Here is a 230,686-nt window from a genome sequence, read left to right as displayed (position 1 = left end):
CTAATTAAACGAACTATATACCATTCTAAATGATAACGATTATCATTGTCAAACCGTTAAAGCGTTCAACTTTTGCAAAAAAAATCTGACCAGCATGAACCTGCTGATCAGATTGGGATCAATTCATCGATGCGCGCTGCACGGAATTGCACGCCGTGCAATCTTCCTGCAAATAAAAAAGCGAAGTAAAGCCGGCCTTCTTCAGCTTGCGCGCAGCCAGGATTCCATCCGAGCGCTTGGGCGTTACGATAACTACGGAATCATCGGGCTTGAGCTCCTTCTCCCACACATACGGCAACCTTCCAAGCGAGATGTTTATGGTCTCTTTCCTCGGACATTCCATGAATTCGGACACATCGCGTACATCAAGCACTTTCAGATTCGGGCATTCCTTCTGTGCCAGACGAAGATCACTGCACTTCATGAAGCGCAAACCTGTTATAGGTACATACCTCCGGTAGTAGAGACCGGATATAAAGATTATCAGTGCGGCAGATGCAATCAGCACGAAGCATTCCCCCATCAATATCATGTGTTTCAGCATGATGCATGGCGGTAAGATCACGGGCTTAAAAAAACGCCAATCCTACCCCTACGGGTATATAGTATGTGCTCCGCACCTAATTGTCAATACATCATGACAGCGCGTTTTCTTCAATTTCAAACCCAAGGTCTTCAATCAATCCCCAGTCGGCCGTATGGGCCTGGCCTTCTGTCGTTAAATAATCGCCGATGAATATGGAGTTCGCCGCATACAGGCCAAGGGGTTGAAGGGATCGCAGGTTCACTTCCCGCCCCCCTGCAATCCGTATCTCCTTCGTCGGGTTAACAAACCGGATCATGGCAAGAATCTTCAAACACATAATCGGTGTCAATTCCCTGCGTCCTTCCAGAGGGGTTCCCTCGATCGCATTCAGAAAATTGCATGGAATTGAATCCGCTCCAAGCGATTTCAGAGCAAACGCAATCTCCACCCGTTCTTCTATGCTCTCCCCCATTCCGAAAATCGCTCCGGAGCAAGGGGACATTCCGGAAGAGCTTGCCTGCTTCACCGTGTCCAGCCGGTCATCGTATGTATGCGTAGTCGTAATATGCCCGTAATTATCTTTGGAAGTATTCAGATTATGGTTGTATCGATGGACCCCGGCATCGGCGAGCTTGCGCGCATGTTCCTCGTTCAAGAAGCCCAGGCAACAGCACACCTTCAGATCGGTCGTCCGGGTAATCTCCTTCACCGCTTCGGCTACATGATCAATCTCCCGATTGGAAGGGCGGCGTCCGGATGCCACGATGCAATAAGTTCCCGCTTTACGGCGAATCGACTCGCGCGCGCCTTCCAGAATTTTGTCCTTGGTCAGCCATGCGTATTTTTCGATGGGCGCTTCCGACACGATGGACTGGGAGCAATATCCGCAATCCTCAGGACAGAGGCCGGATTTCGCGTTCACGATCATGTTCAGCTTGACCTTGTTTCCATAATACTCGCGACGGATGTGATAGGCGGCCTGCATAATGTTCAGAAGCTCCCCGTCCTCGCTGTTCAGAACCGCCAAGGCTTCGGCCGGGGTCACTTCATGTCCTTTCACGACCCGATCCGCCAGCGTCAACCAATCGTAATGGGTTTGTGTTGTCATATTCAAAATCTCCCTCTCCATTCTGATTGTCAACCATTTTTAATAATGAATAGGTTAACAATAAGGATAATAATAGCACAGGCCACGAAAGTGAGGCAATCCTTCACTGAAGCCTCCGCATAAAAATAGGGACTGCTTCATCAAAGCCAGTTTCCGGCTTAATGAAACAATCCCTTTCCTATTTTAACGAATTGTTGGCTTTACGGTGCCCGCTTGGGCAGCATTTTCACGTACTCATCGGACATTTTCATCAGCTGCAATATATAGTCGTAATCGCTGCGGTATTTTTCGAAATCCGTTACGGGCTCAAGCGTCTTCAAGGATACTGCGGTACCGTCCTCAAACCCGTCTCCCGGCACGAACAGAATGTCGTTGTTAAAGAATGATCCCGTCGGCAAATAATACCTCATTCCTATAACGTTGCGGTCCACGTTCAGCAGGTCATGCCCAAACGCGTTAAACCCCTCCTCATCAAGCGAGACGCCCAGAAGGTTTGCGACGGTAGGCAGGATATCCACCTGTCCCCCCACCTGCTCAACCACCTTCCCTTCCTTCATGCCGGGAACATGAATGATGAGCGGAATGTTAAATCGACTGACGCGCTCATGGTAAGGAATGCCCAGCGTTGACGAGATCATCTCCGCATCCGCTTCTGCCGGATTGATGCCGAAATGGTCTCCATATACGACCAGTACCGTTTCATCCCACAGCCCGTTCTGCTTCAGGCGGTCTACCAGCGTTCCCAGCGCATAATCGGAATAGTTCACCGACTTCAGATAGTTTCCCAAATGGGTCCCTTCCAGCTCGGCAGGCAAGGTGATCTTCGCGAATTCATCCTTTACATGGTATGGAGAATGATTGGAGACCGTGATGTAATGGGCATAGGTAGGTTTATTCTGCTGTTGGTTCTCCAGCAGCTTGTCTACGCCGACTCGGAACAGCTCTTCATCGGAAGGACCGAATTCATTGAAGTTATCATTCGTAAAATACGGCTTGTCGTAATAATGCTGAAAATCAAGCGCCGGGTACATCTTGCTGCGATCCCAGAACTTCACGTCATTCACGTGGAATGTGCCGGTCGCATAGCCATGCTTGTTCAAGAGACGCGGAAGGCCCGGCAGCTCTTTATTTCCGAAACCGGTGGACATGGCAACCGTTCCTGTCGGATAGATCGAGGTATTCACCGCAAATTCGGCATCCGATGTATTGCCTTGGCCGATCTGTTGGAAGACGTGGGGGAAATACAGGCCGCCATCCGCAAGCTCGTTCATCACCGGTGTCAGTTCCTGGCCGTTCAGGGATTGACCTACCGGAAAGTTCTGCAAGGACTCCATCTGGACGATGATCAGATTTTTGCCTTTTGCAGCGCCGAAATAGTCCGGCTTATCCTTTGCTTCCTTGACGTAAGGATACGTCGCCAGCAGCTGCTGGGACCGCAGGATGGTGTCCTGCAGACTTCCCTCGGCCAGCGCACGTTTCTCCTGCGAGTTACGCACGACAGCAGACACCTGGTAGTTCATGAACCCCATTTGCTCCGCCCGCACGATTTCATTCTCGATTCCCCATTCTTTGCGAATGATCAGTCCGGACAGAACAACCGCTACGATAAGAACAACGGTCATGGAAGTACGCCACATCAGACCAGGCCTGCGTGAGTAGGTTACGGAATATCCGGAACGAGCTCCACCGAAATGCAAGCCCCTTTGGGAGCGTGAACGTATTTTCCGGACCGCCCATATGACCAGCAGGAGCAGCAGGTCCAGGAAGAATAGAAAATGCTCCGGCTCTAGCAAAGCCGTAATGCTGGCCCGTACCTGATTTACTTGACCGATACCCGCAAGCGCGGTATACGTCGGTATGGACCCAAAATGAACGTTATAAACAGCCGATGCAAACATGATGAAAGATAAGACGACATTTAGGATCACATAGACCGTCTTTTTCCCTCTGACCGGCAGCAGCAGTTCCAGAAAGCTAATCAGGGCGAGGAGCGACAGTGCATCGGTAAGCACCTTCCCCCATGCAATCCCATTAAACAGAAACACTCTTAGAAGGATCAGCTTGACTAAGAGCGTCAAAAAAACGAGTACACATAATTTCAACCTTTGTTCAAGGTAGCGTTCCATTTCCCATTCCCTCTTTTGTAAAAGTAATGTTAATTTGCAGCTTCCATTATAACAGGAATGTAAACACCGATCTAATCCGCCCATTCCTTCGCTCCCCCGTCAAGTGTCCAATGCATGATCCATCCGTACCACGTAGGATAATGCATCCCAATCAAAGGCTGGAGGGTTTATGCATGAAGATGGTTGTAACCGGCGGAGCGGGCTTCATCGGCTCCCACCTGGTGAACGGACTCGTTAATCAAGGCTATGAAGTCCATGTAATTGATAACCTGACAACCGGAGAACCAGGTCGCCTTCACAGTGAGGCGATTTTACATGTAGCTGACGTAAACAGTCAGCAGACAACGGCATACATCTCGGTGCTGAAGCCCGATGTCGTATTTCATTTAGCAGCACAGGCCGATGTGCAGCGATCGATCCAGGAACCTCGGCTTGATGCGGATGCCAATGTCATGGGCACCCTAAACATACTGGACGCTTGCCGTAAGGCTGGCGTTCGTAAGATCGTGTTTGCTTCGACAGCCGGTGTGTATGGAGACCTCGAGAGATCTCAGCTAACGGAAGACGATCCGGTTAACCCGGTCTCCTTCTATGCGCTATCGAAAGTAGCAGGCGAACAATATATCCGTCTTTATCACCGCTTCTTCGGCCTGCAATACACCATTCTTCGTTATGGAAACGTCTACGGGCCGGGTCAGACCGCAAAGGGAGAAGGCGGCGTCGTGGCGGTCTTCGGCGAACGCCTGTATCAAGGCGCGCCGCTCCCAATATACGGCGATGGTCTGCAGACCCGGGATTTCATTTATGTCAAAGATGTGGTTGACGCCAACCTTGCCTCCATCCTTCATGGTGATCAGAGTGTGCTTCATGTTAGCACCGGCACCGACCATTCCGTCAATACGATCGTCGATCTCATCAGCCGGCTGCACCCAGACCGCATCGATGTCGATTATCTGCCCGCGAAGATCGGCGATATTCGGCACAGCTGCCTGAATAATGAAAAGACCCGGGAGCGGCTGAGGTGGAGTCCGTTGTTCAGCTTGGAAAAAGGCATGAAAGAAACCTACCGTCACTGGCTTGGCACACTAGTTTCCCAAAGCGACCCTGGCAAATGAACATAAAACAGCCGCATTCCTCGTCCTTCCAAGGAATACGGCTGTTTGCAAGCGTTCCGGTTAGGGCTACGATAAACATCTCATGCATAACGCTTCGTTTGGTCAGATCAGCAAGCGGAGCCCCACCAAGGTCAGGACCCCGACAATGACGGTGGCAAACAGGCTTTTCGTAAGAAATGCGGTCAGAAAAGCAGGGACAGCCGCTATCAGTTCCAGTGTATGGCCCCCCGGATCCACGCGTCCGTCACTAACGAGCAGCTCCTGCGCTAATAGCGCCGCCATGACCGCGATCGGCACATGATCCAGCCAACGGATCATCAATTCCGGAATGCGGAGCTTGCTCAGAATCATGAGCGGCAGAACCCTTGGAATCAGGGTAACGACAGCGCATCCGATAATCAGTATGGCGATATGCCATCTTATTTCCATCGTTCGATCACCATCCCTGCTGTAGCCGCAACCATAATCGCAGCGATGACCGCTGCGCTTCCCGGCATGATCGTACTGATCGCGATTACCGAAACGGCGGCGACCATAATCACCATGAAGTCCAGTTTATACTTCTTTCGGCTGATCCATTGCAGGGCCAGCAATCCGATAAACATGCCAGGCAATGCAAAATCAAGGCCAAACTTCTCCGGCTCCGGTATCCACGCTCCGACAAGACCTCCCGCAACGTTCGCTGCACACCAGAACAGATACGCCGTAATATTCAGTCCCACCATCCACCGATAACCCAGCCTCTTCTGCTCGGCCGCCTTGGCTGCCGCCACACCAAACGTTTCGTCGGTTAGCAGGGAACCGATGAAGAAGCTTTTTCCCGAGGACAACCCTTTAAAATACGGTGCAATCGCCGCGCTTAACAGCAGATGCCTGGCATTTACGAAAAATATCGTGACAATAATGGATAAGACCGGGCTTGCGGCGGCTACCATCCCCGCGGCTATGAACTGTCCGGAGCCCGCATAGAGCAGCAGCGAAAGGAGCGCGATCTCGAGCAGGCTGAAACCTGCGGTACGCTCGACGACGCCTGCCGCAAAACCGATGCTCAGGTATCCCAGCAGTGTTGGTATGCAATCCTTGAATCCTTGAAGATAGGAATTGGCCTGGTTTCCCTCGATATCGGCGGGAAGCCGTTCTGACTTGGTGCTCATCTGTGTTCGATTCCTCTCTCCCTCTACAATTCTATTTTTCATTACTATGAATACTTCTTGCTGGCTTGTCAACGCCAGGGATCGTTTTTTTCCATACAAATAAAAAAGCGTTCCGGACGTGCTGCTCATCTTCCGAAACGCTCCTCGTTTTAATTGGATTGGCGTGGTCTAAGGCTTCAGGATGACCTTGATACAGCCATCCTTCCTCTCATTGAAAATATCATAGCCAAGGGCAGCCTTCTCCATCGGAAACCGGTGGGTAATGATATCCGAAGGATCCACCGTCCCCTCTTTCAACATTTGATACAGGCGGGGCATGTAATGAATGACCGGGGCAAGACCCATTTTTAACGTAATATTGCGTTCAAACAGCTCGCCTAGCGGAAATGCATTGTAGATAAGCCCATATACGCCCGTGAGCTGGATGGTCCCGTACTTGCGCACCATTCTCACAGCCATGCGAAAAGCCCCCAAGGAGCCTCCCTGAAGCTTCAGCATGCTGCCCAGCATCTCGATGCCGGTCCGTTTGGCATCCAGGCCCACGCAATCGATGACCACGTCGGCGCCGCCTTTGGTTATCTCAAGGATATAGTTCACGATCTCGGGTATCTTCTCGAAGTTGTAGGTTTCCACATGATTGGTGCGGCTGGCATGCGCCAGCCTGTAGTCCACATGGTCGATGGCGATGACCCGCTTCGCTCCTTTCAGCCATGCAAACTTCTGCGTTAACAATCCTATCGGGCCGCATCCGAGGACAATGACGACATCGCCGGGCTTAACTCCTCCGTTCTCCACGCTCCACATGGCGGTTGGCAGCGCATCGGACAGCATGAGCAGCTTCTCATCCTCCATTTCGGCATCCTCCGGGATGACAAAGGGCATGAAATTACCGTAAGGTACCCGCAGCAGTTCCGCCTGCGCGCCTTGAAAGCCGCCGTACGCGTCGCTGTATCCAAAAAAACCGCCGGTATCCTTGGCTTCGTTCGCATAATCGCATTGGCTTTCCATTTGATTCTGGCAGAAGTTGCATTTGCCGCAAGACACGATAAAAGGAATGATCACCCGATCCCCCACGTTGACCTTGCTTACTTCCGGCCCTGCATCCACGACGACCCCCATCGGCTCATGGCCGATAATGTAATCATCGTTAAGATGCTTCAGCTCGCCGTTATATAAATGCAAGTCAGATCCGCAGATGGCCGTGGTGGTGACTCGAACCAAGATATCGTCGCTGTGCCGAAGAACGGCGTCTTTCATTTCCTTCACTTTGATCCGATGTCTGCCTTGATAAGTGACTGCTTTCATGCGCGCCCCCGTTCTAAGCCTTTATTCCATAATTGTAATATTTTGGCTTTTTAATGTTCAGTGTGCGCTAATTTTGCGGGAACTAGTCTATCCAGGCAAAATAATGCGGGATCAGCCCAGCGCTTCAGGCTGGACGTCCACCGGCTGCTTTTTGGTTCTGCCGACCTTCAAGAACAATACCAGCCCTAACAGCACCAGCGCTCCGCCTGCGGCTTGCAGCGAATTCATCGACTCATTCAGCAGGAGAAAAGCCAGCAGACTCGCTCCAACCGGCTCTCCGAGAACGCTCATCGACACGGTGGAGGCAGTCGCATACTTCATCAGCCAATTGAATAACAGATGACCGAATACCGTGGGCACGACGGCCAACAAGGCGAATATCCCCCATTCGCGAGCGGAATACCCGGTCAGCTGAATCTGCATGCCCACGTTATATACCGCCAATACGGCAGCAGCTACCGCAAAAACCAGCCAGCTGTACAGGAATGACGGCAGCCTTCTGAGCAGCAGTTGTCCGAGCAGCATATGGACGGCCACCGCGGCCGTCCCCAGCAAAGACATGATATCGCCGGTCAGATGTCCCTCGTTCCCGCTGAAGCCGCTGCTGCCAATGAGAAGGAACACGCCGAGAAAGGCGATGGCCATACCTCCTATGGCCGCCAGCGACGTTTTCTCCTTAAACCAGATGTAGGCGCCGATCATGACGAATACCGGCTGAAGGGCCAGGATGATCGTAGAACTGGCTACGCTCGTCCACTTCAGGGAGCCCATCCATAACAAAAAGTGCAGGGCCAGCATCGCACCGGACAGAATCAGCAGAAGCACTTCGGAGCGCTTCAGCGATCGGATAACGGGCATGTACTTTCCCGCGAACGGCAGCATGATCAGAAACGTGATCACCAATCGGTACATGGCCTGAATGGAAACGGGACTGCCGGACCATTTTACGAAAATAGATGAAAAGGATATGGCTATAATCCCTATAAATAACGGGATAAAAACGGGAATCGGTGCTCGGTTCGAATTCATGATGGTTAAATGATTCACCTTTCGTGTTATATTAGAGATTGATTTCAAAATTAAACTTTCGGTAAAGGATAATCGGCATGAAAAAGAAAGACCTACGCAATCAAATTACGCCTCCTAAATTTCTGGCGATCGGTTTCGCATCGATCACACTGATCGGAACTTTTCTGCTTAAGCTCCCTATCGCTACCGCCGACGGGACTTCGACTCCGCTGGTAGATGCTCTCTTCACGGCAGTGTCAGCCATCAGCGTGACGGGGTTAACCGTCGTGGATACGGGCACCCATTGGTCGATATTTGGACAAATTGTCATGCTTATGCTGGTTCAGCTTGGCGGCTTGGGGTTTATGACCTCGGCCACCTGGATTGCATTGATGTTTAACCGCAGAATCTCGCTCCGGGAGCGCATGATCCTTCAGGAAGCGATGGGACAATACCAAATACAAGGCATCGTGGATCTCATCCGAAGAGTGCTGGTCTACACGCTGATCATAGAAGGCGCGGGCGCCTTGCTGCTGACGCTCAGGTTCTCTGCCATCATGCCGCTTTCCGATGCGGCATACTTCGGCATTTTCCAGAGCATCTCCATCTTCAACAATGCAGGCTTTGATCTCTTCGGCCAAATTCACGGACCCTTCTCAGGGTTTGCCACCTATGTAGCGGATCCTATCGTGAATATTATCCTGATGTTCTTGATCTTCCTTGGGGGCATCGGCTTCATCGTTATCTTTGATCTCATCGAGTATCCGAAATGCAAGAAGCTTTCGCTTCATTCCAAGGTTGTCTTGACGGTGACGTCCCTGTTAATCGTGATCGGAGCCGTCATGATCTTTATCCTGGAGCACAGCAATCCCAAAACCTTGGGGCCTCTTTCGTATCCGGTAAAGATTATGGCTTCCATATTCCAATCGATCACTCCCCGTTCGGGAGGCGTCAGCACCCTGGACATTGCGAGTCTGGAGCAATCGTCCCAATTCTTCATGATTCTCCTGATGTTCATCGGGGCCGCCCCCGGATCGACCGGAGGCGGCATCAAGGTGACTACCTTTGCCGTGCTGATCGGTGCCGTCGTCACGATGATTCAGGGAAAACGCGATGTGGTGCTCTATCGCAACCGCATCTCCCAAGCCCTGGTTTACCGCTCCATCACGCTGACGATTCTATCGCTGCTGCTATTGGTAGGCGCCTCGATGTTCCTGTCCGTTACGGAATCAGGCGAATTCTTAAGGATTCTGTTCGAAGCCGTATCCGCCTTCGGCACGGCCGGGTTATCCATGGGTCTGACCACCGAGCTCTCCGGGGTTGGCAAGGTAACCATTGCCATGCTCATGTTCCTCGGCCGGCTGGGGCCGCTAACGCTTGCCTACGCGCTTAGCCGCAAGAATAACAAGGAGCTGTATCGCCATCCCGAAGGACGAATCACAATAGGATAAGCTATCCGGCCCGCTCATTGCCGCATGTAAACAAACCGTACGCCTCCATCTAAGAGAGGTGTACGGTTTGTTTCTTAAATACGTTTCTTTAGTCCGCCTCTGATTCCCCGAATTCGCTGGCATCAATGGCTGCATCCAGCAAATCGTCAAACAGCTCGTCATCGTTTTCGATCCGTTCGTCTATCTGGAGAAACTGCTCCTCGATTCCCGGCTCGCCGGCAAAGTTCAGACTGTAATCCCAATCCCGGCCGTTCTTGCTCAGGAAGGTGATCTCGTAGGATGAGGCATGTCCATCTATAGAAAATACGGTATATCCCACGAATTGATCGGCATCATCCCGCTTCATATCCGCACGCTCGATTCGGACTTGTGACACGTTTTTCACGCTCCTTCGTTACGTTGTAAAGCACTCACAAGACTCAGTATATCACTTTTCTTGATCGCTGATTATGGTTTTTCTTATACAGCTCGATCTAGTATAATATGGGGTGTTACATTATTAATTGCATTGGAGGGTTCCAAATGTCCGATTTCAATACATACCTGGACAAATATGCCGAGTTGGCCGTAAAGGTTGGGGTCAACATACAGGAAGGGCAAACGCTGGTGGTCCATGCTCCTGTCGATTCCGCCGAGTTTACCCGCTTGATCGCCAAGAAGGCATACGAAGCGGGGGCCCGCCTCGTTAAGATCCTGTGGACCGACGAAACGATAACAAGGCTTCAATTCGAAAAAGCTGCGGATGACGTATTTACCGAAGCGCCAAAATGGTATGCCGGAGAAATGACGGAGCTGGTCGAGAACGGGGCAGCCGTTCTGCACGTGCTGGCCGAGAACCCCGATCTGCTCAGCGGCATCGATTCCGAGCGCATCGGAAACTTCTACAAGGCGCGGGGCGAAGCATTGAAGCAATACCGTGCCTATCAGCAGTCCGACAAGTTCAGCTGGTGCCTAATCGCAGTTCCTTCGGCTGCGTGGGCCGCGAAGGTATTCCCGGATGTTCCGGAATCCGAGCAGGTCGGCAAATTGTGGGATGCGATTTTCCACACCGTACGTGTGGACCAGGAGAACCCGGTAGAGGCCTGGAACCAACATCTCGAAGTGCTTGAAGCCAAATCCTCCGTGCTGAACGCCAAGAAATACAAGAAGCTCCACTATGTTGCGCCTGGAACCGATCTTACCATCGAGCTGCCGGAAGGGCACATTTGGGCACAAGGCGACAGCATCAACGAACGAGGACACTCCTTCGTGGCTAACATGCCGACTGAGGAAGTCTTTACCGCTCCGCTCAAAACAGGCGTCAACGGGACCGTACATAGTACGAAGCCATTGAGTTATGCCGGTAACATCATAAACAACTTCTCCCTTACTTTTGCAGAAGGCAAGGTGGTCAGCTTCACGGCGGAGCAAGGGTATGAGACTTTGGAGCGCCTCCTGAACATGGATGAAGGTGCACGGTACCTTGGTGAAGTGGCGCTTGTGCCGCATCAATCCCCGATCTCGGAGTCGAACATCCTGTATTACAACACGTTGTTTGACGAGAATGCCTCCAACCACCTGGCGCTCGGCAGCGCTTATGCTTTCTGTCTCGAGGGCGGCAAGGACATGAATCAGGAGCAGCTGATTCAGAGCGGCCTCAATACGAGCGTAACCCATGTCGACTTCATGATCGGCTCCGGCGACATGGATATATACGGCGTTACGGCAGATGGCAAGGAAGAACCCGTATTCCTGAAAGGAAACTGGGCATTTTAAGAATAAGATGCAGCATTAAGCAGCTATTTCTCGCGAAGTAGCTGCTTTCTTTTAACTTTTTCGGACTTTAATTGACCCGAGGTTGATTTACAAACTTAAAAATTGTGCGATAATCTAAACAACGCTTGAAGTTGCTATGAGGCAGCATATAAGAAATGGAGGGTCTGTCATGTCCAGCTTTGAACAAAAATTGGAACGCTATGCGGAGCTAGCAGTCAAGGTCGGCGCCAACGTGCAGCCGGGACAAACGCTGGTGGTTAACGCCATGATTGATGCGGCGCCGCTGGTGCGCCTGATCGTGAAGAAAGCCTACGAAACGGGTGCCAAGCAAGTGAAAGTGAATTACAGTGACGAGATCGTGAATCGGATTCGGTACGATCTGGCGCCCGACGAAGTTTTTTTGGAACCGCCGACTTATTACGCAGAGGAAGTAACCGAACTTGCCGAACAAGGAGCCGCTTTCTTGACGATCCTCTCCTCGAACCCCGACCTGTTAAAAGGAGTCGATCCCGAGCGTATATCCAATTATCAACGTACATATGGCGCAGCCATGTCGAAATACCGGCAATACCAGCAGGCCGACAAAATGAGCTGGACCGGCATTGCGTACGCTTCCCCCGATTGGGCTTCCAAGGTGTTTCCTGACGTTCCTGCCGACCAGCAGGTGGACAAAATGTGGGACGCGATTTTCCACGCGGTTCGCGCGGACCTGGAAGATCCTATTGGGGCGTGGGAGGAGCATATCCATACCCTTCAACTCAAATCGGATGAACTCAATGTCAAGAAATATCACAAGCTCCGGTTCACTTCTCCTGGAACGGATCTGACAATCGAGCTGCCGGAGGGTCATATATGGGCCCAAGCGGGCAGCCACAACGAAAAAGGCGAGCGCTTCGTTGCCAACATCCCGACGGAGGAAGTGTTCACCGCCCCTCTCAAAACCGGCGTCAACGGCACCGTACGCAGCACGAAGCCTTTGAGCTACGGCGGCAACATCATCGACAATTTCTCGATTACGTTCGAGAACGGGCGCATCGTCGATTTTTCCGCCGAACAAGGCCAGGATACTTTAACACGACTGATCTCCATGGACGAAGGGTCGCATTATCTGGGCGAGGTGGCTCTTGTCCCCCACCGCTCCCCGATCTCGGAAAGCGGCATCCTGTATTACAACACGCTGTTTGATGAAAATGCCTCCTGTCACCTGGCTATCGGGAGCGCATATGCCTTCAACCTTGAAGGCGGCAAGACCATGACGTCCGAACAGCTCCAGGCACGCGGCCTGAACACCAGCATTACCCACGTCGACTTCATGATGGGCTCCAAGGAGCTTCAGATTACGGGAATCACGCATGATGGCAAGGAAGAGCCAGTCTTCATCGATGGTAACTGGGCATAATCGCCATTTTTCCCGTTACCATGACTAGCAACCCAACATTCGATTAAGAACGATCGACAGGGCAGCCTGATTTTCAGAGGCTGTCCTGTTTTTGTCTGGTCCATCCCCGCCCTATCTCTTGCCGAGTCAATCCCAGATTCGATTAATACCCATTGATGGCCGAGCATATGATGAAGAGATGGGCGCAGCTCATTGACTTGCCGATAATAGAGGCGAAAAAGCGGGCCCCATACCATGAATTCCATAGGATAAGCCGGGATGCCTACGGTCTCCAGAGTCGGCTGTTACTAGAATTTGTAGGGCTTTTTTACCCGATATGTTGTAAAATGATGAGAGAAATAGGATGGTTACACCAGAGAGGGGATTATCGCGTGTCCAACCGATTACAGCTCCTCCTTGCAGCAGATTTCGCTGATCTGAGCGAACCTATTCAGGAAGAAATCTATTATGAATTTTATGACCTCGTTTATGGGCAAATACTGTATGTCGTACGGGATCATGCTGCTGTTGAGGATATCATTCAGGAGTCCTTTATCAAAGTGATCACAAGCAAGCCGAAGTTCGAAACGGAAAGCAAGATGCGGGGCTGGCTCCGTGTCGTCGCGAAAAACTCAACCATGAATTATTTAAGAAAAAATAAAAAATACCGTAACCAAGTGGATGTCGATAGTGTTTTTATTAATGAAGAGGACGTGGTAGTTTCTTCCACGAACGTCGAACACCAGGTGGAATCGAATTTGCTGGAGGAATCGATCGGGCAGTACCTCGACCAATTGAAGCCTGAATACAAGCTATTGATTGAGTATCGTTGGAAGCACAGCCTGACCTACAGGGAAATCGCGGAGCTGCTGAATACTCGCGAAGAGATCGTGAAGCAGCGTTTGTTCCGGGCCAGGGAATCCGTTAAGAAAATGCTGTATAGAGAGTGGGGTGAATTGGATGAGCAACGAAAAATACGATGATTGGTTTGATGAGGCCTTTGATGAAGCCTTTGATCGTGCAGCTTCACGTTCCTCACTCCCTACGGACAACGAATCCAAGCGACAATCCTGGCAGCAAGTCAAGCTGCAGGTCGAGAAACTTAACAATCGGAAACAGCGACGCCGCAGATTTCAGTTGGCCGGTATTATCGCAGCTTCCATGGCATTCGGGGCATTCGTGTTCTCCCAGCCTACCGTCACGCAAGCCGTATCGCCGATCTATCAGCAAATCGTGGATTGGGGCAATGGCATTACGGGCCAGATATTCGGCAAGAAAGAGCCCGTCGATCCCAGCAAGGCCCTTACTGCGCCTCCGCCGGATATAAGCCCTGTCCCAGATAACGCCGACCAAGTACCGCCCGCTGAATTGGTGGAAACCGAAGACGTTCCCTTTACGGATTCTAACGAATCCTTAATCGAATCGCAAAAGCGCGTATTATTCAAGATCCCTGAAATCGGCTATATTCCGCCAGGCTTTGAGTTCTATGAGGCAACGGGAATCGCGGAAAGCGAGAGCGCGCCGATCCTGGATCTTCATCTTCACTACAAGAATGCGGATGAAAAGGTATTCTACATCGATTTAATCGACATGACGGCAGAACGGTCCATCGGCCTTGGAGGAAAGGTTACCGAGACGCTGAAGCTGAAATCCGGAGCCGTAGCCTACCTGACTGAAACCAACCTCCGCTTTTTGCATGACAATGACAAAATATTGGTGAATATTAGCGGATTGTTCTCTAGAGAAGAATTCATTAAAATCGCCAACAGCATACACTAGAACCATACCTGCACACACAAAGAAGGACACTTGCATAAAGTGTCCTTCTTTGTTATAACCTATTGAAATTACTGTTCTACTAATATCGAGTTCGTATAATAAGTGCCTTCCTCATATGTACCGTTCTCATTAATCCAATGAATGGTTTTGCCACGGTAATAGTAGCCTGCCTGAACGTTGAAATTTTTGGTGCCGCTAAGCGAAAGCTTGTTGGTTCCGTTTTCATATGCACTGCCAGCATCCACCCAAGCCGACCCTGTCCAGCGCTGTAGAACATAATTAATGCCGATGCTGTCTACGGCTTGTCCAGCGCCGGTAAATCCGTTGATGCTCACTTGGGTGCCGCTTGCCTTGCTAATCGTAGAATAGTAGTTGATCAAATATTTATTCGCTAAGAGGCTGATGGAAGAATTCAAATTCATTTCAACCGGAGGCGGAGTCGTCAAAGCACCGGGTGCAATGTCTGCAGCGGAGTCCGCGTAAGCCCCTCCTGCCAGGGATAAACTTAACAAAACACTGACTGCAAGTGCTGAAGCTATACGTTTTGGACTGCGTACTTTCGACATAATATCACCTTTCTTTCAATATGATAGGAACATCCATATTTTAACACGTCGTGTTAGCGTAAAAGTTTCTATTTTTTCACGGTTTGATATAATTTTTGAAACTTTTCTGCAAATAAAAAGAAGCAGCGACATTTAATGTCGCTGCTTCTTCTAATATCCAGTTTACGCGCCCGCTTCTTCCTGTATCAGCTGCTGCTCTTGCCTGATCAGGCGTATCCGGGAGATGCGTTTATTCTCCGTCTCCTCGATCACAAAGCGACAGTCTTCGAATATAACAGACTGGCCTTTGTGCGGAAGCAGCACCTCAAGGCGCGCAGACAGCCATCCACCGATGGTATCGTAATCTTCTGTATCCACATTCAGACCAAATTGGTCATTGATTTCATCGATCAGCATCAATCCATCAATGGAGTATTCATCCTCCCCCACCTTTTCAATGCCTGGACGCTCTTCGTCAAACTCGTCTTGAATTTCACCGACGATTTCTTCCATAATATCCTCCAGGGTCACGAGTCCCGAGGTCCCGCCGTATTCATCGATAAGAATGGCGATTTGCGTCTTGCTCCGCTGCATTCTTCGCAGCAGTTCGCTGATCTTGATTGACTCAGGAACAGCAATGATCGGGCGAATCAGGGAAAGCTGGTCGCCAACGAAGCCGCGCATCAGATCTTTAATGTGAATAAAGCCAATGATATGATCCTTGTCTTCGTCGCAGATCGGATAACGGGTTCGCATGCCCTCGCTTGCAATCTTCAGATTTTCTTCCAATGAAAGATTGTTGTATAAGCAGATCATTTCTGTACGGGGGATCATGATCTCCCTTGCCGTTGTGTCGGCAAATTCAAAAATGTTGTCTACCAGTGTCATCTCCGTGCTATCCATCAATCCGCTCTCGCTGCTCTCTTTCATCATATCCCGCAGTTCTTCCTCGGTATGGACATTGCGTTCAACCACCGGCTTCATCCGGAATAAGCGGAGAACGTTATTGGAAAGCCCATTGGCAAACCAGATAAACGGGAACATGATGGTGTAAAATACCCGCAGCGGGCCTGCGGACAGCAGCGTGATTTGTTCCGCCTTGCGTACGGCCACCGTCTTAGGCGCCAATGCACCGAATACGATATGCATAAGTGCGATCAAGATGAAGGCTAATACCAAGGACACCGCATGAACGGCTGTGTTGCTCCATCCTATTCCGTTGAACCAAGGCGTAATCATGGCGGAAATCGTTCTCTCGCCGATCCAGCCAAGGCCGATGGACACGATGGTAATGCCAAACTGGCAAGCGGATATATATCCGTCCAGGTTCTTCAGTATGTTCTGCGCAAATTGTGCACGTCTATGTCCTTCTTCAACCAAAGCGTCAATCCGGCTGCTCTTCACTTTAACAAAAGCCAATTCAGCCGATACAAAAAATCCGTTTAATAGGACGAGAATCAATACCAAGGTTAAACTTATCAAACTCGGTAAGGGGTCACTCAATCGATCTCCTACCCGCCATACAGCATGCTATGACGAATAGGAACACCTCCTTCGGTTATTAAAAATGTGTGGTGCCATCAAGCATAACAGCGTGTTCGGACTACGCATCAACTTCCCAATGGTCTCATCTCCTTGTCTTATTCCGACTTATTCAAGCTATATAAGTAATTATATAGTACTACGATACACAGTCAAACGTTGTCTTATGACATTAATCATCGTTGTTATGAGCTTTAATTTGATTCTCAGCCGTTAACACTCGTTTTCCGATGAATTGAACGATTCTATGAATAAACATTCATAATGTTAAAATAATACTATGCGGCCGCGCCGAGTGTCGTTAGAAAAACGCATGCCATTGAATATTCTGCCAAGGCCAAATGAAATAACCTCCGTTTCACATCGGTGTAAACGAAGGTTATTGGGGCATTCGCAAAAATAGATTTATCTTGCCGTTGGAGGCGGATTGCCGATCACGCCCGGATATTGGTAATTGAGCGGCTCGTCAAACACGACATAGTCCAGGTTCACCATCAGCAGGATGATCCGGCGCCCTGTCGTCCGTTCGCTGATGACGATATGATCGCGACCGGCGGCTTCGATAATGCCCGTGAACACCTTGGCATTCCATTGCGAATTGTTTTCATACGTCATGTAAAACGTTGCCTGCTTCCCAAGGTTCAATCGAAGGATATTCTCCACGTAAGATTGTTCGAATTGCGGCGGTGCCGGAACAACGGTGCCTCCCGGCGTCATTGGACTTCCGCTGGGCACCTGCGGTGGAACGTTTGCCGTGTAACCAGCGGTCCCGCGGTTCGGCACTCCCGGATAACGGACTCCATTCATGAAGTTCACAGGCGGCACACCTTGATTGTACATAAGTAATTTCCTCCTTTAATTTATAACTCCCGCCTAAGCGGTTGTATAACATGAATCAAAAAACGGACGGGCAATCGGCATATGTCGGGGTGAAGAAGCAGTGTGCCTTGAATCGGCCTGTGTTCTGCTGATTGTACCAGGTTGCCGGGCAGTCCCCTGCCGGGCGGAAAAACCATAGCGCGTTGCTAGCCGGCCATATGCGTTCCCCATTAATGACCCTTTGGGCTAGCTGACGATCCCGATCCCTGGCCCGTTGATAAAAATAGCCTTTCTGTGTTGCTTCAAAACCACCCGGGCTCTGAAATACCATATCGTTCATGTTGCGGATGTTTCGAAAATCCAGGCAGTTACCCAGTATCCGGTTCACCCCGACATTCCCTACCATGAGCATGCCCTGCTCACCTTCGCCTTCTGCCTCTGCGCGGATCAATCTTGCCAGAAGATCCACATCATTCGAATTCGCTTTGATGACTGCCACAGAGTTCCCCTCGCTTCCTTAAGATCACTTTGTATCGTATGTGCATTCGCCCAGAAATGTGCCTGGATACGAAAAAAAAGTTCCTTACCGCGTCCATCGCGGTAAAGAACTTTGGTCTCCTGCTATCATGCCTTACTTCGCTTTAGGATAGTTGTATACATAACGGAACGTATACTCCCCCGAACCCGCTTGAATCACAACACCCGCTTCGCCATCAACCACGGAATGGATCCCCCTCGCTTCGTTTAGAGGGATCGTGCTGCCTTCCTTAACGTTTGAAACGTCAAAAACACCCGGCAGGCAAATTTCAGCAGTCGTATTAGGCGGAATACACACTTCCAGCTGAAACTCGCCATCATCTTCCATCCGCCAGCATGACCGGACGGTTCCATACATCGTATCGATTTTGCCTTCCGCCCATGTCAGGCCTTCGCCCGGTACAGGCGCAAACCGGATATGTTTATAACCCGGCGCATCCTCCACGGTCTGTATGCCGGCAACCGAACGATACAGCCATTCGCCGATGGCTCCGTATGCATAATGATTGAATGAATTCATGTCGCGGCTCCAGAAGCTGCCGTCTTCCTTGATGCCGTCCCAATGCTCCCATATCGTCGTGGCGCCTTTCGTCACCGGATACAGCCATGAAGGATAGTCCTGCTGCAGCAGAAGCTTATACGCCGCATCGTGCATGCCGTGCCGGCTTAACACATGATTAATATAAGGCGTGCCCACAAAACCGGTCGTTAAATGAAACCGGCTCTCCTCCAGCAATGCATAAAGACGATCCGCCGCACGTTTTTCCGCCGCCTCATCCAGCAGCCCGAACATAAGCGCAAGCACGTGCGCGGTCTGCGTCGACGCCGCAAGCCTTCCGGACGGGGTCACGAATTCGTTACGGAATGCAGCGACAACCTTTTCTTTAAGCTCGGCATACAGGGCAGCATCTTGTTCTCGTCCCAATACGACCGCGGTTTTCCTAAGCAGTTCCACCGAATAACCATAAAACGCCGAAGCGATAAAGTCCCGTTCCGTAGCACCCACATAGTCCCCGGATTTCGCATCCAGTCCCAGCCAATCGCCGAAATGGAAGCCGGTATTCCACAGATATTCATGCTCCCCTTGAGCTTGAATGTAGGAGACCCAGCGCTTCATGCTCTCATATTGACGCTCCAATATCCGTCGATCGCCAAAATTGACGTACACCGTCCACGGGCAAATGACCGCTGCATCTCCCCATGCGGCCGAAGCATAGGCTTCATCGCCGAGCACATGCGGAACAACGAACGGAACCGCTCCGTCATCGCGCTGTTCCGCGGCCAGGTCCGACAGCCATTTCGTGAAGAAAGGCGCCACGTTGGCAAGATAGGCCGCCGTCCCGATGAACATCTGCGCATCGCCGGTCCAGCCAAGCCGCTCGTCACGCTGCGGGCAATCCGTGGGCACGTCGAGGAAATTCCCCTTCAGTCCCCATCGAATGTTGCTCTGCAATTGATTAACCATGGGATCCGAACATTGAAAAGTTCCGGTTTCTTCGAAATCCGAATGGAGCACGACCGCTTCGAAATGCCGGAGGTCCAGCTGATCTTCCGTGAAACCGTCTAAACGAACATATCGGAAGCCTTGGAACGTAAAATGAGGTTCATGGATTTCGTTCCCTCCGCCTTTTAACGTGTATTGAATCGTTTGTTTAGCGGTTCGGAGATTCTCCGTATAAAAGTTACCCTCGGCATCCAGGATTTCCGCATGCTGCAGCGTCACCGTTGTGCCCTCCGCACCGGACACGCTAAATCGGACCCAGCCTACCAAATTCTGTCCGAAGTCGATGACGGTTTCACCTTTGGGCGTGGTCAGACATTCCACGGGCCGCACCGTTTGAACGGCTCTCACGGGCTCGTTGATCTGGGGCTTCAGCTTGTCGTAACCTTGGTCGATCGTTTCCACGCCATGCCAATCAACCGAGTTATAACCTGCCGAACTGAAGCCGTCCAATTCGAGGCGCGCATCATAGGTTTCGCCATGGTATAGCTCCGACATGGCGATCGGGCCTTTGGCCGACTGCCAGCTTGAATCGGTTGTCATCACTTCTTCGCTGCCGTCAGCATACGTGATATGCAGCTCCAGCAGAAGCGCTAATCGATCTCCATAAATCGCGTGACGATCCTCCCAGCCCAGCTGTCCCTTGTACCAACCGTTACCGAGCCAAGCGCCGATCGCGTTTTGGCCAGATTTCAGCATCTCGGTCACGTCATAGGTCTGCGTCTGAATCGTATGATCGTAACTCGTCCAGCCTGGCGTGAAATAACAGTCTCCCACTCTCTGTCCGTTAAGCTCAAGTTCATAAAGGCCCAGCGCCGTGACATATATTCTTGCTTTCGTAATGGGCGACTTTAAGCTGAAGCTCTTGCGGAGCAGCGGGAGGTGACCGGCTTCAACAGGCAGCAAGGATCGTGGTGCAGATATCCATTGTCCGACCCATGGCTCCCCTTCCAGTTTTCCAGTCTCCCAGTAGGCCGTGTCGGACCATTCCGTCAATTCCCCGGCTTGGTTCCAGGCACGCACGCGATAGAAATAGCGCTTACATGATGTTACGCTCAGCCCCGTTAATTCCACGTGAACCGACTGCGACGAGGCTGTTTTCCCTGATGTCCAGCAGGGCTTGGCAAATTCCTTCTCGTTGGAAACCTCAATCTCATAAGCGGTTTGGCTGACGGCTCTTTCGTCCGAGGCCAACCTCCAACTGATGCGCGGCTTTCGCTCTCCGATACCTATCGGTTGATGAAGATATTCGCATCGTACATCCGTTACGCTGAACATGCTCATTCCTCCGTTCACTTCAAGAAGGCTGCTTCAACAATCCGTTTGAATTAGCCGCTTGGCTTGATATACGCTTTCATTTCTGTGTCTGTTTCAATTATTATTATAAGTGAACCTACAAGCAAGATGATGGGGATAACGGACAATTTAATGTGGTAAAACGGACATCCATCCTCGATTTATGAAAAGGAGCAAACAGGATGAAACGACCGATGGAAACCTATTACGGAGATTATTTTTTCCGGGATGACACCCTGATGTATGTAAATCGTAACGCGGAGAATTTTTCGGGGTCTTACCATAACCATGATTTTCTGGAAATTGCGTATATTGCTGAGGGAGAAGGCTTCCATCACATGGAGAACTCGGTGCAGCGGGTTCGCAAAGGACATATGTTTTATATACCGCTCGGAATGCCTCACGTATTTCGGCCTACCTCTTCCAACGGGAAGCCGCTCATCGTGAACAATTGCATATTCTCCGTTAAACTTCTGCCGAAACTGATTGCCTTTGCTTCCGATTCGAGGACAGCCTTCTTATTGAAACAGATGGAAGACGGCTCGCTTGGGTACCGCGCCATTACGGATCGGCATGACCGTTTCGAGAAGCTGTTCGTCTCCCTCTATGAACATTATGCCATGCAAATCAGCGGCTCAGCCGTCTATTTGCATACGCTGCTGTTACAGTTGATCATTGAGTTCAGCCGGGCCATCGAGCATTCGCAGCCTATCACCTCGGAGCCTTCGCATCCCTCTTTTCAAGATGTCCTTCAATACGTGGAGGGACAATACATGCATGAGCTCACGCTGATGCGTCTTGCGCAGATCAGCGGCTTCAGCGAACGCCATCTTCAGCGATTGTTCCGCAGATATACCGGCCAGAGCTGGCATCATTATCTGCAGACCGTACGCATTCGAATGAGCCGCGAGCTGCTGCGAACCACCACAGACAAAATCAGTATGATCGCCGAAAAAGTCGGTTACAAGGACATGCATTCCTTCAACTCGGTATTCAAGCGAAGCACGGGACTCACGCCGGGTCAATATCGCTCCGAAACGCAGCATTATGGATAAATGACCGGATGCTCCAGCAAATAATAAAAGCATGATGATCCTTAAAGATAGGATTATCATGCTATTGAATGTACTTTGATGATTTCGATGATAGTTATTCATTACCCTTGATAGGGCTTTTATCACGTAGGGAAGTCATAGATATTACTGCGATTCCTATCAATAGAACTGAGCTCAGAATACCAACAACTTGAATCCGGATGCAAATGCCGCTTTAGCTAACATTCGGATCTCATCGGCAAGTGCTGTAGGCAGCTTTTCTTCTGCATTCATAGCAGCATAAGTCCTTTTTTTACCATTTAAAGTATCTTGCGTGCTCTTCCGCCCACTCGGCAAACGTTCTTGCAGGACGTCCTGTTATCTGTTCAACCGTTTGATTGACGGTGTATGCTTCGATTGGTGGATTCTTGTACCAGTTGATGACGTAATCAATGACGCCCTCATTAACCCCAAGTTCGGCCATTCGTTTACGCTCCTGCTCTTCGGTTAACTGAATAAACTTTACATCTTTACCGATATAGTGACTAAGAATCTGCACCTTGTCAGGAACCGTTAGCGCCTCGGGACCGGTTAAAGGATAAATTTTGCCCACATGAACGTCCTCCGTCAGGACCGCTGCAGCCACCTGACCGATATCCCGCTCATGAATCGAAGCATTTAACGAATCACCAAACATATCGCGTACTACACCCTCGGTTCGGATCGATTCTCTCCAGTTCATAACATTGGACATGTAATCTACCGGCTGCAGCTGTGTCCATTCCAGATTACTCGATACAAGCGCCTCCTCTACCGTCCCTTTCTTTCCGTCCCACAATACGCTGACGCGCCTTACTCCGGCAGCCTCCGCGATTCGAATAATCTCTTCCCCTGTCGTAAGCGGGACGAAGCCTGCTCCTGTCGTGATTAAATGGAGGCCGGTCACACCCCGTAATGCTGGAACCAGCGTGTCGGGCTTACTCAGATCACCAGCAACCACTTCTACGCCAGCAGGTAATATGGCTGATGCCGGATATCGGCTGAGCGCTCTGACGCGATGTCCAGTCTTAAGCAGCTCATTCACAACCTGTCGACCAACTTTTCCTGTCGCACCTGTAACTAATATTGTCATTGTTTAATCCTCCTTTATAGCCATTACAAGCCTACAGTGTTGTTCTTACTGTTTCCCTGTAGTTCCATTTAAACGCAATTCCAGACCGGTTACGTCCAGCCCTGGTCTAAATCAGCCATTCCAAAAAGGCCTTATCCGAAGATAAGACCTTTCATTACGACCATAGTCTGATGGCTATGTGTTAAACCAATGGTTCCTTATCGCATACAAGGCAGCCTGGGTGCGGTCCTGCACCTCCATTTTTCCCAGAATATGCGTGATATGCGTCTTTACCGTTTTCTCGGTAATATGTAGTTCTGCGGCGATTTCTTTGTTACTCCTGCCGAGCGTAATCTGTTCAAGTACATGCTGCTCACGAATGGTCAGAATGTCGATGCCTTTAACAGGCTCGGTATCTGTCGCCACATGGGCAATTAATTGATTCGTTACCTGAGGATGAAGCATGCGATTTCCGTTTACAGCAGCGATGATGGTTTCGACCAGCACTTTAGGCTCGATATCCTTCAGTTGATATCCAATAGCTCCCGCTTTAATCGCCGGCAAAACCGAATCCCGATCGGCAAAACTGGTAAGAATGATAACTTTCGTATGTGGAAACTTGTTTGTGATTCGCTTCGTGGCTTCGACTCCGTCCATCTCCGGCATCTTCAGATCCATCAGGACCACATCAGGCTGCAGCTTCTCTACCTTATCCAGAGCCTCTAGCCCGTTAAGAGCTTGATCTACGATTTCGATCATGGGCTGTGTCTGCAGAAAATAACGCAACCCCCTTAATACAACGAGATGATCATCAACAATTAGCACTTTAATCTTCATAAGTTCAAACCTCTTTCTTGGGATAAAAACGGAACCATCACGGTCACCATCGTCCCTGTGCCTTCCTCGCTGCTTATACTTAAGGTTCCTTGTATTTCTGAAGCCCTCTCCCTCATGCTGGTAAGCCCAAGCGAATGCGGACAGAGTTCGGGCGATCCCGGGTTGAATCCTCGGCCTTGATCCGATATTTTCATATATAGATAGGAGCCGTCCTGTTCCATTCGGATCCAGGCTCGATTCGTACCCGCGTGTTTGCTGATATTGTTCAATGCCTCCTGCCCAATTCGATACAAGGACTCTTCCACCCGGTTCGTCAAAACAGGAATTTCCTTCATGATAAACGTCAACTGTATGCCAAGTTTCTCGGCATAGTCCTTCAGTGAAGCCAATATCCCTTTGGCCTCTCCGGAAGGTCGCAGCTGCCAAATTAACGAGCGCATTTCAGTGAGCGTTTCCTGGGCAAGCTGTCCAATATCGTGTATTGCCTCCGCCGTATGCGGATTCTCATGTAAGGTCGTCTCACGCACGCCTTGGGCAAGCAGTGAAAGAGAGAACAGCTTTTGATTGACGGAATCATGTAGGTCCCGTGCCAAACGGTTCCTCTCTTCAACCAACAATAAATCCTGCCACTCGTAATATAAACATATCTTTTCAATGGCCAATGATATATGCTCCGCCAGCACCTCTAAGATTTCAACCTCCAGCTCAGAGAAGGGCCCACTCTCACGGCCAATAAAGAGCACCCCCATCGTCTCATAGGTCTGAAAAATACGCTCAAGATGCTTTAATGGTATCGCCGCCGTATACGTATGGGGCTGAACGCCGGGAAGCACCCGGACCAGGCCTTCTTGCACCACTACGTTTTGTTCCTCATATGCCCGTTGTACGATTCCTGACTTTCGTGCGGTCTTATGGGCAGCCTTTCGTACCAGCTCCTTGCAGCTATGCGTCACTTCATTCTGTCGGACCGTACGAAGATACAAGTTGTCATCGTCAGACGTAATCATGGCAACAGTCGGCCATCCAAACGCATGAGCAAGCTCCTCCACGATCGCCTCAAGCATTCGCTTCATATCGTTAATTTTCCATAGATATCTGGTTACTTTGCTTGCCTTGGCATAATAATCGACGATGAAACGGGCCATGCTGTCCACCGCCTGTTTCTCCCTTTGCTCGGACAGTTCTGTCCGCTCGACCGCCGTTCCAATCTGATAGGCAACGGATTGCAACAGCGCAAGTTCTCCCTCGCTAAAATGCTCTTTGTCCGGCGAGCCCACATTCAGCAGCCCCAGCCGTTTGCCTTGAACCATGAGGGGAATCGTAGCATGATGGGTCAAATTGTGGGTTTCTCCCCAGCACTGTTCTTTGGCATTATGCAGGCGCTCACATTCAATCATTGTAACCGGTTCGTTTAAACTTCCCGCCCAATACATGCGAAGACATAGGCAATCTCCGCATCGCATCGGTATTTTGTCTTCACGTGACAAAGCAGGGGGAAGGTTGTAATCAGCCATCAAAATATAGTCGGGTTTATCCTCGACCAGAAAAAGCCAACCTGTCTCTAGATGGGTTAACTCCAACAGTTTTTCGAGTGTCGTCTGCAGCATTTGCTTCATGTCGTTGCTCTGATTCAAATTTTCCGCAATCGTTTTCAGAACGAGCAGTTCTTCAACGTATTGGTCTTTATCACATAACATTCTGATTCACCTCCATTCATACCGAAAATTGGAAATATTCATAGTTAGGATTATACACTATGATTTCAGTTCTTTCTCCAGAAGCACTTCATCCTCCCGCTTATAACCTGATTTCTCATATGCTCCGATGGCATGGCGATTATCATGACCAGTAAGCACCTTAACCGTGCTCACCCCGCGCGCGAACAATTGTTCCTCCAGAAAAACGAGCAGCATTCCTGCCAGACCCTGCCTTCTTGCCCGCTCCTGAATGTACATTTCCGTTATCTCGCCGACAAGCTCCCGGTAACAAAAGGACTTAAATGATTGGGCGCAGGCAAATCCTACAGGATCATCGCCTAAATAAGCGATGGCCACGATCTCATCCGCTTGTTCCAAACTACATTTAATTTCCTCCAGCTGCATCCTAACCGCATTAAACTCCTCGTTTAATCGGTCCAGTACGGATGCATCCGTAGGAGATGCTAAGCGAATAAATTTCACTTTTTCCATATCATATTTCCCCCCAGTTCAAGATTTGGTCCATGTTCGATCTTCACCCCCAAGTATACCACCTTTATCCAGCCATCTATCATTGCTCCCATACCAAAAAAAGGCCCTGCTGATTAAACAGCAAGGACCTTTCACTTCAAACAAGTTAAACCGCGGTAACCGAGAACATCAAACCGCAATATATCAGCGCAACGGCGCCTAACCCGCTTAACAGCCCGGCGGCTGCTGCCCGGTTCCTGCGAAATACGTTCACGACATTCCAGAGGAGACCAAGCCCAAGGCACAGGCAGAGTATCCCGATCCAGCTCCACGTAAAGGCCAATTCACCGATCGTAAACCCGGGATGGAACCAGACAAACGTTGCTGCAGGGCCATATGACGCCAATGTATCCACGACCTCGTGCGGCGCCGGCTGCTGGTTCATGTAGCCGGTGACGATATAAATCAGCCAGATCAGGATTCCCTCGCTTCGTGCCCATGCCGCAGGTCGATAGCTTGTATCCCTGCGCAGCTTGCGCTTGACGAGATAACCGTTAACGAACGCGAACACCAGCAGCGGCAGAATGAGAATATGCTTGACCAGCAGGGCCTGACCGTAGGACAGCGTCCAGCTGTTTACGGGTTCCGGCGTCACGGCTGTCATCAGGAACAGACCCGATCCGATGACAAGGATGACGCAGGCGATGGCTAATGGATGGAACCATCGGAGAAACGCACTCCAGCGATCATGTTCCGTGCTGAACCATCCTGTAAGCAGCAGCGTTCCCGTCCATATGGCCATCGCCGTGAAATGGGCGAAGAAAGCAAGCTGTCCAACGCCATCGAACAGGGATGCAGCGTGGTTGAACGAAGACATGGCGACGGCAATGCCCAACAGAAGAGCGGGCATAAGCCAGCGTAAGGGAGAGAAGGGCTTCCGGCGGACGATCAGGGTCAGTACCGCCAATAGGATCGAAAGAACCAGTATCCAGGCATAACGCTCGCCCTCGCTGAATTTGAACATGATGCTGTTAAAGGACTGCCAGAATCCGATATCATCCTTGAAGAACATGATGATTTGCAGCAGCGGCACAAAGCCGAATAGGATGATGGCTGCCCCCGCCGCTGGGCCGAGCCAGGCCGGTACCGATATGTCCGGTTTATAAGCCTTCGGTACCAGGGACAACACCGTGATCCCGGCCAGAATGGCGTATGCTAAATATAAAAACGGCTCGCTTAACCAATAATAAGACATTACTTTCTCTTCCGGGATGCTTTAATTCCAAAGTATCCTGCGACAACGGCCACGATGACGATAATCACGATCCACACGGTCGACCCGTTTCCTTCGGATGTGTCATTAGCCGGCGTATTCTCCGCCTGCTGATTCGTATCCGTCGACGGATCTGCGTTGTCTGCGGCTGTTTCATCCGCCGTTGCTGTTTCATCCGGTGTACTTCCTGTATCCGCAGGCGTTTCTTCGGTGTCGGCAGAAGTCTCCGGAGCAGCTTCCCCTTCCGGTGCATCGACTTCGAAAGCATACGTTCCTTCAACGGGATGTCCATCTCCGCCAACGATCTTCCATTCCACCGTGTAAGAACCGGATGGAAGCGGTGCTGCCAGCGTTCCAGCCATAGTGTTCTGGCTAACCTTGACTTCCGATACTTCAACCTCTTCGCCTTGCGCATTCTTCACCTTGAGGGTGCTTAAATTTTCATCGATATTTTCATTGAATGACAGATTGACTTCCTTCACGCTTTCCGTGATCTTGGCGTCTGCCGCGGGCGTACTGGATTCCAGCTTGGAATGCGCCCACGTTGCTGTCGGGAACACCAGTACAAGCAGCAGACCCAAGGTCAGCAGAACCGAAGTTTTCACATGTTTCAACATGCCTATCTCCTCCAAACCATTTATCTTAAATTTGAATCTTCCCCATCATAACAAAGACGTTCTCTCAATGCTAATGAGTATATTGTGAACAATGATCCTATCCTATTTTACACAAAAAAGGGAACGCCGCACAGATTGCGGCGTTCCCGTTATAGTTCACGGATCCGGTTCTACTATCCTCTCTCGTACCAATAGCCAGGTATCCCTTTGGTCAGTCGCAGCAAGGCCTCGAGATAATAATAATCCCCCCAGATCATGTAATCGTCCGGTCCCATCCCGCCTCTGACATAATAGGAACCATGCTTGATCAAGCCTTCCTCGGCAGCTTCACCGATAGTGGAATAACGGTTTACAAGGGAGATCATGGACTTCTCGACGGCGTCTGTCAATAGCCCTTTATTGCCATCTTCCTCTTCCAGGTGCTCCAAGATCTCCAGCATCCCGCATGCGGCGATGGCGGAAGCGGAACTGTCGCGAGGCGTACCCGCTTCGATCGGAACGTCAAAATCCCAATAGGCGACATGGTCTTCCGGCAAATGCTCGATAAAATAGCGGGCAGCTCGCACGGCGGTATCCAAATACTTCGGATCACGGGTATAACGGTAGGAAAGCGCAAATCCGTAGACTGCCCATGCTTGCCCACGCGTCCAGGTGGAGCCGTCGTGATATCCTTGGTGCGTCCCACCGCCGATGGGCTTCCCGTCCGACGGCTGGAAGTAGAAGGTATGGTACGAAGAATCATCCCCTCGCATTAAATAACGGCGGCTCTTCTCCGCGTGCGCGACGGCCACGTGTTTGTAGCGTTCGTCGCCTGTTTGGTCATACGCCCAATACAGCAGCGGTATGTTCATCATGCAGTCGATGATAATGCGGCCGCCGTTCTTCTCGTCGCCCTTCCGGCCCCAGGCCTGAATATACTGGCCTTCTTCCCGCCAGCGCAGCATCAGATGGTCGGCTGCTTTTAGGGCCAGCTGTTTGCCCTCTTCATGTTCATCCACGATCCACGCGGCCAATGCGGAGGGCAGGTACAGAAATCCGATATCATGATGATCCAGATGCCGCTTCTCCTCCAGCCGCGCCTTGTAATCCTCCAATTGAGCGATTGCCGTATCCTTAAACAGCGGGTCCTTCGTATATTCATAACACAGCCAGATCATTCCGGTGTAGAATCCTTCAATCCAGTCATTGCTTTCTCCCCACTCGTATCGCTTCTCCGCCGTGATGTGAGGGAATTTCATCGGAAATAAACCGATGTTCCTCTTGGTCTTTTCAACCGCATCCATGATGGCCTGTTCCCACATGGTTCACATACCTCCTATTCTTTGATGGCGCCGATCATGACGCCCTTCACGAAATATTTCTGCAAGAACGGATACAGAAACAAGATCGGCAGCGTCGCCACCATAATCGTCGCATACTTAATCGTTTCGCCAACCGGCATCCGATCTCCCCCTCCTACCGAGGTCATCATGCTGCTGGTATCGTTCTGGATCAGAATCTCGCGCAGGATCAACTGCAGCGGAAACAAGTCCCGGTCCCTTAGATAGATGAGGGCATCAAACCATTTATTCCAATGCCACACCCCGTAAAAGAGGACCATGACCGCAATGACCGGCAGCGATAACGGGATGATGATCCGGAACAGAATGGTCCAGTCGGTGGCTCCGTCGATCCGCGCGGATTCCTCGAGCGCATCGGGTACCCCTTGAAATGCCGTTCGCATAATAATCAAGTTCCATGTCGTCATGGCGCTTGGAATAATCAATGCCCAGTACGTATCAAGCAGACCCATATTTTTCACGAGCAGGTATTTCGGGATGAGCCCGCCGTCAAAAAACATCGTCATCACGATCAGCATCATGATGGCGCCTTTCCACATCACGTTTTTCCTGGATAAACCATAGGCTCCGAGAGCCGTCATGAGAATGTTCAGCGTCGTGCCGACGACCACATAAAATATCGTGTTGAGGTAACTTCGGATGATATTCGGGTTCTCGAATACCATACGATAGGAGTCCAGCGAGAAGCCCTTGGGCCACAGCAGGATGCCCCGGTGCTGAACGAATTCGGCCGGCGTGCTGATCGAAGCAAACAATACGTAGAGAAACGGATATAGCGTTATGATCGATAACAAACACAATAGAATGACATTCGCAGAATCAAACAGGACTTCACTGACCGATCTAGTAGTTCGCATGAGATCCCCCTCTCTACCACAGCTTCGTATCGGTAAACCGCTTGCTGAGATAATTGGCTCCAATGAGCAGCGCAAAGTTAATCAAGGAATTGAACATGCCGACAGCGGCGCTGAAGCTGTAGCTTGCTTCCAGTATTCCCTTGCGGTAGACATAAGTCCCGATCACGTCTGCCGTCTCGTAGATGACCGGGTTGTACATAATCAGGATCTTCTCATCCTGCAGCGCCATAAAGGAACCGATCCGCAAGATAAGCAGAATGATCACGGTCGGCAGGATGCCAGGGAGCGTTATTTGAAGCATCTGCTTCCAGCGGCCGGCACCGTCCACTTTCGCCGCCTCATACAGGGACGGATCAATATTGGAAATCGCTGCCAGATAAATGATGGAGCCCCAGCCAATCCCCTGCCAGATGGCGGACGAGGTATAGATGGTGCGGAACCATTCCGGCAGCCGCATGAACGAAATCGGCTTGCCGCCGAAGTAGGTGATGATATGGTTGATCAGGCCGTCCACCGCCAAAAAATCAACCAGCATCCCGACAACAACGACAACGGAAATGAAATGGGGAATATACGTAATGGATTGTACGGTCCGCTTAAAGATCCGATGTCGCACCTCGTTCAGCATCAAGGCCAGCACGATGGAGGCGGGAAATACGAAGATAAGATCGTACGCGCCGAGGATAATGGTATTGGAAACGACCCGCTCAAAGAAAAATCCGTTAAAAAAATCGCTGAAATGTTGAAAGCCGACCCATGGGCTATTCCAGATGCCGAGCCCTGCGGAGAAGTTCTTGAACGCAATCTGCAGGCCGTATAACGGTCCGTAATGAAACACGGCATAAAACGCCACAACCGGCAGCAGCATCAGGTAGATCGTGGAATTCCGGCGAAAGTCCTTCGCTGCTCTTGCGCTGAAGCTCTCGGATTTGCTCTGTATCGTCATGCGTTTTGTTTCTTCCTTTAGCTGCACCGTATGCCCTCCTCTGTGAAAAATAACCCGCATGAAGAAGGATACGGCTCGCCCGTTTTCTCCCTCTTCATGCGCTTCTACAACTTACCGGCTGTTAAAACGGTCCAGCGCAGACTGCTGAATCTGAAGGGCTTCTTCAATGCCCATTCCCTGCACCGTTTGGACAAATTGATCAAAGCCGCTGATCGGCTCCACGCCCATAATGAATTTGTTGACCATCTCTTCGTAATACGTATTAATATCGTTCATGATCGAGGCATAACGCGTGCTCTCTTCTGCCGTCGGCGAAATAATCGGCATTAAACGGTCGTTCTCCGCCTTCATCCATGTCTCAATGGCCGCTTTTTGCTGAGGAAGCGCGGAATACTGCTCGACGTAACGGCGATCCTGAACGAAAGGTCCCGAATAACTGGCCAGGTTGTATTTCGACAACGCCTGGGTGATCGACAGCCCATCTGGATTCTTCATCACTTCGTCGGTATAGGTCGGGTACCCGTCCTTCATCTCGTAGCTGACTCCCTCAACCCCGAAATTAAACAGCATATGCCCTTCTTCCCCATATTTGTAATCGAGCCATTTCACCGTTTCCGCCGGGAATTTGTTCGCTTTCGTCACAGCCGCCCCAAATCCGTTGAACGGCGAATCCTTCTGTCCAAGAAGCGGCGTGTCCCCCTTCTTTAGCACAACGTTGGGAGCGCCCACCAGACTGACGTCCGGATTGCTTTTTAACATGAGTTCGGAATAGCGGCCGAGGCTGCTGCCCATGTATCCGGAGAAGGCACCCACTTGATTGTTGGTCACTTTGGCATCTTTGAGCGTCCCGTCCGTTGCCGCATAATCCTGATCGATCAGGCCTTCGGCATACCATTTGCTCATCGTCTCCAAATAAGATTTGAATTCCGGTTGGATGGGGCCGTACTGTACCTTCCCGTCCACCTGATAAAATCCTGTCGTAATTCCCCACGCGCCGACAAATGCATGGTTAATGCCCGTCATATCCATATCAAGCAGGAGCGGGATTTCATCCGCCTGGCCGTTCCCGTTGGGATCCTGGGTCTTGATCGCTTTTAATACTTCATACCACTCGTCAATCGTTTCCGGCACTTGCAGGTTGAGCTGATCCAGCCAGTCCTGGCGGATGATAAGGCCGTTAAAGGTCAGCAGATACTCGTCGCCGCGGATGAACGGGAATACGTAAATGTTTCCGCCATCCGTCGTTATCAGCTTTTTGTATTCCGGGTGTTCGTTCAGCAGTTTCGATAGGTTTGGAGCATGCTCTTCAATCAGCTCATTCAGGCGAATGATCGAACCGTCCGATATCGCTTTATCCGGCCCTCCGGATACGTTGGCCCAGCCATACTCCACGACATCCGGCAAGTTGCCCGACGAGACCATAATGTTGAAGGCGTCTGCCTCTTGCCCTGCCGGCGGATGCTGGAACTCAACCTTGGTCCCTGTCAATTTCTCCATTTCCTGATAGGCGGCAATGCCGTTCATATCCTGCATCGTTGCCGATGCGTTGGCATTCAGCGATACCCAATAGGTCAGCTGGCCGGGATACCCCGTTTCTCCGCCTGAGGCAACGCCCGTTCCTTCCTTGCCTTTGTCGCCGGCAGGCTCCTCGGCTCCCGAGCCTTTTCCGCTACAGCCGGCAATCATAGCCACAATCAGCATGAAGATGGCCAGTCTCGTCATACGTTTCCGGTTTGTTTTCAAATCACGACGCCTCCCTTTTTTCCTAATGAATGATCATCTCAAATGTTCAGGCCGAGTTGATGCCGGCCCTGCCTCAAATATTAATGCTGAAGCGCTTTCAACGTATATCGTACAGTTTCTGGATCCATATACAGCGATTAAGAATTGAGATGATCATTTCTTAAGGTTGATGATAGGGAATGCAGGGTTTCCTTGTATTTTCCCGGGGTGATCCCTTCGTATTTCTTGAATACCCGGATAAAACCGACATCGCTGGTATAACCGACGGAACGGGCGATGTGCGAAATCGTATTTTTGGCATCCCGCATCATTTCCTTGGAGCGCTCGATCCGAATTTTCGCCAGGTAATCGGTCAGATTGGTCCCGCTGTTCTTCTTGAAGAAGGCCGACAGATAGGGCGGCGTGATATCGAATTGCTCGGCAATGGAAGCCAGGCTGATCATGGCATCGTCGTGATGCTCCGCGATGTAGCTTTTTATCTTATCCAGGAGCTGCGAGGAGGAATCGCCTCTCTGGTCTCTTACGTACAGGCAGACTTTGCCGAACATCCATTTCACTTCCCGGTACAGCTCCTCTACCATGCTGCCCTCGGTAATGTCCTCGATCGATTTGCCTGCCTGACCGAATACGTCCTCGTATTTCAAATTTAAGGCATTGAGCAGCTTGAACATCGTGCTGAGCAGGTTCGCGAACATGAGTCGGCCGAGCTCGGGCGAGATGGATTGACCGCTGAAGTTGTTGTGGTACAGACTTTGAATGATATCCTGAGCCTTATCCGTATCCCCGCTTTTCATGGCGTTAATGAGCTGGATTTCCGTCTCAATGGGAAAATCATAATACACCCCCGTTTTCTGCTTCATTTCATCGTAGAATAAAATCGGTTTATAGGCCGTAAAAATGGAATATTCCAGCGCCTTCAAGCTTTGGGTATATCCGCTTGCCAAACATCCAAGATCCGAACGGATATCGCTGATCGCGATCGTGATCTCGGACTTGAAGCGCTGTTCGATCACCAGCTTCACTTGTTCCGCCCAATCGTACAGCTCGCCCGCCTTGTCCTGCAGAGGTTCCGGCATATTCAGAATCATGGCGACCTGGTTCTTCTCCAGATCCACGGAATACGCGGTAAAGGGATGAATTTCTTCGGCCACCTTCCCTGTGACAAAGCGGATCAGGGCCCATTCGCTTTCCCGTTCGTTATGAATGAACCCGCTGGCATCCCTCAGCTCGATCAGGGCAACGGCAAAGCCGGGATGCGGAAACGATATCCCCATGAATTCCAGGGCATGCTCCGACATATCGGCCGCATCCACGTTTCCCTTCAATAAACGCTGCAAAAAGTTGGACCGGATCACCGGCGTTTGCCTCGACAATTGCTCCTTCATTTCTGTCTGCTTGCCAAAGGAATCGGCCATCGTGGATTTGATGAAATCATATTCGTTGCGTACCTTCCCCTCCTTGACCGGATGGGATTGGCGGATAAAGCGGATAATGTCGCGCAGGGGATAATACGCCCGGTACGTCATGTACGCGCAAGCGGCAACTCCGGCGGCCAGGCAGATGCCGAGAACGCCTGCGGCCATTCGTTTGACCATATTCACCTTTTCCATAAACACTTTTTCCGGCACGACCGACACGTACTCCCACCCGCTGCGTGCGGATCTGGACGATACCGTCATGACGGCCTGCTTATCCTCAGCTTTACCCACATTGGATACTGCGGTTTCACCGGCACGAAGAATCACTTGACCGCTGGCATCCTTAATGGATATCGTTCCGTTGTTGGTTTTCACGATCTCCTCGAGCAAGCCTGTAATCTGCCTTTCGTCGATCAGCATGACAAGGGCGCCTTTGGGGTTGTTTTTCTCGCCAAATGGAAGCGTTTGCATATATGTGAGCATTCGTTTCTGGTTCAGGCCTTTGCCGACCTCCGTTACGGGCAGATACCGGTTGAAATGGACGCTGCGCAGTATATCCGCTTGGTATTGTTGAAAGGTTAAGCTTTCATATCCGTAGATATCGGAGAACAAGACGCTGGACGTCGTTTTTAAGGTTGGGCTGAGAACCGTATCGCTCTCATCAAGATACACATAAAAATCGGTGATAAAACTGCTGCTGTTTCGATACCGCTGCATTTCCTGCATGAAGGTGTAGTAATTGTAATGCTCCGCTCCGGTTTGAGGGGATCCTGCCTTTAACAGCGTATCCAGTCTCGGATGTGAAGTAATGTTCCGGGAAATCAAATGCATTTCATCCAATCGGCTGTCCACGACCTGCTTGGCCTGTTCGATGAGTGCCATGTTGGAGTTGTTGGCATTCTCGATCATAATTCGCTCGATTTGGGTATACAGACCCCAGAACACGATGACCGGGATCAGCAGTACCACAAGATAGGACATGAGCAACGTAACGAACACGGATACGCGATTGGATCGCTCATTTCTTGCAGTGGTTGTCGTCAATTTCCCCATACCCTCATTCCTTCCATTCTTTAGATGTGTTCTTTCCGCACTTACATTAATTACATCATACTGTTTTTATTTAACATGAACAGGTTTTCTTCAAAAATGTTAATGCATCACGAAATTGTATCATACTCGAACGCTGCGGCTTCCTCTACGATGGAAGTGTTCCGGTTTCATGGCCGGAAATCGATATCAGTCGGGAGGGAATGAATGTGAAACGAATGGCTCTGATTGTACTCGTGCTGATTACGGGGCTTCATGGCTTTTTGCCGCCCCCATTGGCATGGGCAGAGAGCGAACGAGATCAGGTACAGGAGGGTTTGCTTGTGAACAGCGGTTTTGAGGCAACGGAGGCGGGGTCCAGCTGGTCAGGCGGAATCAAGCCGGCAAATTGGGGACAGTGGCTTCCAACAGGCTCGCCCATATTGGGAGTAGATTCGGGAATATTCAAATCCGGGAAACAATCGGTCAGCATCGAAGGTCCCGCAGGAACGTCCAGCCGGGCAGCCATAACCCAGTCCATCCCGGTAGAGGTCGGGAAAACGTATCGGATCAGCGGCTGGGTCAAAACGGAGGCCGTCAGCAATGCCGCGCTCATCCGATATCAAATGAAGCGAACCGGCACCAGCAATGTGCTGGTTCATGTCGGAACGCTCAAGGGCACCCAAGACTGGACGTATATGGAGAAGCTGTTCACCGTTCCGGATAATGCGGCCTCACCGCCCCTATTGACCGTTGAGCTGTTTCTGGAAACCGGAACGGGCAAAGCTTGGTTCGACGATGTGTTGGTTGAGGAGCCGCTTCAATCCATCGCGATCGAACCGGATGTGGCCTATCTGAATACGGGCGAGACCATAACACCTTCCGTCCGTTATGAGCCAGGTTCGTCACCTCCCCCTCAGCTGCAGTGGTCTCCGTCCAATCCGGAAGTCGTGGAAGTGACGGATCAAGGTGACGTAACCGGCCTTTCCACAGGACTTGCAACCGTAACGGCAGCGACTTATGACGGTGCTCATACCGCCTCTATGGCGGTCAGCGTCAATGCGCCGGACACCTTGCTGGTGGACGATTACGAAGGCGAAACGGCTCAAGGCCAAGCTTTGCTCGGGCAATTGTCCGCGCGCGACAGCAGCGGTGCCGACCATACGTATCTCCTCGTCTCCCAGCCTGCGCACGGCAAGATTACCGTAAAGGAGAACGGCAGCTTTACCTACTATCCCGACAGCGGCTTTAGCGGTACGGACCTCTTCCAGTTTGCTGCCCTGCAGGCTGATACGGGCGGCGCCAAATTCGGAAAGGGCACGATCCACGTTACTCCTGTGAATGCTGCTCCCCTGTTGGATTTGGAATGGGGTTATACGACGATGAATACTTCCCTTTCCGGCCAGTTCACGAAAGCGAAGGATCCGGATGGAGATCCGATCGCATGGAAACTTGAAGCACCGCCATCACAGGGCACGGTTCAAGTGGATGCCGAGGGTACTTATCGATATGCTCCTAATGAAAACTATCTGGGGTACGACCGTTTTCGCGTATCGGCTGAAGATGGACGTGGCGGACGTACGGAAAGCGATATGCTGGTCTTTGTCGGGCCGACGGCAGATCGAATTTCGGAATCGCTGCACGGTCATGCCTCATCCGCCCGTTCCCATCCGCGCCTTCTCGCATCCACGGACGATTTGAACCGCTCCAAGCAATTGCTGGCAAGCGGAGATCGTTATATGACGGAGTGGATGGAACTCTTGAGAAATCAAGCGGACCCCGTCCTTGCAACTTCGCCGCTAACCTACCAACCTAATGGCGGCAATGCCTACATGCTACGCGACCGCTTGATTCCGACCGCGCTCATGTATCGCTTGACCGGCGAATCCCGTTATGCCGAACGTGCGTGGCAGGAACTGGAAGCAATGACGCACTACCCCGATTGGGGCGGCAGAACCAACAACATCCTTGCCTTGTCTGAATTGTCTTTCGCCGTTGCGCTGGCCTACGATTGGATATACGACGATTTGAATGAAGCTCAGCGAGCCCAATTGAATGCGGCGATTCGAGATCATGCGCTTGCTGTCGCGCTCGATTGGTACCGGGGTGAATTCCGCCATAACGGGGAGCACAATAACATTAACCTGGTAGACAACGGAGGCCTTGGCCTGCTTGCGTTAACCGTTGCGGATGAGCCTGAGACCGAGGATCAGGCGCTGGAAGTCATCCAGAGCACGTTTCAGAAGCTGCAATATGCGCTTCGTCACTATACCGAGGACGGTTCTTGGCCGGAAGGTCCTGCTTATTGGCATTATGGAGGCCAATACTTGGCCATGTATATTCAAGGCTTGAATAAAAGCCTGGGTACCGATTTTGGGCTATCCCTGCTGCCGGGATACGAGGCATCGGGCGCATATCCATATCATTTGCTAGGCGAAGGCGGCGTGTTCAATTTTTATGATGGCGGCGTCAGCTACAACATGTATGAATCCTTATGGTTCGCCTCGTTCTTCAACAAACCTGAATACGCCTGGTTTATTGGCGATCTGTATGAGCGCAAGGGCTACTTCCACCCTCTCTATCTGGTGTTTTACGAGCCTGGCATGTTTGAAACGGTTCCGACGGAGCTGGATCGTTTCTTCACCGGCATTGAATCGGCCTCCATGCGGAGCGCATGGGATGATCCCTATGCCTTGTTTGCTTCCATGAAAGGCGTTAACGAAACGATGCGAAGCCATAACGATCTGGATGGCGGTACCTTCGTTTTTGACGCGCTGGGCGTAAGGTGGGCATCCGATCTGGGGAACGAATCCTACAGCTTGCCCGGCTTCTGGGATTACAATTATAATCGCTGGACGTATTACCGCAAAAAAACCGAGGGACATAATACCATCGTCATCAATCCCGCCCAGAATCCGATTGTTCAGCAAGAGCCTTACGGCACAGCCGTTACGATAAAAAAAGAATCGAAGCCAAGAGGAGCCTATACAATTCTAAATATGACCGACCTGTACCGGAAAGACGCAGGCGAGATGTTAAGAGGTATGAAACTCTCCGCCGATAGACGCGAGCTGGTCGTCCAGGATGAGATGAAACTGAAGCTTCCTTCAGAGCTGTATTGGTTCATGCACACCGGAGCGGACGTGGAGATTGTGGAGAATGGACGCGCCGCCATTCTTTCACAACTGGATAAGCGGCTGTATGTTGAGCTGGTCGAAGGACCGGCCGGCGCCCGGTTCTCCGTCATGGATGCAGCGCCGCTGGCCACCTCTCCGAATCCGGATGGCCAATCCAGCAACGAAGGCATGCGCAAGCTGACCATACACCTGGAGCACGTCCAGCATGTCCGGTTGTCCGTTCGCATGGTTCCTTTATACGCAAACGATCCGATACCTCCAGCGGAGACGGGGTTTACTCCCCTGCTGGAATGGACCATACCTGACGGCGATCTGCCCGAACCGGCAGCGCGACCTATGGCTAACCGTTTATTCATGGACGGAATGCCGCTTCATGGGTTTCGTCCAGAAGTCACGTATTATGAAGTCGGACTTCCGTTTGATGCTCCCTCTCCGCCTGTGATGACGGCCGAAGCGGAGCATGCCGTGTCCATTGATCAGGCAGATACGATTCCGGGTACGGCAACCATCGTCATTCAGAACGACGCTCAACCGAATCTGAGCAATAGATATACCATCAAATTCACCCGGAATCCGGCCATAGGCGAACCGCCGAACCATCTAAAATATCAGGTACGGCATGTTACCGCGAGCGCCGTTCCCGAATCGGCGAACATTCCGGAACATACCGTCGACGGCAACCTGAGCACTCGCTGGTCCGCGCCGGGTACGGAATACGTACAGCTTGACCTGGGAGAGCTGAAGCCAGTGGGCGCTGTTTCGCTGGCCATATATTTAGGGGATACCCGTAAAAACCGGTTTGATGTTCTTGCCTCCGTCGATGGCGAAGAATGGTCGACCATCTACGAGAATGGGCTGACTTCCGGCACGACTGTGCAGCCTGAAACTTTTCTTGTGGAGCAAACGACAGCCCGATACATTCGGATACTGGGCAAAGGAAATAATGCCAACCCGTGGAATAGCTTCACCGAAGTCGGCGTGTACCCGCTAGCCCCGATCGTGATGCGCGTGGAAGCTTCAGATGAGCTCAAACTGGGCGAATCGGAACAGATCGAAGCCTGGTACGGCTTTCCGGGCGGGATGCGTGAACAGGCGGAAGAGCTGACGTACACTTCCGATGCTCCGGATATCACTCAAGTGAGTTCAACCGGACGGATGAAGGCGATATCTCCGGGAAGCGCTGCGATCTCGGTTAAGGACCAACGTTACGGATTCGTTGAAACGCTCCATGTCACGGCCGCATTCGATGGAAATCAGCCTTTTCTCCGGCTGCTGGGCAAGGATCTAATGACTTCCAAGACAACGCAGCAGCTTCGGGCTGAACTTCTTCACCCCGATGGCCGCAAGGAATCCCTCGACAAACTCAGCTATCGCAGCAGCAACCCCCATATCATCTCCGTTAACGAACAGGGAGTTGCCCGCGCGAATCAAAGCGGAATTGCCGTTGTCAGCGTAACCGACCGGACGAGCGGCAAGACGGATTCCATGGCTATAACCGTCCGTTAAGTCCAAGCGGCTATATTGAGATATTCGCCACTGTTTTGCGAATACGGGTTATAATCTGGAAAGGATCGTCCCCGAGGAGACGATCCTTTTTTATTTTATCCGCAACAAGTTAAGGTTCATATATCATTTTGCGGGTCATGCCGCCGTCCACCACCAGATGGGCCCCTGTTACAAAGTCATTCTCCGGATCGGTAAAATAAAAGCAGGCTTTGGCGATATCGGCCGGAATCCCGACCCGACCCGCAGGGTGCTGCTTATGGTCCTCGGATCGAAGCTCTTCATAATCCCCGGTTTCAATCCAGCCCGGACTTATGCAATTCACCCGAATTCCATCGGGCCCCAGACTAACGGCCATGGCATGGCTCAACGCAACGATGGCTCCCTTGGAAGCCGCATAAGCTTCCGAATTCGGCTCGGACATGATGGAACGCGTGGAGGATATATTGACGACAGCCCCGCCATTCCCGCTCTTTTTCATATATGCGGCAGCCTCGCGGGTAGCCAAAAAACAGCTTCTGGCGTTCGTGTTGATTACGTCGTCCCATTCTCCCACCGTAAGCTCATATGGTGATTTCCATCGGGAGACCCCTGCGTTGTTTATTAAGATATCGATGGTGCCCCCATATTGGGCCGCTTGGTTCATCAGGCGTTTAATCTCTTCTTCCTTCCTCACATCGCAGGGGATGAAGACGGCATGAAATCCTTGATCCTTCAAGGTGTTTGCCGCCAGATTGCCCTGCTCTTCATGAACATCGCTTACTATCACTCGAGCTCCGCTAGCCGCATAAGCCTCAGCCAATCCGCGGCCTATCCCGTTCGCAGCGCCCGTTATCACCACCGTTTTATCCTGAAATTTCATAGGCAGCTCCTCCTTCTCCTACATTATATACCACAGGAGAAGGCGTCATAAAATGAACCAGCCTCTTATTTAGGTTGTTCATAACCCCGGACCACATGAAGATGCGCTCTGGGGTGCCTGACGAATCCGTAGTACCGGGTTCCCTGAAAACGAAGCAGTCCCTCGTCCCCTTCCGCGCACATGCCGAATTCCTCGCCGTTTACGGCAAATTCCATGCGATCTCCGCTCTCCACTTCGAATGTCAGATAATAGGTGGTACGAGTACGGCTCGACATCGTATCATCCGTCTGCTGTGTATGTTTCACTTCCGTTCGCTTGCTCACAATTTTGGAATCGACCGATAGCAAAGGCTGTCGGTTATTCTGACTCCATTGCAGGATTCCCTTACCGGCCGACAGCAAAATGATCCCGATGACGACGATGAAAAACACGGGCATAACGCTGCCGAAAAAATCGAACATCCAATCTGACCCCGATCCCATACGGCTCCCCCCTCCACCTTGTCTTGAAATATGTATATGCTTTATGTCGGACAATTTAACTCATGCATCATGGAAAGTTTGATTGAAATTTTAAAGAACTTGTCCCTTTCTGGGAGCGTCAAAAAAAGCTGATGCCGGCAATGTGCCAGTCATCAGCTTCTTCACGGAACCTTATAACGCCCTGATCCATTCATTGTCTTCATCTTGTTCATACCCGCTTAATCGTAAGCCAATCTCATCCACTTCATCGTTTCTTCTTGTCCCGTCATTTCATGGTCCTGCGGTGCCATGTCCTGCTCGTTCCAGCAAGCCAGACATTGCTCCTCCGTCTGACATAAACATGCATCATCGCAATGGTAGCACAAGCGAAGGAAATTTATCGTCATTTGATCGGTATGCATAAGGATCGTCCCCTTCCAAACTTTTTGACGTACCTGATTACATCTTTATAGTAGCATACAGGTTGAATTTTATTTGTGATTTATTTCACAATATATTATGTTTATAAAGGCTTTATCGGAACCGTTGGTTTTAGCCGATAAAGCCTTCGTCATCGAGAGGGTTTTCGATTGGCGAATCAGATCCTGCTTGTAGGTTATTAGTCGGTATTACAACCCCTGCCAGGTAACGCCGCCGTCACTGCTTTTCATCAGGCGCGATCGGTTTTTGTCCGTCGTTTCAATCAGCATCCAGCCGACATCCGACGATGTGAATTGCAATTTGACCACATTCGGATATTTTGCAAGATTATCGGACAACAGCTTGCTTCTAGGGAATGGTGTCCAGGTCTTGCCCATATCGCTCGTATGATAGACGATGCCGTTCACCATTCTCCATCCGTCATGCAGACGACGGAAGACAGGCTGGATGGTTCCCTTCCCGCTATTTCCCGTCATGGGGAACGACACCAAATTCCATGACTTCCCCGTATCGGCCGTAAAGTAACCCAAATAGTTCGCCTGATCTTCCTTCACGCAGGTAACCGGTATATAAATCTCGCTTCCGCTTCCACCTTTGCCCAGATACTTGGGAGTCCCGGCAAAAACGGAACCGCACGCATCCAGCAGCTTGCTTTTGAATACTTGGCCGGAAGACTTCCACTTCTGTCCTCCGTCACGTGTTATATACAACTTGGAAGATTGCATTTCACGGATGGTTGCAAACCCGACAAGCGAATCCGTGAACGTTAATCCGATGACGGATCCGGTTCGCGGAATGACGCTTCCCGGAATTCGGGATGTCGGATACTCCGAATTCTGCATAATCTCATCCCATACTCCGCCATTATTGTTGGTGTGAAACAGCGACTTCTCTTCCGATCCCCGGGAGAGATCGCCTTTCGCCATAATCCATCCCTGCTGGGATGAAACGAAGGACATTGCCGTAACGACTCCCGTCTCCGGAAGCGAAGAGAGCTTCCAGCTGCCGCCCCCGTCGGTCGTATTGAGCAGGATCGTTTCGGCGGATCTCTGTTTGTTTCGTATAATCCAACCATGATTTTTATCCGTGAACACGATGTCTTTCCCATACTCCAGCTTATCAACGAATTGGACATTGGATGATGGAGAGATATCGACCCAGGTCTCACCGTAATCTTCGGTCTGATAGAGACGCAGTTCTGAGTTCGTGATCCCCCAAGCAATCCCCGTTGACTCATTGAGCAGATGGAAATCCGTCAACCGTGTATGTATCTGATATTTGCTTTTTTCCTCAGGTGCTTTCATGGCCGTATCCGGCGTTACTAGTGTGATGGTCTGACCTTCTTCTTCATCCTCAATTGATTCAGGAGGGTCTTCTACAGTAGAAGTTTGCTGTTGTTGTTTTATCGGTTCTGAGGTACAGGCTGCTAACATGAATACAATCATCATCAGCATACCGAGCCAGAATATAAAACGTCTAGATATCAAGAATTCTTCCTCCTCTTATTCGATGTCATGCCGGCAAGTCTGCTTTTTCGACATTATAACATATTACATCCTACGGAAATGTAAAGAACCGGCTTGCAAAATTTACAATACTGTAGCTTTTTTGATAGCGTCATTCTCAGATGCATAAGGATGTTTCGATTATGGAAGACTTTTGAGGTGTGCGAATGAGCAAGATTATTACATACAAGGAGGTGAACTTTCATGACTAAACCTGATAATCGCGAAGACAATGTCGAACATTTGCAGCAGGCCGTCCAAAACACGATCGAGAACTTCCGCGAGGCAGAAGATTATCTTCAGGAGTTCGGGGATGAGATTCCCGCAAGCGAGAAGGAACAGATTCAAGACCGCAATGCTCGTCGCGAAAAGAGTATTTCCGGCTTCCGGGAAGAGATTAAAGACGAGGCTGCCCACCAGCAAGGAGAATAAACTTCAGACCGCAAAAAAACAGGAGGAGCTTCTGAAGCTCCTCCTGTTTTTTGCCGCACACTAGCGTGGGCTCATTCTGACAATGACGCCTTTATAATCCTTTAATTCTTGGGACGCATCCGTAATAAAGTGCCTGATCGCCTTCACCCTTGATTCTAATTCCATCGTATCGTTCGAACCTACCTGCACAACCGATGCAGACGCTGTCGATATCACGTCCAGGCATCCCACATGAATCGTTTTATGGTCATGTATAACGTCTAAGTCTACATCTGACGGAAGCTGCCATGCAGGTATGGATCTCGAAAAAATCGGATAGTCCTCATAATTGCCTTCGTCCTCAAAAAAAACCGGAACTTGACGTTGAATCGCCAATGCCCGGGTATAGGCATCGATATGTCCCGATTCGCCGCAGATGCACGCCGAACTATTAGAGATATTGATGATGTATACGTTATCAACGAGTACATGGCGCTTCATGGTGCCGTAGCCGGTGATAACGGAACGAGCGGGGTGATCTGCAGGGATTCGGAAGGAGTGTCGTAGATGGAACTACTATTAATGACCCGGGTATCTCCGATCAACAGCACGGATGAGCTGGAGATCGCCGTAATACGGATCGAACCAACCCGGAGCTCTTTATTGATGACCGTCATTTTCATTCGTATTCCTCTTTCCTTGTTGCAAATTATGAAGATGATGCTCGACTGCCGTATCGATTTCTTTTTTCATTTGATTAGCGATCATTTGCTCAATATCACCTGGATTTATCGCGGTACTGTTCGAGTGGTATTGCTGTAAGTAAACGTTGATGCGATCTCCGAGTTGTTTTCGGATATCTTCTATCATCACCGAAGCATATTGATCTCCAAGTTCGTGATTGGACTGGGGATTCATTTGCTCGAGTCGCGCCGGCACTGCATGTTCCAAGTGGCTTGATACCTGCTGATGTATGTTTGAGTAAAGATCCCTTCCGGCAGCTACCGCCTGTAATTGTTCTGCCGGCTGGCCATTGACGGTGATATCCCCCAGAGACTTCCCATCTGAGGGTGTCAGTCCAATGTTTAAGGTTCCTTCCAATTTTTCGATTTTCAATAAATCAAAATTATATTCGACGTGATCCGTCGACTTTTGATTGCCCTGCTGTAATTGATTTATTTCATTACGTATTTCCTTTAGCATTTGTTCCATTCTGTTAAGCTGCTCCGTCTGGGATTGAAGGCAATGGAACAATTGCTGGATATGGTATTGATACATAGCATCTCCCCCCGCTCCCTAATGATTGTATGCGTATGATATGAGCCTCATTCTGGCCGATATAGATCTTCAATCGGCGCAGGTAACGGAACCAGGGGGGCCATATTATTCGGAGGCTCGAACTCCGGAGCAGGGCCCGTAAAACCGCCCGTGTTATATATATTGGATAATGCGCGGATCTCACCTGCGGTTCCAATCTGAAGCACCGAGGAATTGGTCACCGCGTCAACCCGAAGCTGCTGTATATTAATGCATTGATGTACCGTTAGATTCACTGGGGCTCACAACCTTAATTAAGCATTAGGCGAATCAATGAGGTCTGGATCGAATGTATTCGTGCTGTTGGCTTGGTTATTAGTTATATTCGTACCAATACTGTCTCCGGTGGTGAACGAGTTGGCGCCGGAATAAGCTTTTGTCGTGCTGTTTAAATCGATTACTCCTGTATTTCCAACTAGTACCGTAGAACTGGGGCCCACGTTTACGATTTTCATATTGCCGATAATTGAAACCACAATTCCACCTCTTTGTTCAAAATCGTCCGCTTGGATTTATTCTATGTGGTCGGATGCCCAGATGTCACTATAACATTCCTTCGCCCATACACTGGAACAAAGAACGTAGGAGGGATTATCGTGAGCTCAAGATCCAAAAAGCCGGACTGGTTGACACAGGACTCTTTCTTTAACAACAATTCCTTTCCATTTAAGGATCTGAATCATCTCAATGAAGATTATCAGCTGGATCCGACGATCATTGAGGATTATGTAAAGGATACGATACGAAAAGCGACTGCCGGAAATGAAATTCTTCCCGACCCGCATTCGCTTCGATATGAAACGTTAGATACTCATAACTTTCTGATCGTGAAATGTTATGTGCCTAAACGCATCCATCCGGAAAATTTATGGATTCAGCTGAACCGGACGCAGATCAAAATCAACGGCTTGCCAAAAGAACAACACCAAACCATATCTTTACCCGTCCCCATCCTGCCTGCGCAATCCGTTGCGACCTATAGACAGCCTACGCTTCAAATTAAGATGCCGAAAATGTCTCCCGGCCGCATGCGCGATATCAATATTCGTTTCTTGTGAATCAGACGGATAACAACAAGGACAGCCAACAGAAGCACCGTTCAAAACAACTTGCATGCAATATCCGTTGTTTGCAGGTTGTTTTGACTCATCTTATCTAATACTTATAGATGCCTGAATTGCGCTATCGTAATGGGGTTTTTCCTTGTTTAAACCTTTATCATGGCTGCTTTGTAAGTGGTCGGGCTGCATTTAAGAGGATGTAGCTAGATATCGCTCGAGGTGTTTTCTATTGTGAATTTTTCATATGTTGAAATAACATAATAAAAAAAGAAATAAGCTGATTTCAGTTAAGAAACCAGCTTATTCAAAGATCTATATGAAGGCCGCATGTCCGGGCCTGTTAAGCCTCGGAAACGACCGTATAGCGCTCGTTGAGATGTTTGGGCTGCTCAAGCTCATCGAGCACCGCGATGACGTAATCGGCATAGCTGACGTAGCTTTTACCGCTAGCGTTGCCAATGACTTGATCTTTGCCCTCCTGATAACTCCCTGTCCGCCGACCTTCCGGATTAAAGAACGCTGCCGGACTAAGATACGTCCATTTTACATCCGTAGTTTGTTCCAGGTCCTTCAAATTCTCGCCGGCATGGAATGCCGTCGGATAATATTCCTTCGGAAAATCGGGCGTTTCTAAAAGTCGAAGCGTTTTGGCTTCGTCCACAAACAAGCTGCCGGCTCCTCCGACAACAAACAGTCTGGTATCCGTGCCTTTTAATGCTTGTATCAGCACCCGGCCTACTTCCACATATTGAGTCTCCTGTCCAGGCGCCGCGCCAAATGCATTCACGACAACGTCGAACCGCTGAAGATCGGCGCTGGTCAGATCCAGCACGTTCTTCTCCAAAATGTTTATGCTGGAATCGGAGATTTTGGATGCATTACGCACGATCGCCGTTACTTCATGACCGCGTGCTTGTGCCTCCTTGAGAATCAGATTTCCCGCTTTCCCTGTCGCACCGATAATACCAATCTGCATTTCGAATCTCTCCTTTATCAATTGTATGTACAAATGAGTGGTGAAAAAGACAGAGGCTACATTCCCCTTTTCAGCAATTCGCTGGATTCATGGAGAAGTTTCGCTAACTGTTCACTATGCTCCTTCCCCAAGAGGGTGACATACTCTCCGTATAACTTTTCAAAATATTGGTTCAGCTCCCGGTATAACGCCATCCCCTCGTCCGTCAAGAAAATATGCGTTTCCTTCCATTCGGATTTGCGCTTTACCAGAAGTTTCTCCTCCAGCTTATCAATGAATCGGGTGCTTGTGGATGGAGCAATCGACAATTTATCGCTAAGCTCTTTCTGCGTAATTCCGGGATATTGATGGATCACCACCAGCACATAGGAGTACGTTGGGGATAAGCCGGCTTTTGCAAATGCATCCTCCGCCATCTTGGTCATGGAACGTGCAAACCGATTTGACGTAAAAAACAGGCACGAGCTTAAAATGGAATCATCGATGTTCATATCCAGCCACCTCTCATTTGTATATACAAATTAACATTGAACTATGTTATTGTCAACAACTTTATTTTAGTTAGTTTCAATGCTTTTTCCTCTTTCGTTTGTCAATAAGTTCGAATTCAGCCGTAAGCATGCTCCACTGATGGTAGAACGTGTTACTAGTACTTTTATGAATTTTTCATATGTTGAAATATTATTCTCTCCGCTAGGGTTGTAAAAAATCGTTGACCTTGTCATTAGTGTCAAGGTCTACACTGTATTCGAAGCTAATCCTTAAGGAGGTATACAATGAAACCATCGAAACAACATCAAGAACAAATGCTCGAATCCGAAACTCGGCAAACGCCGGCAAACGGCAGCCAAACCGCCGTAACGGTGCTGGGGCTCGGACCCATGGGGCAAGCCCTGGCCGGTGCATTTATCAGGAGCGGCCATTCCACAACGGTCTGGAACCGGACATCGGCAAAGGCTGACTCGCTGGTAAAGCAAGGTGCCGTGCTGGCTCCGTCCGTTAAGGATGCGGTGCTTGCCAGTCAGCTTATTATCATCTGCGTACTCAACTATGATGCGGTGAACGCCGTTCTGTCTTCTGAGACAAGTGCATTGAAAGGAAAAACGCTTATAAACCTGACAGCCGACGTACCTGAACGTGCGCGGGAAATGGCGGAATGGGCTTACCGCAACGGAATTGACTACATCGATGGCGCCATCATGACGCCGATACCTACGATTGGGGAGCCTTCGGCCGTCATTTTGTACAGCGGGCCAGAAGACGTTTATCGCAGCCATCATCGTATACTCGCCAGCCTGGGCGGAACCGCTTCGTTCCTGGGCGAGGATCCGGGTCGTGCAGCGGCATATGACGTGGCGCTGCTAGATGTGTTCTGGACAGCCATGAGCGGTTATGTGCACGCGCTGGCCATTGCACGGGCGGAGAACATCGCTGCGGAAGACATCGCCCCTTATGCGCACAATATCATTCGCATTATGCCGGATATCATGACCTATATGGCGCATGATGCGGATCGGGGCGTTTACCCTGGGGACAGTTCCAACCTAATCTCGAATGTAACGAGCATGGAGCATATCATCCACGCTGCCGAACATCATGGAATTGATAGCAGCGTCTTAATCGCAGCAAAAGCAATTGCCCGAAAAGCAATCCAGGCCGGCCATGGAGAAGACGGCTTCTCCCGCTTGATCGAGTATAATCTCACCTCGCCATAATTGACCGATCGCGCTCGCTGCAGTTTAATACTCGTATGGAACCTAACAACGAATAGGCAAGTCAAACAGGCGACTTCATGTCCCCTCTTGACTTGCCTATTCGTTGAGTTCGCCGTTTCATTAACCTTTGACGGCTCCCTCGGTCAGACCTTTCTGGATATATTTCGAGATAAACAGATATACAATCAGAACCGGAATAACCGTCAATGATACTGCCGTCGCCATCAGACCAAAGTCCGTTCCGTATTGCGAGCTGATCTCATTGAGCAAGGCAACGATTGGACGGACATTCTCTTTGTTCACAAAAATCAATGCCGAGAACAAATCGTTATACGACCACATAAACACGAAGATGCTTGCCGACGCGAATACGGGCTGAGAGATCGGAACGAAGATCTTCACAAACATCTGCCATCGGTTGCAGCCGTCCATGAATGCCGCTTCTTCAAGCTCTTTCGGTATGGTTGCCATGTAACCGGCAATAACCAAGGTCGCAAACGTCAGATTGCCTGCCGTTTGGGGAAAGATCAAACCCCAGTATGTATTGACCAGACTGGTTTTGATAAGCAGCTCATATACCGGAACCACGGTTGCAAACGCAGGAATCAGGAGCGTCGCATACAAAATGGAATAGATGGTTCGCTTTCCTCGAAAGTTGAACCTGGACAACACGTAAGCAGCTAATCCTCCAAGCAATAATACCAAGAATACGGTGCTGAAGGACATCACCAAACTATTGATATAACTTCTTCCGATATTAATGCGGTCAAATGCGTTCTGATAGTTAACAAACACCGGTTCCCAGGCGATGCCAAAGGAATTATTCATCACATCGCGGGATACTTTGAACGAGTTGTTCACGATCCAGAATAACGGATAGATGGTCGTTAAGGACCACGCTGTCAAAATCACGTACATCAACGTGGTGCCTAGACTAAACCGATGCTTCCTAACGCGCTGAGTTTTGTGTTCAACGACGATGGTTGGCTCCATAACAGTACACCCCTATAATGCTTAGTATGTAATCTCGTCTCTTTTCAACAAACGGTTGGCTATCAACGCAAGCAGCACGCCAAAGACCACCATGTATATCGCAACCGCCGATCCGTAACCAAAGTTCTGGTCCACCATGGCCTTTTTGTACATGTACGTCCCCAGCACCTCGGTTCCGTTCTGGCCGCTCGTGATGACCCAGATGAACTCGAACACCTTCAACGTACCCGTAATGGCAAGGGTAATGACGACCTTGATGTCACTCATGATAAGCGGAATTGTAAGCATCGTTGTTTTTTTGAGGCCCGTGATTCCTTCCAATTTTGCAGCTTCATAATAATCCGAAGGTATTTTGGACATGGCGGTCAAGAACAGAACGAAATAAAAGCCCACATAATGCCATACCGTTGGGATCGATACCGCTTTAAGCGCATTTTTCGCATCCAGCCACAATACCTTCTCGATGTTGAAATTCGCCAGTAAGTTGTTCAGCAAACCGAAGTTGTAGTTGTAGAAGAGCACAAACAACAAAGATATAGCCGTACCGGATATAACCACCGGGAAGAAGAATACGGTTCGATAGAACCCTTTCAGCTTGGATATGTTATCTACCAGGACGGCCAGCACTAGCGCAATTCCCACCTGGAACACGATAACATAGAGCATAATTTCCAGCGTGTGCAGCGTTGCAGCGCCAAGCAGCTTATCCGTAACGAGTCTCTCATAGTTAGCCCAGCCCACAAACTTTTTGTCGAAAAAGCCGCTTGTGCGATAAAAGCTGAGATACAAACTCTTGAAGAACGGATAATATAGAAAGATTGTCATGATGGCCGCTGCGGGTAATAAAAACAGCACAATGTACTTGCGATCACCCTTCATATTAATCACCCTTGATGTTTATTTTTCTTCATCGTCCATGCCGAAATGACTACGCCGCCCGAATGAAAGCAGAGGGGCGGCGTACGTCACTTTTATTTCTACCGTTTCTGATAACAACTATTTTTTGTTGGCATCCTCGGTTTTCTTCGCTTCTTCGATCGCTTGAATAGGAGTTTTCTTGCCTTCCACTACAGGCTGAACGCTGGCACGAAGGTTACCGAACGTTTCTTGCGAAACTTTACTGTCAACCGGTGCGCTGATGGAGGCTGCTTTTGCTGCCATAGCGAAGCCGTCGAGTGCGACTTGCGGCAATCCAGTCACTTCAACGTCAGCAGCAGGTGTACCGCCGTTAGCCGAAGCGATTTTTTGAATGGATGCCGGGGAAGTCAGGTGTTTCAGCAAAGCGATGGCTGTTTCTTTTTTGGCTGCATCGTCATAGGTGGCTTTGGAGAGGTAGAAGCCGGAACCGAATCCGCCTACGATATCATTGCCGCTGCCCACGCCGCCAGGAACCGTCGGGAATGGCACAACCGTGGAATTGTCGCGAGTATCGTCGCTCCAGCCGCCGATGGCCCAGGATCCTTCGATGGTCATGGCTGCCAGGCCTTCGCTGTAATAGTTGCCGGACATACTCAGGTCGATCGTTGCGGCATCTTTAGGGAATGCGCCAAGATCATACAATTCTTTCATAGCGGCATAAGCTTTTTCCCAGTTTGGATCGATGCCATCGAGCAGGCCTTTATTTTGTCCTTCAGGACCAGCCGCAGACAAAATGGTATGCTCGATCAGGTAGTGCGATTGGTCAAACGGTACGGACAAAGGAATAATGCCTTTTTCGGACAATGCCTTAACGGCCGTGGTCAGCTTCGCCCAATCGGTTGGGAGCTCCAGACCGTTTTCTTCGAAGATTTTTTTGTTAACGAACAAGCCTTCGTAGAAGCCGGTCAAAGGTGCAGCGTAAATGTTGCCGTCTTTCTGCTTGGCAAGCTCAAGCGCATCCGGAATGAATCCGTTCTTCCAGTCAGCGTCAGCGTCGAGGATTTCGTTCAGCGGCACGACTTTGCCGGCATTGACGAACCCTTCTGCGTCAGCCCCGATGAAGTAGAACAACAGGTCTGGCTCGTTGCCGCTGTTCATATCGGTGTTGACTTTCGTTCTGAAACCGTCATCATTTGCTGACATGGTGTCGTTATCAATCTTTACGTTTGGATGCTCTTTCGTGAATTCATCCAACGCGGCTTGGAAGGCTTCGCGAGCTGCGTCGGTTCCTCCGAAGGTCGAGAACACGCGAAGCGAAACCGGAGCGGCTTCATCCTTCTTCTCTTCCGCCGGCGGAGTTGTTTCCGTCTTCGGCGTTTCTCCTTCAGCGGCAGGAGTGTTGGTGCCACCGCTGTTTCCGCAGGCTGCGAGGAACATGGAGAGCAGCAGCATGACACTCATGAGTAACATGGAAGTCCTTTTCATTTCTAATCCCCCTAAGTATGTTTTCAGAACCTGATGCAAACACTTGCTGTCTACCAGAATTTTATTCCAAGCCCTATTGCTTTCAAAGGGGGACATTCATCTTTAGCAGGGGGAAATATTTCCATGTCAACTTTTCTTCGCACCCTAGCTCATATTTTTAGGCCATGTCATTGTGCTAGGTTAAAGCATAGTTAAGCGGGAACATCGGAGCGGCAAGAGTAACGTAAGTGGTTGGTATTTCTCTATTATGAATTTTTCATATGCTGAATTAATATAATTGTTCACCATCGAAACGCTCATGCTCTCTTATTCAACATAAAAAGACCCGCCATTCGCATGGCCGGCCCTCCCCGGAAACATCATTCCACTTTATCGGTATCGATCTGCCGAAACGCGGCATCCGCGCTCTCATCACGGCAAAAGAGCTTGTCAAGAAATCTTGACAAGCTCTTCCGGGATACCAAGACGGTATTTAAGGCGCATCAACCTCTTACTCTATTCGGTCTGAATCTCAGGTTCAGCAAGCCGCGATCTACACCTTACCCACCCAGTCGGATCCGGCAACCTCTCTCCAGCGGCCGCGGATGGATTCATAAACCTCCTCCGGCAATTTCCCTTTCTCGAGCAGTGCGGCATTTTGCCCCCAACGGTCGGGATTTGCCGTACCCACGATGGCCGTCGCTATGCCCGGCGTGCTCAGGGTGAACCTTAATGCCGTCTCAACGCCTTGCTGAACGTCAGAGAGGAAATCGTAGTTCAGCTCGCCGAGCCGAACCCAGTAAGGATAGGCATAGTCCCGTTCGCTTAATGTTTCATGCTTCCAGGCTACGTTGGCTACGGGTCGTTTGGCAATAACCCCTATTCCCTGCTTCATGGCAAGCGGAATCGTGAGGTCGATCGCCTCCTGGTCCGCAATGTTCAGCGAAGTTTCAAAGCTGTCGAATGCGCCGGTTTGAAGGGCGTACAGTGCATCCGTCGAATCGCCGCTGTAGCCGATATACCGCGTTTTCCCCTGCTCTTTTGCTTTTTTCAGCACCTCGATCACGGCGCCCTGCCGCAGAATTTCCTCAGAGCAGCTGTGAAGGTGTATGACATCAACGTGGTCCACCTGCAACCGTTTCAAGCTCCGGTCAATGCTTTGCTCAAGCATCACCGGATCCCAATCCGGGTAGTCCAGTCCGGAGGCGTGCCCGCATTTCGTAAACAGGTAATAATCATCTCTGCGGCCCGACAGCGCTTTGCCGATCAATTCCTCGCTGTGGCCGTAACATTCCGCGGTATCAATCATGTTAAGGCCTGCGTCAATCGCGCTGTGCAGCAGCCGGTCCACCGTCTTCTGATCCGACTGTCCGATCTCGGCACCGCCGAATCCCAATACACTGACCTGCATATCCGTCCGCCCAAATGCTCTACGTTCCATCGTCCTTCACTCTCCTCCCTATGATTACCATTCTACATTACCCGTTATGAATAATCTTGAAAGCTTTGTTCCGATACAATTGCCAAAGGATTCAAGCACCTGCATCCATGAAAAGAATCCCGTATCAAAATCCATAAATGCTAAGCCCGCCGTCAACCAGCAGCGTCTGCCCGGTCATGTAATTGGCGGCTTCGGAAGCCAGGAAAACGACTGGCCCCACCACTTCTTCCAGGCTTCCTACGCGTTTTAGCGGCGTCCGGTCCAGGATAGCCTGCATGTAAGTGTCGTCATTCAGCAGCTTCTCGGTCAGCGGCGTCCGGAAATACCAAGGCCCGACGGCGTTGACCTGGATTCCATACTGCGCCCACTCCATCGCCAGCACCTTGGTCATATGGATTAGAGCAGCCTTGGTCGATCCATAGACAACGCCCGTGCGTAGGGCGGTATGGCCGCCTACGGAAGAAATGTTGATGATTCTTCCATTCCCCTGCTCCTTCATATAACGGGCAGCGGTTTGAGATGCGACAAACGCCGATTTCAAATTGGTCTGCACGATTAATTCCCATTCGTCATCGGTCACTTCAAGCGCAGGTGTACGAATGTTCATGCCGGCATTGTTCACCAATATATCGATTTGCCCCGCCTGGTCCACAAATTCGCGGATCGCCGCCTCCATCTCTTCCCGAATCGTCAGATCGCCCGGCAGCACATAGGCTTGACCTTTCTTCAAGCCGGCAATCAGACCCGCGGTCTCCTCCAGATCGCTTCGGGTTCGGGACATCAGGCCAACGTCGCATCCAGCCTCCGCCAAGCCTACGGCTATCGCGCGCCCGATTCCCCGCCCCGCCCCTGTTACAAAGGCTTTTTTTCCTTCCAGATTAAAGCTGGGCAAATACATTCGAATCCCTCCAAGTTATAGATATGCAAACAGCTCAGGTATTCAGTTGAAACACGTCAAAAGTTGATTTCATGCTGACTTACTAGGAATTGAAATATTGCGAAGGATTTAAACGAACCGGGTCCACGTATTCCTCATAACGCCCGCCCGTATAGGACTCGATGACTTTTCGCCAGAAAGCCTGGGCCGGTATATTGCTGCTGACCTGCGTCACCTTCCAGCGTCCCTGGAAATGATCGAACAGCCAGGTCGCCGCCCAAGTCCCCAATCCCGTACGTCTGTATTTTTGCATAACGAAAAATTCCGTCATGTAATAGTCGGCTTCCGCGGCGTTGTCCATACGCTCGATCAAGGCAAAACCAGCCGGCCGTTGATCAAACGTAATCAGAAATGGATATTTCCGTTCCCGCTTTTTCCAGAACTCATCGAGATCGGGATAGGGTAAAAACAATCCTTGATCGTTCACCGAGATATCCAGGTATTTAGTAAAATCGTACAAGTACAGTTGCATCAAGTTTACGATAACGGCTTGCTTCCGTTTGGGAACCAGCTCAATTCCCATGCGCTCCGCTCGTTCTGAAATCATGCTGCCGCCTCCCTAGGCATTTCACTATCATATTAAATGCTTCCCATCTTCATCATAGTATCCGTCTATGTTGAAACACAAGCGCCATCGGATCGAGGAGACGATCGTGTGAGGCATTAAGCACGACGGACTTTCCATATGTTACACTAGTATATAATGACAGCGATTATCGCTATAAAGACAATCATTCGAGGTGGAACATGAATATACAAAAAGATATCGACCGCGCACGACTCGATGAGAAAGCGCCGGCCATGCCTTGGTTTGTGCAGCAATTTATCGACTACAAACTTCCGGATCTCTCCCCCTCCACCCTGCTCGAATATGTAAGGGACTATGAAACGTTTTTTAATTGGCTCCGGTCGGAAGGGCTGTCACAAGCCGCTTCTAACCGAGACGTGACGCTGCTTGAGCTGGAGACCCTTCGCATGGACAGCATCACAGGTTACCGATTATATTTGACCACGCGCCGGGAAGGCACCAACTCCCGAATTACGGTTTCCCGCAAGCTGTCATCGCTTCGCTCTCTGTTCCATTATTTAAGCCAGATTGCGGAGGATGAGGATTTTTACCCGCTCCTTAAACGCAACATCATGGCCAAAGTGGAGATCAAACGGATTCACAAGCCCAAAGATACGGCTGCCAAGTTGAAAGGAAAAATACTGGAAGAAGAAGAGCTTCAGGATTTCATCACTTACATTCACGAAGGATACGGGCACGATGTGGAGAATAACAAACAGGCTCTATACGCGCATGAACAGAACAAAGTCCGAGATGCCTGCATTGCCAGCCTTATTCTAAACTCGGGTCTTCGCGTATCCGAAGTGGTCAACTTGAATCTTGCAGACATCGACCTGAACAATAAAATGCTGCATGTGTATCGTAAGGGCAATAACGATGAAACCTTTAAAACCCCGGTCTACTTCCGGGCGCAGGCCAAAGACGATCTCGAGCATTATCTGCAGCTGCGGCAGACCCGCTACAAGGTGCCGAAAAAAGAAAAGGCTCTCTTCGTCGCGCTGCGAAACGGCCAGAATGAAGGACAGCGCATGACGAAACGGGCGATTCAGGCAATGATCATCAAATACGCCAAGCGTTTTGGCAAGCCGTCCCTGACCGTGCACAAGCTGCGGCACTCGTTTGCAACGGATTACTATCTTCAAAATGACATATATAAAACGAAAGAACAATTGGGGCACGCTTCCACCGAAACGACCGAAGTGTATGCCCATTTGACGGACAAAACGATGTCCGAGGCGATTGAGCGGCGTTCCGACGAGTAATTATGTTTTTTACAGTGATAGTATAAGCGACGCGATCCGCTCCGTCTCATTCCAAGTAAACAAGGGAACCGCCAGCCGATGCTGAATCTCCTGCAGGCCGGGCGGTTCCTTTAGCATGTCGGGATTCACGACGATTCCCCGGATCTCCTCGACCTGATCCAGCAGCCCCCTGTCCTCCATTCCCCGCAGCAGCACCAGTTTTGGGTGAGGCATCATCTTATACCCTTCGACCAGCACCATGTCATAATCAGTGTACATATGTATCAACGTATCGAGGTCCAGCTCCGTTTCCCTCAGCATGGCCGTCCGGCCCGGCGAGGCAATGGCAATCCCCTCGGCTCCGGCCTCGCGGAATTTGTAAGTATCCGTCCCTTCGCGGTCCATATCAAAGCCATGCCCATCATGCTTGATGACGGCTATCCTGATGCCCTGTCGTTTCAATTGCGGAATCAGAGCCGCAATGAGCGTGGTTTTGCCGCTGTTCTTATACCCGCAGAACTGGAAGACCTTCATGACCAAACCCCTGGAAGAACGAGCACCTGCACGGCTTGGCCTTTAACCGCCCCTCTAAGCTCTGGCGGTATAACAATCAAACAGTCGCTGTCCTTGATCGTGATCATGACACTCGATTCATCCAGGGCGGCGGGCGTGGCTACAAGTTTGCCGTTTACCGCTTGAAGGCTGCCTCTGACAAAACGGGTAAAATTATTCACCTTTGCATAATCCGAACCCAGCTCGGCTGTCCATTCGGTTAAATACAGCTGCTCCATGCCCAGCATTTTTCGAATCGAAGGTCTGACAAACAACAGAAATCCGACAAAGCATGCCCCCGGATTACCGGAGAGCGCGAAGAGCAGCTTCCCCTCCTTCACCGCCGCGGTGGTCACGCTGCCCGGACGCATCGTGACTTTATTAAACAGCATGTCCAATCCGCCGGATGTCACCAGCTCTCCCATAATATCGTAATCGCCTACGGAGACGCCGCCTGTCGTAACCACGATGTCATAATCCCGGAGCGCTTCCTCCACCTTCTGACGGGCAAGCTCGATATGATCGGGAATGGCCTCCATGATCACCGGAACGCCGCCCGCTTCCCTAATTTGCGATGCAAGCATATAGGTGTTGCTGTTACGGATTTTACCGGGCTCAAGCGGCTCGGTTATGTCGAGCAGCTCGGTGCCCGTCGAGAAGATGCCCACGACCGGCTGACGATACACTCCAACCTTATGTATGCCAAACGTAGCCAGAACCGAAATCTCTCCCGGCCCGATGCGAGTCCCTCGGCGGAGAATCATATCGCCTTCCTGGAGTTCGAACCCGAGAGGGGTAATATTCTTTCCCTTCTCGATGGAACGCTTAAAGCCTACATAGGTTACGCCATCCTCCACGCGAAGCTCCGTCGCTTCAAGCATCACGACAGCGTCCGCGCCTTCGGGCACCTGGGCGCCCGTCATGATACGGGAAGCCTTGCCTTGTACGATCGGCACGGAGGAGACATATCCGCACGGGATATGGTCGACGACCTCAAGCCAAACCTTTTCCCCCTGATCGCATGGCGCCAAATCAGCTGACGACACCGCATAACCGTCCATGCCCGAACGGGCAAAAGCCGGGAACGGGTGGGGAGCGACGACATCGGATGCAAGCACCCGGCCATCGCTGTCCTGCAGCCGAATGAGCTCCTCCTGGCCGCAATCCGCATAAGAAGTTGCTAACGCTTGCGCGTCTGATACCTGTAGTGCACGCCGATCGAATTTATGGTTTGGCTTCTTGGGCGATATCGGTTCATGATCTTTCACAACGCATTCCTCGCTTTCTGACTATATCCCAGACTGATAATCTTACTGTACTACATTCCGAGCATTCTTCAAACCGAGCGGCTGATCTCCAAGAAATCGCATGTACGTATCTGACGGTTGTATATTTTCGTTTCGAAACATTAAAAAACGCATGGCCCTTAGACCATGCGCATGAAACGTAATTGTTTTACCTTCGGCCCCTTCGGGAAATCTTACCGGATCCGATCCGAGTCTTGGGCTTCTTGTACGATTTCTTCGGCGAATCGAACAAACTTCCGCCGCTTTCGCCGCGTTTGATCGAGCCGCGGTCACCGCTCGAATCCGGATTCCGTCTGAACAGGCTTCCGCCCGTGCCGATCGTATCCTGACCGCGCCGTGTAATTTTCCCGCTCCGGTCAACCGTCAACGGCGGAGCGATCTTCTTATCTTGGCTTGTCGGCTTTTTATAGTTCCCTTGAGCCGGTTTATACACATCTTTGCTGGTATAGCCGCGATAGCCCCCGCCGCCCATCGAATCAAACAAATTCCCGATAAGGACGGCGGTCAAGTATCCCTGCAGGAAACTGGAATCGTAATTGCGCTGAACATATTCCTTGGAATCGATTTCGATCAGCGTATCGGCCGGCTTCTGGGGATCCTGCTGCAAATGGTAATACTCATCGCCATAGACCAAGAACATCCGCTCCGTATCCTCAGGAGAAGATTGATCCGGCGTATTGGCCGCCATGAGCTCGCTCGCCACTTCGGGAACGCTTTTATCAGCTGCCCGATACACGTAGGATGTTGCATTTCCGTCCCGATTGACGGACTCCAGCGGATACGTGTCCTTGATATTCGGCGCTCCGCATCCGCTTAATAAAGATACGAACAGACTCAGTGCCAGTATGATTTTTACAGATAAAAAAGAGCGTTCCTTCATGCCACCACTCCTAAGTCGCCCGGATAACCCTTACGTCCCCCGGTATCACTTTCTCGCCTTCATAGAGCATAAACCGTCCATTCTGCCATTCGATTCGCAGCAGCTTGTAATCATCCGATTGGTACTGCCATACGTGCTGCTCCCCGCTTTGCATAAACGCGGTACGGCCGGATATCGAAACATGTCCACCGTATTCCTCTTCCAAATGAAACACATGATCGTCCAGATCGATGATGGACGGCACCTCATCTGGCGAATCCAGGCGTCCATCGATGGGCGCGTAGAGTGCATATTGAACCGTCTCGCGTTCTTCGATGTGAAGATAAGCAATGGTGCTGCCATCCTGAAGCGTCAGGACGACCGCGTTGCGGCCTCGATTGTGCACGCGGCCCGTGACTTCGTAAGTAACCAGAGACACTTCGCAAATATCGCCCGGAGCCAGCTGCAGCATGCTCTTCTCTACCTTTGGCGGCTCGGGCTTGCTAAATAAATTGCTGATTCTTTTCCACATACTCATCTTTCCTAATCCCCTATCTCCATTATGCGTTCTATAAGCAAGCGGTAATAATTAACGCTCCGACCACATGCAGCGATCCTGCAAACAAACCGTAACCGGTTTTGCCCTCGCGGGTTCCCTTATCCAGGTTCAGCTTGCCAAAATTGCGCAGCATGAGCTCTGTCAACGCTTCGAGAACAAACAATATGATAAACGAAACGACCGATACCACAATCGCCTCCAGCAGGTGATAGGACGTTCCGATCGACACGGATAAAATATACCCTTGGGCGACCAGCTTGAGGATCAGCCTTGTGGTTACCGCCATGTTACCCGCTTTCACTTCTTCAAGATCGTTATATTTCGTGAACAGGGAATCCACGAACATCAAGACAAACAACAGCAGCCCGCCGACCGCCGTCCAAAGCAATACACGCAAGATCATATCAAAATCCATCTCTAAGCCTCCACACATTCAACATACATATCAACTTGCCCTGATCAGACTGCTTCAAATGAAGATAGACAACCTTAAAGGGGTAGTCCCGTATATATCCGGTATCAAACAAAAGCGAAGGAGAAGCACAGTAGTATTCAGCCCTGCTGCGTCTCCCTCGCCATCGATACTATTTACCTGTCAGACCACCAGACCCGGATTACTTGTTCTCGTATTGCTTCATCAAGGCTGCAAGCTCATCCTCAACGGCTTTGTCCTTGCCGAGGTTCTCGAACTCTTCATCGAGGGATTTCTCGCGCGTCGACATTTCGTTGCTTGCTTCGGCACGCGCTTCCATGGCCAGCATCTTTTCTTCCATCCGCTTCAACCCGGCCGAAGCCGTGTCAGACCCGAAACCGTTCATTGCTTTGTTGATCTCGGTTTGCGCTTTAGCCGCATTATAACGGGCAACCAGCGTCTCGCGCTTGTTCTTCATGGCTGTAAGCTGCTTGCGCATTTCCTCCAGCTTGCCGCGCAGATTGTCGGCTGCCAGCTTGTTCTGATCGTAGCTTGCTTTGTACTCGTCGCGCTTGGCTTCAGCTGCCTTCTTCTCTTCCAGCGCACGACGGGCAAGTTCAACGTTTTGCGCCTGCGCTGCCGTATGAGCCTGCTGCGTGCGTTTTTCCACGAGAGCAGCTTGCTCTTCATAAAGGGCTTTGAAGCGTTTCTCGATGGCGATTTGGGCAGCTACCGCCTTCTCGGCATCCTCAAGGTCTTCGGTCATATCGCGGATGTACTGGTCCGTCATCTTGATCGGGTCTTCAGCCTTGTCGATAATGGCGTTAATATTGGACATGGTCAAGTCACGCAATCTTTTAAATATGGACATCGTTCTCTTCCTCTCGCTTTCGCTTTAAAATACTGGTATATGTTAAATGTTTACGTTGCATGATCCCAAACGGTTTCAAAATTTTTTTAGTGGTTGATAAAAGTCATCTTGGGATCACCTTATCGGTGCTGAAATCTGAATTTTGAACACGCACTGATTCTTAATATCCACGTTCATACTGCTTCGGAACTTTCTGTTCTTCATCAAGCGCTTTGGCAGCATGAACCGCCCAGTACGGATCCCGCAGCATGCCCCTTCCGATCGCTACCATATCCGCCTTGCCCGACAAAACCACCTCTTGGGCGACATTGTAATCATCAAGCAGCCCTACTGCAATCACTGGGACCTTCAGCAGTTGTTTGAACTCCGCAGCCAGATCGACCTGATAACCCGGCTTCGCTTCCGGACCGCCATTGGAACCGACGACCCCTTCTCCTCCGGAGGAGATATGAAAAATATCGACCCCGGCATCCCGGTATCGTTTGCAGATTTCCGCACAGTACTCCACATCATAACCGCCGTCCACATATTCTTTTGCAGACACCCTCATGATGATCGGCATGCCTTCGGGCAGCACTTCCTTAACGGCCTGGACAACCCGTTCACCGAACAGGGGGAGGTCTTGGCCATATTCGTCACTGCGTTGATTCGTCAGCGGCGAATGAAACTGATGGATCAGGTAACCATGCGCGCCATGAATCTCAACCGTGTCGAATCCGGCTTCAACAGCCCGGCGAGCTCCTTCCCTGAAGGCCTGTATGAGATCTTCCACTTCGGCAGTGGAGAGTGCCTTCGGCATTTTGTAATGGGAACTGAACGGGATTGCCGACGGGGCTACCGACGGCTCGGCATCCTGCGCCTTTCGGCCGGCATGGCCGAGCTGGATACCAATCTTGGTTCCATAAGAATGCACGGCTTCGACAAGGCGGCGATAGGCAGGAATTTGATTGTCGTCCCAGATCCCGGTATCCTGATTGGTTATGCGTCCGTCCGGGTGAACGCCTGTCATTTCCACAATAATTAAGCCAGTGCCTCCCACGGCACGGCTGACGTAATGCACAAAATGCCAATCATTCGGAATCCCGTCCCCGGCCTTTACGGAATATTGACACATCGGTGGCATAACAATGCGGTTTTTGAGGGTCAAATTCTTGAAATTGTAGGGTGTAAACAAGTCAGCCAAGCGATTATCTCCTTCCACATCCAAATGATTAAGATGTAATAAAATCTGTTAGGGGTTATTATACACCTTTCCGAGGGAAAACTAAAAACCGTCGAATTCCCATATTGAGGATAATTGTTTGTCCAACTGGGCATACCATACTAAAAAGCTAAAGGGGCCGATCGTGATGTTCAAAAGATGCCGCGCAGGAATCTGCCTGCTGTGGATCCTTTCATTCTTTTTCGTTGTGCCGGGCATCCCGGCAAACGCGTCCGGTTTACATAATCTGTCACCACAACCTCAGGATGCTTCCGTCATGTCGGAGTCCGGCCAAGTCATGGATCATTCGAAGCGAAATCAGAGCAAACCATCAGACGACGCGCCGTCTTTAAGCCAATTGCTGAGGAAATACCCGGACACGTTTCGCGCAAGCGGACCACGGGTCAAACAGGTGGCGCTTACCTTTGATGATGTACCGGATCCCCGATTTACCGGAAAAGTACTCGATGTGCTGAAGGAACAGCAGGTGAAGGCCACCTTTTTTGCAGTAGGAGACCGTGCCAAGAAACACCCTGAGCTCATGAAACGCATTCATGAAGAAGGACATGCTATTGGCAATCACTCTTACAATCACGCCCAACTGAACAAGCTGAGCCTGGAGAAATTCAAAAGCCAAATTGAGCGTACCAACACGATTTTGAAGTCGCTGACCGGAGTCGACCCGCGGCTGATCCGACCGCCTTATGGCGATATTAATGAAGAGCAGCTCCAATGGGCGCGCAAAAACGGGTACAAGGTCGTGAATTGGAATGTCGATTCCCTCGATTGGAAAGGACTGCAGAAGGAAGAGGTCAAGAGTAATATTATGACTGCGGTCGGCCCGGGATCGATCGTTCTCCAGCATGCCGGCGGCGGCGTGGGATCCGATCTTACCGGTACCATCGATGCGCTCCCGGACATCATAACGGAACTGCGAAACAAAGGGTACAGCTTCGTGACGCTTCCGGATATGTTAAACGTGCCGGAATCGCGATAGAGCCTGCATAAACGCCAAAAAGACGGCTGACTGGAAGTTGACCAGTGAAGCCGTCTTTACGATTCATCATGATATATGAATTAATCGATTATGAACAATTTGATATCCTGGATGCCGAATTGATTTACGGATGATTGGGAGCCTGGGATGAAGATATCAATCTTATTCCCTTTTATGGCTCCGCCGATATCACGTGCTTCTGCCACAAATGCCTTTTTAGGCAATCCTGGATGCTCATGTCCTGTTACAAGGACCTTGGTACCGAGCGGAATTACCTTGGGATCAACGGCGATGGTGCCAAGCTTAAGGGAATTCCCGAAATAGTCAACCGCGCCCCAACCGCCGTTCTCGCTTGCAGCAGAGGAATACGCAGTAGCTTTAACGGATAAAGTTTTGCTGTAATTAAACGTCTTGCCCCATGCTTCGACTACGTTATTCTGCGGGATAACATTCAAGCTTGGCGTGAAACCGGAGTTTCCTGGAGCGATTGGCGCCGCGGATGCCGCCGAGTTCATCGATACCGTCCCTGGTATGTTGATTTTGAGCCCCTGGTAAATATTCGTTGCCTTTATTGTTGGGTTAGCTTTCATCAGCTTGTCCATATTAACGCCGTACTGTTTGGACAAGAAATAGAACGTATCGCCGTTCTTAGCAACATGCACGGAGCTTGCATGTGCTTGCAGCCCGCCTCCGGCAAAAGTCAGTCCGAGTGCCACGGCTGTAATGGTAAACCATTTTGCTGTTCTTCCAGCGATCTTATTATTTTGGTTAAGTCCACGATTTCTTGTCCAAAATTTCATTTGTCGTAACATCTAGAGATGCCTCCCTTATATGTAGCTTGGTAAATCGGATGTAGTGTGTCAACGAACATGAATATATCACAATTTTGTAACCTATACCGCAAGCAATTGTTACCAACACACAAAGAAAAACAGCGCCGCTGCCTGAAACACCAGGCTAGGCGCTGTTTTTAATTTGTTACATTCCGGATGAAAAAGTTACAATACCTTGCTTAAAAACTCTTGCGTACGGGGATGGGTCGGATTGCCGAACAGTTGGTCCGGCATGCCTTCCTCCACGATTTTGCCGCCGTCCATGAACAGGATCCGATCTCCCACTTCGCGGGCGAAGCCCATCTCATGGGTCACGATGACCATCGTCATTCCGCCTTCGGCAAGCTTCTTCATCACTTCCAGAACCTCGCCCACCATCTCGGGATCGAGTGCGGAGGTCGGCTCGTCAAACAGCATGACATGGGGCTGCATCGCGAGTGCTCGCGCAATGGCAATTCTCTGCTTCTGTCCGCCGGACAGCTGGGAAGGATAAGACTCCTTTTTGTCCTGCAGTCCAACCGATTTCAGCAGCTCGTCTGCTGTAGCCTCGGCTTCCTTCGCCGAGACCCCTTTAACTTGGATAGGGGCGAGCGTAATGTTATCGATGACCTTTTTGTGCGGAAACAGGTTAAACTGCTGAAACACCATGCCCATTTTCTCGCGGGTGGCATTGATATTGTGGTTCTTGGCGGTGATCAGCTCACCCTCGAATGAAATTTCGCCGCTGGTCGGCACTTCCAGCAGATTGAGACAGCGCAAGAAGGTGCTTTTACCGGAGCCGCTCGGTCCGATGACTACCACCACTTCTCCTTTTGCAATCTCGATATTGATGCCCTTCAGTATTTCCAGCTTGCCAAACGATTTATGAAGATCCTTAACGGTTATCACTTGCACTCAACTTCCTTTCCCAGACACCCAGAAGCTTCGAAAGAACGAATGTCAGTATAAAGTAGATCATGGCCGCCACAAGCAGCGGATTCAGCGGGGCAAAGGTTGAACCGCGCAAAATCTGGGCTTGGTACATAATATCGAATACCCCGATGAACGATACGATGGACGATTCCTTGATAATGACAACGAATTCGTTACCGATCGCAGGGAGTACCCCTTTCAGCGCCTGCGGCAAAATGATATGACGCATGGCTTTGCCCTTGGTCATCCCGAGCGAGCGTGCGGCCTCCAGTTGTCCCCGGTCCACGCCCTGAATGCCTGCGCGGAATATTTCTGCCAAATAGGCAGCGCTGTTGATGGAGAGCGTCAAAATACCCGACTGGATCGGTGAGAATTTAATATCAAACGCCGCCAAGCTGTAATGGATAATGAACAGCTGGACCAGCATCGGCGTGCCGCGGATGATTTCAATATATGCGGTAGCCAAGAACTTAAGGATTTTTACGCCGGACATCCGCATTAACGCGATAATCAATCCGAGAATGAATCCGAAAAATACGCCGAGGGCCGAAATAAGCAGCGTAAATTGAATGCCTTTGGCATAATAGTCGCGATATTTCCAGAAAAATTCAAAGGTATTCAAGTTCTCTGCTGTTCGTCCTGCAGCCAGATCGCTGGCATCGTCGACAAATTTCTGGATCTGGTTATTTTCTTTTAAGCGCTCGAGCGTAGCATTAATGCTGCCAAGCAGCTCCTCGTTTCCTTTGCGGACCCCGATGGCATATGCGTCGTTCTCCGCCGTCGGCTTGGCATCCGTGATGGCCATGGTCGCTTCATTCATGTTGGTCTTTGCGATCGGATACTCCGCAAGGACGACGTCCACGCGCTCGGATTCCAGCTGAAGCAGCAAATCCGGGATTTTATCGAGCGATACTACATTGGCATTCGGTATCGTTTTTGCGATGGATTCCTGAATGGAGCTTTTCTGAACCCCGATCCGGGCTCCTTCCAGGCTTTCAAGCGTGTTGAATTTCAAGGCGTCTTCCTTGCGGACTACGACCGATTGTTCCGCAGCGTAATAAGGTTCCGAGAAATCAATGCTTTTTCGGCGGTCTTCCGTCGGATTCATGCCCGATATGACGAAATCCACACGGCCGCTCGTCAGCTCTGGCAAGAGCGCATCAAAGGACGTATCCTTGATAATGAGCTCTGCGCCAAGATCCTTGGCGATTTCCTTCGCGATATCGATATCAAATCCGACGATGGTATCCACGCCATCTATCGTTTTATGGAACTCATATGGCGCATAGTCGGCACTGGTTCCGAGAATTACCGTTTTCTTCTCGCCTTCCGCGTGGACGAGGCTGCCGAATGACAGCACGACCACCATGAACAGGGTCATCCACGCTGTAAATTTACGTTTCATATGTCTCATTTCTCCCCTAACTGTTACAAATAGATTAAACCCTTTAGAAAAAAAGCAACTGAGTCATTATAAAACAGGATGCATGAATATGCAATGAAAATTGATGGGTTTTCAATTTGTAACTTACAGGCAAAATCAACTTGTAGTATGTCATTCCACTATTTTAATACAACGGTCAAATCATCATACCCTTAAAGTGATCATGTCACACAAGATTCAGTTTGTGGAATATAACTAATTATTAAAATAATCAAGCGGGTTTGAATCCATTCTATCCTATAATAATGGAAATTAATGTTAAGATTTCACCCTATCCGCAAGCTTCTCCTCTCCCTACATTAAAATGTAAACACAGGACTTTAGAATTATCCAAAATAGGAATTAAAGATATGGAATATAGGAAGGGAACACTTTACGGACGGATGCATAATCTATCGGCTGCCTTCCCATCTTATAGAAGCGCATGATTTCGGTCCATCTACATTGCAAGCCGCCTGTCTCATTCACGCATGATTCAGGCAAGCCAGCAGCTGGTTATTAATTAGCTATAGCTTTACTCATATAGGAGGTGTAACCATGCTGTTAGAAGCGCTGTATCATGTTCCAAGAGATAAATGGGCTTATGCTTACGATACACATACCATTCATCTTCGGATTCGAACCAAGAAGAACGACATTGATTCAGTTGTTGCCATGACGGGCGACAAATATGATTGGGACCGTACGTACTTCGAGATCACCATGGAAAAGGCCGCCTCTGACGACATGTTTGATTACTGGGAATGCGGAGTCAGGCCCAAATACAAAAGGTTGTCATACGGATTCCGGATTCATGCGGGAGATGAAACGGTGTATATGGTCGACAGCGGAATCGGATGGGATTACCCCTATCCGCCGGCAGGCTACTTTGAATTTCCGTACATACATGAAGTCGATGTATTCAAAGTACCGGAATGGGCCAAAGAAGCCGTATTCTACCAAATCATGACGGAACGCTTTGCCAACGGGAACCCGGCCATCAGTCCTGACGGAACGGAAGCCTGGGGCGGCAAGCCGGAGGTGGACAATTTCTTCGGCGGTGACCTGCAGGGCGTGCTGGATCATCTGGATGATCTGGTTGACCTGGGCATTAACGCCATATATTTTACCCCCCTCTTCCTCTCCCCCTCCAATCATAAATACGACACGGTAGATTATAAGCAGGTGGATCCGCACTTTGGCGATAACGAACTGTTGAAAAAGGTAGTGGATACTTGCCACGCAAAAGGCATTCGTGTGATTTTGGATGCGGTTTTCAATCACTGCAGCGAGGAGTTCCCGCCCTTTCAGGACGTCTTGAAGCATGGCGAGAAGTCCAAATATGCCGGGTGGTTTCATGTGAACCGGTTTCCTTGCGAGATCAAGGACGGCATACCGACATACGACACCTTCGGCTTCTTCGGAAACATGCCGAAATTCAATACTGCCAATCCCGAAGTCAAGGCGTACTTGCTGGGCGTCGCCGAGTATTGGATTAAGGAGATCAAGCTTGACGGCTGGCGTCTGGATGTCGCGAATGAAATCGACCATCATTTCTGGCGGGATTTCAGGCAGGTTGTCAAGAAGGCCAACCCCGAGGCATACATCGTAGGCGAGGTTTGGTCCGACTCGTTGATCTGGCTGCAAGGCGACCAGTTCGATTCCGTGATGAATTACCCTTTTGCCGATAAGGTGCTGGAGTTTTTCAACGGCAACATGGACGGACTCACCTTCGCCAACCGCATCGGCTCGATCCTGATGCGTTATCCGCAGCAGACGAACGAAGTGGTCTTCAACCTGCTTTGCAGCCACGATACGCCCAGGCTGCTTACCCGCGTGGGAGAAGATATCCGGCGCATGAAACTCACCGTCGTATTCCTGTTCACCTTCATGGGCACGCCGTGCATCTTCTACGGGGATGAAATCGGCTTAACCGGGGATGGAGACCCGGATTGCCGCAAATGCATGGAATGGGATCCCAAGAAGCGAAACCAGGAGCTGTATGCATTTTATCAAGGCATGATCGCGCTGAGGAAAGAGCATAAGGCCCTCAGGCAAGGTCGCTTCCGCTTCCTGCAGGCGAATCTTCATGATCCTTGCATCGTGTACGAACGTGCCGACGAAACCATGCATTTTATCGTCTGGATCAACAACAGCGACTCGAAGCGTACCCTATCGCATCCCATCGTCACGACCGATTGGATCGATGCCGAAACCCAAGAGCCTGTAAAACCGGTAAACGGTACGATGCATATCGATTTGGAACCGTACGCGTATCGCATTTTATGCCGGGAATTGAAACATTAGCTTCGATCATATTCAGACAGCACAGGGGTGCCCGGATAGCTTGATATTCCTTCGCTATCCGTGCACCCCTGCGTCATGAAAGCCATGGTTATTATGAGCTGGTGATCTGTTGATAGATTTCCTGATATTCCTTTGCCGAAACGTTCCAGCTGTAATCCCCGCCCAGTGCGTTCTTGCTCACTTTACGCCAGTGCTCGGGCATTCGATACATGGAGGTCGCGCGGCGGATGGTGTTCATCATGTCATGCGCATTGTAATCCTTGAAGGAGAAGCCGTTCCCTTCGCCCGTATACTCGTTGTATGCCTGAACCGTATCGTTCAGTCCGCCCGTTTCTCGGACAATGGGTACGCTGCCGTACCGCATGGCGATCAGCTGGCTGATGCCGCACGGTTCGAATTTGGAAGGCATCAGGAACAGGTCGCTGCCGGCATAAAAACGCCGTGATAACGGCTCATTGAACCGGATCTGGGCCGACATTTTGGTGGGATAGCGATTTGCCGCTTCCCTGAACCAATGCTCATAGGAAGGATCTCCCGTTCCCAGGACAACGAACTGAATCTCGTCATAGTAGAGCAGCTCATCCAGAATGCGGATAACCAAATCGAGTCCTTTCGAATCGACCAATCGCGTTACCATCGACATCAACGGAATATGCGGCGCCACGGGAAGATTCAGCTCTTCCTGTAAGGCGATTTTGTTCTGCGTTTTTTTGTTCAGTCCGCTCCGGAACTTCATGGCGAGATGCGGATCTGTCGCCGGATTGTAGCTTTTGGTATCAATGCCGTTCACAATCCCGCTCAATCTCGAGCCCTGGGCCGACAGAAGTCCGTCAAGTCCGTATCCGTAATAACCCGTCTGGATTTCCGTGGCATAGGTTGGGCTGACCGTCGTTACGTGATCTGCGTATACGATGCCCGCTTTCATGAAATTCACGTTTCCGTAATACTCCACGCCTTCGGCCGTGAAATGCCGGCTGTGAATGCCGAGCAGATCAACCAGCACCTCGTACGGGTATACGCCCTGATACAGCAGATTATGGATCGTGAACACGGTTCGAATCCCCGCATAGAAGGGATCATGACGATAGACGTCTTCAAGAAGCAGCGGGATCATGGCGGTATGCCAGTCGTGACAGTGAAGCACATCCGGCTGGAATCCGATAACCGGCAGCACCTCAAGCACGGCACGGTTGAAGAAAGAGAAGCGTTCGCCATCGTCCATGTAACCATAAATGCCGTCTCGGCCAAAATAGTACTCGTTATCCACGAAATAGATCGTTACGCCGTCTTCCACCAGGGACTCGATGCCGCAATATTGCTCGCGCCAGCCTACCCGCACCCGGGTTTCTCCCACATGCTCCATTCGCTCTCTGTATTCTTCCGGAATGCCGCGATATTTCGGCAGCACGACTCGAATATCCTCGCCCATGCCGCGAAGGGATTTAGGCAAAGCAGCGATCACATCCGCCAGTCCGCCTGTCTTGATGTATGGTCCGCATTCCGAAGCTGCAAATAACAATTTCAATCCTGCTTCCCCCTTTTGCTCCGTTTCGTTTTTTGTTCTGTTTTCTCTCTTGCCGCTGCCGCCTTCAGCGACGCGTCCGATCGATCTTGCGATTTCCTCGATCGAGGCGGCTTTTTCTTTAAAACAACCATGCCTAATGGAGGCAGCTTGATCTCCAGGCTGTAGGTTTGGCCATGCCAGGTCTTCTTCTCCGCTTTCATCTCACCGTCGTTCAGCAGTCCGGAGCCGCCGTAATCGGCATGATCGGAATTCAGAATTTCCACATATTTCCCCGCTCTCGGCAAACCGACCCGATATTGGTCATATGCCTTTGGCTGAAAATTAATGACGATGATCAGCGTATCGCCGGGCTTGGTGCCCATTCTCATATACGATACGACACTCTGCTCATGATCATCGGCGCTGAGCCATTCGAAGCCTTCCCATCGGTGATCCTGCTCCCATAGCGCCTTTTCATCCACGTACATGCGGTTTAGAGCTGCCGTATATGCCAACTGCTTGCGGTGGCTTTCATAGTCCAGCAGCAGCCAGTCGAGCTGCTCCTGATCCTTCCATTCGATAAACTGGCCGAACTCTCCCCCCATGAACAGCAGATTCTTCCCGGGCTGGGTGATCTGGTATCCAAGCAAAATCCGCAGTCCCGCAAACTTTTGTTCATAGCTTCCCGGCATTTTATTAAGCAGCGATTTCTTTCCATGGACGACTTCATCGTGTGAAAGCGGCAATGTAAAATTCTCCGAATAGGCATAACAAATGGGAAATGTCAGTAAATTATGATGGGTAGGCCGCTGATCGAACTCTTGTTCAATATAAGACAGCGTGTCGTTCATCCAGCCCATATTCCATTTGTAATTGAAGCCAAGACCCCCTTCATGCACAGGTGCCGTAACCCCCGCCCATGCGCTCGACTCCTCGGCCATCATCAAGGCATTCGGGTAATATCGAAACACGGCTTTATTCAATTCTTGCAGAAAGGATATCGCCTCAAGGTTTTCCAAGCCTCCGTGCTCGTTAAGGCTGTACTGACCCTCACGCTTCTCAAAATCAAGACGGATCATGCTCGTCACGGCATCAACGCGAAGACCATCAATATGATACATATCCATCCAAAATAAGGCATTGGAGATGAGGAATGAAATTACCTCCGGCTTGGCATAATCGAAAGACAATGTTCCCCAGCCCGGTTTCTCGGCTTTTTGGGGGTCTGCGTACTCATAAAGAGGCGCCCCGTCAAACTGCCGAAGCCCGTGGGCATCCTTGGCAAAATGTGCGGGCACCCAGTCGAGCAGCACGCCGATGCCGGCTTGGTGCAGCTGGTCGACGAGAAACATGAAATCATGGGGAGTTCCGTATCTGCTCGTCAGCGCATAAAATCCGGTGCCCTGATAGCCCCACGAAAGATCGTAGGGATGCTCCGCCAAGGGCATAAATTCTACGTGGGTATAACTCATTTCCTGCAAATAAGGAATCAGCTGATCGGCCAATTCCCGATATGTAAAGAACGAACCGTCCTCTTTTTGCCGCCAGGTTCCGAAGTGCATTTCATAAATGTTTACCGGCTTGGCATATGGGGATTTGTTCTTCCTTCTCCATGCGGCATCATTCCAGCGATATCCTGAGAGGTCGGTCACCACCGATGCCGTCGCAGGTCGTACTTCGGCATGAAATGCATAAGGATCGGCCTTTAGGAACGTTTCTCCGAAGGGCCCCGTGATCTGATATTTGTAAAAAGTTCCAGTCTCCATCCCAGGGAAAAACCGACTCCAAATTCCCGAATCGGGCATCCTATATAACGGGTCTTGGGAACCATCCCAGCCGTTCCAGTCTCCGGCAAGTCCTACCTGCCTGGCATTCGGAGCCCACACCGTAAAACGCACGCCTCTTTCTCCTTCTTCTGTGGCAAGGTGTGCACCCATACATTGGTAACTGTGAAACCAGGTACCCTCATGAAATAAATACACTTGTTCCGGAGTCATGTTTCCTTCCCTAACTGCTTGGTTCAATCGTCGTCACCTGCTTTTTCTTAAAAATGCAATATTATTAATGCTATTACCCCATTCTAACCAGGTTGAAAATAAAAAATGTCCCTGAAAAATAATTTTGTAATTTTCAAATTACTTTTTCAATATAATCGTTTCAAACCCCGGGAATGTCGTTTATGTAATGAACAACGTGAAAATACATTGGGAGGGAAACGTGATGAAGAAAAAAGACTGTATTGCTATGCTTCTGGCGGGTGGAGAAGGTAAACGATTGGCTCCCCTTACGTCCAGGCTGGCAAAACCCGCCGTTCCGTTTGGCGGACATTATCGTATAATCGATTTTCCTCTCAGCAATTGTGTAAACTCCGGAATCGATACGGTTGGAGTGCTTACGCAATATGAGGCAGAATCATTACACGAACATATCGGCGAAGGCGAACCCTGGGGATTAACACATACAGGACGTGAAGGCATTGCCCTTCTTCCATCCAACAGCACACACCAAGACGGGTACTTGGGAACGGCAGATGCCATTTATAAAAACATTCAATACATCGATGATCAAAATCCAGAGCATGTGCTCATCTTGTCCGGGGACCATATTTACCAGATGGATTACCGGGAAATGCTTGAAGCCCATATGAAGCAAGGGGCTCCTGCCACGATCTCCGTGATGGAAGTACCATGGGAAGACGCCAGCCGATTTGGCGTCATGAGCGTTGACGATAATCTCAATATCATTGAATTTGCCGAAAAACCGGCAGAACCGCAAAGCAATCTTGCCTCCATGGGCATTTATTTGTTCCGTTGGGACTATCTGAAGCAGCACCTGATCGAAGATGCGTCTGACCCGAACTCCAGCCATGATTTCGGAAAGGATGTCATCCCTAAGATGCTGTCCGGAGAAGAGTCGCTGCTAGCATTCCGCTTCCAGGGCTACTGGCGCGATGTCGGCACCGTAGAAAGCCTCTGGGAAGCCCATATGGATGTGCTTAGCCAAAATGAGCTCGTCCTTGAGAGAGCCGACTGGCCTATGTATACGCGTGCTTGGAAAACCAAGCTGTCGGCAGCACGGACCCGAAATGTGGAGCATACGGACTGCCTGATTCATGACCAATGCACCTTCGAAGGAAAAGCCAAAAGCTCCGTCATCTTCTGCGGATCAGAAATCGGCAAATACTCCATCGTGAAGGATAGCGTGGTCATGCCGAATGCCAAAATCGGCAAAGGCGTCCATATCGAGCACGCCATCATCGGGGAAGGTGCAGTGATCAAGGACGGAGCCGTTGTGAAAGGGGCTCCCGGCAATGTCGTGGTCGTAGGACCATACGAGACGGTGCTTCCGAAACCAACGGTTCGTACCCAGCCGGCCCGGCTCCTTCAGGATGTATACGAAAAAGGACGCTTGCGTGCAAATGTCTCTTCATCCTGAACGAATGTCATGAACAGAATAGAGCCCTGAGAATTTCTTTCAGGCCATTAACACAAAAAAGCGATCCGTAGCGGATCGCTTTTTCTCATGTATCGTGCCCTGCTGACTTTGTCTAAGCGCATGCGACGGAGGTTCGAAACTTTAAGATCAAGAAACAAAATTCTTTTCATATAAATTCACGATGCGACCGCCCATATCCTGCTCGGCCACGAATTGAAATCCCTGACGCTGGTAAAATCGATTCAGCGTTGGCAAATGGGATACGCAATCCAATCGAAAGCCCCGTTTCCCTTTGGAAACCAAATACGATTCCGCAAAGGAAATCATTTTGTTCCCAAGACCCAGCCCCCGATAAGCGAAGCGTACGGTCAGACGATGCAAGTAACCGTAGGACGGATCGTCCCGCTTTCCCCAGTAGTCAGGGTCCCCGTACTGCAGCGTAAACATGCCGGACGCCTTATCTTCATGCCACAGGATGAATACTTCACGCTCTTCCAGGTACTGTGTCATTAGGTCCAGGGAAAAAAGCGAGGGACTCCACTGCCTGCGCCCTTGCTGCTCCATCACCTCGGCCGCCTCCGTTAGAAGCGCAAGCATCTCTCCTGCGTGCACGGCTTCTGCCCTTCGTAGTTCAAACCGCCCCTGCTCCGTTGAAAACATTGCTGCGGATTCCACTCCTGTACTCCCCTCCTCTATAAAAATACCCCACAAAGTGGAGCCTGTGCTCCGATGCATATTCCAATTACTTTGCGGGGACCCCAAAACAATCCCCCACAAAGTGGAGACTATGCTTCGAGCTTTATTCCAATTACTTTGCGGGGGACCCAAAAACAATACCCCACAAAGTGGAGACTATGCTTCGATCCTTAGTCCAAATACTTTGCGGGTGTAAAGTTGAGAAAAGCTTTGCCGGATTGCCGGCAAAGCTTAGGCCATCGGCCCGGCTGCGTCCTCCTCACCGTTCTCCAACCCGCCGGCCATCGGTATTTTCCCCTCAGGCAGCGGCAGCTTGACGATCACGGCTGTTCCGTGCCCGAGCTCGCTTTCCATTTCCATCGTGCCCCCGTGAAGCTCAACGAGCTGCTGCGTGATCGCTAATCCAAGTCCCGTTCCCCCGTTAAGTGGATTCACCTGGAAGAACCGATCCTTTACCCGCCGAAGATGCTCGTCCGAGATGCCGATCCCGTGATCTTGTACGGTAACGATAACAAACTTCTCTTCCATCGTGAAGGACAGGTTGATTACCCCGTTCTCATGCGAGAATTTAACCGCGTTATCCACGATATTCAGGAATACCTGCTTCAAGCGGTTGACGTCCCCATAGATAATCGGCTTCTCGTCGGACTCCAGTTTGATCTGAACGCCCTTCTTCTCGGCTTTCGTCCACAGATTGAGCATGATCTCTTGCAGCAGCTCCCGTAAATTCACGATGCCCTTCACCAGCTTCATCTCATTCTGCTGGAGCTTGGAGAAATCCAGAAGCTCTTCGACAAGGCCGATCAACCGGTCGGTTTCCTTGGAGATGATCTGCATTCCGATTTTCGTTTCTTCCGGATCGTAGCCGCCGGAGTCAAGCGTTTCGCTCCAGCCTTTGATGCTTGTGAGCGGCGTTCGCAGCTCATGCGAGATCGAGGAGATAAAGTCATCCTTCACCTGATTGCTTCGCACAATCTCCTGCGCCATGTAATTCAAGGTCGACGAAAGCTCGCCAAGCTCGTATTTGTAGTCGCCCTTGATCCGCACGTTGAACTTGCCTTTGGCCATCTGAGCGGACACCGTGGTAATGTTGTTGAGCGGCTTTACGATGGAATTGGCCAGCCCGATGCTGAAAGCAAGCACGATCGCCAGAACGGCCGCCCCGATGCTGACGGCAAACAGCGTCATTTTCATCAGCTTGTCGTTTACGTATTCCAGCGAAGTCACGTAACGGAGAATATACGTATTTTCAAAACCGTTCGAAACGGACTGGGACACCGCCATCACGATCTGGCCCGTGCCTTGCTGTTTGCCGATCCAACGGCTCGTATTGCCTGCAAGCGCTTGGGTGACATCGCTGGTCTTGATGGTCTGCTCTATTTCGAAGCCGGTCGAAGTTGAGAGTACTTGCCCAGCCGGGTTCAAAATTTGAAGCTCCGTATTATACAGTTCAAAATGGCGAACCATTTCGCTCAGCTGATTGACGTTGTCCGACGAGGTCAGTCGAAAGGGCTGATAGAAATCGTTGGCGGTACGGATATGGTTCACCATATGGTTGTACACCGTATCGTAATAATACGATCGTAATGCGATTAGAAAAATAACCTCAATCAGCAGCAAGGCGATGAACACTACCAGGAAGTAGTGCAGCACGATTTGCCGCCGAATGCCTTTTTTGATGATCATTGTCCCTGACCCTTCCATTTATAGCCGTGTCCCCATACCGTCTGGAGGTATTCCGGCTCGGAAGGATTGCCTTCGATTTTTTGGCGAAGTCTCCGAATGTTCACGTCCACGATTTTGGGATCGCCCATATATTCTTTGCCCCATACGTGATCAAGCAGCACATCACGGCTAAGCGGCGTGTTTTCTTTTTCCAGGAAGAACTGGACCAGCGAGAATTCCGTAGGCGTCAGCTCCACCGGCTGCCCGTTCTTCTTGAATTGCTTGGAAATCAGATCCAGCGTGAACGGACCCGATTGGAAGGATACCTTGGCGGCACCCGCACGCTGAACGTTCACCCTGCGCAGAAGGGATTGCAGCCGGGCGATCAGTTCCGTCGGGCTGAACGGTTTGCTTACGTGGTCATCCGCTCCGACGGATAGGGCATACACTTTGTCCTGCTCTTGAACTTTTGCCGTCAGGAAAATAATGCCGATCCGCTCGTTCGTTTCCCGGATTCTGCGGCATACTTCAAAGCCGTCGATTCCCGGAACCATGACGTCGAGCAAGGCGATATCGATGTCTGGCGTCGTTTGCAGCAAGCGAAGGGCCTCATTGCCGTTCTCGGTCTCCAGCACATCAAAGCCGTTCCGTTTCAGATTAATTACGATAAAACTGCGAATGGATTCTTCATCTTCTAATATGAGCACTTTACTCAAGGTCTAGTTCCCCTTTCTTTCGATAGGAGCCACATTGTTGCTGCTTGGCTTTTTATCTTTTTTACTCAATTTCAGATCGCCATGGCTTCGATAAGCGATGACGCGGTTTTTCTCCTTCACCAAGATCTCCCAATCGGATTCGGCTTTCCCCCACTGGGCCGTGGAGAAAAACTTGATTTCCGCGACGGACTCTCCCGTGTCGGTCATGACAAAGTTCAAATAAGCATTTTTGTTGGATTCCGGCGTAATGGTAATTTTATTGTACATATCCGGCGGAAAATCCAGATAGAAGCGATTATTCATATCGTAGTATCTTTGGAGCACGAATTGAAGCCCTTCTACTTCGTTGCTCTCCCGCACCTCTCCGTCCCACTGGAAGTACGTGGTGAAGAACGGGATTTCGTCCAGGATCAGCCGATCTTCCCAGCCGCTTGGCCTAGTAAGCACACCAAACTCTAAAATACCGTCATCGTTCACGTCCTCGCTCTCAACCGGCAGTTCCTTGTAAGTAAGCAGTTCATCCTGGAGCACGTCAATAAACTTGTTGTCCTCCATGATAATGAGCTTGGAATAGGAAGAGTTGGACACGACCGAAGCATCCAAGATGATACCTTCTTTGTTTTTGGCCACTTTACCTGCGACAACATTGTAATAACTTTCGATATTTGGTCCCAAATCCAGTTTGTTCAGCTCAACGAAAGCATCCTCGAATTTGTCGTATTGATAGGTGCTGATATACGAGAGCTCTTTCTGCTGGAGGTATACCACCGTAATATCCTTGACCTTGTCGCCGTTCATGTCTCCGATATTGAAGTGCGTATACGGCAAAGCCGGGATTTTTTCGAGCGAATCCCCGGAGAATGAATACACGGCCAGCAGGTTCTGAAGATTCTCTTCTCCGCGGGAGAAACCGGCTACGATGTCAACCTTGCCGTCGTTCGTAAAATCAACGAAATCAAATGACTCCAAAACCGTCCCTTCTCCGTCGAAATCGAGGCTCTTCACCCAGGTATCACCCTGCTGCTGCATGATCATGCCGTGGATTTTCACCTCTTCATCCGGCGTCTGATAGAAGACGACGGCTTCCATAACGCCGTCATTGTCCAGGTCATGAATTCGGATCGAACTGCTGTCGACGTCGCTTCGCGGCCGAATGATAGCGCCGTTGTCCAGTTTGATCTTCTGGAGCGCGGACTGGATGGCGCCGTTCAGCGTCGCTTTGTCCGTCGGCAGATCCGGTCGCTTCATTAAAGACACCGGATCCTGGATAAAGGTACAGCCGCTTATGATAAATAGTAACAAGCCGGCCAAGAGGGCTTGCATCACTCTATATTTCAATAAGTATCAACTCATTTCTATGCTTTCGCCTTGCGTCAAGTGATCAATAATTACAGTCTTGACTTCTCGCCATGGGTTAAACGTCTTCCGGTCACATCCACTACCAGCTGGCCGCCCGACAGCCCCATGATTCGGGTGCAGTATTTCTCCGCAAGCTCAAGCGGGATGACGGTAAATACCGTCAGACGCTCTTCCTCGCACAAGGTTTTTAGCGTCTTCAAAACATGCTCGGCAGAGGCCGGATCGAGTCCCGTGACAGGCTCGTCCGCCAAAATCACCTTAGCGCCGTGAACGAGCGCCCGGGCAATGGCAATCCGCTGCTTCTCGCCGCCGCTCAGCTCGCCGGCCTTGCGTTTTGCCTTGTCCAGCAAACCCAGGTGCTCGATCGTATCCATGGCTCCCATATAATCATCAGACCGGACCATCCCGGTAACCATCCGCCACAGCGGCGTTTGGCTGGATTGTCCGATCAATACATTCTTAAGCGCCGTTCGATTTACGTTTAGGGAAGGATTCTGCTCGAGATAAGCCCATTCCCGTCGAATTCTTCGTTTTCCGGCGGGATTCATCATATCTTCGCCGTCAATCGTCAGCTTGCCGCCGTCCCATTTTTGCTGCATCGACAGACAGCTCATCAGCAAACTTTTTCCGCTTCCGCTCGCACCGATCAGACCGATCATTTCCCCGTGTTCCATCTGAAATGTGATATCCTTTAACACCGGTGTACGTTCAGGACCCATCGTTTTCTTCAGCCGATCCACTTTAATCATGTTATCGTCTCTCCCGTCAAGTGCATATTCCTACTCTCTAGTTTAGAAGAAAGCGAAAGCAATTGCCATGAGAACGCATGTTTCTATTTATCGGATGAAACGCTGTTGCCTTTGAACCATAAACCCGTGCACGCAAACACAATATACAAGCCGCCGAGCAAAACGAAGATTCCCCCGTTCCACCCGGTTTCCATGATAGCGCCGCCCGCATTCGGCCCTGCGATACTGCCGGCATTGAAATGGAAGGAAGCCACGACGTTGGCCGCCGGCAGCAGCACCCTGGGAAGGATGTCCGCGGCATAAGCCAGACCGAGGGAGAAGAAAGAACCGACCAAGCCGCCGGCCACCGTCAGTAATAGTAAGGTTGCCCAGAAATTCGTTCCGGCTACCGGAATCAGCAGGAAACTGCAGCCTCCCACGATCCCCGCGATCGTCAGCACCCGCTTGCGTCCGAATTTATCGCTCCAGATGCCAAGGGGAAGCTGCAGCAGGAGTCCGCCGATGCCGACAAAGGGCAGCAATGTCGAAATTTCGCCTAAAGTGAACCCGCTTCTTAACCCATAGACCGGGAAATTGCTGTTAATCCCCGCTTCCATGTATCCGTATAAAAATGCGGGAATCAAGGCAAACCAGGCCAGCCGGTAGCTCTTGAGATAGCGGCCGGCCGGCTGCTGCTCTCCTTGCTCGCTTTTTTCCGGCTTCAAATTCGGAAGTTTGTACAGAACGACCAGCAGAATGAACAAGAACAGCACAGCCAGAATCAGAAACGGTACCGCTTCGCCGTATTTCAGAAGAGGAATGCCGAGCGGCCCTATACTAAATCCCAGACCGTAGGACATGCCGTAAAAGGAAATGCTCCGCCCCCGGTTCTTCACGGTTGACATCATCAGCACCCACAGCTGGGCGGCATAATGCAGCGCGCTATCGCCGATGCCCACAAGCACCCGCAGCACAAACCAGACGGCTACGCTCGGAATCAACGGGAAAGCGACCAGCGACAGCATCACCAGCACGAGACCCGATACGATCAGTTTTTTGAAACCGACCCAGCCGAGAAGCCGTTCCGCAACCAGCGTCATGGCAAATGAGCCTACATATAAAGCAGCCGCGTTCAATCCGTTCATGGAGGATGAGATGCCCATCCGTTCCAAAAAAATAGCCAGCACCGGCAATAGCAGTCCCTGGCTTAAACCAGCCGCAACCACGACGGCAATTAAAATAAAATAATGAGTTCTCCCTTGACGGGGGGTAACAGCTTCTGTCACTGAAATATAGTCCTCCTCTAATATGAAAAAACGATGAATTTAAACAGCCAAATGAACATTATAGTGGACAAGCCCAATCGATACAAGCCATAATAATAACAATGCCATCAATTGGGAGGGTATCCGTTCATGAAATATAAAGTTAGTATCGATGTATCCATGGTTTATGAGCTGCTGGGCAGCTTCATGATATATGCAACAAGGAAATGGACCGATAACCTGGATATTGGAAAACAGCTGATAACGGAGATGGATGAGCGTTTGCCGCAGCATGTACGTGTCCAGTTCAGTGGAGCCCGCTCATGGCCGCTCGCGGATTACGATGTCTTATACGCCCTGATCATGCTTCGAGGAGAGCACCTTGAAATCCCTGATTTTCTGGGCTGGATCGAATCTTCCCCGGTGGAAGAGCTTCATGGCCTGCTTCAGCCTCACTTGCCGTCCCTCACGCGGGATGAAACGTCCAGAATTCGAGAAAACTACACACCGTTGATGAAGCTCTGGTATGAGCACTACTTTTCCGAAGTGGAGCCTGAGCTGTACCATCTTCTGGAGGAAGATGCCGAAGAGAAACGAATGCTGCTTCCGAAAATGGACGACGAAAATCTGATCGAATATGCTTCCAGCGGAGTCATTCTGGATAACGTGCCGCAAGAAAACGTGGTCTTGTTCCCGGGTACGCATTTTCGTCCGATCAATACCTATTGCTTCTATGATAATGTACTCCTGCTGCAGTACCCTATTGATATACCGGAAGAAGACGAGGATGAGCCGCCCGTCGTTCTCCTGCGCATGACCGAGGCTCTCGCGGATCCGGAACGTCTGCGTCTGCTGAGATATATTGCGGATGAGCCGAAGGCCGTGTCCGAAATGGCGTCCGAATTGGGACAGCCCTACGAGCAATTGATGCACCACCTGATGATCTTGAGGGCGGCGGGCCTGCTGCGCTCCCATCTGAAATCCGAAAATAACGAAAGATTCAGCCTGCGGCCGGATGGTGCAGCCGAGCTGCAAATGTTCCTGGAGACTTACATTCGACTTTCCTAGTATGAAGGAGCGTACCATGAGTAAAACATCTCAGCATATTATCTTCGACATGGATGATACATTAATACATTGCAACAAGTATTTCGACCTGATTCTCGGCGATTATTTCGAATGGATGACCGAATGGTTTCAGCCTTATGGAGTAACCACCCAAGAAATCCGAGCCAAGCAAATGGAAATCGACGTAGCCGGCATCGACAAGCTGGGATTCGCGAGCGCGAACTTCCCCCAGTCCCTAATCGATACATACCATTTTTTCGGCCGAATTCACGGGAGAGATACCTCGCCTAAGGAAGAGGAGCTTCTCTACCAGTTGGGGCTCAGCGTATACGAGCAGGAGATTGAAGCCTACCCCGGCATGGTCGAAACGCTGGAGAAGCTTCGAGAGGATGGCCACTGCCTTCACCTCTATACCGGGGGCGAAACGAGAATACAGAAGCGAAAAATCGAACAGATGAAGCTGGCGGACTATTTTAAAGACCGGATTTATATCCGCCAGCATAAAAACATCACGGCGCTTGAGGAGATTCTCGGCATGGGGTCGTTCGTCCGCTCGAATACGTGGATGATCGGCAACTCGCTCCGCACGGATGTCGTTCCGGCATTGACGGCAGGCATTAACAGCATCTACATCAAGCAGCAGCGCGAGTGGCAGTATAATCTGGTCGAGCTGAAGCAAGAGCCGCATAATGTGCTCTATACCGTTTCGGCGTTGACTGAAGTGCCGGAAGTCATTGAAGAGCATTTAACTTAATCGAACGGACAACGAGCCGATCCTGGAGTAATATCCCGGATCGGCTCGTTATTTTGGCGTAACCCTCGACGTCCTACGATTTTACGGCCGCACTGGAGTCCACGGCCTGAACGGCCAGCTGCCCGTTACCGCCCGCAGCAAGGACAAGCCTGCCCTTATACGTGCTGCCGTCCTCGTTCTTAAAGGATAACACTTGGGTCTTTCCCTGAAGCAGCAAGGATTTCAGCATCGCATGAGAAATTTGTTTTCCGGCAAATTCCTTCCAGATGACATAGCTGCAGCCGGTTTTGAAATTGGCGCAGCCGTAACCTTTGCGTCCTTCAATAATATGCCCGTCACATCCGGGTCTTGGGCAGCGCCCCAAGGGAGATCGTACGGACGGCGCTTCATTTGAAGCGACAGGCGCTGATTTCGGAGTAGGCTTGCTCGTGCGCTCATCCTTCGCTTTCGAGGCTGGGGCCGCTTTAGACGCGCTTCGCTTCCCTCTTCCTTTGGACTTGTCCTCATCTCCGCCGAAAAGCGACGAAGGCGCCGGACGCTGCGAGGATACCTTGTTTATGATCGAAACGGTGAACTTCTGCACGTTTTGCATGAATACGTCAGCAGAAGCTTCGCCTTTGGAGATCTGGTGGAGGCGCCGCTCCCATTGGCCTGTCATCTCGGGCGAAGCCAGCAATTCGACGCCGGCATGCCGGATCAGCTCCACCGCCGTTCTTCCTTTTTGCGTTACGGTGATTTTTTTGCCCTGCATCGTAATATATCCGACCTTTTTCAACCGCTCGATGGTGGCTGCCCGGGTTGCCGGCGTTCCGAGACCGCTATCCTTCATCGCATCCCGAAGCGCTTCATCCTCAATGGACTTACCGGCGCTTTCCATGGCCTTCAGCAGCGTGCCTTCCGTATAACTTTTTGGCGGCTGGGTAGCCTTTTCCTTCACTTCGGATTTTTTGCATTGCACCGGCTTGTCGGGCGTAAGGTCAAAGGAACGGTCGTTCCATTCCTGATTCTCCTCTTCCTCGTCCTCTTTCCCCTTCTTGGAAGATTTGGATTTCTTCTTCTCCGTATCCTGGGCAATCAACACCTTCCATCCAAGCGACAAAAGCTCCTTGATTCCCGTCTTGAATGTTTCCCCCTCGACCTCGGTGAGCACCGTATGCTGCTTGTACATGGCCGGAGGATAAAAATGCGACAGAAACCGGGTGATGACCAGATCGTAGATATGCTGCTCTTCCTTGCTGAGCGTGCCCGGCCGCTTTAATGTCGGCAGAATGGCATGGTGATCCTCAACCCGCTGCGGATTGCATACCGCTTTGTTGTTGACGTGCACCCGGCTCGGATCCGCTCCTGCGGCCATAGATGCATACGAGGTCGATTTGAGCATATGAAGGGCCTTGTGCATGCCTTCGATATTCTGTTCATTCACATAGTTGGAGTTCGTACGCGGATAGGAAATCACCTTGTGGCGTTCATATAACGCTTGCGCAAGATCCAGCGTTTTTTTGGCAGAGTAACCGTACTTGGCATTGGCTTCACGCTGAAGCAGGGTCAAATCATACAATTTGAACGGGTATTCCTTCGTTTCCTTCACTTCATATTTAGTGATGGTGCCGTTCTTTCCATGGACCTTGGCTGCAATCGTCTCTGCTTTCTCCTGCGAGGTCAGCCGCTCTCCCTGCCAGGTTCCCGCATACTCCAGCTGATCCTGCTTGAACAAAGCTTTCACGTCGTAGAACGTTTGCGATTCGAAGGCTTCGATCTCCTTCTGCCGGTCATAGATCAGTGCCAGCACCGGCGTCTGCACCCGGCCAACCGACAGCAACGTCTGATGGCGGGTCGTAAAGGCGCGCGACGCATTCATGCCGATCAACCAATCGGCTTCGCTGCGCGCGCGCGCAGCTTGCGTTAAATTCTCGAATTCAACGCCGTCCTTAAGCTCCGCAAAGCCGCGGCCAATGCTTTCCGGCGTTAAATCCGAGATCCATAGTCTTTTTACAGGCTGTTTCAGTTTTAATTGTTGTTGGATTAGTGCGAAAATATATTGTCCTTCTCGTCCCGCATCGCAGGCATTCACGATATGGCTGCAGCGCTTGGCTACCTCTCCAATGACCTTCAGCTGATCCTTGGTTTTCGGATTCGGGATGATTTTGAATTGCTCCGGAATGATAGGCAGGTCCCGTAAATTCCAGCGTTTGTACTTCGGATCATATGCATCCGGCTCCGCCAGCCCAACCAGATGTCCGATAGCCCAAGTTATGATGTATTGCTCACCTTCAAGATATGTACGGTTGTTCTTGGCCCGCGGCTCGATGACCGCAGCGATATTCCGTCCCATATCCGGCTTTTCGGCAATGACCAACGTTTTCAAATGACATTCTCCTCCCCGATGAGCAGCCTGGCGCGGAGGCTAACTCCAAAAAGGACTTCGCTCTCGCGAAGTCCCTTTAACTACTATATTCATGATAGCATATTTAGGAGAAGGATTAAACCAGTACGGTCGCGCCCATCAGATATTTGTCTACCTCGCGTGCCACCTCGCGGCCTTCATTGATCGCCCACACGACAAGGCTTTGTCCGCGGCGCATGTCGCCGGCTGCAAATACTTTATCCACATTCGTCGTATATTTGCCATACGGCGCTTTAACATTGGAACGACGGTCCGTTTCAAGTCCAAGCTGTTCTACCAGCGTCTGCTCCGGTCCGTCAAAACCGATCGCGATGAACGCCATTTGCGCCGGAAACGCTTTTTCCGTACCCGGAATCGGCTGATACACTTTACGGCCGGTTTCATCTACAATGCGCTCGATTTGAACGGTATGAAGCTCTTTCAGGTTCCCTTCATCATCCCCGACGAATTTCGTGGTCATGATGGAGAATTCCCGCGGATCGTTGCCAAACAGCGCTTTGGCTTCCTCGTGGGCGTAATCCAGTGTATACACGTTCGGGAATTGCGGCCAAGGGTTCGCAATCGGATCGCGCTGCAGCGGAGCCTGTTTATGCGTACCAAACTGGGTAACGCTGCTGCAGCCGTGACGCAGCGCTGTGGCCACGCAGTCGGAGCCGGTGTCGCCGCCGCCGATGACGATAACGTCCTTGTCTTTTGCCGACAAATAGTTGCCGTCTTCAAGACCGGAATCCAGCAGGCTCTTGATCGTTCCGTTCAGGTAATCCATCGCGTAATGGATGCCCTTGAGATCACTGCCCTCAATGTTGAATTCGCGCGGCTTTGTTGCACCGCCGCAGAGTACGACGGCATCATAGTCTTCCATCAGCTGCTTGGCGGGAATATCCTTGCCGATCTCGGTGTTCACGACAAATTCGACGCCTTCCGCCGCGAGCAGATCGACACGGCGCTGCACGATGCCCTTGTCCAGCTTCATGGACGGTATCCCGTAGGTCAACAAGCCGCCAATGCGGTCCGCACGCTCGTAGACGGTGACGGAATGGCCCGCTTTGTTCAGCTGTGCTGCTGCCGCCAGTCCTGCCGGACCGGAACCGACAACGGCTACGCGTTTTCCTGTGCGCTTCTCGGGCGGCTCCGGAACGACCCAGCCTTCTTCAAAGCCTTTGTCGATAATCGCCTGCTCGATGGATTTGATCGTAACCGGCTCCCCGATCAAGCCGACGGTACAAGAACCCTCGCAAGGCGCTGGACATACGCGTCCGGTAAACTCAGGGAAATTGTTCGTTTTGTGGAGACGCTCCAGAGCTTCTCTCCACAAGCCCCGATATACAAGATTGTTCCATTCCGGGATCAGGTTGTGGATCGGGCAGCCCGATGTGCCGCCGACCATATCGATTCCTGTATGGCAGTATGGCGTACCGCAGTCCATGCAGCGTGCTCCCTGGGTCTGGAGCTCATCTTCTTCTAAATGTTTATGAAACTCTTCCCAGTCTTTAACTCGTTCAGCCGGGCTCCGGTCTGCCGGAAGCTGGCGCTGATATTCCATAAATCCTGTTGGTGTAGACATACTGCTTTACCCCCATCCGTTCTATCCATGCTGATTACCATGTACAATTTATCATATCATAAATCATCCGACATCTATCGTCAGATGAGCCAAGAAACAGGTTTCAGCCTGATTTATTTTTTCTATTTATGCTAAAAAAATTTTTATCAAAGCATGAATCCCCACTACTCGCGGCTATTTAAGCAGCCATTTGCATAAACATTAGAAATATAGTAGCATTTCGCTTTTCGCCTGTTAAATGGACTATATGCATGATCATTTGTATTATCCTACTATGAAAGCATTGTCAACATGGACGGAAGGCGGTAAGTCTATCCCTCCGAATCGTGCCATCGAGCTGTTTATTTCCGTTCAAACGTAACGAAACGGTAGGCATACGGATTTTTTTCATCCGTGATGCCGGGAACTTCTTCGACGATCTTCCATTCTTCCCAGTTCACTTCGAGAAAGTACGTATCCCCTTCAAAACTCTCGTCAATGAACGTGCAGTACAGACGATCCGCTTTCGGCAGCATCAATTCATAAATCTGCGATCCGCCAATCACCATCAGTTCCTCATTCTTCGAATAGGGTAACGCGTTCTCGATGTCATGGATCACGATGCCCTGATCCTCCGTCAACGTAAAGCTCTCATCTCTCGTCAACACGATGTTCTTTCGGTGAGGCAGCGGCTTGCCGCCAAAGGAATCCCAAGTCTTGCGCCCCATCAGGATCGTTTTATGGAGGGTTTTCTCCTTGAAGAAGGCCATATCCCGCGGCAAGCGCCACGGCATCGTGCCGTTCAGCCCGATCACCTGGTCCTTGCCCATTGCCCATATCATCGATATCATTACACCGTCTCTCCTTCCATTGATCTTATGGATGTCACCGCATGGAGCCTCCATAACCCAATTTAAACTTATACGGCAACCGTCGCCTTAATGGTCGGATGGTATTGATAACCCTCAAATTCAAAATCCTCGTACGTATAATCAAAAATGCTGTCCGGCTTGCGCTTGATCACCAGCTTCGGCAGCGCATATGGCTCGCGTTCAAGCTGCGTTCTCACCTGCTCCATATGGTTGGAATAAATATGGACATCGCCGCCCGACCAGATGAATTCACCCGGCTCCAGGTCGCACTGCTGGGCAACCATATGGGTTAGCAGCGCATAACTGGCAATGTTGAACGGCAGCCCGAGGAAGCTGTCCACCGAGCGCATGGTAAGCATACAGGAAAGCTTCCCGCCCGCCACGTAGAATTGGAATACAAAATGGCACGGCGGCAGCTTCATGTTATCAATCTCCGCCACGTTCCAGGCACTGACGATATGTCGTCTGGAATCGGGATTATTCTTAATCGAATCGATGACATTGGCGATCTGATCGATATGGCGTCCATCCGGCGTTGCCCATGCCCGCCACTGCGAGCCGTAGACAGGACCCAAATCCCCGTTTTCATCCGCCCATTCGTCCCATATCCGCACGCCGTTCTCTTTTAGGTACCGGATATTCGTTTCACCGCTCAAGAACCACAAAAGCTCATGTACGACCGATTTCAGGTGAATCCGCTTGGTTGTCATTAGCGGAAACCCTTGGGATAGGTCAAAACGCAGCTGTCTTCCGAATACGGACAACGTTCCCGTACCCGTCCGGTCTCCCTTCTCTACGCCATGATCCAGTATATCCTGCAGCAGCTCCAAATATTGTTTCATCTCATAGTCACCTCACTAAAATCTCATATCCTCAGTCTACCATGTTCACGGAATGATTGGGATGCTTAAAATAACCCTGCCCGGAGAGGGCGGGTATCCGTTGGCATATCTACATAAAAAAACAGGAGGCAGAAACCGCCTGCGCGTTCTCTGCCTCCTGGCTGAATATATAATGACTCGAAAATACGTCTACGGATTAACGGGCAATGATGTGGATCGGATGACCCATTACCAATTCCGCCGCTTCCATAACGATCTCTCCCAGCGTCGGATGCGCATGGATGGTCAAAGCTACATCTTCAAGCGTAGCGCCCATTTCAATAGCAAGGCCGAGCTCGGCAATCAGGTTGGAAGCTTCCAGACCCACGATTTGCGCTCCGAGAATAAGCCCTGTTCCCTCTTCGGCCACGATTTTCACGAAGCCTTCCGGATGGTTCAAGGATACGGAACGTCCGTTGCCTGCGTAAGGGAATTTGCCAGCTTTTACTTTATGGCCTTTTTCCTTCGCTTGAGCTTCGGTGTAACCTACGCTGGAGCATTCAGGATCCGTAAACACAACGGCCGGGATACATTTGTAATCCACGACGGACGGCATTCCGGAGATCGCTTCAGCAGCCACTTTACCTTCGTAGGAAGCTTTGTGTGCAAGCGCCAGGCCGGACACGATATCCCCGATTGCGAAGATATGCGGAATGCTGGTGCGTCCTTGATGGTCGACTTTCACGAATCCGCGCTCATCCATGTCGAGGCCGATCAGGTCCAGACCAAGCTCTCCGTCCGTGTTCGGACGACGGCCAACCGTAACCAGCAGGTAATCAGCTGTTACTTCTTTGGTTTCGCCATTCACGGAGTATTTCACGGTAACTTCTTTATCGTTTTGCTCAGCACTTTCAGCTTTAGCACCTGTGATAATTTCGATGCCGGTTTTCTTCATGTTCTTGGTAACGAGGCTTGTCATGTCTTTGTCAAAGCCAGCCAGAACGCTGTCCAGACCTTCGATGATCGTTACTTTGGAACCGAATTTGGAGTACATTTGACCCAGCTCGGCACCGATGTAGCCGCCGCCGATGACAATCATGCTCTTCGGTACTTCAGGCAGGTTCAATGCTTCGGTGGAAGACAAGATGCGTCCGCCAAACGGGAATGGCTTCAGTTCGATTGGACGGGAACCAGTAGCAATGATGCAGTTCTTGAAGCGGTAACGCGGAGATTCATGATCATTGAATACACGCGCTTCGTTTTCGTTGATGAACATGCACTCGCCGTTGAAAACTTCCACTTTGTTGCCTTTCAGCAAACCAGCTACGCCGCCGGTCATTTTTTTGACAACGCCGTTTTTGAATTCCTGCGTTTTCGCGAAATCAACGGTTACGTTCTCCACGGAAATACCGAATGCATCGGCATGCTTCGCGGATTCGAACTGATGAGCTGCAGCGATCAAAGCCTTGGAAGGAATACAACCACGGTTCAAGCAAACGCCGCCGAGTTCCGATTTATCAACGATCAGAACCTTTTGACCCAGTTGGGCGGCACGAATCGCCGCCACGTAACCACCAGGACCAGCACCAATGACTAGAGTATCAATATCTAAAGAAGCATCTCCAACTACCATTAGTTACACCTCCATAACAAGCAGCTCAGGGTTAGCGAGCAGTTGTTTAATATAGTTCATAAAGTTTTGAGCCGTTGCGCCGTCGATGATACGGTGGTCAAAGCTCAAGGACAATGCCATAACAGGTGCTGCTACAATCTCGCCGTTCTTCACAACCGCTTTTTCGCTGATGCGGCCGGTACCGAGGATAGCAACCTCTGGGAAGTTGATGATCGGTGTAAAGAACATGCCGCCTGCGGAACCGATGTTCGTGATGGAAATCGTGCTGCCCTTCATTTCGTTAGGAGCCAGTTTGCCCTCACGGCCGCGTGCAGCCAGATCACGGATGCTGTCAGCGATCATCCAGATGCTCTTACGATCCGCATCTTTGATAACCGGTACGATCAGACCGTTATCTGTATCCGTGGCGATACCGATGTTGTAGTACTTTTTGTACACGATTTCGTTCGCTTCTTCGTCGATCATCGCATTCAAAGCAGGGAATTGACGGCTTGCCGCAACAAGTGCTTTAACGATGAATGGCAGATACGTAACTTTCGTGCCCTTCTTCTCAGCGATCGGTTTCATGCGGGTACGGAACGCTACCAGCTCGGTTACGTCCACTTCGTCCATGATCGTAACGTGAGGAGCCGTGTAAGCCGATTTAACCATAGCATTCGAGATCGCTTTGCGGATACCTTTGAATGGCACGCGCTCTTCTTCTGCGCGAGTGTCCACCGCTGCGGATGCTGCTGCAGGAGCAGCTTTCGTCTCGGAAACAGCTTCTTGAGCCGGAGCTGCTGCTGCTTGGCCGCCACCGTTCTTGAAGGCTTCTACATCTTCGCGGGTCACTTTTCCGTTGTTGCCGGAGCCTTGAACTTGTGCGATGTCAACACCCTGCTCGCGAGCGAATTTGCGCACGCTTGGCGTAGCCAGAACTTCACGGTTAGGTGCTGCAGGCGTCGCTGCTTCGCCGTTTCCGCCTTGTTTAGCGTCAGCAGGAGCATCTTGAGCCGGGGAAGACGTCGTATCTGCGCTGCCTTTCGCTGCGTCGGCTTCTTGAGCGGACTGCTCTTCGGCAGGAGCCTCTTGCTCAGGAATGTCGCCTTCAGCATCGATGATTGCAACCACTTCACCGACACGGCATACTTGACCGTCCTTGGCAAAAACTTCTTGAACCGTACCGTTCACGGGACAAGGAACTTCTACGACCGCCTTGTCGTTCTGCACTTCCATGATGATGTCGTCGTCTGTTACTTTGTCGCCCGGCTTGATATGCATTTTGATGATTTCACCTTCATGCAAACCTTCGCCCAGCTCTGGAAAACGATATTCGAATTTTGCCAACTGAAAAACCTCCCTAGAAATTGCTGCTATTAGAAATTCAATACTTTATTTACGGCATCAACGATACGCGCCGGAGTAGGCAACCAAGTGTCCTCGATTTGAGCGAATGGATACACGGTGTCTGGCGGCGTAACGCGAAGCACCGGTGCTTCCAGGTGGAGAATCGCTTTCTCGTTGATTTGAGCGATGACTTCTGCGGCTACGCCGGCAGATTTCTGCGCTTCTTGAACCACGATGGCGCGGTTGGTTTTCTTAACCGAAGCCAGCACGGTATCGATGTCGATTGGAGAAATGGTGCGCAGGTCGATGATTTCGGCTTTGATTCCGTTCTTTTCAAGCTCGTCTGCCGCTTTCGTAGCAGTATGAACCATCAGGCCGTAAGCGATGATCGTAACGTCCGTTCCTTCGCGAACCACGTTAGCCTTGCCAAGCTCAACGGTGTAATCACCTTCAGGAACTTCAGCGCGGAACGCATGGTACAGGTTCAAGTGCTCCATGAAGAATACAGGGTCATTGTCGCGAATCGCTGCGATCATGAGTCCTTTTGCATCATAAGGATTGGAAGGTACTACAACTTTAATACCCGGGGTTTGTGTGATCAAACCTTCGAGTGCGTCGGTATGCAGCTCAGCCGCTTTTACCCCGCCGCCGAATGGTGTACGGAACACGATCGGGGAGTTGTAGCGTCCGCCGGAACGGTAACGCATACGCGCTGCTTGAACGACGATTTGGTCGAGCGCCTCAAAGATAAATCCAACGAATTGAATTTCAGCGATCGGACGGAAGCCTTGAATACCGAGACCTACCGCCAAACCTCCGATAGCGGACTCTGCCAGCGGCGTATCGAATACGCGCTCTTCCCCGAATTCTTTTTGAAGGCCTTCCGTTACCCGGAAAACACCGCCGACATTACCTACGTCTTCACCGAAGATGACAACGTTAGGGTCACGGCTCAATTCAACGCGCATGGCGTCGCGAATCGCTTCTTTCATGTTCATTTGTGCCATTGCTTCATTTCCTCCTTAAGAAATACAGTTCACTGTTCTTCCAGTGTGATGCCTTATAAGGCTATATATCGATGTTAAACGTTATTTAAAAACAAGACCTGATGCGCCCATGACAAACCGGATGATCATCCAGGATCAACCTTTGACAATCATCGGCCCGTCACTCTTATTGGAAATCGGCTTTCTGTTCTTCCAAATGCTTCGGCGTTTGCTCGAACATGCTGTCGATCAAACCAGGTACCGTCATTTTTTCCGTTTGTTCTGCTTTTTTGATTTGCTCGTTGACTTTCGCTTTCGCTTCTTCTTTCACGCGAGCTGTATCTTCTTCTGTCCAGAGGCCTTTGGCTTCCAGGTACTTCGCAAGACGCGCGATCGGATCCTTCTCGTTCCACTCGCCCTCTTCTTCCTTCGTACGATATTTCGTAGCGTCGTCAGACAAGGAATGCGGACGGAAACGGTATGTCACGGCTTCGATCAGCGTTGCACCTTCACCGTTGCGGCCGCGCTCTGCAGCATCCTGAACCGCTTTGATCACCGCGAGAACGTCCATGCCGTCAACTTTAACGCCTTTGATGCCGGCTGCTACAGCTTTGTGCGCGATAGACAACGCTGCTGTCTGCTTGGAGAACGGAGTCGTGATTGCATAGCCGTTGTTTTGCACGAAGAAGATGACCGGCAGTTTGTACACGCCTGCATAGTTCAGGCCTTCGTAGAAGTCGCCCTCGGAAGAGCCGCCGTCACCGGTATACGTAATAACCACTTGTTTTTGCTTCTTCAATTTGTAGCCCATCGCGATACCCATGGCATGCAGGATTTGCGCGCCGATGATGATCTGAGGCATCAATACGTTAACGCCTTCGGGAATTTGTCCGCCATGCTGATGTCCGCGGGAATAAAGGAATGCTTGGTAGAGCGGAAGTCCATGCCATACGATTTGCGGCATATCGCGGTAGCCCGGGCAGATAAAGTCGTCTTTCTCAAGCGCGAACTCACTGCCTACCATCGTAGCTTCTTGACCGGATACAGGAGCGTAGAAACCGAGACGTCCTTGACGGCCGAGGTTTACGGCGCGGTCGTCCCAAGTACGGGTAAATACCATACGGTACATAATTTCTTTCAGTTGATCGTCCGACAATTCAGGCAGAAGATCTTTGTTTACGATTTTGCCATCCGGGGAAAGTACAGATAGAGTACCTACTTCCTCGGTATATACTTCATAAGGAACCTTGGTCATTTTTTTCACCTCAATAAATATTTGAATATCAAGTTCCGCTGTTATAGAATTATTATACACCTGTTTCACTCCATTCGTCAAAGAAATACGGGATAAAATTTCATATTCTTTCACGTTTGTATGTATAACAGTTGACGAATAATACTATAACAGTATGACAAACATCATAGAACAGCAGACAACTTCAACATGTCAGGGTAATTTTAACTTATTGTTTACCGCATTTCAAAAACTAACCCGAAAAAGGTGACGAATGATGACGAATGAACGTTTATTGAAGCGAACCATCGTAAAAGAAGTGATTGACAGCAAGTTTTTGCAGGAGACTCGAACGCTGCGCATCTATCTTCCTCCCGGATACAATGAAATCCTCAGCTATCCCGTCGTTTACTGTCAGGACGGAGAGGAATTTTTCAACTTCGGCCGCATCGCGACCTGGGCCAACCAGCTCATCCTCGAAGAAGGAGTGGAGCCGTTCATCATTGTGGGCGTGGAAGTGAACACCAAGGTACGAACCGAGGAGTACGCGCCGTTCGGCAACCGCTTCGATGCTTACCTGTCCTGCTTCGCCGAAGAGATTATTCCCTTCGTGGAGCAAAAATATCCCGTGCGCAAAGAGCCTGCGGAAAGAGTGCTTGCCGGCGACTCCCTCGGGGGAAGCGTCTCCGTGCATTTGGCCTTGCGTTATCCGCATCTTTTCACAAGAATCATCAGCTTGTCCGGGGCCTACTATGAGAAGACCCAGAACATGATTCAGGAAGAGCGTGATTTGTCCTGGCTCAACATTTACATGATTGTAGGCTTGCAAGAAGACAACTACGCAACCGATACAGGTGTCTATAACTTCGTCGAATTAAATCGCTCAACAAAGGCTTTGCTGGAAGAACGGGGTGCTACCGTATCATATCTTGAAAAAGAAGGTCGTCACCTTTGGGGATTTTGGCAAAAAGAGCTCCCTGCTGCCCTTATGTACTTCCTTGGTTAAATGTTTGAATCGGCAAAATCCATGGGCTATATAAATGACCTGTTACTGCAAAATGGTTTAACTGTCCCAATCGGGACCCCACGCGTTACGATTGAAATCCGTTGGCAAAAAGAATACCTGTGAGGCAAAGCTAGGACATGATCGTCTGCAGCTTCTGCCCCACTCCAAAAAAAGATGAACAACCGCGCATTTTTTATGGAATGTGCATTGTTCATCTTTTATGTTCAGCAGCCCGTTCTTCTTGGTATCGCTTTCAATGATGTTCTTCAAAAAAGCGGCTGATTCACCGCTTGTTCGAATCGATTATAGCTTTTCTTCCATGATTTTGTCCAGTAAGATGTCGCACCCCGCATCAATCAGCCGGTACACTTCGTCAAAGTTTCCGGTGAAATACGGATCGGGCACCTCGCGCAATTTTTCGTTCGGCAGCAAATCCATGAACTTCAGGATCTCAGCCTGATCGCCTCCCGCTAACTTGCGGATATTCGTTACATTCGAATCATCCATGCCGATAACGTAATCGAAACGTTCAAGGTCCTCGCTGACTACCTTGCGCGCGACCATTCCTTCATAACTGATTCGCCAGCTGTCGAGCAGCTTTCTCGTGCCTTCATGGGGAATGCTGCCGATATGCCAATCCCCGGTGCCGGCCGAATCCACGCTTATTTGATCCTGCAGCCCGCGCTGTACTATTTTATGCCGCAGCACCGCTTCCGCCATGGGCGAGCGGCAGATATTGCCCAAACATACAAACAAAACGGATACCATGGTCCTTCCACCTCCACGCTATGATGAATCGCAATCGAGAAATTTTATTTAATCTGTTCCATACCTTATTTTAACCGGATCTGACCTCTTTTCCGCTGGCTGCCGAAGACTGGGCTGCGTGCAGCGACCTTCTGGGCAATCTCCATTTATATAGAACGGACAGCATCCTGAAAACGATGACTATAACAAATAAGGTCAAGAGCTGCCAGGTCTTGGTGGCGACCCCTAAGCCGATAGCGACACCTGCTGCCATGGCCCAGACCGCGTAAATCTCGTCGCGCAGCACGAGCGGCTTCCGCCCGGCCAGCAAATCGCGGACCATTCCTCCGCCGCTGCCTGTCAGCACAGCCGCCACGATGACCGCGCTCAATGGATGATTCATTTGCGTAGCATATAATGCTCCTTGAATCGCGAAAGCGGATAGCCCGATCGCATCAAACAAGGCCTCGGTTTTCTTCCAATGCTGAATCAAGCCGAGCGGCAGCACAAACGCCACGAAAACCGAAATCATCGCCAGCATGATTAAATCTCCCTGACCCCACAGGGTGGTAACCGGCACGCCGATCAGGACGTTTCTTATAATACCCCCGCCGAAGGCCGTGACCAATCCAAGCACCACAACCCCCAAAATATCGTATTCCTCTTCCATTGCCACAAAAGCTCCGGACATGGCAAACGCAATGGTGCCAATGATGCTGAATACGTCAAACACATGCATGTCCAAAATTCAGTTCCCCCGCTCCCCCGTCAATTTACATACTACATTGTAGCCGCGCCTATTAAAATTGTGCAAGCATGAAAACTGCACTATACTAGAATTCAATGACAATTCTCTCGAAAAAGGAGGAATATATAATGAAACACACTCGCGTCCTGATCTTCACAGGTGGGGAGTTGTCAACGGGATTCCTGAATGAGGTCCAAGAAGGGGATTTCATTATAGGAGCCGATCGCGGCGCTCTCTTCTTGATTGAACATGGAATCAAACCCGATCTGTCCGTCGGAGATTTCGATTCCATTCCGCCCGAGCAGATGGATCGTGTCCACTCCATGAGCGGAAAGGTCATCGATTGTGACCCGATCGATAAAAATTTGACCGACACCGAGCTTGCCTTCGAGCTGGCTATGGAACGCTCGCCCGAATCCATCATGATTCTGGGGGCTACGGGCACGCGCCTGGATCATACGCTGGCCAATATCCACATGCTCATACGCGGCCTTCAGCATCATATCCCGTGTTCCATATTAGATGAAAACAATTTTATTACCCTGACGGGCTCCAGCTGTCTTGTCGAGAACAAAGGGTTTACATATGTCTCCCTTCTGCCGCTCACCACGGAAGTTACCGGCATTTATCTCGAAGGTTTTCAGTATCCGCTCCAAGATGCCACATTGCGATTGGGGCAGTCGCTCGGGGTCAGCAACAGGCTGGCCGAGGAGAAAGGAACGGTTCGGATCGAAGGCGGTCTGCTGCTCATTATTCAAAGCAAGGATCGCTAATCATTACTATTTTGTCATCTTTTATCGCAAAATATTAAACCTCGTAATTCTTTTGAAAAACCCTTGTGTATCAAGGGTTTTTTCTTGTTTAGAACTCGCGTATCAGCCGCAATTCTTAATTTTTTGTTACTTTTAATGATATTTTAATAATTCGCTTTCATTTCATGCGGCCCAAGGGCTTCCGCCGATTATCCAGATTATGGCCGGTTTCAAATCTGATATACTCGGTTCATCGCAAAAAACAATAACTGCTTGGAGGTCATACAACATGAATCGACAGAATTGGATTAAGAAAGCCGTAGTCATCAGCTTGAGCGCAACTTTGGGCGTAGGCGCAGTACTAACTGTTGCACCGCCGGCACCTGTAGAAGCAGCATCCGTAAGCACAGGAACTCGAGTCGTTAACTTCGGTAAACAATATATGGGAACACCTTATAAATTCGGAGCATCCACATCCACGACAAGAGTGTTTGATTGCTCTTCCTTCATGAAACATATCTTTAAAAAATACGGCGTGAACCTGCCGCGTACGTCCGCTGCCCAATCCAAGGTCGGCAAGGCCGTTTCGAAATCGAACCTGAGAGCCGGCGATCTGGTATTCTTCTCAAGCGGAAGCCGTGCGAATGGCAGAAACGTAACACACGTTGCCGTTTATATGGGCAACAACAAAATCTTGCACACTTACGGCAAGCCTGGCGTAACGATCTCCAGTCTGTCCGGCAACTGGAGCAAGACTTACCTGAAAGCTCGTCGCGTACTGTAGTCTTATTTTTCACTTATCATATCGAAGACCGTCTTTCCGCTCAGGGAAGGCGGTCTTTTTTGCTTGCATCGATTTCTTTCTGGGATAAAAGCTTATAACCGGCCCCCCGTATCGTACGAAGCAGTTTTTGCTTGCGCCCTCTATCGATCTTCTCTCTCAAATGGAGAATGTAGACATCGACCACGTTGGTACCCGTATGAAAATCATAATCCCATACCTGTTTTAAAATATCCTCACGCGTGCATACCTGCCCCTGCCTTCGAGCCAAAAACAACAGCAAATCGTATTCGCGATGAGTCAGTTCCACGGGCTCCTCTTCCCGAATTACATTGCGGCTCAAAGGATCGATCACCAGATCTCCGATTCGGATGATCTCCTCCTGTTCCGCGCGTCCTGTCTGAAAAAGCCTCAGCAAATTGGCAATTCGCGCCAACAGCTCCCTCTCATCCCTGTCATTCGGGATGTAGTCATGGGCTCCAGCTTCCAAAGCATGAATCGCTTCGTTAGAACCGTCGCTTCCGATGACAATGATCGGGAGCTGTTCCCCTCTGCCCGCCAGTCGCTCCACGAGATTGAATTGGTTCATACCCGGCAGTCTGCTGTCGATGAGCAGCAGGTCTGCGCCTGCGCGCTGCAGTGCGGCAACCACTTCCGAATAATTCGCAGCGTCTGTAACCTTATAACCCGCTTGTTCTAGTATCTCCGTTATCGTCTGGATCCGAGCTTGATTGTCTGCCGCGATCAAAATGACTTTGTCCACGGGTTCTCCCCCGCTTTCATCGCTTAATAATGTAAGTATGTCTGTTTCATCCTGCTTTCACTCCTGCAATGGATGAAGAACAACCAGAACGCATTTTCTTACAAAAATTCAAGCCTGATCCAAAATATGCTGGGATCGCATACGATTTCCGTAGAATTGCATCTTATTTCGGTCGAGACGTTATTTTTATAATGGATATAAGATCAGGAAAGGGGGATATCTTTACCCGGTATAACTCATCAAACATGATGAAGGAGGAAAAATAATATGCGCAACAAACTCGTGGGATGGCCTCTAGTCGTAGTCATGCTGGTATCCATTGTGTTCACGGCCGCCGGGCCTCCCGCTAAGGCTTCTGCAGCAGGCGGAATAAACCTATCCATCGGCAAAAACGTGACGGCTAGCGGCCAATCCCAAACCTACGGGCCGTCCAACGTAAACGATGGCAACCCAAATTCGTACTGGGAAAGCACCAACCATGCGTTCCCGCAATGGATACAAGTTGATCTCGGTACCGCCACCAGCATCAACGAATTCGTCCTAAAACTTCCTGCCAGCTGGGAGCCGCGGACTCAAACGCTGAGCGTACAAGGCAGCTTGAACGGCACGACATTCACAAATATCACGGGTCCGGCCGACTATGCATTCGACCCTGCCGAAGGAAACTCGGTGACCGTGAGTTTTGACGAAACGAGCACGAGATATGTTCGTTTAAGTGTAGCCAACAATACGACATGGCCGGCTGCGCAGCTGTCTGAATTTGAAATTTATGGACCATCGGTCTCCCCGCCGACGCCTCCAACTGGAAACAATGTCGCGAGCGGCAAACCGATTACCGCCTCCTCAAGCACTTTCACGTATGTAGCGGCCCATGCTAACGACAACAACGTCCAAACTTACTGGGAAGGCGGCAGCAACCCCAGTACGCTGACCCTGGATCTGGAATCAAACCATGATATTACCTCCATCGTACTGAAACTGAATCCGTCTACGGAATGGAGCGCCCGCACGCAAACCATACAAGTCCTTGGGCATGACCAAACTACAACGACCTTTAGTAATCTGGTGTCGGCTCAGTCCTATACGTTCGCCCCCGCTTCCGGAAATTTCGTAACGATTCCGGTAAATGCAACGGTTAAACGTCTGCAATTGAACATAACATCGAATTCCGGCGCCCCTGCGGGACAGATTGCGGAAATTGAAGTGTATGGCACCGCCGGCGAGAACCCGGACCTTACCATTACGGATATGTCCTGGACGCCGTCTTCTCCGAGCGAAAACGATGATATCACACTGCATGCCACGGTTAAAAACATTGGAAGCGCGGAAGCCGGCGCTACGACGGTCAATTTTTACCTGAATGACGCAAAAGCAGGCTCCTCGCCGTTAGGGCCGCTTGCAGCAGGAGCTTCCGCCACGGTCTCCCTGCAAACCGGAGCCCCAGCGGCTTCATCGTATACCCTCAGCGCCAAGGTCGACGAGGATGACAACATCATCGAGCTGAACGATGGGAACAACAGCTATTCCCATTCGTCCCCTTTGGTTATTGGCAGCGTGGAAAGCTCCGATTTGGTAGGAACGATACAGTGGACGCCAACCACGCCTATGGCCGGCAATGCCGTAGCCTTTACCGTCAATCTTAAGAACCAAGGCAACAAAGCCACGGCTAGCGGCTCGCATGCGATTTCCGTTGCACTGAAGAATCCGGCCGGATCAACGATCCAGACCTTTAACGGTAGCTACCATGGTGCCCTTGCCGCAGGCGCATCCGCCACCGTCCAAATTCCCGGCACATGGACCGCTGCAAGCGGCAGCTATACATTAACAACCTCCGTGGCACCCGATGTTAACGAAGTACCGGTTAAACGGGAGAACAATGTCAGTCATGCCAACCTAACCGTGTACTCATCACGCGGTGCCAGCATGCCGTATACCCGCTATGATACCGATGACGCCATACGCGGCGGCGGCGCATTGCTAAAATCAGCGCCCACGTTCGATCAAGCACTCACGGCATCGGAAGCATCCGGACAACGTTATGTTGCTCTCCCTACAAGCGGATCCAACCTGGAATGGACGGTTCGTGAAGGCGAAGGGGGCGCAGGCATCACCATGCGATATACGATGCCGGACTCATCGGACGGCATGGGATTAGACGGCTCGCTCGACGTCTATGTAAACGGTTCGAAGAAGAAGACGGTTCCATTAACGTCCTACTACAGCTGGCAGTATTTTTCCAGCGATCATCCGGCAGATGCGCCTGGAGGAGGACGTCCTCTATTCCGGTTCGATGAAGTACACTGGAAAATGGATACGCCGCTTCAGCCGGGAGACAAAATCCGTATTCAGAAGTCTAATGCGGATAACCTGGAATACGGCGTCGATTTCATCGAAATCGAGCCGGTACCTGCGGCTATCGCCCGTCCTGCCAACTCGGTCTCCGTCACGGATTTCGGTGCGATCCCCAACGACGGCCAAGATGACCTAACGGCATTTGAGGCTGCCGTGCAGGCAGCGGCCTCATCAGGCAAAACCCTATACATTCCTGAGGGGACGTTCCATTTGGGCAATATGTGGAAGATCGGCTCGGTCGGCAATATGATCAATGACATGAAGATTATGGGGGCAGGCATCTGGCACACCAACATCCAATTTACCAACCCGAATGCGGCTTCCGGCGGGATCTCGCTTCGAATCGGGGGCCAGCTGGATTTCAGCCATATCTATCTCAACTCGAATCTGCGGTCCCGATATAATCAGAATGCCATTTACAAAGGATTCATGGACAATTTCGGCACCAACTCCAAGATTCACAATGTGTGGGTGGAGCATTTCGAATGCGGATTCTGGGTTGGCGATTATGCCCATACGCCGGCCAAGATCGCGGAAGGGCTGATCATAGAAAACAGCCGGATCCGCAACAACTTAGCGGATGGGGTTAATTTTGCGCAGGGGACCAGCCATTCGACGGTGCGCAACAGCAGCATTCGAAATAACGGCGACGATGGACTCGCTGTCTGGACGAGTAACGTGAACGGTGCACCAGCGGGTGTTAACAACACCTTCTCCTATAACACCATCGAAAACAATTGGCGCGCGGCGGCCATCGCTTTCTTTGGGGGAAGCGGTCACAAGGCCACTCACAATTTGATTGTAGACACCGTTGGCGGTTCCGGCATCCGAATGAACACGGTATTCCCGGGATATCATTTCCAGAACAATACCGGCATTCTGTTCTCCGATACCACCATCATTGGCAGTGGTACCAGTAAAGACTTGTACAACGGGGAGCGCGGGGCCATCGACCTTGAAGCATCGAATGATCCGATCCGCAATGTTACGTTTACCAACATCGATATTCTGAACACCCAGCGCAGTGCGGTACAGTTCGGTTATGGCGGCGGGTTTGAGAACATCGTGTTTAACCATATCCGTATAGACGGTACGGGACTTGACGGAGTAACGTCCTCGAGATTCTCGAGTCCGCATCCGGGTGCGGCGATCTACACGTACACGGGCAACGGGTCCGCAACATTCAACAATCTGACCATGCAAAATATCGCTCACCCTGATCTCTATTTCATCCAGAATGGTTTCCATTTAATTTTGAATGAAGCGATTCGGGATTAAACGATAAAAGGAGTGGGCCTGTGAGGCTCACTCCTTTGCCGTTTACGATGTGGGATGAAGCACGTTAGCTTTGCTCCTTCTTATTTAACCGCCAACGTATTGATTATATAGCGATCTAGCCTTGGCGATATCCGATGTGCCATGCACCAGGGTTCTGCCGTCTTGAAATATAACCAAACGGTGCGGACTTGCCTGAAAAATGATCATATATGGGGTAACGGTAGCTTTTCCTTGAGGCAGGCTGTTCAATCGATCCGCCATCTCCTCCAGTTGAAGCTGCATGGGTCTGCCCGGCCGGATCTGCACGGTGTCCCTGCCGCACAGCACTTCGCTTTTATCGGCATGCTCAGCCGACAGATAAGGGTATGTCGGTTCCTCGCCGCATGTGGAGCAATCCGATTTTTTCGCACGGTCTACTCCAAATTCCAACTGTTCGTTACGCCATAAATCAAAAGACAGCATCTTTTTCCTCAAGGCTTGGCGGTTTCCAGATAATAGCTTCAGCGCTTCCATCGTTTGATGGGCAGCGACCATCTGTACCGCTTGGGGGAGAATGCCGTTAATGTCGCAAGTGTCGCCGCCTAAAGGAATCATTCCAAGCAAACAGTTCAAACATGGGGTTTCTCCCGGTAAAAACGTATAACTCATCCCGGAGCTCCCGACACATCCCCCGTAAATCCACGGAATTCCATGCTTGAAACCGATGTCGTTCAAGATCAGCCGGGTTCCAAAATTATCGGTAGCGTCCATCATCAAGTCAACGCCTTGGCACAGCACCGACAATTCGTGGGCTCGTACATCCATAACGACACCTTCCACGCTGACGTCCGAGTTGATCTCGGATAACCGCTTGGCAGCAGCTACGGCCTTTGGCAGCCGGTTGATGGCATCCTGCTCGGTAAACAGCTGCTGACGCTGCAAATTGCTCCATTCCACGTAATCCCGGTCCACGATGGTCACGTGTCCGACGCCTGCGCGAACCAAGGTCTCCGACACGGCGCTTCCCAGCGCCCCTGCGCCGAGAACGAGCACGCGGCTGTTCCGGAGGCGAAGCTGTCCTTCCTTTCCCAATGGCGTGAACCGCTCTTGCCTGGAATACCGATCCTCTCTTTCCGCTTTAGCAGCCTCCTTGCCCTCCGAGGACTCCAAAGCAGTGTTCATTTGGTGTCCCTTGAGGATTGCCTTCCCCCTGTTATCATGTAGTCCAGACATGTATGTTTCCTCCCGATCCATTCTCCGAACATGCTAATGAAGTTTGACTTTCATAAAATCTGACTAAAAGCTATTCATGATCAAAAATACCCATCCCGCTAAACAGGATGGGCGGTTTAACGAATTTCGCCTTAACACAATCGGGTATTCAGCGCCTTCTCAAGGATACTACGATGGCGCAGTATCCAGGCAGCGCTCCGAGCTCTCCAGGCGATCCCCCATAACAGACCTTCCGTTTCCGGCGATACCTGCTGCTCAATGGCTTCTTCAGCCGTTTCCCGCACGACCACCTCTACGATCATATCCAACAAGTCCGTTCGAAGAGAAGGTTCGACGCCATAAGCGTCAACCAATAAACGGAGCTGCCTTGCACGGGCATTAGCATCCGGCAAGCCGACTCTTTCGGCAACATCATCATCGTGCAGCTGCGGAAAGAGCCAGCATACCCGGGCTAACTCAACAAGCGGATGTACAGGTCCCGCGAATTCCCAGTCAATTAAAGCGTAAGGCATCCCGTCGCGGGTAACCATATTCCAAGGCGCAATATCACCATGGCTATATACAACCCCGGCATCGCCTAGTTCACGTAGAAACCACGGTTTCCATACTCCCTGGGGACCCGGAGAGAATGTAGCGGAAGCGTCATGAAGCTGACGTAATAATCGTCCTACAGCGACGATGGCTTCATCGCTCCAAGGTCCGGGATGAACAAATTCGCCCTCTACATAACTTAACGTCTCTTGACCTTCCTCATTCCAACCCGAGCCAATAATATCAGGCAGGGACGTAAACCCTGCTTGCTTCAAATGCCTTAATAAGGAGTGTACGGACGGGGTCCATTCCCCGCAAGGTCGATACACAACCTGACCTCGTCGTACAACCGACTTCTCAGCGGAGAGAATAAGGCCCTCTCCCTGTCCTGTTGGATTTTCCGAATTCATGAACTCGTCTCCCCTTCGGAAGGGAATAACACGGTTAATGGGGCAATGGAAGTGTATTCCCTTCATATATTGATGCCCCGATGGTCAAATCCATGTCTTCCATCAACATCTCCTCCGTTCATGTCAAGTTGCTTCTAGCATATCATAAAAAAGGATTCATCCATAGCAGGACCGAGAGCCGAAGAGGATCGAGTACGCCAAAAAGGATGACCAGCAGCGTGCTTCCGGTCATCCTTAATGAAAAACGATTAAACTCGTTTAGATTCAGGTTCATCATCCTACTTGTGAGCAGGATCGTGATCCGTCAATGGGGTCAAGCGTTCTGGTTGGACCAATCTTCGACGTTCCAGATCTTCGTTACCCAATCTTCATAAAATTCAGGTTCGTGGGAAACCAACAGGATGGTGCCTTTGTATTCCTTCAAGGCACGTTTTAGTTCCTCCTTGGCCACAACGTCAAGATGGTTTGTCGGTTCGTCAAACAGAATCCAGTTGCTCTCGCGCATCAGAAGTTTACACAGACGGACTTTTGCCTGTTCGCCACCGCTAAGCGCCTTCATCGGACGGGTAATATGCTCGTTTTTGAGTCCGCAGCGAGCAAGGGCCGCACGAACCTCGTGCTGGTTCAAATGTGAGAATTCGTTCCACACGTCATCAATCGGCGTGATATTCCCCGGACGTACTTCCTGCTCGAAATAAGCGGGCACGAGAAAGTCCCCTTGATATGTCTTGCCCGAGAAGGCCGGGATTTTCCCTAAGATGGTCTTGAGCAGCGTTGATTTACCCACGCCATTACATCCGACTATGGCAATCTTCTCTCCGCGTTCGATCATGATGCTCATTTTGGGAAGCAATGGCCGATCGTAGCCAATCTCAAAATCAATGCCCTCAAATACCGTTTTACCGCTGGCGCGGGCTTCCTTGAAGTTAAATACGGGTTTAGCCGCTTCCTCAGGACGGTCAATCCGTTCCATGCGATCCAGCTGCTTCTCCCGGCTCTTTGCTCGGCCGGACGTGGAGTAGCGGGCCTTGTTCCGCTGAATGAAGTCTTCCTGCTTCTTAATGAACTCTTGCTGCTTCTCGTAGGCATCGATATGCTGATTCTTGTTGATATCGGCCATTTCCAGAAACTTCTCGTAGTTCGCTGTATAACGCGTTAATTTCGCAAATTCCAAATGATAGATGACGTCGACCACCTGGTTCATAAATTCCGTATCATGGGAAATCAAAATGAACGCATAAGGGTACTGCTTCAAATATTGAGTCAGCCATTCAATGTGCTCAACATCCAGATAGTTGGTAGGCTCGTCCAATAGAAGAACGTTAGGCTTCTCCAGCAGAAGTTTCGCCAGCAGCACCTTAGTGCGCTGCCCACCGCTTAATGTCGCCACATCGCGATCCAGGCCGATCACGGACAACCCTAGACCGTTGGCCATTTCTTCAACCTTTACGTCCAGCATGTAGAAATCCCCGATGTCCAGCTGCTCCTGAATCTCGCCCATCTGTTCGAGCAGTAGCTCCAGCTCTTCAGGCGTTGCATCACTCATCTTATTGGTGATTTCCATCATTTCTTTTTCCAGCTCCAGCAGGGGCAGAAAGGCATCCTTCAATACATCGCGTACCGTTTTGCCCGGTGTCAGCTTGGTATGCTGATCCAAGTATCCGTAACGGATTTTCGGCGTCCACTCTACCTTGCCGCTGTCTTTAAGCAGCTGACCCGTCAAAATATTCATTAATGTTGATTTGCCTACGCCGTTTGCTCCGACAAGACCGACATGTTCGCCGGCCAGCAAACGAAAAGATACATTCTTGAATAGAGTACGATCCCCGAAATTATGCGATACGTTCTCTACGGTCAATAAACTCATGGCTATAGTAACTCCTGTCTGTATAAAATGAACTTATTTCATGTTAATTTAGCGAATTGTACACAGTCAAGAGTTTATTGTAACACATCATCGAGTCCGGCCGAAACTACGATTTTCGGGAATCACGGGACACCGGGATTATAACAGCTTTTCTCATGATAACCGGCTGCCGCTGCTTCCTTGGCGCTCGGAAACACCTCCTCCACCCGATCGTTGAATGAGCAGGTATCCCGATAATAATAGGGGAGCCCCCTGTCATCCACCGCGCCGAAATAGGTCGGAGCTTTAACGAGTCGGCCGGCTCCAAGCGCGTAGTTATTGTAATATTGTTCGCCCATGGGAATGCCTTGAATGAAAGCCATCATACCGATATCATCAATCGTATTTACCCACTCTTCCTGGGAAATCAAAGGCAGCGTGAACATATAAGAGATTCCGTTCCGCAGCGCCACTTGATTGTGGAGCTGTATGTAATGGGCAAGACGCTCTTGAACCGTATTCACGATGGTGATCCGCCGGACTTGTTCAAATACATCCTCATGATCCAACAAAGCCACGCCTGTTCTGCCAATGAGATCCTTCCGAAATCCAGAATGCCAGATAGAGGAATTGGATTCATATACCTGAACGTAAGAATCCAGCGTAAACTGAATGCTGTTGCCGCTGCCATCATTCCAGGCATAAGGAATTTTGGGAGTCCATCGATGCTCCATAAGCTCCTTGCCGTCATCGTCAACATAGGGCTGTGATACAAACAAATAATACCCGTCATAGTCCAGCACAACGATGGCAGGAATATACCACCATAAGGCAGCTTGTGCAGCCTTGTCATCTCCGATCCCCATGTTGATATACAATGTCCGGGAAAATGACTCCAGCGCTTGTTCTTTATCCGCACGCATATACTTCACGGAATCATAAGCCGACTCCTTGGACTGCGTCTCGTTATCGTTCAGTTTCATCCCGCCGTCTTGAACGGCCGTGCGCAGAGCACCCGTATATTTCATCTCGGCAAACCGGACATCCTCCAGGCTCTCGGCGCGCATGCCTAGGATGAGAAACATGGGGAAGAACACGGCAGTAAACACGATGGCAAGATCAGTAATCTTCATTCAGAACCAATCCTCCGTAAGGGAATGCGATAGCTGCTGTTCCTTCTGAGTTGGATCCTGTCAACGTATCGAATATCACCAATCCGGGTGTGCGATTCAAGCTGCTGACGCTAACCTGGAAGTGATCGCCGGCAGTTAGACGGTAGCGGCGGCTGTCATCGCTTTTATCCAGATTCGAGTCCGGGAACAGATAACCCATCAGATCATCCTGATAATAAGCATCATATACGACGGAATAACGGTTCAGGAATGATCCGGGATCCGAAGGATCGGCATATTCCGGGTGGTATTTCTTGTGATGATGCTCCATCTCGACATTGTAAATGTTCCCTGTGGCCGCCAACTCTTGAAGGAAGTCATTGTACATGGTCGGGGTAATATATCCCTTAGTGCGAACACTGTCTACGAATTTGGTAACGGATTGATAAACGATGAGTCGTGACAGGTCATCCTGTCTTCTTGCCATCTCGCCAGCGGGAACCAAATATAACAGAAGGAGCGCAAGAAATGCCGCAAACCATTTCGATACCGAATTAGACATGGTTGTTACCTCGCTTTTACAAACTGGATCCGTTCTACTTCCCCATCCGCTCCCCGAATGTACTCCGCATGATACCGAGCATTTAAGTCGATGATCGAAACATCCAGCTCCTCCGGATGAATGCCTGAATGGAACACCGTTCCATCCACATCAACGGTAAAGTCGCCTGCCTCTAATTCTCGCAGCGTAAACAAGACTTCGCTTCCTACATAGGTCAGCTTCCCATTATCGTTAGTCATCTTTACGGTTGTCACTCCGGCATGCTGTTCTTGAGTCATTCGGTCCGCGGCTGTTATCCCGCCGCCAACCATTGCCTGAATATGGAAAGCATACATGGATGCGCCGAGAAACAACGCCACCCCCGCAGCCAATTCAAGCATGCTTATTGTTGCTTCGCGCAAGTTTATTCACCTTTCTATTCATATCTATTGATCGAATTTAATGCCCCGGATCACGTTTGAATTGTCTTTCACGATGGTCGCCCTAAACTTCCCGCTTGGGTTGACGTACTCCGGGCTTTTCTCATCCATGACGAGGTTGATGTTCCCTTGCCTGGAATCCGGATTCAGGATCGATCCGTCCGACTCCAGTACGTTGCCGTACCATTGCCCTGCTTTATTTTTACCTGTTGCAATGAAAACGCCGAACTGATCCTTGTCCTTATATTTGCGCAGTGCATTCGTAACTTGAGAACCGCTGATCGTCGTTCCGTCATACACGGTAAAGGCTGCCTGGGACAGCTCCGTCTGTATATCCGAAAAATTGTTCTGGGCGGTTTTGGTTGCCTCCTGGGCCGAAATAAACAAAATGACAACGATCGTAATCAGGGCAATGGTCAAAAAAATGCCTGCTGCAACCTTTAATGCGGATGATGCGTTATTCATTGAAATCCCCCTCATTTCCCTTATTGATTTTTATATGAACCTTGTGATGATCGTTTCAGTAGTGCTTAGGCCTTGTATTGCTTCAAAGTCGTTGAATTTGCTCATAATACGTTTCCATTTGGGAGAAACTCATGCCGATCAGCGGAATGACAAGATACATAAAGATCAGCGCATACATCGGAGTAAAACCGATCATCCGCGCCCATGCGGCTTTCGTGTCGATCATCGCTTCATATTCCTGCTTGCGCTGCTCGAAGCTGAATATCATCTCCCCGTCGAGATCGTCGAATACGTCCTTGATCGGAACTTTATCCACCGCAAGGATCAGCTTGTCCACCAACCGTTGAAATTCGGGTAACCAGACGTCTTCCTTCAGCTCCAGTAAAGCCAACTGCGCGCCATGTTCATAGTGAAGCAGGCTTTTTTGAATGGGAACCTTGAAAATAACGGCGAACCGGTTAAGCCATTCCAATATAACTTCAACCGTGATTCGCTCCATACCGCGCAGGATCGATATGACCGTCTGAAATTGATATACTTCATGCCGCATTTCCATGTTTCGCACTTTCCGGTGAAAATACAGCAGCCACAGTGGCGCCCCATAACCTGCAATACCTGCCATGAAGGAGAGCAGCAGCTCCCACCACTTCAAATACTCGCTATCATACCGCTTCAGCTTGGTCATGATTCGATCGGCTGCAATCTCAATTTGTTCCTTGGTCAAACCAACAGAATCTGTATCTCTTACGGCCTGTTGGATCTGGTCATGCGTTGCTTTCGTTGACATTTGCAGCTGCTCCATGATCACCCGATCCCGCCGGGCAGTCTCCTCTGCCTGCAAGCGCTCAACATCATTCATCTGTCCGAACAGAGAATGATTTAATGGAACGGGGACAAATAACAAATGATGCCTAGACTGTACATGCAGTCCAACGGCCAGCGACAGCGCTAAAAAGAAACCGAGGAAAAAAAACGTTACCCTTCTGATATACAGCCACTCGAATTTGATTTTCGCATTGCTCTCCTTCAGCAGCCGAACCCGGCTGTCATATTTCATCGTGCCTGGGGTCGGGGTCATGATCCCCGCAAGCCAGCGAATAGTTGGAATTCGGTACATTCTTTCTTCCCACGACACCTTGCGTGCCACTGCACGGTAGTCGGTTTCCCGATTTTGCTGGAGCTTCTGGAGCAGGATGTAAGAAATCAGGATAATGACGTAAATGGATATCTTGGTCACAAATCCGAGCTTGCTCATGTAAAACTCATCCATCGACGGAAAACTGCTTCTCGCCCACCGTTCGATCGGTTTCGTAAAAAAAACCGGGGCCAGCGCAATTGCATTCAAGCCCTTCATCAAGTAATCAAGCTTGTCTCTTCGCAATATTTCCAATTGGAATTCCTTGGTCAAACCGCTGAGCCCAAGGAGATAAATAGAGCCTTGTTTTCTCGCATGATCGCCAAACTCCATTACTAGATGGGAAATGCCCGCAAACGCCTTTAAATACCGGTTAGGCGCTACCTCATAATATCGCTCCAGCTCATCATTAGGATCTTGGGATACGAGGGCATTATAGATCCGATGGGCATGTATGGAGATTTCATGTCCCGAAGTCTCTGCCCCTTCATACAAAGCCTCCTCGACCATTCCATGCTGCTGATAATGATGACGGACGAGGGAGAACAATTCAACCGATTGAACAAGCAGCTTCCGCTCCAGCCGGTTAATGAACATCTCAACAAGCATATTGTTAATAACCACGGCGGCAAGGATGACTATCACGATAAACCCCAGGTCCGGATGACTCCATATCAGCAATAAGGCCGTTAACCCGATAATCCCTGTAATCGCGCAGGCAAGCTTCACCGTCTCATACCGAAGCGAAATTTCATCGTAAGGATGGATGATCGCGATTCTCTGTCTGATCCGTTTGATATACGATTGGACGAGCGGGAGTTTCACTCCATACATATAAGCCAATTGGAACCATTGGCGGTATATACCGCGAAACGACTTTGCTTCACCCGCATCGAACCTTCCGGCATAATTTCCACGGTTTCCTCGTCTTCTGGACATCCACGACACCAAACCGAACGTAATCGAGAACAGCGTCAGGGATGTAATGAATATCAGGATTAACACGTCTTTAGAGGCCACGTTGTTCCCCCCAGCCCGAGTCCAGAAATATTCTGAATTCCTCCACATCCTCCGGATGCATCTGCTCGGTCATTTCGCGAATGCTGATTTCGGATAGTTTGGCGCAAGCAATATATGCACCGTCCCGGTATTCAATCACATTGCGGGACACATAGCAGCGGTCCTCGTTCAGTCTCCGCATATGCTCTGAGCTTAAATGAAAATACTCCTCCATGCTGCTCTTCCAATTGTTTTCCGTAGAAGCTTCGAATTGCGGCAGAGCCCCCTTATCCACCGGAATGCACTCTGTAATTCGCTCTATGTAACGGTTACCGAAAGCGTCTCTTCTCATATGAATGTCAAAGTTGATCACGCTGACCACCTGCTGCTCGGCAATGTGCTCTTGCCTGAACGCGCCGCTTTTGAGCAGGGAGTTGCGCAGGGATTGAACCAAATCCCTGAATGTCTTGGCATGATGGGTAAACACGGTAAACAGACTTGCCACTTGAGACATCTGTATCATCCATGACGCAACCTCGTCGCTGGCAACCTCACCAAGGATATTGACCGTACCGTCGGTTTTCTTCTGCAGATCCAGCCCTGCCTGTCCGCTGATATGCTCCGTTTCCCTGAAGCTGAGAATGTTCCTGCGGCTGTAGATTTCCCTTAAGTGAAGCTCGAAGGCCATCTCCTGAACCCGGAGGGTATAGGAGGCATAGATATGGCCAACCATTGCCATCAGCAGCGTAGTTTTTCCTGATCCTTGAGCACCGGTAATCGCCGTAATCCGGCTGCCTCTCATCAAATATTTCAATAAACCGATCACCAGCTCGGAGCCGATCCCCGTAATCAATTGATCAAGCGTAGCCTTGGGCAAATCGAACTTGCGTACAAAAAATGCCCAGGATTCGGCAAACGGTGGCCTTACCACAACAACCCTGGAGCCATCCTTCATCTCATTCACTTTGTAACCGCTGGCTTCCGACAGCTGTCCCGGATGATTATATTTGTATATGTTTTGACATACCCGCTTAAGCTCCAGCATCGAACCAAACGATAAAAAAGCAAGATGAAGCGAAACACCCCGGTAAAAAATCCAGACGCTCTCACAGCCTGATGCAGGCAATTCGGCATTCGAAAGACCTAGCCCCAAAAAATCATCCGGTCCGTAAAAAGAAGTACCCTGTCCGCTATCGCGGTCGACGGGAACGCCGCTGACTCCCCCACTGATCCCGTCAATCCGCTGATCCCTGATTTCATCCACGACGGAAAATCCTTTGTACTGCTGATAAATGCGCTGAACGACGATATCCAGCTTCTCCTGAAACAGAAGCGTACGCTGCTCTGACTCATAAATATAAGCAATGTCTTCCGCGGTAACCGCATAAACGCTGCCCTCCCCGTAACCGGGAATGACGCGAGGCTGCGCAAGATCGTATGTCTCCAGAAGTACGGATAAAGCATCCTCCCCGTGCCGCTGCTGGTACAAGTACAAGAGAATCTCGAATTGATCCTGGGCCGTTAATTCGGTTAGGCTTTCAAACGGAATGGCTGCATCAATGTTGGACTCGTTCAATCCCAGATCCTTGACAAGCAGCTGCTTTAAAAAATCCTTAACGTACGCCTTGTCCATCGCATTACCGGATACGCAGCCCTTGAGCGCGCTTCGCAATTCGCTCCGCTTGTTCAGCCTGCGGCGATACTCTTCTTCGTGCAGCCCTAAATCAGACAATTGGCTGTGCGTCAGCTGATGCAGGCTTTCCTTAACAAATGCCGTCATGGCTTCGATCGAATAGGGATCCGAGCCCCGCGTTATAACAGCCGCCGGTTTGCGGGTATCCATATAACGCAGATAGACAAACAACACGACTAACAAAACCAGGATGATGATCCACATCGTGTTCAAGGCGTTACCCAAAAGCATGCAGGCCCCCCGCTTTCGAACGGCCGGACGGAAGTCCGAGCTGTTCAGCCGACGCATCAGCCAGGTGACGGACGGCATTATACAGTGAATTCAAACCTTTCAGGTCCGCGCCCCCTCGGTTGCGCTGCATGTAGGGAATAATCGAACTCATATTCCATGCATCCGTCATGCGGGAGCAATACGGAACGCCAACCGCCATCGTTTTGATTCCAAAGCGGCGCTTCATATTTTGCAGTGTGCAGCTGCTCTCCCGATCATATTTGCCGATCATGTACAAGCAGTCTTTTTCCTTCAGCTCCGGAGGAAGTCTTTCCTTCTCAAGCTCTCTCTTCAGGACATGCAAATTCTGATTCAATCCAACGATGATCAAGTCTGCCGCTTGAAGTATTGCACGATCCGCAGCTCGGGGAACACCATTGCCGGCATCCGCTACGGTAACGTCATAACTTCGTTTGGAGGACGCCAAGACCTTGAACATTAGTTCAGTCCGATTCACGCCTTCCGCATGTCTAGCAGAACTGAAATCATTGGCCGACGTCGGCTTCGGTCCGCACAAAAGATCTAGCCGATCAGACAGCAGCGGCAGGGCATAATTGCGGACATTGTCCGGATTCAGCCTCCCGCTTGCATTGAGCCGTTCGAGGGCATCCAATCCGGTATCCTGAAACGCCGCCATATAATCGAACGCTTCCTCCTTCAGCGCAAAGGCCTGTTCCACTCGTTCTCCTGCTTGTCCACCATGGGCAAGCAGCACTTTGACCTGGTATTCAAACGCCAATACGATCGGTAAACATGCGGCCAACAGCGTGCTGCCGCTCCCGCTTTTTAATGGGCTCCATACAGCAATCAGACTCATGCATGCCTCCTTCCCGCTTGCCTAAACGCCCGGCGGATATGCCGCTGCTCCATCTCCGTCAGGATCCGAATCAGTTCGGTAAGCGACCGCTTATACTGTCGTGACAATGGCTTGATGCCCAGTCTGCCTGCATGTTCGTTTTTTATTTTCAGCGCAAAAAACAACTCATCCCAAGGCATCTTCACAGGGGGGCCCAGCCATTGAATCCGGCTATCCTCCATAAAGCCTTCAATATAGGATCCGTCCGCCAGGTCTTCGATAACCTGTACGTATACGCGATGGAAAGGCGGCAGCGGGTCATCTGTTCTTGCTGCTCTTAGTTCATCCAGCAAGGCCGCGCTCTTTCGCAATCCCGTTACTTCGAATCCGCTGACCCAAACATGGGCATCCGCCGTATCCCACTGATCCTTGTCCATAAATTGCGGCTTCTCCACGTCCATCACAATATAGTCATATTTCTTCTCATTCATTTCTTCCAGATAATCCATCAGTGACGTATAACTCCCAAATCCTGTTGCCACATCGAAACCGGCAAACTCCATGACCGGCAACTGTGGATGCATTACGCTAATGCAATGTCTGTACTTCGCATCTATCGCGCCATCGACGAGCAGCACCCTGCTGTCTCCATTGGCTAGTATTTTGCACATGTACAGGAGCATATCGCTCTTGTCGCAGATGCCCGAAAATATCCACCTCTTCACTTTGGTTACACTCCTTCGCTTACCAACTGTTCTCAGGGGCTCACTTTGTCATTCCTACGGGCTCGAGAATATGAAATCAGCCTCTGGCGGTGTCTTATCACTGCCGTCCTGGGCATCTGTCCTCCCGGTTGACCCCAAAATCTGCTCGGCCTCCGAAGCCTTCTCTTCCCGAAGCGTAACCTCCGTATTCACGTCATCGTTCGGGAGAATGCCATCGTAACTCGTTCCGGTAGCGGATTTTGCAGGGGGATTTATATTGGATGCCGGGCTCCAAGAATCCGGACTCCTGGCTCCGCCAGCATAGGCGGAATTAGGAGGCATGTCGGACACTTGCGCTTGCTGACTCGGCTGGAGTTTGCTTAAATCGTCTTCCAGCGTGTTTCGGAGCGTAAGCTCCAATTGCTTCTCGGCTTTCTTCACGATGTTCGGGTTGCTTGCAATCAGCTTCGTCACCTCCGCGTTCGGCGGATAGTTCGGAATCGCTCTCTCTTGCAGCTCGGGTTCTACATAGGTAAGCGCATAGAGCGTAGCATCATGCAGATAAGCGTCAACCAATGCGCTGGAGAGCAATAAGATTTCCTGCTCGCTTAACGTTGTCCAAAATGCCGGATTTTGGAGCCTGTCGATCTTCTTTTTGGATAAAACGATGTAATCCTGTCCGGTTGGGAACTGGACTCTAACATCAATGACATCCCCCTTGCGCAAGTCGCTTGGCAGATATACGGATTTCATCTCCCGGTGACGGAGATCGGGCCGCGTCGGCTCCTCTTCAAAGAGCATCGCGCCGGTAATCGGCATTCCCTGAAGCAGCTCGATCTTCGCGCCCTTCCCGGCAATCTCTTCCCTGCCCGAGAAGAGATTGCCGGACGAGCCGTCATACGGCAAACGCACTTCCTTGATGTCCTCGGCTTCTATGAAATGACCCGGCGGAATATCTCTTACCGGGACCCATGCCGCCTGCATCGAATTGAGCTGCTGCAGTTGGGTCTCTTCAAGCTCCGCGATTCGCTGCTCGTATTGGGTGCGCTCCACGTGCCGCTCCTCTTTAGAGCCGTGCACATAATACAACATGGCGCCGGCACATACAGCCCCAGTTACGGCTGCACCGGCAAGTCCGGCAAATATCAGTTTGCGGCTTCGCCTCCTGATAATCGGCATGGCTTCATCTCCTTCGGTTCAAATGCGGTCAATTCTTAAGAAACCTGAATCTTCGCTTCCGTTCAGCCTGCGGCAAGTAGTCCTGGAAGAGCCGGGCGAATGCCTGCCGACTGCTGTCAGGTATTTCGAAAGGGTCCAATTGCAGGGGCAAGGCATAAACCTTATTCGTGCCTAGCGTTTTCCTCATCTCCTGAATCGTTTCTTCTCCGGCAAGGGGCAGGGCATAGATCCGGCCCGGCTGCGGGTGCCTGGACAGCATTCGGGCCAGCGTTGCCACATCATGCCGCCTCCACTCCGCTCCCGAACCGATAACAATCGGCAGATCGGCCCGCAGGAATTCCTCCAGCCTTTCGCTGTCCCTGTACGCCCCCAAATCCAATACAACCGCATCGTAACTGCCCCCGAGCAGCGAAATCACTTCACTCCTCGCTGTTTGTCGCCAAAAGTGGATCCCGTTAATCTCGAATTTGCGGATAGAGCCGAGCCTTCCGCCCTCCGCTATTTCCTGTATGCGGCTGAACGAGGTGGATTTGGCGCTCATTTCAATGACGGCTACCTTTCCGTACCTTGAAGCAAGGAAATGTCCGAAGGCGATGCAGCTATGCGTGGTTCCTACGCCGGACGATGCACCCAATACGGCCGCAACAAGCGTCCCGGGCACCGTGCTGGTTTGAACCGCAGATAGATTCGCAGAAATCGAATGCTGCCGCTTCAGCGCGGACCGAACTTCAGCTGTCGATTGATATCGATGCTCCGGAGCATATTGAAGCAGCTTTCGGATAACCGGCACTAACTCTCTTGGCAAATCGCCGCGAATATGGCGCTCCACTCCCGTGATCCATTCGCTGAATTTGCCGCCGGTCGAGAGATAAAGCAGAAGCGCCCCCAATCCGTACAAATCCGATCTGGCATCGCTTTGCCTGCCACCGTATTGCTCCGGTGCCGCAAATCCGACCGTGCCGAGCTTGACCGTATCCTCGCCGCTCTCATGCTTGTAGCTTCTCGCGATTCCGAAATCGATGAGTCGGACTTCCAGCTGATCGGTCAGCATGATGTTCGAAGGCTTCAAATCCCTGAATATGACTTGGGGCTCGTGAAGGTGAAGATACTCCAGGACGTCCAGCAGCTGCTCCGTCAGCTCCATGATGAAGTCCGGATTCACGTTTCCACGGTAACCCCGGAAATATTTTTCCAATGTCATGCCTTGAATGTAATCCATAACCAAATAGGTATAGCCGTTGTCCTCATCACGAAAAAAATCGACGATGCGCGGCAGACGCGGATGGCTCAGTTTAATCAGAAGCTGTGCCTCATCCTGAACGGTGCGCTGCATACCCGGTTCAGACAAAGTCTCCTTCACCGCCCATTGCTTCCCGGGCAGCTTCAGATCTTCGGCCAGATATACACAGCTCATGCCCCCTTCGCCGATGACGCGGTCAATGACGTAACGCTCACCCAATACATCCCCATGCACCAATTTGCAAGGCTGATTCATCTCAATGCCCTCTCCTCTGACTTACAAGCACAACAAAAAAGGAAAGCACTCCGCCGTATCACTGAAACGTGATCATAGCGGGATGCTTTCCCTTTAAGTTGCCGTTGGTTAATTTTGGAATCATTATAGAACAAAATACTTGAACTTGTAAAGGCTTTTTTAATACTTAATCATATAAAGCGTAATCTCGTCCCGATTATGGAACAACTGCTTCGCTCCCTGAATCTGCATTCTGGACGCTTCAAATACCGACATGATCTCCTTCACCAATGCCATTGGCTTCTTGGTCAGCAGCTTGACCGTAACGACGGCCGTGCCGCCGGTTTCAAGGCTGTGCAGCAGCCCGGTCACCATTCGGGCCATCAGTTTGGGACTCCAGCTCATGTCGCATACCAGCAGATCGAATTCATGCTCTCTAAACGTTACGTCCGCAGCATTCTTGTGGATGACACGCAGGTTTTTATGCCCTTCCAGGGAGGGGTGCATTTTCGCCGGATCCACCGCCGTAACCTGCAAGCCGCGTTCCAATAAAAAGGATGTCCAGCCTCCCGGCGCTGCTCCGATATCGACAGCCTTGCGAAACGTATCGAAGGGTATCCCAAACTGCTTCTCGGCTTCAAGCAGCTTAAATTTGGCTCTTGAGATTTGACCCTCTTCCCGCTGAAAACGGACCGCGCCTCCGTTCCAATCCGACAGGTTGTCCTCCGGACGCGATACACCGGCATACCAGACATTGTCAGCAGCGAATAGTGAAATGATCCATTCGGGTGCCTGGACCGTGTATTCCAGCTCAAGCGGTGCCAAGCGAAGCTGCAATTCGTCCCGAAGGGCTGCAGGGCTCTCCGTCCATGAGCTGTTCTCCGTCTTGCGGATTTGGATGGATGCGCGGCTTTGGCTAATCTCCTCCCGCTTCAGCACATGATCTGCTGTCAATTGCAGCGCTGCGTCTACGGATTCGGCCGCGATTTCCCATTGTACCGGAAAGAGATGCCGCAGGAAAATAGGCGGCTTTGACGTAATCAGCCGCTTAGCCTCAGCTTCGGAGCTGCCGAGTGTCATCAAAAACACCTCGCCTGGCATCATCATGGTGCTTTTTAGGCTGCCAAACATCCGGCGCAGCTCTTCCTGGGCATACGGAGCGAAACCATGATTTGCCGTGCATACCCATTTACTGTGAAAATCCCGATGGTTCTGATTCTGTTCCTCATGTTCCTGCATTACATTTAATTCGTCCAAACGGATTAACCTCCAGAAATAACTTTGATCCAGGGACGTCCGCCATCCCATTCCAGCTGAGCGTCGATATCATAAGTTTGTTTGATAAGTTCATGGTTCAATACTTCATCTTTGCGTCCCGCGGCCGTCAACCGCCCGTCTTTAATAAGCGCCACATGAGTAAATAAAGGGACAATCTCCTCGACATGATGCGTGACGTACACGACCGTAATATTACGCTGCCTCAGCCGGTCAATCTCATGCAGCATCTTCTCCCGTTCATACAAATCCAAACCGGCACACGGTTCATCCATAATCAGAATCTTCGGATTGGCCATAAGGGAGCGTGCCAGCATCACTTTTTTCCGTTCCCCTTGGGACAAGGTCCCGAGAGGCAGCTCCGCCAAGCGGCCGAAATCCATTTCGTTCAGCAGGCTGTAGGCTAAACTTCTGGCCTCTTCCGGAATGTCCTGATAAAAGCGTAAAAAGGCATACGCCCCTGTTGCGACAACCTCCCACACCGGGTCGCTCAGCGTCAATTTCTCCAGCAGCGATTGGCTGATATAACCGATGGATTTACGAACCTCCCGAACGTCACATTGGCCGTATACTTGGCCCAGCACTTCTACGCGTCCACTGGAAGGGAACATATATCCCGTCATCATTTCCAGCAGCGTCGTTTTGCCGGATCCGTTCCTGCCCAGGATCACCCAATTCTCATCCGACTTCATTTCAATGCTGACATCATCCAAAATGTGGCGGTTCCCCCGAATGAGCGACAGGTGCTGCAAAGAAATCATGGCTTCACGCTCCTAATAAAACTGACGATATCCTGTACGGAGCCCATCCGATAAAGCACTTCCGGGTCTGCTCCAGGGCTTGATGGGATCGCGAGCAGTGCCGGGACGCTTCGAATTTGATACCGTTCCACGATGCCCGGAAGGAAATTCACGTCCGCTGCCAGCAGCTGTACATCGGGCACCACAAACTCCACGACATCCAGCATCTTACGCGCTGCCGCGCAAGTACCGCATAATGGCGTGTGCAAAAAAACGATGACAGGATCCGCCTTCGCGTCACGCTTCATCAGACGTTCCTGCCATTCTAGCCTCTCCAACAGTTCGCGCTGCGTAACCTCAATCATCTTGAACCTTGGGCAACTTCCCGCAGCACGGAATCGGGCATCGGTCCATTGTGGACCTTGACGCTTTTTGGCATGTGCTCATACAGCAGCTCATACATTTTTCTTCTGCCCGACGGGCTTGAGGTGTGCAAATATATTTCATTAGCCTGTAGATTCTCGGCAATCATGGCCGCAACGACGTCTCCGCCGTTCATTTGGCCATGCCCGAGTTCGAAATCAAGCGACAGAACGTCCACTTCGCATTCACGGAGCATCAGCAAACATTCTTCCCCGTTTCGAGCCAGCGCGAATCCTTTCGGATTGGGGCGCCAGTCGTCTAAATAAAGATGAATCATCCTACCCTCTCCCTATCAGGACCAGGACAGCACCTTGGCGATGTCTTCCCGATGCGTGCCGTCAGCTCCTTTTTCACTTTCCAAGACAAATGCCTTACCCGCAAGTTCCGGTGCCAGAACCAGGCGCTTCAATGCTTCTGTTCCTATCATGCCTTGCCCGATGCGGGCATGGCGATCTTTTCTTGAGCCGGCTCCATATTTCGAATCGTTTAAATGAACGGCTACCGCCGATTCCCAATAGGCTAGCTCCTTGCCTCTGGCAAGGAGCTCATCCGTATTCGATAAGTCCCAGCCTCCGGCGGCAAACAAGTGGCAGGTATCCAGACAAAAGCCTATTTTTTCCGGATAATCGGCAAGCTGTCTAACCTTAACGCACTCTTCAAGCGTCATTCCCATAGCTCCATGGTCTCCCGCCTGATTCTCGATCAGCAGCTTGGCCCTACCTGCCCAGGAAGCCAGCACATCATTCATGCAGCGAATAATGTTCTGGTACCCTTCAAGCACGTTCTGGCTCTTGAGATGCCCAAAATGTACAACGATGCCCAGCGACCCGCAAGCCTCGGCAATCATAAGATCATTCTTAAGGGAATCCACGGTCAACCGATAAAATTCTTCCCCCCGGGTCAAACCAACCGCCATATTCGTTGGATAAGGCGTGTGCGCGATCGAGACGAGACCCTGCTCCTGACAAAACTTCGCGCAAGCCGCAGCATTGCGGACATCCGGCGTCTTCAAGTGAAGGCTGCGCGGATTTTTCGGAAAATACTGATACGCCAGTGAACCGATCCCGGCTGCATGCTGGGCTGCCGCGAGAAATCCGCCCCGTGTGCTGACATGGCTTCCAATCCGGACTTTAGACTTCATGCTGGCAATTCGGGCAAAAGAAAACTTTGCGCGAGGCGTGCTCCGCCTTCACGATCGGCGTACCGCAGCGAACGCAGGGCTCTCCTTCACGATCGTACACTTTGCATTCGTCGTTATAAGCACCTGTCAGCACATCCCCTTCCTGAAAGGGCATTTCCATGTATCCTCCGCCGTCCGTCGCCTCGTGCATCACTTTGACGGTGCTGTCGTACAGCTGCTCTAGTGACTCCTCCGGCAAATCCTGAATTTTGGATAGCGGGTGGATTCGGGCATCAAAAGCGATCTCGTCCGCATAGCAGTTGCCGATGCCGGCGACGACTTGTTGATTGACCAGCGTCGTTTTTAAGGCGCCCCGCCGTTTTCCAATCAGTTCGACGAAACGCGCTTTGGTCATTCGCCGATCCAGAAGCTCAGGACCAAGGTCTTTTAGGGCGTTCTCGGTTTCCCTCGCTGTTAGAAAATGCAGATAACCCAGGCGAAGGCCGATAAAATACAGCACCTGGTCACCGAACGTGATCTCGACCTGGGTCGAACGGGAAGGGCGCTCCTCATCCCTGCCTCCCAGATACAAAATGCCCCCCAGCATCAGGTGCAGCAGGAGTCTGCCTCCGTTATGCAAATGGAATATGAGGTGTTTGCCTCTCCGCTCCACAAAAATGACCTTGCTTCCGTTCAGGGCCGAAGTAAACTCGTCAATCGTCACATTCAAGGATTTTTCACGGTTCACGACCACATCGGTGATCGGCACATTCAGAATGCTCTGAGATAACAATCTTCGGTAATTCTCCATTTCCGGCAGTTCCGGCATGATTCATCTTCCCTTTCGTCAACACACAAGTTTATGTATAATACTTTTGCTTATCATGAACACAGCAGGCTGATCACTTCGTTCAAATCCCGGCATATATAGTCTGGCGTGACGCCGGCGGCTTCCAGATGCGCTTCCATATTGCGATCGGTCGTGATTCCGGTCATGACGAGAACCGTTTTGCAGCCGGCATGCACGCCAGCGGCAATATCCGTACGGATATTATCTCCGATTACATAAGTTTCTTCCGGAGCCAAACCCAAGCGATCCGAGGCATACTTCATCAAGATCGAGGACGGCTTACCGATAACCGTCGGCTTAACTCCCGAAGCGGCCTCGATCGCAGCCCCAAGCGAGCCAGCACCAGGCATCAGGCCGGTATCGGATGGCAGCTGCAGATCCGGATTGGTCAAGATCGACACAGCTCCCTCCTGAATCCAGCGAACGGCACGGGTTAACTTCTCGTAATCAAACGAGCGGTCGATTCCTTGAATGACGTATTCAGGGGACTGCTCCACGATGGTAAGGCCCGCGGACAACAGCGCTTCGCGAAGTCCATCTTCCCCGAGCATCGCCACCTTGGCACCGGGCGACTCCTCAGCGATATATTTAGCTGCAGCGAGGGAGGATGTGCATACTTCCTCCGGCAAAGCAGGAATCCCCATCTCCATCAGGTGAGCCGCCACCTGCTCCGGCGTGCGTGAAGAATTGTTCGTTACATACAGGAACGGAATCTGCATTTCTTTCAACCGCTCGATCAGCAGGTCAGCCCCCTCGATTCGATTCCGGCCATGGTACAGCGTTCCGTCCAGGTCAATCAGCAATCCTTTTGGTTTTTCCATGAATAAATGCACCTTCTTTATTTCTTTCCTTCACGGCATAAATGATTCATCTGATGAAAAGGTGACCATTCAAGGCCGTGTTGTAAGGGTTAATCATCCTTAATATATGTATGGCTGCAGGCATTCAGCTGTCCTTTACTATAATGAACTTAGAAATACCGATAGTATTATTGTAAAGAAGCCCATTACCGGTTGCAAGGTTCATGCCGATCGCTTCATTCTGACGGTCGACGCGTCGAAAGAAATCGAAGACTGTCCAAGTCTTAGCGTTTATGAACCGCTTTGTCGCATCCTGCGCTTTCCCGGAAAATAATGCCCCCGACCACCCGATATTTCCACGTAATTCACCGCTGTGCGTGCCTAGGAACGCTGGATAGGATACAACCCGAAATCCTCCGCCAATCGCGTATTCGCAAATATCTCCCGCGCTTCGTTTAGCAGCGGCTGTAAATGATCGATATCCTTATACCGGGAGCTGAAGTGGGTCAAGAACAGCGCTTTTACCCCAGCCCGTTCAGCCGCTTCTGCCGCCTGTTTGGCGGTACTGTGATAGTATTCGTGCGCAAGCTCCGACAGATCCTCCATGAACGTGGCCTCATGGACCAGGAGATCCGCGTCCTTGGCCAAAGCCTCCACGCCTGCGCATGGCCGCGTATCCCCGAGAATCGTGACCACCCTCCCTTTTTTCGGTGTCAGGAGCACATCCGAGGCATGAATCCATCGGCCGTCGCCGAGTTCCACGCTTTCCCCTCTTTTCAGCTTGCCATAGAGCGGCCCTGGCTTGAGTCCATAGTCCGCCAACCGTTTCAGGTCCAGACTGCCGGGGAGATCCTTCTCCACGACACGGTAGCCGTAACTCTCGGCCCTGTGATCCAGCTTGGCCGATTCCACGAGGAAATTATCGTCTTCAAACAAAACGCCACCGGTGTGCTCGATGACCTCCATCGTATAAGGAACGCGCGATTGGCTGATGCTCAGCGTAGTTTCAATGAAGACTTTGATGCCTGGGGGACCATAAATCGTCAGGGGTGATGTTACCCCTTGGGCACCTCGGCTGGATAGCAAACCTGGCAAACCGAATACATGATCACCATGCATATGGGTAATGAATACCTTTTCAAGCTTGGACAGCTTGAGCGGGGACTTTAATATTTGATGCTGCGTGCCTTCTCCACAATCAAACAGCCACAGACTTCTTCGTTCTTCCAGCATTCGCAGTGCAATCGAGGTCACGTTACGCTGCAGCGTCGGAACCCCCGCATTTGTTCCTAGAAAATAGAGTTCCATCCCTCTTCTCCCCTTTCGGTTGTAAACCGGAGAAATCCCCCGAAACATTCGGAGGATTTCAAACCGGCTGTACCGGTATTCAAATGTTAAGCTTTATCCACGTTAAAATAATGAGCCTCCGGATGGCTGAACACCATCGCGGATACCGACGCCTCCGGTTCCATCATGAAACCCTCGGTAAGATGAACGCCGATATCTTCTGGCTGCATCAATTTGAATAAAGGCTCCTGATCCTCCAGATCCGGACATGCCGGATATCCGAAGGATACGCGAATGCCTTGGTATCTCGCTCCCAGGCGCTGTTTCATCGTCATGTCTGCCGGATCGGGGTATCCCCACGTATCCCGCATCATATGGTGAATTCGCTCTGCCAGCCCTTCAGCCGTTTCCAGGGCAACCGATTGAAGTGCATGGGAACGGAGATAGTCGCCTTTATCCTTCCATTCCCCGGACAATTTCCCGACGCCGTGCCCTGCCGTAACGACCAGGAACCCGACGTAATCCATCACCCCGCTGTCTACGGATTTCAGGAAGTCCGCCAAGCACAGATACGGCTCCACCTGCTGCCTTGGAAACGTAAAGGTATGCAATATTTTCGATGCATCCTTTGGATCGTATATGATAATATCATTTCCTCGCGACTGCGCCGGGAAGAAACGGTACATGGCATGTGCCTGTATGATGCCCGATTGAACTGCCTCTTCCAGAATGCCGTCAACGGTTTCCTTAAGCGATACCGCCTTCGGATCATTGGCTTTGAGCAGCTGTTCCACGGATCCTTTAAGGCCTAAATGATGTCCCAACAGCATCTGCATGTTGATATAAGGCAGGATGTGCGAAATCGGATAATTCCGGAGCACATGCCGCTCCATATCCGGCGGTATATACACCGGGGCTTCGGTCGATATTTTGGATCGGAGTCCTTCAGACAGCTTCGGCATTACTTTTACAACCTGTGGCGCCGCTGCATCCGCTTCCTGCTCCGCCTTAATCTCTTCAGCCATTTGGGTCCGCAGCACCGGATCGCTCAGCTGGTTGGCCAATGCAAGCCCGTCCATCGCGTCTTTCGCGTAGAGCACCATTCCGTCATATTCGGGGCGGATGCGCGTCTTCGTGAACTTCCGCGTCAACGCGGCCCCGCCAACCATGATCGGAACGCTAATGCCCGCGTTTTTCAAGTCCTGGGCGGTGGATACCATCTGCTGTGCCGATTTGACCAACAAACCGGATAACCCGATGGCGTCAGGCTGCTCCCGCCGGTAAGCCTCGATAATTTGCTCCGGTGGTACTTTTATACCCAAATTAATGATTTGGTAACCATTGTTGGACAAGATGATCTCCACCAGGTTTTTACCGATATCATGGACGTCGCCCTTCACGGTGGCCAGCATGATTTTCCCTTTGACCGACGACTCGTTTTTCTCCATAAAGGATTCCAAATACGCCACGGAGGCTTTCATCACTTCGGCGCTTTGCAGCACCTCCGCCACAATGAGCTCGTTGTTGTTAAACAAGCGACCAACCTCGGTCATCCCTGCCATTAGCGGGCCATTAATGATCTCCAGCGCGCCGTATTTGGTCAAGGCTTCATCCAAATCCGGAATCAGGCCTTCCTTGGAGCCTTCCACCACATAAGAGGCAAGTCTTTCTTCCAGCGTCAGATTGGATACCTTTACCTTCTTCTCTACCTTTTTATCCCGGAACGCGGCGACGAATGCCGCCAGCGTCTCATCATTGGTTCGATAAATCAGATCCTCCGCCAGACGCCGCTCTTCCTCCGGAATGGAGGCATAGCGCTCGAGCTTTTCCGTGTTCACGATTGCGTAGTCCAATCCGGCCTTCGTGCATTCGTACAGATACACGGAGTTCAGCACTTCACGGCCCGCTTCCGGCAATCCGAAGGAAACGTTGCTGATGCCGAGGATCGTATGCACTTTGGGCATGGCTTCTTTTATCATGCGAATGCCCTCTATCGTTTCCTTGGCTGATCCGATGTACTGCTCGTCACCCGTACCTACAGGGAACACAAGCGTGTCGAAAATAATATCCTCAGGCGAAATGCCGTATTTGTTCACCAAGAGATCATAAGACCGCTGCGCCACCTTGAGCTTGTCGTCGCGATGAATCGCTTGACCGCTCTCATCAATGGTCCCTACGACGACCGCAGCGCCGTATTTGTGCACCAACGGAGTCACATGCTCAAATTTCTCCTCGCCGTCTTCAAGGTTAATGGAGTTAATGATCGCTTTCCCTTGCGAATATTGCAGGGCCAAGTCAATGACCGCCGGATCGGTTGTGTCGATCATCAGCGGCACCTTCACCTTTTTGACCACCAGCTCCAGGAATTGGATCATATCCTCAGCTTCTTCGCGATCCGGATCCTGTACGCATACATCAATGACATGGGCGCCATTCTTGACTTGAGCACGAGCGATCTCGGAAGCTTCCTCATATTTTCCTTCCACGATCAAACGCTTAAATTTGCGCGAACCTAAAACGTTTGTTCTTTCGCCCACCATATACGGACGGTTTTCCTGCTCGATATATACCGGCTCGATGCCGGACAATGCCGGCAAGTGCCTGCCCTCAAGCGGACGTGGGGTGAAGCCATCCATCGTTTGTTTTAAAGCCCGGATGTGGTCAGGTGTCGTACCGCAGCATCCCCCAGCGATGTTAAGCCAACCTTTTTCAGCAAAAGCCCCCATCTTTTGGGCAAGCGATTCAGGAGATTCATGGTATTGACCATTCTCGTCAGGCAGACCCGCATTCGGATAACAGCTGATCGCGCTTCTCGACATTTCGGATAAGGAACGGATATGGTCGCGCATGAACTCCGGACCCGTTGCACAGTTCAGGCCGATGGATACCGGATTCAAGTGTTCCAAAGAAATGTAAAACGCCTCGATGTTCTGCCCCGCAAGCGTTGTTCCCATCGGTTCGATTGTGCCGGATATCATGATGGGAAGGGTGACGCCTGTCTTATCAAACGCTTGTCGAATCCCAATGCTCCCTGCTTTCACATTGAGCGTATCCTGCGACGTCTCGAGCAATAGGGCATCCACGCCGCCTTCAATCAAGGCCACGGCTTGCTCCTCGTAACTCTCGATCAATTCGGCGAAGGTCACGCCGCCGGTAACCGACAGCGTCTTGGTTGTCGGACCCATCGCACCCACGACATATCGCGGGCTGTCCGGCGTAGAATATTTCTCAACTGCAGCGCGGGCCAGATGAGCCGCTTTCAGGTTGATTTCCCGGGCAAGTTCAGGTATATCGTATTCAGCAAGCACAACGGACGTTGCGCCAAATGTATTGGTTTCAATCAGGTCGGCACCTGCTTCAAGATATTGTTCATGTATTTTTTGAATGACGTCGGGCCGATGAATGACCAGCATTTCATTGCAGCCATCCAGCTCCGGGCCGCCAAAATCTTCAGCCGAGAGGTCCTCTTGCTGGATCATCGTGCCCATGGCACCGTCAAGAATTAATATTCGTTCTTTAAGCACTTCTTGTAAGCTAGGCTTGTTCAACTCATAAACCTCCCCCGAAAACGTTAAATCTTAGTGTATCAGAATACTTTTCAATAGAAAAGTCGAAATATTGCGCAGCTATCGGTACAAATCAACATTTGCAGATGACAAATGCGGTGAGGGGGGCTATAATACATATTAATCCAACGGGAGAAAGAGGGTTAAAGCTATGGCAGAAATCGTGATTCGCAACACGAACGAACGCATTACTGGGGAAGAAAATGTTCGGGAATTCCTGAATAACCAAGAGGTTGTTTATGAGCATTGGAATATGGATAAACTCCCGGCAGATCTTCAAGAAAATTTCAAGCTGAGTGATGAAGATAAGCAGCGCATTTTGGACACTTTTGACGAAGAAATTCGCGACCTGGCTGCAAGACGCGGCTACAAAATCTGGGATGTCATCACGCTTTCCGAGTCCACGCCCAATATAGAGGACCTGCTTAAAAAATTCGAAGAAGTTCACACCCACTCGGAAGACGAAATCCGAGCGATCGTTGGCGGCAAAGGGATCTTCATTATTAAAGGCTCCGACGATGTCGGTTACTTTAACGTAGAGCTTGAGCCGGGCGACGTTATTTCCGTACCGGAAAATACGCCTCATTTCTTCACGCTGATGGAGAACAAGCAGATCATTGCGGTTCGTCTCTTTATTGAAGAGAACGGCTGGGTAGCTACTCCGGTAGAAGATCCCCAATTCCAATAAGCCTAAGCGGCTGACTGAATAGGAAAATGGAATAAGGCAGCGCATGATCCGCCCAACGGATGGATGCGCTGCCTTATTTATTGGCTGTGTATGGTGTATTACTCGGTTACCGTCAGTTCCTTCAGCGGCATGGAGTGCTGCCCTCTTGCCGTGACATGGGAAACGATGCGATAGGTTCCTGCTTCCTCGAAGGTTTTCTCCATTTTGTAGACCCCGCCTTGATCATGTTTGACCGGAACCTTTGCCTGAACGCCTCCACCTTCCAGCGTCACTTCGAATTCCACGTCATTTGCATCTTCGACCGGGCTGCCTGCTTGTGTTACCTTCGCTTCGATCAACACTTTCTCGCCTGCCTTAATGCTCTCTGGGGTCAAAGAGAGCTCTACGATAATCGGCTCCGCCATCACATCATCACTGGGTTCCGCCTTGCTGTCATTGCATGCGGCAAGCGCAACCGCCATCAACACCATGGCTGCAATAAAGGCCATCTTTTTCCTGGTCATCCAAAAACCACCTCTTTTACGAATTCATGCTATGTATGATTTATTCACGTAATGGTCCATTACAAACAGCGTCATTTTCCTAATTCATTATATCGCATTATTCTTTAACTTCTATCTCATGCAGCTTACAATTGTGTGACGTTTGTCACTGCCAACAGCCTCTTTCCTTTCAAACATGGCAACCAACAAAAAAACAGCCCCGAATCGCATCAGCTGCTGCCAGGACTGTTCCTATGTACGCTAATATATCTCGCTAATAGATCTTGTAGAATAGTCGTGAACTCTTGATCACGTCATTTATAAGGACGCCACAATAGCATGCAGCTCGGATAAATGTTTGATCTCAAACTTCGGCTGAATGGCCGGATCATGAGGCCGGTCTACCCGATTGATCCAAACCGTATGCAGTCCTGCGGCATTGCCACCTTTAATATCTGTGGTCAGCTTATCTCCCACCATCACGGCCTGATCCGCCTCGACGCCTAACAGATCAAGCGCATGCTTGAATATGGAAACATCCGGCTTGCCTTTGCCGAAATCACCCGAGATAATAATGTGGTCAAAATAAGGGACCAGTTCCGGAACGCCTTCAAGCTTCTCCTGCTGCAAATCCGGACTTCCGTTCGTTAGAAGCAGCAGCTTCACGTTACCCTGCAATTCCTTCAGCACTTCAAAGGTTTCTTCATATACGTAAGGTCTTGTTCTGCGTTCCGCAGCAAATTGCGTTGCCAACGTCTCAGCCAACGCTTCATTATCAACGCCAAGGCGATGAAGTCCGCGACGCCAGGATTCCTTGCGGTATACGGGAGCCAATTCTTGCAGCTTTCGGAATTCGGGCTGGGATCCAGCCGTAAAATTAGCCCACAAGCCTTCAAACGGATTGATCCCGATCATTTTGGTAAAAGCAAAAGTATCATAGGATTCATACAATGCTCTTGCTTCTTCACGCACCGCGGCCAAAAGCGCCCCGGCATCAACGCCGGTTTCCGCCGCTCCGGCTTGGCATGTCACTTCAAACGCTTCTTCTACACTGCGTTCATCCCACAACAACGTATCGTCCAAATCAAACAAAACCGCAGCAATCGGCATTTCTCTCCCACTCCTCATATACATTGTGATCTACTCAATCGGGTTAGTTGTGCTCCACTGGAATTTGATGAGTCTTTGCAAACTCTTCCAATCTTTCGCCCATGGCTTTGGTATCGTAAAGATTCATCATTCGTGAGAACACCCAGTTGCCTGCTTTTCCCTTGCCTTGGATCACGACGGAACCCGAAGCCAATTTGATCTTCTCGATATCCGATACGGCCAGACGGCGTTCCCGGTTGAACTTCATGGTCGACACGGAAGCCCGCTCAATCTTCAAATAAGGCTTGCGGAGAAATATCATGAGCGCCAACAGGATATACAAGCTGACGCCAACCCAATTCAATACATCATTGCTTCCGCCGGCTGCCTGTGAAGTTGCCGTTCCGAGAAGCGCATACAAACCGGCCAATGCAACAAGCACTAACGGAAGTACATACTTACGTCCCTTAAACACGTCATGCTTATCATTAATCGCAGACCCTTGATACGAGGTCAATCCCTGCTTTTTGCGCTGTTTGTTAAGTTGCGACATATTTTTGCTGACTTTTCTTTCCCATGAACGTGACATTTGGTTCCCCCTGAACTCATAATCAAAATGTTTATAAACCATATAAACTTGGGGTAACCGTAATCGATTATCCGAATGGCCGGTACCCCAAGTATTATTATGCTATCCTTCGATCTGTTCACGGATCCTCTGAATATATATCCTTGAACGGTTATCGACTAGTGCTTTAATCGCGGGCCGCCTTTTTGTTCGTTTTCATCAACCCATTCAATCGATTCCAGCTGTTGTCTAAAGTTACTGCGAATATTGTTAAGGTATATTTCCCGAAGCTCGGCCCGCTCTTTGAGCTCCTCCTCGGTCAACCCTTCATTCTTCTTCTTTCTTGCTAATACATTGATGCGTTCTACCAAAGTATCGATGTCCATGACTTCTCCTCCAATTTCGATATCATGTATAACTTAAACATGTGAAAAAGAGCTTGTCAAGGCAACTGAGCCCTTGCAAACTCTTCTAAGAACAAATAGGAATATATGATGCGCATAAACGAATACCGTCTATGGGGAGGTAATCTATAGTTATCTATTGTAAACGCGCTATTACGCTTAAATGATTCAATCTGACAAGCAGAATATGATGTGTCATTAAACAGGAAGTAACCAGCAGTATGTGGTGATTATATGGAGTATGAATGCCTATTGGTTTAGAAGCAACACGTCAAATCACCAAACCGGCAATGACAGCACTTCCCCAGCCTGTATGTTCGGACCCTTCAATCCGTTCATTCTTCGTATGCTATCCAGATATACGCGTGTATCCATATCCGCAGGTTTGTGAAGGGAAGCAATTCGCCACAAGCTATCGCCATATTGAACGATCACCTGCTTCTCTCCAGTCGGCTTCTCTGTCCCACCGGCAAAAACGGAATATGCACCTGTCCAAAAGATGGCCACAATAAGCAGGGTGAACAACAGTTTATTCAAAGGGATCGAAGCTATCTTCGATTTCAAGTAAATGCCCCAAGTCTTCGATGTTTGTTCTGTTACCACCGGAACGTTCTCATAAATGCTGCGGTATGTGCTGTATTTCAACATGGAATCATCATCTCCCAAACAAGTGTTCTCTTATGGATTTATCTTAACACGAACACTTGTTTGATTCAATACCCAAAAGAACATTTGTTCTATTTTTATTTTAGAACTTATGTTTGTACGAACGGTAGTTCTATGTTATAATTTTCCCAAACGTTACTAAATGGGGTTGATACGGCATGTCGAAAATATCCAGCCGCCAGCTGGCGATCTTAGAGTTTATCCGCAACGAAGTTCGTAGCAAGGGTTACCCGCCTTCTGTCCGGGAAATCGGCGAGGCTGTCGGACTAGCTTCCAGTTCTACGGTCCATGGTCATCTGGACCGTTTGGAGAAGAAAGGCCTGATCCGCCGTGACCCTACGAAACCAAGAGCGATCGAGCTGCTTGGCCAAGAAGAATCCGAGAGCGCGAATCTGTTTACGCACACCATTGCCAGAGTGCCTGTCGTCGGGAAAGTCACAGCAGGCGTGCCGATTACGGCCATGGAGAACATTGAAGACTATTTCCCGCTCCCGCAGCATTACGTGGGCGACGATAAGGTGTTCATGTTGTCCGTAGTCGGCGACAGTATGATTGAAGCCGGTATTCACAGCGGTGACTACGTCATCGTTCGCCAGCAGCAAACCGCGGACAATGGTGACATTGTCGTAGCAATGACAGAAGAAGATGAAGCAACCGTGAAGACCTTCTATAAGGAGAAGGACCATGTACGATTGCAGCCGGAGAATCCTACCTATGAGCCGCTGCGCTTGAACCATGTTACGATTCTCGGGAAAGTGATCGGTCTCTTCAGGGACGTACACTAATTCCATAGAATTATGAATAAGAGGTTACCTTCCTTATATTGGAATGGTAACCTCTTTTTTAGGACATGCACTAGAACGTTCCGGTCTTACGCAACACTAGAACCAACGCATTTTGCTTAAGATCTAATTGATACATTCTTTCAGAAACATAGTCCGGCGAACCTTCGCCTCCCGGTCCCTCCGTAGACTGCAGAACAAGCTTATTCTCCTTCACCTCGGGAGCCGTACCTGGTCTATAATACGAAAAGTAGGATACCAAGGACTCATCCTGAAATCGAAGCTGCACGGCATTACCCGTTTCATGCTCTACGGCGAACGCATAGATTTGTATGCCATGACAGTCCCTATATTGCGGTGCGAGTATAAATACATCGGCATCTTGAAACGGCAGGCGAATCATATCAACCGGAGCAGATGTCGGTTGAATAAATGTAAGCCCCTCCAGCGTAGTGACTTCATTTGTAACTTGGTTAGTGCTATACTGCACGCTGTAGTTTCCGGTAAACGACCGATCCGTTTCGATACCGAAGCAGCTCGGTGCACCCAATGTCGTTATTTTTTCCTGTCCAACTGCAATAACGTTTAACCGTCCTTCATCCGTTACGCCTTGTGCCCGGATTGTCTCCTCCTTAGTAGGGGGCATAGTCCCTGCTCTCTGTTGTTCGTCCCCGCCATAAGGCAATTGAAAGGCAATTAAAATAATCAGAAGCATGAACCCGCCAGCTAATCCAACTTGTAAGTGCTTTCGACGTTTAGGTTTGCTGTCGGTGAAAATCACGGACCTATGCACGTTTTTTTTCATTTCGGACGTGAACTTTTCATTTGAAAAAGGAGCTTTTTTAGCACGGTTGTACCAGTCTGGTTTATCCTCACTCATCGTTCTTCTCCTTCATTAGTTTTTGTACTTTTTTCCTGGCCCGATGCAATCTGGATTTTACGGTGCCTATCGCAATATGAAGCAGCTTCGCAATCTCATGCATCGGCATTTCATAGTATAGGTCCAGGACCAATACTTCCCTAAGCTTGCTCGGCAAAGTCATAATCATTGCCCATATTTCATCCGTATACTGCTCGTCCCAATATTCCGCTTCTGCTGACCGGCTTGACGAACTGGCGGTAAGCTTGTCCTTAAGGATGACTTTCCGAAAGAAAAAAGCCTGTTTGTACCGAAACGCCGTATGTCGCGTGATCGTAAGCAGCCACGTTTTCAGCGTCGCCTGACCGCGAAAGGTATGTATGCCGTAATAGGCCTTAATAAAGGCTTCTTGTGCAATATCGTCTGCCAAGGCATGCTGTTTGGTCAAAAAATACGCATAATTCCACACATCGTTTCCATATTCATTCATGATTTTATCCAGCGTCTGGCTGTCCATGACCGTCATCTGCTTTAAGTATTCGAGCTCCAACCGATTCACCTCATCTAATTAGAGTCATGGAAGCGAGCAAAGGTTCCTTTTTTCGCAAAATAAAAAAGAATCTCCCGTAGGTAAGGGAAGATTCTATTCTATAAAGTATAAACAACCCGATCTTTCATTTGCGCTAAAATGTAGATATAAAGACACTATTTAACATATTTAACTTACAATCTCTAATATTTAATGGTATTATTTAGGAGGTTGGCCGACCTAAACTGTTTTTGGGAGGTAGTTAAATGAAGAAATTATCCATAGCAACATTTATCGCAACGGTATTAATTCTTGCTACTGCTCATTCTGCCTTTGCAAATTCCCCAAGCCCGAACCCTGATTCAGATACAGCCACTATTCAGGCACTGACGAATTATGAAAGTGAGCCCAACGATAATTATGAATCGGCTGACACTGCCGTGTTGTATGAATGGGATAACGGTACGAACTATGGATATATTAGCAGCATGGGCGATCTTGATTTCTGGCACTTGCCGACTAATAACGCAAGTTCCTATAATATCAGTCTATATTCGCCTGGCTCTTACTTTAATTATAACTTTGCAGTCTACGAGAAAGTGCCTGGCCAAAATGGATATACTGAAGTTGCTCGCTCCTATGCAATAAACGGTGTCGCCGGCGTTAGTGTACCGGGATTAAAAAGCGACGGTACCATCCCTAATTACTATGTTATGGTATACGGGAACATGGGCTTCAATATATTAGATCCATACCGACTCACAATTCATGCTGTTTACTAATGAATTTTAAATGCTGAAATCATGTTTGCATTAAAAAATCCCCGCTGCCACTTGGCAGCGGGGATTCCTCTATTAATACATCGTAATGTACTGATCGCGTTCCCATTGGTGAACTTGCGTTCTGTACATATCCCATTCGATCTCTTTCAGCTCGTAGAAGTGAGCCAGCGCATGGTCACCGAGTGCATCGGAAATGACTTCGCTGCGGATCAATTCGTTGAGCGCTTCCTTCAGGTTTGCCGGCAAGCTTGGGATGCCTTCCTCGATGCGCTCTTCTTCCGTCATCACGTAGATGTTGCGGTCGATCGGTGCCGGAAGCGACAGCTCACGCTTAACGCCGTCCAAGCCAGCTTTCAGCATGACAGCCAGAGCCAGATACGGATTCGCAGCCGGATCCGGGTTACGCACTTCGATGCGCGTGCTCAGACCGCGGGATGCTGGAATACGAATCATCGGGCTGCGGTTACTTGCAGACCATGCCACGTAGCAAGGTGCTTCGTAACCAGGCACGAGACGCTTGTACGAGTTCACCGTCGGGTTCGTGATCGCAGCAAACGCGCGTGCATGCTTAAGAATACCCGCCATATAGTTCCGAGCCGTTACGCTCAGGCCAAGCTCGTCGCTCTCATCAACGAACGCGTTCTCGCCGCCTTTGAAGAGCGATTGGTTGCAGTGCATGCCGGAGCCGTTTACGCCGAATAGCGGTTTTGGCATAAACGTTGCAATCAGTCCATGCTGACGAGCGATCGTCTTAACAACCAATTTAAAGGTTTGAATCTGGTCAGCCGCTTTGATCGCATCTGCGTACTTGAAGTCGATTTCGTGCTGGCCAGGTGCAACCTCATGGTGAGAAGCTTCGATTTCGAAGCCCATCTCTTCCAGCGTCAGCACGATGTCACGGCGGCAGTTCTCGCCGAGATCCGTAGGCGCCAGGTCAAAGTATCCGCCTTGGTCATTCAGCTCCATCGTCGGATTGCCTTTTTCGTCGGTTTTGAACAAGAAGAATTCCGGCTCCGGACCGACATTCATGGAAGTGAAGCCCATCTCTTCGGCTTCCTTCAGTGCTCTCTTCAGAATGCCGCGCGGATCTCCCGCAAACGGGGTGCCGTCCGGCATGTAAACATCACAGATCAGACGTGCGACGCGATCCTCGGATACCCAAGGGAAGATCATGAAGGTATCCAGATCCGGGTACAGGTACATATCGGATTCCTCGATACGCACATACCCTTCGATGGAAGAACCGTCAAACATCATTTTATTATCAAGCGCTTTAGGCAGCTGGCTTACCGGAATTTCAACGTTTTTGATCGTTCCCAGCAAATCTGTAAATTGCAAGCGGATAAATCGAACATTTTCTTCTTTGGCGATGCGTAGAATGTCCTCTCTGGTATAACTCACTTTATCCTCTCCTTTTTAAATAAAAAACTAGACTCCATGAAGAATGACAGCATGGCAATCCTTATTTATTAAAAAACCGGGATAATTCCCCTTGAATCAATGAAACCTGACCCGGTCTTTTAGCGGTAATCAATTCCTGCTTCAGCAAACGGCGCAGCTGCGATTCCGACATCTCACGGCGTCTGTTCTCCGTGTCCGGCGTAATGACGGTAGCCTCTTCAGACTCTTTCGTGACCGGGTTCATGACTTGCTTAATACCGGCAATGTTCACGCCTTTTTCAATTAAAGCCTTAATCTCTAGCAGTCGCTCCACATCATTGAAGGAAAACAGGCGTTGGTTGCCCGACGTACGGGCTGGGACAATTAAATTATGCTGCTCATAATAGCGAATTTGTCTGGCAGATAGATCCGTAAGCTTCATAACAATGCCTATCGGAAATAACGCCATATTCCTCCGAATCTCATCACCCATATCTCATCAACCTTCCAAGTGGTTATTCTGATCCTATTGTACATTTCCTGATCAGCCACGTCAACCGCATGTAAGGATAACTTACAATAGTTTACGATCTTTCATGCTTTGGAGTGCCATAAGTACCCCATATTTAACATGAGAATAAGTCAAACCACCCTGCATGTAGCCGATATAGGGTGAACGGATAGGCGCATCCGCGGACAATTCCAGGCTTCCTCCCTGAATGAACGTGCCTGCCGCCATGATCACCGGATGCTCATATCCCGGCATATCCCAAGGTTCGGGAACCACATGGCTGTCCACGGCAGCGGCCCGTTGAATCCCTTGTACAAAAGCGATCAGATGTTCCGCTCCGCTAAAAGATACCGCCTGGATCAAATCGGTACGCTCATCCTGCCAGCCCGGCTTGGTCGTAAATCCCACGGCTTCAAACATCGCAGCAGCATAGACGCTTCCCTTGATGGCTTGCCCGACGGTGGAAGGTGCCAGGAATAAGCCCTGATAGATTCCTCGGGTTGTTCCCAGCATAGCCCCGACTTCACGTCCGATTCCGGGTGCAGTCAACCGATACGCCGCCTGCTCGACATAGGCTGCTTTGCCGCATATGTAGCCGCCGGTTTCGGCAATGCCGCCGCCAGGATTTTTGATTAGGGAACCCGCCATCAGATCAACGCCGACCGCCGTCGGTTCCAGACGCTCCGTAAACTCACCGTAGCAGTTATCCACAAACACGATTACATCCTCGCGAATGGACCGTATACGGCTTACCATCTCGCCAATCTGGGCAACGGTAAACGAAGACCGCCAATCATATCCCCGGGAACGCTGGATACCGATAACTTTCGTTGAAGGCGCGATGGCACTCTCAACCCGCTCCCAATCAATGTCCCCTTGTTCTGTCAGGGCCACCTCACGATAGCCGATACCGAAATCGCGCAGCGATCCGGTGCCGTCCCCGGGCTCGCCAATGACTTTATGCAGCGTGTCGTAGGGACGCCCTGTAATATACAGCAGCTCATCTCCCGGTCGTAATACACCAAACAAAGCCGTCGAGATCGTATGGGTTCCCGAAGCAAAATGGGGCCGGACCAGGGCAGATTCGGCTCTGAATACGTCAGCGTAAACTTCATCCAGCACTTCACGGCCACGATCATTATAGGCATAGCCGGTGGAACCCGCAAAATGGAAATCACTCACCTGAAACTTCTGAAAAGCATCAATGACCTTCCACTGATTAAAATCAACAATGGTGTCAATCTCCCGTATACGCCGACTGATTTTGGACTCAATCTCACTGCTCAATTCAAGTATATCTTGCGAAAATCTTGCCATGACAAACTGCTCTCTCCTCTTATACACATGATGTCTCACATCTTAACACATATTTTTGTTACTTAGAACTCATCAACGTTTCAAAACCGCCCCGAACACGCAATATAAGCCCCTGAACAGGGGCTTATGCGCATTTACTACCTATGCTTAAGATCCATTCTGAACGTACTCATGAAGCAAATAACCCATCTTTTCATAATCCGCTTTATTGATCCGGACCTCATAGAGGATATCATTCTCGTCAAAAGACTGCTCCAGCACGTCTCCGACCCGGTATACTACCGAGTTCAAATCGCCGCGGTCGGCCGGAATCCGGAACGTGACGTTGCCCCCGGAGAGCCGGTCCTGAATCGCTTCGCGCACCGATTCCAAGTCCTGATCAACGTAAGCGCTGATCTTTAATTGCCCCTCACCCGTCGGCAGCATTTCCAGCTGCCCCGGCTCACATGCATCCTTTTTGTTAAACAGGACGATTTGAGGTTTATCGGCGGCACCCAAATCCTGAAGAATGGACTGAACCACCGCCATCTGTTCGTCCCGCATAGGTGAAGAAGCATCCACGACATGAAGGATCATATCGGCTTCGTTTGCTTCTTCCAGCGTCGCACGGAACGCAGCCACCAGATCATGGGGAAGATTCTGTATGAATCCTACGGTATCCGTAAGCACGACTTCTTTGCCGCTTGGCAGCTCCAGCACGCGCGAAGTGGGATCCAGCGTCGCAAACAATTGATTTTCGATGTAAACGTCTGCGGCCGTTAACCGATTCAACAAAGTCGATTTGCCGGCATTGGTGTAACCGACAAGCGCAACCTGCACGGCCCCGCTCTTCTTCCGGCGTTCCCGATGGAGCGTCCGATGCCGGGTGACTTCATCCAACTGCCGCTTCAGATCGCTGATTCTGTCGCGAATATGCCTGCGGTCGGTTTCGAGCTTGCTCTCCCCCGGTCCGCGCGTCCCGATTCCCGCTCCGAGCCTGGACAGATTTTTGCCATGTCCCGATAACCTCGGGAGCAGGTACGTAAGCTGGGCCAGCTCCACCTGGATAATTCCCTCACGCGTTTTCGCCCGCTGCGCGAAAATATCCAGAATCAATTGAGTCCGGTCGATAATCTTGACATCAAGCGATTCTTCCAGATTTCGAACCTGCGCCCCCGATAATTCCTGGTCGAATATGGCCGTGGTTGCGCCTAAGCCATCAATCGCCATGCGCAGCTCTTCGACTTTCCCTTTGCCGATGAACCATTTGGAATCCGGCACTTCCCTATTTTGCGTAATGACATCCAGCACCTCTACTCCAGCGGTTTCGGCCAGCTGAACCAGCTCCTGCAGCGAGTGTTCCGGATTAATCCCGGTGCGTTTAACCGCGTCCGTTACCAAACTGACCAGAACGGCCTTATCTTCGATCTCTGTCCGGGTATCATGCGTTATATTTGTCATATAGCCAACTCCTTCTAACGATACGTCTCCTAATTTAACTAACCGCTGCTGCCTGCAATAAACATTATGATCCAAAGAAAGCAGCGTTACCCCTTCATTATGTTCGAAGACAAGCTTAAAATCATTGTAATTTTCCGTTTAACTTAAAGTCCTCCGGCCGCAGGGTCATAAGCTCCAGCTTGCCGGGATTTCCGGTTACGTACTGATTCAGCAGCCGAACCGATTGATTCCTTATCGATTTCTCGATGACATTCCTTACATAACGTGCATTACTGAAGGCGTGTAGTCCGTGATCCTTCTCCATCTGCAGGTGTTCCTTGAGCTTGCTCAGCGACTGCGGCATCAAGATATAATCCCTCTCCTTCGCCATCAGCTCGGAAATCTGGATCAGTTGATCCAGATTGTAATCGGGGAAGTCCATCTGGATCGGAAAACGGGAATAGAGACCGGGATTCGAATCCATAAAAAAATCGATCTCGTCGCTGTAACCCGCCAGAATAAGAATGAACTGGTTTTTATGATCCTCCATGGCTTTGACAAGCGTATCGATCGCTTCCTTGCCAAAATCCTTCTCGCCTCCGCGCGCGAGGCTGTAGGCCTCGTCGATGAACAAAATGCCACCCAACGCCTTCTTGACCAGTTCCCTGGTCTTTTGTGCCGTGTGGCCGATATATTCGCCTACGAGGTCCGCCCGCTCCACTTCGACCAGATGACCCTTATTCAGCACGCCCATCTTCTGAAACAGCTTCGCCACGATGCGGGCGACCGTCGTTTTGCCCGTACCGGGATTTCCTTTGAAAATCATATGGTATACATGACCGCCGCTTAATAAGCCTGCTTCCGAACGCATCTGGGCTACTTGAAGCAGAGCATAGATTTCAAACACCAGGTCTTTGATCTGTTCGAGACCTACCAGCTGATCCAGCTCTTTTTGTATTTCCTGGAATAGACTGTGCTGGGAAACAGGGTTCGGCGAAGGGGCCGGTTCGCGTTCCGGAACCGCACTGCTGATGAGTGGGGGTTCCGCGCTGCGGAGCACGACATTTATCTGCCGGGATGGCCGTCCTTCAGATCGGCCGTTAGCGGCCGTTACACGCCCGTTCATTGCTCCTCACCTCTTTATCCAAAGGGCTGACTATCTATTCCAATGTATTCTATTTACAGCCTGCTTATTAGAAGTTTCGTCCTCATAGGACACCCATGGCGATCAACAGCCGATCCGCCGTCCATTTCGTATAAGCCAGCACTTCCCGGGACTTGTGCTTTGCCATGGGCAGAACGGTAGATTCCGTCAGCGACATCGAGGGTTGATCGTAGCCAAGGGCTGTTGCGACCTCCATGGCCCTCGTCCCGTGGTAATCATGGGTTACAATGATAGCGGTGTTCCACCCGTGCTCCTCCATGATCGCTTGGCTGTATAGCAAATTCTCGTAAGTGCTCGTAGCTTCGTTCTCAAGGAAGATTCGTTCTTCGGGCACCCCTGCCTCGACCAGGAAGTTTCTCATCCCCTCGGCTTCGGTATAATTGTAGTCGGGTTTATCCAGACCGCCTGTAACAATGAAGGTATCAAATCGACCTGCATTATACTCAACCAGCGCATGCTCAAGGCGTTCGCGAAGGCCGGGACTTGGTTGATCCCCCCACATGGAGGCGCCCAAAATGATGCCGACGTCCGCTTTCTCCGCCGGTCTGCTGACGGCGCTTTCGATTTTCCAATACGCATAACCTGACCATAAAACTCCGAGAACGACGAGCGAGAGCAGGGTATAGATCCCTCGCCGATACCACGCTCTCTTTCTTGTGCCTGCGGTCGGCAGGCCTTTATGTATTTCCTGACGCATTATTTCTTCCTCCTGAACTCTCCGTTATGAAATAACTGGTCGCGATGCTTCAGTGACATCATAAAGTAAGGAAATTCATGTGCGTCGATGGCCCGAAGCAGGTTCCGAGCAGTCACCTTGGCAAGCCTGTAATCATCCCGGGTAATATCATTCCGGCGCAGGGCATCCTCAAGCTCATCTTCATCCAGCAAGAACACTTCGCCATTCTTGACGACCACAACGTCCAGGTATAGATCGTCAAACCATGGAACGCCCTGATCGGTTACACCCTGTTTCTTGCAAATATCGATATACCATTGAACAATATTTCGCTTGTCGTCAAACATGGCCGTAACGATGTAATGGCTGTCCTTGGGATAATACTGCAGCCATGAATAGCCTTTGTCCGCGATTCGGTAAGTATGACGGCCATACGTCTTCCACAACGGTTCTTTCAGGCCATAGATGGTATATAACGTGAGATACCCTGTAAATTGCTCACATTCCACATACCGGGAAGTGAAGTGCCGGCGCGTGATACGGCGCCAATTCGCCCGATCTCCGAATTTACGTTTCATGGAACTTTTCCTCCCCATTCGTATTCCCAGCTTACCACATTTGGGTAACACACTCAAAACAAAGAAGCCTCCGCAAACATGCGGAGGCTTCCGAATTTATTATGGGCTGTCTTGGGACTGGTCAGGCGCGTTCGCCGGATCCGACGGATCCACGATCGTTCCCGGAACCGTAGGGATATTGCCGCTATCCGTGTCGGTTCCTCCCGTGCCACCGTCACCGGAGCTCGTTCCATCTCCAGAGCCGTCCGTTCCGTCGCCGGGATTTTGGCCATCCTGACCATTCCCAGCTCCGTTTCCATTGTCAGGCGGAGTCGTTCCGTTTCCGTTGCCGTTTCCGTTTCCATTCCCATGGCCTTCGCCATTGCCCGGTTCGCCCGAACCGTTGCCGTTGCCGTTACCATTCCCATTGCCGTTACCATTCTCATTACCCGGCATCTCGTTTCCTTCCCCGTTCTCACCATTATCCACCGGTGGCGGTTCTTGAGTGTCTCCCGGATCGGGTTCCAGATCCTCAGGCGGCAATTCCTCGGAAACAGCCACGATCTGCAAAATGTTCGAAGGTTCCGATTCATCGCCGGTTGATGGATCGAAGGCCGTTACGTAATAATCGTATGTCAATCCTTCCATCGCACTCATATCCTCAATGGAGGTTCCACCCAAAGAATCGAGGATGCGCGTGTACTCGGACTCGGACGTTTCCTTACGGTATATGCGGTACTGAACATTGCCTTGAACCGGATTCCAGCTCAGTGATACGGTCTGGGTCTCCCCGTTATAAGAGCCCGTCAAACCGCTGACTGCGCTTAATGCCGGTTCTTCTACAGGCGGCTGTACCGGCTCGACATTCGGGAAATTCTTGGCTTCATAGCCTTGAACCGCCTTCTCCATCACTTTGCCCCATAAGGAAGCAGAGATCGAGCTGCTTCGCTTCAGCAGATGCTGGCGGTCAGGATTATCGTAACCCATCCATACAGCTGCCGTTAATTCCGGCGTATAGCCGACAAACCATACGTCGCGGTTCGAGCTGACGCCCTTGTAGCCGCTCTGCGTGGTTCCCGTCTTACCGGCTACCGGACGGCTAATCCGGGCATTCTTACCCGTTCCGTCCTCTACGACGCGGCGCATCATGTCCGTCATTTGCGAAGCCGTCGTCTCGCTCATCACGCGCTTCCCTTTGCTGCCTTTGTTCTCATGCACAACCTTGCCTTTGTTGTCTTTAATTTGTTTGATCGCAAATGCCTCTTTGAATTCTCCGCCATTGGCAAAAGCGCTGAAAGCTTGAGCCATCTCAAAGGTGTTCGTACCGGTATCCATGCCGCCGAGGGCCAAGGATAGGTTCGCATCCCCTTCGGACATCTTGATGCCGAGACTTTGGGCGAAATCAAATCCGGTTTTCACGCCGATTTGGTTCAACAGCCATACGGCCGGGATGTTCTCGGAACGCTGAATCGCTTCCGGCATGCCGATCGTCTCCGAGTAACCGTGCAGGTTATTCGGACAGTAATTGCTGCCGAAACACTGCTTCTTGTTGCTGAGTCTCGAATCCTTCGTAAATTTGCCGGATTCGAGCGCCGGTGCGTAGGATACAATCGGCTTCAAAGCGGAGCCCGGCTGACGACGGCTGTCGGTAGCCCGGCTGAACCCGCCGCGCGTATACTCCCGACCGCCGACCATGGCGACGATCCCGCCGGTCTCTTGGTTAATGATGACCATGGAGCCTTCGACCTGCACGTCATCCGGACTTTCTTCGAAGTTGGCCGGATTATTGAATTCCTCTTCCATGGCCGTCTGGGCATTCACGTCCATCGTGGTATAAATCTGATAACCGCCTATGTTAACGTCATCCTCGGTAAGGCCCCACTTCTCTTCGGCCTCTTCCATGACATAATCGATAAACGCCGTATACTTCTGTTGTCTTTCAGGCGGCGTATAGGCATAGTCCACCTTCTTGGCTTCCGCTGCCTCTTCGGCCGTGATATATCCCTGTTGTTCCATCAGGGTAAGGACGACCGCGCGCCGCTCTTTGGAAAGGTCGGGATTCTTGAGCGGATTATAGCGGGACGGCCCTTTCGGCATTGCCGCAAGCGTCGCCATTTCCCATAAATCCAGCTTGTTCAGATCCGACTTGCCGAAATAACGCTCGGATGCAGCTTTGATGCCGTAATAAGGTCCACCGAAGTTAATCCGGTTCAAGTACATCTCGATAATTTCTTGTTTGCTGTGCTGACGCTCAAGCGCCAGCGCGATCGACATTTCAGTCGCCTTACGGAAGAATGTTTTGTCCCGGGTCAGGAATATATTCTTCGCCAGCTGCTGCGTGATCGTGCTTCCGCCTTCCACCATGGACCGGGCCATGATATCCTTGACGGCTGCACGGCCGATCGACCACATGTCCACGCCGTTATGCTCCATGAACCGTTTATCTTCAGTTGCAATGAATGCTTGTATCAATTTCTCCGGAATATCCTCGTACTTCACGGGATCGCTCTTCTGCAGGGACAACTCGCCCATCAGCGTTCCGTTGCGGTCATAAACTTTGGAAGTACCGTAAGCGGTCAATTTATCCTGATTCTGTTCCAGCAGCTTTTCTCCGCTGATCAGGATGAACAAATAACCTGCAAGCGCGCAGAAGATCGCAATGACGGCCGTGAAAAACAGCGCCCATGCAATTCGCTTTCCCTTGCCCTTTTTCTTCTTCGCATTCGGTTTCGTGGTTTTGGATGTCTTCGAGTTGTCTTTGTTTTTATTCAACCGAGACATCTGATTATCTTTTCCAGCCATTTGTCCCCCTCCTTACTCCCTTGCGGGATCAAACCTTCTGACTCTCGAGTGGTGCCTCGGAAAGAAAAGAACAACCTTCTCAGGTTGCTCTCTGCACTCCTTATAAGCTAAACGAATTATAAACCAAAAAGTTTCAAATTAATCAAAGGCGGTATGATTTTTTGCTCTCTATGAATCCATTCTAAAATCTATTGTTCGCTGTTGTTATCCTGCATCAGGGACACATTACGCTGCGGCATGAACGTGGAGATAGCATGCTTGTACACCATTTGCTGACGGCCGTCGCTGTCAATCACGATGGTAAAATTGTCAAAAGCTTTGATCGTTCCACGGATCTGAAAGCCGTTTGTAAGGTATACCGTGGCCGGAATGTTCTCTTTGCGCAGTTGGTTCAAGAACGTGTCTTGGATGTTAATGGACTTGTTCATTAGCCGTACCCCCAATGGTTCAATTAGATTGTTTTGAAAATATATTCAAGATTTCAGTGAAACTTTCCTGCTATTATAGCACGGATTTTTTGATAGTTAGCAGAAAAATTTCCCGAGTCGGTGACGTCTACCCACTCGATGTCCTTCATGTGGCGAAACCAAGATAGCTGCCGCTTAGCGAAACGGCGCGTATCGCGCTTAAGCAGCACGACGGCCTCCTCGTAGCTGAATTCCCCTTTAAGGTACGACACGATTTCCTTGTAACCCAGCCCTTGCATGGATACAAGCCCCGGAGCAAACCCTTTGTCCATGAGCGCCGCCACCTCATCGACAAGTCCTTGGCTCAGCATAAGGTCAATTCGCTCTTCAATACGGTTATATAGCATTTGCCTGTCCATTGTCAAACCGACCAAGCATAAGTCATAGGGAGACTGCTTGGTTTGAGGCGCCAGCTGGGCCGAAAGTGGGATGCCGGTCACATGAAATACTTCCAAAGCACGAACGACCCGGCGTAGGTCGTTAGGGTGAAGCCGCTCGGCAGTTTCAGGATCGGCTTCTGCCAATTTCTGATGGAGAGCCTCTGCTCCATGTTCATTGGCGAAGCGGAACTGCTCCTCCCGAAAAACTTCATCCGCTCCGGTCTCGCTGAACTGATAACCGTAGCATACCGACTCTACGTAAAGCCCGGTTCCGCCAACGATGAACGGAAGCTTCCCCCGTTCCGTGATCTCGGCGATCAGCCGCTGGCATTGCTCTTGAAATTCGGCTACCGAGTACGGGTGATCAGGTTCGTGAATGTCAATGAGATGGTGGGGGACGCCTTCCATTTCCTCCTCGGAAATTTTGGCCGTGCCAATATCCATGCCCCGGTATACCTGCATCGAATCGCCGGATATAATCTCACATCCGAATTCCTTCGCAATTTCAATGCTCATTTTGGTTTTGCCTACCGCTGTCGGTCCGATGAGAACCAGCAGCTTCGGTTTGGTTTCATCTGTCAATGGAAATCACTCCGTACGTTATTTTGGATTTTCCCCGTTCAGGCAGTGCAAAGCCGAGCCGCTCGAATTCTCCGCTGGACCGCGCTTCCTTCATGACGACGGTTTTGCGCGCGACCCTGATCGCTTCCCTCACGCTTTCCGCATCCAAAGGCTCGCCGTTAGCATAATGCCTTAACGGGTTGATGGAAGCCGAGTCGGTGATCGGTTCGCGGAACATCGGGTCAAAATAGACAATGTCGACGCTTTGGTCCGGAAGCGATTTCAAATAATCCAGGTGATGGCTGTGCCTGACCTCGATTCGCCGCATCGCCTGATCGCTGGCTTCCAGATGGCTTTCATAGGTCCGTAGCCCCTCTTTCAGCAGCGCAAACAAAGGCAGCGAGCTTTCCAGGGCGGTGATCCGGCTGTTCGCCCCTCCCTTGCCCGAGAATACCAGGGAGTCGGCTCCAAGGCCCGCCGTGCAATCCAGCACGGAGTCCCCTTCCTCCATCCCCGATGCCTCCAGCATGGGATCGGGTTTTCCGTTCAGCACCCGCTTCAATCGGACAAAGCCCATGCTCGGGTGAAATTCCATGACAGAGCCGCCAGGTCCGCTCAAACGCACATGTCCGTTCAGTACCACCAGTACGTCGTCGTCCCCGAACCTGCGGGCTAATTTTCGCAATGAATGGCCGCCGCGCTGGACGTAACGGCAGCCGGTTTCCTGGGCTAAACGTTTGGCACGCTCGACGATGTCCGGCGCTTCCGCTTCTCCAGTTGTAATGATCATGAAGGTCCTCCTTGCTGTTACATGACGCGCTTAAACATTTTCTCCAAATCGTATGCCGAGAACGAAACCACGATCGGTCGTCCGTGCGGACAGGTGTAAGGCTGCCGGCAGGCGCCCAAACGCTGGATCAACGTCATCGCCTCCTGCTCCGTCAGCTTCTGGTTGGCTTTGATGGAAGCCTTGCACGAACACATGATCGATGAGGTTTCTCTCAGCTTGGCTATATCGATATTACGCTCATTCAGCACCCATTCGGCCATCTCTTCGATGATGGCCTTCTCTTCGCCTTTAGGGAACCAGAAGGGGTGCGAACGGACCAGGAAGGTATGGCCGCCAAAAAACTCCATATAAACGCCGACCTTCTCGAACCAATGCAGCCGTTCCTTTACCTTCTCCGATTCCGAGGGCGTGAATTCCAGCGTGATCGGCAGGAGCAGCTCCTGCGATGCGTCCGCCGGGTTGCCGAACTGCTCGTAGTAATACTCGTAGTTAATCCGCTCATGCGCGGCATGCTGATCGATCAGATACAGACCGGTATCATTCTGCGCAATGAGATAGGTGCCGTGATGCTGGCCGATAAGCGTTAGCTCCGGAAAAGGCGGAATTTCGGGAGCCGGCCCTGAAACGGCCTGCAGCCACTCCTTCGTCACGGCAGGGATTCCCGCACCTCCCCTGGCCTCATTGCGGTAATCGCTCCGATACGAAGACGAAGCGGCCGTCTCACGCATCTGCGAAGCTGCGGCTGTTTCTGCTGTTCCGTCCCCGTAAGAACGCTTGATACCGGTTGGAGACGGTGCAAGGGTCTGCTTATCAGGCCACGCTGCAGGCGGCGTTGGAAGCGGCGTGTTTCCTCCCGCGGATCGCTCGTCGCTGCCTGGGATCTCAAGATCCCGATCCTGCCCGCCGCGGGCCGCTCCGACATGGCCCTGCGCCTGTGGAAATGACAGCTGTTCCTGGATATAAGCATTGTCGCTTTTGCCGATATTCTGTTTGGCCGGACGCGGAATGAGGATTTCCTGCTGCAGCACCTTGCGGACCTCTTCCTCCACGAAAGCGAACAGCTCCTGCTCTTTGCTGAACCGCACCTCCAGCTTGGAAGGATGCACATTCACATCGATCAACGAAGGATGCATGGACAGCTGAATGACGACGAGCGGAAACCGGTTGATCGGCAGCAGCGTATGATAACCTCTCAATATCGCCTGCATTAAGCCGTAGTTCCGGATATACCGCCCGTTTATGATGAGCGACATGCCGTTCCGGTTGGCCCGGGTATAGTCCGGACGGCTGATATACCCGCTTAACGTATAGTCCATATTCTCGGCTGCGAACGGCAGCATGGCTTTGGCCGATTGGGTGCCGTATACGGCCGCTATGACCTGAAGGGCATCGCCGTTGCCCAGCGTCTGCAGCAGCGAGTTCCCGTTATGCCGGAGCGTAAAAGCGATATCCGGCCGGGAAAGCGCCAAACGGTACATATAATCGGATATATGCCCTAATTCGGTCTGGATCGTTTTCATATATTTCAGCCTTGCCGGCGTATTGTAAAACAATTCCTTCACGAGGAAATCCGTTCCTCTGGGTGCGGCCGTCTCTTCGTTCACGCGCAGATGGCCGCCTTCGATTTCGATCTTCCGTCCGCGGCCATCCTGGGCATTGGACGTAACCAGGCGCACCTTCGATACGGCTGCTATGGACGGCAGGGCTTCCCCCCGGAAACCAAGGCTGGTGATCTGAAACAGATCGCGGCCCTCGGCAATTTTGCTAGTCGCATGGCGATAAAAAGCCGTCTCGCAATCCTCCGGATCAATGCCCGCGCCGTTATCCGTTACGCGAATGCTGTCCAGTCCGCCCTCTTCGACCGAAACGTCGATCTTGGTGCTCCCGGCATCAATGGCGTTCTCGACCAGCTCCTTGACAACGGAGGCAGGCCGCTCCACCACCTCGCCGGCAGCAATCTGGTTTGCAATATGCTCGTCCAAAATCCGAATAATCCCCATTGTTCCTACCTCCGTTCCTTTTCATTCCCATGCAGACATCATATATCCTTCGCTTGAAGCTTCAGGTCATTCAGGAACTGCATCGCCTGAAGCGGCGTCATGTTCATGACGTCGGCACCTTTGACGGCATCTATGATGCTCTTAACAGCAGGATCGTGAACAGCTTCTTGCGGAGAAGAGTGCTGATCCTTGCCCATCTTGGCGTTCCGGGATTCAGGCACTTCCTCCTCGCCGAAAATGGAGAGCTGCACCACGCCGCCTTTCGGGTCTGCTCCGTTCAGGCTGCCGGCATACGGCATCGTCTCTTCACGGAATTCGTGCAAAGCTTCCGGACCGCTGCGTCTCACATCCGAAGAGGCATCGGACGCTGGCTCCTTCCGATGGACCGCGATCCCTTGCTCCGATGCCACTGCGGCCAGGGAAGCCATCTCCAGGCCCTGCAGCAGCCCATAAGCGCGATCAATGATACTGCCGGGCAAACCTGCCAGTCTGGCACAATAAATGCCGTAGCTGCTGTCCGCCGCGCCAGGGATCAACTTGCGGAGAAAATGCACCTTGTCGCCGCTTTCCTGAACCGCCATGGAATAATTCTTAAGCCCGCCAAGGCTCTCCTGAAGGTGAGCCAGCTCATGGAAATGGGTCGATACCAATGCCTTGCAGCCGATATGATCATGCACGTATTCAATCACGGCTTGCGCAATGGCCATGCCTTCACTCGTGGACGTACCGCGCCCAAGCTCATCAATGATGATCAGGCTGCGTGGCGTCGCTTTTTCCGTCATCACCTGGATATCCGCCATTTCCACCATGAAGGTGCTCTGACCGCCGATCAGGTCGTCGGCGGCGCCGATGCGAGTAAAGATCCGGTCGACCAGCGGGATAACCGCCCGCTCCGCCGGGACAAAGCAGCCCATCTGCGCCAAAATGGATAACAGAGCCACCTGGCGCATGTACGTGCTTTTGCCGGCCATATTCGGACCCGTTATGAGCAGGATCGAAGATCCGTCCTTGCGTAAATCCGTTCCGTTCGCGATAAACGACGAATCCTTCATGACGGCTTCCACCACCGGATGACGGCCGCCTTCAACGATATAATCATAGCCCTCGCTCAGCTCCGGCTTGACGAACCGGTACTCCGCGCTGACGGCAGCCAGCGACTGATAGACGTCAATCTCGGCGATGCGCTCGGCGAGTTTCTGCAGCCGGCTCACTTGGGTATTCAGCTTATCCCTCAGCTCGGTAAAGAGCGCATACTCCAGATCCACCATTTTCTCCTGGGCTTCCAGGATCAGTCCTTCTTTCTCCTTTAGTTCGGGCGTGACGTAACGCTCCGCGTTGGCCAGCGTCTGCTTGCGCTCATAGCGGCCTTCCGGCAGGGATGACAGATTGGATTTGGTGACCTCGATATAATAACCGAACACCTTGTTATAACCGATCTTCAAAGACTTGATCCCGGTAGCGGCACGTTCCTTGGCCTCCAGCTCGGCGATCCAGCGTTTGCCGCTGGTGCTCGCTTCCCGAAACTCATCCAGCCGTTCGTGGTACCCCGGCTTGATGATTCCTCCGTCGCGAACAGACACCGGCGGCTCATCCACAATCGCATTCTCGATCAGTTCGCACAGATCGTCGCAAACATCGGTATCCGCTGCCACGCGCCGCAGCGTCTCGGAAGGCGACTGGGCACACAGCTCCTTCAGGGAAGGAATTTGCCTCAATGACAGCTTGAGCGCATTCAAATCGCGTCCGTTGGCGCTGCCGAACGCGATCCGGCCGACCAGCCGCTCCAAATCGTAAATTTCTTTCAGCGCCATCCGCAAATCTTCGCGCAGTATGTACTGGTTATACAAATGCTCGACGGCCTCCAGCCGCTCCTCGATCCGGCTTCGGGACAGCAGCGGTTTATCGATTCTCCGCCGCAGGAGTCTGGCTCCCATGGAGGTTTCCGTACGATCCAGAAGCCATAGGAGCGAGCCTTTCTTCGAGCGTTCACGAACCGTCTCGACCAGCTCCAGATTCCGCCTGGTGAACGGATCCAGAACCATGTATTGTCCCGGCTCGTAGGAAGCGATTTGAGTCAGCTGCCCCAGCGACCGTTTCTGCGTCTCGCTTAAATACGAGATGAGCAGGGATACGCAGGCTCTTCTCTCCTCTTCGAGGCGGGCCCATGCCGCTTCTCCGAATTGGGTCCGAACCAATGCGTCTTCTCTTCGATCCCAGGCCGTATATACGATATTTCGGCTGCCCGGCAGCGCCTGCGATGAGATGATCCCAAGCAGCGATGCATCCCCGATAATTTCGGAAGGCTCATAAATGCCAATCTCGTCCCTCAGCCATTCCTCCGATGAAAGCACCGACGTCACGTAGAGCTCACCGGTGGACAAATCGCATGCGGATAAGGACATGAAGCCGCCCGCTTCCGTTACGCACACCATGTAATTGTTCGATTTGTCGTGAACGACCTTGCCGTCCATGATGGTCCCCGGCGTGACGACCCTGACGATTTCCCGACGCACCATGCCTTTGGTGACCGAAGCATCCTCCATCTGTTCGCAGATGGCGACTTTGTACCCCTTTTCAATCAACCGTTGGATATAACCTTCTGCGGAATGATAAGGAACCCCGCACATCGGTATTTTCTCTGCACCGCCGCCTTCGCGGCCGGTCAGCGTAATCTCCAATTCCTTCGACGCAAGGATCGCGTCATCGAAAAACATTTCGTAAAAATCGCCCAAGCGGAAAAAAAGAAACGCATCGCGCGCTTGTTCTTTGACTTTCAAATATTGTTCAATCATCGGCGTATATTTAGCCATGACGTACCTCCATTACCTTTCTAGCTTGACCTCCATTATAACAGAAATTGACCATAAGGCATCACGGCTTGGTTGGAATATTCCACAGCGGCCGGATATCCCTGCTCTCATCCCAGGTTCGCCCGGTCTCCATGTGCGCTACAGCCCGTTCGATTTCACGGGCGAAATCCGGGTACTCCGGCAGTGCCGACAGATCCCTGTGCCAGCCTGCAATACACTCTTTGAGCACGGATTTATCGCCTTCGTAATAGGCACGGTGATACCGTTCGGTGTTTAACGGCCTCCCCGGCAGGCGATCGCTGTAGCGGGCAGCCAGGTAAGCAACGCCAAGCGACACCTTCGCGACGAGCGGCGAGACGAGAAAGCTGGGCAGCGTACGGTATTCAAACCCGCCGTAAGGCTGCCTGCGGAAATCCCCAAGGAAACCGTAACGGGGCCTCCGCAGACGCCCGTTGGGGTCTTCGAGAAGCGCCAGCGGCAGAGCCACATAATTATCCAGGGTCTGAAGAAGAGACAGGGACAGCGGCACGCCGCTGAAGTGAATATGGCCTCCCAGCGGAAAATCGCCATAAGGCAGGGCGCCCGCCTTCCATGCCAGTGAACGATCCTGAATCAGGAGATGAGCTTCGCGCAGAGCTTTTTGCATTTCAAGCAGCAATTCCTTCGGATTCGCCTTGGGCGACGGCCTGAGCTCGGCAATAGGATAAATCACCTCGCCCCGTAAACGAACGGCATCGCTTCCGACCGTCCCGCCGCGTTCCATAAATTCGGATGCAAACACGATGTCTCCGTTATCCTTCATCAGGACAAACTCCGGATCCATGCCCATGAGTAACGATGAAACAAGAGAAGAATCGCCTTCTTCGTTGTTAGCAGGGTACCCTTCCGTCCGCCGTGACCGCTGACCCTTGGCACTCATTACGGCTTTGCTGCGGTCAGCTGGCATGCGGACATCCTCCACTACGTATCTTCGACCGGGGAGGGCCGTAATGATGACCTCCCCTTCATCGACGCCCAGCGTGTACAGCGACCGCAGGGCCGCTTTCTCCAATCTTCGATGCAGGCCATCTTCATATCTTCCGCTCTCGGGATCGGGCATGAACACCGCTTCGCTGCCGCCCATCTGATGTTGGCGGATCTTGGCTGCAGCCAGCCGGTCGACATGCACCGCGTACCTAGCGGCGTAACGTTTCTCCTCGACTGAACCCGAATTCAATCCACACGGAATCCCGGATCGGATCAACCGTGCTTGCGCCATGAGCAAAGCAGATCCATGAAGCGACACATGTTTTTTTTCGGCCGCCGGTCGTACGATCATTCTAGCCATCCCCATTCCCCCTGCAAATAAAAATAAAAAAGAGGGCATCCGCCCTCCGCAAAGCTGCCCTCGCTGCATATGCTAAGATTATAATCATTCCTACAGGAGGGTTAACTTACAGTTCATCCTCCAGACCTTCGTAATCTTCGTAATCATCGACGTCGTCTCCCAGGACGTAGTCGAATTCTTTGTCTTCGTAGTCGCCGTGAGGGTAGCTGCATACTTTGACAACGACCTTCGTTTCGGCTACCAGTTCCACCGCATACTCTCTCTCTACCCGCAGAATGACGCTCGTGCCATTCGAGGATACGCTGGCCTCGACGCAGCTCGGCTCCTGCGTCGCTTCAGCCGAAACCTCCACCGTGGATGCACGATGCTTCGGATCCAGATAGGATAGAGGCACGCGTTCTACATACGATACCGTTTCTTTCGCCACATCGGTCTGCGAATTTTTGTCATAGGAATACCAGATGTTTACATCGTAAGTACCAATAACTTCAATTCCGTCTCCGGCGGCAACCGCCTCGTACTGATGGTTTATAATCCAAGCCCCCAAAATACTGGTCGGATTATTAGGCGGAGTCACGGTATGTGTTACGGTAGAGAACTTACGACCCTTGCCGCAGATCGCCTTCGTGATGATTTCTCTACATTGGTGTTTATGACTCAATGACATCTTCGAACCTCCTCCATACAATCATTCCATACATGTGTATGCAAGACATGGGCGAATGTTGAATGAAGTGGTCCAAATAAATTCATATGATGCTAAAAATATCAGATTTATTTTTGAAAATCGCTAAGCTATACGGCCGAATCCGCGCGCTTCTGCGGTTTTTTCGCCGTGGGCGCTTTATACTTTTTCGAGATATTCAAATAGTATTCCAGCTCGTGGCAGAGCTGCAATATCGCAGAACGGACCTCGAATTCCTCGCGGGTCGTCGGGAGCTCCATCTCCTTGAACCTGTCCTCCAGCTCAATCAGCAGACCTTCGGACTTCCCCGTATAGCCTTCGGCAACGACATCCTGGCTTAACTGATCGAAAATTTCAGCCGTCAGCACGCCGTGCGGAAGCCGCTCGTACACCTGGGAGATCTGATGCATCATGCTCTGGATATTCTCCATCTGTTCCTTACGCATATAAAAATAGATGTTCCAGGAGCCGTCCGGATGAATCATCTGGTTCTCCGAAGCCCGCTTTGCTTCCTCTATCCCTTTTTCGATCTGCCGATTGGCCTCGATCAGCTCTTTTCCGTCCCATATATGTTCGGGGTTTCGAAGCGTCAGCGAGAAATGATGGAAAATGACGGAGAAAAGCCCATCCACCTTGCGGCGGATCTCCATCATCGCCCCCTCGCTGTTCGGCATATAAACCAGGTTCACGAGCATAGCCGACCCGAGGCCGATAATCAGGAGTTCGATTTGCGTGAGCAATATGCCGAGTCCGATCTCTTCCCCCTGAAACACCCGAAACACCACAACCGAACTGGTCACGATGCCTTCCTTGAAATTAGCCCTCGATATCGCGGGAAATGCAAGCAATATGTACAAGGCCAGCACCCAGTAATGAAAACCGAGAAAATAAAATAAAATGCACGCCAGTACAAGTCCCAGCAATGACGCAAAAAATCGGGACGATATGGAGCGCACGCTCCGTTTGCGCGTAACGTCAACGCCGAGTATAGCAAGAAGACCGGCGGACGTAGCCCCCGGTATGTTCAAAGCATCTGTAATTAAAATGGCAAGCAGGCTGGCCGCTGCTGTTTTGATGACACGAAATCCCATGTGATGAAGAGCCTCCAGGCGAGTTGTTGATGGCTATATCTGCTTCTTTATCATGTTAGCCGCATATATAAGGTATCTTCATCCTAGCTTATTTTTATGCCGTTAACAACCATGCCTGACGCCGCAGGTGATGCCTGCTTAGCGATGGGTCAACAATTTCCTTTCTATATATACCACGATTTGATACATGGCCGTTGCAACAACGGCAATGATGAGCAGACTCGATAACACGAGCGTGAAGTTGAATACCTGAAAACCGTACATAATCAAGTAACCGAGACCCGATTTGGCAACCAAAAATTCGCCGACGATGACGCCCACCCATGCCATGCCCACGTTAACCTTGAGGGTCGATACGATCGCGGGATAGGAAGCCGGCAAGATGACCCGTTGAAATACTTGGCGCTTGGTTCCGCCGAACGTGCGGACGACCTTGATCAGATTGGAATCCACCTCGTTAAAGCTATTGTATACGACGAGCGTGGTCACAATGACCGTAATGGATAGCGTAGTGACGACAATGGCGGTAAAGCCGGCGCCGAACATCACGATGAATATGGGACCCAGCGCCACTTTTGGCATGCTGTTGAACACGACCATATAAGGATCCAGCACTTTATTGAGAAACGGGGACCACCAGATCAATACGGCCATCAGCGTGCCAACGAGCGTGCCGAGCAGGAATCCGACAACCGTCTCCCCTACCGTGACCCCCAGGTGTCCCCATAACTCGCCGCTGATCATGTTATCCCATATGTTCGCGAAGATTTTGGTGGGGTAGCTGAACAGCAGCACGTCGATCCATTTGAATCTGCCCGCCGCTTCCCACCAGATAAAGAACAGCAGCAGCAGGCTGAGCTGAACGGTCAGTACCCGGTTTTGCATGCTTTTCTTTCGCTTCATGTGGTTTGCATGGATATTCTGGAGCCAGCCCTTCGAAGAAGAAGCTGACGGCTCATCCCTTGATGTCATAGGCTTCACTCCTTCCCGATCGTTTGCATTTCGCCCCAGATTTCATGAAACAATTCATTGAACCCCGGCTCCTTGCGAGCAAAAAACGGCTGCGCCCGGCGGATGTTGTCGGGGATATCAAACAAACGATGAACCCGCCCGGGATTACGGTTCAAGAGAATGACCCGGTCGCTCATCGCAATCGCTTCGGATAAATCATGAGTGACCAGGATGGCCGTCTTTCCCCGCTCCTTCAAGGTTTCCACGATCAAATCCTCAAGCTGCAGCTTCGTCTGGTAGTCCAGCGCGGAGAAAGGTTCATCCAGCAGCAGCAGTCCCGGATCCGTAGCTAAGGTCCTGACGAGCGCTACCCGCTGCCTCATCCCACCCGACAGCTGCGCCGGATACAGATTACCGCTCTCCCCGAGCCCCATCTCCCTGAGCAGATTCCCTACCACGCTTCGGCTTTGCGGATTCAGCCTTTCCCTCAATTCCAATCCGATCAAGGCGTTATCCATGATGGTGCGCCAAGGAAATAAATAGTCCTGCTGGAGCATGTACCCGACTTCAGGCGACGGTCCGTTTACCGGTTTGCCGTTTACGTAAGCAGCCCCTTTGGAGGGGGCAAGCAGGCCGGCAATGACGGACAAGATGGTCGTTTTCCCGCAGCCGCTAGGCCCTACCAGACTGATGAACTCCCCCGGCTCCACCTTCAAATGAATTCCTTCCACAGCCAGAGAGGCTTCCCGATCGGTGACATATACATGAGCGATATCATTCAATTCAACTACCGGTACCATGGTGCTCTCTCCTTTCGTTCTATGGATCAGGAGTACGTGATTATTTAGCTTGCTTGGCTTTTTCGGCAAAGCTGTTGTTGACGATGGCATCCGGCGCTACCCGTTCCTTCAGTTCCCCGGCTTGCTCCATCACGTCCAGCAGATTGTTCCACTCCGCCTCATCCACGATCGGATCGCTGGCATAACTGCCCTGCTCTTTGTAGCGCTTGACCGAGGACACCACGATATCGCGGTCGCTGTCTTTAAAATAAGGCAGGATCGCATCCGCGATATCTTCGGGGCTGCTCGCATCCACCCATTGCTGTGCCTTGTACAGGGCGTTCGTAAACTTCTGCACCGTGGCATCGTTCTTGTCGATATAGCTTTGCTTTGTCATAAACACGGTGTACGGCAGATGCCCGCTTTCTACGCCAAAGGAAGCCACCACCTTGCCACGGCCTTCTTTTTCAAATATGGAGGCCTGCGGCTCAAAGAGCTGGACAAACTCACCCGTACCGGAAGCATACGCCGATGCGATGTTCGCAAAATCGATGTTCTGAATCAGCTCCAGGTCCGCATGCGGATCGATTCCTTTTTTGCGGAGCGTAAACTCGCCTGCCATCTGCGGCATTCCGCCCTTACGCTGACCGAGGAATACTTTGCCCTTCAGGCTGTTCCAGTCAAAATCACCCGATCCATCCCTGGCCATCAGAAACGTGCCGTCCGTCTGCGTCACCTGCCCGAAATTGATGACCGGGTCTTCAGACCCCTGTTGGTACACGTAAATCGAAGTTTCCGAGCCGACAAGCGCCACGTCGATGGCACCGGACAGCAGAGCCGTCATCGTCTTGTCTCCGCCCGGGGTCGTCTGCAGCTCGACATCCAGCCCCTCTTCCTTGAAAAATCCCTTCTCCAACGCGACATACTGCGGCGCATAGAAGATCGAACGCGTCACTTCGCCGATCTTGACCTTCGTGGCCGATCCGCCGCCCCCGCACCCGGCAAGCGCAACTCCGCAGACCAGAAGCAAGGATAAAGCCAGCCCCCACCATTTTTGACGCTTCATTCGATAACCCTCCATTCCCATAGACCCAATGTTTATTTTTCAGCATATGCAAGCGTCAGCCCAAAGGTTAAACGCCTGGTTAGAGCAGACCGGCAAATTCGGATTGGCTCCACTTACGCAGGGAACGAATAAAAAAGGACCCGGTTTCAAAACTCTTCCGAATAAAAAAAGCGCAGCCTCTCGGGCTGCGCTTCTCGTGATTATGACAGTTTGTAGATCTCTTTATATTTCTCTTCGAGATAATCGGCCAGATAATCCGGATTCAGTTCTTCACCGGTGACGCGTTCGATGATCTCGGACGGCTTCTCGCTCTTTCCGTATTTGTATACCTTGTCCGTCAGCCACTCCTTGATCGGAGCCAGGTTCCCGGCTTCGATGAGCTGGTCCAGATTCGGCAGCTCTTTGCGCATGGTGTGCAGCATCTGGGCCGCATACATGTTGCCAAGGGAGTACGAGGCGAAATACCCGAAATCCCCGCCGGACCAGTGAACGTCCTGAAGCACGCCCATCCCATCGTTCGGCGGCATAATGCCGAGGTATTCCTTATACTTCGCGTTCCAGGTCTCCGGAAGATCCTTCACCGCCAAACCTTCGTTAAAGAGTTTCTTCTCGATCTCATAACGAATGATGATATGCAGGTTATACGTAAGCTCATCCGCTTCGATGCGAATCAGGGAGTTCTCCACCTTGTTCGCGGCCAGGTAGAAGTCCTCTACGTCCACGTCCTTCAACTGTTCCGGGAAGTGCTGCTGCAAATCCGCGAAATAACGGCGCCAGAACGGACGGCTGCGGCCGATCATATTTTCCCACAGACGGGATTGGGATTCATGGATGCCCATGGAGGTACCGCCGGAGAGCGGTGTCCCCGCGAGCTCCTTGTCGATATTCTGCTCGTAAAGGGCATGGCCTCCCTCGTGCAGGGAACTGAATACCGCGCTCAGCACATCGTCCGGCAGATACATGGTCGTAATCCGCACGTCTCCCGGGTTCAAGCCCGTGGCAAATGGATGTACGCTCTCGTCCAAGCGTCCCGCTTCAAAGTCGTAGCCCATCTGCTCCAGCAGGAACAAGCTGAATTTCTCCTGCTGTTCTTTCGGAAACAGCTGCTTCAAGAAGTCTGCTTTCGGCTTGAAGGGGGATTCCTGGATCGCATGCACCAGCGGTACCAAACGCGCTTTCAAGCGGTCAAAGATGGCATCCACCTTTTCCACCGTCAAATCCGGCTCATACATATCAAGGAGCGTATCGTATCTGGTGTTTTTCACGCCCCAATAATCAATAAACTCTTGCTTGAACGCAACGATCTTCGTTAAGTAAGGTTCGAAGCCTTCAAAATCGCTGTTCTTTTTCGCTTCCTCCCACTTCGTCTCCGATTGGGCGGCGAGAATGGAATATTCCTGGAAGCGCTCAGGCGGGATGGACTTGCTCTGGTCGTATACCTTGCGCACTTCTTCAATCATGCGGCGTTTGCGATCATCCAACTGCTCAGCCTGTTCCGGCTTGGCAAAGAAAGACAACAGCTCTCCCATCTCTTCCGATATTTGCAGTTTAAATGCCTCTGTGGAGAGAACCCCGATCGTTTCCGAGCGGATCTCGGTTCCTTTGCGCGGAGCGCCTGTCCGTAAATCCCAATGAAGTAGGCCAATAGCTTCGTAGTAACTCATGATTTTGCGAACCAATCGTTCAAATTGTTCCCATTGCTGTAAATGTTGTACTGCCATACCGGCACACCTTCTTTTTTTATGATAGGATTCTTGTTTACTCTATTGATGATACTTTTTACAAGGTATATAATCAACTTCCAGAAAGAATAAATAACAATCTACATATAAAGGAGTGTCAGGATGCCGTGAATATTCAACTTACCCCGCAAGCCGAGCTGAAGCTGCAGGACAAACTCGGGGACAAGCCGGGTGCAATCAGGCTGATCTATGACACGGAGGGATGCGGATGTGCCGTCAACGGCGTCCCAGGCCTGCGTATTGTAGATGAGCCGACGCCGGATGATCTTTCTGTCGAAACGGACAGCCCGGTAACGTTTATCGTGAACCGCAAGCAAGCTGTTTTTTTTGAAGAGAAGATGAAACTCGATGCCGATCCGGCCGCATACGCCTTCCGTCTGGACAGCAGCGGACAGCATTATGGCACCAATATCCAGGTAGTGGATACCAGAGCGTAAGCAGCAGCATTCTAAATGAATAATAGATACACAAAAGGAGAGAAAAAATCGATGGAAAAACACCTTAACAGCATACTGGAACACAATCGCAGCTTTGTAGAGAATAAAGAATACGAATCCTATCTGACAGGGCGTTTTCCTGAGAAGAAACTCGTGATCATCACCTGTATGGACACGCGCTTGGTCGAACTTCTGCCGAAAGCGATGAATTTCAAGAATGGCGATGTCAAAATCATCAAAAACGCCGGCGCAATCATTTCCCAGCCTTTCGGGAGCGTGATGCGGAGCGTCATGGTTGCGCTGTACGAGCTTCACGCGGAAGAAGTCATCGTTGTGGGCCACTACGAATGCGGCATGGCATCCCTGAACGCAGAGGACATGATCCAGCATATGAGAGACCGCGGCATTTCCGATGAAGTGCTGTCCACGCTGGAAAACTCCGGCATCCGGTTATCCAAATGGCTTCGCGGTTTCGATAACATTACGGACGGCGTAAAAAATACGGTCAGCCTGATTAAAAACCACCCGCTCCTTCCTCCAAACGTACCCGTCCATGGCATGGTCATCGACCCCAACACCGGTGCGCTTGATCTCGTCGTGGAAGGATACGAGAACGAATAAATCAACCAAAGTCAAATGGAAGCACAAACGCGCACGCGTTTGTGCTTTTTTAGTCACAATTTTGTCAAAAGCAGAGAGAAAGCCCCCTCCCCCGGTTGTCAAACCATACAGTTTCAGTGTACACTTTTTATCAACCGGACCGATAGGCGGATTATCATTCCTGCCTTGGCGTCCACGATATGCGTTTCAAAGGGAGTTATGTCCATGAATACGTTGTCATACGGCTTGTTAGGATTACTAGCAAGAAGAGAATCATCAGGATACGATTTGATGCTTCGCATACAGCCTTTTTGGCAAGCCAAACACAGTCAGATCTATCCGCTGCTGTCCGGCATGGAGGAGAAACAGCTGTTGTCCTCGCACTGGGTTCAGCAAAGCGATAAACCGGACAAAAAAATTTATGCGATTACAGACAAAGGCATGCAGAAGCTGCGTGAATGGATGTACCAACCGATTGCGCCTGCAGTCACCAAGGATGAGCTTTCTCTTCGAACCTTTTGCCTGTGGTTGACGGAGATCGGCATCGCCGTCGATATTTTCGAGGACCGCAGAATCGGTTATCTGGAGAAAAAGCGTTACTATGAGCAGATTTTAGCGGGGATTCCGGAGGACACCCGCGAGATCGGAAGCAAGGCGTTCAGCAATTATGTGCTCGCTACCAAAGGACTGATGATGGCTGAAACCGAGCTGAAATGGTGCGATTGGGTTCTGGAATTACTGAGACAGCAGCAACGCGCTACAGCCTCAAACCATGGCCGCACAAATTTTGAAACCCTATCGTGACTCGTCCGTATTACTCTTTATACTCTAAATTAACTGGGAGGTTCGACAGAACACGATGAAAAAAGTATTGACGATTCTAGTAGCGATTACACTGTTCTTTGTAGCGCTGACGCCTGATTCCGCAGATGCCAGAAGAGGTGGCGGAGGTTTCAAATCCGGAACCAAGTCATACAACAGCACTCCGAAAAAGAATGATACCAATAATGTGCAACAAACGAACAACCGATCCAATACAGGGGCAGCCGCTAACACGAAAAAACCAGGATTTTTTAGCGGTGGCAGCTTGATGAAAGGACTTATGATCGGCGGTCTGGCCGGATTGCTCTTCGGCAGCATGTTCGCCGGCATGGGCTTCATGGGCGAAATTATGGGATTGCTCATTAACCTGATCGCAATCTGGGCTTTGATTATGATCGTTATGGCTGTTGTACGTGCCGTGAAGAATCGTCGTAAACAAAACGAGCCTCGCGACAACAACAATCACAATAACCGGTACTAATCCATGGTTCTAAGCATGGACGAAATCGTCAATGCGGTCTGCCTTCACCAAGCAGAACGCAGAGGCGTCAAACCAACGGACGTATCACTTGAGCTTAGCTGGGACGAAGATACGGGATATACGGCCGAAGTATGGGTCAACGGAAGAACTCAGTATTTGATTGAGGCCAACCTCATCGAGGCCATTCTCCGCTACCTTCACTCCGAGTACAATATCCGCGCATACAGCGAGCAGGTAAGACTTGAGCTGGAAGATGAAATTATTGCCATTGTTCAGCAATAAGGCTATGAATTATATAAAAGCAGCCCTTCGCCATTGTGCGAGGGGCTGCTTTTTGGATTACCAAAATGTAGATCCGTTCGTACACCGAATGAAGTACCCGTCCAAGAAAAGCACTTCAACCATATCTGCGCCTTCTTCTATTAGTTATACGAGTTATACGAACGCCATAATGATTAGCTTCGCTTAGTCTTTACCTGCGTTTCTGCCCGGATTAGGCGAATCAAGCTCTTTCCGCTTGCCCTCCTTATGCCATTCCTCATACTGTTTCACCGATCTGAAGAAAGGAATTTATTGATCATATCCTTCATTTCTTGGATCTCATCCTAGGCATACTTCAAAAGGGTGGTTGCATTATCCACCTTGTATTTTTGCAGAAGCTTGAGATAACGAAGCAGTTTAGTCCCTATGTAAGATTCGTTCGTGCTCTCTTAAACTGTTTGGGATATGACCTGCAGCAAAAACGATACTGAACATAAACAACAGGATGGAATGCAAAACCACCGAACCAGCAAGAAAATAAAGGACCGGAGTTATCGCTAGTGGTACCGGAATCCCCATAACCGGCTTGAATAACAGCCCATAATCCCTGCCGTTCAAAAAGTATCGGCACCATCCCCCATAGTATAGCAATAGCGCTAGAATCATTACGATGAGCGAGATGATTTCGTACCCGTGCCGGAGCTGCACCGCAAAAAATAAAGGGACGATCATGGTCCCGATTCGCCCGATCCCTTCGGCAACCGAGAAGATCAAGCTGGGATTGGGCCGACCGGACATGTTATGCGGCGCGCGTCTAAAGAACAAGAAATTAGGAAGCAGAACCAGAAAAGGCATGAAGAGACTCGTTGGATGAAACAAAACCGTTCCCTCCTCTTCTAGTGAAGCTGTACTTCAGCTTATTCGTCTACTCCCCATTATACGATTCAATGAGAAACTTCGCGGGGCGTCCCTTACCGCATTTTTAAACAGGTCCCGATTGATCGTAAACCGTTTCATCGTTATTCTCCACCATGATGTTGTCCCGCCAACCCGTAAAAGAACAGCTCCATCAAGCTCTCCATGCTGATGGCGAATTCGCGGTTAGCCGAATCCCAGCGCCGGCCGAGCTCATTCATGAACATCGTGAAGAACAGCATCGTCGCCTCTTCGGTTTGCTCCTTATCGATATAACCTTCTTGTTTCCCGAGTGCAACAAACTTCATGAAAAAGCCTTTAATCTTCTGCTCACTTTCCTGCCGAATCTTCAGATCGATGCTGTGATCTTCAAAGGCTTGAATTCGACGAAACTCTTCCGACAAGAAGGTCAAATTATTAGCTTCCAGCAGCATGATTGCTTTGGTCTTCTCCGGGAATGACAGGTCGGATTCCAGTATACGGTCATACTCCGCCAACTGCTTGTCCATCCAATTCATGATCATATCATGGTAAAGCTGATCTTTGGTTCCGAAATAGTTGTATATCGTCGCGGGAGAAACTCCTGCCTGTTGGGCGATTTCGTTCACGCTGACCTTTTGGTAACCATGCCTTGTAAATAGCTGGAATGCGGCATCGAAGACCTGTTCGATTTTTAGCAGCTTTCTTCGTTCATACCCGTTCATATGTTCCCCACCTCAATTGAAGTATATATCAAGTTTTAGAGTACTTCAATCTTCTCACTATAAAACAATTGACAACCACCTATTTGGAGTTATATTGTTTTTATAGTAAATCAATTCAAATACTACATAATTTAATTTAAATCACAAAAGAAATGAGTGTGTTACGTGATGAAAATCGTAAAGATTCCTTCGATTCTGCATGATGTTTTTGGTGAAAAGCAGTCCGTTGGCTCTATTCTGGTCATTCTGCTGTTCGGTGGACTTCTAACCATCGCGGTGAGCTTCATTTATCCTGAAATCACAAACTCTTTGCCTATATGGCGCAGTGCCCTTGCCTTATTGCTTATCTTCGATATATTCGCCGGCTGCATTGCCAATTTCACAATCTCAACCAGTAATTTCTACGCGTCCCGAAAAACGAATCGGACAGTGTTCCTTGCGATACATGTGCATATCATCATGATTGCGCTTCTATTGGATACCGATATCGGGTATGCCGTCGGTATATGGGCATATACCATCGCTGGAGCTGTGACCGTGAATGCGCTGATCGGGAAATCATCGCAGCGATTTATAGGAGGCTTGCTCCTGTCGATCGGCATAGGGGTTACGTTCTTGCTGTCCAGCATCCAGCCCTACATGTTATTGGCCGGCACCCTGTTTATGCTGAAAGTATTGTACAGCTTTGCTGTAGATCATTATGGCAAAGCAGTAGAGAAATCATGAACATTCCATGCAGAGTATCCAAGCTGACCCAAGCAGATAAAATCTTATTTTCATCCATTATGAACCGGGCATTTGCCCGGGATCCTTTGTTTCTGCATGCATTTGGCGATCCAGAGCTTGATCGTGAATCAAGCAGCAGAGCGGCTGCATTTGTCTCCTTCATGTTTGATAAAAGCTTTCTGCTGCATGAAGAAATATGGGGCTATTATGAAAACGAAATCTTGCTCGGTACCTTCATAGTAGAGAAACCCGGCATAAGCAAGCTTAAGCGTTTGAAGGGCGCTTTTTTGCTGATTGGAAGACTCTTGCCGTTGTTATTCCAACTCCCAGTCAAAACATTGAGATTCCTGAATGCCTATATGGGCATTACGAGATCGGCTGCTCCTTTTTCTCCGCACCATTATCTCATTATGATCGGAGTGAATCCGGAGGTCCAATGCAGGGGAATTGGAACAGCAATGCTGCGGCACCTGCTTCAAGTGGTTAATTCGGATCACAATTCACATGGAATCGCGCTCGATACTGAAAATAAGGAGAATGTAAATTTGTATCAAAGATGGGGATTTGTTTTGAGGCATGAAGAAAAAATCAACGCCCTGTCCTTGTATTGCATGTTCTATCAGAAAGACGATTTTTAATGACGGAGCCGTTCGTCCATTCTATATCGGGCGTCATTGACCTTCGCCATGAGATTGTCGATAATAGTAGAATAAGTTCACTATCTACAAGGGATTGGAGCTATGTAATGAAATATCATAATCTGGAAGAATGCATCATTGATTTGGAGAAACATGGGCATTTGGTTCGTATACATGAAGAGGTCGATCCTCATTTGGAAATGGCGGCCATACATATGAAGGTTTATGAGGCAGGCGGCCCGGCACTCCTGTTTGAGAATGTAAAAGGTTCAAGGTTTCGTGCGGTATCCAACCTGTTCGGCACGATCGAGCGCAGCAAATTCATTTTTCGGGAAACCTTCGAATCAACGCAAGACGTTATCGCGCTGCGCAACGATCCGATGAAGGCGCTCAAAAATCCTTTTAAATATATCGGAACGGGACTAGCAGCTAAATCTGCACTGCCAATCAAAAAAACAGGTGCCCTGCCACCCGGATTTCAGGAAATCCAAATTTCCGATCTGCCGCTCATTAAGCACTGGAAGGACGACGGCGGCGCTTTCGTCACGCTGCCCCAAGTGTATTCCGAAGACCCGGAGAAACCGGGCGTGATGAATTCCAATCTGGGCATGTACCGGGTTCAGCTCACAGGCAATGAATATGAAATGAACAAGGAAGTCGGCATCCATTACCAAATCCACCGGGGCATCGGCATCCATCAAGCGAAGGCGAATAAGCTGGGTCAGCCGCTGAAAGTGAGCTGTTTTATCGGGGGGCCCCCCGCCCATACGATTTCAGCGGTTATGCCCCTGCCGGAAGGCATGAGCGAGCTTACCTTTGCCGGACTGCTGTCGGGACGACATTTCCGGTACAGCTATGTGGATGGTTACTGCATCAGCCACGATGCGGATTTTGTTATTACGGGGGAGATCCATCCCGGCGAAACCAAGCCCGAGGGACCTTTTGGGGATCATCTGGGTTATTACAGCCTGGTCCATCCGTTTCCCGTCATGCGAGTGCATAAAGTCTATGCCAAGCAGCAGGCCATCTATCCGTTTACGGTCGTCGGGAGACCGCCGCAGGAAGATACGTCCTTCGGGGAGCTGATTCATGAGCTGACCGGCGGGGCGATCCGGCAAGAAATTCCGGGGGTCAAGGAAGTCCATGCGGTTGATGCTGCCGGGGTACACCCCCTGCTCTTTGCCATCGGCAGCGAACGGTATACCCCATATCAACAAGTAAAGCAGCCGGCTGAGCTTCTCACCATCTCCAACCGGATACTGGGCACGGGCCAATTAAGCTTGGCCAAGTATTTATTCATTGCAGCTGAAGAGAACCAGCCTTTAAGCACGCATCATATCGAGGACTTCTTGACCTATATATTGGAACGCATCGATCTGCAACGGGACATCCATTTTCAGACCAATACCACGATCGATACGCTCGATTATTCCGGAACCGGACTCAACACCGGCAGCAAGGTCGTATTTGCGGCGGTCGGGGATAAAAAAAGGGATTTGTGCCAAGCGGTGCCTGAGGCGTTAACGGATCTTCCCGGGTATGCGCCTGCAAAATGGATCATGCCCGGCATTGTCGCCATCCAGGGAGCCCCCTTTACGAGTTATTCCGAAGTGGCGCAGGAGATGTCGAGCCTTAGCGATGCCATCCGGGAACGAGGTTCGCTTCCTTCCTGCCCGATGATCATTCTGTGCGATGACAGTGAATTCATGAGCGCAACGCTCAACAATTTTCTTTGGGCAACCTTTACGCGCAGCAATCCTTCCCATGACATTCACGGCGTGAACAGCCGCTATGAGCACAAGCATTGGGGCTGCGACACGGTCATTATCGATGCCCGCACGAAACCGCACCAAGCCCCTCCGTTGATACCGGACGCGGAGGTTGAACGCAGCATCCAGCGTTTGTTTGCGAACGGCGGCAGCTTAAGCCGCATTTCGCTGCGTTAAAAGCTTAGAACCGCGGGTTAGCTGTATAAGGAAGTGAAGGGATAAAATTGTAAAAAGGGCTGGTCCAACGTCCATTTGACTTTGCGACCAGCCCTTTATTTTTTTATGGAAACAACGCGAATTCCGTGCACTCCTCTTCTCTTTATCAATACATCTTATATAATGAAATCTAATCCATATTAGCCAATACGGTTTATCCAAGGAGGGAAATCATGTTTCCAGAACTAGAGACTCAACGATTAAGGTTGCGTGAAATCCGGCTTCAGGATGCCGAGGCGATCTACAGCTGCTTCTCGCATGAGCAGGTGACCCGCTATTACGGTCAAGACACGTTGACCAGCCCCGAGCAAGCTCGTCGATTCATTGAGCTGTTCGCTAACAACTACGCAGAGCAGCGCGGGATTCGATGGGGCATCGAAAGGAAAGATAGGCAAGGCCTGATCGGGACGATCGGATATAACGCATGGTCCCCACGGCATAGAAGAGCAGAAATCGGATATGAGCTCCATCCCGACTTCTGGAGGCAAGGATATGCCAGCGAAGCGGCCTCCGCCATCCTGGCATATGGATTTCAGGAGCTTGGCCTAACCCGCATCGGTGCCGTCGTTTTTATGGAGAACCAGGCTTCCCATGCACTGCTGGCCAAGCTCGGATTCGAAGCGGAAGGAACCCTGCGCCAGTATATCTATCAGAACGGCACGGCACACGATACGCGGGTGTATTCATTGTTACAAGGCTAGCGGAGCTAAGCTTGCGCGCTTCCAAACCTTATTCACCAGAGGATTCCTTCGCATCCAGAAAAGGCTTGTTCACAAAATAATACATAAAGCCCATTAATAGAACGCCGCCGATCAAATTGCCGAACGTTACCGGAATCAGATTATGCAATACGCCATCAAACGAAATCGTGCCCGGATGATTCAGCACGAGCGCAATGGCAAAGGTGCACATGTTCGCAACGCTGTGCTCGTATCCGGAGATGAAAAAGCAGAAAACAAACAGCATCATGGCAAACATTTTGGCTCCGTCGCCCTTCAGGGACATGGGGATGAAAAAGGCAAGGCATACGAGCCAGTTGCACAGAATCGCTCTAAAAAACAGCTGCATCGTCGGGGTGGTCATTTTGTGTTCCACCACATTGAGCAGAAATCCGTTCACGGAGGAATCGGTGAATAATCCCGTTAAGAAAATCAACAGCGCAAACGTGCAGGCCCCCAGGATGTTTCCTGCATAACTGAAGATCCACAGCTTGACTACTTCCAGCCACTTTAATTTCTTGCGGAGAGCGGCATACGTGTAATAAAACGTGTTCCCTGTAAACAAATCCCCTCCCCCGTACGCGATCAGGATAATCGCCGCGCCAAACGTAAGGGCAGCCATCGGATAAGTCAGCGGGGAATGCTCCAGATAAAAAAAGTTGCCCGTCTTAAAAGCGACGATGACGCCAAAGCCGATAAACATGCTGGCGAGCATGGAGCGGGCGATGTAGCGCAGCTGGCTTTGTTTAAAAATTTTGTGTTTTTTGAGAGCAAGCTGCTCCACCTTGAGTAAGGATTCGGTTTCCATAATTCCTCCTGAAAAAGTCGGTTCTATATAGATTACACGATTTTTCCAAAAATTCATATCACCTCTGTACTATTACCCCATTTTCCGATAACGCTCAGGTCATGGACGGATTCATCAATGTTCGGCCGATTGGCGTACCCGATTCATCGTTCAAACCATTAGGATCGAGCAAGGCTTCTTATTCCAGGTATCAAATCTGCAATGTCATCTTCATAGAATCGTAACCCATTGCCCTTAAGCATCAACTATCATGGGAAGATAAGTCAGGATCACTTGTTTGATACGCAGCGCATGTGGTAAGTAGTTGTTACAAAGGAGAGGATGCAACATGAACTTGAAGCAACCAGCTAAAAAAGCAATCGTCACTTTGACTATGGCGGGCGTCGTCGGCCTTAGTGCATTCGGAGCAAATCATGCTGTTTTGCCACTGCAGCAGGCTGAAGCCGCCACGGCGGCAAGCGCCGAGGATTATGCTGCCGAGCACGCGCTCAAGACGCTCAACAGCTTTTATAAACCTGCATTGAAGGGACAATTCCCCGGTGCGGTCAGCGGATTAACGATCGGTAAAAGCACGAAGCAGGACGTGTACAAGGCCATTGGCGAGCCTCCCGTGCCAGGCAAGGATGCCGATGCCTTCGACGTATACGGGGCCAACATGGGGAATCCGGGCTACGCCTTCTCCTACAAGCTGAATAAGATTCGCGAAATGCGTTATTTTGGCACCAATGTGGAACGACAGACGAACATCGGCGGCATCACCATGAAAATGCTGAAGAAGAATTGGTTTGCTCCGGATGCCACCACCACATTCAAGAACGGAAAAACGAAGCAAACCAAGCTGACTTACCATCGTGGTGAATATAAGCTGGAGTTTATCTTCAACAGCAGCACGGAACTGGATCATATTAATCTGCTGAAAAAGTAACGGTTGAATCAATTCATTTTAATTTTCTTGAATAACGGTTCGCCACATTAAGAAAAACCCCGGTCTCTTGAAGAGATCGGGGTTTTTGGTTTACATCAAATACTGTGTCAACACGTCTTCCATCCATGCCTGACTTTGCTCCAGCCGCTTCAATCCGGCTGCCAGCATACCGATCTGCTCCTGCAGCACATGGGAATCATCGGTCCCTTCCCGATAGCGGCTCAAAAAATGCAAGAAAACGTCAACCAAACGCAAGCGCAGCAGTACCGGTATGGCAGCAATCTCCTCTTCGGTCAGCCGTACGCGGCTGGCAAAGCCTGCGCAGAACTGCCGGATAGCGACCTTCTCCTCCGCCATTCCCAAGAATCCCGAAATAACGACCGCAGGTTCCATCGCCCTGACATCCTTTGTGCAAAACTCGAAGTCGAGCAACGCGATGACCTTGCCCGATTGTTCCGAATCTACGAGCAGGTTTGAAAAGTTCAGGTCCCCGTGGACCAGCTGCTGCGGCAGATTTTTCAGGGATTCCAGCCTGCCGGATATCTCGGTGTACGCTCCTTGAAGGATTTGCAGCGCGTTTCCTTGTTTCTGGAACTCGACGGGCGGTCGCTTGCAGAAATCCTGAATGAATGTCCTGCTGCACGAAGGATACGATTGAAGCAGCTCGTAATAGGGCGGATACACCGGCTCCATTCCAATCGAACAAGCCGCAAGTGCACTTACCAGTTCTCCCGTTTTTTCCCCGAAGGAATAAGTCGCTTGAATGCTCTCTTCATCCGGTCGCGCTCCTTCAATGTATTCGAATAGGCAAGCGTATCGATCACTTCCGTCCTGAACCCGAACCATCTTATCGCCAGACGTTGATGGAACAGGCGTTGGGACCTTAAAGCTAAGGGGTGCCCGCTGGAGCGAGTCCAAAACCGCAAACTCGAATTCGATCCTTGCCTTGTCACGATGCGTATTGTAAATGCGCATGACCGAACGCCGATGCGGGTTATGAATAAAAAGGGTCGTATTGTTCCAGCCCGTTGGGCCGTTCACCGTATCTCCGTACCACTTGGGCCAATACGATTGCAGAAGCTGCTGAATCATGATCCATCCTCTCTTACCTTTATAAATCCTATCGTAATCCGAAAATATCATCATTTTTCGCGAAATTTCTTTGGTTTTCGCAATTATAACCTTTACGCCAAGCTGCATTGTCTATTAACAACAATAAGCTCTATAACACCGCATCCCTCACCACCCGGAAACCGCAGTTGCCCGTCGAGCTGTCGGGTGTATTCCCGCTCCGCGCCGCGACTCGGTAACGGTTGCAGTAGGATCTGTGGCACAGGTACGAACCCCCGCGCATCGACCTTTTGCCGGTAGGCTCCCCATAGAACGGATTGTTCGCCGAGGTCTGTTGATGATACGACGGGCTGAACCAATCGCCGCACCATTCCCATACGTTGCCGGACATGTTGTACAGTCCGTAACCGTTCGGTTTGTAGGCATCCACCGGCGCGGTTCCGATGTACCCGTCGCTGGCGTTATTTTTGACCGGAAATTTGCCCTGCCATATGTTGCATTGATGCTCTCCGTCCTGTTTCAGCAGATCTCCCCACGGATAGGTCCTGCCCTCCAAACCGCCGCGAGCCGCATATTCCCATTCCGCTTCCGTCGGAAGCCGCACGCTTGCCCACTGACAGTAAGCCGCGGCATCGTTCCAGGATATATGTACGACCGGATGGTCCATTCGGTCTTCGATGCTGGAATCCGCCCCCTCGGGTGCTGCCCAGTATGCCCCTTCGACCACCAGCCACCAAGGCACCTCTTGCGGCACCTGGGCTACTGCTGCCTTCGTTTCCTCCGAAGCCAGCAGTTCAAATACAAACGACCAGCCGAACCGTTCCGCTTCCGTCACATAACCGGTGGCTTCCACAAACCGTTGAAATTCCCCATTCGTTACGGCATGGGACGAGATCTCGAATCCGGAGACGGTTACGCTGCGAGCCGGCCCTTCCCCGTCACGAGGGAAACCTTCATTCGAATTCGTGCCCATCGTAAACGTCCCTCCAGGCAGCATGATCATATCGGTATGAAAATCAGGATGAGACTGTTCATCATACTTTTCGTCTCTCATAGTGCCAATAAGAGCCTTCTGGCAGGATCCCGTCGACTGCACGTGCGCTCTGGATCCTGCGCAGCAGGAATGTGGTTCTCCCATGTTATTTGTTCCTCCTATCCTTGATACGGAGAACAGGACAACCGCTGTCAGAGCGGTTATCCTGCTTCACCTTGCTATTGCGATTACACGAACTCCCGAGGATGACGGCGCATCAGCTCCGGCACCGCTTCTCCCCGGCCCGTGTTCTTCAAACGCTCGATATACCGGGGCAAATGACCTTTGGCGTGGTAAGGTCCCCCCTCTTTCATGACCGTCCACAATGGATCCACGTCAAACGGCATTGTCGACATCATATGATCATGCCACTCATTCAGCAGATAGACGGCCTCCCGGCAAAGATCCGGTCTTTGAGACGCCTGGTTGTGCTGCTCATACACATCCTCGGTGATATGGAACAGCATTTCTTTGTCGAACAGATGAAAGCCGTCATGATAGGTACGAATGTACAGCCAATCTCCAAACCGCACGCTTCGCTGGCAGACGTGTGCACATTGGGATACCACCAGATACTCCCTGCCGCTCTCGCGTCCGCTTCGCAGGGTCTCGGCATAACTGACTCCATCCCAGCTTCTTGCCGGTGCCACGTTCATATATTCCGCCATCGTAGGCAGTAGATCCAGATGATAGTGCAGATTGCGATCCGTTATCCCTTGCATGATGCCTGGCCCTCGGATAATCATCGGAATGCGGCAGGTTCCCTGATCCGCTGTGCCATGTTCTCCATAAATCCCAAGCTCCCCCATGTTCTCGCCATGATCCGCCGTTATGATTACGATCAAGTCATCCATAACGCCCTTGGATTCCAGCAGCTCGAAGATGGCCCCGATATGCTCGTCCATATGCCGAATGCCGCAATCATAGCCGTCCACCATCGTCCGCAAATCCTCCATCGTCCGAATCTCTCCGGGATGACGCGGGTAATCGGGGGACACATCACTATTATACATGTTAATTTCGTTTACACCATGCGGGCCGACCTTCTTCTGATGCTCCTGAAGCACGTCTTCGGATAACCACTCCGGAAGAGGATCATGCTCGAACGGATTGCCCAGCGACTGAGGTGCACGATACGGCGTATGCGGATCCCAGAAGTTCACATAGAGCATCCAGTTATCTTCATCGGCGTTGCGATCCAGCCAGTCCAGCACGACAGGAGACACTTCCTCAGCCGACTCCAAGCCGCCTTTGCCTGTATTATACATTTCATTGAAGCCCGCATAGAAGGTCCAAGCGGAATGGCGCTCTCCAAACGGACTGATCAACGCGGTTTTCATGCCGGCCCGGCGAAAAATGGCGGGAAAACTCTCCGAAGCCAGCTTGTCGCGGAAATCCCGCGTAATGCCTTCATGCCGCACGTCGGCTGCCGAGCCTCCATGACCCACGACGCCGTTATGAATGCCGAACTTGCCGGTCATCAGCGCGGTTCTTGATGGAAAACATGGAGCGTCGGAGGTATAGTAATTGTCGAAGCGTACGCCTTCCGCCGCTATCCGGTCAATGTTGGGCGACGTATTCCGATGGTATCCGTAACACCCTAAATGATCCGGTCTGGTCGAGTCCAAATCCAGCAATAATACTCTCATACACGTATCGCTTCCTTCCTCATCCCTTTTCTCTTATCCTTACATGTCAGCGTTTACAAAATGACTGCTTTTGACAGAAATTATAGGCCAATGCTTCCTGTTGAGTCGATGTACATTTCGTTAATTTGTTGTACGATTCTCCTTCAATTTTGGTTAGCAGACCTGTAAATTCCAACAAACACCTACTCATTGGAAGCATAGATATGCTAGGCTATAGGTATAAAATCACTGCGAGGTGCTTGTCTGTGATCCAGTTAATGAGCGTGAATTTTGATGATCATATCCCGAACTGGCGGACTCAGCTAGAGACGATCCGTTACAACGTGCTCGTTGTGGTAAGAGAAGGCAAAGTGAGGTATGAAATCAACGGGGAGGAGATCATTGCGGAAGAAGAAGACGTGCTCTTCATCCCGCAATCGACGAAACGGAGCGGCGGCAACTGGAATGGCATCCCTCATCGGAAATACACCATTCTCTTTACGATGGATCCTCAGGTAACCACAGGCATTCCGTTTCTGGATGGAGGGCAATTCCTCAAATTCAACCTTGCGCATATTCAGTATGCCTACCGCCGCTGCGAGCGATTATTCGAGGAAATGCGCGGCGGCAAAAGCTACCGCTCCATGATCTGTCAGGGCATCATGCAGGAGCTGCTCGGCATGCTGGCCCGGGAACTCGAGAAGACCGAGCTGCCGCCAAGCAAAAGAAATTATGCGGACACCATCAAATCGTATCTGTTGGACCATTACCGCGAACCGATTGAAATCGATAAACTCGCGAAGTTAATCCATCGTTCCCCCAATTATGCCACCGCCCTCTTCAAGGAGGTGTACGGTCATTCCCCGATTCGGTACATGCACCAGCTGCGCGTGCTGGAAGCGTGCGGCCTGCTGCTTCATTCCGACATGACAATCGCTCATATCGCCCACTATCTGGGTTATTATGATACGTCCTATTTTTATCGCATGTTTAAAAAATACACCGGTCTGTCACCCTCCGACTATGTGCAACAGGGCAACCGGTCCGATGTATCCAATCTGTTCACCTAATGCTTATTCGCAAATATTTATTTGATTACGGTTTTTGCCCCGCAAACTGAAGGACATGGGACAAGCCCTGATGCCCCTGTCCTTCCTGCCGAACGACCTCACCCATGAAAAAATGGACAATTCGCCAATCCGCAAAAGCTTCGAGGAAATCCCCGGGCGCGTATAAAAACTGAGGATCTTGCGGTCCCCCGCTTCGATAAGGAATCTGGTACGGGGAATACACTTCGGTGAGAAAATATCCTCCCGGCTTCACCGCGGTTTTCACGCCTTCCAGCGTCCTTGTTCTCAATTCTTTGGGAAAATGTCCGAACACGCAAATGATCTCATCCCATTGCTCCTTCGTCCACTGCGCTTCCCCAAGATCCACAAGCTCGGTGCGAATCTCAACGCCGCTGGCTTCGGCCAGCTTATTGGCTTTGTTCAGGCCGGACTCCGCATAATCCCACACGGTAACGTTCATGCCTTCGCGTGCCAGAAATACCGCATTTCGTCCTTCGCCCTCCGCGATCGCAAGCGCATTACCCGTTAATGCCAACCTCTTATGCATGTCGGCTATAAATACATTGGGCTCGGTTCCGAAGACATAGTCTTCGCCCTGAAACCGTTCATTCCAAGGATTCATCATTGGATCCCCCCTATTGATCATCAATTACTTGAATAACATTGGGCATATCACCATATTATCATGCCTGTTTCATCCTCTGCAGCATCGCCTCTTACTTAAACGATAGAACCATCATAGAATGTCCAGCCAAATTTTGATGGCCGTTGCCAGGATCAAGACGGCCAAAATGATCTGCAGTATCTTTGTGTTCATCTTCTTGCCTGCGGCCGCACCGAGTGGAGAAGCGATCAAGCTGGCAACAACCATAATAAGGGCGGGGATATAATCCACTTGCCCCGTCGTCAGTTTGCCAACCGTCGAACCGATGGATGAGATGAAGGTGATCGCAAGCGATGTGGCAATGGTCATCCGCGTCGGTATTTTCAATACAACCAGCATGATCGGAACGAGCAGGAACGCGCCGGCCGCTCCGACGATACCGGCTCCGATTCCGACCACAAGAGCAAGCACAGCGGCCAGCCATTTATTGAACTTGACCTGATCCAGGGGAATATCGTCCACCCCTTTGTTCGGGATGAACATCATCACGGCCGCAACCAGCGCCAATATGCCGTAGATGAGATTGATGCCGCCTTCGCTCATCATCTTGGAGCCGAAACCGCCGATGAAGCTGCCCAGCAATATGGCCGAACCCATATAGATAATGAGCGTTTTGTTCAGATATCCGCCTTTGCGGTATGCCCACACGCCCCCGATCGTGGCAAAGAATACCTGTACGGCGCTGATGCCCGATACTTCATGCGCGGTGAAAGCCGCAAGGCCGAATAACGGCGGGATATACAGCAGCATCGGGTATTTGATAATCGATCCGCCGATGCCAACCATCCCTGATATATAAGAGCCAATGAATCCGATTAAAAATATCGTTATGATGAAGGAGATACTTAGTTCCATCATGCTGCCCCCTTATTTCTCTTTAGAAAAGGGAACCTTCTGGTTCCCTCGGATCTCATTACATCTTGTTTCATACGTTTATATCCATGGCCGATCTTGTTATCGCCCCTTGCTATGACTCCTAATTATGAATAATCCTGCCTCTTAACATCAGACGTCCTTGTCAAAATTAACGTACGGCACAGCGGTTCGGCCCAATCTCCATCTCACGCTGCCGCTCGGTGTCAGGGTTCATTTTCCCCATGTTGGTTTGACGGATTTCCTGATAGCTGTTAGGCTGCGGCGGCAGATTCTGCGTTACCAATGTTCGGAATTCCGTCTCGTCGGCGATGTTGAGGCCATGGTTTTCCCGGTACAGCTCTCCCAATTTCTTCGCGACCGTCCCGTCCTCGTTCAATTCGTCCATGATCATGAAATGCGCCGGCAGCACGGTCAGATCATCCGATAGATGGGGGTAGCGGGCATAGAGCGTCTCCCGCAAATCGCCGACCCAATCGTCTGCCAGTCCCGCCAGATCCGGACGGCCGATGGAATCGATAAACAGAATATCGCCTGTCAGCAGGTAGCGGTCATCTATGACAAACGAAGTGGATCCGATGGTATGGCCTGGAGAATGGAGCGCATCGATGCGGATGGTGCTCCCGCCAATCACCACTTGATCGCCGTTCTTCAACGGCTCGTATTTAAACACGACCTCGCTGGCATCCTCTGGCGGAAGCCAGTATACGGCTCCTGTCTGCTCAGCAATCATTCGACCGCCGGAAATATGGTCTGCATGGAGATGGGTATCGAACACATGCTTGATTTGGGCATCCACGCTTTCGGCAAATTCAAGATATACCTCCGTCATGCGGGTAGCGTCAAACAAAGCCGCTTCGCCGTTCGATACCGCCATATAAGACAAACAACCTTTGCCGATACGAACAAACTGATATAGCGTGCCGCCATCCGCCAAGCTGCCGATTTTCAGCGGGACAAGATGTTCGCTCCAGGCTTTCATCCCCCCTTTTAAGTACGCGACATTCCGTCCGTGCTCGGCCAGCATCTCGGCCACCATCACCGACGATCCTTCCTTGGCGCATACAACCAGCACTTCTTGATCCATCGGGATTTGATCCAATATTTCTTCCACGCCGTCAATCAAATCAAAATAAGGGATATTCAAATGCCGAACTCCTTCGCCCTCAATCTTCCAATCTTCAAAATCCGAAGGGTTCCGCACGTCCAATAGAAACAGGCTCTCTTTGCGAATCACCTTCATGGCCACTTCTTGCGCTTTCATTTCTCTCATTGTCATGGTGCTCTTCCTCCTCTTAAATTCAGTCATTGGATCTGATAAATTGCACATTCCTTCCGGCTGCCCATTGTAAATACGAAGTGCTAAGCATGCTTATTGGACAGCCATCTTAAGCATCTGCGCCATCATCCAAGCCCAATGTTTCACCTCTCCAGCCGCTCATGCCCGGCACCACGTTTATAATGCTTGCATAGCCTTTAGCTGAGAGCTTTTGCGCAGCGAGGTCGCTCCTTGTCCCGGTACGGCAGATGACATAGATTTCATCCTCTTTGTTCAGCTCGACCATGCGTTCATCCAGTTCGCCAAGCGGAATCGATACGGCATTGCGAATATGCCTGAAAGCAAACTCCGCCGCTTCCCTCACATCCAGGACGATGATTGGCGCTCCGGACGCAAGTTTCTCCTCCAGCTGATCATTAGACGCTACATGTGGATAGCTTCGTTCTGCCGTTTCTTCCCCTGACGATTTGCGAAGATAGTGCTTCAGCACATCCCCCTCTTCAATCGTACCGAGATATTGATGGCCCGTGCTTTCCGCCCATGCCTGCATGTCGGCCTTGGAACCTTTGTCGGTTGCCTCTACCTCCAGCACATAACCGGCTTCAAGATCCTTCATCGCTTTTTTCGTGCGGACGATGGGCATCGGGCATGCCAGCCCCTTAGCGTCCAGCTTCATATTCGATTCAATTGCTGTCATATCACATACAACCTCCATTGTTTAATTTATACCCGTAGGGGTATATTTCATTTCAAAAAAAGGGGGTGACTAACACACCCATTCTTTTCAAACAGACACGATTACTCTGTTTTGCCCTCCCATGCGAGCATGCCGCCCGTCATATTGACGACGTGATAGCCTTGGCTTTCCAAATATTCAGCTGCACGGCCGCTGCGGCCGCCGGAACGGCATACCATGATATATTCTTTCGACCGATCAAGATCCTGCTTGCGGAATTCAATCAGACCGAGGGGAATGTTGACGGCGCCCGGAATTTTCCCTTCCGCGACTTCTTCCGCTTCTCGCACATCAATGATATTCACGGCTGTCCCGTCACTCAACATCCGCTCTAGATCTTTTGGAGAAATTTCTCTCATGCTGACCAGCACTCCTTTTACTTTTAAATTTAAGACCAGGCATTCATGCCGCCCTTCACATTCGTTACCTTCACAAAGCCTGATTTCTTTAATGTTTTGCTCGCTTTGTTGCTTCGCATACCGCTTTGGCAGATCAATACCACTTCCCTCTCTTTGGAGAGCGACTCGCTGCTCGACAAGAGCTGATCCAGCGGAATATTGCGGAAACCCCGAATGTGATTTCCCTTGAATTCTCCCGGCGTCCGGACATCGATGAACTGCTTGTTCGCATTGGCATCCTTCAGCTCATGGTTTAGCTGAGCCGCGGTAATTTGCCTGACTCCTTTGGCCGGGAGAATTCTCCAAACGACAAACAGAATGATAAGTGCAATGAACAATACATTGAGAATATCCATCTTTATTCCCTCTCTTTATAACAGCAGCCTTCGCTGCTGTTTTCCTTAAATGAACAAGTTAACGTTGCCATCCTGAGCGTCGCCCAAATACGCCGCAACGCCCGCATACTCGATGCCGTCCAGCAGTTCTTCTTGCTGCAGCCCAAGCAGATCCATCGTCATCGTGCATGCAACCAGCTTCACGTCCTGCTCCTGCGCCATCTCGATCAATTGCGGAAGCGGAACGGCGTTGTGTTTCTTGATCACGTCCTTGATCATTTTGGGACCCATCCCGGCAAAATTCATTTTGGAAAGTCCCATGTGGTTGGATCCGCGCGGCATCATTTTTCCGAACATCTTCTCTATGAAGCTTTTTTTCTTGGGCAGCAGGACATCCTCATCCTTCCGCAATGCGTTCAGCCCCCAGAAGGTGTGGAAAATCGTCACCTCATGGTCGTATGCGGCCGCACCGTTGGCGATAATATAGGCAGCCATTGCTTTGTCATAATCGCCGCTGAATAATACGATCGTTGTCTTTTTTGTTTCTGTCACGTCATGATCTCCCCCTGTAATGCGTTTATTAATAGATCCAATAGCAAAGTCTCTTATACCCCTACGGGTATTAAAACACTCAAAAAAAATTATCCCTTCTTAATCCAAAACTTCAGCACGCCGCCATCCTCTTGATGTTCCAGCATCTCGTTGCCCGTCGATTTGGCCCAAGCCGTCAAATCGCTCTTCGCGCCTTGATCCGTTGCATGAATCTCAAGCACTTGACCTTGTTCCATTTCTTTCATCTGTTTCTTTGTTTTCACGATCGGCATGGGACAGGCCAAGCCTTTAACGTCCAATAGTTTATCCGCGTTCATCATGATTCCTCCTTAAAATGGATGAGTATAAGATCTATATATACCCATGGGGGTATATTAAACGATATCGAAGGTCCTGTCAATCTTATTTGTGGTTCCAGATATTGAAATGAGGGACACTTCCCCATTATCTGCTCTTAACTAGCAGATTTACCGCTTCAACCACAAGCTTCTCCGTATCCTGCCCGGTCTCTGCGGCCTGCTGTACGCATTCCACAAGATTTGAGCTGACGACAACGCCGATCGTCCGATCGATCGCCGTCCGCGTTGCAGACAGCTGGGTGATCACTTCCTTGCAATCCTGGTTCTCCTCCATCATTTTCAGAATGCCGCGCAGCTGCCCTTCAATGCGTTTCACCCGATTCTTCATCTGATCATTGTAATCCATCTGGATCCCCCTCCTGTCTGTGTACTATTATTAGGATGCATGATTTAAAGCATATAGGTTGCATGTCCTTAATATATACCCCCATGGGTATGTTGTCAAGTTTCGGCTGCCACAGCTTCATTGAGATGAGTTCTAACTTGCCGATTAACAGACATGTCTGATATTTGTCACACCTTTTTATGCTGCCCTATGCTATGATACCCCATAGGGTATATATAATCCATTCATAATTTACACCAATTCAGGGAGGAATATTCGATGGGCAAAAAAATCGTCATTGTCGGCGGTGTAGCAGGTGGTGCCTCGGCAGCTGCCAGGCTGCGGAGATTGGATGAGAGCTCTGCCATTGTTTTAGTGGAACGCGGGGAATATATTTCGTTTGCCAACTGCGGTCTGCCCTATTATATTGGAGAAACTATAACCGACCGCAATAAGCTTATGGTGCAGACCGTACCCGGCCTTAGCCGCCGCTACGAACTGGATATTCGCAATCTCAGCGAAGTTACGTCCATTCTGCGTGATAAAAAAATGGTTACGATTAAAAACCTTGCTACCGGCGAAACCTACACCGAGAGCTATGATTATCTAATCCTGTCGCCCGGCGCGAAGCCCGTGGTGCCGGATATTCCCGGCTTGTCCGAAGCTCGTAACGTATTCACGTTACGGAATATCCCGGACACCGACCGAATCAAGCGGTACGTGGATGAAGTCCAGCCGAAGGAAGCCGTTATTGTCGGGGGCGGGTTTATCGGGCTGGAAATGGCCGAGAATCTGACGGATCGCGGCGTCCAGGTTACAGTCGTCGAAATGGCCAACCAGGTGATGGCTCCGCTGGATTACGAAATGGCGGCGATCGTTCAGTCGCACCTTAAAGAAAAAAAAGTTCGTCTGATTCTTGAGGATGGCGTAGAAGCATTTCATGACTGCGGCCAACAAATCGAGCTTTCCAGCGGCAAACGAATATCAACCGAGATGACGTTGCTTTCGATAGGCGTTCGGCCAGAGAGCATGCTGGCGTCGGCTGCCGGACTTCCCGTCAATGATCGCGGCGGAATTCAAGTTAACGAATATATGCAGACCGCCGACCCGAGCATTTATGCCATCGGCGATGCGATTGAGGTAAAGGATTATGTCCTTCAGACCCAGGCCTTTATCCCGCTCGCCGGTCCTGCCAATCGGCAGGGACGCTTGGTTGCGGATCATATCTATGGTAAAAACAATCGTTACAAAGGCACGCTCGGTTCGTCGATTGCCAAGGTATTTGATCTAACGGTTGCTGCGACAGGTGTTAACGAAAAGCGCCTAAAGCAGATGAACCTACCTTATCACGCCATCCATATTCACCCTTCGTCGCATGCCGGGTATTACCCCGGGGCGTATCCCATCTCCTTGAAGCTGTTATTCCATTCGGAAACAGGTCAAATCTATGGGGCGCAAGCGATTGGAGCAGATGGCGTGGACAAGCGAATCGATGTCATTGCTACAGCAATCAAGGGAAATCTCAATGTATGGGACTTGACGGAGCTGGAGCTTTCCTACGCGCCCCCTTATTCCTCCGCCAAAGACCCGGTTAACTATGCCGGATATGTTGCCGCCAACATCTTGGATGGCTTGGTTGAAACGGTCCAATGGCATGAAATCGACGAACTGGTTGAAAACGGTGCAACCTTAATCGACGTTCGCGAACCTAAGGAAAGGGAAGCCGGTTATATCGCAGGTTCCATTAACATACCCCTTAACGATCTGCGCAGCCGACTGAAGGAACTACCGGAGAGCGAAACGCTGTATGTGACTTGCCAGGTTGGGCTGCGCGGATATTTAGCGGCACGTATTTTGAACGAGCACGGCTTTCGGGTTAAGAATCTCGACGGCGGCTGGAAAACATACTCGTCCGTGTATAAGCCGTCCTAATCGATCCAACTTAAACTGCCTTGAATCGATGGACAACCGGATTGCTATTCAAAACAACATAAAAAAAAGCCCCGCCAATGCGGGGCTTTTTTTCTTTATTTGAAATAGATAATGGCTAAATCAGTTTATGCGCATACCATTTCTTGCCGCGGAAGCGCCATAGGAAGATCGCTCCTCGCACGCCCCATTCGCAGTTCATGGCCAGCCATACGCCAAGAATGCTCCAGCCCAGAACGATCCCCATAATATAACCGAGAATCACCCGGAATAGCCACATGGTCAGCATCGAAGTGATCGACGTAAAACGCGAGTCGCCTGCCGCACGCAGCGCCGATGGCAGAATAAAGCTTATCGACCATAGCGGAACCTGTACAAGCGTATTAATCAACAGCACCACGAACAGATCGTTCACGATTTCCGGAGGCGGGTTGAACAACCCGACCAGCGGGCGGTAGAGCGGCATCAAAATCAAACCCATCAAGGCCAGCGAGATAGCGCCAAGCCACAAAAAAGATTTGATGAACTTCCGGGCATCCGCTATATTACCGCGGCCGATGCATTGACCGACGACGGTCACAATCGTTAAAGACAACGCGCTGGCTGGAATCTGAAAGACGGCCGCAAGCGAAGATCCGATTGCGTTCGTTGCAATGGCGTACGTTCCCAGGCTGACGATAAACACTTGGGTTAACAGCTTTCCTCCGTTAAAGAACATCTGCTCGGCTGCGAACGGAAGCCCGATAAACATAATTTTGCGCAGCATCGATATCGGAAAATGAAACAGGTCCCGCAGGCGGATATGCAGCGTTGCGTCTACTTTAAACAGATAATAAAGCGCGCAGGCGGCCCCGGCAAAACGGGCGATGTTGATGGCCAGCGTCATGCCCATAACGCCCATATTCAGCAGCGTGATGAACACGATGTTCAGCAGAACGTAGAGCAGGTTCATGATCAGCGACAACGCCAGTGATGCGCGGGTCTTGCCGATACCCCTCAGCGCGCCGCAGACCGCCTGCACAATCGCAATCCCGATAAAGGAAGTGCTGCTTCCGATCAGATAAATCCGCGCACTCTCCAGCACTTCAGGCGACGCTGAGCCGAACAGCAGATTCAGCACCGGCTGGTGAAGCCCGATGATCAGCAGCGCGATCGCTAAAGCGATCATCGCCACCGAAGTTACCGTGGCGGCGGATGCCCGGGATACCATCATCGCGTTGCCGCTTCCCTTGTACTGCGCAACAACGACGGTGCCCCCAGTTGCCACTGCCACAAACACATTAATCAAGAAGATGTTCAAGGAGTCCACCATGTTCACGGCGCTGACCGCCGAAACGCCCGACGAGCTAATCATGGCCGTGTTGACCAGGTTCAACCCGATGATGAATGCCTGGTCGATCAATATCGGAAAAAATAAAGCAAAAATCTGCCGGTAGTCCATCGACTCCCCGGATAAATGATGTTGAAGCAAACCGTTCATTCGGGTTCGTAATCGAACCAACATCTGTCATCACATTCTTTTCGTTGTAATATAAAAGAAAAAACTCTTCATGCGAAGAGCTTCAGGCTTACGGTATTTAGAAATGGCTGCCGTAACCGTTCCGCTTGGGAGAGCTTACTCCCTCGCCAAGGGGACCGATACGGATGAATTCATTTGATCCCGGATAAACCCCGTCTTTGATTGGAGGATATCACCAGACCCGGGTTCTGTCAACGAATGCAAGGCACAGGAAATGACCGTAAACTGCTGATATATGGAGCTTCATGTGAGCCTGCAGGTGATAACCCTTTAAATGCTGGAACGGTGAGGAGAGAAGAGGCTTCACCTTCTGTCAGAGCCTTTAGAAGGTGACCTCTTCTGTAAAATGCCATGGATGTAATCATTGATCGTTCAGAGCGCAAACGTGTCGGCCTCCTTTTTCACTCACGCAAAATGTGAGAATTTATTTGCTGTTATCGATACAAGCGATAAGCCGTTTCTCCACATCCTGGGCAATGCCCCGCAGGGATTCAAAGGATCCATTCTCCACCATACCAATAAACGCCGAGGGTCTCGGGAGTCCGATCTTCGTTCCCCCTTCAAACCCATAAACGGCGAGTTTACAAGGCAGGAAATACCCGGCCAAGTTATTCTCGCTCAACACTTTTTTCGCCTCAACCGGATTGCATACCTCCAGTATTTCGTACTTCTGATCAAACTCGATGCCCTTCTCTTTCAATTTGTCCTGAATGCTGAATCGCCACAGCAAACCGAACTTCTCTTCGGCCAACGCTTGTTCCAATGCAGCAATGGCATCGTCTACTGACTTATCCGTTTCTACCGTATAGTGAAACATGTTTATCCCTCCAGAATGGTAAGACTTTAGGTGCGGCTGGGGTACGGTCATTCATTACTTTGTTATACAGTCAAATATAGAGTTGCGATCTACAAACCAAAAAGACAGCTTCATTCTCCTTTCCATCTTCATCCATTATGTATGCTTCACCATTGTGGAAAAGGGTATTCGAAAAATTCCGTTCAATTTTATACATTTTGCCTTCTTTCACATGACACCCCTGATCCAAAAATCTATTTTCATGGACAAGAATATACCTTGCTTTATCGATATCCAACGTTTCTTTAAGTATCATTTTATAATACCTCTATCATTATTTTTATTTTATTAACGCATTAAATATAGTGCTCATCGATTTTCTTCTCAATGTCATCCAAAAAATCTTGAAGTTTGTCCCTTAGCTCTAATTTCTCACTAAACATGAGATCCTCTTGTTCATATAAATCCAGTAATTCTCTGAAAACTATCATGTTGACTTTACACATATGATAATCACACTCTTTCTAGTTTTAGTTACTGTATAATCCAAACTTTAACATTCTTACGTCTTCCGAATTGCTTTGCCTCGTTTAGATCGTTAATAAATACATCGATTATATGACCTTTAATCGCAGATCCTGTATCTTCTACCACCCGCTCACCTACACCGTCAATGTAAACTTTTGTTCCAAAAGGAAGCACTTTCGGATCAGCTGCAATCGTCCAATTCTCCTTGGTTTGCTTTCCGGAAGCCGTAACACCATAATCGGGATCACCTGGATTTTTCCCTGTTGATTCAGGCCCATTGGTATACGCAGTTAAAGTAAACAGTATATACTGTTCCGCACTATTAATGTTCTCTTCGAACGATGCATCAATCAATTCATTCGGTTTATTATTTTTATTTTTATATTCATAGCTATCAATAAACCGTACCTCCTCTTGCCTATTTGAGCTTTGATCCTCTATTAACGAAATGGCAAATATAGTGCACATTACTAATGATACAACGGTTAATCGCATACTCTTTCTCCTTTTATGTATTTTTCAGCCACTCCAAATAACTTGATTCTACGAATTTCTTCGAGCCTTAGTGAAGGCTCGTATAGATCATATGATCATAATAAATTTCATAAATCTCATATGTGGCTGAGTATTATGTATCTTATAAATGAGTATGGGGTCTTTGACTTTTAACTTAACCAATTTTACATCGGTAAGTGGTTCTTGAAATAATTTTTCCAATGCTGATTTCTGATTCATTTGCCAATCTCTTATAAAATCATCCAGTGTATACAGCCGATTGGTTATGATCTCTCTGCGTTTATTGTTGACATACCTATTAATCACCTTACCCTCTTCACCTTCACAATCTTTAACCAGCTTTATTTTTTCATCCTCAAGTAGAAACAAGAAATTAATCATGGATATTAATTCTATAGCAGCCGGGCTTATTCGTAATTTCATAAACAAATCATCATTCATATATATATTCTCCTTCGATCATCATGTTGTCATAGTAATTCTCTGATAAGTCATATTAAAGTGGTTGGTAAATTAAGAAAACTCATTACATTGCCCTTGAAATATACTTGGCTTAGCATGAATTGGAAATAAAAATAATAATTCGTGTCGTTTATTGTAGATTCACTTTATATTCACGAACGTTTGTTCCTGTTTTTTCAATTATACGATGAATCACTTTGCGAAACAAGATAATTTTCCCAAGACTTTTTTTATATATTTCCTTTATTAATCATTTTATATAACTACGCATATGCTGTTTTAGAATCTTTAGTTTTGACATTTAATTCCGCAATCTGATCATTTTGTCGTACAATATACAAATTGTCTATTATCTGTATGTAAGACGGTTCGAATCTCTCCCCTGATTTTTCCCGATTCCGTAAAATTAATATCTTCGATGCTCAGCCACTGCGCTTGATCATGGAGCACCTTACCCTCTCTTCGTATTACAACGATCGATTTCATTTTACAAACACTCCCCCTTATAATTTCGTTTATGTTCGTCATTTCGAGCAAACAATGACTCCTTCAATACAGTATCAATGAATCACGGGAAAAAAATGATTCCATGGGGGGTTATGAATATAAAAAAAGAATAAGCTCTTTACACTTATTCTTCACCATAGACTTCTATTATTTTATCGATATTCAAAAAGTCATTTCGTATTCTTGATGCATTATAGTCGCTACTATTTTTGATTTTGGAGATATTAAATCGATCGCATACGATATCAAACGTTTCTTTATCAAACTTTCCTGTTCTTATTCTCAATTGGTTGGCCATATAGACCATGCCGGAATTACGTATATTAATAGCTGTTAGGAAGGGCTGTTGATACCATTCTCCGATTTTTTTCAATCTTCTCAGAATTAAATGTGGATCTGCTTTACCACTAGCCTTTGTATTTAACACGGCACTCCGAAATACGTATTCATTACTTACTAATTTTGAGGTTGGGGCTTTAATATTCGCTGCCGGATTTCCGTTATTTTTATAATATATCTTCTCTTCAAAAGCTCTATTTAACATTAAAATAAGTTCCTGTGATACCTCTAATTTCCTTTCAGAATACTGATCTGGACCTATATCTGTATTATTTCTCAATAACACTTTAGAATCCTCATTGCTAATATCATGAATGGTCAGATTAAGTACTTCACTATACCCCTTCCCTAGTATTCCTTCGAATATCGTTTGAATAATCGCAGAATCCTGAAAGTTGACTAACCCCCCTGTTATATCATCAATTTCTTCCTTGGAAAAAATCAGTTTATTCGTTTTATCCACAAACTTTGAATAATATTCTTGCCCAAATATGGTATCTAACGGATTTAAATTATTGGCTCTTAAATCTTCCTCTATCGCCCAACGAATATAGCTTTGAATAATGGAAGCGGACGACAAAACAGAATTCATGGTTTTCGGATTCAAATAACTAATCAAGCTCTCGATTTCATAGATATTAAAATCATAAAGATCTTTCTCGAATTGCTCCTCCAGCATTTTGGCTCTGTTCAAAACTCTCGAGAAGGTGGATAAAGTGTTTGATCTTAACCCTTTAAGAAACATTTGCTTCTGTTCTTCGTTATAGAAGCCGCTTTCGTATATTTTATTAGACACTTCGTCACCCTCTTATCAACAATTAATAAAATTAACTGAAATAATGAATCATCGCGTTGCGATTTCTATTATTGTTTATGCCTCTTCGATCTTCGAGAATCTCAAGCAGCTCTCGATTGTGGAAATCAATTTTATCTATTCTGGCTTTTATTTTATTCAGGTCGGTTTGTTGATCTTTAAAATCTTTTGCAATCCGGATATATGCGGCAAACATCAACGGATGATTAATATAGCCTTTTCGGTATTCATTCGGATTCATTATAAACTCCTGAGCGAATAAACCGGTTAGATAATTAAAGAAATCCACTAAATAGCTGGAAACTTCTTTCGCCTCCAAGGTTGTTTTGGGGTCAAAAACTTTATCAATGGCATACGACAAAATATCAAACGTTGTCAGTTGCCCAGCAACCTCGCTTATCTTGGAGCTAGAGGCAATCTTTCCTTTCAAGTCTGTCTTTTTCTGAAGATCCCTGACCACAATGTCAGAATATTTCTGAGACTTGAGTTCCTTTAATCGTTGGGGCTTCACTACGTTGATGGTGTTGATTTGCCCAAAATATTTTTTAGCTGAGTCTGTATCATAACTGCGAACAGATAAAATCATTTCTAAATCAAGATCCGGATTTATGGCTACAGCTCGCACTCCACCCTGAAGTCTGTGGAACCCATCCAGAATTGAGATTGTCGCTCTGCTGTTTATGGTTAGCGTTTTGTTTTTTTCATTATAATGTAGGGGTTCGACGTCCGTTGAATACACATTTAATGTTATCATGTCCGAAAAATATGTTTCTCGTAACATATGATCCGAGATGTCTTCGACGCTTTTCTTGTTAATATCCGGAACAGGTACTACACCGTTCTTCGTTCTCTTGAATTTTGGACTTCTCTGAGTTTCATAATCATAGGTAATCAATTGGGAATGATACATTTGGACGAGATAAGACATTTTTATTTTTGTAATATAATTCTCCAAATCGATCATAGTTACATCTACCAATTGAATCGGCAGCTGCAGAAGATGAAATCTATTTGAAGTGCCTAGATTTTTTTTGGAAAGCTCGATCTCACGATCCGAGTAATATTCATACGGGGATATTGACTGAATGCCAGTAATGGTGTATACAGCTAAACATATTAGACACAAGAGAGGAGAATCTAATGAAGCTATCCGATCATCGCCGCGGGCTATGGAGTTAATCGTACCGTTTGGAATATTGTATTTTTTTAATTCCCCATTTATTTGTTCCAGCACTTTTCTTTTATGCTTTATTTCCTCAATTACATTTTTCAATGCTTCTTCCAATTCTTCCCGATACCTATACAAACCTATTCACCTCACACGATCTTGACCGATATTTCCCTATTCGCTATTATACACAAAAAATAAAAATAATACATAAAGCAGATTAATACATATGTTGAATTTCCATGTATGGATATGGGGTAGTTGATTTGATCACCTGGTTGAACTCTGCATCAAATATTCTATATCCATGGGTCAGGAAATAGTCAAGCAAATGTGCTTTCTGAGATGTAATATTCGTTTCCTTCCATACCTCAAGCTTTTGATCAGGGGAAAAAACAACAAGCTTCTGTAACTGTATCTACGTTTCATCTGTTCACAATCTAAATTATAAATATATGGATCATTCCGAAGATATATTAACATAAATATAATAACGATGATATAATAAATTTTGATTACATAGATCTAGGGGGGAATATTTGATGGATACACAAGTTTTTATTTATAGTGTGGACACTAGTTCGTTTTATACAGACCAGGAATTCAAAATACATCGTAGACTTAACAAACGTTATCGATTAAGGAAAATACTCATTAGGATGAAGTCACAATGCATCGGAGAAAGCGAGTATCAAAATAAAGTTACACTTCTTCTATCCAAAGTAAACACAAAGATCAATCAACTTAAAGAACTATTAAAAAGTCTCATGACAAGTCATCAAGAAATAAGGCAGCTAAGGCCCGAAGTATTGACTAACAAAAAAAACATAATCTCTGTATTTGAGTCGACTTTAACTCGCACTTTAACAATGCAACAAAACTTGCTTTCAGAAGATATCATGGTTGTCCAGACGTATTATTTTGAAATTTTAAGAAGTCTAATTTACGAGGGCTATATGTATAACGGCCATAAATACATATGCTTCACAGCTAGTGCAGGACAAATACGTACGAAGAAAACACTCTTCATTAAGGAATCTATATATAATCAATACCGTGAGTCTTTAATGTGTGGGTTAACTACTGATAAAATAAACCTCCAGGGTGGCGTTAATATCAATAAATACTTAGCGTATCTGGCGCTGTGTAACAGCGCGACAGATGAATGGCATGATTTTGACATAAACAAGGCCATCGTAGTTGATGACATGGAAACAACACTCCGGAGCACAGTTGATTTTATTGATGACCAAACGTATGAAATCACAAGACAAGAGATGGATATCCCCATTGAACATACGGACGGCTGTGGTATGATCCTGCCCAAAATCAGCAAAAAAAGCATGATGATCAGACTGCCATGGGTAAAAGGCCTCCTGGTCCCTTTCCCTTTCGATAAATTTGTTCGCGAAGCCAATAAAAAAGGAGAAAAGTGCGGGATTGTGACCGATATCTACGGGAAACAATACGATATTTTAAAAGACGATATTCACATTATTTTTACAAGAAGCCAGTTCAAAATGTGGAAATATTATACATCATGGGATGAGTACAAACATCATTATCTTCAGCATCATTGTCATGCCAGTAAATGTAACGAGGAAGAGGAACAGATTGTAAACGGTAAATCCAATTATCAAATATTGCAGACCCTCACTGACTTTTCAGATGATGAATTGATGGAATTGAGCAGCAGAACCAGAGAGAAAATTATGAATATCGGCTCGGATCGAAAGACCATGCTGAAGATTCTGGGTGTTACCGGTGCTAACCAGAACAAAAATTACTTCCAGCAAGCCCTGGAGATTTATCCCGAACTTCTGAACGACACCTATAGTCGAGAAATATTGAAACAGGTCAAGAAGAGTATTGTCAAAAATGCACGAGCCGGCAAAATGGACATCAGTGGAAAGTATACTTTTATTAGCCCAGACCTCTATGCCTTTTGCGAATATTTATTTCTGGGCGACAAGAATCCAAAAGGCTTATTAGATGATGGCGAGGTCTTCTGCTCTCTTTACGATGATGAAGAAACTCTGGATTGCTTAAGAAGCCCTCATCTATATCGAGAGCATGCTATCAGAAAAAACATCAACAATAAAGAGCTTCGACGTTGGTTCACTACCAATAACCTATATACAAGCTGTCATGATCCCATCAGCAAGTTGCTGATGTTTGATGTTGATGGTGACAAAAGCCTCGTGTGCAACGATAAAACCTTGGTTAAAGTTGCCCAGCGTAATATGAACGATATCTATCCTTTATACTATAGAATGGCTAATGCGAGTGCAGAAATCATCAACAATCAGAATATCTACCGCGGCCTTACAGATGCTTATTCTGGAGGAAACATCGGAGTTATAAGTAATGATATATCCAAAATTTGGAACAGTGAAACTATCAATCTTGATGTAATCAAACTATTATGTATGGAAAATAATTTTACAATCGATTATGCAAAGACACTCTACAAACCTGAAAGACCGAAAATCAAAAAAGAGTTAATTACGGCTTACACTGCATCAAAGGTCCCTCACTTCTTCAGGTTTGCCAAAGATAAATTGCCCCATCATGTTGAAGGCGTAAACAAAAGCACAATGAACAGGCTCGCTGAGTATATCCCTAACCCAAGACTCCAATTCAAAGCACTCAATCTAGGCAGTTTCGATTATAGAATGCTGCTACATAATAAAGATCAAATCATTCCTTTAAATGAAGAAATCATTAGAAAATACACGGAACTGGACTTGCAAAAAAGATTCATGGAACTGGGCACCCTGGATCATTATGACTCTGCTGAAAATCTGTATGTCTATTTAGATATTCGAGAGCAGCTTATGGCACTAAACAATAATCCAAAAGAACTGGTCGATATGCTTGTTGAATATTTATACCAGCACAAGAACAGCAGCTACAAAACTACATTATGGTCAAGTTTTGGAGACATCCTGGTTCAAAATTTGAAAAACAATATGATCACTACATATACTGATGCATCCATACTTTGCGATAGCTGTGGTATAAGAATAAAATCAACCCATCACCGAAAGACCTACTGCGATGCCTGTTCATTGGAGAAGGAAAAGGAACGTAAAAGAATCGCATGGCACAAATATAAAAATAAATATAATAACACTAGCGAAATAAAATAATATCAACAAACCCGTATGGACATTGGCTTATTGAACCGTGCATCTCCGCAAAATAAATTTTGGAAATTGTAATGTTCCCCCGTACTACAAGGGATTTAACGATTTGTCCTCATTTTCCTAATCGTATTTAAGGGAGAGCAGGTGAATGACTGAATTCGATTTGATTCTGATTTCAGTTCACTCGCTTTCCCTTTATTCATATATTCCATATCATCGTTTACGAAAGGAGGCTGAGCCTAATTTGAACAAAAAGGATCTGATTCAAGCCGTAGCGTCCCATACCGAATATCCCAAAAAAGACATTGAAGACATCGTAAATGGTGTCTTTAATGAGATTACAAATGCTCTGTACTATGGTGAGGAAGTAAATATTTCTTCATTTGGAAAGTTCATTGTAAAAACAAGGACCACCCGAAAAGTCCGTAATCCACAGACTGGAGAAATCATGGACATTCCAGCTGCCAACGTCCCTGTGTTTAGACCAGCTCAAAAACTGAAAAGCGCTGTTCTATAGTGATTATTTTTTGCAATAAAATAAATATATACTTCGAGGAATTATGATTATCGATCGCTTAAGAGCATTTCTTGGTAAACCTCATCTGTTCAATGCTGATATTCCTGTTTACTCCCCTACCCTTTCAGAAATAGCGGACATCGGAGAAATTGAATATTCCATACATATGACCCTCTGTTCATTCAATACCCGAACCATTCTGGTTAACTTATTTGGTCTTTCTGAAACGGATATCATCAGGCTTATGGATGAAGATCCTTACGACTTGCTTACAAGCCATCCTTCGATTCCTAAGTACATATCGAAAGCCTACTCCTTCTTTGTCAAAGATAACGTTTCTTATCATCCGGTTGCTAAAACCTTTAATTTAGGTGACAAAGTTCTGGTTAACTCAGACAATTACATGGAAATGTACAACGTTATTAAAGAACTGAATGGTTTAAAGGATTCGAAAGAATCCCCTGCAAAGTTCAAGAATAATAAGGCTAAAGAATTATTTGAGAAAATGAATGCCCTTAAAACAAAAAACGCTAAAAATACGGGGTTGGATATCAAAGATATCCTCTCCATTATTTGCTGCGCAGAAGGTAACGGCATTCATGTATTCAATGCATCCAATCTCACCGTCTATCAGATGTATGAGCATTTTGAACGAATTAACTTAAAGGAAAACCATAACAGGCTGCTGCCCGTCTGGGCTAACGGCTATCTCAAGGAAAACTCCCAGCTACCTGAATGGTTAGTAAGAACAAAATTCTAATAAAAAATCTATTTATGATCCTTAGGAGGAAATAACTATGCTAAACCTTGGTAAATACGGTTCCCGTGATATTCTTAAACTTCAAATCTTCGATTACACTACAAAAAAGCCGATTATGACGTTTGACTACGCAAATACAGCTTCCCAAGAAATGACCTCTTCTCGAGTTTATGCGATGGGTGCCGGCGCACGTCGTATCGCCTGGGATGGTGAGAAAACGGCAAAATTAACCATGGAAACCCAACTCTTCTCCATGCAGCATCTTGCGATGCTGGCAGGCGAGGAAATCCGTAAAGGTAAACAAAACATCTACAAAACAGAAGTGATTACCGTTCAAGACAATGGTACTGGTACAAAACAAGTGACGCTATCCAAGCCACCGGTTGGAACCGTTAATGAAGTCAGCGTCCATCCATATATCAATGGAATTAGCACGGATGCTGCCCAAACGATTGCTTCGATCACCGGGAATGTCGTAGAACTCGATGCTTCTGCAACCGTAGCTGTTGGTGATGAAGTTGAGGTTTACTACCAATTTGAAGCAGCAGAGGCGAATACGCTCTCCTTTACAGCTACTGGATTCCCTAAATATGTCTATATGGTTGGAGATACTTCCTACACCGACGAAGTAACCGGTGAAATTGTTGGTGCACAAATCGTATATCACAAGGCTAAAATTGATCCGAACTTTACAATCAGTATGTCGGCAACAGGCGATCCTAGCTCTCTGAGCCTGGTATTCGACCTCTTCCCTAAGAAAATTGAAGATGTGGATACCATCATTGATATGGTAATTTACGAAGACTAATCCGTTACTGGAAGGAGATAGGGCTTACGCCTTGTCTCTTCCCTATTTATAAGACATTTCATAGAGTCTTCTTCGAACAAGAACACTGTACCAAGTGTCTTAACAGACACCAAAAATGAACCTTAAGGGAGAATCATAACATGACAGCAAAAAAGCCAACTAAAAAACTAACGGCACAGGCGTTAAAGAAACTTGAGGGCGAGTTGAACACGAATAAAACCATCTCTATTCTGAATGACACGTACGAGGTCAATATTCAGCAGGTTTTTCGTGAATCTCATGTAGAAGCTGTAGTCATCCAGTATCTCGCTCTTTTGCAAGAGTTGAAAAACCGATCGGATTTGAATGACATGCTTATTGCAGGAACGATCGGATTATTGAACAGTCTCATTATCAAGGAATTCACCAACATTCCTTATCCACAATGCAAATCGATAGAAGATCACATCAGGGTCTCATACGTTCTACTCGATACCGGGATCATGAATGAAGTATTCGACTCCTTTATTCCAGAGGAGCTACGGAAGATAGAAGATAAATTCAAATCAACAAACCAGAACCTAGGAGAAATTCTTGGCGAGTTAGCCCTAGCCTCCTCCCTTGCATAATCGATTTTTATTTTAACGAAGGAAGTGAACATGGATTTATGGCCGATGATTTGAAGATTTTTATTTCAGCACGCCTGGATATGAACCAGTCAATAAAAGATATTAACAAGCAAATCTTAGCGCTATCCACCAATCCAAACTTAAGAAAATTGCAAATCGACATAGCGCTCGATAACGCTAAAGTAAAAACAATAAGAAGTATTACGACTGCAACTGACAAACTTAATGCAGTACTGCTCTCGCAAAACAAAGCAATCTCAAACAATGTATCTGCATATAAGCGTCTTAAAACGGTTCTGGGAAGCATCAATAGAAATATGCATTCTCAAAATGAATTGATCCAAAAATCAATAATGGCACGTGAATCGAATAAAAATGCTTTGCAATCCGAAACTACACAATATGAGAAGCAAAAACGAACAATTCAGGGACTCAATAAACAAACTCAAATATTAGCAGCTACCCGAAGAACCTTAGCTACCACATCTGCAAATCATGGCTCAGTTCCGGGTCAATCTTCAGCCAGTAACCCAAATAATCAAGGTGGAGTAGTCCAAAACACAGGACCGTCGCTAGTGAGGAGAATGGAAAATTGGAATATTGCGACGGAAGCTCTTAGAATTCCCTTACAACTGTTACAAAGTGGTGCCAAGTATGTTAATGAGCTGGATACCGCCATGTCGAATCTAACCAGAGCTACGAATGCTTCATCCATTGAAATTCAAAATTTCCTTGGAGATGCTAATGCCGTGGCGAACGAAATCGGCGGTCTAACTGTAAATGTCATCAATTCAGCCACGGAATGGGCGAATTTAGGATATTCTATTAATCAGTCTAAGGCTCTTGCTAAACAAACACTGGTGCTGCAAAATGTCGGGGACTTTGACTCAGTTGAGCAAGCTTCCAAAGCTCTTCTGTCTACAATCAAAGGTTTCGGGATTGAGGTCGATAATGAAGGAAAGAACGTAGCGAACATCGTTGATATCTATAATGAAGTAGGAAACAGATTCGGCATCACCTCTCAAGGTATCAGTGAAGCCATGAACAGCTCAGCTACGAGTCTGAACGCGGCCGGTAACACGATAGAAGAATCCGTAGCCATGATAACAGCCGCGAACACTTCTATTCAGGATTCAGGGAAGATTGGCGAAGGGTTGGATACCATCTCGAAACGTTTACGAGGAATTGGCGAAGACGGTGAAGGACTGACGGAAATCCTCCCTTCAATCGAATCGAAGTTTGCTTCTATGGGCCTCACACTAAAAAAAAGCGACAACACCTATAAAAGTACATATGAGATTTTTCAGGAGCTATCCTCGGTTTGGAATCAACTCTCCTCTGCTGAGCAGTTAGATGTCACGCAACTTATTGGCGGAGATCAACAAGCCGTTGCTGCAAGCATCCTTTCCAATTGGCAAAATGCACAAGGGGCTTTACAAGCCGGACTTCATTCCTTCGGAAGCGCAGCCCGTGAAAATGAAATTTATCTGGACTCGTTACAAGGCCGAATTGCTGCCTTCACGAATGCGGCCAACTCTTTTTGGAGCAACAGTTTATCTTCAGACTTCTTAAAAGGCGTCGTGGATGCTGGTACTGGGTTAATTAAATTCCTAGATAACTTGGGGAATACGACCGTATTGGTCACTGGACTTCTAATAACTTTTAGGCATAAAGCCATCGGAGATTTAATATCAGGTGCGGGACAGGCTATTCTGGCCCTGTTTGGTGTACGGAAAGCGATCGAGACCACCGGAGTTGCTGCCAATACAACTGCCGTTGCTCTTACAGGTATGCAGAGAGCACTCGGAATCTTTGGTGTATTAATGTCTGTGGGTTCACTCATTTACTCAATTTTTAATCAAATTAGCAATAGCGCTTCCAAAAGTTCTGAGGAATTTGATAATCTTAAACAAAACATTGAGGAATCAACTCAAAACATAACACAGCTTCAGGGTCTAAACGAACAATATAAAGCGGGGAACAAATCGCAAGAAGAGTTATTATCTATTCGCCAGCAAATGGCGGGAATAATGCCCGAAATCGTATCTTATTATACTTCCGAGGGCGAGGCAGTATATAAAACAGCACAAGAAATTGATGAATTAATTGAAAAAGAACGTAGATTAAATGCCGAGAGAAAGCAAAATCTTGTCGATGGTGGTTTTGAATCATTAATTGAACCAATTGATAATATTGAAAGTAGCCGAAAAGAAATCAATAAAAAAGAACCGAAATTCAATGAATTTTCAGCTCAGGCAGAAGCTCTACCTATAATATTATCATTTAGTCTTAAAGAACTTGATGACTCGAGTGAATATGACGATCGTATAGCGGAACTTAAAGACAAAGTTCAATCAATATTCTCAAAACATGATTCAATTCCAGATCCAGGTTGGGTAGATAATATTCTAAGAGAAGATAAAATTGATGAGACTTTATCAAGAGTAAGAACCTCTCTTAAAAGTACATCAGCTGAAATAGCTTCAGAGAATCAAAAAATTGAATCAGAGTTAGAAAATTTTAAGACAATATTTAACGCAGCCAACGAAGTTGCACTTTACAACTTGGGGAATACAGATAAAACGACTGAGTTGTTTATGAATAAATTCTCTGATGCTTTCCTAACTAAAAATGCAAACTCAATTAATAAAGATAATTATAAAAAAATAATACTACAATATGAGAATCTATCAAAAGAGCTTGCTAAACAAATAGACACAAACAAAATAGACTTATCAAAAATGTTTGAGACAGGCAATGTTTCTGAACTTGCCCCCCTACTCAATAATGTTGCTGGCGAATTGATAGATGTTTCGCAATTATTGGATCAATTCAAAAGCCAAACATATAATGATAAGTTTTCAGCTTCGATGGAAGAAATCAATCAAAAATATGAATCAGCAGCAGATAAAGTATCAGTTTACAACAAGTTATTGGCAGATAATTCATCTGAGACTGGGTTAAATGCCAAAGAAGTAGAGGAATTAATTAAGAAGGACAGGTCGTTAATTGATCTCTTCGAAATTGAAAATGGGCATATTAAACTGAATACCAAACTAGTTAATGAAAAGAGAAATACTGAAATTCAAGCCTTCAAAGAAATTGCTGCGGCTCGTAAACAAGACCTCGCTGATCAAAATAGTGTGTTGATGGATAAACTGAAAAGTTGGGGAGTTGAGTTCTCAGCACTAGATACGCTTGCTGGATTGGAAGAGGCAAGAGCAACCATCAATGACCATAAACCTTCGAATTGGCAAGACATAAGTCCAGATAGTCTAGGTAGAAACGATAGCGTTGAAGATCTGAACAATTACAATAAAAAACAGAGAACGAAAGCTCTTGATTTTGTAGAGCAATATTATCTTCTATCCAAGGAATTGGGAATATTATCGAGCTCACTAGATAATGTTGGGACATCAACCGAAAAAACAAATAAAAGTACGAATGAGTCAAATAATACATTCAAAGAAACAAAAACCCTACTCGAAACAACCAATGTAAAGATACAAAAAATACAGAGCAGCATAAATCTGCTGCATTCCGAACGAAGTAAGTACAATAAAGGATCAAAAGAATATCGAAAGTCATTAATGGAAGAAATCTCACTGTTGGAAAGACAAAAAGAGATCATTGATGAGTCGATTGTTAGTGCTCAAAAATCAGAAAAATCAACTAAGAACACTAAATCTACCACAAAAACTAATTCTTTAACACAAACGAAATATTATGATCAAATTAATAAGTATGCTGAACAATATCTCGTAAATCCTAATCTGATAGCAGCAATTATAAAAACTGAAAGCTCATTTAATCCAACTGCCAGATCAGCAGCTGGTGCACAAGGATTAATGCAGCTTATGCCAGCCACTGCAAAATCCCTCGGTGTTAATAACAGCTATGATCCTGCACAAAACATAGAAGGCGGCACAAGGCATTTTGCTCGACTTTTGAACAAATATAAAGGCGATGTCGAGCTAGCTCTATATGCGTACAATGCTGGAGAAGGAAACGTTGATAAGTGGATAAAGAGCGGACAAATCAACAACATCCCTTTCAAAGAAACTAAAGCCTATGCTCCTAAGGTACTGAAAGCATTTAATGAATATAACACCAATACTAATCATGTTACTGCAACCCAAGACTCTTCGGACGATGTATCTGAACTTCAAGCCAAATCTAAAGAGAAAGATTCCGAAATCTATAAATTGAGAGTGGAGTTCATTCAAAGTACAATTGTAGAATCAGACAACCGATTAGAAAAGATCGATAATAATATCGCTAAGTCTAAGAATAAACAATCCACACATGATAACCTCTCAACAGAATGGCGAAAAGAAGAAATGTCCCAAATAAGCTATATGGAACAAAGACAGAAGGAATTATTTAATCAAAATGAGAAGACCTCCAGACTAGTAAAACAAAAGAAGATTACAGGCGGGGAATTCCAACAACAAATCGATCAAAACAATCTCGAGATAGAAAAAATTGAAACGGAGATTCAAGAAAAACGTTACGCCGTTCTAGTCAGCAGCCTTGATCAATATGAGCAAAAACGGAAACAAGCCTCACTAAAGATCGAGGCATCTGAAACGAGGAGTTCCTTTTTAGACTCCGCATCTCCTGCATATCGCAAAGAACTTGAAGATCAACTAACGTTGAAGCAAGAAATTAACAAACAAAATGAAGCCGAGATCCAAACCATTAATGAAAAGTTACAAAATACAAAGCTTCTCCCCAAAGATGTCGCTGCTCTTAAAGAAAGATTGGAATTGCTTGAAGGACACAAACTTTCGGTCCAAGTCGAGATAGATGACATTAAAGGTGATATCATAGAAAGCCAGCTTGAAGAATATTCCGATAAAATTAGGGATAAAGATGCTGAGATCAAGATCATTCAGGATAACCTTCGTAATTTAGAAAAAGGCACCCCAGAATATACGCAAGAATTAATGAAACAAATCCCGCTCATACAAGACAAAATCAGGCTGAATCAAGCCGAGATTGCCTATCTGGAAGCTCAAACGAAAAGAACGGATATTAGCATTGCTAAGCGAAAAGAATATAACCAATTGTTAGTAGAGGCTAAAGAGAATAATCGTTCACTGATGCAAGACGAAAGATCGATCCGAATGGAAATTGCCGATGGAATCATCGAGGATTACAAGAAGGCCATCAATAAGCAAAAGGAGCTTGAACTTTCCGCTATTGACGAAAAGATGAAGGCTGAGGACGAACGCCATAAAGAAGCGATTAAACATCTTGATGATGAATATAAAACGTTTGAAAAGTATATTAATGCCCAGTTGAAGGCTATGGATCGACAGAACGCCTCGGACGATTACGATAAGGAATTAGCCAAGAAACTCAAAGAAAGACAAGAAATTATCGATAAAATAAACGTTCTGCAGCTCGACAATTCAATGGAAGCTAAGGCGAAACGTAAGGATTTACAGGGGCAACTGGATGCCAAAAATGAGGAAATCGACGAATTTAAATTACAACGGGATCGGGAAACGTCAAAGCAAACTCTCCAAGATTTGTTGGATGATCGCAAGGAATATCTGGATCAGGTGCGGACCCATGAAGACGATCAATACGAAGAATCACGTGAGAAAAACGAACAAGAGAAAAAAGATATTGAATGGAAATATAATTCCATGCTTAACGATGAGAAGAATTTTTACCGGATTAAGCAAGGACTTCTTAGTGAAGACAAAGCTGTTGTCAAAGCAACGACAGAGGAAATAAAGCTATTTTACACGCAATTATATGCTGAGCTCGAGCAAGCCTTGATTAACCATAAAACCATCACGCAGCAAGAATATAACAACATAAGAGATAGCTTCAACCAAAGTAATGGTACTCTCGATCATTACGGTAATAACGGTGGCACTACAGGCGGTACCAATGGACATGCAGCGGATTCTACAATCACACCAGACGTAGCTAAAGCTTGGTCAAATTATCTTGGCAACAAAAAACTGGCTGAAGAACATCAGAGAGAAAGAATGAAGTATAAAAAAGGTTCCCCCGACTATGAAAAAATATCCAATCGGATTAAAGAGTTAAGTGAGGAGAACCAAAAGTACCGGAACACTTATAAATTTAAAGACGGTTCTTATGAAGAATTAAAGGGATTTACCGGCTCATCAATATTCAATGCAGCTTCTGGCGGCATGACCCCTGCCTGGGGCTCGGAAGGCAAGTTCCTCCTTGCTCATGAAAAAGAATTGATACTAAATAAATCAGATACTTCCAATCTCCTTAAAATTGTTGGCTTTACTAGAAAGATTATTGATTCCATTAAAGGAAGCTTTAATCATGATACCTTCAAAGCAAGCTCTACCTCAACCGTAACAGACAACAGTATCAGAATTGACAATGTATCCATACATGCTGACAACCAAGATACGGGTACAAGCCTTCTGCAGAAATTTGAAACTGCCCTTCATACTAAGCTTAAGCACCGGACGATATAAATTTAATGCTTCTCCCCTCTTCTCCAAAGAAAGGAGTGTATTCCTTGTTAGGTGAAATCGATTATAATTTGAAACCAGTCAAACCTCAATATTTCATCGCTAAACCCAATCGCGAGATTATAGGTAAACTGAGTGAAGCATACAATGTAAGTCGAACCAATAAATTAAATGATATCGATGAACTCGATCTTACAGTTCCATATCAACTAGATGTTAACCATAAACTAATCAAAAATAAAAATATTAATAATCTTAAAGAACGATACTTATTAAAGGTGGTTACAGCTCGACAAACGGATTGGTTCATCATCAAAGAGATAAATGATAACGCCAGCGATTCAGAAACTTCAAAAACCATTCGTTGCGTGTCCTTAGCACATGAGTTAACAGATAAGGCCATTCGAATGTATTTAGGCGAGTCTATTCACGCAAGGCAAATATTAAACGATCTGACAGCTAACACGACCTGGACACCTGCTTATATCGATGCAGATTTCGAATTGACCTACAGAACTTTTGATTTCCCCTCCACTAATGTGCTTGATGCCATCTTTTCTGTCGCTGAAACTTATAACGCAATTGTACATTTTGATACGGATAAACGGGAACTAAGCCTGACAAAACCTGAATTAACAGGGTTAAATCGAGGGCTAACCTTTTCTTATGGCAAGTACTTAAACAGCTTAGGCAAGACTATACAAACTGATGAGATGGTTACCCGACTAACGGCCAACGGCAGTGAAGGATTAGGTATTCAGAAAGTTAACCCTACCGGTCAGAACTATATCGAGAACTTCGGTTATTTTATGTACCCTTTCGAAAGAGATGCTCAGCGCAATATTCTATCCTCCAGCCATCATATGAGTGATTCGTTGTGTCATGCCCTGCTCGACTACCAAGAACTCGTTGAAGCTCATTCGGGATTGTTCAACACCCATTATACGGAGCGTCAAAAGCTTCAGAATCAATTAATTCAGCTAGAAGGTGATCTTGATCGTCTAAAGCGAGATGAAGCTAACGTGACCAGCACCATGATTTCGCTTCAATTCGATGGCAAGATGTTTTTCGAGAAGTATGGACATCAAGGTTCGAGTCAGAGATCCTTTGTCATTAATCAAACCTATGCTTATGCAGTCATGATCAAAGTGGATAACACAGCCGGTGTGTCCGTGAGTCTTGATGGACAAACAAGGTCTACAATTTCTAATCAGTGGGTGCTTCTCGGGAAGATTAAAGATCAATCGAGCACGCAAGTAGCAATTAACGGTGGGAGTACAGGTGTTTTTATACAGTTAGTTAACATCAGTCTTGGAGAATTCAATACTAACAATAATGATGCTGCTATTGTTGATCGATATAGCCTGGATCATAAAGAAAATCAGGTGAAACTAAAGGAGCTTGAGATTAGTTCTATTACCGCTACAATCCAACAGATTAACAATGAAATCGATATTCTTCAAACGAGGCTTACTGCCGAGAATAATTTTACTCCGGAACAGCTTCAGGAGCTGAATTATTATGTTATTGAGCGAGAGTTTAACGATGATACCTACGTAGATGAACAAGACCTATATCAAGCAGCGTTAGAAAAGTTCAAAGAGTTACAGCAGCCTCAATTATCCATAGATATCGATATCGTCAATTTTCTCGAAATTGTGGAAGAACAACGAAATTGGAATAAACTTCAGCTTGGTGACTTCGTCAACATCAAATATGAGCCTACGAACACTTATGTAACAGCTAGAATAACTGAGATTGCTTACAACTACGAAAATTCCAACATCAATCTGACTCTTTCCAACGCCAAAAGCGTGAATGATGAATCCACCCGAATCGAGAAATTCCTTAATGATGCCAAAAATACAGCTGTTGTAGTCGATCTCAATAAGACCAAATGGAGTAAGGCGGTCGTCGATACCTCAGAGATGAGCAAACTGTTTGATAACTTTTGGAACAAAGTGACGAACGACATTAATATGGCATCGAATGAATTCGTTACGATTGACCGAAAAGGCATTACGATTATTGATCCCAATGACCCCCTCCGATTTTTGAGAGCTACACATGGTGTATTGGGTTTAACTCGCTCAGGTGGACTCCGGTACGAGACCGCAATTTCCGCAGATGGAGTAATTGCAGAAATGGTATTAGGGAAGATTATCCTTGGTTCAAGAGTTGTGATTGGTGACGATGACGGCATATTTACTATCGAGGGACCAAAACTAACCATTCAGGATCGATGTGAGCGTGAAGTTTTGAAACTTGGTCTTCTCTCTGAAAGACCAGACATATTTGGTATGTATGTAAATCGATATGCCTCCCCTGACTGCAGTAATAAAACTATTACCAATGTAACAGGAATGAATAATGACAGAGGTTTTTACATCGATAAAATCCGAAATGGTATCACTTCCAACGTCTTTGGACTATCTCAGGATGGGAACCTGCGCCTAAGAACAGGTGATAACAATGAGGTAATGATAGTAGATCAAAATGGTCTGGGATTGGGCTCGGAAACATGGGCATTAGCGCCTTTCCGTGTTAATTATAAAGGCGAAGCATGGTTAGAATCGTTGTGGGCTACTAACGCTTACATTCAAAACTCAAAGTTTATAAACGGTGCTATTGAAGGTTCTTCTCTCACTCTGCGTGATGCTGGTGGAGTAATGAAGATGTTCCCTCGCATTGGATTTTGGGCTGGATTAAATGCAGAAGATCCAATTGATGCATCCATTTATATCACTATGGATGGTAAATTGCTTATGAAAGGGCCCAATGGACAATTCTTTATCAATACCCAAGATGGATACGTTGATTTTAACGGTATGGATGTTCGAGGAATTGGAGCTATTGACGCTGAGCTTCTTGCGGCAAATATGCTTTCTGTACAAGACGGTATCATCTCAAACCTTACTGCTGGCAAACTATCTACTTTAACGAAGACGGCACTTGATGACTGGTCAGACTATATTCGGATCGAGGGAAATAGTATAAAGTTCATTACAGGTAAAGTGAAGCCTGGAAGCGGAATACACAAAAAACTCCCCGATAGTCGTCCTTTATATTGGGTCTCTGCAGAACAAACAGGGCTAATGAGCGTTGAACCTACGGCATGGCCTGTGTTGGTTTATGATATGGATGAAAAGATTAAGGAAGATAAAACATTTATCGGAAGCGGTAGTAGTGCATTTCCTGTAACCATGTCTGGTGAAGGCGATGGCATGAAAAAATTCGATTCGAACAATCCAATTGATCCTAGTATGACTGGAAAGAATATGTCAGGCAGAGGATTCTTGTCAAAGCCTAACGGCTCTTATGATATGCTTTACTTCTCTTCAAATTATGGGCGTGAAAGAAGCATGAGGTTAAGAGATGACGAAATCACAGTTGTCTCAGAGGCAGGAAAATTTAATGCAAAAAGTAAAGACTTTAACTTCATAGTAGACGGTGGGACTTACAAAATAGGTCTCACTAATGGAACGATTTTCGAAGTATCGCCTACCGGTGTAAATATGGATGTTCAAGGGAATATTGACATTAAGGCTACAGGGACTGTTACTATAAACGGTCAGCAAATTAAACTTAATTAAACTATCTCAAAGCCGATAATTAAGTAAACGTCTGATCAAGGGAAAAAGCCAATTGATTTAACTAGTAAGAATTCTGCCGAGAAAATAGATTTAGAATCTTACATGATGTAAAGGAGGGACTAAATGCCCGGAGTAGCATTTGACGGATCAGCAACATCACAATCTACAAAAAGCGGTCATGTTACTTATGAAATATGGGACTATAAGAAGGTGCAAGATAGGTACTGTACCAGTACTGATCCAGATACTGGAGCTTGTACTCATTGGGAACCTGATAAGTATGATTGGGTTTTCACCACCAGTGGCAGTACGGGAGCACTTATTACAGGTAATGGAGTTGTCAGTACAAGTTCGAATGTTTATGTGAATGGGCGTTCTGCTGCAACAGTTGGCGACACAGTTCCTGATAGTTGGGTGGCAAGTCCACCTGTCCCCTCAAATACTGCCACTAGTGAATATAGAAACGTAAAACCTGAAACCTCAGGTAATGGAACTGGTAGAGTCACTGTTGGTAGTTCAAATGTGTTCGTTAACGGAAAGCCATTGGCCCATGCTGGTTCCAGTGTAACTACAGGTTTAGGAACAACGACTTCCATTTCCTCGGGCAGTAGCAATGTATTTGTAAATTAATATGTAAAAGAGAGGCCGTTCTATAATAGGCTGCCTCTTATTATTATGGTATAATTACCCATAACAACAGAATGGCTAATATGGGCGGTCGGCTAGTCTCCTGCAAAGGAGGTGATGCCTGTGGAGGTTAAAGATGCTTTGACATTAATGATTCAATTCGGTTCGCTGCTAGTCACGCTTATCGGGTTGGTCGCAACGATTGTCATTGCACTACACCAAAGCAAAAAGAAATAGGCCGCCCGTGCTAGGGTGACGACCTATTTCAGATCCCAATACAGCCTACCGCCCTTAAAAGCGGCTGTTGTCAAGGAGTGGAGATGTTAGCGCATCTTCGCTCCTCTTTATTATATACATATTGTACCATAATATTACCCTGTTTCAAGCATTGCTAATCCGGGAAAGTCCAAAAGTCCATAAGGGTTAAAGTTAACAAAATTGTAGAGCGTCTTTGATGGGCGTTCTTTTTGTATTTAAGGAGGTGGTAAAAATAACTATATGCGATTCATTATACTTCTCATATGCTGGAAAAAAATCAGTTGACTTCGGAATCATCAACGTAAACATAAGCTCAGGCATGCAAGAAGAACCCCTAGGTGCGTCTAGGTCAATCCAAGAAGTGTCCATCCGTGGTCGAGATCGTCCCTATTTTCAAGATATAAAGAAAGAAACTTTGCAATTTAAGGTTTCATTTGCTTTTGAGGATGTATGGGATACCCAAAAAATTCGTGAAGTCGCTAGATGGCTAACGGATCACGACTATTATCAGGAATTCTACTTTACCAATGAAATAGGACGAGATCCTGAAAAAATTTACTATGCTTTATTTGTAGATGATCCCGTTTTAGTCCATAACGGATTAAAGCAAGGTTACATAACGTTGACCGTTCGTTGCGACAGTGCTACTGCATACTCCCCCACCATGACCTCACGTTTATATCAATGGGACGACCGAACTATTACTCAAAAAGTAACAGACTTTTCACTCGGTGAAAAAAAATCTATCGTTCTGGACTCAAACGGATATCTTGTCTTAAACCCACATCGTCCACGCTGGATTGATTACCCTTCTCCAATGAAGTGGTATGAACTAAACCCTTAAGAAAGGAGTATGAAATGGCTAAGACAACAACTAAACTTTCGCTAATCAAACCGGAATATAGCGATGAAATTGAACACACTATTAGCGCACTGGCAGAGAACTTTCAAAAATTAGATGATGATTCCAAAACCTATGTTAACACTCCTCCCACTTCAGGCGTTTGGCCTTCCAAACTTATCTTGCATGCCAACCAGCTATCCATTGGTGGGTACTTAGGTTGGGTAAATATCAGAGCTGGCACTGCAGCACCTATATGGGAAAGATTAAAATCATACAGCAACGGGTCGCATATTGTCCCCAAAAAAGATAACGGACATTATTACACCTGTATTCAGACGGGTTACTCTGGTTTGACTGAACCCATTTTCCCAGTATCCAATGGCGGAGAAGTTCAAGATACTCGCGGCGCTAACCAATGGAATTCTAACCATTACTACAATGTCGATGATATTGTGTTTCCTCTGCTAGATAACGGACGTTTCTATGTATGTATCCAGGCTGGTGAATCAGGGGACGTTGAGCCTAATTGGATTACCGTAGATGGTGCGACAACCTATGATAAAAACGCAGTTTGGGCGAGTTATCGCATTGCTAGGTGGAAGGAAAGCGGAACTGCAGTCCACTTTCGTCCCTTCGGCAAAATAGAATAGAGGCGATACATTGGCTAATTGGCTATCAATCATAAACTTACAAGGAATGTACACGTCACCTGCTCAGTCTTTGCCCCTAATTGCTGACGGAGTTTTAAGTAAAATATCTTGGGAAATGGAACAACCCCTGGAAAGTCAGATCGTGGTTCAAACCAGAGTCTCTAAAAATGGTTATGAGTGGTCGGAATGGAGGAATTGTCTAAACGGTGGGCAAGTTCCAGACCTTAATGAAGATTCTCATCTAAACAATGCAAAGTTTATGTTTCGGGTCCTTATACGTTCTACCTCATATCATATCATCCCGAAATTTAAGCATATCACCTTTGAATTTGAACCTGTTCTGGTGTTCGATAACAAAGGGGATCTTCATTGTAAACCAGAAATATGGATCACCAAAAAAGAAAATGGCGATTTCAGTATCCAAAATTTGACCCACAATTTAGATGAATTCAAATTTACGGATCTCATTCATGATGAGACGATCTACGTTAACAATGAAACAGAAGATATCGAAACATCTCTCCCCGTAACTTATCGTTACTCCAATTTCAATGACCACTATCTAAGTTTCCCATTGGGCAAAAATATACTTCGTATAAAAGGAAAAGCGGATATTCGATTAAGATATCAATTCAAAATGATCTAACATGGAGGTGATTAATTGCCCAATTTAATAACCCAATTACAGTACAATGATCCCCTTACGATTATTGCAAGAAATGGTACACCTGAAGATCCATATAAAGACCGCTCGGATTCACTGCCCGTCATTAATGGACTCATTACCCTTCTAGAAATCCCCTCCCTTGCTGACAAAGTTCTCATTGCAGGAATGAATGAAATCGATCAAGAAATTTTCGAGCAGCGTAAAAAACTCGAGCCTCATGAATTTCTAGTTAATTATTCAATTGGCTCGATTCAAATTCACCCTTCCTTAGAGGGCAGAACACTTTTATGTCGCTACAAAGGCCGAGGATTGATTATGTATCCTGCTAGCCGAATTTATGCATTGGTTAGTCGAAATCCAGATGTCGTCATCACCTTGCAAGATTACATCATGGAGATCGAGAGAAAACTTGCTGAAAATCAATCGCTGATCGGCAGAGTCGAACAGTTAATTAGTGAAACAAGACTTGTCATTGAAGAGTCGAAAAAATCAACTGACAATGCAAATCGTGCTGCCGAGGAAGCTGATCGTGCAAGAGACAAGGCGCTCGATGCCTACGAGACAACAAGACTTGTATTTAAACCACCCGTAGCTGATATGAAAGAACTTTATGCAACATATCCCTATCCTTCTGTTGGTTGGACTGTGCAAACCTATAAAGACGGTGTTCGGTATCGTTTTGATGGAAGTGATTGGATTCCCATTGATATCTTTGGCGAGAATCTCCAACCCGTCAATGAATTTAGAGACGGATTGATGACTGTTGCGGAACACCTCAAACTGAAATCCTTTCCCGTGGACCTCAAGGATCGAATCATTGTTTTCTGTCTTCCCTCGTATATTTTCCAGGGGGTTCAAGAAATTATTGTCCCTTTTGATTTTGATGGAGAGATTGTATCCATAAAAGCCATTTGTAAAGTACACGGGGATACTGAGACTGAGATCGGTATTGAAAAAAGCAGGAATATTATCGATTGGACCAGTATTTTACACAGCAATTTGTACTTTCGTGCTTTGAGTAATTTTGATGATAAAACCGTTTCCGTCGCTTCGCCAAAGGTTGATAAAGGGGATGTGTTCAGAATTAACGTCATAAAATCAGGCGTTAATATTCAAGGAATTACGATTGAAATCAAAATAAAAATATAAAGGAGATTTATATATGCCTACACCGGTAATAACATGGATGAATAGTACTCACACACAGCAAGTAACGGCTCCCTTTGATTTTGGAGTTATTGATGCTGGAGACTTAAGTCCACCGTACACCTTCAACATCTGGAATAACAAAGGTGAAGCAACGGATGTCTCCACCATGGAAGACTGCACCATCACCACCCGAGACATGTCTGGTGGTTTAGGAAATACAGTGGGTAACGAAGTAGAAGTTGTGAAAAACAATTGGTTTCATGCACAGGTGGATTCTTTGCAAGAAACGGATTTGGGTCAGCCTACATCAATCATCGGAAAAGACTTCTCAAAGCCGATTGGAACCACAGGAAAAACAACAAAGGACCATACGGGAGCAACATACCCTACCCCATTTACGCCAGCTGCGAAAGAGATTCTTGGAGTAAACAATAATGGTGATCCAACAGACGCTGCCGGAAATTACGCAACTGTCACATTGCAAGCGGCTGTTCCTCTGGATGCAAAAAGTGGTAAACAGCAGTTTAAAGTCAGAGTTTCGTATCGTTATGTATAATCCATAATTTTATATGTTAGGTTTTAGACAGGTACATTCGTGCCTGTCTATTTTTTATGCTCACAATACAATGGAGGGTAATTCATGATATTAGGAAATAGGCAGTTTAACCGTTCTCCCGTACACAATCAATCCTTTATTTGGGTTGCAGACTATTATGACAACACCTATCTATCAGAATTCAGTTTTGATACCCATAAAAGCAATAGTTTTTATGATATACAGCGAGAAAAACTTATTCAATTGGGCTTGATTGGATCGGGTTCTCAAGTTTACTTTGATGTTGCGAATGGCATCTTCTCGATCAACGGTCATCGGATTATGGTTTCTTATAAAACAGACACTCAAGAGTATCCCCTTACAGGAAGAACCATTTTGTATAACGACATCATTACCTACAAAGAAGCCGTATCGGATGCTGATTTTATTACCAAAAGAGCAGCAAACGGCCGATTCCAACACGCTATAACGTCATTTAATATCGGATACAAAAAGAAAATGGAGCTCGAAGGAGTAAACATTAACTTTCAAAATATATTAACCATTCCTTGCAATGAAGCCCTTTATCTGCAAATTAAAATCTCCGCTGACCAAGATCTAAATGGTTCTCTAATCATTCGAAGAGATGGATTCATCGTTGATAAAATTGAGGCTCCTCTGATTAAAGAGATGGCAGGCATTATCAATTGGGAAATTAAATAGAGAGGTGAAATGAGTATGAATAACTTTTATGTGGACGACTATAAAAGAGTTTGGGGGAACACATCAATTAATGGCGAGATCGATATCATCCTTGGTACAAACGATGTATTGAATGTGTTTACAGACACTGAATCGTATACGCTTACCCTACCTCCACGCAAATACACGACCGAGTATCAAACCAACGTTTCCGATCTAGTTGAGGAAGTTAATCGTCAAATTTCTTTAAGTCCCCTCCCTATTGAAGCGCTGCTGGGGGGCTTCCACAAGGATCAAAAATATAATGTCGTTGTTCTTAGAATGACGAATGGTAAAGATATTGCAGATTTATCGGGTTCGTTCTTTGATAACTACTTTGCGTAATGGCATCTGTAATGAGGTGAGATAACATGGCTACTCAAGAAATCGGCATACCTATAGATTTAACAATAGGTGAATTTGATAAATTAATATATAAAAATAACGCCCTGCAGTTGATCGACATTGCTACGGATGATAATCAAAATTCTGTCTTAGTTGATTCGGGATCGTGGATTTCTGAACCAATCTGGATAAAAGATAAGATAACTTCATTTAAACGTGTATCCAAAACCATAAATGTTAAAGGAAATGGCTCCTATAAAATCTTTACCTCCTCCTCTCCCGATCAAACTTCCTGGTCCCCCTGGGAAGAAATAAATTACGTTGACGGAAGCATCGCAAGCCCTCCCGATCATTATGCAAAAATCAAAATTGAAGTGTTTGCTCATAAAACCAACGCCACATTTACCGTAGATGATTTTAATATTCCAGATAAATATTCGAATCCTTTTATAAATAGTTCCGAGGGTATCTTAGAACTAAAAACACAATATCCTCTTGTTGGTACACAGGATATGAATTGGAATAATCCAGGAGAACTCTTCATCACGAAAATCAATAAATCAAAATATATGGCCATCAACAAAATCGAGGTGATATAGATGGCAATGCCTGCAACGACTGGACAATTGAGAACGAGAATTCAAGATATGCAGATTGGTGATTACATCTATGGTTACTATGACAAATCTACCTCAAGTTGGGGAGCAGGACAACAAAAAGGTGTAGAGTTCCCAGTCACTGGGATGCCAGCGTCTACTTTTGACACGGGATTTTTTTATTACGTTAAAGTATACACAGGACTTCTAGTTGCTGATCGTATTGTTCAAAGTACTCAATCTTGGGACACCTTAAATGGATCAAGCAGAGTTATACAAGGAAGACCTGAAGTGTTCGATGGTGTAAGTGGAATTTTTCGTTCCCTTACTGGAGGAGTTGCTTATGCAGATGTCAATGGGAATAGATCAACAACCGACACGAGCCTTGGCGGATGGCCCGAAAATAATGAATTTGATAGTTATATCACTAACTTCCGTGTGGATAAGATTCAGCAAGGGAGAACAATAAATGATGTTTTCCATCATGACACAATGTACACATGGGTTCAGGATACACCTATTCTTTCAATTACAGATAGTGCAAAGAGAATCTATAGGGGAGTTAATAGCATTGGTATAAGATGGATAACGAACGCCTCATCATTTTCCAATGCTACTGTAGGTTTTCGCCCAGTATTTGAATATAAGGAGGTGTAAGTTTTGGCAACTATAGGACAAGCATTAACAGCACCTGAGAGTGGTTGGAAGAGGATGAATGCTGATCACCCACTGTTCTCATACAAGGGATCATGGACAACGCAAACTAATGCTGCGTACTCGGGCGGGATAAATAAATATTCAAGTACCCTAAATGATAGCATTTCATTTACGTTTAGAGGAACGAAATTAAGATATATCGGGCAATACAATACTACTTCTAAAACACCGGTATCCATTTCGATTGACGGTGCAACAGAGCAAATAAATTTTCTCTCTAATAGATTGATTAATTCGGTATTAGTTTATGAAAAGACTGGATTGACCGAAGGTAATCATACTGTCGTTTTAACTTTTAATGCCACCAACGAGTATCAGTCCATACAGGGCATTGATATTGATTCAACGGGTCGTATGCTTCATCCAGATGAAGTCACAGACATTAAAGACCTTGCGATTGGCAAGCGAATCCGATGCAACTACTCTGCTCTTCCCGGCTTTACAGGAACTTTCAGTGGCCTTGGAGAGGAAAGCGCGGAGTTTATTCCAGTTTCAGGTTCGGTTAATCCTAGTGGCGACTTCTATTTTATTATGGTGGAAGACTTTAATAAAAAGAAAATATTAATTGCTGATCGAAATATCCAACATTCGATTTCATGGGACACTCTTAATAGCGCTGGTATGGTTAGTGGACTTCAAATGCCCACGAACCCATTCAAAAAGTTCTTATCAGGATATGAGAATGATGAGGTTCAAGTTTCAGATAACGGCTTCATCTCTGGTGCTAACGGAGACTATAATGGTTGGAAAGCGCTAGATGGAAAAAACGGTAACGGAGATAAGTGGGCAAATTCAGTTTCTGCAAATAACCCAGCCGAATTAACCATAAAGTTTAAGAAGAGTAGCCCTATAATTAACAGCTTCACAATCACACCCCCTCCAATAAATTCAGCAGCTTCAGTTGATCATCCGAAACATTTTAAGCTACAAGCTTCTGAGGATGGGAGTAGTTGGGTTGATTTATTTGAACATACAACAGGGATTGGTGCAACGAGAACAAGATTTACTTTCAACAACCAACATGCTTATTCTTATTATCGTTTCACAGTTCTTTCTACAAATGGCGGTCCTCAAGTGCAAATTGGTGAAATTGAATTTGAAAGCGAAATTATGCAGAGCAATATTGAAACAAAAATTCGTCTTCTTACAGGTGGAACTAAAAGCGGAGATCAGGATAATGAATGGGATAACTACATCGTTAATTCTACTCTAAATGGAAAAATTACAGCAGGTGACACTGCAGTTTGGAATTGGGGTATTTTTTCGTGGAGTTCTACAACAACAACAGGGACCGGTAGATCAAGGAGAGGACAAAATACATCAAGTGGATTTTCGGAATCATCGACTAACACAGCTATTACTGGCATTGGTTTTCGTCCAGTCCTTGAACTAAAAGCGAATTTCCGAATTAAATCGTTGATTTTATCAAATGGTGAATACCAAAAGCTGAAAAATTCCTATACAGTAACAGAGAGAACTGCAACCCCGATAAATATTGTAATGACATCGAATAGTACCCCATCACCGTATGTTGTAAGTGCTTCAAGTGCTGACCCTAATTATCCTGCATACTTGGCATTCGATGGAGTAAATGCTACCGTAACAGATTGCTGGGTATGTCCGTCTTATACTGGTTGGCTTAAAATCGACTTGGGCACCCAGATAGCAGTTGGAAATTATGAGATTGAAAAAGGATACAGATTCGTAGATGATGCCCCAAAAGAATGGACTTTTGAAGGTAGTAATAATGATGCAGACTGGACCATACTAGACACTCAAACCAATCAAATTAATTGGACTAAGGGAGAAAAAAGATCGTATATGATTGCTAACCCAATGAGTTTCAGGTACTACAGGGTGAGTGTGGTTACCAGTGAAAACAGTGCCTATTTAACAATAGGTGCATTAAACCTATTGGAGTATGGGACCGTAACTAAGACAGTAAACGCATTATTTTGGGAAACTGTATCGACAACACTACCTGCTTTGGATACCTTTATTAGTGAAGGAATGGACAACCTTTCTATTCTTAATAGAAAACTTACAACAGTAACAATTCCAATGAATGATAATACTGCTTCAGGTGTGTCCCTAGGAAAAGGAAAAATGTTTAAGGAACGAATCGATCTAAATAAGTATATCGATATCAAAAAGATCAATGTGAAGTAGCGCATGCTGCTCTACTTCTTTTGTTTTAATAAAAGAACGGTTTTATTAAGAATGGAAGGTGAGATAAATGGCTTATTTATCAACTGTTAATGCAATACCTGCAATGACTTCAAACACAACGCCCAGCGGCATTGCCAGTGCTGTTTCCTCATTCAACGCTGCTACAAACCCGTTTGTAGCTTTTAATAGGGTTCAGAATACGTCAGGTTGGACAACCAATACACTAGTTGATTGTTGGATACAGTATGAGTTCCCAACACCCAAAATGATAAGACGGTATTCCATCAAGAGTGATGGTTATCCTCTAAGAACACCTAAAGATTGGAGATTGCTAGGGTCTAATGATGGTGTCACTTGGACCACCCTTGACAACAGAGTGAATCAGACCTCGTGGGGAACATGGGCAACTCGGTATTTTGATTTTCCGAATGAAACTGAGTATAAAATGTATAGAATTAATATCATTGCGAATAACGGTGATACTGGTGCTAACTCTATTGATGAGATTGAGATGTTTGAATACTTCTATGACCATAAAATCTTACTTTTAAATGATGGTAAATTAAATTCTGTTGTTCAACCATATTATTCAGATAATTTAATTCCCAATATGACAGGAGATAAAGCCCCATCAGGCGTTGTAGACTCTAGTGGTAGTACAACAGCGAGTTATCCAGCGTATTACGCATTTAACGAGACGGTAAATTATAACTGGATTTCATCTGCGCCATTCCCTCAATGGATTAGTTATGAATTTCCACAGCCTACACAAATTAATAAATATGAACTTACGAATGGCACGGGGAGCTTTACAAATAGATATCCTATTGATTGGAACTTTGAAGGAAGCGATGACCGAATAACATGGACAGTTCTACATGAAAGAAGAAATGAAACTTGGACAGCAACAGAGAGTAAGCAATACACATTCCAAAATTCAAAGAAATATAAATATTACCGTCTTATTGTAAGCAGAGGAAATGATACTACAGTAGCCGTAAATCGCCTTAAAATGTATCAAGGCTATGGCGCGGCTTTAATAGTATTAGATAAAAACAGTGCATCAGAAGGAGACTTCTTAACCAATGGAATGGGAAATGGGATAGAACTGGACTACGTTTTTGATAAGATTAACAGTACCAGCTATATCAGTACCCAACTCGGTTCAGGAAAGATCTTCGAGAAATCTATTGATCTGTCAAAGAGGAAGATCAATAAGATAAAATTATAAAATGTTGTTGTAGTTGTATTTGAGAAACAGCGATCCATGCTGTTTCTTTTGTTTTGCTTAAAAGAAATGTTTTATTTAGGAAAATGAAGATAGGAAGGTGAGAAAATGGCTACAGTTAGTACAGTTAATGCAATACCTAAAATGACTTCCAATACTGCTCCGAGTGGTATTGTGAGTGCAAGTAGCTTTAACGCTTCTGGGCAAGACCCTTGGAAGGCTTTTGATAGTATAGCAAATACGAACTGGAGGTCAAAAAATGGTGATCCTTTACCTCAATGGTTATCGTATGAATTTACTAGTCCTATTATTATATCTGCATATAAGGTTACGGTTGGAAGTACTTTTAGCTACACACCAAAATCTTGGACATTTGAAGGAAGTAATGATGGTTCTAATTGGACTGTACTAGATACCAGAAGTAATGTAACTAATTGGACGCTTTCATCATTTCAGTTATTTGATTTCTTCAATATGACAGCCTACAAAGCTTACAGAATAAATATAACAGAAAATAACGGTGGTACGTTTACAGATCTATTAGAACTAGAAATGTATGAAATTATATTCGACAGTAAATTCTTGATTTCATCGGGGAATGGAAAACTTTACAGTTTGAAAAACGCTGAATATACTTCAAATTTAATACCTGTAATGACTTCAGATACAACTCCTGCTGGATCAGTAAGTGGATCAAGCAAATTTAGTGGATATGAATTCTTTAGGTGTTTCGATGGCAGTAATGATAATAGTTGGCAGTCTTCTGATTATTCATTACCCCAATGGGTTGCCTATGAATTTTCCGGAAAACAAAAAATCAATCGCTACTCTTTGGTTCCGAGATTCATCGATAGAATGCCATCAGATTGGACTTTTGAAGGATGGGATGGGAGTTCTTGGGTTGTTTTGGATACAAGAACGGGTATTGTAAATTGGACTCAAGGGGTTCCTCAATATTTTGAATTCATTAATTATGATTTTTATATTAAATATAGAATTCATATAACCAAAGCTCAAAGACTTGGTATCTATACAAATATTGGTGAAATGACTATGGAAAGCTTGATTCCCGCTGACTTATTGGAAATCCCAAATACTGATGAGCAAAGTTTTATCAATCATGGATTAATAAAAGATTTTGAAGTTGATTTGAATGGGCGAATAGATAATAGAGTTCTTATAGAAAATGTTACAACAACATTAGGGACAGGTAAGGTTTTCAAGAGGACTATCGATACATCAAAGATACCAGTAAAGAATATATCGATAAAATGATTGTTTTAGGAAGGAGTGTGAAGTCATTTGCAATATAATAGTATAATTCCTGCTATGAAATCTGACGCACAGGATGGATTTAGTTTAAGTTTTCAGGGGTTTGGTAGTATAAATACAACATTATATAATGGGGTAGATGGTGATAGCACCACTTATTTTAGAAGTAATGCTAGTCCTAGATTACCAGAGTATTTCATAGTCTCTTTTCCAAAGAAACATAAAATTGGAAGGTATAGTATTGAAGCGAGATATTCTAATTATAGAATTCAGGAATGGGAATTCCAAGGTTTAATAAATGGAAATTGGGTAACATTGCATACTGGTAGCAGAACTGATGTACCAGATAAAATAACATATGATTTTTCACCAACTATAGTTGAAGGTGTCAGAATAAAATGTAATAGTCGCTATGGTGTAAACTCTTGGCAGTTTGGCGAACTAGAAGTTTATGAGGTAGTTACAAGCAAAACGCTAATTAAAAATAAAGACAGATTTTATAAATTCAATAACCAAACAAATATATGGGAAGAATTATTGTCAGAACCTCAGGAAGTAGACTATATACAATACGGCATAGACGATATATCAATAGTTCCAGAGTCAGCTTGGTCATATTTTACTGATGATATCGAATTGTGCTATTATACCGACGATACAAATAAAACAGAAGTTTTGTTCAGTATCAAGACTGAACCATTCACGCTTGCGGAGGAATGGGAAGACCAGACAATTAAGATAATTGAATACTCTGATGGTCCTTATAAAACGGAGTCCACGATCCTACTTGAAACAGAGAAATTTTATTATGATGATGAGATTAAGGGCAGTGTTGATGTTTTATACTACACTGACGATCCCCGAAAAACAAGTTCTGAAATGGAACTTACAGCTAACTACAGTCCGCTCGATGAATTGAACGGTGACTTTGACATTGTTTCATGGACAGATAAAGAGGACATTGACGAGTTTAAAATAAATATGTCAGCCCTTCCCTTTTCCCAGCTCATTATCCAGGACGAAGATTTTCAGGTTTATGGTGACTTGCAACAAATACTCATTCATAAGATATCCAATCAAGGATCAATTAAGATTCTACTTTCTTTTGATGGGGGTAGAACGTGGGAATATTACAAGTTTAACGAATGGCGATCCATCGATATAACTAACGAGGATTTGATTCGAAATAAAGCTATGGATATTAACTCATTAACCGGTCTGACGATGAACGATTTTAGCAAGAAAGGAAAAAACAAAATACGAATAGCGTATTATCTTGATGATAACATTCGGCAACAGGAATACACCAAGATAGATAATTTGAAGATTGTTTCGAATGCCCCGATCGAGGATGTTAAGTTTACCGATGTTGCTTTCTACTTACTGAATACACTCGCCACGATCCAACTGACTTTTGGTGGAAATAAATTAATGGGCCAACTTGAAGATGCGGATCAAGGCAAAGTCCAGTATCGGGTGTTTCTAAACAATAAACCATACTATCCTTCCAATGGCGAATTTACCCCTATCGCCCCCTCCCCTATTGATATTAGCCTTAATATCTCAGAAAAAGATATATTATTTGGTCAGAATAATGATCTAACGGTTGAGTTTCAAGATGCTTGGGGACAATTAGATACTTGGTCCACTACATTCATTGGAACATATTCTGGCCTAATGTTTATGGATGAGACGGGGCAGTATTACTCCAATTCGTTTGGAGGCATCTTAAAGTACTTAGATTTTGGCATCGTTATCGCTGGACAAACTACCATGGAACAAAAGGTTATCGTAAAAAACCAGCTCGGGCAAGATGTACAGAATCTCATTTTAGAAGTTATGAAAGACCAACTTCCTCCAGGAGTAGAAGTGGAATTGTCTTATGACAATAAACCGGTATTTGTTCCTGAGGACTATTTGCTCTTTAATAAATATATATACCCCAATGATGAAATGGAGTTCTATGTTCGTATAACAACATCTCTAACTGCTCCCCCTGCACCTAACGGACAGTTTGAAATTAGAGCTAAAGTAGATTCCGTATAATCTCAATACAATGAGATAGGATGTGAATGATATGTATGAATTTAATGACCTTGAAAGTGAGGTCATCATTCGAAGACGATTAGAAAATAAAATGTCCGGACGATTTATTCTATATCGTTCCGGTGAAAGTGATCTAGAATCATCGCTTTTAATTAAGATTAGGGACAACGATAACATAATTGGGCAGCTATCTGTTCGAACACAAAAACATTATCAAATCGATGCCACTTTAGATGTAAAATATAGAGGAAATGATGGGATAGACTCCGTAATCGAAGCCATTTCTTCTAATTTCTTAGATGCTACCATCGAAGTTCGACCACATAATCGTTTATTTGGTAAGTTTGAGTTGCATGAAGCCCCCAGAGTTGAAGTACGTTTACCACCATTGGCTGATGCGTCTACCCGTAGTCGAGATGACCTGCAGACCATTAACTATGGTGACACCAAAAGCATGCTTACAGGTGTAGGCACCGATGAGAATTTCGAGTCTTTTGTTTCATTTGGAGAACTTAAGGATCGTATCCCCGACTTAAAAATTCTAGAGAGCGTTAAACTCAGGCTTTACTACATTAACCTACCTTTACATGCCAATATTGAGCTTCATCAGCCTCATACGCTTTGGCGGGAGATGGGGATTACTCATGCTAATAAACCATATTCCTTAGAATTATTAAGTGATCAATACACATTAAACACCAGAGAGCGATATATTGAATTCGATGTTTTAGACATCGCACAGCGCTGGGAATCCTATGATTTAATTAACTATGGCTTTATCATAAAAACCTCAAACAACGAAACGATAAGTTTCTTCACTAAGGAATCCGGTATCCCACCGCTGCTAATTGTAAAGTACATCACTTCGCAGATTTACAGTATAAATCGAAGTGAGTTAGACTCAACCTTGTTTATCTATGGGAAGGGATATAAGGAATTTACAGGTTATTTACAAGTACATAGTGATGTAGGTATTGAATCTTTAGACTCCTTCCTCTACGTTCACCGAATTGAAGTCCCTGTATTTTATGAAGTTCCTTCTTTAATAACTGTCAATCGACCAGATATACGCTCTGAACTAGTTGTATCAAGGCGCGAAGATTCAAATCTTGAATCCACGATTACTGTTGCAAACAAATTAACGAAAGAACTTGAGTTTAACATCGTTACCAGTAATCCTGATTTACATGGATACATAAACCTTGATCCTAATGCGACACTCAAGAGTACACTAACGGTCGCCATTGTTAAAAATGAAGATTTCGATAGCATTATCATCGTATCTCAACAGGATATGGTGGGCAGCTTAACGGTTTCTCAATATAAGAAGACTCAGGAAGATCTGCTGGGATTTCTGACTGTTCAAAACACTAAAGATGAAGATTTAGACTCCGTTATCTTAATCTCACAAAGAGATTTGGGTGGAGAACTGGTTGTTCGGGCTTTGGGTGAGGAAGATCTTGATTCAGAAATCACGATTCCTTTCTATGAGGATAAAGAAGCCTACATGACCGCTTCTGTCCCAGACCTCTATTCCGAAATTGTAATCAAATACAAGCACGAAATTGATGCAACATTATGGATTAAAGAAAAAGAATTCTTGGATTCAGTCATCGATGTCAGACAGATCGATGATCTGGAAGCCACCATCACCACTAAGGAAATACATGAAACAGAAGCTCTAATTACGGTGAATGTACCTGACCTAGGAGGCTTCCTCCATCCAAGAGTTCCAGGAGAAACTGATCTCGATAGTTTACTCAGTGTGCGGAAAAGAGATGTCAGTGACTTAGACAGTTTTATTTTAGTTAAAGGTCTTTCAAATGGCGCTTATTATTTTATTATTTAATTGCATTCAGGGACTCTTTCATTGGAGTCCTTTTATTATGATTATTTGGAGGAAACTCAGTGTATGATTCTACACTATTCAAGTTTTTAACCTATACCCTAGGTGGATCAGTTGTGACATTCTTGTTCGGGGGTTGGAGCCAATCTTTAACTGTGTTAGCAACAATGGTCGTATTTGACTATTTTACAGGTTTGGCTGCTTCTTATTATGAAGGTCGAAAAAAAACAGAGGATAAATCAAAAGGCTGGAACTCCAATAAGGGATTCTGGGGGATCTTCAAAAAAGTTCTAATGTTCTCCGTTATTGCCCTACTCTATCAAGTGGATAAATTGCTAGGATTAAATGGTATGCTGAGTTTAATGACTGGGGCTATATTTTTCTATATAAGTAACGAGCTACTTAGTTTGATTGAAAATTATGGGCGCCTTGATTTACCGATGCCTGAACAAATGAAGACAGCGATTAGTGAATTGAAAAATAAGAGTGATCGAAAAGAAGGTTGATATGGGTTATTGGTGATGACGTCCAGATTATTACAAGTATTGTTAAAAACCATGATAACGATCTCAATAATATGCTATCACTACTTGATCTAAAGGATTATTTGATTAATGAATTAGGTCAAACTGAGTTCAATTGCAAATTTCCTGAAGCTATATAGCAAATATTTTTTTAAGTCACCTAATTTAGGTGGCTTTATTTTTATTTTCGTCTTCCAATGAAAGGAAACCAAGATGTATAAAAATGGTCCATTCATTATCATGTCTCGTCACGAATTTTACGAATGGCTTCAAAAACAAACCTTCACGCGAAAGATCTCCATCATTCAAAATCACCACACATGGGCTCCTAATTATACCTCGTTCAATGGCAAGAATCATTTTGCTCGTTTAGAGGCGATGAAGAATTATCATGTCAAAACCAACGGTTGGTCAGATATCGGACAGAACATCACTACATTTCCGGACGGATTAATAGCCGTCTGCCGTCCTTTTGACACCACGCCTGCCGGCATTAAAGGAGCCAATAACGGCGCCTTGTGCCTAGAACATATAGGCAACTTCGATATGAACGGAGACGTAATGGTACCAGAACACCAACAGACAATTACCTTTGTTAATGCTGCTCTGTGCGAGACATTCAATCTTCCCATCGATACGGAACATATCGTATACCATCATTGGTACAGCCCGAACGGTACTAGAATATATAATTTCAAATCCGGTTCCAACCTACCTGGCTTGTCTGCAAAATCTTGTCCAGGGTCTAATTTCTTTAAAGGCAATACCGTTCTGCACGCTCAGAAATACTTTATTCCTCTTATTCAAGAGAACTTCAACAATTTTACAGCAAAGGATGATGAACCAATGACGCCAAGCGAGAAACAACAATTTGAACAACTAAAGCAATCAGTTTCGATGCTAAAAACTGAAATCAAAGCTCTCAGCCATAGTAAAAATGTTTTGAAAAAAGGAGCTCAAGAACAAGGAGCTTCTCTAAAGAAGACGAGCGAGAGAGTTAAGGTATTAGAGAACAGGGATAAATTGAATCAAATACCCTCGTATGCTCAAAAAGCAGTCAGTGCACTAGTCCAATTACGCGATCGGTACGGCAGTCCGGTCATCGATACTCCACATGGAAGAAGCGCAGATTTTTACTCTCTTATCACAGTCCTGTACCGGGCCGGTTTACTCGATAAGAAATAAATGGGCGTAAGAGAATGAATACGAATTATCGTTGAAGAAAGCTTATACTATGAAGAAAGAAGTGTACAGTGAATACAAACCGAACACCCTTATGAGGATTTATTCTCATTAGGGTGTTTTTTTCAAATTATCTTGAATTTGGGCCTGTCTACTTTCATCTTTCTCTCCCCATCCCTCCAAACCTCTACGCTAACCTTTTTCTCCAGTCACCCCTTCATACTATTCTCCAATTCAAACACTTGTTTCAATATGAAACACTTTTCCTTAATTACTCAGACTTGTCCCAGCGGTCATAGGCATCCTGATAAATCTTCCAGCACAGCCCCATCTTGTTAATCATCTTCACATAATCGTCCCACTTCGTGAGCGGCTCCTGACCAACGACAAACTTCGCTTCCATTTGATCGACATAGGTTTTAATGTCTGTCTTAATGATATTCAGCCTTTTTTGCTCATCATTGCTGAAATACACATCCGGGTATGCCTGCACCGCATAAGGGTTCAGCTTCTCGTCTACCATTTTGTTGTAATCCGGCCCTTTGCCGTTGTCACGCATAGCGTCAAATTTTCTTTCCTTGATCAATGGCAGTTGTCCGCCACAGTCCGGGGTTAACTTCGCCCGATATTCCTCACTGTTCATTCCTTCAGGAAAATCGAACTCCCACTTCGTTTTAGCGTCATCCAGCCATTTGATACTGTTTCCGTATATCCCGAGCTTGCTGCCTTCGGAGGAGTACAAATAATCGACCCACCGCATCGTCGCCTCAGGATACTTATTCTGACTCGTAATCGCGAATGTACCGCGGCGAATTTTCGATGATTTCAGTGCCAGCTTCTCGCTGTTGACCGGACTGGTCAGCGTCCCAAGCATGGGGTGCTTCAAATTGTCTTCTGGTTTATCCACCTTCAGGACGAGATCTGGAGATGAATGTGTAAAAGCGCCGATTTGATTCGAATTGCCTTTAGCCGTCATTTGCTGGGACGTCTGTACAAAGGTTTCTTCATCCAACAACTTCTCTGTGAACAATTTGTTCAAGTAAGCGAGATATTCCTTGTACTGATCCTGCACCGGATTGAAGCGGACCTTCCCGTCCTTTACCTCAACTTCACGGCCAAGCAAGCCGAATGCTGGCAGCAGCACGCTCTGGAAGCCTCCCAGTGTTTCTCACTGGATAACGGAATTTCATCATTCTTGCCGTTCTTGTTTGGATGGCCGCTTTGGCTCCCATCATCGTCAAAGTGATTTTATCGCCCACAATCTGGTAACCGCTGGTATTGAAATTTTTCGTTTCTTCCTCATTTTCATTCCCGATATGATTCGCTTTATCGCCTGCGCTGCACCCGGTTAACAGGATTGCGCTTCTTAAGATAATACAAATACTGCCTTTTAACCATTTTTTCATTTCTTGTTCCCCTCTCCATGAGTTTATATGGTTCATCATTGTGAAATTCCAGATGTCCGATCAGCCCTTGACGGAGCCAATCAGCACACCTTTCATGAAAAAGCGCTGCATAAACGGATAAATGACGATGATCGGCAAACTGGATACGATCATGACGGCATACTTGATGATGTCGCAATTCGGGCCTGTTTTGCCATCGCTTCCATGTCGTCACCGGTCATCAGCATCGTATCGTTCATCTGATTCTGTACGAGGATTTCACACAAAATTAATTGAAGAGGATACAAGCTGCGGTCCTTCAGGTAAATGATGGCACTAAAGTAACTGTTCCAGTGAGTCACCCCATAATAAAGGGCCATGACCGCAATGATCGGAGCAGAGAGCGGAAGCACGATTTTTAAAAACAGAATGGTATTGGAACAACCATCGATTTCGGCAGATTCCTGAAGTTCCTTCGGAATATTAGTTTGAAAAAATGTGCGGCAAATAATCAGGTTATATACTGCAACTGCATTTGGAATCAAAAGCGCCCACACGGTGTTCAACATTCCAAGCCAGCTGACGAGCAGGAAGGTTGGAATCAGTCCGCCTCCGAAAAACATCGTGAACACGATCAAGCCCATCATGATCCCACGGCCCCTCAAATCTTTGCGGGAGAGCGCATAGGCCCCTGGAATCGTAATCAGCAGGTTGATGGCTGTTCCTGCAAGCGTATACAAAATCGTGTTTCGATAACCGGACCAGATCTCCGGATTTTGAAACACCCGCTGATACCCTTCAAACGTAATGCCTCTGGGATAAAGCCACATCGTCCCTTGATTCACATAGACAGGATCACTGATAGAGGCGCTGATAACGTATACGAGCGGATATAAGACGATAATCATGATAAAGAACAGAAATATGAAATTGATGATTTCGAACATTCTGTCCGATCTGAGTTTCCTATTCATGGTTGTTTTCCACCTTCCTTTACCATAGACTTGTCTCGTTTACCCTCTTGGCGATCCTGTTAACGGTAAGCAGCAGTATGAAATTAATGACCGAGTTAAACAAACCGATCGCAGCCGAGAAGCTGAACTGGCCTTGGACAAGTCCGCTCCGATATACGTATGTGGAGATAACGTCTGACGACTCCAGATTCAGTGGATTTTGCAAAAGGAATACTTTTTCAAACCCGACAGACATAAAGTTCCCTACGTTCAGAATGAGCAAGATCACCATCGTGGGCATGATGCTCGGAAGATTGATATGCCATATGCGCTTCATCCGAGTGGCTCCATCGATCATCGCCGCTTCGTGCTGCTGGGGATCGACTCCAGCCAGCGCCGCCAGGTAAATAATCGTCCCCCAGCCCATACTTTGCCATACACCGGAGAGTACGAATACAGTCTTGAACCAGCCCGGTTCGCCCAGAAATGGTACGGGTTCTCCGCCCAAAGCCTTGATGGCCAAATTGACTAAACCGGTTCCCGGAGACAGAAAGGCAATAATCATGCCGCTCATGACGACGACGGATATAAAGTGAGGCGCATACGTTACGGTCTGCACCCACTTCTTGAACGCGCCGTTTTTCAATTCGTTAAGCGCTAACGCGATCATGATCGGGATCGGAAACCCGACAATCATTTCATACAAGCTGATGCCAACCGTATTCCAGATCAGGTCCCAAAAATAATAAGAATCGAAAAAACGCCTTAAATGCTCAAGACCGACCCAAGGGCTATTCCATATCCCCGAACTGGGGGTATAATCCCTGAAGGCAATCTGCAGGCCATACAGCGGGAAATAATGAAATACAATAAAATAGGCCATCGTGGGCAGAACGAATAGATACAATTCCCAGTTTTTGAGAATCGGCTTCCATTCTCTTTTCCTGAGCCCGCATCCCGCCCTTTTGGCAGCAAGCAGTGTCTTGGCTGTCATGAACCAACCAACCCCTTTCTCAAAATGAACTTGCGAACCGCAGTTAATGAATCTCATGCTACCTGTTCGAATATGCAATCGTAAATCTGTAGATATTGTTCCGGGTTGTTACTTTTTACATTACTTGCTGCGACAAGGCGGATACCTGTAAATTTGTTGTTCTTGCTTTGGACTGTTGATTCTTTACAATCTTCTACGGCCCTCTTTATTAAGGATTATCTCCTCCCTGACCCAAGGCTAATGGACAAAAAAAGCGCGTTCTCTCGAATCGAAGATTTCGAGTAGAAGCACGCGTGTTATCGAAAATCTATACGAAAATTCACAGCTTTGTTCTCATGAATACAATTTCCGATACTGCCCAAGCGTAATGCCTTCAATAGTTTTAAATTTACGCATAAAATTGGAGACGTCCGCATAACCAACGCTGGCAACAATATCTTTTATCGCCAGATCGCTGTTCTTTAACAGCCGTTTGACCTCCTCCATGGGAAGATGGGTAACATATTCGGTGAACGTATAACCCGTCTGGTCCTTCATGTAACGACTGAAATAGGAAATCGACATCTGGAAGTGATCGGCGATTTTCTCCAAACTCAGATCATATTCCCGGTAGTGTTGCTCAATATATTGGAAAATCTCTGCTCCCATAGCGGTGTTCTTGCTTTCTTTATTGGCTTGCACATAATCGCATATGAGATCAATGAGACCGGTCATCCCCGCATTCAGTTGTTTCAAGGTCGTAAATTCTGCCAAATGGCTCCGATACTCTTGAGGAATAGTCAGTTTCAGTTCATTCATCGTTCTGAGAAACGTGTTGATCAGATCAAAACTCATGCAGCGGAAGTAAAACAAGGATACTTCTTTTCCTTCTAAATCGTGCATGATGTCAGCCAGTGCGGTTTTGGCCGCTGCATTGTTTCCCTGCTTCATGCTTTGCACAAGGCGGATTTGCTCTTCGATCGGGTACCACTCACTGCCTTCCTGCCATTCGGACAGATCAGCGAAATACACAATCTCTCCTTTGCGAATCCGACCGATTTGCTCCATAGCAGCTGAAGCTTCAATATATGACCGATTCGCATGAATCAGCCCGGATACCGGGCTACCCACGCCAACCGTTGGCAGAAATCCGCAACAGTGCTCGAACAACCGGGAAATTTCACCTGCAATCTCCTCTTGGACTTGGCGCAGACAAGATTCGTTGCAGCCCGTGCTAATCAGGATAGCGATGGACTGATCTGGTATGAGTTCTACTCCATACCCAACCGCATCCTTCATGGATATCTCTCTGACAGCAGTCGCAGCAGCTCTTCCCGGTTCTGCGTGGATATGTACTCACTCCCGTCCATCGGGATAACGGTCACAAAGCAGTTCTCTTCGGGTAGCGCCAATTTTTCCCGGGACAAAAAAGCAACCGTCTCCTCCTCATCTTTGATCGAACCTAATATCAGTCGAACGAAAAACTGCTCTCGCACAATCGGACGCTGTTCATCGATTCTCTTCATCAGGTCGCACGTCGCCTGAACGGAATCGCGAATCAAGTCGAGTTCATTGTGGTTGCGGTCATCGTTTCCATGCGTCCGCACCTGTAAAGTCCGTACATAGTCTGCAATGTTCCGGATCGGGCGGTAGTGCCTCGTCGAAAGCAGTACTACGATCAGACTCCCGAAGGCGATAACTGCACTGCAAATGAGCAATACAAAAGTCCGCATTTCCAGTACCCTTCCCAAAAACTGATCGGTTGGCATAACGATAACATAAGACCAACCCGTCCATTTTGACTTAGCCTGCATAAGCGAATAATGTTCGCCGCCTAGTTGGACATCATGAATGCCATCCTCGGACTTGGAGACAAGTAACTGCTTGGCATCCTGTTCTGTCAGGTCGTTCTCGCGGTTCCTTGAAGCCAGAATGCTGTTCTTTGAATCCAAAATGTAAACGCTACCATTAAAATCCCCTAAAATAGGACCTACCAGTTCGGTCAGCATCGATTCACGAATGAAGAAACTCACGGTGCCGTAAGGCGATTGGCTATTGCGTGGAATCGGGAACATATACATCAGCACGTTTTGCTGTTGGCTGCTGCCCGAGACAGTCGTCTGGATACGACGGATTTCAGGGAATTGAAGTTGACTCATTTCCTCATCCAAACGAATCCCATCCAGGTCACTAAATCCGTATACCCGCTTTGCAAATGTATCCAATGAGTTGATACCAGATGAGGTATACAGTCGCTCATCGCCGTGAAAATAAAGCGCTACTTCATCGACAATCGTGTTATTGGCCTTATATTTGCCCAGCTCATCCACCGCTTCGATTTCTTTATAATTCCCGCTCTTCACTACGAATGGAGTCAGTGCGGAATCAATCGAAATCCTTGAAGCCGTGTTGTCCAGACCGCGTGCCAATAAGTCGAACGTATTCTTGACCTGATTCAGCTTGTACACATTGGATGCCTCTATTTCAAATTTAAACCGTACGACCGCATTTATAATACACGACACCGCTAAGTATGATGAACGGTATGGCAAAAATCAGTACATGCGACAGTAGAAATTGATAGAACAAGCGAGAATTGGTTCGTTTGTGCTTCATCGTTATCCCCCCAATATTTAGTCCTGGCAACAATTTCAGACTGAAGTGCATTTTTTCTTTCAATAATACTATTTCTTGCAATTATTATTGGTACAATATAGGCGTTATTCGTGAGTTAGTCAATACAGAAGCGGCACAATGACGCAAAAGTAGCTTGTTATCAAAAAAATCCCGTTCTCTCCGTTGTTACAAGAGAGATCGGGATTTAGTATCAAATGTGCTATCCGCTTAGATTCGTCTGCTTCCTTTTCGGATATAAGACAATGGTATAGACCATACTCCCAGTCACGATAACCAACGCAAACAGAAGCAGTAAGTTGCTGTACAAGTCAGCCGCGGCGTTCCCTAACGATGGGAGAAGGGGAAAATCCAGCAATCGTCTGGAAAGCAAACCTCCTACAAGTGCGACGCCGATCCCTTCCGATAAGAAGCATGCAAAATTAAGCATTCCCATCCCTGCTCCCGCTTCTTTCTCTTCCAGAGAATCGGAAACGACGGTTGAAATCACTGTCTTCACAAAAGAAAGGCCTCCAAATACAAAAATCAGCATGGCTGTTACCATCCAAGGTGATTGATCCGCCAGCATAGCCATGGTTAAAAAACCGCCGATAATCATCAAGGAACCTATATAGAACACAAAATGGTGACCTTTCTTGTCAACGAGTATGCCCCCTAACATGCCAAACAACATGACGCTCATGGCACCAGGAAATATAATGCCGGCGCCAATCATATCCGTAGACAAATGATGGACGCTTCTCATCATATAAGGTACCATGGACAGGGATCCGGCTACCACGCCCAAAATGATGCCGCCCGTGATCGTTCCGGCGATGAACTTCTTCCTTACGAATAAATAGGGTTCGATAAATGGATTGGAGGCCCGCTTGATCCGTGCAGCGAATAATACGAGCGATGCTAAACAGCCAGCCAGATACAGCCAATGTTCATTCGTCGTAAACAAGGTAAATAGCACTACGCCAACGGAGAGCAGAGCTGCTCCGGTAACATCAACGTTCCCTTTCTGTTCGGTTTCATCGGGCAGCACTTTTAAAAAGAACGGAATCGTTGCAAGCGTCATAAGAGGAAACACAAACAACACGGACCAGTGCACATAATGGGCAACGACGCCTCCGATAACAGGCCCGATTCCTTCGCCCGTTGCAACCAGTGATCCTATAAGACCAAAAGCTCTTCCGCGAGATTTTGCATCGAAATATCGCACAATCATGACCATGACCAGCGCAGGGATGGCTGAGGCTCCCGCCCCCTGAATAAATCTTGCCGCAATCACAGCAGGTAAATAGGCGTGTGCTGCCAATCCCAGCATAGACCCGCTGCCGTACGTTACGATGCCTATAATGAGCATTTTTTTAATCCCGTACAGATCCGATATTTTTCCGTACACAAACGAACCTATGGCAAACGACAACATAAAGCCTGTATTGACCCAGTTGGCTGTCGATGGCTCCACATGAAATTGTCTGGCAATATCCGGCAGTGCCACATTAAATACGGTTTCATTCAAAACGCTGAAAAAAACCAAAAATCCCAGCCAGGCAAACGCGCCTTTCACATTTGTAATTCGTAATTTTTGACTTGGTTGAGTAATCTCTTCCACTTGGTAGTTGCCCCCAGTAAATTAGGGGAATACGCAGTTTATAGGGTAAATGATGCGATTTCCCTCCATGTTTTTACCCAAACCCATTTTTTTTGCCGCATGCAATAATCCTCCTTTGAATATTCTAAACCTTAATATAACATATAGATGGAAACGAAGAAAAATACAATGATTTAGACGCAGGGGAATAAACGTTTGACAAAACCAGGATTTTCCCGTATATTTACAAAAAAGAAATCAATAACTCTTACGAAGGAAGCACCCGTAAGTCTGGCGTTTATTACGCCTTTCTAACGGGTGTTTTTTGTCGTTAGCGGAGGTTCCCCAACTTGATCTTCTGGGCTGGAATGATAATAAGAGAAGGAGCGATTATGATGTTTAGAAGATTATGGTTTTCTATCCTTGCGATGGTACTGCTGCTCACCCTTACCCCCATTCCTTTCGCGAATGCTGCAGCCATTGAGTTCACCGATTCGGTTCAAGCTCAATTGAATGCCACGGCAGACCGGGCCGGCGGAACCGTTCGTTTGAAACTGAAGAAGCAATACGATGATTTTAAATCGGAACGGAAACAGGTCATGGATTGGGACGATCGAATTTCTTCCCTTCGTTATGCCAATGAAGCCAAAGCTTCGGAAACTCGCAAACGAATCAGCGAAATCGACAAGGACAAAATCCGCAGGCTGGAGGATCAGCTCCAAACAGCCAAATCCAAATACCAGCCGCTGTTTGATACCTATTCCGCGCTCAATAAACAGATCGCCGCAGCCAAAAAACTGAAGGACAAATCGCTATCCAAAATGCTGCAGTCGCAGGCCGGCGGCATGAAGCTCCTGGTTGCCTTGGGACGTGAGGATATACGAAACAAGCAGGCTGCGCTTACGGCGGCCAAAAAAGAGAGAACTTCCAAAGCGGCTAAAGTCCGTTCCATCCTGTCCGAAATCGATCCGTACAAAAGCAAGATCAAAGGCGATAAAAGCGCTATTACTACGCCAAATAAACTAATGACAACCGAGTGGAAAAATTTCAAAGCCGCCGTAAAGGCCAATGAATCCGCCAGAACCAGCGATGCCCTGTCCAGGCTGCTGACGCTCTCAGGGCAGATCCTGGCCAAAAAGAAAAGCATCCATACTTACGAACAAAAAATCGAGTCCGTCATCGCGCGCGCTAATGCACAATTAAGGTAACGTTTTACCGAGTCCATCCTAGCATATAGAGACATTTCGGCAATGCGATGATATAAGAACCCCCTTCCACCATGGGTAGAAGGGGGCGATGTTTAACATAAAGATTCGCATTTTATAATTCATCGAGCAACCGTTTGGAGAGGGTATTGGCATCCGGCCAATCTGGATTGATCGAGCAGCGGATAATCATATAACATCCCTTCATAGATAACCTCAAACGCCGGATGCTGAAAGAAATCATTCGGCGTTACTGCCGAGGAAGGCCGATCCCATAAATGGATTTTGCTTTGCTTCATCGCTTCGGCGACGAATTGCGAACAGAAATAGGATCGTTCCCTCGTAATATCGAGTCTCATCAGCACGCCGAACATGCCGATGAGATTATAGCCATAGGCTTCCTCTTCATCCTGGTAATGCCGGATCACGCGTCTTGCCGCCTCATATTGCTGAGGGGTGACTTCGAGACGAAGCAGAGCGCATCGCGTGCCGGGGAAGTGGCGAAAAGTTCCTTCATACACATCCTCCTCCACGAATCCTCCGACCCAAGGATTGTTGGCGCACTTTCGTCCGAAGCTGAACACTTCATTCAAGTTCTCGTCGAGCGCCAGCGAGGCATGATTATAAGGCGCAGCAGTGATTCGTTTGATCAATTTCGTAAACATCGTTCCCGTATCAGTCAGTAGAACATATATATTTTTGTTATCGGACATTTGGCTTTCCCCCACATACATTGATGAACTATTCATAGAATCCGGATTTCGTCAAATCCTTCGTTAATTTCATTGTAGTTGAGGCAAGCCGTTTCCATAACCGACTATAGGTGTGATTAGGACCTGGACCTAAGTCGAGTTCTTACCTGACCTGACGACGTAATCCATATAACTATACCCCATACAAGCGACGATAGGAAGATGGCGTCATGCCTTCGTGCTCCATAAATCGCTTGTTAAAGTAACTGACGCTCGGGTAACCCGCTTCCACTGCAATTTGTCCGATCGTTTTATCTTTATGATCGAGCAGCCATTGCTTAGCCATCTGAAGACGGCAGCGCGTCACAAAATCCATCGGCGTCATCTCCATGACGTTGCGGAATAATTTACAAAAATAGTACGTGGATACGCCTAACCTAGCCGCCCACTCTTCCAAAATAAACGGCTGTGCAGCTTCCTGCTGCATGATGGGCAGCAGTTCGTGAATTCGGTTCGCCGAATTGTTGGATTTATTATCCGATAAGGAGGACGCCTGTTCGACGAATACGGCTAACAAGGAATACGTTAAGGTGGACAATTGCGCAGGCTTCAGCATGCGATGGGTTTCCGCCTCATTCAAGAGTGCTTCATGAGCTTCCTCAAAGGCCGCCGGCTGCCGAATGCTCCAAAGCTGGCTTTTATGAAATCCGCGCTCGATGAAATAATTCTGCAGGCCGCTGCCATAAAAATGGAACCAGCGGACATCCCAAGGGTCGTCCTCGCTGCTGTAATAATGCTGAGCTTGCATGGGAAAATACAGCACGGCTTCCCCTGGGCCGAGCGTATGAACGACATTGTCGATTTCAACATGCCCTTTTCCGGAAGCAACATAGTGAATATTGAAATTGTTTAAAGAACCGGCTGCCCGCGTCACCGTGTGATCCGGCTCATCCCGGTAGATCCCTACCGATTCCGGCAGACAGAAGAACGGCATTTGCGGAAGGGTCAGCAGATGGCTTTGTCGTTTCATCTCCATCCTCCTATAATGACAATATTGTTGTATAACACTACAAAATAATATTATATCAATTTTATTTCTTGTCTTTTATAATCGCAATATAATCTTAATAAGTTGTATAGGAGCTGATGAACATGACTCAAAAACTTCGTTGGGGGATACTTGGATGCGCCAGCATTGCCAAACGTTCGGTCATACCCGGTCTGCAACAATCCCGTTTCAATGAAGTCGTTGCCATCGCCAGCCGCGACCAGGCAAAAGCAGAGCAAACCGCCGAGGAACTGAAGATTCCGACTGCATACGGCAGTTATGAGTCCTTGCTTGAGGATTCTTCCATAGATGCTGTCTATATCCCGCTACCTAACCATCTACATAAAGAATGGAGCATCCGTGCAGCGGAAGCCGGCAAACATATCCTGTGCGAAAAACCGCTGGCGCTGACGGAAGCAGAAGCGGCCGAAATGGCTGACGCGGCCGCGGCCGCAGGCGTGATTCTAGCCGAAGCCTTTATGTACCGTTATCATCCGCGATACGACGTGCTGAAGGAAATGATCGACTCCGGTGCCATTGGGGAAATTCGGGGCATTCGCAGCGCGTTTACTTTTAACAGCTCGGCCAATCATGGAAATGTCCGGTTTCGCAAAGATTGGGGCGGCGGTTCGATTTATGATGTCGGCTGTTATCCGATCAATGCCGCGCGCATCCTGCTGGATAAAGAACCGGAAGCGGTTACCGTTCAAGCCTTCTTCTCGCCTGAGCATGATCATGTCGACATGATGGCCTCCGGCTTGATCGAATTTGAAGGCAACGTTGCCCTGACCTTTGATTGCGGCATGTGGGCGGCTTATCGGAATCCCCTTGAAATTGTTGGCACGGATGGCCTGATTGAAGTCCCATACGCATACAGCCTGCCTGAGAACGGAGCAAACTTCTTCTTAACGACC

General features: G+C 48.4%; 212 protein-coding genes and 1 pseudogene (1 of these 213 cut by a window edge). 63 read left to right on the top strand and 150 right to left on the bottom strand.

The features are described 5' to 3' along the window. Positions 1-118 precede the first annotated feature (118 nt). The 3 genes from RB297_RS01615 to RB297_RS01605 all read right to left on the bottom strand — a co-directional run bounded on the left by RB297_RS01615 (position 119) and on the right by RB297_RS01605 (position 3,760). Positions 119-508, bottom strand: coding sequence for a rhodanese-like domain-containing protein (locus RB297_RS01615; RefSeq protein WP_015734771.1), 390 nt, complete (start codon positions 506-508; stop codon positions 119-121). Between the two features lie 127 nt (positions 509-635). Then, positions 636-1,634, bottom strand: coding sequence for a biotin synthase BioB (gene bioB / locus RB297_RS01610; protein ID WP_375119533.1), 999 nt, complete (start codon positions 1,632-1,634; stop codon positions 636-638). A 200-nt stretch (positions 1,635-1,834) separates the two neighbouring features. After that, positions 1,835-3,760, bottom strand: coding sequence for an LTA synthase family protein (locus tag RB297_RS01605; RefSeq protein ID WP_375119532.1), 1,926 nt, complete (start codon positions 3,758-3,760; stop codon positions 1,835-1,837). A gap of 173 nt (positions 3,761-3,933) precedes the next feature. Here RB297_RS01605 and RB297_RS01600 point away from each other — a divergent pair, with 173 nt between their 5' ends. Further along, a complete protein-coding gene (locus RB297_RS01600) occupies positions 3,934-4,875 on the top strand; it encodes an NAD-dependent epimerase/dehydratase family protein (RefSeq protein ID WP_277748648.1) in 942 nt (313 codons plus the stop codon). A gap of 102 nt (positions 4,876-4,977) precedes the next feature. Here the strand turns inward: RB297_RS01600 and RB297_RS01595 are convergent, their stop codons facing one another. The 4 genes from RB297_RS01595 to RB297_RS01580 form a co-directional block, all read right to left on the bottom strand. Beyond that, complete coding sequence (locus RB297_RS01595; protein ID WP_096773446.1) at positions 4,978-5,304, bottom strand: AzlD domain-containing protein; 327 nt, start codon at positions 5,302-5,304, stop codon at positions 4,978-4,980. Further along, complete coding sequence (locus RB297_RS01590) at positions 5,295-6,029, bottom strand: AzlC family ABC transporter permease (protein WP_036670975.1); 735 nt, start codon at positions 6,027-6,029, stop codon at positions 5,295-5,297. Before RB297_RS01590 ends, RB297_RS01595 begins: the two co-directional genes overlap by 10 nt. A 168-nt stretch (positions 6,030-6,197) precedes the next feature. Continuing rightward, positions 6,198-7,334 (bottom strand): zinc-dependent alcohol dehydrogenase, encoded by a 1,137-nt coding sequence (locus RB297_RS01585; protein ID WP_332294254.1) that lies wholly within the window; start codon positions 7,332-7,334, stop codon positions 6,198-6,200. A 111-nt stretch (positions 7,335-7,445) separates the two neighbouring features. Next, positions 7,446-8,363 carry a DMT family transporter gene (locus RB297_RS01580; RefSeq protein ID WP_375119531.1) on the bottom strand — a complete coding sequence of 306 codons (918 nt, stop codon included), beginning with the start codon at positions 8,361-8,363 and terminating at the stop codon, positions 7,446-7,448. 77 nt (positions 8,364-8,440) lie between these two features. Between RB297_RS01580 and RB297_RS01575 the strand changes: the two genes are divergently transcribed. Then, positions 8,441-9,793: a TrkH family potassium uptake protein gene (locus RB297_RS01575; protein WP_375119530.1), complete on the top strand. Its 1,353-nt coding sequence runs from the start codon at positions 8,441-8,443 to the stop codon at positions 9,791-9,793. Positions 9,794-9,881: 88 nt separating this feature from the next. Here the strand turns inward: RB297_RS01575 and RB297_RS01570 are convergent, their stop codons facing one another. Further along, on the bottom strand, positions 9,882-10,169 hold the full coding sequence (locus RB297_RS01570) for a hypothetical protein (RefSeq protein ID WP_009589418.1): 288 nt from the start codon (positions 10,167-10,169) through the stop codon (positions 9,882-9,884). Positions 10,170-10,315: 146 nt separating this feature from the next. Between RB297_RS01570 and RB297_RS01565 the strand changes: the two genes are divergently transcribed. The 4 genes from RB297_RS01565 to RB297_RS01550 all read left to right on the top strand — a co-directional run bounded on the left by RB297_RS01565 (position 10,316) and on the right by RB297_RS01550 (position 14,705). Continuing rightward, the gene (locus RB297_RS01565) at positions 10,316-11,548 is read left to right on the top strand and encodes an aminopeptidase (RefSeq protein ID WP_375119529.1); all 1,233 of its coding nucleotides are present in this window, start codon (positions 10,316-10,318) and stop codon (positions 11,546-11,548) included. 169 nt (positions 11,549-11,717) lie between these two features. Beyond that, the gene (locus RB297_RS01560; protein WP_375119528.1) at positions 11,718-12,947 is read left to right on the top strand and encodes an aminopeptidase; all 1,230 of its coding nucleotides are present in this window, start codon (positions 11,718-11,720) and stop codon (positions 12,945-12,947) included. A gap of 371 nt (positions 12,948-13,318) precedes the next feature. Continuing rightward, a complete protein-coding gene (locus RB297_RS01555) occupies positions 13,319-13,909 on the top strand; it encodes an RNA polymerase sigma factor (RefSeq protein ID WP_036665307.1) in 591 nt (196 codons plus the stop codon). Next, a complete protein-coding gene (locus RB297_RS01550; RefSeq protein ID WP_375119527.1) occupies positions 13,887-14,705 on the top strand; it encodes a DUF4367 domain-containing protein in 819 nt (272 codons plus the stop codon). The genes RB297_RS01555 and RB297_RS01550 overlap by 23 nt, the downstream gene beginning before the upstream one ends. Before the next feature lie 68 nt (positions 14,706-14,773). On the opposite strand, the gene RB297_RS01545 is transcribed toward RB297_RS01550, so the two are convergent. The 5 genes from RB297_RS01545 to RB297_RS01525 form a co-directional block, all read right to left on the bottom strand. Next, complete coding sequence (locus tag RB297_RS01545; RefSeq protein ID WP_235201883.1) at positions 14,774-15,217, bottom strand: hypothetical protein; 444 nt, start codon at positions 15,215-15,217, stop codon at positions 14,774-14,776. A 216-nt stretch (positions 15,218-15,433) separates the two neighbouring features. Continuing rightward, positions 15,434-16,753: a hemolysin family protein gene (locus tag RB297_RS01540; protein WP_096773440.1), complete on the bottom strand. Its 1,320-nt coding sequence runs from the start codon at positions 16,751-16,753 to the stop codon at positions 15,434-15,436. 444 nt (positions 16,754-17,197) lie between these two features. Next, positions 17,198-17,599, bottom strand: coding sequence for a spore coat protein GerQ (gene gerQ / locus RB297_RS01535; protein ID WP_374705876.1), 402 nt, complete (start codon positions 17,597-17,599; stop codon positions 17,198-17,200). An 88-nt stretch (positions 17,600-17,687) separates the two neighbouring features. After that, complete coding sequence (locus RB297_RS01530) at positions 17,688-18,110, bottom strand: cell wall hydrolase (protein WP_009589484.1); 423 nt, start codon at positions 18,108-18,110, stop codon at positions 17,688-17,690. Between the two features lie 132 nt (positions 18,111-18,242). Continuing rightward, positions 18,243-20,927, bottom strand: a complete 2,685-nt coding sequence (locus RB297_RS01525) for a family 78 glycoside hydrolase catalytic domain (RefSeq protein ID WP_375119526.1) — start codon at positions 20,925-20,927, stop codon at positions 18,243-18,245. A 200-nt stretch (positions 20,928-21,127) separates the two neighbouring features. On the opposite strand from RB297_RS01525, the gene RB297_RS01520 reads away from it, so the two are divergent. After that, positions 21,128-22,000 carry an AraC family transcriptional regulator gene (locus RB297_RS01520; protein WP_375119525.1) on the top strand — a complete coding sequence of 291 codons (873 nt, stop codon included), beginning with the start codon at positions 21,128-21,130 and terminating at the stop codon, positions 21,998-22,000. Between the two features lie 292 nt (positions 22,001-22,292). Here the strand turns inward: RB297_RS01520 and RB297_RS01515 are convergent, their stop codons facing one another. From RB297_RS01515 to RB297_RS01465, 11 genes are all read right to left on the bottom strand, one after another. Beyond that, positions 22,293-23,111, bottom strand: coding sequence for an NmrA family NAD(P)-binding protein (locus RB297_RS01515; protein ID WP_096773436.1), 819 nt, complete (start codon positions 23,109-23,111; stop codon positions 22,293-22,295). 174 nt (positions 23,112-23,285) lie between these two features. Continuing rightward, complete coding sequence (locus RB297_RS01510) at positions 23,286-23,927, bottom strand: response regulator (RefSeq protein WP_096773435.1); 642 nt, start codon at positions 23,925-23,927, stop codon at positions 23,286-23,288. Next, positions 23,924-25,624 carry a GAF domain-containing sensor histidine kinase gene (locus RB297_RS01505; protein ID WP_375119524.1) on the bottom strand — a complete coding sequence of 567 codons (1,701 nt, stop codon included), beginning with the start codon at positions 25,622-25,624 and terminating at the stop codon, positions 23,924-23,926. The genes RB297_RS01510 and RB297_RS01505 overlap by 4 nt, the downstream gene beginning before the upstream one ends. Before the next feature lie 57 nt (positions 25,625-25,681). Then, entirely contained in the window at positions 25,682-26,116 is a 435-nt protein-coding gene (locus tag RB297_RS01500) for a GNAT family N-acetyltransferase (protein ID WP_375119523.1), read from the bottom strand. A gap of 145 nt (positions 26,117-26,261) precedes the next feature. Next, complete coding sequence (locus RB297_RS01495; RefSeq protein WP_375119522.1) at positions 26,262-27,350, bottom strand: copper resistance D family protein; 1,089 nt, start codon at positions 27,348-27,350, stop codon at positions 26,262-26,264. After that, positions 27,350-27,985 (bottom strand): copper homeostasis periplasmic binding protein CopC, encoded by a 636-nt coding sequence (copC, locus tag RB297_RS01490; RefSeq protein WP_375119521.1) that lies wholly within the window; start codon positions 27,983-27,985, stop codon positions 27,350-27,352. The genes RB297_RS01495 and copC overlap by 1 nt, the downstream gene beginning before the upstream one ends. A gap of 173 nt (positions 27,986-28,158) precedes the next feature. Beyond that, positions 28,159-29,286: a glycoside hydrolase family 88 protein gene (locus RB297_RS01485; RefSeq protein ID WP_213577968.1), complete on the bottom strand. Its 1,128-nt coding sequence runs from the start codon at positions 29,284-29,286 to the stop codon at positions 28,159-28,161. 14 nt (positions 29,287-29,300) lie between these two features. Then, positions 29,301-30,182 (bottom strand): carbohydrate ABC transporter permease, encoded by an 882-nt coding sequence (locus tag RB297_RS01480; RefSeq protein ID WP_036665327.1) that lies wholly within the window; start codon positions 30,180-30,182, stop codon positions 29,301-29,303. A gap of 13 nt (positions 30,183-30,195) precedes the next feature. Next, positions 30,196-31,155 (bottom strand): ABC transporter permease, encoded by a 960-nt coding sequence (locus tag RB297_RS01475; protein ID WP_009589453.1) that lies wholly within the window; start codon positions 31,153-31,155, stop codon positions 30,196-30,198. 84 nt (positions 31,156-31,239) lie between these two features. Next, a complete protein-coding gene (locus RB297_RS01470; protein ID WP_192572308.1) occupies positions 31,240-32,871 on the bottom strand; it encodes an extracellular solute-binding protein in 1,632 nt (543 codons plus the stop codon). 137 nt (positions 32,872-33,008) lie between these two features. Continuing rightward, positions 33,009-35,342 carry an AraC family transcriptional regulator gene (locus RB297_RS01465; protein ID WP_375119520.1) on the bottom strand — a complete coding sequence of 778 codons (2,334 nt, stop codon included), beginning with the start codon at positions 35,340-35,342 and terminating at the stop codon, positions 33,009-33,011. 215 nt (positions 35,343-35,557) lie between these two features. On the opposite strand from RB297_RS01465, the gene RB297_RS01460 reads away from it, so the two are divergent. Beyond that, positions 35,558-39,961, top strand: a complete 4,404-nt coding sequence (locus RB297_RS01460; protein ID WP_375119779.1) for an Ig-like domain-containing protein — start codon at positions 35,558-35,560, stop codon at positions 39,959-39,961. Between the two features lie 109 nt (positions 39,962-40,070). Here RB297_RS01460 and RB297_RS01455 read toward each other — a convergent pair whose 3' ends face one another. The 4 genes from RB297_RS01455 to RB297_RS01440 all read right to left on the bottom strand — a co-directional run bounded on the left by RB297_RS01455 (position 40,071) and on the right by RB297_RS01440 (position 43,209). Further along, positions 40,071-40,820: an SDR family NAD(P)-dependent oxidoreductase gene (locus RB297_RS01455; RefSeq protein WP_096773426.1), complete on the bottom strand. Its 750-nt coding sequence runs from the start codon at positions 40,818-40,820 to the stop codon at positions 40,071-40,073. A gap of 65 nt (positions 40,821-40,885) precedes the next feature. Further along, entirely contained in the window at positions 40,886-41,302 is a 417-nt protein-coding gene (locus RB297_RS01450) for a DUF2500 domain-containing protein (RefSeq protein ID WP_015734745.1), read from the bottom strand. A gap of 218 nt (positions 41,303-41,520) precedes the next feature. Further along, positions 41,521-41,703 (bottom strand): hypothetical protein, encoded by a 183-nt coding sequence (locus tag RB297_RS01445; protein WP_036665338.1) that lies wholly within the window; start codon positions 41,701-41,703, stop codon positions 41,521-41,523. A 207-nt stretch (positions 41,704-41,910) separates the two neighbouring features. Next, positions 41,911-43,209, bottom strand: coding sequence for a WD40/YVTN/BNR-like repeat-containing protein (locus RB297_RS01440; RefSeq protein ID WP_375119519.1), 1,299 nt, complete (start codon positions 43,207-43,209; stop codon positions 41,911-41,913). A gap of 222 nt (positions 43,210-43,431) precedes the next feature. On the opposite strand from RB297_RS01440, the gene tlp reads away from it, so the two are divergent. Continuing rightward, on the top strand, positions 43,432-43,659 hold the full coding sequence (tlp, locus tag RB297_RS01435; protein WP_375119518.1) for a small acid-soluble spore protein Tlp: 228 nt from the start codon (positions 43,432-43,434) through the stop codon (positions 43,657-43,659). 60 nt (positions 43,660-43,719) lie between these two features. Here tlp and RB297_RS01430 read toward each other — a convergent pair whose 3' ends face one another. The 5 genes from RB297_RS01430 to RB297_RS01410 are packed head-to-tail and all read right to left on the bottom strand — an operon-like array spanning position 43,720 to position 45,431. Then, a complete protein-coding gene (locus RB297_RS01430) occupies positions 43,720-44,139 on the bottom strand; it encodes a spore germination protein GerPE (RefSeq protein WP_375119517.1) in 420 nt (139 codons plus the stop codon). Further along, a complete protein-coding gene (locus RB297_RS01425; protein ID WP_015734741.1) occupies positions 44,136-44,321 on the bottom strand; it encodes a hypothetical protein in 186 nt (61 codons plus the stop codon). The genes RB297_RS01430 and RB297_RS01425 overlap by 4 nt, the downstream gene beginning before the upstream one ends. After that, positions 44,299-44,916: a spore germination protein GerPC gene (gene gerPC, locus RB297_RS01420; RefSeq protein WP_375119516.1), complete on the bottom strand. Its 618-nt coding sequence runs from the start codon at positions 44,914-44,916 to the stop codon at positions 44,299-44,301. Before gerPC ends, RB297_RS01425 begins: the two co-directional genes overlap by 23 nt. A gap of 47 nt (positions 44,917-44,963) precedes the next feature. After that, positions 44,964-45,191, bottom strand: coding sequence for a spore germination protein GerPB (locus RB297_RS01415; RefSeq protein WP_096773422.1), 228 nt, complete (start codon positions 45,189-45,191; stop codon positions 44,964-44,966). 18 nt (positions 45,192-45,209) lie between these two features. Beyond that, entirely contained in the window at positions 45,210-45,431 is a 222-nt protein-coding gene (locus tag RB297_RS01410; protein ID WP_009589476.1) for a spore germination protein, read from the bottom strand. 120 nt (positions 45,432-45,551) lie between these two features. Here RB297_RS01410 and RB297_RS01405 point away from each other — a divergent pair, with 120 nt between their 5' ends. Further along, a complete protein-coding gene (locus tag RB297_RS01405; protein ID WP_375119515.1) occupies positions 45,552-46,013 on the top strand; it encodes an Hsp20/alpha crystallin family protein in 462 nt (153 codons plus the stop codon). Between the two features lie 343 nt (positions 46,014-46,356). On the opposite strand, the gene RB297_RS01400 is transcribed toward RB297_RS01405, so the two are convergent. After that, a complete protein-coding gene (locus RB297_RS01400) occupies positions 46,357-46,992 on the bottom strand; it encodes an NAD(P)-dependent oxidoreductase (protein WP_213577953.1) in 636 nt (211 codons plus the stop codon). Between the two features lie 56 nt (positions 46,993-47,048). After that, entirely contained in the window at positions 47,049-47,483 is a 435-nt protein-coding gene (locus RB297_RS01395; protein WP_096773420.1) for a MarR family winged helix-turn-helix transcriptional regulator, read from the bottom strand. Between the two features lie 285 nt (positions 47,484-47,768). Between RB297_RS01395 and RB297_RS01390 the strand changes: the two genes are divergently transcribed. Then, positions 47,769-48,707, top strand: a complete 939-nt coding sequence (locus tag RB297_RS01390) for an NAD(P)-dependent oxidoreductase (protein WP_375119514.1) — start codon at positions 47,769-47,771, stop codon at positions 48,705-48,707. A gap of 120 nt (positions 48,708-48,827) precedes the next feature. Here RB297_RS01390 and RB297_RS01385 read toward each other — a convergent pair whose 3' ends face one another. From RB297_RS01385 to RB297_RS01360, 6 genes are all read right to left on the bottom strand, one after another. Further along, positions 48,828-49,700: a carbohydrate ABC transporter permease gene (locus RB297_RS01385; RefSeq protein ID WP_096773418.1), complete on the bottom strand. Its 873-nt coding sequence runs from the start codon at positions 49,698-49,700 to the stop codon at positions 48,828-48,830. A gap of 21 nt (positions 49,701-49,721) precedes the next feature. Next, entirely contained in the window at positions 49,722-50,579 is an 858-nt protein-coding gene (locus RB297_RS01380) for a carbohydrate ABC transporter permease (RefSeq protein ID WP_009589479.1), read from the bottom strand. Positions 50,580-50,696: 117 nt separating this feature from the next. Beyond that, a complete protein-coding gene (locus RB297_RS01375; protein WP_375119513.1) occupies positions 50,697-52,043 on the bottom strand; it encodes an ABC transporter substrate-binding protein in 1,347 nt (448 codons plus the stop codon). A 532-nt stretch (positions 52,044-52,575) separates the two neighbouring features. Beyond that, positions 52,576-53,463 (bottom strand): aldo/keto reductase, encoded by an 888-nt coding sequence (locus RB297_RS01370; RefSeq protein WP_192572321.1) that lies wholly within the window; start codon positions 53,461-53,463, stop codon positions 52,576-52,578. A 124-nt stretch (positions 53,464-53,587) separates the two neighbouring features. Further along, entirely contained in the window at positions 53,588-54,361 is a 774-nt protein-coding gene (locus tag RB297_RS01365) for an SDR family NAD(P)-dependent oxidoreductase (protein ID WP_096773415.1), read from the bottom strand. 82 nt (positions 54,362-54,443) lie between these two features. After that, positions 54,444-54,947 carry a GNAT family N-acetyltransferase gene (locus RB297_RS01360; RefSeq protein ID WP_213577947.1) on the bottom strand — a complete coding sequence of 168 codons (504 nt, stop codon included), beginning with the start codon at positions 54,945-54,947 and terminating at the stop codon, positions 54,444-54,446. 200 nt (positions 54,948-55,147) lie between these two features. On the opposite strand from RB297_RS01360, the gene xerS reads away from it, so the two are divergent. Then, complete coding sequence (gene xerS / locus RB297_RS01355) at positions 55,148-56,230, top strand: tyrosine recombinase XerS (protein ID WP_015734723.1); 1,083 nt, start codon at positions 55,148-55,150, stop codon at positions 56,228-56,230. Positions 56,231-56,239: 9 nt separating this feature from the next. Here xerS and mobB read toward each other — a convergent pair whose 3' ends face one another. The 7 genes from mobB to RB297_RS01320 all read right to left on the bottom strand — a co-directional run bounded on the left by mobB (position 56,240) and on the right by RB297_RS01320 (position 61,952). Continuing rightward, positions 56,240-56,743, bottom strand: coding sequence for a molybdopterin-guanine dinucleotide biosynthesis protein B (gene mobB / locus RB297_RS01350; RefSeq protein ID WP_213577945.1), 504 nt, complete (start codon positions 56,741-56,743; stop codon positions 56,240-56,242). After that, on the bottom strand, positions 56,740-58,029 hold the full coding sequence (locus RB297_RS01345; RefSeq protein WP_277748635.1) for a molybdopterin molybdotransferase MoeA: 1,290 nt from the start codon (positions 58,027-58,029) through the stop codon (positions 56,740-56,742). The genes mobB and RB297_RS01345 overlap by 4 nt, the downstream gene beginning before the upstream one ends. Before the next feature lie 187 nt (positions 58,030-58,216). Next, positions 58,217-58,948, bottom strand: coding sequence for a DUF4247 domain-containing protein (locus RB297_RS01340; RefSeq protein WP_375119512.1), 732 nt, complete (start codon positions 58,946-58,948; stop codon positions 58,217-58,219). A gap of 10 nt (positions 58,949-58,958) precedes the next feature. Next, positions 58,959-59,465 (bottom strand): DUF4178 domain-containing protein, encoded by a 507-nt coding sequence (locus RB297_RS01335; RefSeq protein WP_009589430.1) that lies wholly within the window; start codon positions 59,463-59,465, stop codon positions 58,959-58,961. Positions 59,466-59,496: 31 nt separating this feature from the next. Continuing rightward, the gene (locus RB297_RS01330; protein WP_009589371.1) at positions 59,497-59,901 is read right to left on the bottom strand and encodes a DUF350 domain-containing protein; all 405 of its coding nucleotides are present in this window, start codon (positions 59,899-59,901) and stop codon (positions 59,497-59,499) included. Between the two features lie 199 nt (positions 59,902-60,100). Further along, a complete protein-coding gene (locus RB297_RS01325) occupies positions 60,101-60,769 on the bottom strand; it encodes a PspA/IM30 family protein (RefSeq protein ID WP_009589445.1) in 669 nt (222 codons plus the stop codon). Positions 60,770-60,929: 160 nt separating this feature from the next. Further along, positions 60,930-61,952, bottom strand: coding sequence for an NADH:flavin oxidoreductase/NADH oxidase (locus RB297_RS01320; RefSeq protein ID WP_375119511.1), 1,023 nt, complete (start codon positions 61,950-61,952; stop codon positions 60,930-60,932). Between the two features lie 166 nt (positions 61,953-62,118). Between RB297_RS01320 and RB297_RS01315 the strand changes: the two genes are divergently transcribed. Next, the gene (locus RB297_RS01315) at positions 62,119-62,967 is read left to right on the top strand and encodes a polysaccharide deacetylase family protein (RefSeq protein WP_192572326.1); all 849 of its coding nucleotides are present in this window, start codon (positions 62,119-62,121) and stop codon (positions 62,965-62,967) included. 80 nt (positions 62,968-63,047) lie between these two features. Here the strand turns inward: RB297_RS01315 and RB297_RS01310 are convergent, their stop codons facing one another. From RB297_RS01310 to RB297_RS01300, 3 genes are all read right to left on the bottom strand, one after another. Then, positions 63,048-63,779, bottom strand: coding sequence for a 3D domain-containing protein (locus tag RB297_RS01310; RefSeq protein ID WP_375119510.1), 732 nt, complete (start codon positions 63,777-63,779; stop codon positions 63,048-63,050). A 186-nt stretch (positions 63,780-63,965) separates the two neighbouring features. Next, entirely contained in the window at positions 63,966-64,688 is a 723-nt protein-coding gene (locus tag RB297_RS01305) for an amino acid ABC transporter ATP-binding protein (protein ID WP_375119509.1), read from the bottom strand. Next, entirely contained in the window at positions 64,675-66,117 is a 1,443-nt protein-coding gene (locus RB297_RS01300) for an ABC transporter substrate-binding protein/permease (protein ID WP_036665363.1), read from the bottom strand. The genes RB297_RS01305 and RB297_RS01300 overlap by 14 nt, the downstream gene beginning before the upstream one ends. A gap of 576 nt (positions 66,118-66,693) precedes the next feature. Between RB297_RS01300 and RB297_RS01295 the strand changes: the two genes are divergently transcribed. Then, positions 66,694-68,442, top strand: coding sequence for an alpha-glycosidase (locus RB297_RS01295; protein WP_192572329.1), 1,749 nt, complete (start codon positions 66,694-66,696; stop codon positions 68,440-68,442). Between the two features lie 91 nt (positions 68,443-68,533). Here RB297_RS01295 and glgA read toward each other — a convergent pair whose 3' ends face one another. Together glgA and glgB are read right to left on the bottom strand one after the other, a co-directional pair. Beyond that, on the bottom strand, positions 68,534-69,967 hold the full coding sequence (gene glgA / locus RB297_RS01290; protein ID WP_375119508.1) for a glycogen synthase GlgA: 1,434 nt from the start codon (positions 69,965-69,967) through the stop codon (positions 68,534-68,536). Then, a complete protein-coding gene (gene glgB, locus RB297_RS01285) occupies positions 69,964-71,943 on the bottom strand; it encodes a 1,4-alpha-glucan branching protein GlgB (RefSeq protein WP_375119778.1) in 1,980 nt (659 codons plus the stop codon). Before glgB ends, glgA begins: the two co-directional genes overlap by 4 nt. Before the next feature lie 223 nt (positions 71,944-72,166). Between glgB and RB297_RS01280 the strand changes: the two genes are divergently transcribed. After that, the gene (locus RB297_RS01280) at positions 72,167-73,381 is read left to right on the top strand and encodes a glucose-1-phosphate adenylyltransferase (protein WP_096773405.1); all 1,215 of its coding nucleotides are present in this window, start codon (positions 72,167-72,169) and stop codon (positions 73,379-73,381) included. A 147-nt stretch (positions 73,382-73,528) separates the two neighbouring features. Here the strand turns inward: RB297_RS01280 and RB297_RS01275 are convergent, their stop codons facing one another. The 6 genes from RB297_RS01275 to RB297_RS01250 form a co-directional block, all read right to left on the bottom strand. Further along, on the bottom strand, positions 73,529-74,056 hold the full coding sequence (locus RB297_RS01275; RefSeq protein WP_375119507.1) for a GNAT family N-acetyltransferase: 528 nt from the start codon (positions 74,054-74,056) through the stop codon (positions 73,529-73,531). Between the two features lie 252 nt (positions 74,057-74,308). Then, positions 74,309-75,763: a sensor histidine kinase gene (locus tag RB297_RS01270; protein WP_096773403.1), complete on the bottom strand. Its 1,455-nt coding sequence runs from the start codon at positions 75,761-75,763 to the stop codon at positions 74,309-74,311. Further along, positions 75,760-76,458 carry a response regulator transcription factor gene (locus RB297_RS01265; RefSeq protein ID WP_277748630.1) on the bottom strand — a complete coding sequence of 233 codons (699 nt, stop codon included), beginning with the start codon at positions 76,456-76,458 and terminating at the stop codon, positions 75,760-75,762. The genes RB297_RS01270 and RB297_RS01265 overlap by 4 nt, the downstream gene beginning before the upstream one ends. A gap of 3 nt (positions 76,459-76,461) precedes the next feature. Further along, positions 76,462-77,706, bottom strand: coding sequence for a hypothetical protein (locus RB297_RS01260; RefSeq protein WP_139083827.1), 1,245 nt, complete (start codon positions 77,704-77,706; stop codon positions 76,462-76,464). A 140-nt stretch (positions 77,707-77,846) separates the two neighbouring features. Then, positions 77,847-78,566 (bottom strand): phosphonate ABC transporter ATP-binding protein, encoded by a 720-nt coding sequence (locus tag RB297_RS01255; RefSeq protein WP_009589188.1) that lies wholly within the window; start codon positions 78,564-78,566, stop codon positions 77,847-77,849. Positions 78,567-78,649: 83 nt separating this feature from the next. Beyond that, positions 78,650-79,831, bottom strand: coding sequence for an MFS transporter (locus RB297_RS01250; protein WP_375119506.1), 1,182 nt, complete (start codon positions 79,829-79,831; stop codon positions 78,650-78,652). A 129-nt stretch (positions 79,832-79,960) separates the two neighbouring features. On the opposite strand from RB297_RS01250, the gene RB297_RS01245 reads away from it, so the two are divergent. Both RB297_RS01245 and RB297_RS01240 read left to right on the top strand, forming a co-directional pair. Continuing rightward, positions 79,961-80,878: an ArsR/SmtB family transcription factor gene (locus tag RB297_RS01245; protein WP_015734705.1), complete on the top strand. Its 918-nt coding sequence runs from the start codon at positions 79,961-79,963 to the stop codon at positions 80,876-80,878. A gap of 16 nt (positions 80,879-80,894) precedes the next feature. Further along, positions 80,895-81,632, top strand: coding sequence for an HAD family hydrolase (locus tag RB297_RS01240; RefSeq protein WP_277748628.1), 738 nt, complete (start codon positions 80,895-80,897; stop codon positions 81,630-81,632). 73 nt (positions 81,633-81,705) lie between these two features. Here the strand turns inward: RB297_RS01240 and RB297_RS01235 are convergent, their stop codons facing one another. The 8 genes from RB297_RS01235 to pdhA form a co-directional block, all read right to left on the bottom strand. Continuing rightward, the gene (locus RB297_RS01235) at positions 81,706-83,997 is read right to left on the bottom strand and encodes a type IA DNA topoisomerase (RefSeq protein ID WP_375119505.1); all 2,292 of its coding nucleotides are present in this window, start codon (positions 83,995-83,997) and stop codon (positions 81,706-81,708) included. A gap of 115 nt (positions 83,998-84,112) precedes the next feature. Further along, positions 84,113-85,600, bottom strand: a complete 1,488-nt coding sequence (locus tag RB297_RS01230) for a glutamate synthase subunit beta (protein ID WP_213577923.1) — start codon at positions 85,598-85,600, stop codon at positions 84,113-84,115. Positions 85,601-85,941: 341 nt separating this feature from the next. Further along, positions 85,942-86,430 carry a dihydrofolate reductase gene (locus RB297_RS01225; RefSeq protein ID WP_375119504.1) on the bottom strand — a complete coding sequence of 163 codons (489 nt, stop codon included), beginning with the start codon at positions 86,428-86,430 and terminating at the stop codon, positions 85,942-85,944. 68 nt (positions 86,431-86,498) lie between these two features. After that, positions 86,499-87,293, bottom strand: a complete 795-nt coding sequence (thyA, locus tag RB297_RS01220; protein ID WP_375119503.1) for a thymidylate synthase — start codon at positions 87,291-87,293, stop codon at positions 86,499-86,501. Positions 87,294-87,489: 196 nt separating this feature from the next. Then, positions 87,490-88,905 (bottom strand): dihydrolipoyl dehydrogenase, encoded by a 1,416-nt coding sequence (gene lpdA, locus RB297_RS01215; RefSeq protein ID WP_009589200.1) that lies wholly within the window; start codon positions 88,903-88,905, stop codon positions 87,490-87,492. A 3-nt stretch (positions 88,906-88,908) separates the two neighbouring features. Next, positions 88,909-90,231, bottom strand: coding sequence for a dihydrolipoamide acetyltransferase family protein (locus tag RB297_RS01210; protein ID WP_015734700.1), 1,323 nt, complete (start codon positions 90,229-90,231; stop codon positions 88,909-88,911). A gap of 29 nt (positions 90,232-90,260) precedes the next feature. Then, positions 90,261-91,238 (bottom strand): alpha-ketoacid dehydrogenase subunit beta, encoded by a 978-nt coding sequence (locus RB297_RS01205; protein ID WP_009589183.1) that lies wholly within the window; start codon positions 91,236-91,238, stop codon positions 90,261-90,263. 166 nt (positions 91,239-91,404) lie between these two features. Beyond that, positions 91,405-92,472: a pyruvate dehydrogenase (acetyl-transferring) E1 component subunit alpha gene (gene pdhA, locus RB297_RS01200; protein ID WP_036665657.1), complete on the bottom strand. Its 1,068-nt coding sequence runs from the start codon at positions 92,470-92,472 to the stop codon at positions 91,405-91,407. 256 nt (positions 92,473-92,728) lie between these two features. Between pdhA and RB297_RS01195 the strand changes: the two genes are divergently transcribed. Further along, the gene (locus RB297_RS01195) at positions 92,729-93,457 is read left to right on the top strand and encodes an alpha/beta hydrolase (RefSeq protein WP_036665370.1); all 729 of its coding nucleotides are present in this window, start codon (positions 92,729-92,731) and stop codon (positions 93,455-93,457) included. A gap of 303 nt (positions 93,458-93,760) precedes the next feature. On the opposite strand, the gene RB297_RS01190 is transcribed toward RB297_RS01195, so the two are convergent. After that, the gene (locus RB297_RS01190) at positions 93,761-94,225 is read right to left on the bottom strand and encodes a low molecular weight protein-tyrosine-phosphatase (protein ID WP_096773396.1); all 465 of its coding nucleotides are present in this window, start codon (positions 94,223-94,225) and stop codon (positions 93,761-93,763) included. A gap of 70 nt (positions 94,226-94,295) precedes the next feature. Then, complete coding sequence (locus tag RB297_RS01185; protein ID WP_009595985.1) at positions 94,296-94,943, bottom strand: trimeric intracellular cation channel family protein; 648 nt, start codon at positions 94,941-94,943, stop codon at positions 94,296-94,298. A 137-nt stretch (positions 94,944-95,080) separates the two neighbouring features. On the opposite strand from RB297_RS01185, the gene RB297_RS01180 reads away from it, so the two are divergent. Both RB297_RS01180 and RB297_RS01175 read left to right on the top strand, forming a co-directional pair. Then, positions 95,081-95,725 (top strand): thiamine diphosphokinase, encoded by a 645-nt coding sequence (locus RB297_RS01180; protein ID WP_009595987.1) that lies wholly within the window; start codon positions 95,081-95,083, stop codon positions 95,723-95,725. 268 nt (positions 95,726-95,993) lie between these two features. After that, the gene (locus RB297_RS01175; RefSeq protein WP_009596005.1) at positions 95,994-96,488 is read left to right on the top strand and encodes a C40 family peptidase; all 495 of its coding nucleotides are present in this window, start codon (positions 95,994-95,996) and stop codon (positions 96,486-96,488) included. Positions 96,489-96,528: 40 nt separating this feature from the next. Here the strand turns inward: RB297_RS01175 and RB297_RS01170 are convergent, their stop codons facing one another. After that, positions 96,529-97,248, bottom strand: a complete 720-nt coding sequence (locus RB297_RS01170; RefSeq protein WP_192572338.1) for a response regulator transcription factor — start codon at positions 97,246-97,248, stop codon at positions 96,529-96,531. A gap of 267 nt (positions 97,249-97,515) precedes the next feature. Between RB297_RS01170 and RB297_RS01165 the strand changes: the two genes are divergently transcribed. Continuing rightward, the gene (locus tag RB297_RS01165) at positions 97,516-100,878 is read left to right on the top strand and encodes a discoidin domain-containing protein (protein WP_375119502.1); all 3,363 of its coding nucleotides are present in this window, start codon (positions 97,516-97,518) and stop codon (positions 100,876-100,878) included. 84 nt (positions 100,879-100,962) lie between these two features. Here RB297_RS01165 and RB297_RS01160 read toward each other — a convergent pair whose 3' ends face one another. The 22 genes from RB297_RS01160 to metH form a co-directional block, all read right to left on the bottom strand. After that, a complete protein-coding gene (locus RB297_RS01160; RefSeq protein ID WP_213579796.1) occupies positions 100,963-102,039 on the bottom strand; it encodes a ThiF family adenylyltransferase in 1,077 nt (358 codons plus the stop codon). A 182-nt stretch (positions 102,040-102,221) separates the two neighbouring features. Then, positions 102,222-103,031: an aminoglycoside phosphotransferase family protein gene (locus RB297_RS01155; RefSeq protein ID WP_375119501.1), complete on the bottom strand. Its 810-nt coding sequence runs from the start codon at positions 103,029-103,031 to the stop codon at positions 102,222-102,224. Between the two features lie 313 nt (positions 103,032-103,344). Then, positions 103,345-104,898: an ABC-F family ATP-binding cassette domain-containing protein gene (locus tag RB297_RS01150; RefSeq protein WP_036665385.1), complete on the bottom strand. Its 1,554-nt coding sequence runs from the start codon at positions 104,896-104,898 to the stop codon at positions 103,345-103,347. 122 nt (positions 104,899-105,020) lie between these two features. Then, on the bottom strand, positions 105,021-106,010 hold the full coding sequence (locus RB297_RS01145) for a hypothetical protein (protein WP_375119500.1): 990 nt from the start codon (positions 106,008-106,010) through the stop codon (positions 105,021-105,023). Then, the gene (locus RB297_RS01140; protein WP_375119499.1) at positions 105,997-106,551 is read right to left on the bottom strand and encodes a hypothetical protein; all 555 of its coding nucleotides are present in this window, start codon (positions 106,549-106,551) and stop codon (positions 105,997-105,999) included. The genes RB297_RS01145 and RB297_RS01140 overlap by 14 nt, the downstream gene beginning before the upstream one ends. A 5-nt stretch (positions 106,552-106,556) precedes the next feature. Beyond that, positions 106,557-106,952, bottom strand: coding sequence for a hypothetical protein (locus RB297_RS01135; protein ID WP_375119498.1), 396 nt, complete (start codon positions 106,950-106,952; stop codon positions 106,557-106,559). A gap of 24 nt (positions 106,953-106,976) precedes the next feature. Continuing rightward, on the bottom strand, positions 106,977-107,435 hold the full coding sequence (locus RB297_RS01130) for a hypothetical protein (RefSeq protein WP_009596009.1): 459 nt from the start codon (positions 107,433-107,435) through the stop codon (positions 106,977-106,979). A gap of 82 nt (positions 107,436-107,517) precedes the next feature. Further along, on the bottom strand, positions 107,518-109,590 hold the full coding sequence (locus RB297_RS01125) for a hypothetical protein (protein ID WP_375119497.1): 2,073 nt from the start codon (positions 109,588-109,590) through the stop codon (positions 107,518-107,520). Then, a complete protein-coding gene (locus tag RB297_RS01120) occupies positions 109,580-111,493 on the bottom strand; it encodes an ATPase, T2SS/T4P/T4SS family (protein ID WP_375119496.1) in 1,914 nt (637 codons plus the stop codon). Before RB297_RS01120 ends, RB297_RS01125 begins: the two co-directional genes overlap by 11 nt. After that, positions 111,480-112,349 carry a CpaE/TadZ family protein gene (locus tag RB297_RS01115; RefSeq protein ID WP_096773388.1) on the bottom strand — a complete coding sequence of 290 codons (870 nt, stop codon included), beginning with the start codon at positions 112,347-112,349 and terminating at the stop codon, positions 111,480-111,482. The genes RB297_RS01120 and RB297_RS01115 overlap by 14 nt, the downstream gene beginning before the upstream one ends. Then, positions 112,346-113,053 (bottom strand): hypothetical protein, encoded by a 708-nt coding sequence (locus RB297_RS01110; RefSeq protein ID WP_015734685.1) that lies wholly within the window; start codon positions 113,051-113,053, stop codon positions 112,346-112,348. The genes RB297_RS01115 and RB297_RS01110 overlap by 4 nt, the downstream gene beginning before the upstream one ends. A gap of 54 nt (positions 113,054-113,107) precedes the next feature. Next, positions 113,108-114,211, bottom strand: a complete 1,104-nt coding sequence (locus tag RB297_RS01105; RefSeq protein ID WP_375119495.1) for a flagellar biosynthesis protein FlgA — start codon at positions 114,209-114,211, stop codon at positions 113,108-113,110. Between the two features lie 28 nt (positions 114,212-114,239). Continuing rightward, a complete protein-coding gene (locus RB297_RS01100; protein WP_375119494.1) occupies positions 114,240-115,706 on the bottom strand; it encodes a serine/threonine protein kinase in 1,467 nt (488 codons plus the stop codon). Positions 115,707-115,865: 159 nt separating this feature from the next. Beyond that, positions 115,866-116,942, bottom strand: a complete 1,077-nt coding sequence (locus RB297_RS01095; RefSeq protein ID WP_375119493.1) for an SAM-dependent methyltransferase — start codon at positions 116,940-116,942, stop codon at positions 115,866-115,868. A 5-nt stretch (positions 116,943-116,947) separates the two neighbouring features. Continuing rightward, positions 116,948-117,721, bottom strand: a complete 774-nt coding sequence (locus tag RB297_RS01090; protein WP_096773384.1) for an ABC transporter ATP-binding protein — start codon at positions 117,719-117,721, stop codon at positions 116,948-116,950. Beyond that, positions 117,718-118,008 carry a thioredoxin family protein gene (locus RB297_RS01085; protein ID WP_255250453.1) on the bottom strand — a complete coding sequence of 97 codons (291 nt, stop codon included), beginning with the start codon at positions 118,006-118,008 and terminating at the stop codon, positions 117,718-117,720. Before RB297_RS01085 ends, RB297_RS01090 begins: the two co-directional genes overlap by 4 nt. Positions 118,009-118,061: 53 nt before the next feature. Further along, positions 118,062-118,400: a cyclic-phosphate processing receiver domain-containing protein gene (locus RB297_RS01080; protein ID WP_096773382.1), complete on the bottom strand. Its 339-nt coding sequence runs from the start codon at positions 118,398-118,400 to the stop codon at positions 118,062-118,064. A 15-nt stretch (positions 118,401-118,415) separates the two neighbouring features. After that, positions 118,416-119,264, bottom strand: coding sequence for a deoxyribonuclease IV (locus RB297_RS01075; RefSeq protein WP_096773381.1), 849 nt, complete (start codon positions 119,262-119,264; stop codon positions 118,416-118,418). Then, positions 119,254-120,072, bottom strand: a complete 819-nt coding sequence (locus RB297_RS01070) for an Fpg/Nei family DNA glycosylase (protein WP_096773380.1) — start codon at positions 120,070-120,072, stop codon at positions 119,254-119,256. The genes RB297_RS01075 and RB297_RS01070 overlap by 11 nt, the downstream gene beginning before the upstream one ends. A 53-nt stretch (positions 120,073-120,125) precedes the next feature. Continuing rightward, the gene (locus RB297_RS01065) at positions 120,126-120,914 is read right to left on the bottom strand and encodes a TIGR01457 family HAD-type hydrolase (RefSeq protein ID WP_375119492.1); all 789 of its coding nucleotides are present in this window, start codon (positions 120,912-120,914) and stop codon (positions 120,126-120,128) included. Between the two features lie 360 nt (positions 120,915-121,274). After that, complete coding sequence (gene rnz, locus RB297_RS01060) at positions 121,275-122,201, bottom strand: ribonuclease Z (RefSeq protein ID WP_096773378.1); 927 nt, start codon at positions 122,199-122,201, stop codon at positions 121,275-121,277. Between the two features lie 86 nt (positions 122,202-122,287). After that, positions 122,288-125,728: a methionine synthase gene (gene metH / locus RB297_RS01055; protein WP_375119491.1), complete on the bottom strand. Its 3,441-nt coding sequence runs from the start codon at positions 125,726-125,728 to the stop codon at positions 122,288-122,290. A gap of 169 nt (positions 125,729-125,897) precedes the next feature. Here metH and RB297_RS01050 point away from each other — a divergent pair, with 169 nt between their 5' ends. Then, positions 125,898-126,434 (top strand): cupin domain-containing protein, encoded by a 537-nt coding sequence (locus tag RB297_RS01050; protein WP_090911665.1) that lies wholly within the window; start codon positions 125,898-125,900, stop codon positions 126,432-126,434. A gap of 98 nt (positions 126,435-126,532) precedes the next feature. Here RB297_RS01050 and RB297_RS01045 read toward each other — a convergent pair whose 3' ends face one another. The 5 genes from RB297_RS01045 to RB297_RS01025 all read right to left on the bottom strand — a co-directional run bounded on the left by RB297_RS01045 (position 126,533) and on the right by RB297_RS01025 (position 129,625). Then, entirely contained in the window at positions 126,533-126,937 is a 405-nt protein-coding gene (locus RB297_RS01045) for a FixH family protein (RefSeq protein ID WP_090911668.1), read from the bottom strand. 297 nt (positions 126,938-127,234) lie between these two features. Continuing rightward, the gene (locus RB297_RS01040) at positions 127,235-128,026 is read right to left on the bottom strand and encodes an HAD family hydrolase (RefSeq protein WP_375119490.1); all 792 of its coding nucleotides are present in this window, start codon (positions 128,024-128,026) and stop codon (positions 127,235-127,237) included. 43 nt (positions 128,027-128,069) lie between these two features. Next, the gene (locus RB297_RS01035; protein ID WP_009596012.1) at positions 128,070-128,594 is read right to left on the bottom strand and encodes a hypothetical protein; all 525 of its coding nucleotides are present in this window, start codon (positions 128,592-128,594) and stop codon (positions 128,070-128,072) included. A gap of 158 nt (positions 128,595-128,752) precedes the next feature. Next, positions 128,753-128,959 carry a DUF896 domain-containing protein gene (locus RB297_RS01030; RefSeq protein WP_015734670.1) on the bottom strand — a complete coding sequence of 69 codons (207 nt, stop codon included), beginning with the start codon at positions 128,957-128,959 and terminating at the stop codon, positions 128,753-128,755. 294 nt (positions 128,960-129,253) lie between these two features. Continuing rightward, complete coding sequence (locus RB297_RS01025; protein ID WP_375119489.1) at positions 129,254-129,625, bottom strand: LysM peptidoglycan-binding domain-containing protein; 372 nt, start codon at positions 129,623-129,625, stop codon at positions 129,254-129,256. 176 nt (positions 129,626-129,801) lie between these two features. On the opposite strand from RB297_RS01025, the gene lexA reads away from it, so the two are divergent. Continuing rightward, on the top strand, positions 129,802-130,428 hold the full coding sequence (gene lexA / locus RB297_RS01020) for a transcriptional repressor LexA (protein ID WP_009596010.1): 627 nt from the start codon (positions 129,802-129,804) through the stop codon (positions 130,426-130,428). A gap of 70 nt (positions 130,429-130,498) precedes the next feature. On the opposite strand, the gene RB297_RS01015 is transcribed toward lexA, so the two are convergent. Beyond that, positions 130,499-131,305, bottom strand: a complete 807-nt coding sequence (locus RB297_RS01015; protein WP_375119488.1) for a hypothetical protein — start codon at positions 131,303-131,305, stop codon at positions 130,499-130,501. Further along, positions 131,298-131,843 carry an RNA polymerase sigma factor gene (locus RB297_RS01010; RefSeq protein WP_430623458.1) on the bottom strand — a complete coding sequence of 182 codons (546 nt, stop codon included), beginning with the start codon at positions 131,841-131,843 and terminating at the stop codon, positions 131,298-131,300. The genes RB297_RS01015 and RB297_RS01010 overlap by 8 nt, the downstream gene beginning before the upstream one ends. Before the next feature lie 236 nt (positions 131,844-132,079). On the opposite strand from RB297_RS01010, the gene RB297_RS01005 reads away from it, so the two are divergent. Further along, positions 132,080-132,595 (top strand): hypothetical protein, encoded by a 516-nt coding sequence (locus tag RB297_RS01005; protein ID WP_192572359.1) that lies wholly within the window; start codon positions 132,080-132,082, stop codon positions 132,593-132,595. Positions 132,596-132,667: 72 nt separating this feature from the next. Here RB297_RS01005 and glnA read toward each other — a convergent pair whose 3' ends face one another. The 20 genes from glnA to RB297_RS00905 form a co-directional block, all read right to left on the bottom strand. After that, entirely contained in the window at positions 132,668-133,996 is a 1,329-nt protein-coding gene (glnA, locus tag RB297_RS01000) for a type I glutamate--ammonia ligase (RefSeq protein ID WP_015734665.1), read from the bottom strand. A 61-nt stretch (positions 133,997-134,057) separates the two neighbouring features. Beyond that, on the bottom strand, positions 134,058-134,468 hold the full coding sequence (locus RB297_RS00995) for a MerR family transcriptional regulator (RefSeq protein WP_006209652.1): 411 nt from the start codon (positions 134,466-134,468) through the stop codon (positions 134,058-134,060). Between the two features lie 81 nt (positions 134,469-134,549). Further along, positions 134,550-135,803 carry a methionine gamma-lyase family protein gene (locus tag RB297_RS00990; RefSeq protein WP_277748614.1) on the bottom strand — a complete coding sequence of 418 codons (1,254 nt, stop codon included), beginning with the start codon at positions 135,801-135,803 and terminating at the stop codon, positions 134,550-134,552. A 147-nt stretch (positions 135,804-135,950) separates the two neighbouring features. After that, positions 135,951-137,243 (bottom strand): GTPase HflX, encoded by a 1,293-nt coding sequence (hflX, locus tag RB297_RS00985; protein ID WP_375119487.1) that lies wholly within the window; start codon positions 137,241-137,243, stop codon positions 135,951-135,953. A gap of 121 nt (positions 137,244-137,364) precedes the next feature. Then, the gene (locus RB297_RS00980; protein ID WP_096773369.1) at positions 137,365-138,348 is read right to left on the bottom strand and encodes an AAA family ATPase; all 984 of its coding nucleotides are present in this window, start codon (positions 138,346-138,348) and stop codon (positions 137,365-137,367) included. An 82-nt stretch (positions 138,349-138,430) separates the two neighbouring features. Next, on the bottom strand, positions 138,431-139,084 hold the full coding sequence (locus RB297_RS00975) for a YdcF family protein (RefSeq protein ID WP_192572408.1): 654 nt from the start codon (positions 139,082-139,084) through the stop codon (positions 138,431-138,433). Continuing rightward, on the bottom strand, positions 139,084-139,641 hold the full coding sequence (locus RB297_RS00970) for a ribonuclease FAU-1 family protein (RefSeq protein WP_015734660.1): 558 nt from the start codon (positions 139,639-139,641) through the stop codon (positions 139,084-139,086). The genes RB297_RS00975 and RB297_RS00970 overlap by 1 nt, the downstream gene beginning before the upstream one ends. Before the next feature lie 99 nt (positions 139,642-139,740). Then, positions 139,741-142,422 (bottom strand): PBP1A family penicillin-binding protein, encoded by a 2,682-nt coding sequence (locus RB297_RS00965; protein WP_375119486.1) that lies wholly within the window; start codon positions 142,420-142,422, stop codon positions 139,741-139,743. Between the two features lie 188 nt (positions 142,423-142,610). Further along, positions 142,611-142,850, bottom strand: a complete 240-nt coding sequence (hfq, locus tag RB297_RS00960) for an RNA chaperone Hfq (RefSeq protein ID WP_009590863.1) — start codon at positions 142,848-142,850, stop codon at positions 142,611-142,613. Between the two features lie 53 nt (positions 142,851-142,903). Continuing rightward, the gene (gene miaA, locus RB297_RS00955) at positions 142,904-143,851 is read right to left on the bottom strand and encodes a tRNA (adenosine(37)-N6)-dimethylallyltransferase MiaA (protein WP_096773366.1); all 948 of its coding nucleotides are present in this window, start codon (positions 143,849-143,851) and stop codon (positions 142,904-142,906) included. Further along, a complete protein-coding gene (locus RB297_RS00950) occupies positions 143,841-144,620 on the bottom strand; it encodes a class I SAM-dependent methyltransferase (RefSeq protein ID WP_015734657.1) in 780 nt (259 codons plus the stop codon). Before RB297_RS00950 ends, miaA begins: the two co-directional genes overlap by 11 nt. A gap of 17 nt (positions 144,621-144,637) precedes the next feature. Beyond that, positions 144,638-146,620, bottom strand: a complete 1,983-nt coding sequence (gene mutL / locus RB297_RS00945) for a DNA mismatch repair endonuclease MutL (protein ID WP_192572410.1) — start codon at positions 146,618-146,620, stop codon at positions 144,638-144,640. A 38-nt stretch (positions 146,621-146,658) separates the two neighbouring features. Further along, the gene (mutS, locus tag RB297_RS00940; protein ID WP_375119485.1) at positions 146,659-149,430 is read right to left on the bottom strand and encodes a DNA mismatch repair protein MutS; all 2,772 of its coding nucleotides are present in this window, start codon (positions 149,428-149,430) and stop codon (positions 146,659-146,661) included. Positions 149,431-149,491: 61 nt separating this feature from the next. Further along, entirely contained in the window at positions 149,492-150,757 is a 1,266-nt protein-coding gene (locus RB297_RS00935) for a putative amidoligase domain-containing protein (RefSeq protein ID WP_375119484.1), read from the bottom strand. A gap of 106 nt (positions 150,758-150,863) precedes the next feature. Then, positions 150,864-151,424: an outer spore coat protein CotE gene (locus tag RB297_RS00930; protein WP_015734653.1), complete on the bottom strand. Its 561-nt coding sequence runs from the start codon at positions 151,422-151,424 to the stop codon at positions 150,864-150,866. A gap of 128 nt (positions 151,425-151,552) precedes the next feature. After that, positions 151,553-152,533, bottom strand: a complete 981-nt coding sequence (locus RB297_RS00925; RefSeq protein ID WP_192572413.1) for an aromatic acid exporter family protein — start codon at positions 152,531-152,533, stop codon at positions 151,553-151,555. Positions 152,534-152,671: 138 nt separating this feature from the next. Beyond that, positions 152,672-153,505: an ABC transporter permease gene (locus RB297_RS00920; protein WP_009590856.1), complete on the bottom strand. Its 834-nt coding sequence runs from the start codon at positions 153,503-153,505 to the stop codon at positions 152,672-152,674. 5 nt (positions 153,506-153,510) lie between these two features. Then, positions 153,511-154,284, bottom strand: a complete 774-nt coding sequence (locus tag RB297_RS00915) for an ABC transporter ATP-binding protein (RefSeq protein WP_375119483.1) — start codon at positions 154,282-154,284, stop codon at positions 153,511-153,513. A 40-nt stretch (positions 154,285-154,324) separates the two neighbouring features. Then, a complete protein-coding gene (locus tag RB297_RS00910) occupies positions 154,325-155,329 on the bottom strand; it encodes an ABC transporter substrate-binding protein (RefSeq protein WP_096773360.1) in 1,005 nt (334 codons plus the stop codon). Positions 155,330-155,529: 200 nt separating this feature from the next. After that, positions 155,530-157,050: a carboxypeptidase M32 gene (locus RB297_RS00905; RefSeq protein WP_096773359.1), complete on the bottom strand. Its 1,521-nt coding sequence runs from the start codon at positions 157,048-157,050 to the stop codon at positions 155,530-155,532. Positions 157,051-157,178: 128 nt separating this feature from the next. Between RB297_RS00905 and RB297_RS00900 the strand changes: the two genes are divergently transcribed. From RB297_RS00900 to RB297_RS00880, 5 genes are all read left to right on the top strand, one after another. Beyond that, complete coding sequence (locus tag RB297_RS00900) at positions 157,179-157,508, top strand: iron-sulfur cluster biosynthesis family protein (protein WP_096773358.1); 330 nt, start codon at positions 157,179-157,181, stop codon at positions 157,506-157,508. 51 nt (positions 157,509-157,559) lie between these two features. After that, complete coding sequence (locus RB297_RS00895) at positions 157,560-158,129, top strand: beta-class carbonic anhydrase (protein ID WP_009591389.1); 570 nt, start codon at positions 157,560-157,562, stop codon at positions 158,127-158,129. A gap of 204 nt (positions 158,130-158,333) precedes the next feature. Beyond that, positions 158,334-158,912, top strand: coding sequence for a PadR family transcriptional regulator (locus RB297_RS00890; protein WP_096773357.1), 579 nt, complete (start codon positions 158,334-158,336; stop codon positions 158,910-158,912). A gap of 55 nt (positions 158,913-158,967) precedes the next feature. Then, positions 158,968-159,411, top strand: a complete 444-nt coding sequence (locus tag RB297_RS00885; RefSeq protein ID WP_015734645.1) for a membrane protein — start codon at positions 158,968-158,970, stop codon at positions 159,409-159,411. Positions 159,412-159,414: 3 nt separating this feature from the next. Then, the gene (locus RB297_RS00880) at positions 159,415-159,693 is read left to right on the top strand and encodes a YxcD family protein (protein ID WP_009591356.1); all 279 of its coding nucleotides are present in this window, start codon (positions 159,415-159,417) and stop codon (positions 159,691-159,693) included. A gap of 396 nt (positions 159,694-160,089) precedes the next feature. Here RB297_RS00880 and RB297_RS00875 read toward each other — a convergent pair whose 3' ends face one another. Both RB297_RS00875 and RB297_RS00870 read right to left on the bottom strand, forming a co-directional pair. Beyond that, the gene (locus tag RB297_RS00875) at positions 160,090-160,551 is read right to left on the bottom strand and encodes a hypothetical protein (RefSeq protein ID WP_375119482.1); all 462 of its coding nucleotides are present in this window, start codon (positions 160,549-160,551) and stop codon (positions 160,090-160,092) included. Positions 160,552-160,691: 140 nt separating this feature from the next. Then, positions 160,692-161,291, bottom strand: coding sequence for a TetR/AcrR family transcriptional regulator (locus tag RB297_RS00870; protein ID WP_375119481.1), 600 nt, complete (start codon positions 161,289-161,291; stop codon positions 160,692-160,694). A gap of 168 nt (positions 161,292-161,459) precedes the next feature. Here RB297_RS00870 and RB297_RS00865 point away from each other — a divergent pair, with 168 nt between their 5' ends. From RB297_RS00865 to RB297_RS00850, 4 genes are all read left to right on the top strand, one after another. Continuing rightward, complete coding sequence (locus RB297_RS00865; protein ID WP_375119777.1) at positions 161,460-162,017, top strand: hypothetical protein; 558 nt, start codon at positions 161,460-161,462, stop codon at positions 162,015-162,017. Next, a complete protein-coding gene (locus tag RB297_RS00860; RefSeq protein ID WP_375119480.1) occupies positions 162,014-162,655 on the top strand; it encodes a GNAT family N-acetyltransferase in 642 nt (213 codons plus the stop codon). The genes RB297_RS00865 and RB297_RS00860 overlap by 4 nt, the downstream gene beginning before the upstream one ends. 107 nt (positions 162,656-162,762) lie before the next feature. Next, entirely contained in the window at positions 162,763-164,601 is a 1,839-nt protein-coding gene (locus tag RB297_RS00855; protein WP_375119479.1) for a UbiD family decarboxylase, read from the top strand. A 212-nt stretch (positions 164,602-164,813) separates the two neighbouring features. Beyond that, complete coding sequence (locus tag RB297_RS00850) at positions 164,814-165,341, top strand: GNAT family N-acetyltransferase (RefSeq protein ID WP_096773351.1); 528 nt, start codon at positions 164,814-164,816, stop codon at positions 165,339-165,341. Between the two features lie 28 nt (positions 165,342-165,369). On the opposite strand, the gene RB297_RS00845 is transcribed toward RB297_RS00850, so the two are convergent. Next, a complete protein-coding gene (locus RB297_RS00845; RefSeq protein ID WP_090911724.1) occupies positions 165,370-166,167 on the bottom strand; it encodes a formate/nitrite transporter family protein in 798 nt (265 codons plus the stop codon). 328 nt (positions 166,168-166,495) lie between these two features. On the opposite strand from RB297_RS00845, the gene RB297_RS00840 reads away from it, so the two are divergent. Continuing rightward, positions 166,496-167,092 (top strand): YjgB family protein, encoded by a 597-nt coding sequence (locus tag RB297_RS00840; RefSeq protein WP_192572421.1) that lies wholly within the window; start codon positions 166,496-166,498, stop codon positions 167,090-167,092. Positions 167,093-167,182: 90 nt separating this feature from the next. Here RB297_RS00840 and RB297_RS00835 read toward each other — a convergent pair whose 3' ends face one another. The 3 genes from RB297_RS00835 to RB297_RS00825 form a co-directional block, all read right to left on the bottom strand. Further along, on the bottom strand, positions 167,183-168,184 hold the full coding sequence (locus tag RB297_RS00835; protein WP_375119478.1) for a phosphotransferase enzyme family protein: 1,002 nt from the start codon (positions 168,182-168,184) through the stop codon (positions 167,183-167,185). Between the two features lie 130 nt (positions 168,185-168,314). Continuing rightward, positions 168,315-169,301 (bottom strand): formylglycine-generating enzyme family protein, encoded by a 987-nt coding sequence (locus RB297_RS00830; protein ID WP_375119477.1) that lies wholly within the window; start codon positions 169,299-169,301, stop codon positions 168,315-168,317. A gap of 83 nt (positions 169,302-169,384) precedes the next feature. Then, entirely contained in the window at positions 169,385-170,845 is a 1,461-nt protein-coding gene (locus RB297_RS00825) for a sulfatase family protein (protein ID WP_375119476.1), read from the bottom strand. 245 nt (positions 170,846-171,090) lie between these two features. Here RB297_RS00825 and RB297_RS00820 point away from each other — a divergent pair, with 245 nt between their 5' ends. Next, positions 171,091-171,894: a helix-turn-helix domain-containing protein gene (locus tag RB297_RS00820; protein ID WP_213577861.1), complete on the top strand. Its 804-nt coding sequence runs from the start codon at positions 171,091-171,093 to the stop codon at positions 171,892-171,894. Positions 171,895-171,919: 25 nt separating this feature from the next. On the opposite strand, the gene RB297_RS00815 is transcribed toward RB297_RS00820, so the two are convergent. The 9 genes from RB297_RS00815 to RB297_RS00775 form a co-directional block, all read right to left on the bottom strand. Further along, positions 171,920-172,516, bottom strand: coding sequence for a class I SAM-dependent methyltransferase (locus tag RB297_RS00815; protein WP_375119776.1), 597 nt, complete (start codon positions 172,514-172,516; stop codon positions 171,920-171,922). Positions 172,517-172,630: 114 nt separating this feature from the next. Further along, positions 172,631-173,413: a sulfite exporter TauE/SafE family protein gene (locus RB297_RS00810; RefSeq protein WP_096773346.1), complete on the bottom strand. Its 783-nt coding sequence runs from the start codon at positions 173,411-173,413 to the stop codon at positions 172,631-172,633. A 169-nt stretch (positions 173,414-173,582) separates the two neighbouring features. Next, the gene (locus RB297_RS00805) at positions 173,583-174,710 is read right to left on the bottom strand and encodes an MBL fold metallo-hydrolase (protein ID WP_096773345.1); all 1,128 of its coding nucleotides are present in this window, start codon (positions 174,708-174,710) and stop codon (positions 173,583-173,585) included. A 109-nt stretch (positions 174,711-174,819) separates the two neighbouring features. Then, on the bottom strand, positions 174,820-175,407 hold the full coding sequence (locus tag RB297_RS00800; RefSeq protein WP_096773344.1) for a sulfurtransferase TusA family protein: 588 nt from the start codon (positions 175,405-175,407) through the stop codon (positions 174,820-174,822). A gap of 101 nt (positions 175,408-175,508) precedes the next feature. After that, complete coding sequence (locus tag RB297_RS00795; protein ID WP_096773343.1) at positions 175,509-175,805, bottom strand: rhodanese-like domain-containing protein; 297 nt, start codon at positions 175,803-175,805, stop codon at positions 175,509-175,511. A 29-nt stretch (positions 175,806-175,834) separates the two neighbouring features. Beyond that, positions 175,835-176,200, bottom strand: coding sequence for a rhodanese-like domain-containing protein (locus RB297_RS00790; protein WP_277748599.1), 366 nt, complete (start codon positions 176,198-176,200; stop codon positions 175,835-175,837). 45 nt (positions 176,201-176,245) lie between these two features. Further along, positions 176,246-176,731 carry a DsrE/DsrF/DrsH-like family protein gene (locus RB297_RS00785; protein WP_015734628.1) on the bottom strand — a complete coding sequence of 162 codons (486 nt, stop codon included), beginning with the start codon at positions 176,729-176,731 and terminating at the stop codon, positions 176,246-176,248. Positions 176,732-176,820: 89 nt separating this feature from the next. Further along, entirely contained in the window at positions 176,821-177,048 is a 228-nt protein-coding gene (locus RB297_RS00780; protein ID WP_096773341.1) for a sulfurtransferase TusA family protein, read from the bottom strand. 127 nt (positions 177,049-177,175) lie between these two features. Continuing rightward, entirely contained in the window at positions 177,176-177,436 is a 261-nt protein-coding gene (locus RB297_RS00775) for a metal-sensitive transcriptional regulator (RefSeq protein ID WP_009591350.1), read from the bottom strand. Positions 177,437-177,694: 258 nt separating this feature from the next. Between RB297_RS00775 and RB297_RS00770 the strand changes: the two genes are divergently transcribed. After that, positions 177,695-179,347 carry a CoA-disulfide reductase gene (locus tag RB297_RS00770; RefSeq protein WP_375119475.1) on the top strand — a complete coding sequence of 551 codons (1,653 nt, stop codon included), beginning with the start codon at positions 177,695-177,697 and terminating at the stop codon, positions 179,345-179,347. Positions 179,348-179,462: 115 nt separating this feature from the next. Here the strand turns inward: RB297_RS00770 and RB297_RS00765 are convergent, their stop codons facing one another. From RB297_RS00765 to RB297_RS00735, 7 genes are all read right to left on the bottom strand, one after another. Continuing rightward, positions 179,463-180,848, bottom strand: a complete 1,386-nt coding sequence (locus RB297_RS00765; RefSeq protein ID WP_277748598.1) for an MATE family efflux transporter — start codon at positions 180,846-180,848, stop codon at positions 179,463-179,465. A gap of 439 nt (positions 180,849-181,287) precedes the next feature. Then, positions 181,288-181,680, bottom strand: coding sequence for a DUF302 domain-containing protein (locus RB297_RS00760; protein WP_375119474.1), 393 nt, complete (start codon positions 181,678-181,680; stop codon positions 181,288-181,290). 70 nt (positions 181,681-181,750) lie between these two features. Next, positions 181,751-181,975 (bottom strand): hypothetical protein, encoded by a 225-nt coding sequence (locus RB297_RS00755; RefSeq protein ID WP_090910796.1) that lies wholly within the window; start codon positions 181,973-181,975, stop codon positions 181,751-181,753. Positions 181,976-182,193: 218 nt separating this feature from the next. Next, positions 182,194-182,682 (bottom strand): 3D domain-containing protein, encoded by a 489-nt coding sequence (locus tag RB297_RS00750; RefSeq protein WP_375119473.1) that lies wholly within the window; start codon positions 182,680-182,682, stop codon positions 182,194-182,196. Positions 182,683-182,769: 87 nt separating this feature from the next. After that, complete coding sequence (locus RB297_RS00745) at positions 182,770-183,144, bottom strand: hypothetical protein (protein WP_375119472.1); 375 nt, start codon at positions 183,142-183,144, stop codon at positions 182,770-182,772. 652 nt (positions 183,145-183,796) lie between these two features. Then, the gene (locus tag RB297_RS00740) at positions 183,797-184,807 is read right to left on the bottom strand and encodes a phage lytic cycle repressor MrpR family protein (RefSeq protein WP_375119471.1); all 1,011 of its coding nucleotides are present in this window, start codon (positions 184,805-184,807) and stop codon (positions 183,797-183,799) included. 31 nt (positions 184,808-184,838) lie between these two features. After that, on the bottom strand, positions 184,839-186,110 hold the full coding sequence (locus RB297_RS00735) for a DNA sulfur modification protein DndB (protein WP_375119470.1): 1,272 nt from the start codon (positions 186,108-186,110) through the stop codon (positions 184,839-184,841). Between the two features lie 425 nt (positions 186,111-186,535). Here RB297_RS00735 and RB297_RS00730 point away from each other — a divergent pair, with 425 nt between their 5' ends. The 25 genes from RB297_RS00730 to RB297_RS00610 all read left to right on the top strand — a co-directional run bounded on the left by RB297_RS00730 (position 186,536) and on the right by RB297_RS00610 (position 219,303). Next, the gene (locus RB297_RS00730) at positions 186,536-189,145 is read left to right on the top strand and encodes an RNA dependent RNA polymerase (protein ID WP_375119469.1); all 2,610 of its coding nucleotides are present in this window, start codon (positions 186,536-186,538) and stop codon (positions 189,143-189,145) included. A gap of 145 nt (positions 189,146-189,290) precedes the next feature. Beyond that, positions 189,291-189,659 (top strand): HU family DNA-binding protein, encoded by a 369-nt coding sequence (locus tag RB297_RS00725; protein WP_375119468.1) that lies wholly within the window; start codon positions 189,291-189,293, stop codon positions 189,657-189,659. 43 nt (positions 189,660-189,702) lie between these two features. Further along, on the top strand, positions 189,703-190,419 hold the full coding sequence (locus RB297_RS00720; protein ID WP_375119467.1) for a hypothetical protein: 717 nt from the start codon (positions 189,703-189,705) through the stop codon (positions 190,417-190,419). A gap of 37 nt (positions 190,420-190,456) precedes the next feature. Continuing rightward, a complete protein-coding gene (locus RB297_RS00715) occupies positions 190,457-191,227 on the top strand; it encodes a hypothetical protein (RefSeq protein ID WP_090910804.1) in 771 nt (256 codons plus the stop codon). A gap of 140 nt (positions 191,228-191,367) precedes the next feature. Then, entirely contained in the window at positions 191,368-191,835 is a 468-nt protein-coding gene (locus tag RB297_RS00710) for a hypothetical protein (RefSeq protein WP_375119466.1), read from the top strand. Positions 191,836-191,873: 38 nt separating this feature from the next. Then, a complete protein-coding gene (locus RB297_RS00705; protein WP_375119465.1) occupies positions 191,874-198,314 on the top strand; it encodes a phage tail tape measure protein in 6,441 nt (2,146 codons plus the stop codon). Between the two features lie 44 nt (positions 198,315-198,358). Further along, positions 198,359-201,904, top strand: a complete 3,546-nt coding sequence (locus tag RB297_RS00700) for a phage tail spike protein (protein WP_375119464.1) — start codon at positions 198,359-198,361, stop codon at positions 201,902-201,904. A gap of 123 nt (positions 201,905-202,027) precedes the next feature. Then, the gene (locus RB297_RS00695; RefSeq protein ID WP_375119463.1) at positions 202,028-202,534 is read left to right on the top strand and encodes a PAAR domain-containing protein; all 507 of its coding nucleotides are present in this window, start codon (positions 202,028-202,030) and stop codon (positions 202,532-202,534) included. 120 nt (positions 202,535-202,654) lie between these two features. Beyond that, entirely contained in the window at positions 202,655-202,768 is a 114-nt protein-coding gene (locus RB297_RS00690) for a putative holin-like toxin (protein WP_375119462.1), read from the top strand. Between the two features lie 217 nt (positions 202,769-202,985). Beyond that, positions 202,986-203,633 carry a phage tail domain-containing protein gene (locus RB297_RS00685; protein ID WP_375119461.1) on the top strand — a complete coding sequence of 216 codons (648 nt, stop codon included), beginning with the start codon at positions 202,986-202,988 and terminating at the stop codon, positions 203,631-203,633. A gap of 14 nt (positions 203,634-203,647) precedes the next feature. Continuing rightward, complete coding sequence (locus RB297_RS00680) at positions 203,648-204,283, top strand: hypothetical protein (protein WP_090910809.1); 636 nt, start codon at positions 203,648-203,650, stop codon at positions 204,281-204,283. Positions 204,284-204,293: 10 nt separating this feature from the next. Then, complete coding sequence (locus tag RB297_RS00675) at positions 204,294-204,929, top strand: hypothetical protein (RefSeq protein WP_375119460.1); 636 nt, start codon at positions 204,294-204,296, stop codon at positions 204,927-204,929. A 15-nt stretch (positions 204,930-204,944) separates the two neighbouring features. Next, positions 204,945-206,099: a hypothetical protein gene (locus tag RB297_RS00670; RefSeq protein WP_375119459.1), complete on the top strand. Its 1,155-nt coding sequence runs from the start codon at positions 204,945-204,947 to the stop codon at positions 206,097-206,099. A gap of 13 nt (positions 206,100-206,112) precedes the next feature. Beyond that, positions 206,113-206,655, top strand: coding sequence for a hypothetical protein (locus RB297_RS00665; RefSeq protein WP_090910812.1), 543 nt, complete (start codon positions 206,113-206,115; stop codon positions 206,653-206,655). An 84-nt stretch (positions 206,656-206,739) separates the two neighbouring features. Beyond that, on the top strand, positions 206,740-207,357 hold the full coding sequence (locus RB297_RS00660; RefSeq protein WP_375119458.1) for a hypothetical protein: 618 nt from the start codon (positions 206,740-206,742) through the stop codon (positions 207,355-207,357). 15 nt (positions 207,358-207,372) lie between these two features. Beyond that, complete coding sequence (locus tag RB297_RS00655; RefSeq protein ID WP_375119457.1) at positions 207,373-207,720, top strand: hypothetical protein; 348 nt, start codon at positions 207,373-207,375, stop codon at positions 207,718-207,720. A 26-nt stretch (positions 207,721-207,746) separates the two neighbouring features. After that, a complete protein-coding gene (locus RB297_RS00650) occupies positions 207,747-208,319 on the top strand; it encodes a hypothetical protein (RefSeq protein ID WP_375119456.1) in 573 nt (190 codons plus the stop codon). Further along, positions 208,320-208,973: a hypothetical protein gene (locus tag RB297_RS00645; protein WP_375119455.1), complete on the top strand. Its 654-nt coding sequence runs from the start codon at positions 208,320-208,322 to the stop codon at positions 208,971-208,973. A gap of 3 nt (positions 208,974-208,976) precedes the next feature. Beyond that, positions 208,977-211,202: a discoidin domain-containing protein gene (locus RB297_RS00640; protein WP_375119454.1), complete on the top strand. Its 2,226-nt coding sequence runs from the start codon at positions 208,977-208,979 to the stop codon at positions 211,200-211,202. 67 nt (positions 211,203-211,269) lie between these two features. Next, a complete protein-coding gene (locus tag RB297_RS00635; RefSeq protein ID WP_375119453.1) occupies positions 211,270-212,433 on the top strand; it encodes a discoidin domain-containing protein in 1,164 nt (387 codons plus the stop codon). Positions 212,434-212,538: 105 nt separating this feature from the next. Further along, entirely contained in the window at positions 212,539-213,705 is a 1,167-nt protein-coding gene (locus RB297_RS00630; protein ID WP_375119452.1) for a discoidin domain-containing protein, read from the top strand. 27 nt (positions 213,706-213,732) lie between these two features. Next, positions 213,733-215,748, top strand: a complete 2,016-nt coding sequence (locus RB297_RS00625) for a hypothetical protein (RefSeq protein WP_375119451.1) — start codon at positions 213,733-213,735, stop codon at positions 215,746-215,748. Positions 215,749-215,779: 31 nt separating this feature from the next. Further along, a complete protein-coding gene (locus tag RB297_RS00620) occupies positions 215,780-217,597 on the top strand; it encodes a DNRLRE domain-containing protein (protein ID WP_375119450.1) in 1,818 nt (605 codons plus the stop codon). 59 nt (positions 217,598-217,656) lie between these two features. Then, complete coding sequence (locus tag RB297_RS00615) at positions 217,657-218,100, top strand: phage holin family protein (RefSeq protein WP_375119449.1); 444 nt, start codon at positions 217,657-217,659, stop codon at positions 218,098-218,100. Positions 218,101-218,331: 231 nt separating this feature from the next. Beyond that, entirely contained in the window at positions 218,332-219,303 is a 972-nt protein-coding gene (locus tag RB297_RS00610) for a peptidoglycan recognition protein family protein (protein ID WP_375119448.1), read from the top strand. A gap of 268 nt (positions 219,304-219,571) precedes the next feature. Here RB297_RS00610 and RB297_RS00605 read toward each other — a convergent pair whose 3' ends face one another. From RB297_RS00605 to RB297_RS00575, 7 genes and pseudogenes are all read right to left on the bottom strand, one after another. Next, the gene (locus RB297_RS00605; RefSeq protein ID WP_375119447.1) at positions 219,572-220,444 is read right to left on the bottom strand and encodes a type 2 periplasmic-binding domain-containing protein; all 873 of its coding nucleotides are present in this window, start codon (positions 220,442-220,444) and stop codon (positions 219,572-219,574) included. Continuing rightward, positions 220,410-220,706, bottom strand: coding sequence for a hypothetical protein (locus RB297_RS00600; RefSeq protein WP_375119446.1), 297 nt, complete (start codon positions 220,704-220,706; stop codon positions 220,410-220,412). Before RB297_RS00600 ends, RB297_RS00605 begins: the two co-directional genes overlap by 35 nt. Positions 220,707-220,766: 60 nt before the next feature. Further along, positions 220,767-221,659: pseudogene (locus RB297_RS00595) on the bottom strand (carbohydrate ABC transporter permease). A gap of 19 nt (positions 221,660-221,678) precedes the next feature. Beyond that, entirely contained in the window at positions 221,679-222,632 is a 954-nt protein-coding gene (locus RB297_RS00590; RefSeq protein ID WP_375119445.1) for an ABC transporter permease, read from the bottom strand. Between the two features lie 333 nt (positions 222,633-222,965). Further along, positions 222,966-223,910, bottom strand: coding sequence for a helix-turn-helix domain-containing protein (locus tag RB297_RS00585; RefSeq protein ID WP_375119444.1), 945 nt, complete (start codon positions 223,908-223,910; stop codon positions 222,966-222,968). Then, on the bottom strand, positions 223,907-225,079 hold the full coding sequence (locus RB297_RS00580) for a cache domain-containing protein (RefSeq protein ID WP_375119443.1): 1,173 nt from the start codon (positions 225,077-225,079) through the stop codon (positions 223,907-223,909). Before RB297_RS00580 ends, RB297_RS00585 begins: the two co-directional genes overlap by 4 nt. A 368-nt stretch (positions 225,080-225,447) precedes the next feature. Then, complete coding sequence (locus RB297_RS00575) at positions 225,448-226,812, bottom strand: MFS transporter (RefSeq protein WP_375119775.1); 1,365 nt, start codon at positions 226,810-226,812, stop codon at positions 225,448-225,450. 407 nt (positions 226,813-227,219) lie between these two features. Between RB297_RS00575 and RB297_RS00570 the strand changes: the two genes are divergently transcribed. Further along, on the top strand, positions 227,220-228,035 hold the full coding sequence (locus RB297_RS00570) for a hypothetical protein (protein WP_375119442.1): 816 nt from the start codon (positions 227,220-227,222) through the stop codon (positions 228,033-228,035). Positions 228,036-228,154: 119 nt separating this feature from the next. Here RB297_RS00570 and RB297_RS00565 read toward each other — a convergent pair whose 3' ends face one another. Then, a complete protein-coding gene (locus RB297_RS00565; RefSeq protein ID WP_192572430.1) occupies positions 228,155-228,745 on the bottom strand; it encodes a hypothetical protein in 591 nt (196 codons plus the stop codon). A 172-nt stretch (positions 228,746-228,917) separates the two neighbouring features. Beyond that, positions 228,918-229,754, bottom strand: a complete 837-nt coding sequence (locus RB297_RS00560; protein WP_096773335.1) for a helix-turn-helix transcriptional regulator — start codon at positions 229,752-229,754, stop codon at positions 228,918-228,920. 122 nt (positions 229,755-229,876) lie between these two features. On the opposite strand from RB297_RS00560, the gene RB297_RS00555 reads away from it, so the two are divergent. Continuing rightward, a protein-coding gene (locus RB297_RS00555) for a Gfo/Idh/MocA family protein (RefSeq protein WP_277748594.1) crosses the window boundary here: on the top strand, positions 229,877-230,686 show its 5' portion. The gene runs 186 nt beyond the window's last position; 810 of the gene's 996 nt are visible here — the first part of the coding sequence; the start codon lies at positions 229,877-229,879; its stop codon lies off the right edge, out of view.

This window comes from Paenibacillus sp. CR_12, assembly GCF_041953985.1.
GTDB lineage: Bacteria > Bacillota > Bacilli > Paenibacillales > Paenibacillaceae > Paenibacillus_AQ > Paenibacillus_AQ lautus_A.
The sequence above is the reverse complement of the archived record's forward strand: the minus strand, read 5'-3'. Positions and strand labels throughout refer to the sequence as shown.

Excerpts from the sequence above, each read along its gene's own strand:
- bioB (WP_375119533.1), bottom strand. The coding sequence starts at position 1,634 with ATGACAACACAAACCCATTACGATTGGTTGACGCTGGCGGATCGGGTC.
- RB297_RS01605 (WP_375119532.1), bottom strand. The coding sequence starts at position 3,760 with ATGGAACGCTACCTTGAACAAAGGTTGAAATTATGTGTACTCGTTTTT.
- RB297_RS01600 (WP_277748648.1), top strand. The coding sequence starts at position 3,934 with ATGAAGATGGTTGTAACCGGCGGAGCGGGCTTCATCGGCTCCCACCTG.
- RB297_RS01595 (WP_096773446.1), bottom strand. The coding sequence starts at position 5,304 with ATGGAAATAAGATGGCATATCGCCATACTGATTATCGGATGCGCTGTC.
- RB297_RS01590 (WP_036670975.1), bottom strand. The coding sequence starts at position 6,029 with ATGAGCACCAAGTCAGAACGGCTTCCCGCCGATATCGAGGGAAACCAG.
- RB297_RS01585 (WP_332294254.1), bottom strand. The coding sequence starts at position 7,334 with ATGAAAGCAGTCACTTATCAAGGCAGACATCGGATCAAAGTGAAGGAA.
- RB297_RS01580 (WP_375119531.1), bottom strand. The coding sequence starts at position 8,363 with ATGAATTCGAACCGAGCACCGATTCCCGTTTTTATCCCGTTATTTATA.
- RB297_RS01575 (WP_375119530.1), top strand. The coding sequence starts at position 8,441 with ATGAAAAAGAAAGACCTACGCAATCAAATTACGCCTCCTAAATTTCTG.
- RB297_RS01565 (WP_375119529.1), top strand. The coding sequence starts at position 10,316 with ATGTCCGATTTCAATACATACCTGGACAAATATGCCGAGTTGGCCGTA.
- RB297_RS01560 (WP_375119528.1), top strand. The coding sequence starts at position 11,718 with ATGTCCAGCTTTGAACAAAAATTGGAACGCTATGCGGAGCTAGCAGTC.
- RB297_RS01550 (WP_375119527.1), top strand. The coding sequence starts at position 13,887 with ATGAGCAACGAAAAATACGATGATTGGTTTGATGAGGCCTTTGATGAA.
- gerQ (WP_374705876.1), bottom strand. The coding sequence starts at position 17,599 with ATGAATGGAGTCCGTTATCCGGGAGTGCCGAACCGCGGGACCGCTGGT.
- RB297_RS01525 (WP_375119526.1), bottom strand. The coding sequence starts at position 20,927 with ATGTTCAGCGTAACGGATGTACGATGCGAATATCTTCATCAACCGATA.
- RB297_RS01520 (WP_375119525.1), top strand. The coding sequence starts at position 21,128 with ATGAAACGACCGATGGAAACCTATTACGGAGATTATTTTTTCCGGGAT.
- RB297_RS01515 (WP_096773436.1), bottom strand. The coding sequence starts at position 23,111 with ATGACAATATTAGTTACAGGTGCGACAGGAAAAGTTGGTCGACAGGTT.
- RB297_RS01510 (WP_096773435.1), bottom strand. The coding sequence starts at position 23,927 with ATGAAGATTAAAGTGCTAATTGTTGATGATCATCTCGTTGTATTAAGG.
- RB297_RS01505 (WP_375119524.1), bottom strand. The coding sequence starts at position 25,624 with ATGTTATGTGATAAAGACCAATACGTTGAAGAACTGCTCGTTCTGAAA.
- RB297_RS01500 (WP_375119523.1), bottom strand. The coding sequence starts at position 26,116 with ATGGAAAAAGTGAAATTTATTCGCTTAGCATCTCCTACGGATGCATCC.
- RB297_RS01495 (WP_375119522.1), bottom strand. The coding sequence starts at position 27,350 with ATGTCTTATTATTGGTTAAGCGAGCCGTTTTTATATTTAGCATACGCC.
- copC (WP_375119521.1), bottom strand. The coding sequence starts at position 27,985 with ATGTTGAAACATGTGAAAACTTCGGTTCTGCTGACCTTGGGTCTGCTG.
- RB297_RS01485 (WP_213577968.1), bottom strand. The coding sequence starts at position 29,286 with ATGTGGGAACAGGCCATCATGGATGCGGTTGAAAAGACCAAGAGGAAC.
- RB297_RS01480 (WP_036665327.1), bottom strand. The coding sequence starts at position 30,182 with ATGCGAACTACTAGATCGGTCAGTGAAGTCCTGTTTGATTCTGCGAAT.
- RB297_RS01465 (WP_375119520.1), bottom strand. The coding sequence starts at position 35,342 with ATGGGGAAATTGACGACAACCACTGCAAGAAATGAGCGATCCAATCGC.
- RB297_RS01460 (WP_375119779.1), top strand. The coding sequence starts at position 35,558 with ATGGCTCTGATTGTACTCGTGCTGATTACGGGGCTTCATGGCTTTTTG.
- RB297_RS01455 (WP_096773426.1), bottom strand. The coding sequence starts at position 40,820 with ATGAAATTTCAGGATAAAACGGTGGTGATAACGGGCGCTGCGAACGGG.
- RB297_RS01450 (WP_015734745.1), bottom strand. The coding sequence starts at position 41,302 with ATGGGATCGGGGTCAGATTGGATGTTCGATTTTTTCGGCAGCGTTATG.
- RB297_RS01445 (WP_036665338.1), bottom strand. The coding sequence starts at position 41,703 with ATGCATACCGATCAAATGACGATAAATTTCCTTCGCTTGTGCTACCAT.
- tlp (WP_375119518.1), top strand. The coding sequence starts at position 43,432 with ATGACTAAACCTGATAATCGCGAAGACAATGTCGAACATTTGCAGCAG.
- RB297_RS01430 (WP_375119517.1), bottom strand. The coding sequence starts at position 44,139 with ATGAAGCGCCATGTACTCGTTGATAACGTATACATCATCAATATCTCT.
- RB297_RS01425 (WP_015734741.1), bottom strand. The coding sequence starts at position 44,321 with ATGAAAATGACGGTCATCAATAAAGAGCTCCGGGTTGGTTCGATCCGT.
- gerPC (WP_375119516.1), bottom strand. The coding sequence starts at position 44,916 with ATGTATCAATACCATATCCAGCAATTGTTCCATTGCCTTCAATCCCAG.
- RB297_RS01400 (WP_213577953.1), bottom strand. The coding sequence starts at position 46,992 with ATGCAGATTGGTATTATCGGTGCGACAGGGAAAGCGGGAAATCTGATT.
- RB297_RS01395 (WP_096773420.1), bottom strand. The coding sequence starts at position 47,483 with ATGAACATCGATGATTCCATTTTAAGCTCGTGCCTGTTTTTTACGTCA.
- RB297_RS01390 (WP_375119514.1), top strand. The coding sequence starts at position 47,769 with ATGAAACCATCGAAACAACATCAAGAACAAATGCTCGAATCCGAAACT.
- RB297_RS01385 (WP_096773418.1), bottom strand. The coding sequence starts at position 49,700 with ATGGAGCCAACCATCGTCGTTGAACACAAAACTCAGCGCGTTAGGAAG.
- RB297_RS01380 (WP_009589479.1), bottom strand. The coding sequence starts at position 50,579 with ATGAAGGGTGATCGCAAGTACATTGTGCTGTTTTTATTACCCGCAGCG.
- RB297_RS01375 (WP_375119513.1), bottom strand. The coding sequence starts at position 52,043 with ATGAAAAGGACTTCCATGTTACTCATGAGTGTCATGCTGCTGCTCTCC.
- RB297_RS01370 (WP_192572321.1), bottom strand. The coding sequence starts at position 53,463 with ATGGAACGTAGAGCATTTGGGCGGACGGATATGCAGGTCAGTGTATTG.
- RB297_RS01365 (WP_096773415.1), bottom strand. The coding sequence starts at position 54,361 with ATGTATTTGCCCAGCTTTAATCTGGAAGGAAAAAAAGCCTTTGTAACA.
- RB297_RS01360 (WP_213577947.1), bottom strand. The coding sequence starts at position 54,947 with ATGATTTCAGAACGAGCGGAGCGCATGGGAATTGAGCTGGTTCCCAAA.
- xerS (WP_015734723.1), top strand. The coding sequence starts at position 55,148 with ATGAATATACAAAAAGATATCGACCGCGCACGACTCGATGAGAAAGCG.
- mobB (WP_213577945.1), bottom strand. The coding sequence starts at position 56,743 with ATGAAGGTCTTCCAGTTCTGCGGGTATAAGAACAGCGGCAAAACCACG.
- RB297_RS01340 (WP_375119512.1), bottom strand. The coding sequence starts at position 58,948 with ATGAAGGAACGCTCTTTTTTATCTGTAAAAATCATACTGGCACTGAGT.
- RB297_RS01335 (WP_009589430.1), bottom strand. The coding sequence starts at position 59,465 with ATGAGTATGTGGAAAAGAATCAGCAATTTATTTAGCAAGCCCGAGCCG.
- RB297_RS01330 (WP_009589371.1), bottom strand. The coding sequence starts at position 59,901 with ATGGATTTTGATATGATCTTGCGTGTATTGCTTTGGACGGCGGTCGGC.
- RB297_RS01325 (WP_009589445.1), bottom strand. The coding sequence starts at position 60,769 with ATGTCCATATTTAAAAGATTGCGTGACTTGACCATGTCCAATATTAAC.
- RB297_RS01315 (WP_192572326.1), top strand. The coding sequence starts at position 62,119 with ATGTTCAAAAGATGCCGCGCAGGAATCTGCCTGCTGTGGATCCTTTCA.
- RB297_RS01310 (WP_375119510.1), bottom strand. The coding sequence starts at position 63,779 with ATGTTACGACAAATGAAATTTTGGACAAGAAATCGTGGACTTAACCAA.
- RB297_RS01300 (WP_036665363.1), bottom strand. The coding sequence starts at position 66,117 with ATGAAACGTAAATTTACAGCGTGGATGACCCTGTTCATGGTGGTCGTG.
- RB297_RS01295 (WP_192572329.1), top strand. The coding sequence starts at position 66,694 with ATGCTGTTAGAAGCGCTGTATCATGTTCCAAGAGATAAATGGGCTTAT.
- glgB (WP_375119778.1), bottom strand. The coding sequence starts at position 71,943 with ATGACTCCGGAACAAGTGTATTTATTTCATGAGGGTACCTGGTTTCAC.
- RB297_RS01280 (WP_096773405.1), top strand. The coding sequence starts at position 72,167 with ATGAAGAAAAAAGACTGTATTGCTATGCTTCTGGCGGGTGGAGAAGGT.
- RB297_RS01270 (WP_096773403.1), bottom strand. The coding sequence starts at position 75,763 with ATGATCATCAAAAAAGGCATTCGGCGGCAAATCGTGCTGCACTACTTC.
- RB297_RS01260 (WP_139083827.1), bottom strand. The coding sequence starts at position 77,706 with ATGAAGCGACCGGATCTGCCGACGGACAAAGCGACGCTGAACGGCGCC.
- RB297_RS01255 (WP_009589188.1), bottom strand. The coding sequence starts at position 78,566 with ATGATTAAAGTGGATCGGCTGAAGAAAACGATGGGTCCTGAACGTACA.
- RB297_RS01245 (WP_015734705.1), top strand. The coding sequence starts at position 79,961 with ATGAAATATAAAGTTAGTATCGATGTATCCATGGTTTATGAGCTGCTG.
- RB297_RS01240 (WP_277748628.1), top strand. The coding sequence starts at position 80,895 with ATGAGTAAAACATCTCAGCATATTATCTTCGACATGGATGATACATTA.
- RB297_RS01230 (WP_213577923.1), bottom strand. The coding sequence starts at position 85,600 with ATGTCTACACCAACAGGATTTATGGAATATCAGCGCCAGCTTCCGGCA.
- RB297_RS01225 (WP_375119504.1), bottom strand. The coding sequence starts at position 86,430 with ATGATATCGATGATATGGGCAATGGGCAAGGACCAGGTGATCGGGCTG.
- thyA (WP_375119503.1), bottom strand. The coding sequence starts at position 87,293 with ATGAAACAATATTTGGAGCTGCTGCAGGATATACTGGATCATGGCGTA.
- lpdA (WP_009589200.1), bottom strand. The coding sequence starts at position 88,905 with ATGGTAGTTGGAGATGCTTCTTTAGATATTGATACTCTAGTCATTGGT.
- RB297_RS01205 (WP_009589183.1), bottom strand. The coding sequence starts at position 91,238 with ATGGCACAAATGAACATGAAAGAAGCGATTCGCGACGCCATGCGCGTT.
- pdhA (WP_036665657.1), bottom strand. The coding sequence starts at position 92,472 with ATGACCAAGGTTCCTTATGAAGTATATACCGAGGAAGTAGGTACTCTA.
- RB297_RS01195 (WP_036665370.1), top strand. The coding sequence starts at position 92,729 with ATGACGAATGAACGTTTATTGAAGCGAACCATCGTAAAAGAAGTGATT.
- RB297_RS01190 (WP_096773396.1), bottom strand. The coding sequence starts at position 94,225 with ATGGTATCCGTTTTGTTTGTATGTTTGGGCAATATCTGCCGCTCGCCC.
- RB297_RS01185 (WP_009595985.1), bottom strand. The coding sequence starts at position 94,943 with ATGCATGTGTTTGACGTATTCAGCATCATTGGCACCATTGCGTTTGCC.
- RB297_RS01180 (WP_009595987.1), top strand. The coding sequence starts at position 95,081 with ATGAAACACACTCGCGTCCTGATCTTCACAGGTGGGGAGTTGTCAACG.
- RB297_RS01175 (WP_009596005.1), top strand. The coding sequence starts at position 95,994 with ATGAATCGACAGAATTGGATTAAGAAAGCCGTAGTCATCAGCTTGAGC.
- RB297_RS01165 (WP_375119502.1), top strand. The coding sequence starts at position 97,516 with ATGCGCAACAAACTCGTGGGATGGCCTCTAGTCGTAGTCATGCTGGTA.
- RB297_RS01160 (WP_213579796.1), bottom strand. The coding sequence starts at position 102,039 with ATGAACACTGCTTTGGAGTCCTCGGAGGGCAAGGAGGCTGCTAAAGCG.
- RB297_RS01155 (WP_375119501.1), bottom strand. The coding sequence starts at position 103,031 with ATGAATTCGGAAAATCCAACAGGACAGGGAGAGGGCCTTATTCTCTCC.
- RB297_RS01150 (WP_036665385.1), bottom strand. The coding sequence starts at position 104,898 with ATGAGTTTATTGACCGTAGAGAACGTATCGCATAATTTCGGGGATCGT.
- RB297_RS01145 (WP_375119500.1), bottom strand. The coding sequence starts at position 106,010 with ATGAAGATTACTGATCTTGCCATCGTGTTTACTGCCGTGTTCTTCCCC.
- RB297_RS01140 (WP_375119499.1), bottom strand. The coding sequence starts at position 106,551 with ATGTCTAATTCGGTATCGAAATGGTTTGCGGCATTTCTTGCGCTCCTT.
- RB297_RS01130 (WP_009596009.1), bottom strand. The coding sequence starts at position 107,435 with ATGAATAACGCATCATCCGCATTAAAGGTTGCAGCAGGCATTTTTTTG.
- RB297_RS01120 (WP_375119496.1), bottom strand. The coding sequence starts at position 111,493 with ATGCTTTTGGGTAACGCCTTGAACACGATGTGGATCATCATCCTGGTT.
- RB297_RS01115 (WP_096773388.1), bottom strand. The coding sequence starts at position 112,349 with ATGAGTCTGATTGCTGTATGGAGCCCATTAAAAAGCGGGAGCGGCAGC.
- RB297_RS01105 (WP_375119495.1), bottom strand. The coding sequence starts at position 114,211 with ATGCCGATTATCAGGAGGCGAAGCCGCAAACTGATATTTGCCGGACTT.
- RB297_RS01100 (WP_375119494.1), bottom strand. The coding sequence starts at position 115,706 with ATGAATCAGCCTTGCAAATTGGTGCATGGGGATGTATTGGGTGAGCGT.
- RB297_RS01090 (WP_096773384.1), bottom strand. The coding sequence starts at position 117,721 with ATGATTTCTTTGCAGCACCTGTCGCTCATTCGGGGGAACCGCCACATT.
- RB297_RS01085 (WP_255250453.1), bottom strand. The coding sequence starts at position 118,008 with ATGAAGCGTGACGCGAAGGCGGATCCTGTCATCGTTTTTTTGCACACG.
- RB297_RS01080 (WP_096773382.1), bottom strand. The coding sequence starts at position 118,400 with ATGATTCATCTTTATTTAGACGACTGGCGCCCCAATCCGAAAGGATTC.
- RB297_RS01075 (WP_096773381.1), bottom strand. The coding sequence starts at position 119,264 with ATGAAGTCTAAAGTCCGGATTGGAAGCCATGTCAGCACACGGGGCGGA.
- RB297_RS01070 (WP_096773380.1), bottom strand. The coding sequence starts at position 120,072 with ATGCCGGAACTGCCGGAAATGGAGAATTACCGAAGATTGTTATCTCAG.
- RB297_RS01065 (WP_375119492.1), bottom strand. The coding sequence starts at position 120,914 with ATGGAAAAACCAAAAGGATTGCTGATTGACCTGGACGGAACGCTGTAC.
- rnz (WP_096773378.1), bottom strand. The coding sequence starts at position 122,201 with ATGGAACTCTATTTTCTAGGAACAAATGCGGGGGTTCCGACGCTGCAG.
- RB297_RS01050 (WP_090911665.1), top strand. The coding sequence starts at position 125,898 with ATGGCAGAAATCGTGATTCGCAACACGAACGAACGCATTACTGGGGAA.
- RB297_RS01045 (WP_090911668.1), bottom strand. The coding sequence starts at position 126,937 with ATGACCAGGAAAAAGATGGCCTTTATTGCAGCCATGGTGTTGATGGCG.
- RB297_RS01040 (WP_375119490.1), bottom strand. The coding sequence starts at position 128,026 with ATGCCGATTGCTGCGGTTTTGTTTGATTTGGACGATACGTTGTTGTGG.
- RB297_RS01035 (WP_009596012.1), bottom strand. The coding sequence starts at position 128,594 with ATGTCACGTTCATGGGAAAGAAAAGTCAGCAAAAATATGTCGCAACTT.
- RB297_RS01030 (WP_015734670.1), bottom strand. The coding sequence starts at position 128,959 with ATGGACATCGATACTTTGGTAGAACGCATCAATGTATTAGCAAGAAAG.
- RB297_RS01025 (WP_375119489.1), bottom strand. The coding sequence starts at position 129,625 with ATGTTGAAATACAGCACATACCGCAGCATTTATGAGAACGTTCCGGTG.
- lexA (WP_009596010.1), top strand. The coding sequence starts at position 129,802 with ATGTCGAAAATATCCAGCCGCCAGCTGGCGATCTTAGAGTTTATCCGC.
- RB297_RS01015 (WP_375119488.1), bottom strand. The coding sequence starts at position 131,305 with ATGAGTGAGGATAAACCAGACTGGTACAACCGTGCTAAAAAAGCTCCT.
- RB297_RS01005 (WP_192572359.1), top strand. The coding sequence starts at position 132,080 with ATGAAGAAATTATCCATAGCAACATTTATCGCAACGGTATTAATTCTT.
- RB297_RS00995 (WP_006209652.1), bottom strand. The coding sequence starts at position 134,468 with ATGGGTGATGAGATTCGGAGGAATATGGCGTTATTTCCGATAGGCATT.
- RB297_RS00990 (WP_277748614.1), bottom strand. The coding sequence starts at position 135,803 with ATGGCAAGATTTTCGCAAGATATACTTGAATTGAGCAGTGAGATTGAG.
- hflX (WP_375119487.1), bottom strand. The coding sequence starts at position 137,243 with ATGACAAATATAACGCATGATACCCGGACAGAGATCGAAGATAAGGCC.
- RB297_RS00980 (WP_096773369.1), bottom strand. The coding sequence starts at position 138,348 with ATGAACGGGCGTGTAACGGCCGCTAACGGCCGATCTGAAGGACGGCCA.
- RB297_RS00975 (WP_192572408.1), bottom strand. The coding sequence starts at position 139,084 with ATGCGTCAGGAAATACATAAAGGCCTGCCGACCGCAGGCACAAGAAAG.
- RB297_RS00970 (WP_015734660.1), bottom strand. The coding sequence starts at position 139,641 with ATGAAACGTAAATTCGGAGATCGGGCGAATTGGCGCCGTATCACGCGC.
- RB297_RS00965 (WP_375119486.1), bottom strand. The coding sequence starts at position 142,422 with ATGGCTGGAAAAGATAATCAGATGTCTCGGTTGAATAAAAACAAAGAC.
- hfq (WP_009590863.1), bottom strand. The coding sequence starts at position 142,850 with ATGAACAAGTCCATTAACATCCAAGACACGTTCTTGAACCAACTGCGC.
- RB297_RS00950 (WP_015734657.1), bottom strand. The coding sequence starts at position 144,620 with ATGATCATTACAACTGGAGAAGCGGAAGCGCCGGACATCGTCGAGCGT.
- mutL (WP_192572410.1), bottom strand. The coding sequence starts at position 146,620 with ATGGGGATTATTCGGATTTTGGACGAGCATATTGCAAACCAGATTGCT.
- mutS (WP_375119485.1), bottom strand. The coding sequence starts at position 149,430 with ATGGCTAAATATACGCCGATGATTGAACAATATTTGAAAGTCAAAGAA.
- RB297_RS00935 (WP_375119484.1), bottom strand. The coding sequence starts at position 150,757 with ATGGCTAGAATGATCGTACGACCGGCGGCCGAAAAAAAACATGTGTCG.
- RB297_RS00930 (WP_015734653.1), bottom strand. The coding sequence starts at position 151,424 with ATGTCATTGAGTCATAAACACCAATGTAGAGAAATCATCACGAAGGCG.
- RB297_RS00925 (WP_192572413.1), bottom strand. The coding sequence starts at position 152,533 with ATGGGATTTCGTGTCATCAAAACAGCAGCGGCCAGCCTGCTTGCCATT.
- RB297_RS00920 (WP_009590856.1), bottom strand. The coding sequence starts at position 153,505 with ATGACATCAAGGGATGAGCCGTCAGCTTCTTCTTCGAAGGGCTGGCTC.
- RB297_RS00915 (WP_375119483.1), bottom strand. The coding sequence starts at position 154,284 with ATGGTACCGGTAGTTGAATTGAATGATATCGCTCATGTATATGTCACC.
- RB297_RS00910 (WP_096773360.1), bottom strand. The coding sequence starts at position 155,329 with ATGAAGCGTCAAAAATGGTGGGGGCTGGCTTTATCCTTGCTTCTGGTC.
- RB297_RS00905 (WP_096773359.1), bottom strand. The coding sequence starts at position 157,050 with ATGGCAGTACAACATTTACAGCAATGGGAACAATTTGAACGATTGGTT.
- RB297_RS00895 (WP_009591389.1), top strand. The coding sequence starts at position 157,560 with ATGGAAAAACACCTTAACAGCATACTGGAACACAATCGCAGCTTTGTA.
- RB297_RS00890 (WP_096773357.1), top strand. The coding sequence starts at position 158,334 with ATGAATACGTTGTCATACGGCTTGTTAGGATTACTAGCAAGAAGAGAA.
- RB297_RS00885 (WP_015734645.1), top strand. The coding sequence starts at position 158,968 with ATGAAAAAAGTATTGACGATTCTAGTAGCGATTACACTGTTCTTTGTA.
- RB297_RS00880 (WP_009591356.1), top strand. The coding sequence starts at position 159,415 with ATGGTTCTAAGCATGGACGAAATCGTCAATGCGGTCTGCCTTCACCAA.
- RB297_RS00870 (WP_375119481.1), bottom strand. The coding sequence starts at position 161,291 with ATGAACGGGTATGAACGAAGAAAGCTGCTAAAAATCGAACAGGTCTTC.
- RB297_RS00865 (WP_375119777.1), top strand. The coding sequence starts at position 161,460 with ATGAAAATCGTAAAGATTCCTTCGATTCTGCATGATGTTTTTGGTGAA.
- RB297_RS00860 (WP_375119480.1), top strand. The coding sequence starts at position 162,014 with ATGAACATTCCATGCAGAGTATCCAAGCTGACCCAAGCAGATAAAATC.
- RB297_RS00855 (WP_375119479.1), top strand. The coding sequence starts at position 162,763 with ATGAAATATCATAATCTGGAAGAATGCATCATTGATTTGGAGAAACAT.
- RB297_RS00850 (WP_096773351.1), top strand. The coding sequence starts at position 164,814 with ATGTTTCCAGAACTAGAGACTCAACGATTAAGGTTGCGTGAAATCCGG.
- RB297_RS00845 (WP_090911724.1), bottom strand. The coding sequence starts at position 166,167 with ATGGAAACCGAATCCTTACTCAAGGTGGAGCAGCTTGCTCTCAAAAAA.
- RB297_RS00840 (WP_192572421.1), top strand. The coding sequence starts at position 166,496 with ATGAACTTGAAGCAACCAGCTAAAAAAGCAATCGTCACTTTGACTATG.
- RB297_RS00835 (WP_375119478.1), bottom strand. The coding sequence starts at position 168,184 with ATGATTCAGCAGCTTCTGCAATCGTATTGGCCCAAGTGGTACGGAGAT.
- RB297_RS00830 (WP_375119477.1), bottom strand. The coding sequence starts at position 169,301 with ATGGGAGAACCACATTCCTGCTGCGCAGGATCCAGAGCGCACGTGCAG.
- RB297_RS00825 (WP_375119476.1), bottom strand. The coding sequence starts at position 170,845 with ATGAGAGTATTATTGCTGGATTTGGACTCGACCAGACCGGATCATTTA.
- RB297_RS00815 (WP_375119776.1), bottom strand. The coding sequence starts at position 172,516 with ATGAATCCTTGGAATGAACGGTTTCAGGGCGAAGACTATGTCTTCGGA.
- RB297_RS00810 (WP_096773346.1), bottom strand. The coding sequence starts at position 173,413 with ATGGAACTAAGTATCTCCTTCATCATAACGATATTTTTAATCGGATTC.
- RB297_RS00805 (WP_096773345.1), bottom strand. The coding sequence starts at position 174,710 with ATGACAATGAGAGAAATGAAAGCGCAAGAAGTGGCCATGAAGGTGATT.
- RB297_RS00800 (WP_096773344.1), bottom strand. The coding sequence starts at position 175,407 with ATGACAGCAATTGAATCGAATATGAAGCTGGACGCTAAGGGGCTGGCA.
- RB297_RS00795 (WP_096773343.1), bottom strand. The coding sequence starts at position 175,805 with ATGAGAGAAATTTCTCCAAAAGATCTAGAGCGGATGTTGAGTGACGGG.
- RB297_RS00790 (WP_277748599.1), bottom strand. The coding sequence starts at position 176,200 with ATGGATATTCTCAATGTATTGTTCATTGCACTTATCATTCTGTTTGTC.
- RB297_RS00780 (WP_096773341.1), bottom strand. The coding sequence starts at position 177,048 with ATGAACGCGGATAAACTATTGGACGTTAAAGGCTTGGCCTGTCCCATG.
- RB297_RS00775 (WP_009591350.1), bottom strand. The coding sequence starts at position 177,436 with ATGGATTACAATGATCAGATGAAGAATCGGGTGAAACGCATTGAAGGG.
- RB297_RS00770 (WP_375119475.1), top strand. The coding sequence starts at position 177,695 with ATGGGCAAAAAAATCGTCATTGTCGGCGGTGTAGCAGGTGGTGCCTCG.
- RB297_RS00765 (WP_277748598.1), bottom strand. The coding sequence starts at position 180,848 with ATGTTGGTTCGATTACGAACCCGAATGAACGGTTTGCTTCAACATCAT.
- RB297_RS00760 (WP_375119474.1), bottom strand. The coding sequence starts at position 181,680 with ATGTTTCACTATACGGTAGAAACGGATAAGTCAGTAGACGATGCCATT.
- RB297_RS00755 (WP_090910796.1), bottom strand. The coding sequence starts at position 181,975 with ATGATACTTAAAGAAACGTTGGATATCGATAAAGCAAGGTATATTCTT.
- RB297_RS00750 (WP_375119473.1), bottom strand. The coding sequence starts at position 182,682 with ATGCGATTAACCGTTGTATCATTAGTAATGTGCACTATATTTGCCATT.
- RB297_RS00745 (WP_375119472.1), bottom strand. The coding sequence starts at position 183,144 with ATGAATGATGATTTGTTTATGAAATTACGAATAAGCCCGGCTGCTATA.
- RB297_RS00730 (WP_375119469.1), top strand. The coding sequence starts at position 186,536 with ATGGATACACAAGTTTTTATTTATAGTGTGGACACTAGTTCGTTTTAT.
- RB297_RS00725 (WP_375119468.1), top strand. The coding sequence starts at position 189,291 with ATGACTGAATTCGATTTGATTCTGATTTCAGTTCACTCGCTTTCCCTT.
- RB297_RS00720 (WP_375119467.1), top strand. The coding sequence starts at position 189,703 with ATGATTATCGATCGCTTAAGAGCATTTCTTGGTAAACCTCATCTGTTC.
- RB297_RS00715 (WP_090910804.1), top strand. The coding sequence starts at position 190,457 with ATGCTAAACCTTGGTAAATACGGTTCCCGTGATATTCTTAAACTTCAA.
- RB297_RS00710 (WP_375119466.1), top strand. The coding sequence starts at position 191,368 with ATGACAGCAAAAAAGCCAACTAAAAAACTAACGGCACAGGCGTTAAAG.
- RB297_RS00705 (WP_375119465.1), top strand. The coding sequence starts at position 191,874 with ATGGCCGATGATTTGAAGATTTTTATTTCAGCACGCCTGGATATGAAC.
- RB297_RS00695 (WP_375119463.1), top strand. The coding sequence starts at position 202,028 with ATGCCCGGAGTAGCATTTGACGGATCAGCAACATCACAATCTACAAAA.
- RB297_RS00685 (WP_375119461.1), top strand. The coding sequence starts at position 202,986 with ATGGGCGTTCTTTTTGTATTTAAGGAGGTGGTAAAAATAACTATATGC.
- RB297_RS00680 (WP_090910809.1), top strand. The coding sequence starts at position 203,648 with ATGGCTAAGACAACAACTAAACTTTCGCTAATCAAACCGGAATATAGC.
- RB297_RS00665 (WP_090910812.1), top strand. The coding sequence starts at position 206,113 with ATGCCTACACCGGTAATAACATGGATGAATAGTACTCACACACAGCAA.
- RB297_RS00660 (WP_375119458.1), top strand. The coding sequence starts at position 206,740 with ATGATATTAGGAAATAGGCAGTTTAACCGTTCTCCCGTACACAATCAA.
- RB297_RS00655 (WP_375119457.1), top strand. The coding sequence starts at position 207,373 with ATGAATAACTTTTATGTGGACGACTATAAAAGAGTTTGGGGGAACACA.
- RB297_RS00650 (WP_375119456.1), top strand. The coding sequence starts at position 207,747 with ATGGCTACTCAAGAAATCGGCATACCTATAGATTTAACAATAGGTGAA.
- RB297_RS00645 (WP_375119455.1), top strand. The coding sequence starts at position 208,320 with ATGGCAATGCCTGCAACGACTGGACAATTGAGAACGAGAATTCAAGAT.
- RB297_RS00635 (WP_375119453.1), top strand. The coding sequence starts at position 211,270 with ATGGCTTATTTATCAACTGTTAATGCAATACCTGCAATGACTTCAAAC.
- RB297_RS00630 (WP_375119452.1), top strand. The coding sequence starts at position 212,539 with ATGGCTACAGTTAGTACAGTTAATGCAATACCTAAAATGACTTCCAAT.
- RB297_RS00620 (WP_375119450.1), top strand. The coding sequence starts at position 215,780 with ATGTATGAATTTAATGACCTTGAAAGTGAGGTCATCATTCGAAGACGA.
- RB297_RS00610 (WP_375119448.1), top strand. The coding sequence starts at position 218,332 with ATGTATAAAAATGGTCCATTCATTATCATGTCTCGTCACGAATTTTAC.
- RB297_RS00600 (WP_375119446.1), bottom strand. The coding sequence starts at position 220,706 with ATGAAAAAATGGTTAAAAGGCAGTATTTGTATTATCTTAAGAAGCGCA.
- RB297_RS00590 (WP_375119445.1), bottom strand. The coding sequence starts at position 222,632 with ATGACAGCCAAGACACTGCTTGCTGCCAAAAGGGCGGGATGCGGGCTC.
- RB297_RS00585 (WP_375119444.1), bottom strand. The coding sequence starts at position 223,910 with ATGAAGGATGCGGTTGGGTATGGAGTAGAACTCATACCAGATCAGTCC.
- RB297_RS00570 (WP_375119442.1), top strand. The coding sequence starts at position 227,220 with ATGATGTTTAGAAGATTATGGTTTTCTATCCTTGCGATGGTACTGCTG.
- RB297_RS00565 (WP_192572430.1), bottom strand. The coding sequence starts at position 228,745 with ATGTCCGATAACAAAAATATATATGTTCTACTGACTGATACGGGAACG.
- RB297_RS00560 (WP_096773335.1), bottom strand. The coding sequence starts at position 229,754 with ATGAAACGACAAAGCCATCTGCTGACCCTTCCGCAAATGCCGTTCTTC.